Source organism: Campylobacter concisus, from assembly GCF_003048675.2.
GTDB lineage: Bacteria > Campylobacterota > Campylobacteria > Campylobacterales > Campylobacteraceae > Campylobacter_A > Campylobacter_A concisus_F.
In genome coordinates this window covers 1,614,804-1,845,489 of the sequence record NZ_CP060707.1, presented here as the reverse complement: position 1 = coordinate 1,845,489, position 230,686 = coordinate 1,614,804, and the positions used below count along the sequence as shown (strand labels likewise).

At 39.8% G+C, this 230,686-nt stretch carries 212 protein-coding genes, 6 tRNA genes, 3 rRNA genes and 5 pseudogenes (2 of these 226 only partly in view); 123 read left to right on the top strand and 103 right to left on the bottom strand.

The genetic code is table 11. The annotated features are described in order from the left end of the window. On the top strand, positions 1-1,139 hold the 3' portion of the coding sequence (locus CVT00_RS09195) for a TonB-dependent siderophore receptor (RefSeq protein ID WP_107916017.1). Its footprint begins 979 nt before the window's first position; the window shows 1,139 of its 2,118 coding nt (coding positions 980-2,118); the start codon falls outside the window, past its left edge; its stop codon occupies positions 1,137-1,139. A 95-nt stretch (positions 1,140-1,234) separates the two neighbouring features. After that, positions 1,235-1,747 carry a chemotaxis protein gene (locus CVT00_RS09190; RefSeq protein ID WP_103559180.1) on the top strand — a complete coding sequence of 171 codons (513 nt, stop codon included), beginning with the start codon at positions 1,235-1,237 and terminating at the stop codon, positions 1,745-1,747. On the opposite strand, the gene CVT00_RS09185 is transcribed toward CVT00_RS09190, so the two are convergent. From CVT00_RS09185 to CVT00_RS09165, 6 genes are all read right to left on the bottom strand, one after another. Beyond that, the gene (locus CVT00_RS09185; protein WP_107916015.1) at positions 1,744-3,318 is read right to left on the bottom strand and encodes a Na+/H+ antiporter; all 1,575 of its coding nucleotides are present in this window, start codon (positions 3,316-3,318) and stop codon (positions 1,744-1,746) included. The two genes, CVT00_RS09190 and CVT00_RS09185, sit on opposite strands and share 4 nt — an antisense overlap. Before the next feature lie 58 nt (positions 3,319-3,376). Beyond that, a tRNA-Ser gene (locus CVT00_RS09180) sits at positions 3,377-3,464 on the bottom strand. Positions 3,465-3,507: 43 nt separating this feature from the next. Next, positions 3,508-3,990: a GNAT family N-acetyltransferase gene (locus tag CVT00_RS09175; RefSeq protein ID WP_107916013.1), complete on the bottom strand. Its 483-nt coding sequence runs from the start codon at positions 3,988-3,990 to the stop codon at positions 3,508-3,510. Positions 3,991-3,992: 2 nt separating this feature from the next. Then, on the bottom strand, positions 3,993-4,796 hold the full coding sequence (locus CVT00_RS09170; protein WP_012140525.1) for a M48 family metallopeptidase: 804 nt from the start codon (positions 4,794-4,796) through the stop codon (positions 3,993-3,995). Positions 4,797-5,421: 625 nt separating this feature from the next. After that, positions 5,422-5,556: a hypothetical protein gene (locus CVT00_RS10380; protein ID WP_258033544.1), complete on the bottom strand. Its 135-nt coding sequence runs from the start codon at positions 5,554-5,556 to the stop codon at positions 5,422-5,424. A gap of 30 nt (positions 5,557-5,586) precedes the next feature. Continuing rightward, positions 5,587-6,555, bottom strand: coding sequence for a putative transporter (locus CVT00_RS09165; protein WP_103559184.1), 969 nt, complete (start codon positions 6,553-6,555; stop codon positions 5,587-5,589). A gap of 109 nt (positions 6,556-6,664) precedes the next feature. On the opposite strand from CVT00_RS09165, the gene CVT00_RS09160 reads away from it, so the two are divergent. After that, positions 6,665-7,111 (top strand): DUF411 domain-containing protein, encoded by a 447-nt coding sequence (locus tag CVT00_RS09160; RefSeq protein WP_002942948.1) that lies wholly within the window; start codon positions 6,665-6,667, stop codon positions 7,109-7,111. Positions 7,112-7,150: 39 nt separating this feature from the next. Here CVT00_RS09160 and CVT00_RS09155 read toward each other — a convergent pair whose 3' ends face one another. Further along, positions 7,151-8,464: a sodium-dependent transporter gene (locus tag CVT00_RS09155; protein WP_107916011.1), complete on the bottom strand. Its 1,314-nt coding sequence runs from the start codon at positions 8,462-8,464 to the stop codon at positions 7,151-7,153. Positions 8,465-8,634: 170 nt separating this feature from the next. Here CVT00_RS09155 and CVT00_RS09150 point away from each other — a divergent pair, with 170 nt between their 5' ends. Further along, on the top strand, positions 8,635-9,975 hold the full coding sequence (locus CVT00_RS09150; protein ID WP_021092522.1) for a hemolysin family protein: 1,341 nt from the start codon (positions 8,635-8,637) through the stop codon (positions 9,973-9,975). Between the two features lie 94 nt (positions 9,976-10,069). Here CVT00_RS09150 and CVT00_RS09145 read toward each other — a convergent pair whose 3' ends face one another. The 4 genes from CVT00_RS09145 to CVT00_RS09130 all read right to left on the bottom strand — a co-directional run bounded on the left by CVT00_RS09145 (position 10,070) and on the right by CVT00_RS09130 (position 12,534). After that, positions 10,070-10,339: a hypothetical protein gene (locus tag CVT00_RS09145; RefSeq protein WP_021092707.1), complete on the bottom strand. Its 270-nt coding sequence runs from the start codon at positions 10,337-10,339 to the stop codon at positions 10,070-10,072. Positions 10,340-10,412: 73 nt separating this feature from the next. Beyond that, positions 10,413-11,069, bottom strand: a complete 657-nt coding sequence (locus CVT00_RS09140) for a sugar transporter (RefSeq protein WP_107916009.1) — start codon at positions 11,067-11,069, stop codon at positions 10,413-10,415. Continuing rightward, positions 11,070-11,960, bottom strand: a complete 891-nt coding sequence (locus tag CVT00_RS09135; RefSeq protein ID WP_021092425.1) for a DUF3137 domain-containing protein — start codon at positions 11,958-11,960, stop codon at positions 11,070-11,072. A gap of 10 nt (positions 11,961-11,970) precedes the next feature. Further along, positions 11,971-12,534: a LemA family protein gene (locus CVT00_RS09130; protein WP_021092553.1), complete on the bottom strand. Its 564-nt coding sequence runs from the start codon at positions 12,532-12,534 to the stop codon at positions 11,971-11,973. Between the two features lie 158 nt (positions 12,535-12,692). Between CVT00_RS09130 and CVT00_RS09125 the strand changes: the two genes are divergently transcribed. From CVT00_RS09125 to CVT00_RS09115, 3 genes are read left to right on the top strand one after another with little or no spacing between them, the layout of a single operon-like run. Beyond that, positions 12,693-13,538, top strand: coding sequence for a fumarate hydratase (locus CVT00_RS09125; protein ID WP_107916007.1), 846 nt, complete (start codon positions 12,693-12,695; stop codon positions 13,536-13,538). Positions 13,539-13,547: 9 nt separating this feature from the next. Next, positions 13,548-14,108, top strand: a complete 561-nt coding sequence (locus CVT00_RS09120; protein ID WP_107916005.1) for a Fe-S-containing hydro-lyase — start codon at positions 13,548-13,550, stop codon at positions 14,106-14,108. Positions 14,109-14,150: 42 nt separating this feature from the next. Next, complete coding sequence (locus CVT00_RS09115) at positions 14,151-14,690, top strand: L-cystine-binding protein TcyA (protein ID WP_107916003.1); 540 nt, start codon at positions 14,151-14,153, stop codon at positions 14,688-14,690. Here CVT00_RS09115 and CVT00_RS09110 read toward each other — a convergent pair. After that, positions 14,668-15,141: a cysteine permease gene (locus CVT00_RS09110; protein WP_103559191.1), complete on the bottom strand. Its 474-nt coding sequence runs from the start codon at positions 15,139-15,141 to the stop codon at positions 14,668-14,670. The two genes, CVT00_RS09115 and CVT00_RS09110, sit on opposite strands and share 23 nt — an antisense overlap. A 94-nt stretch (positions 15,142-15,235) precedes the next feature. Here CVT00_RS09110 and CVT00_RS09105 point away from each other — a divergent pair, with 94 nt between their 5' ends. The 11 genes from CVT00_RS09105 (at position 15,236) to CVT00_RS09055 (ending at position 30,849) form a co-directional block, all read left to right on the top strand. Further along, a complete protein-coding gene (locus CVT00_RS09105; RefSeq protein ID WP_103559192.1) occupies positions 15,236-15,610 on the top strand; it encodes a RidA family protein in 375 nt (124 codons plus the stop codon). Positions 15,611-15,696: 86 nt separating this feature from the next. Continuing rightward, positions 15,697-20,931, top strand: coding sequence for a retention module-containing protein (locus CVT00_RS09100; protein ID WP_196376853.1), 5,235 nt, complete (start codon positions 15,697-15,699; stop codon positions 20,929-20,931). Positions 20,932-21,398: 467 nt separating this feature from the next. Then, positions 21,399-22,909: ribosomal RNA gene (locus CVT00_RS09095) — 16S ribosomal RNA — on the top strand. Between the two features lie 94 nt (positions 22,910-23,003). Further along, a tRNA-Ile gene (locus CVT00_RS09090) sits at positions 23,004-23,080 on the top strand. Between the two features lie 12 nt (positions 23,081-23,092). Further along, positions 23,093-23,168, top strand: a tRNA-Ala gene (locus CVT00_RS09085). Positions 23,169-23,602: 434 nt separating this feature from the next. Beyond that, positions 23,603-26,508, top strand: a 23S ribosomal RNA gene (locus CVT00_RS09080). A gap of 133 nt (positions 26,509-26,641) precedes the next feature. Then, a 5S ribosomal RNA gene (gene rrf, locus CVT00_RS09075) occupies positions 26,642-26,760 on the top strand. The 16S, 23S and 5S rRNA genes sit together here with 2 tRNA genes alongside, the layout of an rRNA operon. Before the next feature lie 1,222 nt (positions 26,761-27,982). After that, a complete protein-coding gene (locus CVT00_RS09070) occupies positions 27,983-28,150 on the top strand; it encodes a hypothetical protein (protein WP_159071287.1) in 168 nt (55 codons plus the stop codon). A 9-nt stretch (positions 28,151-28,159) separates the two neighbouring features. Then, positions 28,160-28,876 (top strand): disulfide bond formation protein B, encoded by a 717-nt coding sequence (locus tag CVT00_RS09065; protein ID WP_103559031.1) that lies wholly within the window; start codon positions 28,160-28,162, stop codon positions 28,874-28,876. A gap of 9 nt (positions 28,877-28,885) precedes the next feature. Then, positions 28,886-29,770, top strand: a complete 885-nt coding sequence (locus tag CVT00_RS09060) for a hypothetical protein (protein WP_103559030.1) — start codon at positions 28,886-28,888, stop codon at positions 29,768-29,770. 41 nt (positions 29,771-29,811) lie between these two features. Beyond that, on the top strand, positions 29,812-30,849 hold the full coding sequence (locus tag CVT00_RS09055; protein WP_103559029.1) for an isoaspartyl peptidase/L-asparaginase family protein: 1,038 nt from the start codon (positions 29,812-29,814) through the stop codon (positions 30,847-30,849). 54 nt (positions 30,850-30,903) lie between these two features. On the opposite strand, the gene nrfD is transcribed toward CVT00_RS09055, so the two are convergent. Genes nrfD through CVT00_RS09025 form a run of 6 tightly spaced genes read right to left on the bottom strand, consistent with a single transcriptional unit; the run spans position 30,904 to position 36,938 of the window. Continuing rightward, complete coding sequence (gene nrfD, locus CVT00_RS09050) at positions 30,904-31,788, bottom strand: NrfD/PsrC family molybdoenzyme membrane anchor subunit (RefSeq protein ID WP_103559028.1); 885 nt, start codon at positions 31,786-31,788, stop codon at positions 30,904-30,906. Positions 31,789-31,791: 3 nt separating this feature from the next. Continuing rightward, a complete protein-coding gene (locus CVT00_RS09045; protein WP_021092832.1) occupies positions 31,792-32,436 on the bottom strand; it encodes a TorD/DmsD family molecular chaperone in 645 nt (214 codons plus the stop codon). Between the two features lie 10 nt (positions 32,437-32,446). Beyond that, positions 32,447-32,998, bottom strand: a complete 552-nt coding sequence (locus CVT00_RS09040; RefSeq protein WP_012140509.1) for a 4Fe-4S dicluster domain-containing protein — start codon at positions 32,996-32,998, stop codon at positions 32,447-32,449. Positions 32,999-33,009: 11 nt separating this feature from the next. Continuing rightward, a complete protein-coding gene (locus CVT00_RS09035) occupies positions 33,010-35,301 on the bottom strand; it encodes a molybdopterin-containing oxidoreductase family protein (RefSeq protein ID WP_107916055.1) in 2,292 nt (763 codons plus the stop codon). A 22-nt stretch (positions 35,302-35,323) separates the two neighbouring features. After that, positions 35,324-36,217, bottom strand: coding sequence for a hypothetical protein (locus tag CVT00_RS09030; protein ID WP_103559025.1), 894 nt, complete (start codon positions 36,215-36,217; stop codon positions 35,324-35,326). 10 nt (positions 36,218-36,227) lie between these two features. Continuing rightward, positions 36,228-36,938 carry a disulfide bond formation protein B gene (locus CVT00_RS09025; protein WP_103559024.1) on the bottom strand — a complete coding sequence of 237 codons (711 nt, stop codon included), beginning with the start codon at positions 36,936-36,938 and terminating at the stop codon, positions 36,228-36,230. A gap of 482 nt (positions 36,939-37,420) precedes the next feature. On the opposite strand from CVT00_RS09025, the gene CVT00_RS09020 reads away from it, so the two are divergent. Further along, the gene (locus CVT00_RS09020; protein ID WP_103559023.1) at positions 37,421-38,569 is read left to right on the top strand and encodes a hypothetical protein; all 1,149 of its coding nucleotides are present in this window, start codon (positions 37,421-37,423) and stop codon (positions 38,567-38,569) included. Positions 38,570-38,571: 2 nt separating this feature from the next. Here CVT00_RS09020 and CVT00_RS09015 read toward each other — a convergent pair whose 3' ends face one another. The 3 genes from CVT00_RS09015 to CVT00_RS09005 form a co-directional block, all read right to left on the bottom strand. Next, a complete protein-coding gene (locus tag CVT00_RS09015; RefSeq protein ID WP_103559022.1) occupies positions 38,572-39,168 on the bottom strand; it encodes an effector protein in 597 nt (198 codons plus the stop codon). Between the two features lie 240 nt (positions 39,169-39,408). Next, positions 39,409-39,975: a YcxB family protein gene (locus tag CVT00_RS09010; protein WP_103559021.1), complete on the bottom strand. Its 567-nt coding sequence runs from the start codon at positions 39,973-39,975 to the stop codon at positions 39,409-39,411. 20 nt (positions 39,976-39,995) lie between these two features. Next, entirely contained in the window at positions 39,996-40,838 is an 843-nt protein-coding gene (locus tag CVT00_RS09005) for a DUF3737 family protein (RefSeq protein ID WP_103559020.1), read from the bottom strand. Between the two features lie 113 nt (positions 40,839-40,951). Between CVT00_RS09005 and dcd the strand changes: the two genes are divergently transcribed. The 11 genes from dcd to CVT00_RS08950 all read left to right on the top strand — a co-directional run bounded on the left by dcd (position 40,952) and on the right by CVT00_RS08950 (position 52,229). Further along, positions 40,952-41,512 carry a dCTP deaminase gene (dcd, locus tag CVT00_RS09000; RefSeq protein WP_103559019.1) on the top strand — a complete coding sequence of 187 codons (561 nt, stop codon included), beginning with the start codon at positions 40,952-40,954 and terminating at the stop codon, positions 41,510-41,512. Between the two features lie 196 nt (positions 41,513-41,708). After that, positions 41,709-43,688, top strand: a complete 1,980-nt coding sequence (locus CVT00_RS08995) for a motility associated factor glycosyltransferase family protein (RefSeq protein WP_103559018.1) — start codon at positions 41,709-41,711, stop codon at positions 43,686-43,688. Positions 43,689-43,690: 2 nt separating this feature from the next. Then, the gene (locus tag CVT00_RS08990) at positions 43,691-44,878 is read left to right on the top strand and encodes a UDP-N-acetylglucosamine 4,6-dehydratase (protein ID WP_103559017.1); all 1,188 of its coding nucleotides are present in this window, start codon (positions 43,691-43,693) and stop codon (positions 44,876-44,878) included. Then, positions 44,865-46,016, top strand: coding sequence for a LegC family aminotransferase (locus CVT00_RS08985; protein ID WP_103559016.1), 1,152 nt, complete (start codon positions 44,865-44,867; stop codon positions 46,014-46,016). Before CVT00_RS08990 ends, CVT00_RS08985 begins: the two co-directional genes overlap by 14 nt. Before the next feature lie 2 nt (positions 46,017-46,018). Beyond that, positions 46,019-46,630 (top strand): NeuD/PglB/VioB family sugar acetyltransferase, encoded by a 612-nt coding sequence (locus CVT00_RS08980; RefSeq protein ID WP_103559015.1) that lies wholly within the window; start codon positions 46,019-46,021, stop codon positions 46,628-46,630. A gap of 24 nt (positions 46,631-46,654) precedes the next feature. After that, entirely contained in the window at positions 46,655-47,656 is a 1,002-nt protein-coding gene (gene neuB / locus CVT00_RS08975; protein ID WP_107915903.1) for an N-acetylneuraminate synthase, read from the top strand. After that, positions 47,653-48,813 carry a UDP-N-acetylglucosamine 2-epimerase gene (gene neuC, locus CVT00_RS08970; RefSeq protein ID WP_103559013.1) on the top strand — a complete coding sequence of 387 codons (1,161 nt, stop codon included), beginning with the start codon at positions 47,653-47,655 and terminating at the stop codon, positions 48,811-48,813. The genes neuB and neuC overlap by 4 nt, the downstream gene beginning before the upstream one ends. Further along, positions 48,810-49,856, top strand: a complete 1,047-nt coding sequence (locus tag CVT00_RS08965) for a nucleotidyltransferase family protein (RefSeq protein ID WP_103559012.1) — start codon at positions 48,810-48,812, stop codon at positions 49,854-49,856. Before neuC ends, CVT00_RS08965 begins: the two co-directional genes overlap by 4 nt. A 13-nt stretch (positions 49,857-49,869) precedes the next feature. Next, entirely contained in the window at positions 49,870-50,772 is a 903-nt protein-coding gene (locus CVT00_RS08960; protein WP_103559011.1) for a Gfo/Idh/MocA family protein, read from the top strand. Next, positions 50,765-51,472, top strand: a complete 708-nt coding sequence (locus CVT00_RS08955; RefSeq protein ID WP_107915905.1) for a cytidylyltransferase domain-containing protein — start codon at positions 50,765-50,767, stop codon at positions 51,470-51,472. Before CVT00_RS08960 ends, CVT00_RS08955 begins: the two co-directional genes overlap by 8 nt. After that, on the top strand, positions 51,459-52,229 hold the full coding sequence (locus tag CVT00_RS08950; protein ID WP_012140493.1) for an oxidoreductase: 771 nt from the start codon (positions 51,459-51,461) through the stop codon (positions 52,227-52,229). The genes CVT00_RS08955 and CVT00_RS08950 overlap by 14 nt, the downstream gene beginning before the upstream one ends. Positions 52,230-52,504: 275 nt before the next feature. Here CVT00_RS08950 and CVT00_RS08945 read toward each other — a convergent pair whose 3' ends face one another. Then, the gene (locus CVT00_RS08945; protein ID WP_012140492.1) at positions 52,505-54,004 is read right to left on the bottom strand and encodes a flagellin B; all 1,500 of its coding nucleotides are present in this window, start codon (positions 54,002-54,004) and stop codon (positions 52,505-52,507) included. A gap of 202 nt (positions 54,005-54,206) precedes the next feature. Between CVT00_RS08945 and topA the strand changes: the two genes are divergently transcribed. Together topA and CVT00_RS08935 are read left to right on the top strand one after the other, a co-directional pair. Continuing rightward, positions 54,207-56,321, top strand: coding sequence for a type I DNA topoisomerase (topA, locus tag CVT00_RS08940; protein ID WP_107915907.1), 2,115 nt, complete (start codon positions 54,207-54,209; stop codon positions 56,319-56,321). Positions 56,322-56,380: 59 nt separating this feature from the next. Continuing rightward, positions 56,381-57,100, top strand: a complete 720-nt coding sequence (locus CVT00_RS08935; RefSeq protein WP_107915909.1) for a hypothetical protein — start codon at positions 56,381-56,383, stop codon at positions 57,098-57,100. A 289-nt stretch (positions 57,101-57,389) separates the two neighbouring features. Here CVT00_RS08935 and CVT00_RS08930 read toward each other — a convergent pair whose 3' ends face one another. Then, on the bottom strand, positions 57,390-57,872 hold the full coding sequence (locus tag CVT00_RS08930) for a hypothetical protein (RefSeq protein ID WP_107915911.1): 483 nt from the start codon (positions 57,870-57,872) through the stop codon (positions 57,390-57,392). Between the two features lie 115 nt (positions 57,873-57,987). Between CVT00_RS08930 and CVT00_RS08925 the strand changes: the two genes are divergently transcribed. The 3 genes from CVT00_RS08925 to CVT00_RS08915 are packed head-to-tail and all read left to right on the top strand — an operon-like array spanning position 57,988 to position 61,231. Further along, positions 57,988-59,151, top strand: coding sequence for a cation:proton antiporter (locus CVT00_RS08925; RefSeq protein WP_107915913.1), 1,164 nt, complete (start codon positions 57,988-57,990; stop codon positions 59,149-59,151). Positions 59,152-59,153: 2 nt separating this feature from the next. Further along, positions 59,154-60,431, top strand: a complete 1,278-nt coding sequence (locus CVT00_RS08920; RefSeq protein WP_107915915.1) for a citrate synthase — start codon at positions 59,154-59,156, stop codon at positions 60,429-60,431. Beyond that, positions 60,428-61,231, top strand: a complete 804-nt coding sequence (locus CVT00_RS08915; protein WP_103559004.1) for a 3'(2'),5'-bisphosphate nucleotidase CysQ family protein — start codon at positions 60,428-60,430, stop codon at positions 61,229-61,231. The genes CVT00_RS08920 and CVT00_RS08915 overlap by 4 nt, the downstream gene beginning before the upstream one ends. A 2-nt stretch (positions 61,232-61,233) precedes the next feature. Here CVT00_RS08915 and CVT00_RS08910 read toward each other — a convergent pair whose 3' ends face one another. From CVT00_RS08910 to CVT00_RS08875, 8 genes are read right to left on the bottom strand one after another with little or no spacing between them, the layout of a single operon-like run. After that, entirely contained in the window at positions 61,234-61,698 is a 465-nt protein-coding gene (locus CVT00_RS08910; protein ID WP_103559003.1) for a damage-inducible protein, read from the bottom strand. A gap of 1 nt (position 61,699) precedes the next feature. Continuing rightward, complete coding sequence (locus tag CVT00_RS08905; RefSeq protein ID WP_107915917.1) at positions 61,700-63,256, bottom strand: class I SAM-dependent methyltransferase; 1,557 nt, start codon at positions 63,254-63,256, stop codon at positions 61,700-61,702. Between the two features lie 9 nt (positions 63,257-63,265). Then, positions 63,266-63,763, bottom strand: a complete 498-nt coding sequence (locus CVT00_RS08900; RefSeq protein ID WP_107915919.1) for a redoxin family protein — start codon at positions 63,761-63,763, stop codon at positions 63,266-63,268. 36 nt (positions 63,764-63,799) lie between these two features. Further along, positions 63,800-64,477 carry a molybdate ABC transporter permease subunit gene (modB, locus tag CVT00_RS08895; protein WP_107915921.1) on the bottom strand — a complete coding sequence of 226 codons (678 nt, stop codon included), beginning with the start codon at positions 64,475-64,477 and terminating at the stop codon, positions 63,800-63,802. Next, positions 64,474-65,331, bottom strand: a complete 858-nt coding sequence (locus CVT00_RS08890) for a sulfate/molybdate ABC transporter ATP-binding protein (protein ID WP_107915922.1) — start codon at positions 65,329-65,331, stop codon at positions 64,474-64,476. Before CVT00_RS08890 ends, modB begins: the two co-directional genes overlap by 4 nt. Positions 65,332-65,333: 2 nt before the next feature. After that, on the bottom strand, positions 65,334-65,723 hold the full coding sequence (locus CVT00_RS08885) for a TOBE domain-containing protein (protein ID WP_107915924.1): 390 nt from the start codon (positions 65,721-65,723) through the stop codon (positions 65,334-65,336). Continuing rightward, entirely contained in the window at positions 65,720-66,475 is a 756-nt protein-coding gene (gene modA / locus CVT00_RS08880; protein ID WP_107915927.1) for a molybdate ABC transporter substrate-binding protein, read from the bottom strand. The genes CVT00_RS08885 and modA overlap by 4 nt, the downstream gene beginning before the upstream one ends. Then, complete coding sequence (locus tag CVT00_RS08875) at positions 66,476-67,258, bottom strand: TOBE domain-containing protein (RefSeq protein ID WP_196376904.1); 783 nt, start codon at positions 67,256-67,258, stop codon at positions 66,476-66,478. Between the two features lie 156 nt (positions 67,259-67,414). Here CVT00_RS08875 and CVT00_RS08870 point away from each other — a divergent pair, with 156 nt between their 5' ends. Genes CVT00_RS08870 through CVT00_RS08860 form a run of 3 tightly spaced genes read left to right on the top strand, consistent with a single transcriptional unit; the run spans position 67,415 to position 71,187 of the window. Next, on the top strand, positions 67,415-68,131 hold the full coding sequence (locus tag CVT00_RS08870; RefSeq protein ID WP_107916065.1) for an MlaA family lipoprotein: 717 nt from the start codon (positions 67,415-67,417) through the stop codon (positions 68,129-68,131). 2 nt (positions 68,132-68,133) lie between these two features. Next, on the top strand, positions 68,134-68,730 hold the full coding sequence (locus tag CVT00_RS08865) for an ABC transporter substrate-binding protein (protein WP_107916067.1): 597 nt from the start codon (positions 68,134-68,136) through the stop codon (positions 68,728-68,730). 6 nt (positions 68,731-68,736) lie between these two features. Beyond that, positions 68,737-71,187, top strand: coding sequence for an efflux RND transporter permease subunit (locus tag CVT00_RS08860; protein WP_107916069.1), 2,451 nt, complete (start codon positions 68,737-68,739; stop codon positions 71,185-71,187). 2 nt (positions 71,188-71,189) lie between these two features. Here CVT00_RS08860 and CVT00_RS08855 read toward each other — a convergent pair whose 3' ends face one another. Next, a complete protein-coding gene (locus CVT00_RS08855; protein WP_103620482.1) occupies positions 71,190-71,765 on the bottom strand; it encodes a BON domain-containing protein in 576 nt (191 codons plus the stop codon). A gap of 75 nt (positions 71,766-71,840) precedes the next feature. Here CVT00_RS08855 and CVT00_RS08850 point away from each other — a divergent pair. After that, a tRNA-Sec gene (locus CVT00_RS08850) sits at positions 71,841-71,938 on the top strand. A gap of 114 nt (positions 71,939-72,052) precedes the next feature. On the opposite strand, the gene CVT00_RS08845 is transcribed toward CVT00_RS08850, so the two are convergent. The 4 genes and pseudogenes from CVT00_RS08845 to CVT00_RS10540 all read right to left on the bottom strand — a co-directional run. After that, complete coding sequence (locus tag CVT00_RS08845) at positions 72,053-72,394, bottom strand: hypothetical protein (RefSeq protein WP_103611607.1); 342 nt, start codon at positions 72,392-72,394, stop codon at positions 72,053-72,055. A gap of 2 nt (positions 72,395-72,396) precedes the next feature. Further along, positions 72,397-73,719 carry an NFACT RNA binding domain-containing protein gene (locus tag CVT00_RS08840; RefSeq protein WP_107916072.1) on the bottom strand — a complete coding sequence of 441 codons (1,323 nt, stop codon included), beginning with the start codon at positions 73,717-73,719 and terminating at the stop codon, positions 72,397-72,399. Between the two features lie 71 nt (positions 73,720-73,790). After that, the gene (locus tag CVT00_RS10545; RefSeq protein ID WP_103575376.1) at positions 73,791-74,315 is read right to left on the bottom strand and encodes a methyl-accepting chemotaxis protein; all 525 of its coding nucleotides are present in this window, start codon (positions 74,313-74,315) and stop codon (positions 73,791-73,793) included. Between the two features lie 756 nt (positions 74,316-75,071). After that, positions 75,072-75,605 (bottom strand): annotated as a pseudogene (locus CVT00_RS10540) (cache domain-containing protein); the annotation flags it as partial. A gap of 559 nt (positions 75,606-76,164) precedes the next feature. Here CVT00_RS10540 and leuC point away from each other — a divergent pair. Continuing rightward, complete coding sequence (leuC, locus tag CVT00_RS08830; RefSeq protein WP_107914855.1) at positions 76,165-77,430, top strand: 3-isopropylmalate dehydratase large subunit; 1,266 nt, start codon at positions 76,165-76,167, stop codon at positions 77,428-77,430. Between the two features lie 8 nt (positions 77,431-77,438). Continuing rightward, positions 77,439-77,906 (top strand): hypothetical protein, encoded by a 468-nt coding sequence (locus CVT00_RS08825; protein ID WP_103558989.1) that lies wholly within the window; start codon positions 77,439-77,441, stop codon positions 77,904-77,906. Positions 77,907-77,974: 68 nt separating this feature from the next. Here the strand turns inward: CVT00_RS08825 and CVT00_RS08820 are convergent, their stop codons facing one another. Further along, positions 77,975-78,232: a SemiSWEET family transporter gene (locus CVT00_RS08820; RefSeq protein WP_087583541.1), complete on the bottom strand. Its 258-nt coding sequence runs from the start codon at positions 78,230-78,232 to the stop codon at positions 77,975-77,977. A gap of 226 nt (positions 78,233-78,458) precedes the next feature. Here CVT00_RS08820 and CVT00_RS08815 point away from each other — a divergent pair, with 226 nt between their 5' ends. From CVT00_RS08815 to CVT00_RS08790, 6 genes are all read left to right on the top strand, one after another. Then, a complete protein-coding gene (locus CVT00_RS08815; protein ID WP_103558988.1) occupies positions 78,459-79,034 on the top strand; it encodes a molybdenum cofactor guanylyltransferase in 576 nt (191 codons plus the stop codon). Beyond that, a complete protein-coding gene (locus CVT00_RS08810) occupies positions 79,027-79,995 on the top strand; it encodes a phospholipase A (RefSeq protein WP_103558987.1) in 969 nt (322 codons plus the stop codon). Before CVT00_RS08815 ends, CVT00_RS08810 begins: the two co-directional genes overlap by 8 nt. Before the next feature lie 165 nt (positions 79,996-80,160). After that, complete coding sequence (locus CVT00_RS08805; RefSeq protein WP_103558986.1) at positions 80,161-81,555, top strand: GntP family permease; 1,395 nt, start codon at positions 80,161-80,163, stop codon at positions 81,553-81,555. Continuing rightward, complete coding sequence (locus CVT00_RS08800; protein WP_107914853.1) at positions 81,552-82,682, top strand: glycerate kinase family protein; 1,131 nt, start codon at positions 81,552-81,554, stop codon at positions 82,680-82,682. Before CVT00_RS08805 ends, CVT00_RS08800 begins: the two co-directional genes overlap by 4 nt. 186 nt (positions 82,683-82,868) lie before the next feature. Further along, complete coding sequence (locus CVT00_RS08795) at positions 82,869-83,606, top strand: 4Fe-4S dicluster domain-containing protein (protein WP_103559041.1); 738 nt, start codon at positions 82,869-82,871, stop codon at positions 83,604-83,606. 13 nt (positions 83,607-83,619) lie between these two features. Next, complete coding sequence (locus tag CVT00_RS08790; RefSeq protein WP_103558984.1) at positions 83,620-86,610, top strand: molybdopterin dinucleotide binding domain-containing protein; 2,991 nt, start codon at positions 83,620-83,622, stop codon at positions 86,608-86,610. A 220-nt stretch (positions 86,611-86,830) separates the two neighbouring features. Here the strand turns inward: CVT00_RS08790 and CVT00_RS08785 are convergent. From CVT00_RS08785 to CVT00_RS08735, 11 genes and pseudogenes are all read right to left on the bottom strand, one after another. Continuing rightward, positions 86,831-86,941, bottom strand: a pseudogene (locus CVT00_RS08785) (integrase); the annotation flags it as partial. Positions 86,942-87,007: 66 nt separating this feature from the next. Then, positions 87,008-87,868 carry an AMIN domain-containing protein gene (locus CVT00_RS08780; protein WP_103558983.1) on the bottom strand — a complete coding sequence of 287 codons (861 nt, stop codon included), beginning with the start codon at positions 87,866-87,868 and terminating at the stop codon, positions 87,008-87,010. Between the two features lie 5 nt (positions 87,869-87,873). Further along, entirely contained in the window at positions 87,874-88,056 is a 183-nt protein-coding gene (locus CVT00_RS08775; RefSeq protein ID WP_181000157.1) for a hypothetical protein, read from the bottom strand. Positions 88,057-88,160: 104 nt separating this feature from the next. Then, positions 88,161-89,411: a phosphopyruvate hydratase gene (gene eno / locus CVT00_RS08770; protein WP_103558981.1), complete on the bottom strand. Its 1,251-nt coding sequence runs from the start codon at positions 89,409-89,411 to the stop codon at positions 88,161-88,163. After that, the gene (recA, locus tag CVT00_RS08765) at positions 89,411-90,508 is read right to left on the bottom strand and encodes a recombinase RecA (RefSeq protein ID WP_002940852.1); all 1,098 of its coding nucleotides are present in this window, start codon (positions 90,506-90,508) and stop codon (positions 89,411-89,413) included. The genes eno and recA overlap by 1 nt, the downstream gene beginning before the upstream one ends. 62 nt (positions 90,509-90,570) lie before the next feature. Then, complete coding sequence (locus tag CVT00_RS08760; protein ID WP_107914851.1) at positions 90,571-91,059, bottom strand: addiction module antitoxin; 489 nt, start codon at positions 91,057-91,059, stop codon at positions 90,571-90,573. Between the two features lie 8 nt (positions 91,060-91,067). Further along, positions 91,068-91,865: a UDP-N-acetylmuramate dehydrogenase gene (locus CVT00_RS08755; protein WP_107914849.1), complete on the bottom strand. Its 798-nt coding sequence runs from the start codon at positions 91,863-91,865 to the stop codon at positions 91,068-91,070. Next, entirely contained in the window at positions 91,862-92,131 is a 270-nt protein-coding gene (gene fliQ, locus CVT00_RS08750) for a flagellar biosynthesis protein FliQ (RefSeq protein ID WP_223154231.1), read from the bottom strand. Before fliQ ends, CVT00_RS08755 begins: the two co-directional genes overlap by 4 nt. After that, entirely contained in the window at positions 92,128-92,943 is an 816-nt protein-coding gene (locus tag CVT00_RS08745; RefSeq protein ID WP_230853817.1) for a menaquinone biosynthesis family protein, read from the bottom strand. The genes fliQ and CVT00_RS08745 overlap by 4 nt, the downstream gene beginning before the upstream one ends. 112 nt (positions 92,944-93,055) lie before the next feature. After that, positions 93,056-93,553 (bottom strand): chemotaxis protein, encoded by a 498-nt coding sequence (locus CVT00_RS08740; protein WP_103611799.1) that lies wholly within the window; start codon positions 93,551-93,553, stop codon positions 93,056-93,058. Positions 93,554-93,561: 8 nt separating this feature from the next. Further along, on the bottom strand, positions 93,562-94,650 hold the full coding sequence (locus tag CVT00_RS08735) for a nicotinate phosphoribosyltransferase (RefSeq protein ID WP_107914847.1): 1,089 nt from the start codon (positions 94,648-94,650) through the stop codon (positions 93,562-93,564). Positions 94,651-94,750: 100 nt separating this feature from the next. Here CVT00_RS08735 and CVT00_RS08730 point away from each other — a divergent pair. The 3 genes and pseudogenes from CVT00_RS08730 to CVT00_RS08720 all read left to right on the top strand — a co-directional run. Beyond that, positions 94,751-94,984 (top strand): annotated as a pseudogene (locus CVT00_RS08730) (molybdate ABC transporter permease subunit); the annotation flags it as partial. Positions 94,985-95,069: 85 nt separating this feature from the next. Continuing rightward, positions 95,070-95,522, top strand: a complete 453-nt coding sequence (gene accB, locus CVT00_RS08725; RefSeq protein ID WP_002940019.1) for an acetyl-CoA carboxylase biotin carboxyl carrier protein — start codon at positions 95,070-95,072, stop codon at positions 95,520-95,522. Further along, positions 95,522-96,853 (top strand): acetyl-CoA carboxylase biotin carboxylase subunit, encoded by a 1,332-nt coding sequence (locus tag CVT00_RS08720; protein ID WP_004317853.1) that lies wholly within the window; start codon positions 95,522-95,524, stop codon positions 96,851-96,853. Before accB ends, CVT00_RS08720 begins: the two co-directional genes overlap by 1 nt. A gap of 157 nt (positions 96,854-97,010) precedes the next feature. On the opposite strand, the gene CVT00_RS08715 is transcribed toward CVT00_RS08720, so the two are convergent. The 9 genes from CVT00_RS08715 to CVT00_RS08675 form a co-directional block, all read right to left on the bottom strand. Beyond that, positions 97,011-97,562 carry a DUF2393 family protein gene (locus CVT00_RS08715; RefSeq protein ID WP_107914845.1) on the bottom strand — a complete coding sequence of 184 codons (552 nt, stop codon included), beginning with the start codon at positions 97,560-97,562 and terminating at the stop codon, positions 97,011-97,013. Next, on the bottom strand, positions 97,562-98,092 hold the full coding sequence (locus CVT00_RS08710) for a DUF2393 family protein (protein WP_103558976.1): 531 nt from the start codon (positions 98,090-98,092) through the stop codon (positions 97,562-97,564). The genes CVT00_RS08715 and CVT00_RS08710 overlap by 1 nt, the downstream gene beginning before the upstream one ends. Then, positions 98,082-98,816 carry a bifunctional phosphoribosyl-AMP cyclohydrolase/phosphoribosyl-ATP diphosphatase HisIE gene (hisIE, locus tag CVT00_RS08705; protein WP_103558975.1) on the bottom strand — a complete coding sequence of 245 codons (735 nt, stop codon included), beginning with the start codon at positions 98,814-98,816 and terminating at the stop codon, positions 98,082-98,084. Before hisIE ends, CVT00_RS08710 begins: the two co-directional genes overlap by 11 nt. 2 nt (positions 98,817-98,818) lie before the next feature. Next, positions 98,819-99,931 carry a prohibitin family protein gene (locus CVT00_RS08700; RefSeq protein ID WP_021088100.1) on the bottom strand — a complete coding sequence of 371 codons (1,113 nt, stop codon included), beginning with the start codon at positions 99,929-99,931 and terminating at the stop codon, positions 98,819-98,821. A gap of 16 nt (positions 99,932-99,947) precedes the next feature. Beyond that, complete coding sequence (locus tag CVT00_RS08695; RefSeq protein WP_103558974.1) at positions 99,948-100,862, bottom strand: branched-chain amino acid transaminase; 915 nt, start codon at positions 100,860-100,862, stop codon at positions 99,948-99,950. Positions 100,863-100,962: 100 nt separating this feature from the next. Then, entirely contained in the window at positions 100,963-101,604 is a 642-nt protein-coding gene (locus CVT00_RS08690; RefSeq protein ID WP_021088891.1) for a thiol:disulfide interchange protein DsbA/DsbL, read from the bottom strand. A gap of 26 nt (positions 101,605-101,630) precedes the next feature. Further along, positions 101,631-103,346: a phosphoethanolamine transferase gene (locus CVT00_RS08685; protein ID WP_107914843.1), complete on the bottom strand. Its 1,716-nt coding sequence runs from the start codon at positions 103,344-103,346 to the stop codon at positions 101,631-101,633. A gap of 8 nt (positions 103,347-103,354) precedes the next feature. Continuing rightward, complete coding sequence (bcp, locus tag CVT00_RS08680) at positions 103,355-103,852, bottom strand: thioredoxin-dependent thiol peroxidase (RefSeq protein ID WP_107914841.1); 498 nt, start codon at positions 103,850-103,852, stop codon at positions 103,355-103,357. After that, positions 103,849-104,052: a tautomerase family protein gene (locus tag CVT00_RS08675; RefSeq protein ID WP_103616072.1), complete on the bottom strand. Its 204-nt coding sequence runs from the start codon at positions 104,050-104,052 to the stop codon at positions 103,849-103,851. Before CVT00_RS08675 ends, bcp begins: the two co-directional genes overlap by 4 nt. Before the next feature lie 113 nt (positions 104,053-104,165). On the opposite strand from CVT00_RS08675, the gene CVT00_RS08670 reads away from it, so the two are divergent. Further along, complete coding sequence (locus tag CVT00_RS08670; protein WP_021084112.1) at positions 104,166-104,570, top strand: hypothetical protein; 405 nt, start codon at positions 104,166-104,168, stop codon at positions 104,568-104,570. Here the strand turns inward: CVT00_RS08670 and CVT00_RS08665 are convergent. Beyond that, positions 104,567-108,016 carry a DUF748 domain-containing protein gene (locus CVT00_RS08665; protein ID WP_430516353.1) on the bottom strand — a complete coding sequence of 1,150 codons (3,450 nt, stop codon included), beginning with the start codon at positions 108,014-108,016 and terminating at the stop codon, positions 104,567-104,569. The genes CVT00_RS08670 and CVT00_RS08665 overlap by 4 nt on opposite strands. 46 nt (positions 108,017-108,062) lie before the next feature. Between CVT00_RS08665 and CVT00_RS08660 the strand changes: the two genes are divergently transcribed. From CVT00_RS08660 to carB, 12 genes are all read left to right on the top strand, one after another. Next, positions 108,063-109,595, top strand: coding sequence for an ABC transporter substrate-binding protein (locus tag CVT00_RS08660; protein WP_103558969.1), 1,533 nt, complete (start codon positions 108,063-108,065; stop codon positions 109,593-109,595). 12 nt (positions 109,596-109,607) lie between these two features. Next, positions 109,608-110,546, top strand: coding sequence for an ABC transporter permease (locus tag CVT00_RS08655; RefSeq protein WP_107914839.1), 939 nt, complete (start codon positions 109,608-109,610; stop codon positions 110,544-110,546). Then, a complete protein-coding gene (locus CVT00_RS08650; RefSeq protein WP_103571736.1) occupies positions 110,543-111,343 on the top strand; it encodes an ABC transporter permease in 801 nt (266 codons plus the stop codon). The genes CVT00_RS08655 and CVT00_RS08650 overlap by 4 nt, the downstream gene beginning before the upstream one ends. After that, positions 111,340-112,020, top strand: a complete 681-nt coding sequence (locus CVT00_RS08645; protein ID WP_107914837.1) for an ATP-binding cassette domain-containing protein — start codon at positions 111,340-111,342, stop codon at positions 112,018-112,020. The genes CVT00_RS08650 and CVT00_RS08645 overlap by 4 nt, the downstream gene beginning before the upstream one ends. After that, the gene (locus CVT00_RS08640) at positions 112,017-112,766 is read left to right on the top strand and encodes an ATP-binding cassette domain-containing protein (protein WP_107914835.1); all 750 of its coding nucleotides are present in this window, start codon (positions 112,017-112,019) and stop codon (positions 112,764-112,766) included. Before CVT00_RS08645 ends, CVT00_RS08640 begins: the two co-directional genes overlap by 4 nt. Before the next feature lie 26 nt (positions 112,767-112,792). Continuing rightward, complete coding sequence (locus CVT00_RS08635) at positions 112,793-113,869, top strand: epoxyqueuosine reductase QueH (protein WP_107914833.1); 1,077 nt, start codon at positions 112,793-112,795, stop codon at positions 113,867-113,869. Between the two features lie 110 nt (positions 113,870-113,979). Beyond that, on the top strand, positions 113,980-114,426 hold the full coding sequence (gene fabZ, locus CVT00_RS08630) for a 3-hydroxyacyl-ACP dehydratase FabZ (protein ID WP_107914831.1): 447 nt from the start codon (positions 113,980-113,982) through the stop codon (positions 114,424-114,426). Between the two features lie 25 nt (positions 114,427-114,451). Beyond that, a complete protein-coding gene (gene lpxA / locus CVT00_RS08625; RefSeq protein WP_107914829.1) occupies positions 114,452-115,240 on the top strand; it encodes an acyl-ACP--UDP-N-acetylglucosamine O-acyltransferase in 789 nt (262 codons plus the stop codon). After that, positions 115,240-116,472 (top strand): ATP-dependent Clp protease ATP-binding subunit ClpX, encoded by a 1,233-nt coding sequence (clpX, locus tag CVT00_RS08620; protein ID WP_021088133.1) that lies wholly within the window; start codon positions 115,240-115,242, stop codon positions 116,470-116,472. The genes lpxA and clpX overlap by 1 nt, the downstream gene beginning before the upstream one ends. Before the next feature lie 9 nt (positions 116,473-116,481). Continuing rightward, on the top strand, positions 116,482-117,519 hold the full coding sequence (locus CVT00_RS08615; RefSeq protein WP_002939972.1) for a rod shape-determining protein: 1,038 nt from the start codon (positions 116,482-116,484) through the stop codon (positions 117,517-117,519). Beyond that, positions 117,509-118,264, top strand: a complete 756-nt coding sequence (mreC, locus tag CVT00_RS08610) for a rod shape-determining protein MreC (protein WP_107914827.1) — start codon at positions 117,509-117,511, stop codon at positions 118,262-118,264. Before CVT00_RS08615 ends, mreC begins: the two co-directional genes overlap by 11 nt. Next, on the top strand, positions 118,264-121,524 hold the full coding sequence (carB, locus tag CVT00_RS08605) for a carbamoyl-phosphate synthase large subunit (protein ID WP_103558962.1): 3,261 nt from the start codon (positions 118,264-118,266) through the stop codon (positions 121,522-121,524). The genes mreC and carB overlap by 1 nt, the downstream gene beginning before the upstream one ends. 31 nt (positions 121,525-121,555) lie before the next feature. On the opposite strand, the gene CVT00_RS08600 is transcribed toward carB, so the two are convergent. Both CVT00_RS08600 and CVT00_RS08595 read right to left on the bottom strand, forming a co-directional pair. Beyond that, entirely contained in the window at positions 121,556-122,716 is a 1,161-nt protein-coding gene (locus CVT00_RS08600) for an NAD(P)/FAD-dependent oxidoreductase (RefSeq protein WP_107914825.1), read from the bottom strand. Next, positions 122,713-124,014 (bottom strand): MFS transporter, encoded by a 1,302-nt coding sequence (locus CVT00_RS08595; protein WP_107914823.1) that lies wholly within the window; start codon positions 124,012-124,014, stop codon positions 122,713-122,715. The genes CVT00_RS08600 and CVT00_RS08595 overlap by 4 nt, the downstream gene beginning before the upstream one ends. Positions 124,015-124,126: 112 nt before the next feature. On the opposite strand from CVT00_RS08595, the gene CVT00_RS08590 reads away from it, so the two are divergent. Then, positions 124,127-124,768, top strand: coding sequence for a non-canonical purine NTP pyrophosphatase (locus CVT00_RS08590; RefSeq protein WP_107914821.1), 642 nt, complete (start codon positions 124,127-124,129; stop codon positions 124,766-124,768). Here the strand turns inward: CVT00_RS08590 and CVT00_RS08585 are convergent. Beyond that, entirely contained in the window at positions 124,761-125,483 is a 723-nt protein-coding gene (locus tag CVT00_RS08585; RefSeq protein WP_107914819.1) for a tetratricopeptide repeat protein, read from the bottom strand. The genes CVT00_RS08590 and CVT00_RS08585 overlap by 8 nt on opposite strands. Before the next feature lie 93 nt (positions 125,484-125,576). Here CVT00_RS08585 and CVT00_RS08580 point away from each other — a divergent pair, with 93 nt between their 5' ends. After that, entirely contained in the window at positions 125,577-126,788 is a 1,212-nt protein-coding gene (locus CVT00_RS08580) for a saccharopine dehydrogenase family protein (protein ID WP_107914817.1), read from the top strand. Between the two features lie 575 nt (positions 126,789-127,363). After that, a complete protein-coding gene (rmuC, locus tag CVT00_RS08575) occupies positions 127,364-128,896 on the top strand; it encodes a DNA recombination protein RmuC (protein WP_107914815.1) in 1,533 nt (510 codons plus the stop codon). A gap of 17 nt (positions 128,897-128,913) precedes the next feature. On the opposite strand, the gene CVT00_RS08570 is transcribed toward rmuC, so the two are convergent. The 3 genes from CVT00_RS08570 to CVT00_RS08560 all read right to left on the bottom strand — a co-directional run bounded on the left by CVT00_RS08570 (position 128,914) and on the right by CVT00_RS08560 (position 132,055). Beyond that, entirely contained in the window at positions 128,914-129,546 is a 633-nt protein-coding gene (locus CVT00_RS08570; protein ID WP_072593896.1) for a DUF6803 family protein, read from the bottom strand. Positions 129,547-129,675: 129 nt separating this feature from the next. Next, on the bottom strand, positions 129,676-130,389 hold the full coding sequence (locus CVT00_RS08565; protein WP_107914813.1) for a TorD/DmsD family molecular chaperone: 714 nt from the start codon (positions 130,387-130,389) through the stop codon (positions 129,676-129,678). Next, a complete protein-coding gene (locus CVT00_RS08560; protein WP_107914811.1) occupies positions 130,382-132,055 on the bottom strand; it encodes a 4Fe-4S binding protein in 1,674 nt (557 codons plus the stop codon). The genes CVT00_RS08565 and CVT00_RS08560 overlap by 8 nt, the downstream gene beginning before the upstream one ends. Before the next feature lie 154 nt (positions 132,056-132,209). On the opposite strand from CVT00_RS08560, the gene selA reads away from it, so the two are divergent. The 16 genes and pseudogenes from selA (at position 132,210) to CVT00_RS08480 (ending at position 149,856) form a co-directional block, all read left to right on the top strand. Then, on the top strand, positions 132,210-133,535 hold the full coding sequence (selA, locus tag CVT00_RS08555; RefSeq protein WP_107914809.1) for an L-seryl-tRNA(Sec) selenium transferase: 1,326 nt from the start codon (positions 132,210-132,212) through the stop codon (positions 133,533-133,535). After that, positions 133,532-135,352: a selenocysteine-specific translation elongation factor gene (gene selB, locus CVT00_RS08550; RefSeq protein WP_107914807.1), complete on the top strand. Its 1,821-nt coding sequence runs from the start codon at positions 133,532-133,534 to the stop codon at positions 135,350-135,352. Before selA ends, selB begins: the two co-directional genes overlap by 4 nt. Positions 135,353-135,405: 53 nt before the next feature. Further along, positions 135,406-136,113, top strand: a complete 708-nt coding sequence (locus CVT00_RS08545) for a thioredoxin domain-containing protein (protein WP_103633292.1) — start codon at positions 135,406-135,408, stop codon at positions 136,111-136,113. 280 nt (positions 136,114-136,393) lie between these two features. Beyond that, positions 136,394-136,600 carry a twin-arginine translocation signal domain-containing protein gene (locus tag CVT00_RS08540; RefSeq protein ID WP_009294906.1) on the top strand — a complete coding sequence of 69 codons (207 nt, stop codon included), beginning with the start codon at positions 136,394-136,396 and terminating at the stop codon, positions 136,598-136,600. Between the two features lie 11 nt (positions 136,601-136,611). After that, a pseudogene (locus tag CVT00_RS10320) lies at positions 136,612-136,872 on the top strand (hypothetical protein); the annotation flags it as partial. Further along, positions 136,855-139,587 carry a formate dehydrogenase subunit alpha gene (locus CVT00_RS08530; protein ID WP_430516364.1) on the top strand — a complete coding sequence of 911 codons (2,733 nt, stop codon included), beginning with the start codon at positions 136,855-136,857 and terminating at the stop codon, positions 139,585-139,587. The pseudogene CVT00_RS10320 and the gene CVT00_RS08530, both read left to right, overlap by 18 nt. 10 nt (positions 139,588-139,597) lie before the next feature. Beyond that, positions 139,598-140,158, top strand: a complete 561-nt coding sequence (fdh3B, locus tag CVT00_RS08525; protein ID WP_103609447.1) for a formate dehydrogenase FDH3 subunit beta — start codon at positions 139,598-139,600, stop codon at positions 140,156-140,158. A gap of 316 nt (positions 140,159-140,474) precedes the next feature. Beyond that, positions 140,475-142,418: an FTR1 family iron permease gene (locus tag CVT00_RS08520; RefSeq protein ID WP_107914803.1), complete on the top strand. Its 1,944-nt coding sequence runs from the start codon at positions 140,475-140,477 to the stop codon at positions 142,416-142,418. A gap of 20 nt (positions 142,419-142,438) precedes the next feature. Next, positions 142,439-142,960, top strand: coding sequence for an iron transporter (locus CVT00_RS08515; RefSeq protein WP_004317727.1), 522 nt, complete (start codon positions 142,439-142,441; stop codon positions 142,958-142,960). 51 nt (positions 142,961-143,011) lie between these two features. Beyond that, positions 143,012-144,391 carry a Fe-S-containing protein gene (locus tag CVT00_RS08510; RefSeq protein WP_103558947.1) on the top strand — a complete coding sequence of 460 codons (1,380 nt, stop codon included), beginning with the start codon at positions 143,012-143,014 and terminating at the stop codon, positions 144,389-144,391. Continuing rightward, positions 144,388-145,680 carry an ABC transporter permease gene (locus tag CVT00_RS08505; protein WP_103558946.1) on the top strand — a complete coding sequence of 431 codons (1,293 nt, stop codon included), beginning with the start codon at positions 144,388-144,390 and terminating at the stop codon, positions 145,678-145,680. The genes CVT00_RS08510 and CVT00_RS08505 overlap by 4 nt, the downstream gene beginning before the upstream one ends. Beyond that, positions 145,667-146,809, top strand: coding sequence for an ABC transporter permease (locus CVT00_RS08500; protein ID WP_103558945.1), 1,143 nt, complete (start codon positions 145,667-145,669; stop codon positions 146,807-146,809). Before CVT00_RS08505 ends, CVT00_RS08500 begins: the two co-directional genes overlap by 14 nt. Before the next feature lies 1 nt (position 146,810). Continuing rightward, complete coding sequence (locus CVT00_RS08495) at positions 146,811-147,500, top strand: ABC transporter ATP-binding protein (RefSeq protein ID WP_009294897.1); 690 nt, start codon at positions 146,811-146,813, stop codon at positions 147,498-147,500. Beyond that, entirely contained in the window at positions 147,490-147,984 is a 495-nt protein-coding gene (locus CVT00_RS08490) for a TlpA family protein disulfide reductase (protein WP_009294896.1), read from the top strand. The genes CVT00_RS08495 and CVT00_RS08490 overlap by 11 nt, the downstream gene beginning before the upstream one ends. An 8-nt stretch (positions 147,985-147,992) precedes the next feature. After that, positions 147,993-148,574, top strand: coding sequence for a hypothetical protein (locus CVT00_RS08485; protein ID WP_021084571.1), 582 nt, complete (start codon positions 147,993-147,995; stop codon positions 148,572-148,574). A gap of 31 nt (positions 148,575-148,605) precedes the next feature. Beyond that, entirely contained in the window at positions 148,606-149,856 is a 1,251-nt protein-coding gene (locus CVT00_RS08480) for a DUF2920 family protein (protein ID WP_107914801.1), read from the top strand. Positions 149,857-149,910: 54 nt separating this feature from the next. Here the strand turns inward: CVT00_RS08480 and CVT00_RS08475 are convergent, their stop codons facing one another. From CVT00_RS08475 to der, 6 genes are all read right to left on the bottom strand, one after another. Beyond that, on the bottom strand, positions 149,911-152,277 hold the full coding sequence (locus CVT00_RS08475) for a tetratricopeptide repeat protein (RefSeq protein WP_107914799.1): 2,367 nt from the start codon (positions 152,275-152,277) through the stop codon (positions 149,911-149,913). Beyond that, a complete protein-coding gene (serS, locus tag CVT00_RS08470) occupies positions 152,277-153,521 on the bottom strand; it encodes a serine--tRNA ligase (RefSeq protein WP_021088289.1) in 1,245 nt (414 codons plus the stop codon). The genes CVT00_RS08475 and serS overlap by 1 nt, the downstream gene beginning before the upstream one ends. Before the next feature lie 21 nt (positions 153,522-153,542). Next, entirely contained in the window at positions 153,543-153,983 is a 441-nt protein-coding gene (locus tag CVT00_RS08465; protein ID WP_103571929.1) for a copper resistance protein CopD, read from the bottom strand. Positions 153,984-153,991: 8 nt separating this feature from the next. Then, positions 153,992-154,957, bottom strand: coding sequence for a tryptophan--tRNA ligase (gene trpS / locus CVT00_RS08460; protein WP_107914797.1), 966 nt, complete (start codon positions 154,955-154,957; stop codon positions 153,992-153,994). A gap of 402 nt (positions 154,958-155,359) precedes the next feature. Then, positions 155,360-155,881 carry a shikimate kinase gene (locus tag CVT00_RS08455; RefSeq protein ID WP_021090653.1) on the bottom strand — a complete coding sequence of 174 codons (522 nt, stop codon included), beginning with the start codon at positions 155,879-155,881 and terminating at the stop codon, positions 155,360-155,362. Next, on the bottom strand, positions 155,862-157,250 hold the full coding sequence (der, locus tag CVT00_RS08450) for a ribosome biogenesis GTPase Der (protein WP_107914795.1): 1,389 nt from the start codon (positions 157,248-157,250) through the stop codon (positions 155,862-155,864). The genes CVT00_RS08455 and der overlap by 20 nt, the downstream gene beginning before the upstream one ends. Positions 157,251-157,402: 152 nt before the next feature. On the opposite strand from der, the gene CVT00_RS08445 reads away from it, so the two are divergent. The 9 genes from CVT00_RS08445 (at position 157,403) to CVT00_RS08405 (ending at position 162,326) form a co-directional block, all read left to right on the top strand. Next, on the top strand, positions 157,403-158,293 hold the full coding sequence (locus CVT00_RS08445; RefSeq protein WP_107914793.1) for a DMT family transporter: 891 nt from the start codon (positions 157,403-157,405) through the stop codon (positions 158,291-158,293). Between the two features lie 10 nt (positions 158,294-158,303). Next, entirely contained in the window at positions 158,304-159,104 is an 801-nt protein-coding gene (gene kdsA / locus CVT00_RS08440; protein ID WP_004317708.1) for a 3-deoxy-8-phosphooctulonate synthase, read from the top strand. 15 nt (positions 159,105-159,119) lie between these two features. Then, on the top strand, positions 159,120-159,638 hold the full coding sequence (locus tag CVT00_RS08435; protein ID WP_107914790.1) for a hypothetical protein: 519 nt from the start codon (positions 159,120-159,122) through the stop codon (positions 159,636-159,638). A 4-nt stretch (positions 159,639-159,642) separates the two neighbouring features. Then, a complete protein-coding gene (locus tag CVT00_RS08430; RefSeq protein ID WP_107914788.1) occupies positions 159,643-159,972 on the top strand; it encodes a DMT family transporter in 330 nt (109 codons plus the stop codon). Continuing rightward, positions 159,969-160,292 carry a DMT family transporter gene (locus CVT00_RS08425; RefSeq protein WP_004317710.1) on the top strand — a complete coding sequence of 108 codons (324 nt, stop codon included), beginning with the start codon at positions 159,969-159,971 and terminating at the stop codon, positions 160,290-160,292. Before CVT00_RS08430 ends, CVT00_RS08425 begins: the two co-directional genes overlap by 4 nt. A gap of 46 nt (positions 160,293-160,338) precedes the next feature. Beyond that, entirely contained in the window at positions 160,339-160,809 is a 471-nt protein-coding gene (ribH, locus tag CVT00_RS08420) for a 6,7-dimethyl-8-ribityllumazine synthase (RefSeq protein ID WP_021084559.1), read from the top strand. 1 nt (position 160,810) lies between these two features. Next, the gene (gene nusB, locus CVT00_RS08415; RefSeq protein WP_021085959.1) at positions 160,811-161,206 is read left to right on the top strand and encodes a transcription antitermination factor NusB; all 396 of its coding nucleotides are present in this window, start codon (positions 160,811-160,813) and stop codon (positions 161,204-161,206) included. Continuing rightward, the gene (gene pyrF / locus CVT00_RS08410) at positions 161,203-161,883 is read left to right on the top strand and encodes an orotidine-5'-phosphate decarboxylase (RefSeq protein ID WP_107914786.1); all 681 of its coding nucleotides are present in this window, start codon (positions 161,203-161,205) and stop codon (positions 161,881-161,883) included. The genes nusB and pyrF overlap by 4 nt, the downstream gene beginning before the upstream one ends. 200 nt (positions 161,884-162,083) lie before the next feature. Continuing rightward, the gene (locus CVT00_RS08405; RefSeq protein WP_107914784.1) at positions 162,084-162,326 is read left to right on the top strand and encodes a helix-hairpin-helix domain-containing protein; all 243 of its coding nucleotides are present in this window, start codon (positions 162,084-162,086) and stop codon (positions 162,324-162,326) included. Positions 162,327-162,771: 445 nt separating this feature from the next. Here CVT00_RS08405 and CVT00_RS10400 read toward each other — a convergent pair whose 3' ends face one another. Next, complete coding sequence (locus CVT00_RS10400) at positions 162,772-165,015, bottom strand: molybdopterin oxidoreductase family protein (protein ID WP_343287039.1); 2,244 nt, start codon at positions 165,013-165,015, stop codon at positions 162,772-162,774. A gap of 259 nt (positions 165,016-165,274) precedes the next feature. Then, on the bottom strand, positions 165,275-166,093 hold the full coding sequence (gene tupA / locus CVT00_RS08390) for a tungstate ABC transporter substrate-binding protein TupA (protein WP_103558927.1): 819 nt from the start codon (positions 166,091-166,093) through the stop codon (positions 165,275-165,277). Between the two features lie 71 nt (positions 166,094-166,164). Between tupA and tupB the strand changes: the two genes are divergently transcribed. The 10 genes from tupB (at position 166,165) to CVT00_RS08345 (ending at position 175,573) form a co-directional block, all read left to right on the top strand. Further along, on the top strand, positions 166,165-166,857 hold the full coding sequence (gene tupB, locus CVT00_RS08385; protein WP_107914780.1) for a tungstate ABC transporter permease TupB: 693 nt from the start codon (positions 166,165-166,167) through the stop codon (positions 166,855-166,857). Positions 166,858-166,866: 9 nt separating this feature from the next. Further along, entirely contained in the window at positions 166,867-167,820 is a 954-nt protein-coding gene (gene tupC, locus CVT00_RS08380) for a tungstate ABC transporter ATP-binding protein TupC (protein WP_107914777.1), read from the top strand. Positions 167,821-168,066: 246 nt separating this feature from the next. Next, on the top strand, positions 168,067-168,762 hold the full coding sequence (locus CVT00_RS08375) for a TorD/DmsD family molecular chaperone (RefSeq protein ID WP_103566866.1): 696 nt from the start codon (positions 168,067-168,069) through the stop codon (positions 168,760-168,762). Further along, positions 168,752-168,925, top strand: a complete 174-nt coding sequence (locus tag CVT00_RS08370; protein WP_103571853.1) for a twin-arginine translocation signal domain-containing protein — start codon at positions 168,752-168,754, stop codon at positions 168,923-168,925. The genes CVT00_RS08375 and CVT00_RS08370 overlap by 11 nt, the downstream gene beginning before the upstream one ends. A 30-nt stretch (positions 168,926-168,955) precedes the next feature. After that, positions 168,956-171,778, top strand: coding sequence for a formate dehydrogenase subunit alpha (locus tag CVT00_RS08365; protein WP_107914775.1), 2,823 nt, complete (start codon positions 168,956-168,958; stop codon positions 171,776-171,778). Position 171,779: 1 nt separating this feature from the next. Then, positions 171,780-172,421, top strand: a complete 642-nt coding sequence (gene fdh3B, locus CVT00_RS08360; protein ID WP_107914773.1) for a formate dehydrogenase FDH3 subunit beta — start codon at positions 171,780-171,782, stop codon at positions 172,419-172,421. A 115-nt stretch (positions 172,422-172,536) separates the two neighbouring features. Beyond that, positions 172,537-172,627 (top strand) — tRNA-Ser (locus CVT00_RS08355). Positions 172,628-172,774: 147 nt separating this feature from the next. Continuing rightward, complete coding sequence (locus CVT00_RS10305) at positions 172,775-173,107, top strand: hypothetical protein (protein ID WP_230853745.1); 333 nt, start codon at positions 172,775-172,777, stop codon at positions 173,105-173,107. Positions 173,108-173,148: 41 nt separating this feature from the next. Continuing rightward, positions 173,149-174,051 (top strand): tyrosine-type recombinase/integrase, encoded by a 903-nt coding sequence (locus CVT00_RS08350; protein WP_230853744.1) that lies wholly within the window; start codon positions 173,149-173,151, stop codon positions 174,049-174,051. Positions 174,052-174,715: 664 nt separating this feature from the next. Then, a complete protein-coding gene (locus CVT00_RS08345; protein WP_159071270.1) occupies positions 174,716-175,573 on the top strand; it encodes a tetratricopeptide repeat protein in 858 nt (285 codons plus the stop codon). A 32-nt stretch (positions 175,574-175,605) separates the two neighbouring features. On the opposite strand, the gene CVT00_RS08340 is transcribed toward CVT00_RS08345, so the two are convergent. Both CVT00_RS08340 and CVT00_RS08335 read right to left on the bottom strand, forming a co-directional pair. After that, complete coding sequence (locus tag CVT00_RS08340) at positions 175,606-175,941, bottom strand: YolD-like family protein (RefSeq protein ID WP_103559038.1); 336 nt, start codon at positions 175,939-175,941, stop codon at positions 175,606-175,608. Further along, the gene (locus CVT00_RS08335) at positions 175,934-177,202 is read right to left on the bottom strand and encodes a DNA repair protein (RefSeq protein ID WP_107914771.1); all 1,269 of its coding nucleotides are present in this window, start codon (positions 177,200-177,202) and stop codon (positions 175,934-175,936) included. The genes CVT00_RS08340 and CVT00_RS08335 overlap by 8 nt, the downstream gene beginning before the upstream one ends. Positions 177,203-177,472: 270 nt before the next feature. Between CVT00_RS08335 and CVT00_RS10300 the strand changes: the two genes are divergently transcribed. Beyond that, positions 177,473-177,667, top strand: coding sequence for a hypothetical protein (locus CVT00_RS10300; RefSeq protein WP_230853743.1), 195 nt, complete (start codon positions 177,473-177,475; stop codon positions 177,665-177,667). Between the two features lie 107 nt (positions 177,668-177,774). On the opposite strand, the gene aroC is transcribed toward CVT00_RS10300, so the two are convergent. The 4 genes from aroC to CVT00_RS08310 are packed head-to-tail and all read right to left on the bottom strand — an operon-like array spanning position 177,775 to position 180,956. Continuing rightward, positions 177,775-178,842 (bottom strand): chorismate synthase, encoded by a 1,068-nt coding sequence (gene aroC / locus CVT00_RS08325; RefSeq protein ID WP_107914769.1) that lies wholly within the window; start codon positions 178,840-178,842, stop codon positions 177,775-177,777. Positions 178,843-178,850: 8 nt separating this feature from the next. Next, on the bottom strand, positions 178,851-179,522 hold the full coding sequence (gene rnc, locus CVT00_RS08320) for a ribonuclease III (RefSeq protein WP_107914766.1): 672 nt from the start codon (positions 179,520-179,522) through the stop codon (positions 178,851-178,853). Beyond that, positions 179,519-179,953, bottom strand: coding sequence for a ribonuclease HI (gene rnhA, locus CVT00_RS08315; RefSeq protein WP_107914764.1), 435 nt, complete (start codon positions 179,951-179,953; stop codon positions 179,519-179,521). The genes rnc and rnhA overlap by 4 nt, the downstream gene beginning before the upstream one ends. Next, a complete protein-coding gene (locus CVT00_RS08310; protein ID WP_107914762.1) occupies positions 179,931-180,956 on the bottom strand; it encodes a tetratricopeptide repeat protein in 1,026 nt (341 codons plus the stop codon). Before CVT00_RS08310 ends, rnhA begins: the two co-directional genes overlap by 23 nt. 61 nt (positions 180,957-181,017) lie before the next feature. Between CVT00_RS08310 and dnaG the strand changes: the two genes are divergently transcribed. The 11 genes from dnaG to CVT00_RS08255 all read left to right on the top strand — a co-directional run bounded on the left by dnaG (position 181,018) and on the right by CVT00_RS08255 (position 196,793). Next, positions 181,018-182,730 carry a DNA primase gene (dnaG, locus tag CVT00_RS08305; protein WP_196376903.1) on the top strand — a complete coding sequence of 571 codons (1,713 nt, stop codon included), beginning with the start codon at positions 181,018-181,020 and terminating at the stop codon, positions 182,728-182,730. 98 nt (positions 182,731-182,828) lie between these two features. Further along, complete coding sequence (locus CVT00_RS08300) at positions 182,829-184,067, top strand: M20 family metallo-hydrolase (RefSeq protein WP_107914758.1); 1,239 nt, start codon at positions 182,829-182,831, stop codon at positions 184,065-184,067. A gap of 2 nt (positions 184,068-184,069) precedes the next feature. Continuing rightward, entirely contained in the window at positions 184,070-185,389 is a 1,320-nt protein-coding gene (locus CVT00_RS08295; protein WP_107914756.1) for an amidohydrolase, read from the top strand. Further along, positions 185,386-186,084, top strand: coding sequence for a dipeptidase PepE (gene pepE / locus CVT00_RS08290; RefSeq protein WP_107914754.1), 699 nt, complete (start codon positions 185,386-185,388; stop codon positions 186,082-186,084). Before CVT00_RS08295 ends, pepE begins: the two co-directional genes overlap by 4 nt. Before the next feature lie 14 nt (positions 186,085-186,098). Beyond that, the gene (gene dcuC, locus CVT00_RS08285; protein ID WP_107914752.1) at positions 186,099-187,409 is read left to right on the top strand and encodes a C4-dicarboxylate transporter DcuC; all 1,311 of its coding nucleotides are present in this window, start codon (positions 186,099-186,101) and stop codon (positions 187,407-187,409) included. A 9-nt stretch (positions 187,410-187,418) separates the two neighbouring features. Beyond that, positions 187,419-188,642 (top strand): peptidase T, encoded by a 1,224-nt coding sequence (gene pepT, locus CVT00_RS08280; protein ID WP_107914750.1) that lies wholly within the window; start codon positions 187,419-187,421, stop codon positions 188,640-188,642. A 59-nt stretch (positions 188,643-188,701) separates the two neighbouring features. Next, positions 188,702-189,691 carry an argininosuccinate synthase domain-containing protein gene (locus CVT00_RS08275; protein WP_107914748.1) on the top strand — a complete coding sequence of 330 codons (990 nt, stop codon included), beginning with the start codon at positions 188,702-188,704 and terminating at the stop codon, positions 189,689-189,691. Positions 189,692-189,881: 190 nt separating this feature from the next. After that, positions 189,882-191,459 (top strand): retention module-containing protein, encoded by a 1,578-nt coding sequence (locus CVT00_RS08270; RefSeq protein WP_107914746.1) that lies wholly within the window; start codon positions 189,882-189,884, stop codon positions 191,457-191,459. Between the two features lie 209 nt (positions 191,460-191,668). Beyond that, positions 191,669-193,810, top strand: coding sequence for a retention module-containing protein (locus CVT00_RS08265; protein ID WP_107914744.1), 2,142 nt, complete (start codon positions 191,669-191,671; stop codon positions 193,808-193,810). 356 nt (positions 193,811-194,166) lie between these two features. Beyond that, positions 194,167-196,101, top strand: a complete 1,935-nt coding sequence (locus CVT00_RS08260) for a cache domain-containing protein (protein ID WP_181000510.1) — start codon at positions 194,167-194,169, stop codon at positions 196,099-196,101. Next, a complete protein-coding gene (locus tag CVT00_RS08255) occupies positions 196,098-196,793 on the top strand; it encodes a response regulator transcription factor (protein ID WP_103558906.1) in 696 nt (231 codons plus the stop codon). The genes CVT00_RS08260 and CVT00_RS08255 overlap by 4 nt, the downstream gene beginning before the upstream one ends. Positions 196,794-196,925: 132 nt before the next feature. On the opposite strand, the gene CVT00_RS08250 is transcribed toward CVT00_RS08255, so the two are convergent. From CVT00_RS08250 to CVT00_RS08240, 4 genes are all read right to left on the bottom strand, one after another. Continuing rightward, complete coding sequence (locus CVT00_RS08250) at positions 196,926-197,483, bottom strand: hypothetical protein (RefSeq protein ID WP_103558905.1); 558 nt, start codon at positions 197,481-197,483, stop codon at positions 196,926-196,928. 3 nt (positions 197,484-197,486) lie between these two features. Further along, a complete protein-coding gene (locus CVT00_RS10375; RefSeq protein WP_258033532.1) occupies positions 197,487-199,445 on the bottom strand; it encodes a molybdopterin-dependent oxidoreductase in 1,959 nt (652 codons plus the stop codon). A gap of 50 nt (positions 199,446-199,495) precedes the next feature. Next, complete coding sequence (locus tag CVT00_RS10370; protein ID WP_258033526.1) at positions 199,496-199,984, bottom strand: molybdopterin-dependent oxidoreductase; 489 nt, start codon at positions 199,982-199,984, stop codon at positions 199,496-199,498. Between the two features lie 130 nt (positions 199,985-200,114). After that, positions 200,115-200,444: a molybdopterin dinucleotide binding domain-containing protein gene (locus CVT00_RS08240; RefSeq protein WP_258033531.1), complete on the bottom strand. Its 330-nt coding sequence runs from the start codon at positions 200,442-200,444 to the stop codon at positions 200,115-200,117. Positions 200,445-201,395: 951 nt separating this feature from the next. Between CVT00_RS08240 and CVT00_RS08235 the strand changes: the two genes are divergently transcribed. The 5 genes from CVT00_RS08235 (at position 201,396) to CVT00_RS08215 (ending at position 206,124) form a co-directional block, all read left to right on the top strand. After that, positions 201,396-203,177 (top strand): site-specific integrase, encoded by a 1,782-nt coding sequence (locus CVT00_RS08235; RefSeq protein ID WP_107914742.1) that lies wholly within the window; start codon positions 201,396-201,398, stop codon positions 203,175-203,177. A gap of 82 nt (positions 203,178-203,259) precedes the next feature. Continuing rightward, positions 203,260-203,511 carry a type II toxin-antitoxin system Phd/YefM family antitoxin gene (locus tag CVT00_RS08230; protein ID WP_009295321.1) on the top strand — a complete coding sequence of 84 codons (252 nt, stop codon included), beginning with the start codon at positions 203,260-203,262 and terminating at the stop codon, positions 203,509-203,511. Further along, complete coding sequence (locus tag CVT00_RS08225) at positions 203,501-203,788, top strand: type II toxin-antitoxin system RelE family toxin (RefSeq protein ID WP_009295458.1); 288 nt, start codon at positions 203,501-203,503, stop codon at positions 203,786-203,788. The genes CVT00_RS08230 and CVT00_RS08225 overlap by 11 nt, the downstream gene beginning before the upstream one ends. Before the next feature lie 366 nt (positions 203,789-204,154). Beyond that, positions 204,155-204,496 carry a plasmid mobilization protein gene (locus tag CVT00_RS08220; RefSeq protein WP_107914740.1) on the top strand — a complete coding sequence of 114 codons (342 nt, stop codon included), beginning with the start codon at positions 204,155-204,157 and terminating at the stop codon, positions 204,494-204,496. Positions 204,497-204,531: 35 nt separating this feature from the next. Then, a complete protein-coding gene (locus CVT00_RS08215; protein ID WP_009295460.1) occupies positions 204,532-206,124 on the top strand; it encodes a relaxase/mobilization nuclease domain-containing protein in 1,593 nt (530 codons plus the stop codon). 667 nt (positions 206,125-206,791) lie between these two features. Here the strand turns inward: CVT00_RS08215 and CVT00_RS08210 are convergent. The 8 genes and pseudogenes from CVT00_RS08210 to CVT00_RS08185 form a co-directional block, all read right to left on the bottom strand. Next, positions 206,792-206,965: a transposon-encoded TnpW family protein gene (locus CVT00_RS08210; protein ID WP_009295461.1), complete on the bottom strand. Its 174-nt coding sequence runs from the start codon at positions 206,963-206,965 to the stop codon at positions 206,792-206,794. A 62-nt stretch (positions 206,966-207,027) separates the two neighbouring features. Beyond that, positions 207,028-207,324 (bottom strand): ATP-binding protein, encoded by a 297-nt coding sequence (locus tag CVT00_RS10535; protein WP_107698022.1) that lies wholly within the window; start codon positions 207,322-207,324, stop codon positions 207,028-207,030. After that, the gene (locus CVT00_RS10530) at positions 207,325-207,684 is read right to left on the bottom strand and encodes a hypothetical protein (protein WP_223228625.1); all 360 of its coding nucleotides are present in this window, start codon (positions 207,682-207,684) and stop codon (positions 207,325-207,327) included. After that, positions 207,638-207,862 carry a hypothetical protein gene (locus CVT00_RS10525; RefSeq protein ID WP_009295464.1) on the bottom strand — a complete coding sequence of 75 codons (225 nt, stop codon included), beginning with the start codon at positions 207,860-207,862 and terminating at the stop codon, positions 207,638-207,640. Before CVT00_RS10525 ends, CVT00_RS10530 begins: the two co-directional genes overlap by 47 nt. Before the next feature lie 200 nt (positions 207,863-208,062). Beyond that, the gene (locus CVT00_RS10270) at positions 208,063-208,407 is read right to left on the bottom strand and encodes a hypothetical protein (protein ID WP_009295465.1); all 345 of its coding nucleotides are present in this window, start codon (positions 208,405-208,407) and stop codon (positions 208,063-208,065) included. 757 nt (positions 208,408-209,164) lie between these two features. After that, positions 209,165-209,353 (bottom strand): annotated as a pseudogene (locus CVT00_RS10265) (DUF3847 domain-containing protein); the annotation flags it as partial. A gap of 501 nt (positions 209,354-209,854) precedes the next feature. After that, positions 209,855-210,208 carry a cupin domain-containing protein gene (locus CVT00_RS08190; RefSeq protein WP_009295467.1) on the bottom strand — a complete coding sequence of 118 codons (354 nt, stop codon included), beginning with the start codon at positions 210,206-210,208 and terminating at the stop codon, positions 209,855-209,857. Positions 210,209-210,285: 77 nt separating this feature from the next. After that, positions 210,286-211,203, bottom strand: coding sequence for a type II restriction endonuclease (locus tag CVT00_RS08185; RefSeq protein ID WP_107914738.1), 918 nt, complete (start codon positions 211,201-211,203; stop codon positions 210,286-210,288). Between the two features lie 102 nt (positions 211,204-211,305). Between CVT00_RS08185 and dcm the strand changes: the two genes are divergently transcribed. Beyond that, complete coding sequence (dcm, locus tag CVT00_RS08180; RefSeq protein WP_009495138.1) at positions 211,306-212,487, top strand: DNA (cytosine-5-)-methyltransferase; 1,182 nt, start codon at positions 211,306-211,308, stop codon at positions 212,485-212,487. Between the two features lie 2 nt (positions 212,488-212,489). Here the strand turns inward: dcm and CVT00_RS10520 are convergent, their stop codons facing one another. After that, positions 212,490-213,146 (bottom strand): DUF4368 domain-containing protein, encoded by a 657-nt coding sequence (locus CVT00_RS10520; protein ID WP_009495137.1) that lies wholly within the window; start codon positions 213,144-213,146, stop codon positions 212,490-212,492. 6 nt (positions 213,147-213,152) lie between these two features. Continuing rightward, complete coding sequence (locus CVT00_RS10515; protein WP_021092745.1) at positions 213,153-214,337, bottom strand: recombinase family protein; 1,185 nt, start codon at positions 214,335-214,337, stop codon at positions 213,153-213,155. 74 nt (positions 214,338-214,411) lie between these two features. On the opposite strand from CVT00_RS10515, the gene CVT00_RS08165 reads away from it, so the two are divergent. Both CVT00_RS08165 and CVT00_RS10255 read left to right on the top strand, forming a co-directional pair. Further along, on the top strand, positions 214,412-215,413 hold the full coding sequence (locus CVT00_RS08165; RefSeq protein WP_230853742.1) for a Cj0814 family flagellar-dependent secreted protein: 1,002 nt from the start codon (positions 214,412-214,414) through the stop codon (positions 215,411-215,413). A gap of 332 nt (positions 215,414-215,745) precedes the next feature. Continuing rightward, on the top strand, positions 215,746-216,228 hold the full coding sequence (locus CVT00_RS10255) for a hypothetical protein (protein WP_230853741.1): 483 nt from the start codon (positions 215,746-215,748) through the stop codon (positions 216,226-216,228). Between the two features lie 63 nt (positions 216,229-216,291). Here the strand turns inward: CVT00_RS10255 and CVT00_RS08155 are convergent, their stop codons facing one another. From CVT00_RS08155 to yedE, 6 genes are all read right to left on the bottom strand, one after another. Next, positions 216,292-217,080: a cell surface protein gene (locus tag CVT00_RS08155; RefSeq protein WP_107914734.1), complete on the bottom strand. Its 789-nt coding sequence runs from the start codon at positions 217,078-217,080 to the stop codon at positions 216,292-216,294. A 12-nt stretch (positions 217,081-217,092) separates the two neighbouring features. After that, positions 217,093-218,259 (bottom strand): Cj0814 family flagellar-dependent secreted protein, encoded by a 1,167-nt coding sequence (locus CVT00_RS08150; RefSeq protein WP_107914732.1) that lies wholly within the window; start codon positions 218,257-218,259, stop codon positions 217,093-217,095. A gap of 90 nt (positions 218,260-218,349) precedes the next feature. Beyond that, positions 218,350-220,104 carry a response regulator gene (locus CVT00_RS08145; RefSeq protein WP_107914730.1) on the bottom strand — a complete coding sequence of 585 codons (1,755 nt, stop codon included), beginning with the start codon at positions 220,102-220,104 and terminating at the stop codon, positions 218,350-218,352. A gap of 105 nt (positions 220,105-220,209) precedes the next feature. Then, on the bottom strand, positions 220,210-221,361 hold the full coding sequence (locus CVT00_RS08140) for a Cj0814 family flagellar-dependent secreted protein (protein ID WP_107914728.1): 1,152 nt from the start codon (positions 221,359-221,361) through the stop codon (positions 220,210-220,212). A gap of 267 nt (positions 221,362-221,628) precedes the next feature. Further along, positions 221,629-221,705: transfer RNA gene (locus tag CVT00_RS08135), tRNA-Met, on the bottom strand. A gap of 117 nt (positions 221,706-221,822) precedes the next feature. Next, positions 221,823-222,881 (bottom strand): YedE family putative selenium transporter, encoded by a 1,059-nt coding sequence (yedE, locus tag CVT00_RS08130; RefSeq protein ID WP_107914726.1) that lies wholly within the window; start codon positions 222,879-222,881, stop codon positions 221,823-221,825. A gap of 136 nt (positions 222,882-223,017) precedes the next feature. Between yedE and CVT00_RS08125 the strand changes: the two genes are divergently transcribed. Beyond that, a complete protein-coding gene (locus tag CVT00_RS08125; RefSeq protein WP_103569732.1) occupies positions 223,018-224,217 on the top strand; it encodes a molybdopterin molybdotransferase MoeA in 1,200 nt (399 codons plus the stop codon). An 8-nt stretch (positions 224,218-224,225) separates the two neighbouring features. Here the strand turns inward: CVT00_RS08125 and CVT00_RS08120 are convergent, their stop codons facing one another. The 5 genes from CVT00_RS08120 to CVT00_RS08100 form a co-directional block, all read right to left on the bottom strand. After that, positions 224,226-227,462, bottom strand: a complete 3,237-nt coding sequence (locus tag CVT00_RS08120; RefSeq protein WP_196376852.1) for an Mbeg1-like protein — start codon at positions 227,460-227,462, stop codon at positions 224,226-224,228. After that, positions 227,463-228,098, bottom strand: coding sequence for a tRNA 2-selenouridine synthase (locus tag CVT00_RS08115; RefSeq protein WP_107914718.1), 636 nt, complete (start codon positions 228,096-228,098; stop codon positions 227,463-227,465). A 107-nt stretch (positions 228,099-228,205) separates the two neighbouring features. Further along, entirely contained in the window at positions 228,206-228,349 is a 144-nt protein-coding gene (locus CVT00_RS08110; RefSeq protein ID WP_107914716.1) for a diadenosine tetraphosphate hydrolase, read from the bottom strand. Further along, on the bottom strand, positions 228,346-229,176 hold the full coding sequence (locus CVT00_RS08105; RefSeq protein ID WP_196376851.1) for a hypothetical protein: 831 nt from the start codon (positions 229,174-229,176) through the stop codon (positions 228,346-228,348). Before CVT00_RS08105 ends, CVT00_RS08110 begins: the two co-directional genes overlap by 4 nt. A gap of 105 nt (positions 229,177-229,281) precedes the next feature. Further along, positions 229,282-230,343 (bottom strand): TRAP transporter substrate-binding protein, encoded by a 1,062-nt coding sequence (locus CVT00_RS08100; protein ID WP_103558887.1) that lies wholly within the window; start codon positions 230,341-230,343, stop codon positions 229,282-229,284. Positions 230,344-230,435: 92 nt separating this feature from the next. Between CVT00_RS08100 and pyk the strand changes: the two genes are divergently transcribed. Then, positions 230,436-230,686, top strand: the beginning of a protein-coding gene (pyk, locus tag CVT00_RS08095; RefSeq protein ID WP_103558886.1) for a pyruvate kinase. Its footprint extends 1,201 nt past the window's final position; the window shows 251 of its 1,452 coding nt (coding positions 1-251); its start codon is at positions 230,436-230,438; its stop codon lies off the right edge, out of view.

Here is a 230,686-nt window from a genome sequence, read left to right as displayed (position 1 = left end):
CGGTAAATTTAGATGGCACCGGCAATATGAGTGGTCTTAGCGCTTATGCAAACAAAAGAGAGGAGAACATCCACAACGTCGATGCATACGCAAATATCCCTTACGAGATAGCAAATTTATCCCATGAGTTTGTCTTTGGCGCGATGTATAACAACTATAAAAAAAGTAGCGATAAGGTAAGTAGCTACTGGCTGCAAAGGACTACACCAGCAGGGCTTGCTTATACGGCTAGAAGCAGGATTGATTTTAAAAATTTATACCTTGATGATCCAAAATTCCCTTACGAAGATCAAAACAACAAAGATAAAACGATACAAAAGGCATTTTACGCGGCAAATAAACTATCAATCACCGATGAGCTTAAATTTTTGCTAGGTGCTAGGGTGAGCTACTACAAATACGAGATCGAAGGCGGCAAAGACAATAGAAATTTCACAAATGAGATCACGCCATATCTTGGCATCACCTACGACATCGGAGCAAATCACACTCTATATGCTAGCTACACGAGCATATTTAAACCTCAAAACGTAAAGGACGCAAACGACAAGTATCTTGATCCGATCCAAGGCAAGGACTATGAGGTGGGCATCAAAGGCGAGTATCTTGACGGGGCGCTTCAAGCAAGTCTTGGCGTCTTTAAGATCGTGCAAGACAAGCTTGGCGTAGATACTGGCAAGATAAATCCAGCGACAAATGCCAAAATATATGAATCTGGCAAAGGCGTGACAAGCAAGGGCGTCGAGCTAGATCTAAACGGCGAGATCACTAAAAACTTAAGCCTAAGCTTTGGTGCAACGCACTTTAACGCAAAAGATGCTAATGGTGAAAAATACGCCACCGACTCATCAAGAAGCACGGCAAATTTATTTGCAAAGTATGAATTTAGGGACTTTAGAGTAGGGGCTGGAGCTATGTATAAGAGCAAAATTTACACTGGCAAAGGCGCAGGTGAGATCACGCAAAAGGGCTACACCTTGGCAAATTTGATGTTTGGATATAAATTTGCTAAAAACTTTGATGTGCAGCTAAATATCGACAATCTCTTTAATAAAAAATACTACGAGGGCATCGGTGCAAACAAGATGGTTTATGGCGATCCACGCACCTTTAATCTCAGCTTTAACTATAAGTTTTAGCTAAATTTACTCTAATGCGCCAGCTAAATTTCTAGTTGGCGCCATTCATTTTTTGCATAGTAGGTGTATAATTTCAAAAAACTAAGGAATTTGCATTGCTAAAAGTGGAAGTGATATATAAATTTTGTATCGTCTGTGCTCTTGCCTGTGGGATCTGCCTGCTTGCATTTACTGGGCTAAATTTCGCCATGGGCGAGTATAATGAGTGGATGATGAGCGCGCACAAATTTGCAGGAGCTTTGATCGTTTGTGCTGTGATCTTGCACCTTTTTAACCGCAGAAGAAAGCTAGTAAAGCTCATAAATGAGATGATCGATGTCGCCACGCACCGCAAAAATCCAACGATCTGCAACATGGACCGCATCATCGCCTCGCTTGAGCCTTACAGCATCAGTGAAATTTCACGCATGCTTGGCTTTGACGAGGGCGAGTTTTGCAAGAGTTTGCGCGAAAATGATGTTAAATTTAATAGTCCTAGCCAGACTTTGCGTCAGATCGCACGCATGAACGATGAGAAGATATTTTTTGTGCTTGTGCTCATCGTCGAGGCTAAATTTGGCAAGAGATTTTGCGGTGCGGTAAGTTGCAATGTCGGAAGAAAATTTTAGTGCTCGCTATGCGCACGCCACCTCTGCTCTTCAAGGTCGATGTGATATAAAAATGTCCTAATGACCTCTTCGTCGATCTTTGGGTCTTTGTTTAGCTCACAAAGCGCCTTTCGCTGCTCATTTAGGATCTCAAAATAGGTCTGCCTGACCTCGTCGCTGATCTCGAAATTTTCATTTGAAAGCTCGAAATTCCAAACTTCTTTGAGTTTCTGAAACAAGAAATTCTCCTCATTGCAAAATTTCTCGCTTTGAAATTTAAGCGAAGCCTCTGCGATCGCCTTTTTTATCTTGATCCTTGCAAGCTCATTTGGCATATGGTCGTTAAAGTCTGGAAATTTCACACTTTTGATGAGCAGTGGTAAGCTTAAGCCCTGAACCACAAGCGTTAGCAAGATCACAACAAAGGTGATAAATAAGATGAGATCTCTATGCGGAAAGGGCTCGTCTCCAGCCATGGTAGGGATAGAAAGTGCTGCAGCCAGCGAGACTACGCCCCTCATGCCAGCCCAGCCGACGATAAATGGTGTGGCTTTACCAGGGTTGCGATCGTCCGCCACGCTGATATAACGCTTCATAAACATCGTGATATAAACGGCTCCATAAGATGCCATGAGGCGGATAACGATGAGCACTGCAGTAACCAAAACGCCGTAAAAGACTGCCTCAAAGAGCGAGACGCTGCTACGCTTAAGGCCTGCTAAAATTTCAGGCAGATCAAGGCCGATCATGGTAAAGGCAAGGCCGTTTAGCAAAAAGATAAAGTTGTTCCAAACGGGCACCGCGTGGATCCTTGTTGAAGCGGTAAAAATTTCATTTTTCTTAGTAGAGAGATAAAGTCCGCCACAAACCACCGCCAAAACGCCGCTAGCGCCAAGCTCCTCAGCCAAGATATACATGATATAAGGCGTCGTGATCGTCATTATCGTTTCGCTGTTTTCATCAGTTGGCAAAATTTTATGTAAAAAATAAGCCGCAAGTGCCACTACAAGACCCGCCAAAACGCCACCAACCACCATCCAAACAAAGCTAGCAGCCGCCTCATACCAGATAAACTGCCCAGTTGTCACTGCAACTGCGGCGAAGCGGAAGATGATGAGCGATGAGGCGTCATTTAAAAGGCTCTCGCCCTCCAAAATGGCGCTGATCCTGCGTGGGGCTTTGACAAATTTAAGGATAGCTGCCGTGCTCACCGCATCTGGTGGCGAGACGATGGCTCCTAGCATGAAGCCAAGGGCGAGCGAAAAGCCAGGGATCACTAAATTTGCTATCACTGCAACTGCTGCTGCGCTTATGAAAACCACGATAAAGGCGAAACTGCCGATCATGCGGCGCCATTTAAAGAGCTCTTTTAGTGAGTTTGCCCACGCAGCCTCATAAAGAAGTGGCGGTAAAAATATGATGAAAATAAGCTCAGGATCGATCTTTATACTTGGTAAATTTGGCACAAAGCTAATGGCAAGCCCGCCAAGGACTAATAGCACCGGATAGGCGACCTTTAGGCGGTTTGAGACCATCACCAAAGCGATGATGATAGCTAGTAGTGCAAAAAATAGCAGTAAATGTTCGATCATTTTGATCCTTTAAATTTCTTTTTGTATTAAAGTTATAGAGTAAATTTTGTTAAATTTCTGGCGGGTAGAGAGAGATTCGAACTCTCGGTGAGTTGCCCCACACACGCGTTCCAGGCGTGCTCCTTAAACCGCTCGGACATCTACCCAAGAAGAAGGTGATTATATCTTCATTTGCTTAATGCTTGGCTTTTAGAGCTTTAGCCCCAAGATAACGACATCTTTGTACTCGCCATCCATCAGGCAAACGCCAGGTAGTTCGCCCCATTTTTCAAAGCCAAATTTCAAAAATAGCCCAAGGCTCGCTTCGTTTTTGCTAAAGATTAGCGCAATGATGTTTTTTAAATTTAGCCCTCTAGCTTCATTTAAGCTGTGGGCTAAAAGCTGCTTGCCGATGCCCTTTTTAAGGGCTTTTTTAGCGACATAGATGCTTATCTCTACGCTTATATCGTAAGCGATCTTGGGACTAAAGTCGCTTAGTGAGCAGTAGCCTAAAATTTCATCATTTTCTTTGTAGATAAAGATAGGGCGCGAGCCACCGTGGGCGTTAAACCAAGGCTCTCGCTCCTTTGTGCTAACTGGCTGCATATCAGCAGTCGCACTTCTTTCTAAGATGTATTCGTTGTAAATTTGCGTGATCGCTTCAAGGTCGCTTAAATTTGCTTGCTCGATCAAGCTTAGCCTTTTTTGGCTGCTTGATATACTGGCTCAAGCTTTGCTGCGATCTCTTTTAGGTCCTTGATCCTGCTCTCGTTTGATGGGTGAGTGCTTAGAATTTCAGGCACTTTGCCGACATTCATCTTGCTCATTTTAACCCAAACTTCGACCGCCTCTTTTGGATCGTATCCAGCTCTTGCCATTAGCTCAGTGCCGATGTGATCGGCCTCGGTCTCGTGTGAGCGAGAAAATGGCAGTGAGATGGTGTATTGGCTGGCTAAATTTAGAGCGCTTGCGCCAAGGTCGCCAAGTCCTGTGGCGGTTGCGACTGCGAAGATGCCGATGTTTTTGAGCTGGTCGGTGCTCGCTTGCTCCCTGCTGTGCTCTCTAAGCGCGTGGGCGATCTCGTGACCCATGACCGCTGCTAGCTGCGCATCTGTCAAATTTAGCTTTTTAATAATACCGCTATAAACGACGATCCTGCCCCCTGGCATGCACCAAGCATTTAGCGTATCTTCGTTTATGACATTTACTTGCCACTTCCATTTTAGGGCGTCGTCTCTGAAAACGCCAGTTTGCGCGATCAGCCTTTTTGCGATATCTTGAACCCTTTTTGTGAGGATCGGATCGACATTTAGCTCGCCCTTGCTTCTAGCAGCTGTGAGCGTCTTGACATAAGCTTGAGCCGAGCTTTGCTCCATCGCTTCAGAAGATACTAGCATGAACTGCTTGCGATCTGCGCCCACAACGCCTGACTTTGTGACGCTCGTGCAGCCAGTGATAAGCATGCTAGCTGTTAATAACGTAAGTAAAATTTTTTTCATTTTCATCCTTTTTGGATTAAAATTTGGCTTATTATAGCTTGCGTTGGATATGCATTGTTAAACGAAGAGTGAAATTTAAATTTAGGGCTGGTTTTGGATTTTTACAAAATTTTAAAATCTCATTCACTCACAAGAATTGACTACTAAAATTTGGCTTCGCTTATCGCTTAGCTCAAATTTTAGAGCCGAAATTACTCGTTCATGAAATTTTAATATTTGATAGGGTTTTAAAACGCGTGCGGCACGATAGTGCTATTGCATGCCACTTCTAACGTACGAGGGGTTTTTACTTCGACTTCGTCTCGTAACTGCAAGCAGACGGGGGATTTAAAAAGGGGGATAAGGGGACGGCTTTGCTTCGCTAGCTCGCAACTGCAAGCAGACCGTAATTCAAGTCCCCTTGTCTCCCTTTTGATAAATTTATATCTCAAAGTAAATTTTAAACTTTTACTCGCTCGCAAGAATTGACTACTAAAATTTGGCTTCTCTTACCGCTTAGCTCAAATTTTAGAGCCGAAATTACTCGCTCATGAAATTTTAAAATTTACTTGACACTTATATAAATTGACGAAGCAAATTTACAAATTTTAAAATCTTACTCACTCGCCTTAGCAGACTACTAAATTTAGGTCTCGTAGCCACTAGCCACTAAATTTAGAGCCGTGATATGCTCGCTTGTAAATTTTAAAATTTGCCTGACACTTGCCTGACAATAAAGCGCATGTTGTGTGCCGCTTGATTTGTGACCGTATAAATTCAAAATTTAGATGCTATATCCTAAATTTAACCCCTACGCTTTATAGTCTATATTTCTCTCAAATTCTCTCAAACGTTTATTGACCGATCTTAGCTCCGTTATCGTCGTCCAGTTATCGATAAAGACGCTAAAGCTCTCTCTGACCTGCGAGAAGGCATTGCTAGCTTGGATTAAAACGCCAAGCGTGATGACGCCGCTAAATAGGCCATTGCCCATGATGATGTAAGGCACGATGACAAGAATTTGCGAAAACGAGATGAGCCAAAGATTAAAGTAGCCGTAGTGCAAAAATAGCTTGTAGTAGTTTAGCTTGACCCCCGTAAAAAGCTCTAGCATGACGTTTGGCTGGCAAAATTTAAGCTTATCATCCTCGCCATAAACCAGCTCTTTTCTAAAGGCCGCCTCCGCTTTTTGGTTGTTATACTCAAGGTGTGGCAGCTTTATGCCCACAAACCACGATACGATGAGGCCTCCGACGCTAATTAGTAGCGCGATATAAACTAGCGAGCCCTCGATGTCCTTGATGAAAGGCAGGCTCACGCTTTTGCTTAGCTCCCAAAGCACCGGTATAAAGGCGATGAGCGTCATAAACGCCTTTAAAACCTGCACGCCAAGGCTCTCCATGATCTTAGCAAAGCGATAAACGTCCTCTTGGATACGCTGCGAGCTGCCCTCGATGTCGTTTTGGCAGTTTCGCCAAAATTTGAGATATTTAAAGGTCATCGCCTCCCTCCAGCGAAAGACCCAGTGGCTCGCAAAGAACGATATCACCGTGTAGGTCACGACATAAGGCATGGCGATCTTTAAGAAATTTAATATCCCTTGCCAAAACTCATCTACATTGTGATCTTTTGAGTTTTGCATGATGTCGTAGAAATTTTTATACCACTCGTTGATGCGGACGTTTAGGTGCGTTTGATAGACAAGCAGCAAGATGATAAATATCGCTCCGCCGTAAGCCCAAAGCGCCCATTTTTTGTCTTTGAAAAATGATGAAAACATAAAGTGCCTTTTGTAAATTTTGGCAATTATAGCAGGCAAGGTTTAAGCATTTATATAAAATTTAAAACCAAACTATATCATTTTGCAAATTTTAACGTAAAGGAAAATGATGAAGAAATTTGCATTTTTAGCTCTTAGTCTTTGTGCGACCTTAGCACTTGCGGCCGATATGAAGGTCTATAAAAGCCCAACTTGCGGTTGTTGTGGCAACTGGGCGAGTGCTATGCAAAAAGCTGGCTTTAGCGAAGAGACCATAAAAGTAGATGACTTGGTCAAGGTTAAAAAAGAATTTCACGTGCCACTAGAGCTTTCAAGCTGCCACACAGCTATCGTTGATGGCTACGTCATCGAGGGTCACGTGCCAGCTGATGAGGTCAAGCGTCTTTTAGAGCTTAAACCAAAAGATGCCGTTGGTATCGCAGTGCCTGGCATGCCTATGGAGAGTCAGGGCATGGAGCAAGGCGGCAAAGCCGAGCAATACGACGTCATACTCTTTAAAAAAGATGGCTCACAAGAGGTCTTTGCTACTTACATCGGCTCTAAAAAGCTAAAATAACTTCAAATTTAGACTTAGCTCGTCTTTTGATGGGCTAAGTTAAAAAGAAATTCCTTTGTTAATGGCGATGATGCAGAGCAAAAAGGCTATTGGCACATAGATAAATTTACCCACAAAATACCAAAATGAGCCGTAAGTTTTATTTGCTCCTGAATTTACCTCGTCTAAAATTTCATCTTTTTTGATGACCCAAAACCAAGATATTGCGCCGATGACTGCGCCGATCGGGATGATGTAGATAGAGACAAAGTCCATCCAAGGTCCCCAACTGCTAATAGGCTCCATAAACGCTCCAAAGCCAAAGCAAACCACGCAAAGTAGCACAAGCACCCAAAATCTACTAAGGCGTGGGAATTTATGCATGAGTGACTCAGCGACCACCTCAAACATATTTTGAAGCGAGGTGATACCGCCAAAAATGACTGCTGTAAATAGTATGATCGCAAAAATTTGACCGCCGATCATATTTTGTAAAATTTTAGGAAGCGTTACGAAAAGTAGCTTTGGACCCTCAGCTGGATCCATAGCGTAGGCAAAGACCGCTGGGATCATAACAAGGGCCGCCACAAGGGCTGCAAGTGTGTCAAAAAATGCCGTAGTTTTGGCGCTTTCTACGATGTCCTCATCCTTTGAAAGATATGCTCCATAAACTATCATGCCAGAACCCGTGATAGAGAGCGAGAAAAAGGCTTGTCCCATCGCAGTGACCCATACCATCGGATCTTCAAGCTTGCTAAAGTCAGGGATAAATAGAAATTTATACCCCTCAAGTGCGTTTGGCAGCATCGCGACATTTATAGCCAAAATGGCAAATAACACGAAAAATAGTGGCATCATTATTTTATTAGTCTTTTCGATGCTTTTTGCTCCAAAAAATAGCGTAAGAAGCGTGCCAATAATGACTATGAAGTGATATGGCAGGACTGAGTACTCATGAAGCGCAAATGAGTTAAACCAAACATTTGTATCAACGCTCATAAATGAGCCAGTAAGCGCCTGAGTAAGGGCCTTTAGCACGTAAGCGATGATGACAGCGTAGCCAATGGCTATACAAAGTGAGCCAGCAAGTGGAAGCCAACCGATGATACTGCCTATGACGCCTAAATTTCTACTCTCCCATGCGTATTTATATGAGCCAAGCGTGCCAGTCTTTGCGCGTCTTCCGATCGCATACTCAGCGCTTAGGCCAACGTATGAAAAAAGAGCTACAAAAAAAACGTAGATGAGCAAAAACGCTCCGCCACCATTTGTACCAAGTTTGTAAGGAAAGCCCCAAACATTTGCCATACCAACGGCTGAACCAACTGAGGCTAGTATAAACGCCCAGCGTGATGAAAAATTCTTTTTGCTCATTGTAAAATCCATAAATTTAGTGATGAAAATAATGTTACCAAAATATGATTTAAGAACTTTTTATAAATCTTAAATTTAAGAAACGTTGTTACTTTTGGGTGTGGCTAATTTGACCGCTAAATATAAATTCGCTATAATCAGCCAAAATTTTTAACTCTTAAGGATCATAATTGTACCCCAGTAGCGATAACTCGCTTTTAATGGTAATACTTGCCATTATATTCATTTTACTAAACGCATTTTTTGTTTTGTCGGAATTTTCCCTTGTCAAGGTTCGCAAGTCTAGACTTGAAGAGCTTATCAAAGAGAAAAAGCCAAACGCCCAGCTTGCTTTTGAGATGTCAAACAAGCTTGATACCTATCTTAGCGCCACTCAGCTTGGCATCACGCTAAGCTCACTCGCCCTTGGTTGGATCGGTGAGCCAGCAGTCGCAAGGCTCATAGAAGCCCCACTTAAAAATGTTTTTAATCTTAGCGATATCTTAGTTCATACAGTCGGCTTTGCGATCGCATTTACGCTTATCACACTACTTCACGTCGTTATGGGCGAGCTTGTTCCAAAGTCAGTCGCCATAGCCAAATCAGAATCAGCAGTGCTTAAAATCGCTCGTCCGCTTCACTTTTTCTGGATACTTTTCTCGCCTATCATAAAGCTTTTTGATATCCTAGCTACATTTGGACTTAAAATTTTAGGCATCCAGCCAGCAAAAGAGAATGAGCTAGCGCACTCTGAAGAGGAGATCAAGATCATTGTTGGCGAGAGTTTAAAAGGCGGCGTGCTTGATAGTTTTGAGACTGAGCTTATCAAAAATGCAGTTGATTTTAGTGATACGGTCGCAAAAGAGGTTATGACGCCAAGACGCGACATGATCTGCATAAATAAACAAAAGAGCTTTGAAGAGAATTTGCAAGTTGTTTTTGAGTCAAAATATACTCGCTACCCTTATATAGACGGCTCAAAAGATATCATTTTGGGCATGATACACATTAGAGATATCTTGCAGCTGCACTTTAGTGAGGATAAAGAGAAGAGCTTTGACGCGATCGTGCGTAAATTTGTCATCGTGCCTGAGAGCCTTTCTATCTCAAAGGTACTTGTGATGATGAATAAAGAGCAAATTTCAGCTGCGCTTGTCGTCGATGAGTATGGTGGCACGGCAGGACTTCTTACGATGGAAGATATCATGGAGGAGGTGCTTGGTGACTTCAACGACGAGCACGATGAGGTCGACCAACACTATAAAAAGATAAATGAAAATATCTATGAATTTCAAGGCAGATACGACTTAGAGAGCGTTGAAGAGGTCCTTGGCATAAGCTTTGATGAAGAGACCGATCAAGTAACGATTGGCGGATATGTTTTTAATCTCATCGGTCGTTTGCCAGTTGTGGGCGACAAGATCGAGGATGAAAACTGCTACTACGAGGTGAGAAAGATGGATGGAGCTAGCATCTCACGCGTAAAAGTTAGAAAAAAGATAAAAGAAGAAGAGGAGCCTGCTCAGGCTTAGTTTATAAATTTAATGGCTTTTTTGGCCATTAAATTTAACCTCGCAAAATCATAAAAAATAGAGCGAATTTAAGTGACATTGCACTCTTTAAAGGCTATAAGCCCTTAAATTTAACTTTTAAAACCACAAAATTTAAAGTGACACCACCTTTTAAATAGCTCTCTAAAAACACCACCACCACCTTTTTCGTAAATTTGGTTATAAATTTTAAAAATGGCTTGCGAGTTTTAAAATTTATCATCTGCTTGCAAAAGTAGCCATTTGAGCGATCTTGTTTGTGATATTTAAATTTACTAAAGCTAGTTAGCCTTGGCTCAGACGCAATACCACAAAAATTTGTTATAAATTTCTCTATCGCGCTCATCTAGGCTGCAACAAGAGAGCTAAATTTCTTTTGTTAAACCTTAAACAACGCCTCTTAATAACTCTTTTGTAGTCTAGTTTTTATCTTGATAAAAGCGTGCTAGATCTTTGCCGTGCTTTAATGCTAGCTCGTAGTAGGGCGTATCTGGGTACTCGCCTATCATCTCGTAGAGCTTTTTACGAAGCTCTGGTAAAAGGCGAAGATCGCTATAATCTATCCTCTCTTTATATGCTGGCAAGCCTTGTAAAAGCAGGGCATTTGAGTAGTTTATGCCGCCAGTTTTGCTGCCAGTAATGTTAAACTCACTCTCATATTGCGTGCGAGTTAAGCTTGTTGGTATGCTAAGCTCTCCTCGTTCTAGGCAAATTTTGTCATTGCTACTGATGATATACTCTGGAAATTCTAACTCTTGGTAGTTGATATCTTCGTGATCATAATATACCCACTCCATAGCGTCTTTATTTTTGCGGTTGAAACTGCTTTTGTAGATGAAGCTTCCCGGGATGATAAATTCACGGCTTTTTAGCACTGGTGTATCTACTATATCTTTATAAACAGCAACCAAGTAGCAATCACTAAAAAAATCAAGCGGCCAAAGAAGCCCCTCATTTGCTCGCTTTATAAAACGGTTCATGATATCAACTAAGATCTTACCAAAGAAATATCTCTTGTAGTAATCATTATAGACGTAAAATATGTCGCCCTCTTTGAGCTTTTTCTTTTCTGGCATTTAGCTCTTCCAGATATTTTTATTTAGCTCCAGATCGTGCATGATCTGCGAAAAGTCACTGATGCTAGAGATGTAGTTTTGCACGCTCTCGTTGCTGTTTATCGGCTTTTTAAGATCAGGCTCAAAGCTGTCTTTTCTCAGGTCGATCGCTATATAAATTTCATTTTTTAAAAACACTGCCGAGAGCGGGGCGTTAAATTTAGTTCTTAATCTGCTTAAATTTTCCATCAGCTTTGGCGTTAGAGCGTATCTAGCAGCGATCTGATCGGTCGTGTAGGTCTTAAAGAGCTCGTTAAATTTAGGGTTGTCCATCGTCGCTTGCTCGCCATCGCTTCTTAGATCAGATGTTCGCTTTTTGTCACAGACATAGATCGTGGCGTTTAGCTCTTTTTTAAACTCAGCCTTTAGCAAAATGCCTTGAAATTTCACCGTTGTAGTGGTGTTTTTTTCACCTTTTACTTCTTTTGCCGCATAAAAATCGCAAAGCTTAAACTGCGTGTTATCGATCTGTCCGTAGATCATATCTTCTGCGTAGTGTCTATTTACATCAGCGTCATAAATTTTTAAAAAATCGTTCAAACTTAGTCCGCCATTTGCGCTGAAATTTAGACCATAGTTTTTTACGATGACGCCAACTACTTTTTGTTTAAATTTTGCTACAAGCTCGTTTTTTAGCCCATTTATCGTCTTGCTAAGATAAAAAACTCCGCCAATTAGCAAAAAGAAAAATAAATTTCCAAGGTGCAATGATGCTAAAAAACCAGTTGCAACTATGATGCCAAGAAAGCCATAAACGATCATTTTAAAGGCTTTTTGCCCCATGGCAAGGCGCTCTTTTTCAAGCTCGTCAAGATCGCTTAGATCGATGCCTTTTAGTTCGTCTGCTTGCATTTTTTATGCCTTATTTTTTAAAAAGATCACCGACGTTTGGAGCAGCTGCTTCATTTTCAGGGATGTCAAAAAATACATCTTTGTGAAAGCCAAACATTGAAGCTACGATGTTTGAAGGAAACATCTGTGTGGCGTTATTGTAAATTTCAACGGCTGAGTTGTAGGCACGGCGCGCAGCTGAAATTTGCTCTTCAACCTCATTTAGTGTGCTTTGGATGTGAAGTAAATTTTGATTTGCTTTTAGATCAGGATAGTTTTCTACGCTCACTCTAAGGCCATTTAGCAAGCCTGAAATTTTGTTATTTAGCTCAAATTTCTCCTCATTTGTTGATGCACTTCTAGCGCTTTCTCTAAGGGCAGTGATGTTTTCTAGCAAGCTTTTTTCGTGCACCATGTACTCTTTTGCAGTGGCTACTAAATTTGGTATGAGGTCATATCTTCTTTTTAGCTGCGCGTCGATGCCAGCCTCCACGCTTTTTACTTGGTTTTGCTTTGCAACAAGTGAGTTGTAAAGGCTGATGAAAAAGACAAAAATGACTGCGACAACAAGTATCACGATGACTAACGAATTCATAACTTTTCCTTTGAAATTTAAGTTTGTTGTAGTTTATCCAAAGTTGCTTAAGAGTATTTAAACACCGAGGTTGGGCAATTAAATTTAATATTGTAATTTAATCTTAAATTTTACATATAATTTATATAATTAAAAATTGTTTTTTACGAGGAGGATAAATGAGAACGGTAAACGTAAAAGATATAAAAGAGACTGTTGCTAAGCTTTGCAAACAAGCCTGTTACGTCGTTACACCAGATCTAAAGGCTGCTTTTACAAAAGCTCAAACCACTGAGAGCTCATCTCTAGGTAAAGATATCTTGGGCAAAATCTTGCAAAATGCCAAGCTAGCAGAAGAGGGCGTTGCGCCTATTTGTCAAGATACAGGTATGACGGTTGTCTTTGTCGAGATCGGTCAGGACGTGCATATAGAAGGCGGTTACATCGAAGATGCGATAAATGAGGGCGTTGCGAAGGGCTACACCGAGGGCTATCTTAGAAAATCAGTCGTTGCTGAGCCGCTTTTTGAGAGAAAAAACACTACAAACAACACTCCAGCGGTCATCCACACTAGGATCGTCCCAGGCGATAAATTTAAGATCAAAGTAGCGCCAAAAGGCTTTGGTAGCGAGAACAAGTCAGTTTTAAAAATGCTTGTGCCAGCTGATGGCATAGAGGGCGTTAAAAAGGTGTTTTTAGAGGCTGTAAAATACGCTGGACCAAACGCTTGCCCTCCAATGACAATAGGCGTTGGCATAGGCGGCACTATGGATAAAGCTGCGCTTCTAGCCAAACAAGCTGCAGTTCGTCCAGTAGATAGCAAAAATGCCGATGCTAGATATGCAAAACTCGAAGATGAGCTTCTTGAGCTTGCTAGCAAAACAGGCGTCGGACCTCAAGGGCTTGGTGGCGATACAACTGCTATAAAAGTAAATGTCGAGTGGTATCCAACTCACATCGCAGGCCTACCAGTAGCCATAAATATCAACTGCCACGCTGCACGCCACGCAGACGCCGAGCTTTAAGGAGATAACATGTCAGAAGTAAAAAGAATAACAGCACCATTTGATAAAGAGGTGGTAAAAAGCCTAAAAGCAGGCGACAATGTCCTAATCTCAGGTACTATCATCGCTGCTCGTGACGCCGCTCACAAGGCACTAACAGAGGCTCTAGCACGTGGCGAGAAGCTACCAGTTGAGCTAAAGGGCGAGACTATCTACTACGTCGGACCAACACCAGCTAAACCAAACCAAGCTATCGGCGCAGCAGGTCCAACAACAAGCGGCAGAATGGACAAATACACACCAACTATGATAAACAAAGTTGGCATAAATGGCATGATCGGCAAGGGCTACCGAAACGACGCAGTTGTCGATGCGATGAAAAAATCATGCTGTGTTTATATGGTCGCTATCGGCGGTATCGGAGCGGTCATTAGCCAAAGTATCAAAAAATATGAAGTCTTGGCATACCCAGAGCTAGGACCAGAGGCAGTCGCAAGGCTCACAGTAGAGGACTTCCCAGCGATAGTCGCTATCGACTGCGAGGGCAATAACTTCTACGAAGTCGGTCAAGCACCTTACAAAAAAATCTAAATTTGATCCGCTAGCTTTGGGGCTAGTGGAATTTACCCCAAAATGAAAACTTTTTACAACGATCAAGCAAAGCCACTACTTAAATTTTTTACCAAACCCAAAGGCGAGCTGCTAAATTTAAAACTAAAGCAAATTCTGGACGAGGGCTTTGTCATAAAAGCACAAGGGATATTTTTAAAAGCTGCCATAAGAAAAAGGCAGAAATTTGAAGAAAATAAGACGCAAAATGAGTGGTCGCTAAATGAGATAGTAGTTTTTGAAAGCGAGTATGAAAGCTGCGAGGAGTACTTTAGCGACGTGGGGTCATTTGTAGTGAGTTTGGCTGATAAATTTAGAACAAGTGGCATTAGCGAGGAGATAGTGCTTGCTGTTTCGTTTCAGGCGCTGCAGTTTGTCACGCTGGACAGAGAGGAGTTTAAATTTATATATGAGGACTATGACGAGAGCACAAATGCCGCTCACATTAAAATTTACGCCAAAAGAGAAAATGACGAAATTTTGCTATATAAAGATAGGATAGGGGACTACAAAACTGAGGCGCTAATCGTTTACGAGGTGGCTAGTAGTAGCCAAGACACATAGTCTCAGTCAGTTTTATGCGCTTTTCAAAGGGCGCTGGCGAGAAAAATTTGCACTTTTCGATGTAAATCCTATACGAGTAGCTGAGCTTAAAATCATCATAAAATTTCTTTAAATTTAAAAATTTGATACCGCAAATTTCATGAAATTCAAAAAGCTCATAAATTTTCGAGCCATTTTTCGCCACAAGGTGCGAGGGGGCAAGCGAGGTAAATGAGCAAAAAACGCCAGTTGGCACGAGGCCATTTAATGGCGTGCACTCTTCTAGCGCGTTTTTAAATTTCTCTGGGACGCTCTTTTTTCTAATAAAAACGATGCGCGAGTTTTCAAATTTAGCACTGATCGCATTTTTCCAAAAGAGGTAGGCGTTTGATGAGATGCCCGCGTTTTTGGCAAGCTGCGCACCAAGTACGTAGTCATCTAAAAATTCGTTTGGTGCAAGGGTTATTTGCATCTTTGTCCTTTTGAAATTTTGCTCATTATAGCCTTTGGTGCCTAAAAATTTAGAAATTTATAGTAGGATTTTGCCAAATTTCAAAGGAGAAGATATGAAAAAACAAATTTCAACAAAAAATGCCCCACAAGCGATCGGACCATATTCTCAGGCTATTAACGCGAATGGATTTTTATTTATCTCAGGTCAGCTTGGCGTCACACCAGCAGGTGAGTTTGCAGGTAGCAATGTAGAGGCTCAGGCCGAGCAGTCACTTACAAATTTACAAAACATTTTGGCTGAGGCTGGACTTAGTTTTGATAATGTCGTAAAGACTACGATCTTTTTAGCAGATATGGCAGATTTTGCTAAAGTAAATGTCACATACGCTAAATTTTTCAAAGAGCCATATCCAGCTAGAAGCACGGTAGCTGTGAAGACTTTGCCAAAAGATGCACTTGTAGAAATTGATGTTATCGCAGCACAATAATGTCACAACTGTACCCAAGTACAATATACAAAGAGGATTAAAATGTCTTAAAATTACGTAAAATTTATTTTACGATAAGGATAGACATGCAAACTCAAGTAGGAGTAATCAAACAAATCTCAGGCTTAGTGGTAGCTGTAGATCAAAATGGCGTTAGTCGTGTTTTAAAAGTTGGCGACGCTTTATATCTTGGGGAGGTTGTAAAGACCTCTTCAGCTTCTTCTAAAGCCGTAGTTTCAATGGATAATGGCAAAGACGTCACCATCTTGGGTGATGAGTCGTTAAAGCTTGACGAAAATGTAGCCGCAGGACAAAAACCAAATACCGTAGCAGATGTTAGCGATTTGCAAAAAGCGTTGTTAAACGGCGATGATCTAACAAAACTAGAGGAGACTGCTGCTGGTGGTAACGCAGCCGCAGCTGGTGGTGGAGATGGCGTTAGCCTTGGTGCGGCGTCGTTTGATGAGGGTGGTCACTACTCAAATATCAATGAAAATTTCCGCTCTATAGGCGATCTAAACAGCGCAAGAGGTGCTGAGAGGATAGGCGGCGTAAGCGGCGCAGCCGATAATGCTGGTGGTGACGTTGGTTTTGTAGATACTACTATCCCAACAGTAACTCTAGATCCAATTAACAACACTTCAACAGTAGTAACTGGTAAGGTTCCAAACCCAGATCCAAATACCACTGTAATTGTTGAAATTCCTGGTCATACCCCAGTTACAGTCCCTGTAAATCCTGATGGTACATTTAGTGTTCCTACACCAAATAATGAACCACTAAAACCAGGTACTGAGGTAAAAGTTACTCCAAAAGATGATGCAGGCAATGGTACACCAGTTACTACTCCAGTATCAGACGTAACTATCCCAACAGTAACTCTAGATACAATTAACAACACTTCAACAGTAGTAACTGGTAAGGTTCCAAACCCTGATCCAAATACCACTGTAATTGTTGAAATTCCTGGTCATACCCCAGTTACAGTCCCTGTAAATCCTGATGGTACATTTAGTGTTCCTACACCAAATAATGAACCACTAAAACCAGGTACTGAGGTAAAAGTTACTCCAAAAGATGATGCAGGCAATGGTACACCAGTTACTACTCCAGTATCAGACGTAACTATCCCAACAGTAACTCTAGATACAATTAACAACACTTCAACAGTAGTAACTGGTAAGGTTCCAAACCCTGATCCAAATACCACTGTAATTGTTGAAATTCCTGGTCATACCCCAGTTACAGTCCCTGTAAATTCTGATGGTACATTTAGTGTTCCTACACCAAATAATGAACCATTAAAACCAGGTACTGAGGTAAAAGTTACTCCAAAAGATGATGCAGGCAATGGTACACCAGTTGCTACTCCAGTATCAGACGTAACTATCCCAACAGTAACTCTAGATACAATTAACAACACTTCAACAGTAGTAACTGGTAAGGTTCCAAACCCTGATCCAAATACCACTGTAATTGTTGAAATTCCTGGTCATACCCCAGTTACAGTCCCTGTAAATTCTGATGGTACATTTAGTGTTCCTACACCAAATAATGAACCATTAAAACCAGGTACTGAGGTAAAAGTTACTCCAAAAGATGATGCAGGCAATGGTACACCAGTTGCTACTCCAGTATCAGACGTTGTGCCGCCGCAAGTAGATCTCACTCCAAAGGCTGACGGCACAGTTGATGTAGTGCCTCACGACAATGACGCGACAAAGGTTGAAATTTCATACACAGATAATGGCGGCAACACGCAAACAATCACCGTAGTCAAAAACCCAAGCGCTGGCTGGGTCGTAGATAGCACTCCTGGCAAGACGACAGCTCCAACAGGTGCTTTCAAGCTTGATCCACATAGTGGCAAGGTCACTATCAGCGACAATGCGACAAAAGACAACACTCCAGTGACTGCAAAGGCTACTGATGGCGCTGGCAACACAGCCACAGGCGAGACTACTGCTCCAGATAAATTTACTATCAAATTTAATGATGACGCAGATGGCAACGGCACTATCACAAGAGGCGAGAACTATGCTGAGGATGGCGCAAAAGCTACTGCAACCATCAGCATACCAAACCTTGCAAAGGATGGCAGCAAGATCCATGTTATAGGTACTGGCATAAATGACTACTACACAGTTCATAAAGATGCTAGCGGCAACGTTACAAGCGTCACAGATACAAAAGGCAACAACGTATTTGACGGCGATAATGGCATAAAGGTTAGCTACGACTATAACCACTATCAAACAGTTCGTGGAAATGCAGCTAGTATCACAGCTGAGCTAGAGGGCACAACCCTTAAAGCTACTTCAAGTGTTAAATTTGAAAATGTTGGCAAGGCTGAAGTTAAATTTGTTGAGCTTGATGAGCATGGCAATGTTCTAAATGAAAAATCAGATCAAATAACAAATCAAAATAGAAATACAGCTATGCTGGATGGTGATATCAACCACACCACAGCACGCATCTCACTACCTGAGAATGTTCAAGATGGCGATGTCGTAACTGTAAAATATGGATATGGACCAGATGCAGCCTCTCTTGCAAAAACAGGTGGCATAGATACGACTGCTTATAAATATTTCTTAGTTCATAAAGCAGCTGATGGCTCTATGACGGTTGATCAGATCACTTCAGCTGATGATAAGACACCTATAAAAGCTGGTCTTACATCTACAAATGGCGCTGGTGAGAAATTTGGTATAGATATCCACGATATGCCAACAACCACCTATAATCTTACACACTCACGTGGTATAGAAGTGACCGTAAAAGGTGATGACCATGCAGAGCAGTCTAACGGAAATACTTGGATATTTAGAGATAGCATGGAGGCTCCGAAGGTTGAATTTATAGAAGGCAACAAAGTTTATAATCCAAGCGTTTCAGGAAGTGGCTCAGGCGCACTAAATGCTGGTATAAGCGTAGCTGACGCTATAAAAGACGGCGATATCAGCCACACTACAGCTCGCATAACATTGCCAAAAGTGTTCTCGGACGGCGATAAACTAACAGTTGCTGTAACTGACTACAACAAAATTTATGCTGACACTGGTGTAAAACAATACCCAGCAAATAACCCAGAGCCAACATTTGTTAAGGCATTTATCATTCACAAAGCGGCTGACGGCACTGTGACTTTTGACGAGGTCGATGCAGCTGGCAATGTCACACATGCAGGCATCCCAGCGCTAAATAACAACGCTATCGAAATAACTGGCGTGCCACTATATAATATGTATGAAAATGGCGCTTTGAAGTCAGATTATGTCCATGCAACTGGTGTTGATGCGACTATCACAGACCACCTTAATCTAAATGGTAACGATAGTGGAAGCAATACAGGTTATGCATTCTTAGCGAACGTAAATGTTGTCACTATCACAGAGGTGATCGACGACGTTGCAGGTGGTGTAGATCACGGCAATATCAAAGATAACGACGTAGTAGTAAATGGCGTAACTAAAAAAGGACTAACAAACGACAGCACTCCGACATTTAAAGGCAAGGCGGACCCTAACTCGGTAGTAGAGCTATATGATGGCACGACTAAGATAGGTAGCACAACAACTGATAAATTTGGCAACTGGTCTATCACTCCGGCCACTCCACTTGGTGAAGGTGCTCATAGTATCACAGCTTCATCTCCAGCCATAAATGCGATCAAGGCCTCTGACCCAGCTACTATAACGGTAGATACAGGCACTAAGGTTACATTTGATAGCGTTACAGATGATGTTGCAGGTGGCGTTGTAAATGGTAATGTCAAGGGCAACGATGTGACAGTCGATGGCAAAACACTAAAAGGCCTAACAAACGATAACACACCAACTCTATCAGGCAAGGCAGAGGCTGGCTCAACTGTAGAGATCTTTAATGGTACAAACAAGATCGGTCAAGTAGAGGCAAAAGGTGACGGTTCTTGGAAATTTGAAGTAAGCACTCCGCTTAGCGACGGCGAGCATGAGCTTAAAGTAAAAACTACTGACAAAGCTGGCAACACAGCCGAGGCTGCCCCAGTAACCATAACTGTTGATACGAAAGTGACAAATTTAAAAGTCGAATGGATAGATGATCTCAACAATGACGGTAAATTTAGCTGGAGTGAGAATTTAAATCCTGAACACGCAGGACGTATAGCTTGGAAAGCATATCTTCCAAACGACGGTACGGTTAAAGTTGGTGACGTTATGCACTATATGTGGGGTGGACCAGGTGCTACTGGTGAGCTAACTTATACTATAAAAGCTGAAGATATAGCAAAAGGATATGTAGGCTTTGTAAAACAAAATATGATTCAAGGAACATGGGAACATATTCCTTTTGGCAAGGACTCTGATGGTAAAATTTTTGAAGCTTGGGCATATTTAACAGACGCTGCTGGCAACAAAGGATCAACAGGCAAAGATGAGATAGTCTTTGATTTTAGTGATGCACCTACTATTATAAATGCTAGCGCTATTTATGGCACAAACAGAACAGGCTTGTTACTTGATGACAATCCAAAAAGCGCAAGCGCTGTTAATATCGAAGCACAAGGTAAAGCAGTAGAGCTAGATGTTAAAACATTCACTCATAGAGCAGATGTGAAACTAGGTGATGGTGACGATATAGTAACAGTGCATAAGAGTGGCGGTGTTTGGGGTGACATGGTAGAAGACTCAAAACTAAATTTAGGCGATGGAGATAATATCTTAAAAGTAGAGACAAATATCGATAGAGCATCAGTAATCGCTGGAGATGGTTATGACAACGTCAAAGTCGATGGATATATAACAAATCGCTCTAATGTAAATTTAGGTGATGGCAACAATACATTAACAGTTGGAACAAATATAGATCATAGTACTGTAGAAACTGGAAGTGGAAACGACACCATCAAAGTTGGTAACTATATCCACTACTCTAATATAAAGTTAGGCGCAGGCGATGACTCATTAACGATTGCAAAGTCAGATATGCAAGGTAATGATATAGATGGTGGCACTGGTTATGACAAATTAGCTATCACTAATCCAGGAACATCTATAAATTTAGATAGCATCGCAGATCATGCACATAACTTTGAGGAGCTTAATATCTCTAATAAGAGCCAAAATACTACTTTAAGCGTAAAACTAAGTGATGTCATAAGCTTAACGGATAGTGATAATACGCTAAAAATAACAGCTGATGCTGGAGACAAAGTAGAATTTAAAGATGCTGGCTGGCAAAAAGGTGCATCAACTGACGGCTATACCGCATATACAAATGATACTAGCGGAACAACTGTTACTGTTGAGATCAAGGACGAAGTAACACAGCCTATGTAATCATAGAGGTAAATTTGCTATCAAAGTGGCGGTGTTAAATCAAACGGAGAGCAAGGAAGCTCTCCAAATTTCTACCTAAAAAATAAAATTTAAATTTGTAAAATATTTTGCAATTATTTCAACTATCTTTAAGCATCCCTCATATATAATTCCAGCTCACGAAACGAGAAACCACCTTTAACTTCAACGTTAATAAAGCCTTTTTCTTATCGTTGTTCTTTTAACTTACAATTGTTAAACTATTAGTCAATCTTTGAAATCTAAACAAGTGATCGATTGAGCCAGTCTATTATGATTAAATAATAGATTAGACAAACTAATATAAAAACTAAAAGTTTTTTTGATTAAAAACTTCATAATAAATACTAAAAGCAATTTTAGTAAAAACATTATTACTAGATTGCATTAGCAATCTTAGTCTTTAGTGTTGCTTCTTAGTAAAGCTCTGCTTTACGCTAAAGAATGTTAATATGGAGAGTTTGATCCTGGCTCAGAGTGAACGCTGGCGGCGTGCCTAATACATGCAAGTCGAACGGACAAGTAAGAGCTTGCTCTTATGAGTTAGTGGCGCACGGGTGAGTAATGTATAGCTAATCTGCCCTACACTAGAGGACAACAGTTGGAAACGACTGCTAATACTCTATACTCCTGTCTGACATAAGTTAGATAGGGAAAGTTTTTCGGTGTAGGATGAGGCTATATTGTATCAGCTAGTTGGTGAGGTAATGGCTCACCAAGGCTATGACGCATAACTGGTCTGAGAGGATGATCAGTCACACTGGAACTGAGACACGGTCCAGACTCCTACGGGAGGCAGCAGTAGGGAATATTGCTCAATGGGGGAAACCCTGAAGCAGCAACGCCGCGTGGAGGATGACACTTTTCGGAGCGTAAACTCCTTTTGTTAGGGAAGAACAATGACGGTACCTAACGAATAAGCACCGGCTAACTCCGTGCCAGCAGCCGCGGTAATACGGAGGGTGCAAGCGTTACTCGGAATCACTGGGCGTAAAGGACGCGTAGGCGGATTATCAAGTCTCTTGTGAAATCCTATGGCTTAACCATAGAACTGCTTGGGAAACTGATAATCTAGAGTGAGGGAGAGGCAGATGGAATTGGTGGTGTAGGGGTAAAATCCGTAGAGATCACCAGGAATACCCATTGCGAAGGCGATCTGCTGGAACTCAACTGACGCTAATGCGTGAAAGCGTGGGGAGCAAACAGGATTAGATACCCTGGTAGTCCACGCCCTAAACGATGTATACTAGTTGTTGCTAAGCTAGTCTTGGCAGTAATGCACCTAACGGATTAAGTATACCGCCTGGGGAGTACGGTCGCAAGATTAAAACTCAAAGGAATAGACGGGGACCCGCACAAGCGGTGGAGCATGTGGTTTAATTCGAAGATACGCGAAGAACCTTACCCGGACTTGATATCTAACAAATCATCTAGAGATAGAAGAGTGTCTGCTTGCAGAAATGTTAAGACAGGTGCTGCACGGCTGTCGTCAGCTCGTGTCGTGAGATGTTGGGTTAAGTCCCGCAACGAGCGCAACCCACGTCATTAGTTGCTAACAGTTCGGCTGAGCACTCTAATGAGACTGCCTTCGTAAGGAGGAGGAAGGTGTGGACGACGTCAAGTCATCATGGCCCTTATGTCCGGGGCGACACACGTGCTACAATGGCATATACAATGAGAAGCAATATCGCGAGATGGAGCAAATCTATAAAATATGTCCCAGTTCGGATTGGAGTCTGCAACTCGACTCCATGAAGCCGGAATCGCTAGTAATCGTAGATCAGCCATGCTACGGTGAATACGTTCCCGGGTCTTGTACTCACCGCCCGTCACACCATGGGAGTTGATTTCACTCGAAGCCGGAATACTAAATTAGTTACCGTCCACAGTGGAATCAGCGACTGGGGTGAAGTCGTAACAAGGTAACCGTAGGAGAACCTGCGGTTGGATCACCTCCTTTCTAGAGTACATATAGATATTCTCTCACAAGATATCTATAAGAAAGATATTCTCAATCATCCTTGTTTAGTTTTGAAAGATTGATAGACCTATAGGGGCCTATAGCTCAGCTGGTTAGAGTGCACCCCTGATAAGGGTGAGGTCACAAGTTCAAGTCTTGTTAGGCCCACCAGAGAATTTAATTGGGGAATTAGCTCAGCTGGGAGAGCGCCTGCTTTGCACGCAGGAGGTCAGCGGTTCGATCCCGCTATTCTCCACCATAAAATAGTTTAACAGTAAAAGTCTATATTAAGTGTTTTTAGAAACATTTACTTTAGACTTTTAAGCGTACTTAATCTTTATTGATGACAAAGTTGCCGAAAGCAACTTTGTGCTTTAGGGGTTTCTAAAGGGTGTAACTCTTTGGTCGTAAAGACTAGCTTGCTAGTCTGCGAAGTCTAAATGTTCTTTTAATTAATATTGTTAATAGTCACAAGCAAGTTTTAAAAACAATTTTACAGGACTTGTTAAAGATTTAAATTTCTATCATCTTTGCATTTAATGCAAAAGTTTGACATCACAATCTATTTAGGATTTAAAACTTATCTAAATAGTAGTCAATGCTTTCCGTCTTGAGAGCTAGAATTTAAATGTAGTAACATAAAGTTATCTTTAACAAGGAAGTGATGCGAATTAGAATAATCTAATATAGAAAAGGTAAGCTACAAAGAGCAAGTGGTGGATGCCTTGGCTAGTAGAGGCGATGAAAGACGTGCCAGGCTGCGATAAGTCTCGGGGAGCCGTCAAGGGGCTTTGATCCGGGAATTTCTGAATGGGGCAACCCAACTAATAGAGATATTAGTTACCGTATAACGGAGCAAACGAGGGGAATTGAAACATCTTAGTACCCTCAGGAAAAGAAATCAAAAGAGATTACGCTAGTAGCGGCGAGCGAACGCGTAAGAGGGCAAACCACTAGTTTACTAGTGGGGTTGTAGGACTGCAATATAGACTAAACTTAGCTAATAGAACGACCTGGAAAGGTTAGGCACAGAGGGTGATACCCCCGTATATGAAAGCTTTGTTTTACTTAGCAGTATCCTGAGTAGGGCGGAACACGTGATATTCTGTCTGAAGCTGGGTAGACCACTATCCAACCCTAAATACTACTACTAGACCGATAGTGCACAAGTACCGTGAGGGAAAGGTGAAAAGAACTGAGGTGATCAGAGTGAAATAGAACCTGAAACCATTTGCTTACAATCATTCAGAGCCCTATGATTTATCAGGGTGATGGACTGCCTTTTGCATAATGAGCCTGCGAGTTGTGATGTCTGGCAAGGTTAAGGAAACCCGGAGCCGTAGCGAAAGCGAGTCTTAATAGGGCGTTTAGTCAGACGTTGCAGACCCGAAACGATGTGATCTATCCATGAGCAGGTTGAAACCGGTGTAAGAGCCGGTGGAGGACCGAACCCGCTAGCGTTGAAAAGCTATGGGATGACTTGTGGATAGGGGTGAAAGGCCAATCAAACATCGTGATAGCTGGTTCTCTCCGAAATATATTTAGGTATAGCGTCATGTAGTAACACTAGGGGGTAGAGCACTGAATGGGCTAGGGCATACACCAATGTACCAAACCCTATCAAACTCCGAATACCTAGTGTGTAATCATGGCAGTCAGGCGGCGAGTGATAAAATCCGTCGTCGAGAGGGGAACAACCCAGACTAACAGCTAAGGTCCCTAAATCTCATTTAAGTGGAAAACGATGTGGAGTTACTTAAACAACCAGGAGGTTGGCTTAGAAGCAGCCATCCTTTAAAGAAAGCGTAATAGCTCACTGGTCTAGTGATTCTGCGCGGAAAATATAACGGGGCTAAAATGAGTACCGAAGCTTTAGACTTAGTTTTACTAAGTGGTAGGAGAGCGTTGTATTTGCGTTGAAGGTATACCGGTAAGGAGTGCTGGAGCGAATACAAGTGAGCATGCAGGCATGAGTAGCGATAATTGGGGTGAGAATCCCCAACGCCGTAAACCCAAGGTTTCCTACGCGATGCTCGTCATCGTAGGGTTAGCCGGGTCCTAAGCAAAGTCCGAAAGGGGTATGCGATGGAAAATTGGTTAATATTCCAATGCCAACTATAATGTGCGATGGAAGGACGCTTAGAGTTAGAGGAGCCAGCGGATGGAATAGCTGGTCTAAGAGTGTAGGTTGGAGTTCAGGCAAATCCGAATTCCTTTAAGCCGAGACTACGAAAGGTGCGTGAAGTTCTTCGGAATGAATCGTAATTCCTTAATACTGTCGAGCCAAGAAAAGTTTCTAAGTTTAGTTATAGTTGCCCGTACCGTAAACCGACACAGGTGGGTGGGATGAGTATTCTAAGGCGCGTGGAAGAACTCTCTTCAAGGAACTCTGCAAAATAGCACCGTATCTTCGGTATAAGGTGTGCCTAACTTTGTGAAGGATTTACTCCGTAAGCATTGAAGGTTACAACAAAGAGTCCCTCCCGACTGTTTACCAAAAACACAGCACTCTGCTAACTCGTAAGAGGATGTATAGGGTGTGACGCCTGCCCGGTGCTCGAAGGTTAATTGATGACGTTAGCTCTGCGAAGCGTTTGATCGAAGCCCGAGTAAACGGCGGCCGTAACTATAACGGTCCTAAGGTAGCGAAATTCCTTGTCGATTAAATATCGACCTGCATGAATGGCGTAACGAGATGGGAGCTGTCTCGAAGAGGGATCCAGTGAAATTGTAGTGGAGGTGAAAATTCCTCCTACCCGCGGCAAGACGGAAAGACCCCGTGGACCTTTACTACAGCTTGACACTGCTATTGGGATAAAAATGTGCAGGATAGGCGGGAGGCTTTGATCCATAGACGCCAGTTTATGGTGAGCCATTGTTGAGATACCGCTCTTTTTTATTCTGATAGCTAACTAGCTTGAGTTATCCTCAAGTAGGACAATGTCTGGTGGGTAGTTTGACTGGGGCGGTCGCCTCCCAAAATGTAACGGAGGCTTACAAAGGTTGGCTCAGAACGGTTGGAAATCGTTCGTAGAGTATAAAGGCATAAGCCAGCTTAACTGCGAGACATACACGTCAAGCAGAGACGAAAGTCGGTCTTAGTGATCCGGTGGTTCTGTGTGGAAGGGCCATCGCTCAAAGGATAAAAGGTACCCCGGGGATAACAGGCTGATCTCCCCCAAGAGCTCACATCGACGGGGAGGTTTGGCACCTCGATGTCGGCTCATCGCATCCTGGGGCTGGAGCAGGTCCCAAGGGTATGGCTGTTCGCCATTTAAAGCGGTACGCGAGCTGGGTTCAGAACGTCGTGAGACAGTTCGGTCCCTATCTGCCGTGGGCGTAAGAAGATTGAGGAGAGTTGACCCTAGTACGAGAGGACCGGGTCGAACCAACCACTGGTGTACGAGTTGTCCTGCCAAGGGCACCGCTCGGTAGCTATGTTGGGATGTGATAACTGCTGAAAGCATCTAAGCAGGAAGCCAACTCCAAGATGAATCTTCTTTTAAGAGCTCATATAGACTATGTGTTTGATAGGCTGGGTGTGTAATGGATGAAAGTCCTTTAGCTGACCAGTACTAATAGCTCGTCTGCTTATCTTTTAATAAGCATCACTTCCTTGTTAAGGATAAAAACTTAATAAGATATGTTTTTACAAAACTTTGTTTATGACTTTTAACTTTATTTAGTAGTGTTAAATAAGAGATTTAGCTAATATATCTTTTATTTAACACTGCCCGTGACTATACAGACGAGGAAACGCCTTGCTCCATCTCGAACCAAGAAGCTAAGCTCGTCCTGGCTGATGATACTCTCCCTTACTGGGATGTTGGAAAAGTAGGTCGTTGCGGGCTTTGTTGTTTATCTGCTTTAATTCTTATATTATTAATTCTGGTTTTTATTAGTGATACTTTCTATTTAAGTATAAAATATTGGTTTGTACTTTTTTAATTAGTTTTTATTGATTAAATGTAGTAAGGTCTTTATGTTTGTTCTTGTATTATTAGGTTATTCATTTTCATGTAGTGCTTATTTTTATAATTTTTATTTGAAATATATTATTTATCTAATGTTTACTTTATTACTTTTTAGTTGGTGTGGTTAAAAATGTAATACGTATAGTTGTTTTATAGTTTTAAATAAAAATGTATTTATTAAATAGTAAAGATATAGGTATAGTAAATTTATGCTTCAAGGTTAAAACTCTACAAAAAGCGCTATTTGATGACGCAAAATTTTAATCCAATACAAAAGACATAATAGATGCATGACTAAAAACACAAAAGCAGGTGGTGGTATAGCTATAAGTATTGGTGACAAGAGCTAGAGCGCGAGACAGCCAAAAGAGCATAAGCTTGGTATACTATCTTTAGTCTTGGCCGTGACGCCTGATGTTAAAAGGAGTGTCTTTAAAGCACCAAACTGTCAGAACAGATACGGCGGTTGGCGAAAAGAGAGGCTTGTTTTATTCCTTACCTAAATGTGTGGCTGCATTGGTTGGTAGGTGGTGTGGTGTTGTGTTTTTTGAACTTTAGCGGACCGGAGAGTATTCTATCTTAGATAATTTTTTAACGGTTTTAATTCTTGTTTTTGTTAAAATTTTAATCACTGATAATTACTAACCAACTATAAGTAAGTATAAATATTTTAAAGCCTTTTATTTGAATGTGTTATCTTAATATTTCGGACGTATACACAACTCCAAAAGATGTGTTTATTAGTGCTGATCTAAAACCAGTTACCAAATAAGATAATAACTCGTCAATGTAAATTTAAACATTATTTCTACCGCCAAATAATATTAAAGCTTGCTGGTAAAAGATTGAAATTTACTTATTGTTAAATCAATAATTTTCATAGTTTTAGACTATCTGACTCAAATTCGTCTTAGGCGTATTAATATAAAAGTACAATTTAGTATTAATATACTAAATTTTTTTAGACAAATACATTTTATATCTGTAAAAATTAAGTAAAAAATATATTTATAATAATAAAAAAATATCCTTTAAGATAAAAATTATAAATCAGGTAGTATATTTTAATAAATATTAAATTTCATAGAAAGGATAAAAAATGGAATTTTTAATGGTTTTGATGTTTTTTATTGCTGGTCTATTTTTATTGTTTAGGCCGGAAAAAAAGAAGGCTGTAATGGGGTTTGGCATTGCTGGAATGGTTGTGCTTATTGTAATGATGGCATGGGTAAATAAATTTGCCGTTGTGCCAATGGGAAATTTTTAGGGGCAGGCAATGAATAATAAAAAATTTGCAAGCTGGGGTGATGACGAAAAGAGATTTTTCAATCTCTTTGTAGCTGCTGCCCTCGCTTTGGTCGCACTTCCTGTTGGCATTGCGTGTCTGATACTTGGATTTGGCATGGGCGATAGCCCTTGTATAATGTGTTGGCATGAGAGATTTTGCATGGTGGCGATCTCTTTTATGGCGCTTATCGTTGTACGTTACGGCTTTAAGGTTAGGTATCTGGTCACAATCCTCTTTTTGTCGTGCCTTGGGCTATATGATGGCTTTTTACACTATAGTTTAGATGGCACAGGCGGCGGATATCTTGATATAAAGCAAGGCTTTGGGCTTGAAATTTTAGGCGCTCATACGCAGTTTTGGGTTGTTGTCGTACACTTTTGTGTCATTATCTTTTTAGGTGTTATTTTGATGCTTGGTAAAAATGTTGGTAAGATCATGCAAAATAGCGAAGAAAACGCATACGGAGTTGTTTTACCAAATTTCTTATTGGGAAAGATAGCTGTGGCTGTTTTTGTGGTCATTATGGCATTTAACTGCATTCAAGCTTTTATAACAGCTGGCCCACCACCATATCTAGCATCGGCTACGCCTTCTCGCATGAGTGCTGATCCTTCTAAATGGTTTTGGGAGCTTGATCACTGGGATGAACATGAGATAGATTTTCGCGAAAGCTGGAATCCAAAACTACCAAATTTACCAAAGTAAGGATATGGAATGAAAATTTTAAATTTAATAGCACTTTGCACTTGCTTGGCATTTGGTGGAGAGTTTGATCTAAATGCAGCAAATGGTGCAGTTACAAATCTAACTCCACTAAAAAAAGCTGGACAAATAGAGTTAAAACTAAATAATAGCAATCCAGTTACAGGTCTTGACTATGATGAGGAGAGCAAAAGTTTTTTGGTCGGCACACTAAAATTTGAGCTTTACTCTATGGATGAAAATTTAGATCAGATAAAAAGCTATCTAAGAAGCACGCCTGATTGGATCATACAGATGGAAGATACGGTTGGTGCAAGCTTTTTTAAAGGTTCTCTTGGGCTGATTAGCTATAACAAAACATATGAATTTTTCAAATTTATGCCAGATCAAAGCAAGGATGATGCAAATAAGGCGTGGAGATATTTGCATGATGGCTATGATAAATTTAGCCTTGATTTTAAGGACCGATACTACACAGTTCGTGCAAAACAGCAGTATATCCTCTCTTGGGATCACTCTGACTTCTATGGCGAATTTTTTATAGCAAGTGTGCCAGATGACATAAAGCAAAGTTGGAGTATTGCTAGTTTTAGTGATAGCGATAACCTTTTATCTACAGAATTTATTCCGAGCTTTGATGAGAGTCTTGGTGTAAAAGAGGGCAGAGAGATAAATGACTACTATGTCACGGGTATGGATGCGCAAGGCGAGTTTGTATACTTGTTATCTAAGCAATATTCAAGCATATTAAAACTTGACCCAAGGGCAAGAAAGGTCACAGAAATTTATAGCTTTGATGGCGTGGGTGATGCTCATGCGTTGGCCATAAAGGATGATAAATTTTATGTCGCTTCTAAAGAAAATGGCGTGAATAAAATTTTTATTTTCGAAAGATGAGATGTCTAAAAGACTAACAAAATTTCTTTAAAGGAGAGCGTATGAAACTAGCATTTTCAAAAGCTGTTTTAGTAGCAGCTGGCGTTGCCTTATTCGCAGGTTCACTCTTAAATGCAGAGAATAAATTTAGCCCTGTCATTGTCATACATGGTGGCACTAGTGGACTTGAGCTTACTAAAGATGAGTTTAAAGTGCGTGAAGAGCCTATGAAAAAGGCACTTTTGGCTGGCCAAGCTGTGCTTGAAAAGGGCGGTAGTGCTATGGATGCAGTTACGGCAGCCATTATGGTGTTAGAAGATGATCCAAATTTCAATGCTGGCAAGGGCGCAGTATTTACAGCTGATGGCTTTAATGAGCTAGATGCTTCTATTATGGACGGTTCTACTAAAAAAGCAGGCGCAGTTGCGATGGCAAGACATATCAAAAACCCAATCCTTGGCGCAAGAGTCGTAATGGACAAGACTTGGCACACGCTTGTTGCTGGCGAGGGAGCTGACAAGCTAGCCAAAGAAAACGGCCTAGAGATGGTTGATCAAAAATACTTTTTCACGCAGTTTAGATATGACGCACTCCAAAGGGCTAAAGAGAAACAAAAGCTAATGCTTGATAGTGAAAAGACAAAGAAAACCTCACTAAATTTATATGAGCGTCCATATCTTGGCACTGTTGGAGCGATAGCTCTTGATAAAAATGGCAACCTAGCTGCAGCAACAAGCACTGGTGGCATGACAAATAAAATGACTGGCCGTATAGGCGATAGTCCGATAATTGGCTCTGGAACCTATGCAGATAATGACTCAGTAGCAGTCTCTTGCACAGGCACAGGTGATATCTATATGCGTGTAAATGCTGCTCATGAGGTCTCAGCTCTTTATAAATACAAAACTTCAGATGTGCAAAAAGCAGCCGAAGAGGCTGTAAAAGAGGTAGCAGCACTAGGCGGTAGTGGTGGTATCATCTCTATCGATAAATTTGGTAAGACCGGCTTTGCTTGGACTAAAGATAAGCTTGGTATGTATCATGGCGAGGCAAGACTAGGAGCTAAACCAGTTGTTTACTGGCCACTTGGCGAGAAATGATTAGATAGCTAGGCCAGATTCTATCTGGCCTAGTTTTTAAAGGGAGAAAGTTTATTAAAATATATAAATTGCTCCAAGAACGATAAATGCTCTTAAGCAAAAACCGCCGATTAAAACACCATATTCATTATATACGCAGCTTTTGATGCCTTCACTACATCCGCATACTGCTCCGTCTTTTGTCACGCCATATCTTTGTAGCATAAATTTACTGCCGCCAATTAATGGCAGTGCAAGACCAAGCACTATAAAACCTATCCAAAACATCGGTGCTAGAGAGCCTGATACTATTTTGGTTATGCTAGCCATGCCAGCAGCTTCGTTTCTAACGCTTGCAAATAGCATCAAGAGGGCAAAAATTTCAAGCGCCACTAAAATAGTGTGAAATTTATGCGACTCGTGGCTCAAAACGCCGCCACCACTTAGCACAGATATAGCATTTGCGCTAAGGCCTGTTGATATGGCTGAGATAGTAAATAGTATCGGTAGCCATATACTTGCCCATAGTGGGATCGCTTTTACAACATATAAAAGTAGTCCAGTATAACCCATCACTCCAATTGCAAGTAGCGAGCCAAAACTAAGCATCATATCGCAAATTTTGCCACCTTTTTTGACTTGCAAAAGCACGAGCACGCTAACTATTATGAAAAATGTTAGAAGATATGTGCCGATACTCATTATAGAAACTGGTCTTGTGTAAAGGCCTATGATCTTAGCTGGATTGATCGCCGCACTTGGTGCTAGGTCAAATAGCAAAAGTGCAGTTCCAACTATAACCGCTATTGGTGCTAGCAAAAATCCAAATTTATAAAATTTCTCATCGAGCTTGCCCAAAAAGCCTTTATAGGCTAAAGCCGAGCACAAAAATGCCCCAGCACCTAAACCACCTAAAAACAGATATATGACTATGAGCCATCCCCAAGTTGTTTGTTCCATTATCTATCCTTTAACTCTTAAAGTTAGAAGAGCTCTTGACTGCTCTATCTCGTTTTCAAGATATAAATTTAAAAAATCAGCAAAGCTCACATAGGCTTCTAAATTTGTAGCCTCCTTACAGCGAGAGCTAAATTTATAAAACCACTCAAACGGATGAGTGCGGATGAAGTCATATTTTTTATGTAAAATTTCATCCATTTTCTCTTTTTCGTCTGCTTGTAAGGCATTGAAACTTAGAAAGTAAAGGTATTGCAGCTCGTATCCGATGAAATCATCTGGAAATTTATCAAACTGCTCTTTACTGAGCTTTAGTCCAGAGCTCTCGTAAAAGCCACGCACCTGCATAGTCTTTTCGCCAAACATCGTTTTATAATCAAAATAAACCGACTCATATGGCTCAGCTTTTGGGTGTCTTGGCCCTACAAATAGCCTATTAAATTCATATCTTAGCTCGTCTAGCAAATTTAGATCATCTTTACACTTATTTAGCCAAAGTATGAAGTCGTGATTTTTAAATTTATCACTAAAATTAAGGCTTAGGCTTATGAGCTCATCTAAATTTTGCTCCCTAAGCTCTACTAAGAAAAATCGCCTTAAAAAGTCTTCAACACTAAGGCTAACGCTAAGCTTTTCTTTGACCTTATCCATCTTTTACTCTTTAGTGTATGAATTCGTTTCGCTTCATTCTTGGATAAAAGCGGATATTTGGCTTAGTAAAGAAGTGTTTAAAGCCTGGCATCTCTTTTTGCATACCAGCACTGTCGCTGACGTTGCTATCAACTAGTTTTAGTACTCCACACGGACAGCCTGCTACGCAAGCTGGCTCTTCGCCACGCTCAAGTTTTTCGGCACAAAGGTTGCACTTTTGAGCCTTGCCGTCTTTGCCTTTTGTGATAGAGCCATAAGGGCAAGCCATCAAGCAGTATCCACAGCCTATGCACTTATCATGAAGTGGCTGTACGACACCATTTTCAAGCTTGATATAAGCTCCAACTGGGCAGACATCCATACAGGCTGGCTCGTCGCAGTGATGGCAAGAGTGAGTTATAAAGATCTCTTTTTCTATGCCATCTTCATGTATCATAAGGCCATCGACATGTCTCCAGTTTATATCTGGATCTTGGTTGTGATAGACTTGACATGAAATTTCACAAGCCTTGCAGCCTATACAAAAGTTATAATCAAATAAAAATCCTTGTTTTCTTTTCATCTTAGACCCCTTTACATCTCTTGTTTAGCTGCTTTTTTTACTTCACAAAAGCTAGCTGTATAAGTTGAGCCATTTCCTAGATCGCTAACGCCATCAGAGCAAAGGATATTTGCTCCAGTTCTTGATTTTGTCACTTTTACCCAGATGTTGTTCCACGCATAGACTATGCCTGGGTTCATTTGATTTGTCTCGACTGCTGTAAAGACGGCTGTACCTTTTTCGTTTGTTGCCTCAACCGTGTCTCCATTTTTAATACCGCGTGCTTCCATATCTTCACGTGTCATAAATAGCTCAGCATTGCCCTTAACGATAACTCTTTTTAAGATATAAGGCATATTGCCCCAGTTGGAGTTGTCTTGGAGCTGAGTACCCGGCGTCATGAAATAAAGCGGATATTTTTTAAGATAGTCTTTTCCAAATTTATTGCTCTTTTCATAGTAGTCCCAGTCAGTTTCAAGGTCTATTACTGGATGATAGCCTGCGTCTTTAAAGGTTTGTGAGTAAAGCTCGCATTTTCCACTCTTTGTACCAAAGACTAGTTTGTCTTTTGGCGCATAAGGGTAGTATGGGAACTGATCTTTCATCGTTTCAGGCGTTCTAAATGGTTTGATCCAGCCGACTGATTTTAGTTTTTCATAGGTGATGTTTTGTTTTTTGGCAAATTCTGTATCCAAAAAGCGTCTGCAAACCGTTTCACTATCCCAGTTAAAGCACTCTTCTGTATAGCCCATAGCTTTTGCAAGAGCGTTGAAGAACTCTAAATTTGTCTTAGCTTCGCCAAGAGGTTTTACACTTTGAGCGTTGTAGCAGACGTATCCAGAAATTTGGTCGTTTTGGATATCCTCACTCTCCATAAATGTAACACCAGGTAGAACATAGTCAGCATAGTCACAGGTGTCTGTTTCGTAAGGATCAATTACAACCAAAAAGAAGTCATCGTCCATTACACGCTTTTTGATCAAATTTGTATTTGGTGCGGTTACCATTAAATTTGAGTTGTAGTTGATACATGCCTTAATGACCGTGTTTATAGGCTTGTCAAGATATGTTGGATTTTCTTTTTGTATGCCTTTACCAAATTCTATATAGCTTACTTGCTGTCTTTCTATCTTTTTGCCATCTTTATCTTTTGGAGAGAGATCTGGCATGCAGTTGTCGAAATTAAAGCAACCTTTTACATGCACATACGCCCAAAATAGTCCGCCACCAAGCTTTGTCAAGGTGCCAGTTAAAACTGGTAAAAATGTAACCGCACGAACAAGTCTTGCTCCGTTAAAGTGTCTTTGTCCGCCGTCGCCGTGCATGATAGCCGGTGCTTTTGCGTGAGCGTACTCTCTAGCAAAAACTTTGATCTGATCCACACTTGCTCCGCACATCTCAGATAGCTCACCATAGGTGTAGAGTGAACACTCGTGTACTAGATCTTCAAAGCCTGTTGTGTATTTTTCTACAAATTCATGATCATATAGATCTTCTTCTATTAAAAATTTACAGACTGCTAGACAAAATGCAGGGTCGCTAGATGGTTTTAGCTGGATAAACATATCTGCTTGGTTTGCTAGAGGAATTCTTATTGTATTTATGACGATGATCTTCCCACCTCTTTTTTTAACACGGTGAGCAAATCTTATCCAGTGTACGGCCGTATAAGCTTCGTTTGATCCCCAGCTGATATACATATCGCTCTCATCGATCTCAAGTGCATCTTTTGAGAAGTCGGTACCTATAACGCTAGGAGTACCCGCGTATCTTGGCCAGTCACAAGGGTTTCTAACAAGTCTTGTGGCTCCATATTTTTCAAAGAAATTTCCTGGTGCGATAGTTTTTGAGATATGTCCCTCGTTGCCAGAGTAGACAAACTCGGTCAATGCTTCGCCGCCAAATTTCTCTTTTATCTCAGTTAGCTTTGCAGCTATCTCTTTTAAGGCTTGATCCCAGCTTATCTTCTCCCATTTGCCTTCACCTTTTTTACCGACTCTTTTCATAGGATGCATAATGCGGTCAGCGTTATATAGGTGCATGGCATAGGTGTGACCCTTGACGCATACTGTGCCTTGCGTTAGTGGGTGCTTTGGATCTCCTTTTATGCTTACCATTTTTCCGTCTTTGATCTCAGCGATCATCGAACAGGCATCACGGCAGTTTCTAGGACAGGTTAGGTAGTGGTATTCTACATTTTCCTCGTTCTTATAGGATTTTGGGTTAAAATCCACCTCAAATTGCTCCATACCAAATAGGCTAGGAGCTGTTCCAGCTGCTGCCAGAGCTGCTCCCGTGCCTTTTAGGAAAGAACGTCTTTGCATGTTTTCTCCTTAAATTTGATGGCTATTTCATCTCAAAGATAAAAACTTTATTCTCTTTGCCTTCTCGTGAGAAGATGTAAAATTTATTATCTTTGATCGCTAATGCTCTTGGGTTATTTACCCCACTAAAACTAAATGCCTCGTCTATCTCTTTGGTGGTCAAATTTAACTTTAAAATAGTTGAGAAATTTTTGCTTAAAAGATAGAGCGCATCAGGCTCTACGTCGATGCCAGTAATATAATAGTTGTTTAAATTTCTACCCTCTTTGAGTTGTAAATTTGCTCCAGCTTTTGGTACAAATTCTTCTAAGATCATCTTATCGTCGCCGTCAAATATAGCTACACTCCAGTAGTCTCTAACGTCATTTGGCACGCTAGCTGTGAAAAATTTATTCTCACTTTCTAGGTAGTCCCAGCCTAAGATGTACTGCTGTTTTGATCTAATGGTAGAAAATCTGCCCTTGTTACCAAGATCGTTTAGCTTCCACGCGTCATATCCAGCCAATAGGTGCCTCCACTGGCTATTTTGCTCATCTTTACTAAGGTTGCTAGCTGGCTCATAAAATACAAAAGTTTTGTTATAACTTATCATGCCAAGCTCTTTTTTATACCAAGTAGCCCCGACTGTTGCCTCCATCTCCATTATAAAATGACGGTCATGTTTGGCATAACTTAGAGGCTTTAAATTCTCATCTGCGATGTAAAATTCATTGTCGTTTGAGACAATGGCAAAGTGCTTTTTGCCCTCATCATAGTCGGCTCCAGTTATTGCATTATCATTTTGCAAATTTAGAGTGAGCGTATCTTTAAGGCCTAGCTCTTTTGTGTTTTGGATCGCTCCATTTTTGCTATCCATATCAAAGTTAAAACCAAAAGCAAGGCTTGCCAATGCGATAAAAAATATTATCTTTTTCATCTTTCTCTCCTTACTTTGCTAGGTCTGGAAGCTCAGGGTTCCAGTCAAATCTAAAATCAAGCGAGCTATCCCAGTGGTCTTTCTCCCAGAACCATTTTGAAGGATCGATACTCATCCTTGGTGGTGTGCTAGATCCTAGATATGGTGGTGGACCAGAAGCTATAAAGGCTTGAACGCAGTTTGCAAGGATGATCACGATAAAGACTAAATTTGCAAATTTGCCAAGTGGCAAGTAGCTTAGAAAGTTGCCATATTCGCCATTTGAGCTTTTTTGCATTATAAGGCCTAAGTTTTTGCTAAACAAAAATATAAGAGCCAAAAATATGATCACACAAAAATCAACAACCATAACCCAAAACTGAGTGTGGGCACCTAAAATTTCAAGGCCAAAACCTTGTTTGATGTCAAGATAGCCGCCAAATGTTCCATCTAGGCTGTAGTGGATAAAGCCGTTAAATATGCCCCAGCAAGCCATTAGTAAAAGTGCTGCTAGATAGCCAGGCTTTAGTCCGTACCTGATGATGAAAAGTGCTATTAGGCTGATAGCTATCATCGTGATTCTCTCGGCCCAGCACATTATGCAAGGGTTATCACCTAGCCCAAAGCCAAGTACTAAGCAGGCGATACCAACTGGAAGTGCCACAAGAGCAGTGATGGCTAGTGACATAAGGTTGAAAAAGCCTTGTTCGTTTGCTGGGATTTCATTTTGTTTCGTTTGCATCTTGCCCTCCTAAAAGTTGCCTATTGGCAAGACTACCCATAAATTTACGTAAAATTCTAGCGCAACTAGTATTACGCACCCCAAAGCCATACAGGACGTTGCTAATTTCTTCATTTGTGGCTTTATGTATAAGATAAGCCCACTAATCAGAAATAGCGTCAAAATTAGAAATTCCATTTTGAGCTCCCAATTTGTAAATTTTCAACTACAAGCATGCTTATCTGAGAAAAATAATATAACTATATTTATTAAATTTAGTTTAAAAATATATTTTTTTATAGCTAAGTTTTTACTTTATAAAAATAAAAAATTTGTAAATAAAAAAATATATTTATACAAAAAAATATTTTTATATACTTAAGCTATATTTAATTAAATTAATATTAATTTTTACAAAATTATTTTTATTAGCTAGCTTATAAATTCAAATTAGCTTAAAGAATAGTTATGTAATATTTTTGCAAAGGTAAAAAGGGGCAGTAATGGAAAATATATTTTTAGAATCATATGATGTTTTTAAGGTATGTAAATCCCCAAGCAAATTAAAAATTTATGATGAATTTTTGCAAAATAATAAAAGGTACTCTATAACGCGTTGCTACTACGTCATCGTGGTGGATAATACATTTTTAACCTACTCGCATCTAATGGTCTATGAGCAGCTACTCTATCTTTTGTACTCACAAAATAAACTAAAAAATGGCGACTTTTCGCTCACCCTTAAAAAAGCAGAGCTTGCTAAGAAATTTAAAACAGACATCACAAAAAGTGCCACAGATACGATAAAGTGCTTTTACGAGATGCAAGATGTGAAAATTTCGATCTTTGTAAAAGATAAGATCGAAAAGCAGATGAATATCATCGAATTTATAGACGCAGATCAGACTGAAAAGTATGGCGAGCTACAAGATGAGATAAATTTGAGGCTAAACCCAGAATTTGTAAAGCTCTACCGATGCATCTATCTTGACAAGATCGAGTATTTAAACAGCTTTGATATAGAACAAGGTAGCTTCATAAGATACTTCATGCAGCACGAGCTAGATGGCGGCGTAAGAAGCTCGGCTATCATCGATAAAATGGGCGTTTTAAACTATTTGCCTTTTGCTTATAAAAAGCGCTTTGAGCAAGAGGTGGCAAGCGTTAGCTTTTATTATAAAAATGAAAAATATGAGATAAAAGATGGCTTTGTAGTCGTCACAAACCACGAAAATAGGGTGATGGATAATCAAAATGCTTCTATCGAGCTCTTTGGTCTTATCTACGAGCAGATCACTAAAAATTGCACTAAAAACATCGTACTAAGTGATGCAAATTTGCAAAATTATTACGCAAGGTTTGGTAAATTTGAGACAAATCAAACTATCTTTAAAATTTTTAGCAACATGGAGCTCATGCTAAATCACTCAATGCAAAAAGAAAATGCCAAAATTTCTTTCTTCTCTCACTTTTTTGAAAGCATAGTCTGCAAAAGAGATACAGAGCTTGAAATTTTGATCGAGCTAAATCAAAAAGGCTTTGAGTATATCATCTCGCGAAGTGCAAATTTAGACTTTTATAATGTTGAGTCAGCTGACTACGGACTTACTTCATATCCAGCTAGCTCGTGTGCGGTGGGTGGAAATTTCTAAATTCAGTTGATTTTAGCTTTTAGTTTGGCGATCACTTCGTCAAGCTTGCCGCTATCTTGAGCGTTTTTTAGGCATTCGTTTATCTCGGTCATCTTTTTGGTAAATTCGTTTTTTATAATGCCAGCCACAAAGTCCTCGCTGTTAGTCTCGTCTAAGATAGGATACATGTCTCGCCAGATATCTTTGATCCACCAGCCACATTTTGATATGCAAGGAAACTCTTTAAGCTCGCCAAGTTTTAGACTCATCATAACCTCATCAGAGTGCTTGATATCGTCTGTGACAAAGTCTTTATGCGCGCTATCAAAGCTCGTAAACATGCGGTAGCCAAGGCTTGATACGTTGTTTTCAGAGCAAATTCTAAACTGAAAAACATTATCTTCATAGTCTAAATTCGATATGCAAATTTGATGTTTTTGGGTGAAATTTGGAAATGAGTTAAACCTTTTATCATCTATGTCAAGCTGCCACTTTGAGCCACTATCGCTAGTTAAAAACTCTTTAAAGCTTAGTTGCACAAATTCTTTATAGCTCATCTCATCAGCTGTGAAAAAGTCATAGTTACTACTGTTTTTTTCTTTAAAATCTTTAAATTTCATATCATTTCCGATCAAAAAAGTGTAACTATTTTACTACTTCTTAGGATAAAAGTTATTAAATTTTACGAAATTTGTAAGATCTTTTATTAGCGAGCTATTTCGGCTTTAGAAATTTAAGTTGTGTAGCAAATGTTTTTTTAAAAACAAATCAAATTTCATCCGTGATGATCTCTATATTTTTAGAGATTTTATTCTGAATATAGCCAGCAAATTTAATTCATAACGCCTAAAAATTTGTTACTAAATTTGGTCTATCTTTTCTTTTAGAAATTCCAAAATTTCTTGCGCTTTTTCATTTAGTGACTCTTTTGGGATATATAAGAATGAGCCTTCTTTTAAGATCAAAGCTACAAAATCATCCGTTTCACAAGTGCCAAGAAATGCACCATATGAAAAATGAACCGTGCTTGTTGCTGTGGCAAACAAGACCTCATCATCATATATAACGATCTCTTGTTCGCGCTCAACATCGATGTTTGAGTAAATGGCTCTAGTAAATAAAACTGGCTTAACAATAGCCGCATAAATATAAAGCAAGATCACGCCAACGCACAAAACGATGACTAAATTTCTTGCCAAAGTAGAGACATCGTCCATATCAGAATATACTATTAACTCGTGCCCAGAAATGTCAAAAAGCGCGACCATGGCTACTCCGCATAGCGCAGTAAATGGTAGCTCGATCATTCTCATTAAAAATACAAATTTATTCTTTTTATAGACGGTGCGTGAGACTTCGCGTAGTAGCTTTTTAAATTTAGCATCATTTTTTATACTAAATTTCGCTCTAAATTTTTCATTTTGCATTTTATTCCTTCAAATTTTGTCTAAATTTCATCGGTGATTATCTTTATCTTGCTTGCATCAACCAAACTGCCGTTTATGATGATCTCCTCTATCTTGCCAGCTCTTATGACGCCACTTTTTGGATTTTTCACGCTTTTTATGCTGCTTTTTGTGCTCACATCGACGCTTGAATATTCAAAAGCAAGGCTTGTATCCATAAAAGTGCAATCTTTCACGACCAAATTTTCTACGTAGCAAAGGGCTTGCAAGCTCTTTATCGTGCAGTTTATGAGCGTCACATTTTTAGCGTTCCAAGCTAGGTATTCACCTGAGATGAAGCAGTTTTGCGCGAGCACGTTTTCACAGTTCCAAAAGGCGTCTTTTGAGATGAGCTTTGAGTTTGTGATGAGAAGGTTTTTGCAGCTATCAAAGCAGTAGTTGCCGTCCAAGCTTAGCCCATCAACCTCCAAATTTTCGCTATTTGCCCCGAAGTAATCCCCTTTTGCAAAGACGTTTTTTATCTTCACGTCTGAGCAGCCCCAAAGTGTCTCGGCGGCGTCTGAGAAACTTACATTTTCAAGTAAAATTTGCGAGCTTTTTCTAAAGCTTTTTGGCGCATTTATGAGCACGTCTTTGAAACTTAAATTTTTGCTGTACCACATGCCAGCCCTTGCTAGAGGCTTGAGGTATCCGCCATTTAGCATGATATCGCTTGCGTACCAAAGTGGATACTTGTAGGCAAAAACGCACTCATTTAGCTCTAAATTTGAGCTGTGCTTTAGTGGTGACTCGCCGTCTTCAAAGATGCAGTTAATAAAATTTATCTCCTTTGCCCCAAACATCGCACGCTCGCCAGTGAAAATTTCAGCAATTCTCTCTTGCATTTTTGTCCTTTATTAAATTTCGCTCTCAAAATTATACTAGTTTTACTGCAAAATGCCATTAAATTTACTTTAAAGACGCAAAGCGTTATAATCGCCCGAAAAAAGGAGCAAAAATGGGTTTAAAAGCAGACTCTTGGATAAGGAAAATGTCGGTTGAAAAGAAGATGATCGTGCCATTTGCCGAGGAGCAAGTGGGGCGTGGTGTCGTTAGTTACGGCGTTTCTAGCTATGGCTACGATATCCGCGTGGGCGATGAGTTTAAAATTTTCACAAACATCGGCGGAACCGTCGTTGATCCAAAGAATTTTGATGAGAAAAATGTGGTTGATTTTAAGGGCGACGTCTGTATAGTGCCGCCAAATTCTTTTGCTTTAGCGCGCACGATCGAGTACTTTAACATGCCTGATAACGTGCTAGCGATCTGTCTTGGCAAGAGCACATACGCAAGGTGTGGCATCATCGTAAATGTGACACCTTTTGAGCCGGGATTTAAGGGGCATATCACGATAGAGATCTCAAACACGACGCCACTTCCTGCGAAAATTTATGCAAACGAGGGCATCGCGCAGGTGCTATTTATCGAGGGCGATGAGCCTTGCGAGGTGACTTATGCTGATAAAAATGGCAAATACCAAGCCCAAGAAGGCATCACACTACCTAGAATTTTGAAGTAATTTTTATGCCTTTGCGACTTTGCAAAGGCTAAATTTATCTCCCACTTTTTATAAAAACCCTAAACAATAACGAAATTTTGACGAAATAGAAGCTAGAAAGAGCGAAGCTTTGATAAACAAATTTTAAATTTGGCACAGCTTTTGCTTAAAAATTTATAAACTAGAACATAAATCAAGCTCAAATATAAGGATATACATGTCAGAGAAAAAAAGTAAAAAAGCAGCTAAACAGACAAAAGAAACAAAGCTAAACGGTATAACAAATCCGATCTTTGAAAAGAACCTACAAGCGTTATTTCAACAAGATGAAGTCTTAGCTGCAAGACTTTTTAGTATGATATCCCAAAATAAATATGAGATAGTTTTAGGAAAAAATGATCCTTTGGATATAAATATCATAAACAAAGAGACGTCTGAATCCATATATGAAAATCCTGTCGAAGAGACATATAAGATGCTTGATGAGATAGAAAAAAAATACAAAAGATACCCAGGTCTTTTTTTCTATGGTCTTGGAAATGGTGTACTTTATAAAGCTCTAGCAAAAAATGTGACACATAAAAGCATTGCTATCATTGAACCAGAGATTGAAATAATTTATAGCGTTTTAAATTTGATCGATCTATCTGAAGAGTTAGAAAAAGAGCAGATAGTGCTATTTTTCTCAGAATTTACAACTCACACACAGTTTCACTATCTTATAGTAAACGCTGAGTTAGAACCCTACTCAAAGACATATAATCTAATAATACACTCTAAATTTTATGATCAGTTTTCAGATGACTATATAGATATAAACAAAAAATTCGCAGAGGCATTTTCTCATATAGTTATAGCACATGGTAACTCTATAGACGATCTTTTGATAGGTACAAGGCAAAATATAGAAAATTTGCCAGAGATGCTTAAAAACTATTGCTACCATGATCTAATCAAAAAGAGACATAAGCTAGTTGATACGGCTATAATTGTTTCAACCGGCCCAAGTTTAGACAAGCAGCTAGAGACACTTAAAAAATTTGCACCTTATGTAAGTATTATTAGTGTTGATGCCTCATACCCAATACTTGCTAGAAATGGCATAAAGCCTGACTATGTTACGTCTATCGAGCGTATGATACCGACATCCACCTTTTTTGAGAAAGAATACCCAGATGTTGATGAAGATATATATTTTGTTATTTCTTCGGTGACCCATACACAAAGCGTAAAAAATATATTACCAAGACGCTTAGTGCTTACCATGAAGCCACAACATGAAGAGAAGATGTTCGGTTTAAAAAAATATGGCTATTTAGGAGTAGGACATAGTTGTGCAAACATGGCTTATCAGTTGGCCTATGTGTTAGGACATAAAAATATTGTTTTTATAGGTCAAGATCTTGCTTTTGGAAAAGATGGGGCAAGTCATGCAAAAGGTCATACTATAGCCCAGCCGGATGAAAATTTATATATCACAGCTTATGGTGGCGAGGGTGAAGTACGAACAACTTATGTTTGGACGCTATTTAAAAATCAATTTGAAAACGATATCGAGCAGTCTAAACTCGAAAATATAACATCCTATAACTGCACTGAAGGTGGTGCAAGGATAGAAGGAACAATAGAAAGACCATTTTTAGAGGTTATGAAAGAGCTTTGTGTGGATAAAAAAGAAAAGAAACTGCCAAACATACCAAAAAATAGCGAAAAAACAACAAATAACGATATGCTTAAAGCTTATAAAGTGATACAAGAAAAGATAAAAATGCAAACCTTTTTGAAAAAAGAGCTTGAAAAAGTATTTTTAGAAGTTACTCCTAGGATAGATGAGTTAAATTTACTAAGAGAACAAGACAAGATAACTCAAAAGCATTTTAATGAACTTTTAAAAATAGTTAAAAAAGTAGACAAAGCTAAAGACTTTATATCAAAAAGAAAGTATATGAAATACATACAAAATGTCTTTATGATATCGGTTTTCTACCAGGAGCTAGAGCTTGCTAAAATTTCTGTAGCACCAAGTGACACAAACAAAGAAAAGATAGATAAGTTATTTGAATGGGCAAATGCGCATAAATACTGGCTATTTTCAGCGGCTGGCGGCATAAATGCTGACATAGAAACAACGAAAAAAGCCTCTAAACCTCTTATAAAAGAGCTTAAAAAACGTGGCATCTTTCCAAAAGAAGACTAAAAATGGATATCTTAAGCTTAATAGGACGCACGAAAAATCTCTTTGAAGATGATATAAAAGCACTTGATAAAGACTTAAAAGAGATAGTTTCAAGCTCAAGCTTTTTAGTTATCGGCGGGGCAGGATCTATAGGCTCTGCTGTGACAAAAGAGATCTTCATAAGAGACCCCAAAAAACTCTACGTCGTCGACATCTCTGAAAACAACCTTGTCGAGCTAGTGCGTGACATAAGAAGCGAGTTTGGATATATAAGTGGCGACTTTAAAACTTTTGCCATAGATGTTGCAAGCGCCGAATTTGACGCACTTTTAGCGCAAAGTGGTGGATTTGACTACGTCTTAAATTTATCAGCGCTAAAGCACGTTAGAAGCGAAAAAGACCCATTTACACTCATGAGAATGCTTGAAACAAATATCTTTAACACCGATAAAACGCTGGCTCAAGCTTCGGATATGAAGTCAAAAAAATATTTCTGCGTTAGCACCGACAAGGCCGCAAACCCTGTAAATTTAATGGGAGCTAGCAAGCGCATCATGGAGATGTTTGCGTTTAGGCACTCTTTAGAGATAGATGTTTCTATGGCTAGGTTTGCAAACGTGGCATTTAGCGACGGCTCACTTCTTTTTGGCTTTCAAAAACGCATAGAAAAGGCTCAGCCCATAGTCGCTCCAAACGACGTCAGGCGCTACTTTTTAACGCCAAAAGAGAGCGGTGAGCTCTGCCTTTTAAGCACCATTTTTGGCGAAAATAGAGATATATTTTTCCCAAAATTAGATGAAAATTTAGACCTCATAACATTTAGCGAGATAGCCAAGCGATACTTAGCAAATTTAGGCTATGAGCCATTTTTATGTGAAAATGAGGAGGAGGCTAGAAAGCTTGCGAAAGTGCTTCCAAAAGATGGCTTTTACCCTTGTCTTTTTGCGCCTAGCGACACGACCGGAGAGAAGGACTACGAGGAGTTTTTCGTTGATGGCGAGAAGCTTGATATGCAAAGACTTCAAAATATCGGCATAGTTAAAAATGATGCAAATTTTGATAGCAAAAAGCTAGAAATTTTCAAAAATAATATCTTAAATTTAAAATCAGGCTTAGCATGGAGCAAAGAAGACGTTTTGCGTGAAGTTTTCGAGCTCATACCAAATTTTATGCATAAAGAAACAGGAAAATATCTTGATGAAAAAATGTGATTTTGACGAGGTTTTGAAATTTATAAAAAGCACTTTTGGCAAGGACAAGGTCCCGCTTCACGAGCCTAAATTTATAGGCAATGAGAAAAAATATCTACTTGAGTGCATCGACTCTAGCTTTGTCTCAAGTGTCGGCAAATTTGTCGATGAGTTTGAGAGCAAGCTAGCTCAAATGGTCGGTGCTAAATTTGCAGTTGCCACGACAAATGGCACCTCGGCGCTTCACATCTGCCTAAAACTAGCTGGTGTAGAGCAAAATGACGAAGTGATCACGCAGCCAGTTACTTTTATAGCCACTTGCAACGCCATTAGCTACCTTTTTGCAAAGCCGGTTTTCGTGGATGTTGATCTTGATACACTTGGTATGTCGCCAGCGTCACTTAGTGCGTTTTTGGAGAAAAATTGCGAGCTAAAAGGCGGCAAATGTATTAATAAAACTAGCGGCAGGATATTGCGAGCCTGCGTACCTATGCACACTTTTGGACTGCCTTGCAAGATAGATGAGATAGCTGAAATTTGTAAGCGTTGGAACATCGCTTTAGTAGAAGACTGTGCCGAGAGCCTTGGCAGCTACTACAAAGGCACTCATACGGGGAATTTTGGCAAGCTTGCAGCGATGAGCTTTAATGGCAATAAGATCGTCACAAGCGGAGGTGGCGGAGCTATCGTCACAAACGACGAGGAGATAGCAAGGCACGCTAAATTTATCACTACAACCGCCAAAGTGCCACATCCTTTTGAGTATCGTCACAGCGAGATCGGCTACAACTACCGCCTGCCAAATTTAAATGCGGCCCTTCTTGTGGCGCAGCTTGAAAATTTGGAGCTATTTTTAAAGAGCAAACGCGAGCTTGCGATGATCTATAAAGAGTATTTTGCTAAATTTGATGATGTGAAATTTATAGATGAGCCAGCTGACGCTAGGTCAAATTTTTGGCTAAATGCAGTGCTCTTTGAAAGCCGTGAAAAGCGAGATGAGTTTTTGAAATTTAGTAATGAAAATGGTGTTTTTACGCGCCCTATCTGGCAGCTCATGAACGAGCTTGATATGTTTAAAGACTGCCAAAGAGATGAGCTAAAAAATGCTAAATTTCTAAGTGATAGGATAGTAAATATCCCAAGTAGCGCAAGAGTTTAGCCGTGCAAGATATAGTTTTAGTGGGTGGTGGCGGGCACTGCAAAAGTGTAATAGATGTCATCGAGAGCGAGGCTAAATTTAATATAATTGGTATCATAGATACGGCAGAAAATATTGGCAAAAAGGTGCTTGGCTATGAGATCATCGGTAGCGATGATGATCTGGCTGAGGTTTTTACATCATGCAAAAATGCTGTGGTGACGGTTGGTCAGATAAAAAGTAGCGAGCCTAGAAAAAGGCTATTTGCGCTACTAAAAGAGATAGGTTTTATACTTCCAACCATAGTCTCGCCACTTGCATATCTCTCAAAGCATGCATGTGTAGGTGAGGGAAGCGTGGTGATGCATCATGCCTTGATCAACGCTGGTGCAAGTGTTGGCAAAAACTGCATCATAAATACAAAGGCGCTTGTGGAGCATGACGCAACTATCGGCGATCATTGCCATATCTCAACAGCAAGTGTGGTAAATGGTGGCGTTGTCGTGCAAGATGGGACATTCTTTGGTAGCAATGCAACCAGCAAAGAGTATATCGTGATAGGCGAAAATTCTATCATAGGTGGCGGAACTAGCGTGATGAGAAGCTTGGAGAAAAACGCTTTTATAAAGGCGTAAAACTAGCATTTTAAAGGAAATTTGATGTCAAATATGGTTTTTATCATAGCTGAGGCCGGGGTTAATCACAATGGCGATATAAATTTAGCTAAAAAACTGATCGATGTAGCAGCCAAAGCTGGCGCTGATGCAGTGAAATTTCAAACCTTTAAGGCTCAAAATCTTGTTTCAAAAAACGCGCAAAAGGCTAGCTATCAAAAAGAAACTACCGATAAAAATGAAAGCCAGTTTGAGATGATAAAAAAGCTTGAGCTAGATGAGAACACGCATAAAGAGCTTATAGCCTACTGCAAGCAAAAAAATATCACTTTTCTCTCAACTCCTTTTGATAGCGACAGCATAAAGCTTCTTGATGAGTTGGGGCTTAGCACATTTAAGATCCCAAGTGGCGAGATAACAAATTTACCTTATCTTAGGCAGATAGGTGGGCTTAATAAAAAGATCATTCTCTCAACTGGCATGACAAATTTAGGCGAGGTGGAAGCTGCGATAGAAGCGCTTGTAAAAAGCGGTACAAAACGGGAAAACATAAGCCTTCTACATGCAAATACGCAGTACCCAACGCCGATGAAGGATGTAAATTTAAAGGCGATGATAACTCTTAAAAATGCCTTTGGGCTTGAGGTCGGATATAGCGATCATACGCTTGGTATCGAGGTTGATATCGCAGCGGTTGCCATGGGCGCAAAGATCATAGAAAAGCACTTTACGCTTGATAAGAGCCTGCTTGGACCTGATCACAAGGCTAGTCTTGAGCCAGACGAGCTAACGGCTATGATTAGGGGCATTAGAAATATCGAACTAGCGCTTGGAGACGGACTAAAACACTTTAGCAAAAGCGAAAGTGAAAATATCAAAATAGCTAGAAAGTCTATCGTGGCAAAACGAGATATAAAAAAGGGTGAAATTTTTAGCGAGCAAAATATCTGCGTAAAACGTCCAGGAGACGGCATAAATCCTATGAGGTGGGATGAGGTAATCGGGCAAATTTCACAAAAAGACTATAAACAAGATGAACTGATATGAGAAAAATTTGTGTAGTGACAAGCACCAGAGCTGAATATGGCCTGCTTTACTGGCTCTTAAAAGAGATCGAGGCAGATAGTGAGCTTAAGCTTCAGTTTATTGTTACTGGCATGCACCTAAGTCCTGAGTTTGGACTAACATACAAAGAGATAGAAAAAGAATTTAAGATAGATAAAAAGATAGAAATTTTAAGTAGTTCTCATACAAGTCTTGATATTTGCGCTGAGATGGCAATAGTTTATGAAAAATTTGCTCCAGCATTAGCTGAGCTTAAGCCTGATATACTAGTGCTTCTTGGTGATAGATATGAGATATTTGGTGTAGCAGGTGTCGCTAGTATCATGCAGATACCAATAGCGCATATCCATGGCGGCGAGACCACACAAGGAGCATTTGACGAGGCTTTTAGGCACAGTATAACAAAGATGAGCCATATACATTTTGCAGCCACAAATGAGTATGCAAACCGCATAATCCAGCTTGGCGAAGAGCCCAGTAGAGTATTTAATGTCGGCGGCCCTGGCATAGAAAATATAAAAAAGCTAAATTTATTAAACAAAGATGAGTTTGAAAAGTCTATAAAATTTAAGCTTGCTAAAAAAAATATCCTCATCACTTTTCATCCGGTGACACTTGAAAATAGTAGTGCAAGAGAGCAGTTTGGTGAGATCTTAAAAGCACTTGATGAACTAGAGGAAACAAATTTTATCTTCACAAAAGCAAATAGCGATACAGATGGCGATGTGATAAATAAAATGATAGATGAGTATGTGAGCGAAAACTCACAAAAAGCCGTGGCTTTTGCCTCGCTTGGACAGCTAAGATATCTAAGCGCGATAAAATTTGTTGATATTGTTTTAGGAAATAGCTCAAGTGGCCTTTTGGAAGTTCCAAGCTTTAAAAAGGCCACCATAAATATAGGCGACCGCCAAAAAGGACGTGCTCGAGCTAGCAGCGTGATAGACGTTAGGCCTGTTAAAGAAGAAATTTTAGCTGCTATCAAAAGAGCGTATTCAAAAGAATTTGAGCAAACTTTAAAAGATACGATAAACCCATATGATGGTGGCAATCCAAGCAAAAAAATGGTTAAAATTTTAAAAGAGATCAAGCTTGATGGTATTTTGAAAAAGAAATTTTATGATATAGGTATAAAATGAGAATAGTAAACGATATAAAACTAAGTATAAATTCAACCATTAAAGATGCCTTACAGACTATTAACAACGGAGGGCTTCAAATAGCCATCGTTGTTGATGAAAACGACGCTCTAGTAGGTACGGTAACAGACGGTGATATCAGGCGTGGTTTGCTAAATGGCCTAGACCTAAACAGTAGCGTCAGCCTCGTAGTACATAAGAGCCCAAGTATAGCAAGTGTTGGTGATACGAAAGAGTCTATTTTAAAGATAGCACTTGCTAAAAAACTTCATAAAATTCCATTGGTTGACGAGCTTGGCAAGCTTGTGGGCATAGAAGACATCGAAGATATTATTAAGCCAGTTGGCAAGACAAATAGAGTTATCCTAATGGTAGGAGGCCTTGGCACTAGACTTAGACCACTCACACAAGATACGCCAAAGCCGATGCTAAAGGTTGGAAACAAGCCGATCCTTCAGACGATAGTCGAGAAATTTGCAGAGTATGGCTTTGTAAATATCACGATGTGCGTAAATTTTAATGCAAGCATCATTAGAGACTATTTTGGCGACGGAAAAGAATTTGGCGTAAATATCGACTATGTTTTAGAGCAAAAAAGGATGGGTACAGCAGGGGCGTTAAGCTTGCTAAAAGAGCGTCCAAGTGAGCCATTTTTTGTTATGAACGGCGATCTTCTTACAAATGTAAATTTCGAGCACATTTTTAACTATCACACGCTACATAAAGCCACAGCTACAATGTGCGTCAGAGAGTATGACTATGAGGTACCTTACGGCGTGGTAAAGATGAATGATAATAAAATAACTGCTATCGCAGAAAAACCAGTGCAGAAATTTTTTGTAAGTGCTGGGATATATATGCTCTCACCTGAAATTTTAGATCTAATTCCACAAGATGAGTTTTATGATATGCCTACACTCTTTGAAAAGGCGATAGCTCAAGACAAAAATGTAATCTCCTTTCCGATACATGAGTATTGGATAGACATAGGACGTCTTGAAGAGTATCAAAAGGCAAATGAAGAATATGCAAAGATATTTTAATGAGATATTTTAGATGAAAGCTCTTGTTATAGGCTACGGTTCAATCGGCAAAAGACACTGCGAGGTCTTAGAGACTTTAGTACAGATAGATGAAATTTGCCTAGTTACTAGCCAGGATGTGGCTGGTAAAGTGTGCTATAAAAACTTAGAAGAGGTCTCAAATTTAGATAAGTTTGACTACTTCGTCATAGCAACTCCCACATTTTTACATCTAGAAAATTTGAAATTTATAGATGAAAGAGTGAGTGGCAAGATCATACTTTGTGAAAAGCCATTGTTTGAAAAAAAATATAAATTCACGCCCAAAAATAATAAAATTTTTGTAGGTTATGTGCTAAGGTTTCATCCATTGTTGCAACAGCTAAAAGAGTTTTTAAAAAACGAGAAAATTTTATATCTAAATGCCAATTGCGGTCAGTATCTACCAAGCTGGCGAAGTGGCGATTATAGAAGATGCTATAGTGCTAGCAAAGAAAAAGGTGGTGGCGTCTTGCTAGATCTTAGCCATGAGCTAGACTATGCTATGTGGTTATGTGGCAAATTTGAAAACCTAATGAGCTTTCAAGGTAAAATTTCAAATTTAGAGATAACAAGCGATGATCTATGTATGATTTTTGGTAAGACAAAAATGGATGCCATAGTAAATGTAAGCATTGACTATCTAAGCCATATCACACATAGAAGCTTGCGTGTGGAGTGCGAAGGCTCTACATATGAGCTTGACTTTATGGCAGGCACACTTACTAAGCAAGATAGTAGTAAGCAAATTTTAAATATGCCAAATTTGGCAAGAAACGAGATGTTTTTAGCTATGCATAAAGATGTTTTGGGTGAGCAAAGATATATTTGTAGCTTTGATGAGGGGCTAGATGTGATGGACGCGATAGATCAAATTCAAAGGCAAAACAATGAGTAATGTTTTATGTACGATATGCGCAAGAGGCGGTAGTAAGGGAGTAAAGGGCAAAAATGTGCGCGAGCTTTGCGGCAAGCCACTTATAGCTCACACCATAGAGCAGGCAATAGCATCAAATTTGTTTGAACATATAGTTATTAGCACAGATAGCGACCTGATAGCAGAAGCAGCTGTAAAGTACGGTGCGGAGGTCTTTTTTAAAAGAGATGCTACTATGGCTAGTGATACAGCAGGAAAGCTTGATGTTATAAAAGATGTTTTTTTAAAGAGTGAGGAACATTATGGACGTAAATTTGACTACGAAATCGACCTTGATGCTACATCTCCACTTCGTGATGTAAGCGATATAACAAATTCTTTTGAGCAGTTTTTGCGTGATGATAATGACAACTTAATAACCGCTATGCCAAGCAGAAGAAGTCCATATTTTAATTTAGTTGAAATTTATCCAGATGGACATGTAGCGCTAGCAAAAACTTTACCAAATGCTATTTTATGCCGTCAAGATGCACCAAAGACTTATGATATGAACGCTTCTATTTACATCTGGAAGCGTGAAGTTTTGCTAAATAATGACACTTTATTTTTATCAAAAACCGGACTTTATGTGATGGATGAAGATAGATCGATCGATATAGATTGTGAGCTTGATTTTAAATTTGTAGAGTTTTTAATGAAGGAAAAAAATGCTAACAGATAAGGTTGTAGTAGTTACAGGGGGAGCTGGTAGGATAGGAAGCGCTTTTATAAGAGCGATTGCTGGCCAAAACGGAGTTGGTGTGATAGCAGAGGTCGATACAAAAAGAGCAAATTTATTAAAAGATGAGATTACAAGCGCGCAAAAAGATGCGAGGATCGAGGTTTTGCAAATTGATATCAGTGATGCAAATTCTATCAATGAAGCTATAAATTTCTTGCATTCAAAATATGGTCACATAGATGCACTAGTGAATAATGCCTATCCAAAAAGTAAAAATTACGGTAAGAAATTTTTTGAGATCGACATGGATGATTTTAATGCCTTTTTAAATTTACATCTTGGCGGATACTTTAATATCTCACAAAATTTCATCAGGTATTTTTTAAGGCAAGGTCATGGTAATATCATAAACATCTCATCCATTCAAGGTATCGGAGCGCCTGCCTTTGAGACATATGAGGGGACAAATATGCACTCTCCAGTCGAATACACAGTCGTAAAACACGGCCTTCTTGGTATGACAAAATATATGGCAAAGATGTTTAAAAAAGATAATATCCGCGTGAATGCCATAAGTCCTGGAGGGATTTTGGACGGACAGCCTGAGCCATTTTTAAGCCAATATAAAAAGAGATGTGGCACAAAAGGCATGCTTGACGCAAATGATATATGTGGGGCTTTGGTGTATCTGCTAAGTGACTCTTCAAAATATCTAAATGGACAAAATATCGTAGTTGATGATGGCTTTAGCCTATAAAAATATAAATAAAATAGTATAAATTTATCTAGTCTAAGCTAGATAAATTTATATATCGCTTTTTATACGCACTTTTTCTCATACTAAATTTTACCAAGCGAGAGCTTGCTATCTATAATTTTTCTATTTTTACAATTTAACTTAATATGGAAAAATATCTAAAACCCCAAAGACTAGCTTTGGGGCTGGGGGTTTGCGTATTGTAAAAGCATTAACACATTAAGGCTTTGCTACTGCAACAAAGCCCTATTTAAAACTTAATTTAACTAGCTACGTTATTGTAGAAGTTTCATTACGTTTTGTTGAACGCTGTTTGCTTGACTCATAGCATAAGCACCTGATTGAGCTAGGATGTTATGTTTTGAGAAGTTAGCAGACTCGCTAGCAAAATCTACGTCCCTGATTTGTGATTCTGCTGATTTTACGTTAACTTGAGTTACAGTGATGTTGTTAACTGTAGCTTGAAGTTGGTTTTGAACTGAACCAAGGTCTGAACGAACTTGATCAAGTGTTTTTTGAGCTGACTCAGCGATGTCCATAACAGCCATTGCGCCTTTTAGTGTCATTACACCAGCTGATTGAGCTACTGTAAGCACTTTAGTCATTCTTTGGAAGCCCATAGCACTAGCTAGTTTGCCGTCTATTTGACCTCTTACATCTCTTAAAGCAACTGAAGCTTGAGCACCACCTTTTGCTGAGAAAGCTTCTGACTCTAGTTTTAGAGCATCACCGCCAGCTGCGCCTTTTGCAGATAGTTTGATATCTCTACCATCAAGGCGAACAAGGTTGATACGACCAACGAAAACTTGGTCTTTTTTCATACCGATTGCTTTTGAGATGTTATCACCTGAAACGCTAAACGCACGACCGTCACGGCTTGTTAGAACCATTTTACCTTCTGTATTGATAGAAGCTTCAACACCTGTTTGATCTTTAACAGCGTTGATCGCATTTACTAGTGCGCCGTTGCTATCGTTTTCTTTTACATCAAGGTCGCCGATTTTAACGCCGTTGATAGCAAAGCTTTTGATAGATACGCTTACTATAGAAGTTGACATAGTTCTAGTTACATCAAATGTAGCTCTAATGCCTGTCTTATCAGATGTTTTATTGATATTTTCTGCTAATTTACCAACACCAGTTCCAAGACCAGTTGATATCTTAGTAGAAGCTATACTAATATCATTTACACCATCAACGCTTAAGAATTTAAGGCTAACTTTATCTGTACCAGTTAGTAGTTTTGAACTCTCAAAACGTGTAAGACCGATCTTGTCAGATGTAGTCGCACCAATACTTGCTTTAACAGTTTGGTTTGAGTAAGCGCCTATTTGGAACTCTTTATTAGAGAATGTTCCGTTTAGTAGTTGCTGACCGTTAAATGAAGTAGTGTTACCGATATTGTCAAGCTCCTCCATTAGACGAACGATATCAGCTTGCAATGCTTGGCGTGATTGAGTTGTTTGGCCGTCTTGAGCTGATTGAGTAGCTTTAGTCTTGATAGTGTCAAGAACTTTTAACTGCTCGTCCATAGCTTTGTCGGCAACTTGGATGATACCAATAGCATCATTACCATTTGCAATAGCTTGACCTAGAGCTGAAGCTTGGCTTCTTAAGCTATCTGCGATAGATAGACCTGAAGCGTCATCTGCAGCTGTTTGAATTCTAAGACCAGAACTAAGTTTGTTAAGTGACTTAGATAGGTCAACGTTGTTGCTAACTGCGTTAGCGTGTGTGTTAAGTGCGTTTACGTTTGTGTTAATACGAAAACTCATTGTAAATCCTTTTATGTTTTAAGTTACGACTTCATGTCGCACGAAAACTATATCGATCGGTTTTTTAAAAAGTTTAGAGCTATGTATAAAAATTTTTTATAAAAAACAAAAATCGCGCTCCACCTAAAAATTTTTTTCACGTTACACTCTAAAAAATTATTTCTGCTACAATTACGCCAAAAAATTCAAAGGCTATATATAAATGAAAAGCTTAATCATTGTGGAATCTCCTGCAAAAGCAAAGACTATCAAAAATTTCTTAGATAAAAGCTACAACGTCATCGCCTCAAAAGGTCACATCAGAGACCTGCCAAAAACGAGCTTTGGCATCAAGATAGAGGATGATAAATTTACCCCAGAGTATCGCATCAGCAGCGATCACTCCGCCATCGTAAAAGAGATAAAAGAGCTTGCTAAGGGTGCTGATGAAATTTATCTCGCGACCGATGAGGATAGAGAGGGTGAGGCGATCGCGTTTCACATCGCAAATGCCATCGGCAAAGAGCCAACCAGCCTGCCTCGCATCGTCTTTCACGAGATCACCAAAAGCGCCATACAAAACGCTCTAAAAAGCCCAAGACACGTCGATATGAACAGCGTCAATGCCCAGCAAACAAGGCGTTTGCTCGACCGCATAGTTGGCTACAAGCTAAGCCCGCTTTTAAATTTAAAGATACAAAAAGGCTTAAGCGCTGGACGTGTGCAAAGTGCAGCTTTAAAGATAATAGTCGACCGCGAGCGTGAAATTCAGGCATTTAAACCAGTTGAATACTACACTATCGACACCGTTTTTAAAAAAGATCTAGACGCCGAGCTAGTTAAATTTGAAAACCAAAAGATCGAAAAGCTAACCATCCAAAATCCAGACCGCGCAAAATACATCATTGAAAATTTACAAAATGAGAAATTTAGCGTCCGTGAGATCGAGAGCAAGGATAGAAAGATCCAGCCAAGTCCGCCATTTATGACCTCAACACTTCAGCAAAGTGCGAGCAACCGCCTTGGCTTTAGCCCTAAAAAGACAATGATGATCGCACAAAGCCTCTATGAGGGCGTGCAAACTCACGAGGGCTTCATGGGTGCGATCACATATATGAGAACAGACAGCTTAAATTTAGCCAAAGAGGCCGTCGCTGCCGCTAGAGAGCATATCCTCCAAAACTACGGCAAAGAGTACTTGCCAGCCAAAGCGATCAGCTACACAACAAGCTCAAAGGCAGCGCAAGAAGCCCACGAAGCAATCCGCCCTACAAATTTAAACTTCACACCTCAAATCGCCGCTAAATTTTTAGAAAAAGATGCGCTCAAACTCTACACGCTCATCTACAATAGATTTTTAGCCTGCCAAATGAGCGCATGTGTGAGCCAAACGCAAAATGTCTATGTCGCAAGCGAAAAAGGCGAGTTTAAGATAAGCGGCAGAAAGGTGCTATTTGACGGCTTTTACAAGGTTTATGGCGAGCTTGACAAGGATAAAATTTTGCCAAATTTAAAAAAGGGCGGCGAGATGAGTTTGCAAAGCATAAAAAGCACGCAAAACTTCACCGAGCCACCAGCCAGGTACTCTGAAGCTGGCCTTGTTAAAAAGCTAGAAAGCCTAGGAATTGGCCGCCCAAGCACATACGCACCGACCATCTCGCTGCTAACATCAAGAGACTACGTAAGGATCGAGAAAAAGCAGCTCATACCAAACGAGATCGCATTTAGCATGATAGGCGTTTTGGAGGAGCACTTTAGCAACATCGTCGATAGCGAATTTACCTCGCATCTTGAAGAAAAGCTCGATGAGATCGCACTTGACAAGGCTGACTGGCAAAAGGTGCTAAGCGACTTTTACTATCCATTTATGGAAAAAATAAGCGCTGGCAAAACTGGCATAAAAAGCCTAAAAACAGCCACTCCGATCGGCGAGAAATGCCCAGAGTGTGGAAGCGAGCTAGTGCTTAGAAAGGGCAGATATGGCGAGTTTATCGCTTGCTCAAATTTCCCAAAATGCAAATACTCAAGAAACGTCGCAAAAGATAATGAAAAGAGCGCAGAAACTGGCACTGCAACGGCAGCTAAGCCAAAACGCGAGCTCAAAAAACTTGACGTGCCATGTCCAAAATGTGGCGGCGAGATCGTTGAGAGATTTAGCAGGCGTGGTAAATTTTATGGATGTGCCAACTATCCAAAATGCGACTTCATCTCAAACTACGAGCCAGTCGCGCAAAAATGCGATGAGTGCGGCGGCGATATGATCAAAAAAGAGCTAAAAAAAGGCACATTTATAGAGTGCACAAAGTGCAAGAAAAAGACACTTGTCTCTGAAAATTAAAATTTCTAGCCAAATTTAAGTCCTTGAGCCTAAATTTGGCTTATAAATTTGGACTTTAAATGCCTGAAACTATCGTAGAAGTTAGCCAGTATAAAGGGCAAAAGAGCCTTGTGATAAACTGCACGCAGCTAGGCGACAGCTTCACACCGCAGTATAAAACCGCCAAGCAAAAAAGAGCCGTGCTTGATGAGTGGTGCGACTTTTTAAGAAGCGAGCAAGAGGCATTTGATGAGCTTAACTTTTGCACCAAAATGCCGCAGGAGCTCTTTGATGCGGTGTGCTGCCAAAGAAATTTAAAGAGCCTTCACATCAAATGGGGCTCGTATGAGAGCCTTGACGCGCTGGCAAATCTTTCTAGTCTAAAGAGCCTTTTTATCGGCTCTGGGGCTAGTGTAAAAAGCATAGCACCGATCGCTAAACTTGCCGTACTTGAAAGCCTAGCCGTGGAGAATTTTCAAAAGATAAGCGACTACTCTGCGCTTTCAAATTTGCAAAATTTAAAGAGCCTTGAGATCAGTGGAGACGGACTTTCGCCTAAATTTATCCATATTGAAAGCTTAGAGTTTTTACGCCAGATGCCTAGGCTAACCAGCCTTGTGATCTTGGTGGCTAGGATAAAGAGTAAGGACTACTCGCCTATCTTGTCTCTAAAATCCCTCACTCACCTTAGCTTGCCGCCACAGCACGCACTTTTTGGACTTTTTGACGAGCTTAGCGCTTTGCCAAATTTAAAAACAGGTCTTTTAAAGGAGAGAGCGGAAATTTATAAGAAAAAGTAATGCTGTAAATTTAAATTTTTCACATAGTTTTATTTCAAAGAGCAAATTTTAAAACTTTACTCACTCGCCTTAGCAACTTACCAAATTCAGGCCTCGTTATCACTCGCCACTAAATTTAAAGCCGTGATATGCTCGTTCATAAATTTTAAAATTTGCTAGAACCTTTTTTGTAAAAATTAAATTTTTAGTTCGTAGCGACAAATTTTAAAACTTTCATTCACCCCTAAGAATTGACTACTAAAATTTAACAAAACCCCATGCAGTGCGTAGCGCCGTCACATGTGCCTCTCTACCTAGCTTCTACCTTTGGCATCTGTAGCATAAAATTTCTAGCTTCGCTTAAAAGCACTGGTTTGAGCGCATCTGCTGATGTTTGTGGATCGTAAATTCTCTCATACGAAAGCATCAAAACTCCATCTTTTTTAAGCAAAAAGTGGATTATTTCTATATTTTTGCTCTTAGTTTCATCCTTTATAAGAGCTAAAATTTGATCATTTTCTTCGCTAAAAAGCACTTTTTTATCTTGCTTAAGAGCCTTTTTTAACTCTTCTAGCTCGCTTTTTGTCTTGACATCTTTGTCAAACTTTACCTTAAACGAGGCAAAGTGCTCGTCCATGTTTTCATTTTTTAAAAAGTAAAAACTCTCATTTTTAACCACTTGCTTTTTATAAAATGTGCTACCATCAAATCTAAAACTCTCAACTAAATTTAGCTCGCCTGCCAAAGAAAAGACGCCAAAAAATATCAAAATAAAAAGGCTAAATTTACGCATAAAATTTCACTCCAAATTTCTAAAATAGCCGCCATTTTGCCCAAATTTCGCTTAGCTTAATCAAAAAATAACAAAGCTTTTTATACAATCAGGCATTTTTATTTTAAGGATATTTTTGCAGTTACACCAAGCAAGCGAGCTTAGCATCCTTGTCGTTTTGGCATTTATCGTCTTTGCTTCGCCTTATATTTCTAAAATTTTACGCATCCCAGTCGCACCTGCTGAGATACTACTTGGAGCGGTTGCTGGCTACATCGGAGTCGTTGGCGACAACGAGATGTTTAAGCTCATCAGCGAAGTTGGCTTTTTCTTTTTGATGTTTCTAGCTGGCATGGAGATCGATCTTAGGATGCTCATAAACATCGACCGTAAAATTTTGCGCCTTGGGATCATCTACCTTGCGCTCATCTACGCTCTAGCCACGGCCCTGACGCTAGGACTTGAGCTTAGCCTGCTTTACATCATCATCATCCCGATAATGGCCGTTGGTATGGTATTTACGCTATTTAAGGAGTATGGCAAGCAGCAAGAGTGGCTAAATTTAAGCATGCTAATAGCAACTATCGGCGAGCTTTTAAGCATCACACTTCTAACCTTTACCGCTGCTTACTTGCAGTTTGGAGCGAGCATAAATTTATGGCTAACGATTGGCTATTTGATCCTATTTTTGGCTATCAGCGTGCTTAGCTTTAAAATTTTGGACGTGCTTTTTTGGTGGTATCCGGGGCTTAAAGTGGTGCTCATGCCGCACTACGACAAGGACGAGAAGGACATCAGGCTTTGCATCGCGGTATTTTTCACGATGATAGCCTTGATGCTCTATCTAAATTTAGAAGTTGCCTTTGGTGCGTTTATCGCAGGTATGTTTATCACGACATTTTTCGATCACAAAAAGGACTTGCCGCACAAGCTTTCAAGCTTTGGATTTGGCTTTTTGGTGCCGATATTTTTCATCCACATAGGCTCTACCTTTAAGCTTTCAAGCCTAGGATCTAGCGAAGTGATAAAGGATGCTATTTTTATATTTTTAGCGATGCTTGGCACCAGAGTTGTATCTAGTTTGCTCTTTTTGGGCAAGCTTGGCTTTAGAGGGATATTTTTATTTTCCGTTTCGCAGTCTATGCCGCTCACTCTTTTGATCGCAGTTGCTACTATCGCACACAAATCAGGCGAGATAAGTGACTATTCTTACTCATCTTTCATCCTAGCAAGCCTCGCACAAGCTATAATAGGAGCTATAATCATCAAAATTTTAATGCAATCAAAAAGCAAGGAGTAAAAATGTCATCAAATACAGCCACACTAATCGACAACCGAACTGGCAAGAGCTATGAATTTCCTATCCTAAAAGGCACTATGGGGCCAGACGTCATCGACATATCGACCTTTTTTAGCGACACTGGGATGTTTACCTTTGACAGGGGCTACACCTCAACTGCGATGTGCCGCTCAGCCATAACCTACATCGACGGCCTAAAGGGCGAGCTCATGTACAGGGGCTACGACATCGCATATTTGGCTGAAAATAAGACATTTTTAGACGTTGCCTACCTGCTTTTAAACAAAGAGCTACCAACTAATGAGCAATACAGGGGCTTTAAAGATGAGCTCAAAAAAAGAAGCTTCATACACGAGGGCATGATGAAGCTCTTTGACGCATTTCCAGACAAAGCGCACCCTATGGCGATCTTGCAAGCGGCAGTCTCAGCGCTAAGTGCCTTTTACTCAGACCACCTAAATATGGATAAGCCTGAAGAGTATCACGAGATGGCTATGAGGATAATCGCCAAGATCCCAACGATAGCGGCCTTTAGCTACCGATACTCACGCGGCCTTCCTATCATATATCCAAATTTAGATCGTGGCTTTACTGAAAATTTCCTCTACATGATGAGGGGCTATCCATACGAGCACGTCGATCTTAAGCCTATCGAGATAAAGGCGCTTGATACGGTCTTTATGCTCCACGCTGACCACGAGCAAAATGCCTCAACGACTACTGTTAGGACCGTTGGCTCTACGCACGCGCACCCATACGCATGTATAAGCGCAGGGATTGGCGCACTTTGGGGCTGGGCTCACGGCGGAGCAAACGAGGGCGTTATCCGCCAGCTTGAAGAGATCGGCTCGGTCGCAAACGTCGATAAATACATCGCTAGAGCAAAGGATAAGAACGATCCATTTAGGCTTATGGGCTTTGGTCACAGGGTCTATAAAAACTTCGACCCGCGCGCAAAGGTGCTTAAGAAGATGAGAGATCAGCTGATGGATGAGATCGGCATTAGCTCAGAGCTTATAAAGATCGCCAATCGCATCGAAGAGATCGCGCTAAATGACGACTATTTTGTGAGTAGAAATTTGTATCCAAACGTTGATTTTCACTCAGGGCTCATCCTAAAGGCGCTTGGCATACCAAATAATATGTTTGCCGTTATCTTCGTCATCGGCAGGACGCCAGGCTGGATCAGTCAGTGGATCGAGCTAAAAGAGCAAGACACTATAAAGATCGTCCGCCCAAGACAGCTCTACGTCGGAGAGGCAAACAGAACACCAAAATGAGCGAGCTTTTAAACTTAGCCATCAAGGCAGCCATAAGCGCTGGGAGTGAGATAATGAAAATTTACTCATCTAATGGCAAGGCGCTCAAAGTCTGCCTAAAAGATGACAGCTCGCCGCTAACTAGTGCTGATCTAGCGGCAAATGAGGTGATACTAAAAGAGCTAAGTAAAAGTGGGATAAAAATTTGCTCTGAAGAGAGCGTCTTGCAAGAGAGCGATAAAGATGAATTTTGGCTAGTTGATCCCCTTGATGGCACGAAAGAATTTTTAGCTAGAAATGGTGAATTTTGCGTTTGCATAGCGCTTATAAAAGAGGCTAGACCGGTGCTTGGCGTCATTTTTATCCCAGTTAGCAAAGAGCTTTTTTACGCTGATGAAAACGGCGCTTTTAAAGAAATTTTAGGCGCTAATGATGAGGTCGTAGCAAGACACGATCTAAATGAAAAAGCTAAAAGCTTAAATAACTTCATCTTTTCAAGCAGAAGAGGCGAGACGAAGAGGGCCACGCTTATAAGAGATAGTTTAAATTTAGAGCAAAAATGCATCGGATCTGCCATTAAATTTTGCCGTTTGGCTGAGCTTGGCGGGACATATGTAAGATTTAGTCCAAGTTATCTTTGGGACAATGCCGCAGGTGATGCGGTGGTAAAATTTAGCGGTGGCAAGGTCTTAAATGCTAGCGATAGATGCGAACTAAGCTACAAACTAGCTGATCTAAAAAGCCCATTTTACGTAGCTTTTGGCAAAAATACTTTGGGCTTAGAGGATGAAGTTTTTAAGCTGATAGAGCAGGGCAGATAAGGCTACTTGCACCTTATCTCGCTACTCATCTTTAAAAATGCGCTCTCGTTTTGCTCTAAAAATTTATTTGCCGCTTCTAAATCTTGAAATTTATCTTTTAGTCTAATTACTAAAGTGCCACATTTTAGCTCTCTAGCTCGCTCCAAACTAGCATCAAAGCTTTGCGTTAGATTATTTACACTTTTTATCAAAAGATCGTTTTGACCTAGCTCTTTTACGCTAAATTTAGCGTGCCTCTCGGCTCTTACTATGCCAAGATAGTTTGCGACTTTAGCGTTACTTATGTAGATGAAAATTCCCTCACGCAAGTTACTACTAAACGCCACTGCATCATCTTGCTCAAGTAACTTTGCAAGTTCTTCGCCGCCGTAGTTTAGGCTGCTTTTAAGATTTAGATTTTTCACGCTTGGCTTGCTCGCACAACCTGCTAAAAATATACAAAATATAAGAGCTAAAGTTCTTTTCATTTTAAATTTCCTCAAGCAAATAGAGCATGCTAGCTATTTTTGCTGTGCCCACGATATAGCCCTTTAAGTGAGTGACTAGTTTGTCATTTTTAAGCTCTTTGCCATTTTTATCAGATATTTTTATGCTGTTTTCTTTTACAAATTTTAAACTCTTGGCAGTTATTTCTTCTAAATTATTTTTGCCATCAAGTAGTAAAAATATATAGTAATCAAGCCTATCAAGCCGTTCTGTAAGACCAAATTTGTTTGCAAAGGTAATGTCTGCGTTATCTTTGTGATTTAAAAAGTACTTTATATAGCCAGTTAAATTTGTCTTTAGCCTTGAGTAATTTGGAGCGTACTCTATATCTTTTAGATCATCTTTTACAATCATTGCGCTTGCTGAGTTTGTTAAAAGTCTTACAAAAGCGCTATAAACTGCGAGTTTATCTTCTGGTAAAATCTCTAAAATTTGAGAGAGATTTATACTTGCTGGATACATCCTATAAAATACCTCGCAAAGCCAAGATATATCTTGAGGCATAAGAGCAAATTTATCATACCAGCCATCATCCTTTTTAACAAAGTCGGCTACTACGTGAATTTTATTTATATCACTTGGCCCTATTTGTTTATTAGCCACGCTCTCATAAGCCTTAGCATGTACGATGAGGCTTTGTCTAAAGACCTTATTGCTAAGTATATCCATAAACTGCTCTAGATCGATCCTATCTTTAAATTTCTTATCTTTATAGCTATCTACATGCTCTATGCCAAGATCTGGCACAAAAAGATCTTCAAGGCCGTATTCACAAAGATAGGCAAGCTCTTTTTTAGTTAGCATGGCATTAAAATCTTTAAAGTAAAATGGGTCATTTATCTCTTCTAGAAACTCATGTGCTATGTAAAAATCATCTTTTTTAAGCACATTATCTATCCAATGAAGCAGCAACTTTGCAGGGATCTTATCTTCATAATTTTCTCCAAGCTTTGTTAGCAAAACCTCTTTATAAACCAAAAGTGCCTCTTTAGCAGCCTTTAACCTCTCTTCGGTGCTATCCTTATCTTTAGCAGCAAGCAGCATAAGATCACGCACTACATCTTTTACTTTCCAGCCTGGATATGTGTTGTAAGATATAAATGCCACGCCGTTTTCGCTTAAATTTTCTCTTATAACTCTTAGTATCGCCTCTTTTACAAAGTCAGGCACCCAGCTAAAGACGCCGTGAGCTATAATGTAGTCAAATTTCTCATCACTTTTAAACTCGCAGATATCGCCGTGAATTAGCTCTAAATTGCTTAGTCCTATCTCTTTTACGATCTCTTTGCTACGTCTTATTTGCTCGCCGCTAAGATCGATGCCAACTACTTTTGCGTTCTCGTTATTTACGGCAAATGGGATCAAATTTCCACCAAAGCTGCATCCTATCTCAAGCACTTTTGCGGTTTTGCAAGGTGGTGGGTTGATACCAAGAAGCGTAGCGCAAGCCTCTAGTTTATAGGGCGATGACTGCGCAAATGCTGCTGATTTGTAAGTTAGTTCATCATAAGATTTTTCTATTTTGCTATTTTGGCTCATTTTACCCTCCTAGTAGTCTTTATTTTGCAATTTTTCTAGCATATTTTTAGCGTCGTTTTCAGGCTCATCAACGATATATGCGCGCCTTATATTGCCACCTTTTATGATAAGTGTTTGACGAAAGTAAAATTTATGCCCATTTGAAGCAGCAAAGACTGGAAGCTCAAGCGCGCGCTCTAGCATAAACTCGCTATCATTTAAAAACATCACGCCGGTTGCCGTCTCTTCTTCAAATTTCTTTTGAGCCGCGATATCTTGGGAGCCAATAGCCACTACCATAAAGCCAAGATCATTAAATTCTTTAAGAAGTTTTTTGTAGTTTATCGCTTGCTTCGTGCAGCCTTTCATGCCCGCAGTATTTTGTAGCTGTTCGCTTAAAAGCTCAAAATCCTCGCCTATCTTTGGGTAGATAAAAACCACGCAGTCATGGCTCCTTGCAAAGGCAGAAAAGTCAAATTCTTTACCGTCTAAAGTCCTTAGGTAGATGCTTGTAGGCACTTTTATCATCTTTCATCCTTTAAAATTTTTATCTATTATATATCTTTAAGCTTTTTTTGAATTTAAGAGATAGACGACAAAAAGAACGAAAAAGCTAATTGTTAGCATCAAAAGGGCGTAGATGTGAGCCTTGGTATAATCAAGCATCTCAACTGCTTCAAATATCGCGATGCTAGCGACCTTGCTCTCGCCAGCCACACTACCACCTATCATCAAAACCACGCCAAACTCGCCCATCGTATGAGCGAAGCTAACAACGATCGCGGTTAGTAAATTTGATCTGATGCTTGGCAAGATGACCCTAAAAATGGTCGTAAGCTTGCTTTTGCCAAGGCTATAGCTCGCCTCAAAAAGGCTCTTTTTTAGACTATTTAGCCCAGCGTAAATGGGCCCAAACATAAATGGCAGCGAGTAGATGCAGCTTGCTACAACAAGGCCCGTGAAGTTAAAAACCAGTCTCACGCCAAAGAGCTCTTCTATAAATTTACCAAAGGCTGAGTAGGGCGAGAGAAAAATGAGCAGATAAAAGCCAAGAACGCTTGGTGGTAGCACCAAAGGCAGCGAGATGATGGACTCTAAAAATGCCTTGCCAAAGAATTTCTTTTGCGACATAAAGTAAGCAAGCCCTACGCAGAAGAAAAATAGGATAAAGGTCGTGATAAAAGAGAGTTTTAGCGAGAGCCAAAACGGCTCGAAATCAATATTTGCTAGCTCACTAATCATGCTTTTACCAAATTTACGCCAAATGCTTTTGTGCTAACTATGGCGGTGTCGCCAGCTCTTAGCCCACTAGCTTCTGCGCTACTTAGCACGACCTCGCAAATTTGGCGGTTTATTAGCACATTTGCTACAAAAATGGCGTCACGCTTTTTGATCTCCAAAACCTTAGCGTTAAATGCAAATTTCTGTGATCCTGCACTTTTTAAAAATATCTCGCTCGCACTGCCAGACCTTGAAATTTTGCCATTTTCAAGGACAAAAACCTTGCTGCAAAGCTTGTAAATTTCAGCTATGTCATGGCTTACTAAGATAACGCTCATCTTAAACTCATCGTGAAGAACTAGTAAATAGTCTTGCAACTTCTCGCGCATGGCGTTATCTAGGGCGCTTAGTGGCTCATCAAGCAGTAAAATTTCTGGCTTTCTCATCACCGCACGAGCGAGTGCCACACGCTGCTTTTGACCGCCTGAAAGGGTGCTAATTTTCGCGTTTTTTAAAGAGCCAAGCTCGCAAATTTCAAGTAGTTTGTTTGCTAAATTTTCATCATTATTTGCAAAAAGCAAATTTTTAAAGACATTCATATTTTCAAAAAGGGCGTAGTCTTGAAACAAAAAGCCGATATTTCGCTTTTGCGGGGCTAAATTTGTCTTTTCGTCAAAAAAGATCTTATCTGCAACCTTTATCACGCCACTTTGTGGGGCTTCAAAGCCAGCGATAAGCCTTAAAATCGTCGTTTTACCTCCGCCACTTGCTCCATAAAGTGCGACAAACTCGCCACTTTCAAAGGCAAGCTCAGCCTCAAGCATAAATTTACCGCCACCGCCATTTAGCTCTTTTTTGCAAGAAATTTCTATCATTTTTAAGCGCTTACGTGGATACTTGTTGATTTAACGTAGGCAAAAATCTGCTCGCCTGTCACTAAATTTAGCCCTTTTAGAGCGTGATCTGAGATGATTGCCTCAAAGCAAAACTCCTCACACTTTAGGCTAATAATGCTTAAAATTTCACCACGAGTTATGCCAGCGACCTCGCATTTTAGCTCATTTTCAAGCGAACTAGCCTCAAGTCTAAGCCTTGATAAAACGACATCTGAGCTTTTGAAATTTAAGCTCACCTCATCATTTAGAGCAAATTTGCTAGCCTCATTTAAGGCTAGCATATATAAATTTATCTCTAAATTTAGGCACTCAAGCTCAAAAAAACTGACGCCATCTTTGGATGAAATTTGAATGATCTTTGCTCTAATCATTTAGCTGGGACGTTGTAGCCAAATTTCTTGAAAATTTCTTTTGCTTTATCGCCCAAGATAAACTCATAAAATGCCTTAGCATCAGTGTTGCCATCAGCATGTTTTAAAAGCACTATGCCTTGATCGATCGGAGTGTAGAGCTCTTGAGGCACGAAGATATAGTTAGTGCCCTCTTTATATTTTGCCATTTTCTCACTAAAAAGCGCGCTAGCAGCGATAAATCCAACATCTGAAGCACTTAGCGCTTGAGAAAGTGTCTCAGAAATTTTTTGAGCATAGACGATGTTTTTCTCTACTTCGTCATAAAGTTTTGCATTTTTAAGAGCCTCGATACTAGCCTTGCCATAAGGTGCTGTTTCTGGATTTGCTATTGAGATCGCTTTTAAGCCACGAACCACTTCGATACCCTTTTTAAAGTCCACATCTCTTATAGAAAAGATCGCCAAAGCGCCTTGCGCATAAACTTTTGGAGCAGCCACTGCAAAGCCTGTGTCGTAGGCTTTTTGCGCAAAGCCCATATCAGCAGCCATGAAGATATCAGCTGGAGCTGAGTTTTGTATCTGAGTAACGAGGCCACCGCTTGCGCCAAGAGTTAGGTTGATCTTAGCGTCTGGGTGAAGCTTATTAAACTCTTTTATAAGCTCTGGAAACGCGTAAGTCGTGTTTGCTGCGGCATAGACATTTACCTCTGTGCCAAGTGCGTTTATGGCAAGCAGAGCCGCTGCGCATAGAAATTTAAAAACCTTTTTCATTTATACTCCTATTATGATTTGAGATGATTTTACTATTGCTAAAAGCGTGTCGCCAACGCCTATTTGCATATCCATTGCGCTATCTTTTGTGATGATGGCTGTTAAGGTCTGCTCGTCGCTTAGTTTTAGCGTGACCTCAGCATTTACAGCGCCTATCTTTGCCTCGATGACCTCACCTTTTAGCTGGTTGCTGGTGCTTATTTTTATATCAAGGTCTTTTGCTAGGATGACAGAGGGCGCTTTAAAGATGAAAACGACCTTTTGACCCACTTTTAGGCCTAAATTTTTCTCGCTTTCAACTGTTATAGTCGCTTCAAGCGTGTTGCCGTTACTTAGCTTTGCAGTGATCTCAGAATTTACAGCACCTCTGTTTATGCTAACGATCTCGCATGAGAGCTGGTTTCTGGCGCTTAAATTCATACTCATTCTTTGTAAATTTATGATATCAACATCTTCAAAATCAACCTTTTGACAAATTTTTTGCAAAAAGTCCTTTTGCGTCTCGAGGATAGCGTCGTAAATTTTTATCAGTTTTTTGGCGTATGGGCTAAGCTCTGAACCGCTATTTTTCTTATTGCCGTCGGCTCTTATTATGAGAGGCTTGCTGCTTTTGTTATTTATCGTATCTAAGCAGTCCCAAGCGTTTTTGTATGATATGCCGACAGCCTCGGCTGCTTTTGTGATGCTTTTTGTCTCTTTTATCGCCTTAAGTAGCGCTATATGCTTTGCTAAAACCTGCGTATCTTCGCCTAAAAATAGCTCTAACTTTATATCTGCTTTCAGAAATTCTTAACCTCTAAATATATAATAATAATTTGCAAAGTATATCTAATTATATTAATTCACAAGCTTAAATTACAAATTTTCTTTAACTTTTTGTAAAGTTTCAAGAGGATAAAATCTAAGCCACATTTTATAAATAAATTTTAAGGTTTTATGATGAAATTTTTGCTTGCTATCTTTTGTAGCCTGCTTTTAGCCTGTGCCAGCGCCGACATAAACGCGACTAATGGCAATGAAAATGATGACTTTGATGTTGAATTTGAAGCAAAAAAAGATGTATTTGACCCACTTAGTGGCTACAACCGAGTGATGACAAACGTAAATGACTTTATCTATATAAACATGCTAACTCCAGTAGCAAAAGGCTACGCTTATGTCGTGCCAGCCACAGCTAGAACGATGGTTGCAAATTTCTTTGACAACCTCCTTTTTCCAGTGCGCTTTGTAAATAACCTGCTTCAGTTTAAATTTCAAAATGCTGGCGAAGAGACTTTGCGATTTTTGGCAAACACGATAATTGGCTTTGGTGGGCTAACTGACGGGGCAAAATACTATGATCTTAAGCCTCACAACGAGGACTTTGGACAGACCCTTGGTTACTGGGGGCTTGGAAGCGGCTTTCACATCGTTTGGCCACTTATCGGACCATCAAATTTAAGAGATACTGGAGGCCTAGTTGGCGACTATTTTGCCGATCCTATCAGCTACGTAGACCCTATGCTTTTATCGCTTGGTATTATGTCTTATAGGACGTTTAATAGCTTTGCACAAGACCCAACAGCGTATGAAAAACTACGCAAAGACGCGATCGATCTATATCCGTTTTTACGTGATGCTTATGAGCAAAGACGCGATAAACTTATCAAGGAGTAAGTATGAAAATTTTAAAAATTCTTGCAGCGGTTTTACTTTTTGCAACTAGTCTTTTTGCTATGTCAAAAGAGCAGATAAAGCCTGAAATAGAGGCAAAGACAACAAAGGTGATTGAAGTTTTAAAAAATGCAAATTTAGACGACAAGGCAAAGACAAAAGAGATCTTTGCTCTGCTTGATCCATTTTTTGACTACAAACAGATGGCAAAGATCAGCCTTGGCAAGCGCTACAACAGCCTAAGTGCCGACGAGCAAGCTAAATTTGACGCTGCTTTTGAGCAAAAGCTAAAAAGCTCATATATCGACAAACTCTTAGGCTACAAAGACCAACAGATCCACATCACTGGAGAGAGCGAGCCTCAAAAAAATAGATACTGGCTTACATCAGAGCTTCTAAATGACGGCAAAAACTATGAATTTATCTATAAATTTTACGATGCAAAAGAGCGTGGCTGGCTCATTTATGACCTTGATATCGTTGGTGTGAGCATCATTCAAACTTATAGAAGCCAGTTTGGCGACGTACTAAACAATGGCGATTTTAATACGCTTTTACAAAAACTAAGCGAAGCTGTTTTGCCCGATCAAGATAAAAAATAACCCTTGATGCGACAAATTTTTAAATTTATCATTGCCAAAAACAAGCTTGTTATCTCGCTTGTGCTAGTTCTAAGCGTAGTTTTTGGCTGCCTTAGCACAAGACTAAGCATAGACGCCTCAGCCGAAACCTTGCTACTTGAGCATGACCCTGATCTAAAAGCTTATAGGCAGATAGCAAAACGCTACGACTCGCCAGGGCTTTTGGTGGTCGCTTTTACCCCAAAAGATGATCTTTTTTCACCTAAAAATTTAGAGCTTATTAAAAATTTAAGCGACGAACTAGCCAAAAACGATATGGTTAGCAGTATCACTTCTATACTAAACGTGCCGCTTCTAAATAGCGTAAAAGGCGGCGTGACAGGCATCTTAGATCACACACCAACGCTAAGCGATAAAGATATAAATATCTCAAAAGCAAAGCTTGAGTTTGCAAAAAGTCCCATTTATAGTGGAAATTTGATAAGCAAAGATCTAAAGACCACAGCGATCGCGCTAAATTTAAAGCAAGATGATAAATTTAACGAGCTTTTAAATGAGCGAAATTTACTTAGCCAAAAAGAGTCAAACGGCACTATCACTCAGGCTGAAGAAGAGAAATTTAAAGCGCTTTTAGCGGAGTTTAAAGCCTACCGAGATGAGCTTAGAAAGAGCGATCACAGCAACCTTGAAAAAATAAAGGCAGCCATCGCTAAATTTAACGCAAATGACGAGCTGTTTTTGGGCGGCGCAAATATGATCGCTGATGATATGATAGGCTTTATAAAGAGCGATCTTTTGGTTTACGGGCTAAGCGTTCTAGCGCTTCTTAGCTTTAGCTTGTGGCTATTTTTTAGGCAGCCAAGATGGATCATCTTACCGATGTTTATCTGCGCAGTGAGCGCCATTTTTACGACTGGTATTTTTGGTATGTTTGGCTGGGAAGTGACTGTCATTAGCTCAAACTACATCGCACTTCAGCTAATTATCACCATTTCAACTGTCATCCACCTAGTCGTAAGCTATAGAGAATTTTACGCAAGGCACCCAAAATACAGCCAAAACCAGCTCATCTACCTGACACTTCGTGACAAATTTTCTCCATCTTTTTGGGCGATATTTACGACAGTCATTGGCTTTAGCTCACTAATGAGTGCCGATATAAAGCCAGTTATCATGCTTGGCATTATGATGAGTGCAGGTATCAGCGTTTCACTAGTGCTTGCCTTTTTGCTATTTGGCTCGATAAATGCAAATTTAAAGAAGCTTGCCCCTGTTAGGACATTTGAAAACAGCTTTAAATTTACAAAATACTGCGCAAATTTAGCCCTAAACTCAAGAAAGATCATCTACGCAGTTTGCGTGCTTGTTGTCTGTTTTGGCGTTTATGGCATCAGTAAGATAAAGGTTGAAAATAGCTTCATTGGCTACTTTAAAGAGAGCACACAGATACGCCAGGGCATGCAAGTCATCGACACAAAGCTTGGCGGCACGATCCCAGTTGATGTGATAGTGAAATTTAAAGAGAGCGAGCCAAAACAAGAAAAAAGTGATGAGAAAGATGACTTTGAAAGTGAGTTTGAAAACGACGCAAAGAGCGCGAAATACTGGTTTAACAGCTATCACACAAGAGTTGCAGAGAAAATTCACGACTATCTAAAAGAGCAAAATTTTGTGGGCAACGTAAGCTCGCTTGCAACGCTCATAAAGGCGATAAAAGAGCTAAATAACGGTGTTAGTGATGATTTTTTGCTAGCTGCGATGTACGAAAAACTACCACTTGAGTATAAAAAGATTTTGCTAAGTCCTTATGTAAGCGTCGAAAACGACGAGCTTAGATTTAGCCTAAGGATCGTTGATAGCGATCCAAAGCTTAGACGAAATTTATTTCTAAAAGAGCTTAGAGAAGGGCTTTTAGAACTTACTAAAAATGACAACGTAAGCATCGAAGTTGTCGGCATGATGGTGCTTTATAACAACATGCTTCAAAATTTACTTAGCTCGCAGGTTGATACATTTGGACTAACGGTTGCGATACTTTTTGTTATATTTTGCTTTGTTTTTAGAAGCATTAAACTTGCGACCATCGCCATAGTTTCAAATTTGATTCCGCTTTGCACCCTTTTTGGCGTGATGGGATTTTTTGGCATACCGCTTGATGTGATGAGCATTACGATTGCTGCCATTAGTATAGGTATCGGCGTTGATGATATCATCCACTACATCCACCGCTTCAAAGAGGAGCTGCTTACAAAGGGCGTCTTTGAAAGCATCAAGGCTGCGCATGCTAGCATCGGATATGCGATGTATTACACCTCATTTACCATTTTCCTTGGCTTTAGTGTGATGATAACTAGCAACTTTATACCGACAATTTATTTTGGCTTGCTAACCGATCTTGTTATGGTCTTTATGCTGCTTGGAGCGCTCATCATCTTGCCAAGTCTGATAGCAAGTTTTGTGAAAAAGCGCGAAGTATAAATTTATTTGATAACTTTGATGAATGAATAGACATCAGCCACGCCATCAATGTGCTTAGCGTACCAAATGGCGTGCTTTTCTTGCTCGATACTATCTACCACACCGCTAAAAACAACGTCACAACCAACGATGCTAACACGCACATTTGTGCCCTCAACGACGCTATCTTTAAAGAGATTTTGCTTTAAATTTGCAAGTATGCTCAGGCTATCGCACGGATACTCGCTCTTTTTTACCCTAAGATAGGTGTAAATTTTTCGCACTCCGTCTGTGCTTTTAGCAAGCTCAACTAGCTTACCTTCAAGCTCTTTGCTATCAACAAGCCCTATGAGATAGGCATCGCCGTAAAAGACCTCTATCTCGATGTCGATGTTGCTAAGTCCTTTTGAAAACAAAATTTTGCTTTGTAGCTTGCTTTGGATAAATTTATCACGTGAGATCGAGTAGATACCGCGTTTATCGCGAGAAATAGAGTATGCGTCATATACATTTAGTGGCGCTGTTGCTGGGGTGAGGACTGAGGAGCAAGAGCAAAAAAATAAGAGAAAAAATGCAAAAACGCTAAATTTAGAAATCATAAATCCTTTTGTAATTTCAAAAAGTTTATAGAAAATGGGCTAAAATTTATCTAAATCTGCTAAAATAACGCGCACGGAGGATAAAGTAATCTGGTGATGCTCACGGGCTTCAAACCCGATGACTGGGCGGTTGACCGTCTGGTGGGGAGTTCGATTCTCTCATCCTCTCGCCACTTTTACTTCTTTTAATTTCTACTTTTTAAATGATTTTTTGATTTTAGGCGCAGTTAGCTAGTAAATTTTAAAAATAATGGTGTGATTTAAACAACCATCTTTAAATTTAAAGTTTAAATTTTTATATCCAAAACGTGCGGTTCTTCGCTCTCTTCTTCGCTATCAAGCTCGTCTTTTAAATTCTCTTCATCTTTGGCTTTTGTGTTTTGCTCTTCGTTCTCAAACTCGCTTGCCTCTTCTTCGCTCTTTTGACGTTCGTGCTCTTTTTCAGGGTCTATTTTATACGACTCCTCCATCGGACGCACCTCTTTGATCTCCTCGTTTTGCTGGGTAGCTAGCTCAGATGCCATCAGCGCTTGCATGTCAAAGCGTGCTTGCTGGTTTGCATGCACCTGCGAGACGACTGGGGCGTTTTGGTTGATGAAGTTGCTGTTTCCTAAAGGTGTTACCGCCATTTTTAGCCTTTATTTATGATGATCGTTTTGTAGTTTGTGTAAGTGACGTTTGCGCCATTTTCACGCCTTAAATTTTCGCGTTTGGTGTAATCCACCTCATATCTGCCAGCCCCTTTTACGCTAAATTCCACGCAAAATTTAGCAGCCATCTCTAGCACGTCCTCTGGCACTTTGCTCTTGTTTGTCTTGATGATGACGTGAGCGCTTGGGACGTCTTTTAGATGAAGCCAGATGTCGTCTTTTTTGGCGAGATCGAGCAAATTTATATTGCCTTTTTCATTTCTGCCAACTAAAATTTTAAACTCTCTAACGTAAAAAATTTCAGCATTTTCGCTTACATCTTTTATCTGTCTCTCTCTTTGTTTTGCCTTGTTTTTTGGGCTTAAAATTTCAAGCTCGTAAGCACTTTTTGCCTCTTTTAAAAGTGACTTTAGCCCTTCTAAAAACTCGATCTTTTCACTTAAATTTCTCTTTTCTATCTCCACACCAAGAGCTTTTGCACGAAGTTTTTTTGACCTTGAGTAAAATTCATTTGCGCTATTTTTTGGCGTATCGCTAAGAGTTAGTTTTATCTCGTTGCCGTCAAAATCATTAAGAGAAATTTCTCTCTCATAGCCCTTAAAATTTGCCAAATTTGCAAGCAAGAGCGTGCCGTAGTTTGCAAACTCCTCACTCTTTTTCATGAGCTCATCTTTATCCTCAAGCGAGTTTAAAATTTCTCTCATGCTATCTATCTTTTTTTGCACGCTAGCAAGCTTTGCTTCTTTTAAGCTAGCTATCCTAGACTCGTTTATCCTAGCGGCTTCACTTTTAAAAAATGCCTCAAAGTCAGTTATCGGCTCGCACGGCTTTTCTTTGATGGCGATGGCTGGCAGCTCTTTTAAAACCTCGCCAGTTTCTATCTTGCGGTAGCTATTGTCGATATGTCTTAGCGCCTCGATGATAACGCTATTTTCATCAGTTATCACGGCGTTTGTAAAGCGGCCTGTAAATTCAAGATAAAGGATGAAATTTTCGCTTTTATATGAGCCACTTTGCGTGCAGGTAAATTTTAAAATTCTATTGTCTTTTAGGCACTCGACGCTTTTTATGTGTGAAGCGTTAAAGCGCTTTTTTAGGACATTATCAAAGGGTGCTTGATAAATTTTCGCCTCTTTTAGCTCATCATCTTTGTAGATCGCTGAGTTTGACTTATTTAGATCAAAAATGATCTTTTCGCCGCTAAATTCGATAAGTATAGCCATGTCGCTTACGCGCTTTGCTTGGCTTATCTTTTTAAATTTTGATAGATAACTTGCTATTTGAACTAAATGTGCGTACTTCATGCGGGGATTATATCAGAAATGTTGCAAAAATGTTTTAATGAAATGTCCTAGCTGGCTTGCTAGGACAAAAGTTAAAATTTGTTTTTAGCGACCTCTTTGACGATCTGATCAGCGATCTCATCGACCTCGTTTGTGGCTTTGTTTGTTTGATTTGCCACTTCAAGATTTTCTTTTGTTAGGTTGTCGATGTCGGCAACTAGCGTGTTTATCTGAGCGATCGCTATGGTTTGCTCGTTTATCGCCGCACTCATGTCGTCGATGTTTTGCGTCAATATATTTGCATTTGCTTCGATCTCGCCAAGGCTCTTTTGAGTGCGCTCGGCTAAATTTCTAACCTCATCAGCCACAACCGCAAAGCCCCTGCCATGCTCACCCGCACGTGCTGCTTCAATGGCAGCGTTAAGGGCTAGCAAATTTGTCTGATCGGCGATGTCGTGGATGATGGTGATGATATTTTTTATCTCCTCGGACTGCCTTTTGACATCATCAGATCTTGCATTTACCTGCCTCATAGATGCACTCATTTGCTCAACCGCAGCCGCACCCTCAGAGAGCGATGTAGCACTCTTGTTTGCCTTAGTCGTTAGCTCTTGCATGTAGCCTTTTAGCGCCTTTGCGCGGTCTTCTAGCAGTTTTGCGACATCTTCATTATTTTTTAGCATCTGCGCGATCTTATCGCCAAGCGCGTCGATGCCTTTTGCGATGACGCCCTCGTCGTTTATCCTAGCGGTAAAGTCGTTTTTAAAGTAAATTTCTAGCGCTTTCAAGATGTCATGCTCATTTGAAGCGATATTTGTTTTTAATGAGTCACGTAGATCGCCAAATGCCTCTTTTAGCTTTAGCAGAGCTTGGCTATTTGTCGTCGCTTCAAGCGTCGCTCTAAAGTCGCCACCTTTTATCTTGCTTACAAATTCTTGCGTTTTGGCTAAAAACTCGCGCTCGCTGTTTAAATTTTCTTTTGTGCTCTCGATGTTTTCGTTGATGATGCTAGCCATAACGCCTAGCTCGTCGCTGCTTTTTAGCTTGATAGGCTCGACATTTGAAGTTTTGTTGTTTATAAATTTAAAGACTTCGATTAGTCCGTTTTGTATCGTTAAAACCGGTCTTAAGAAGTATCTAACGACCACGATGATGGCGATGATGACTGAGATCAAAAATAGGCTAAACATCAAAATTTGCTTATTTGAAGCGCTTTTTATCTCAGCTACAAACTCATCAGCGTCAGCTACTATACAGACGTTCCAGTCTGTTAGCTTTTGTTTTTGGCAGTAGATGACGTTTCTCATGCCGTTATAGAAAAATAGCGAAACCTTGTCGCCATCTATGCTCTTTTTCATATTTTCTTTAATGAGGTTTTTGTAGGTTTCATCTTCTTTTGAGACCAAATTTATATCAGGATGCACTATCACTTTGCCAGCATCATCGGCGATCATGATGTTTGAAGTTTTGGTTGTTTTTATTTCTAAAAGCTCTTCGCTAAGGCTGTTTAAGAAGATATTTGCGCCAATTACCGCTACAAGCTTGTGGTTGCTATCAAAGATAGGAGCGTAAGCTGTGATGGTTAAATTCTTTGTTGTGACATCTATGTATGGCTCTGAAAATCCAGACTTGCCGCTACTGCTCGCACCCTGAAACCAAGCCCTCGTGCGACCGTCAAAATTTGGTATCAAAAATGGCTGGTTGTTTTTCAAAAGATCGGTTTTTATAACGTTGCCGTTATCTGCATAGCCCACAAATAGCGCGTCAAATGGCGAAATGACAAACGCACCTTTTAGCGCCTCGACTATATCCTCCCTGCTGGCGTAGGTCTTTTTATCCTCAAGTTCTTTTGCGAAGGTTTGCACCATGTGAAGTCTTGACTTTAAAAACTCATCGACAAAGTACATCGTCGATTTTAGCCCAGTTTTACGCACATTGTTGTAAGACTGAATTTTTTCCGATTTGGAATTTGAGTAGTTTATGCTAAAAAATATACCTATGCCTATTAGCATCCAAGCTGTCAGCAAAAAGGCTATCTTGTTAGACAAGCTAGAAAATAGTCTCTTCATCTTAAATCCTTTTAAAATTTTCGGCGTATTTTATAATAAAAGTTAAACAATATCTCTTAATTTTTATTTTTAAGAAAAAATGGCAAAAAGTAGCTAAATAACGCTTGTTATGATAATATTTAGCTAATTTTATTAATTTAATTATCCAAAAATAATAAACATAGTATTTTAGGGACTTATAATAAATAAATTTAAGCTAAATTTGACATTGAATTTATTTTAGTTGCTTAAATTATAATTTTTAAAATATAAAAAAAGAAAATGCTATTTTGTAAATCTTATCTGTCCTGAATTTTTAGCATAAATTTTTTGTCAAAATTATAGTGATTTAAAGCGCTGGCTAAATATCTTTTTATGCAAATTTCGTTAAAATCGCCACAAAATTTAAAGGAAATTTATGAAACAAACCATCACAGAAAAGATATTTTCAGATCACGTTGGCAAAGAGGTAAGCGCAGGAGAGATCATCGAGAGCAAGATCGATATGATCATAGGCAACGACATCACGACGCCTATCTCGATCAAGCAGTTTGAGCGAAGTGGCGCTAAAAAGCTAGCTAACCCAGACGGCTTTGCCATCGTGATGGACCACTACATCCCGACAAAGGACATCTTAAGCGCAAATCAAGCCAAAATTTCACGCGAATTTGCCTACAAACACGACCTTAAAAACTATTTTGACGAAAAAGATATGGGCATCGAGCACGCGATTTTGCCTGAAAAAGGGCTAGTCATCCCAGGCGACGTCATCATCGGCGCAGACAGCCACACCTGTACGCACGGCGCTCTTGGGGCATTTAGCACTGGCATGGGTAGCACCGACCTAGCTTACGCGATGATCACTGGCAAAAACTGGTTTAAAGTGCCTGAGAGTATCAAAGTCATCTTTAAAGGTAAGCTTGATAAGCACGTCTATGGCAAGGACCTCATCCTTGAGATCATCCGCCAAATAGGCGTTGATGGCGCACTTTACAAGGCGCTTGAGTTTAGCGGCGAGGTGATAGATGGCCTTAGTATGGATGATAGATTTTCAATGTGTAACATGGCTATCGAAGCTGGCGCAAAGAGCGGTATCATCGCGGTTGATGAGATCACGAAAGAGTTTTTAAAAGATAAAAATTTACGCGATAAGCCAAAATTTTTCTACTCCGATGAGGGCGCAAAATACGACAAAATTTTAGAGATCGATGTCACTGCTCTTGATCCAGTCATCGCATATCCATTTTTGCCAAGCAACGGCAAGAGCGTAAGGCAGGCAGTTCGCGACGATCTAGCTATCGATCAGGCATTTATCGGCTCATGCACAAATGGCCGTCTAAGCGACCTTCGCATCGCAGCACAAATCCTAAAAGGCAAAAAAGTAGCCCGCAAAACAAGGCTCATCATCACTCCAGCGACGCAAAAGATCGCAAGAGCTGCTGAAAAAGAGGGACTTATCGACATTTTCATCGAAGCAGGAGCGGTTGTAAGCAACCCAACATGTGGTGCCTGCCTTGGCGGATATATGGGTATTTTAGGCGCAAATGAGCGCTGTATCTCAACGACAAATAGAAATTTCGTCGGCCGTATGGGCGATAGGACGAGTGAAATTTATCTGGCTAACTCGGCTGTTGTGGCGGCTTCAGCGATAGCAGGTAAAATCGCCGATCCAAGAGACTTATAGAAAATAATATGGATAGTTTGATATCTGACTTATTGAAAATTATACTCGGTGCAGTCCTAACAATGTGCGCGCAATGGGTGTATGCTAACCTAAACACGAAAAAAGAGAAAAATAAACTCAGGCGACAAAAGCTAGAGGAAGCGTTTATTATAGTTGGAGATATTTTAGGGGGAATACATTACAAAGTGGCTTTGTTAATAAATCCAAATTTAAATATAGAAAATTCAAAATTTGAAATTGGTAAATTACACTCACTTATCAGTTTTTACGCACCAGAACTGCAAGAGGATTATAAAGATTTTATGTCTACATATCAAGAATTTATCCCACTTACTGCAACAAGATTTAGAACTTCAAGCGATGATGATAAAAGTATAAAAGAGATAATAGATGAACTAACAAAAATAGCCTTTTTGCTGAATTCAAAAGGCAATATAATCAAAGAAAAATTAACCAAAATAGCGCAAACACTATAATAAATTAGTTGTTGCGACAAAGCAAATAATTTTATTGCGGGACTCGCCACAACAACTAAATCAGCGTATTAAAATGCTGTTATAGTTGCCAAAAGTCCAAAGATTATGCCTGGCAAGTTTGCGGCAGAAAGTGGATAGTCTTTTTTAGCTTTTAGCAAGCCGTAACTTGTCCAGATCGTGCAGTTTATCGCAGCAGCTAGTGGCTGGATAAAAGGCGTTTTATGGCCATCAAGGTTGCCCATTATCTGTGGGATGTATGAAAAATACATAACAACCGATAAGCACGTGCCTATCCAACCTAAAATTTGTAAATTTCTTTCACTCATGTGATCTCCTTTAAAAGTAAGCCATTATATTATTCTTAGCTTTATGATTAGCGTGGTAAAAAAATTAATTTTATCTGCTAAAAAGTAGCCCATTGTTTTGGCAAAAGCGCTCATTTTTGCAAATTTAAGGGCAAAGCTTTTATCAAGTGATAATAAATTTAAAACAAGATGAGTTAGAAAATTTGGTTATACTTTTGTAATTTTTTGAAATTTAAAAGGATAAAAGATGCAAACTTGCGTCATTTTAGCAGGTGGCAAGAGCTCGCGCATGGGTCAGGATAAGACCTTGCTGCCATTTGGGGGATTTGAAACACTCACGCACTATCAGGTCGCTAAATTTAGCAAAGTTTTTGATGAGGTTTTTGTAAGCTCTAAATTTGAGAAATTTAACCCGCCTCTAAAGCTCATAAAAGATGAGAACAGTGAGGATTATTCGCCGATGTTAGCGCTCTACTGCGTGCTAAAAAGCTTTGATCATAGCGTCTTTATCATCCCAGCTGATATGCCATTTTTTGATCTTATAAGTCTTGACGAGCTGGCTAAATTTAAAGATGAATTTTACATGGTCGTAGCTGGCGATGATGAGCATATCCACTCGCTTTGTGGTTTTTTTAGCCCAAATTTAGCCCCATTAGCCAAAGAGCTTTATCTAAAAAATGAGCATAAAATAGGTCTTTTACGAAAAAACTGCAAGTGCAAGATAGTAAATTTTGACGATAAAGAGCAGTTTTTTAACGTAAATTTCCCAGAAGAATACAAAATAGCAAACGAAATTCAAAAAAAGGAGCAAAAAGATGCCTAAAATTATACTATTTTTGGCTCTTGGCTTTAGCCTTTTAGCAGCAAGCGAACTTAGCGAGTTTCAAAGAGCGCAGGCACTTGAGCAAAGTGGCGATATAAAGGGTGCTATGCAAATTTATAAAAGCATTGCCGCAAACTCTATAAATGCGCAAGGCTTAGCCTCCAAGGCTAGTCTAAATTCCGAGCCAGCGACGCCAGAAGCAAAGGTAAAGCAGGCTAAGATCACACAAGAAAACAAGGCTGAACATCATCTGCAAAACGCGCTTGGCATCGAGCTTTATAAATTTAACTACCTTTTGCCAGTAACTTACGCTAAAACTGTGCCAGATGATGGGCGAAAAAGCGTTGAGACCAAGTTTCAAATAAGCCTTGCAAAGCCGCTATTTTACGATGTTTTTGGTCTTAGAGAGAGCCTAGTGGCAGCCTATACGCAGACTTCGTGGTGGCAGATCACTAAAAAGTCATCGCCGTTTCGCGAGACAAACTATCAGCCAGAAATTTTCTTAAATTTTGCCTCACCAAAATATCTAGAGAAAATCGGCATCCAAAATCTAAAATTTGGCCTTTTGCATGAGTCAAATGGACGAGATGGCAGCAAATCAAGGAGCTGGAACAGAGTCTACGTGCAAAGCGACTTTGTCTATGGCAACTTTAGCGTCTCGCCAAGAGCTTGGATAGTCGTTGGGGACAAGGGCGACAATAAGGACATTTTAAAGTACATCGGACACGGCGACGTAAGGCTTAGCTACAACCTAAACGACCACATCTTTAGCCTAATGCTAAGAAATAACTTACATTTTGATAAAACAAATAAAGGCGCGGCTGAACTTTCATATATGTTTCAGATATTTTCAACCGGCGTTTATGGCTATTTGCAGTATTTTACTGGATACGGCGAGAGCTTGATAGATTATGATAGGCACACAGATAAGGTTGGTCTTGGCTTTGTTATTTTAAAATAACCTTAAAAATTTAATCTTATAAAGTGGCTAAATTTGGGCAGATAACCTAAAATTTACATGAATAATGAAAAAAATTTAACTAATAGAAAAACTTAAAAATATTAGAAAAAATATAAGCAAATTTTGCTAAAATCACTAGCAAAATCTCACAATAAAGGAGTTTTCATGAGCGGTATAGCTTTGATTGTCTGTTTTGTTATAGCAATCATCCTTATGATCCTTATGATCTCAAAGTTCAAGGTGCATCCATTTTTGGCACTTATGAGTATATCTTTAGTGCTAGCAATAGTCGCAGGTATCGATCTATCCAAGATCCCAGCGATGATAGGCGTTGGTTTTAGTGGCACATTTAAGAGCATCGGCATCGTCATCATCTTTGGAACGATCATCGGCACAGTGCTTGAAAAAACGGGAGCTGCGCTAAAGCTAGCTGACATGGTCGTAAAGCTAGTCGGACAAAGACGCCCTGAGTTTGCCATGCTTATAATGGGCTGGGTTGTAGGCATCCCTGTATTTTGCGATAGCGGTTTTGTCGTATTAAACTCTATCCGCGAGGCACTTTATAAGAAAATTTCAGCAAGCCCAGTTGCTATGTCAGTAGCACTTAGCGGCGGTCTATACGCTTCTCACGTCTTCATCCCGCCTACTCCTGGCCCAATAGCCGCTGCTGGCACACTTGGCCTTGGCGGAAATTTACTTCTTGTCATCATCATGGGTACAGTAGTTTCGGTGCCTGTTTTGGTAGCTGTTTATTTCTTTTCAAAAAGCATCGCCAAAAGCGTAACTATCAGTGACAAAGAAGCTGACGCTACGATAACGGCTAGCTACGAGGAGCTTTTAAATAAATTTGGCAAATTGCCTAGCGGATTTTTGAGCCTTGCTCCTATCATCATGCCTATCATCTTCATGGCAGTTGGCTCTGTCGTAGACGTTTTGGCAAAGCAAGGCATGCTTGATAAAGCTGCGCTCTTGCCAAAGATATTTTTATTTTTAGGTAACCCTATCATCGCCCTTGCGATCGGCGTGATCTTTTGCGTATTTTTACTAGCTGAAACTAAAAAGATGAGAGAATTTGACCATATAACAAACGAATCATTAAAGATCGCTGGTCCTATACTCTTTATCACTGCAGCTGGCGGCGTTTTGGGCAACGTCATCACTGAGGCTGGATTTGTAAATTTCATAAAAGAAAATGCTTCAACTATAAAAGCGATAGGAATTTTCTTCCCATTCATCATCTCAGCCGTGCTAAAAACCGCTCAAGGAAGCTCGACTGTGGCTATCATCACGACAGCCTCTATCATGGGTGCATTTAGCGCTGACAACTCGCTCATGCACACACTTGGCTTTACGAGCGAAATTTCAGCCGCACTTTGTGTCATGGCGATAGCATCAGGTGCGATGTGTGTATCTCACGCAAACGACAGCTACTTCTGGGTCGTGACAAACTTTAGTAAGATGACTGCAGATCAAGGCTACCGTACTCAAACAGCGATGACATTTATCATGGGTGTTGTTGGTATGATCAGCGTTTATATACTATCTTTGGTGCTTTTATGAGAATTTTGGTTGCGATAGATTCATTAAAAGGCTCGCTAAGCTCGCTTGAGGCGGGCCTTGCTATAAAAGAAGCCCTTGAAGAGTTTTGCGACGTCGTAGTAAAACCAGTAGCTGACGGCGGTGAGGGCAGCGTAGAGGCTATGGCTGACGCACTTGATGCTAAATTTATAGATACCATCGTCAAAAACCCGCTTGGCACTGAAATTTTAGCTAGATATGCTCTAAAAGATGATCTTGCCATACTTGAGATGTCAAGCGCTTCTGGGCTTACTCTTATAAATCCTGATGAGAGAAATCCTATGAAAACTAGCACATTTGGCTTTGGTCAGATGATAAAAGATGCCATTAGTAAAGGTGCTAAGAAATTTATCATAGGCATTGGCGGAAGTGCTACAAATGATGCTGGCATAGGCATGCTAAGCGCTCTTGGCTTTAAATTTTATGACAAAAATGGCGCTTTGCTTGAGGGCAAAGGCGAAGATCTAGCTCAAATTTGCGACTTTTCAGATGAAGAGGCTATAAAAGAGCTAAAAGAGTGTGAATTCTTAATCGCCTGTGACGTGGATAATCCACTTTACGGACAAAAGGGTGCAGCCTACGTCTATGCTCCACAAAAAGGTGCAAATGGCCGCATGGTAAAGCAGCTTGATGATGGTCTAAAGCACTTTGCGGGGCTTGTAAAAGAGAAAAATGGCACTAAATTTCACACGCAAAAGGGCGCTGGAGCAGCTGGCGGACTTGGCTTTGCTTTTGTTGCATTTTTGGGCGCAAAACTTAGGCCCGGTATCGAGATCATCACGCAGACCATCGCACTTGAAGATGAGATAAAAAAGGCCGATCTTGTCATCACTGGCGAGGGCCGCATGGACTTTCAAAGCACTATGGGCAAGACCCCAACAGGCGTGGCAAAGCTAGCTAAGAGGCATCATAAGCCAGTCATCGCGCTTGCTGGAAGCGTGCAAAGGTGCGCCAAAGACTGCCATAAACACGGCATAGATGCCTATTTTTGCATACTAAATGAGCCAATGAGCCTTGAAGAAGCCATGCGAAAAGATAATGCCCTTAGAAATTTAAAGATGACTGCCGAGCAAGTCATCCGCCTTTATATGCTAAACCACAAAGCATAAATTTAAAAAAGATAGAAGCTAAATTTCTATCTTTTTCTCTCTAAAATTAACTTCAAATTTTACTCACAAAGTGCTACAAAAATTCTCAAAATTTAATACATTTTGCAAAAAGATAAAATAAACTTTATAAAAAAAATTTACTATGTTAAAATAAGAAAAACTTCTAAAAAGAAAGGAGAATTTCTTATGCAACAGACCCTAAACTCTCGTCGCAGCTTCATCACAGCTGCAGGACTGTTTTTCGCTACGACTGCGCTAAAAGCAGCACCAAAGGACTTTGGCGGTAGTGGCGTTCGCTACGGCATGGCGATAGATATAACAAGATGTGTTGGCTGTCAGTCATGTACTATGAGCTGTATGTTGGAAAACGACGTTCAACCAGGCGCTTTTAGGACCATCGTTTCTGAGTACGAGGCAAAAGATAAAAGCGGTAAAATGGCGGTCATAGCCTCACTTCCAAGACTTTGCAACCACTGCAACAAACCAGCCTGTATAGATGTTTGTCCAACTGGCGCAAGCTACCAAAGAAGCAACGGTATCGTAAAGATCGACACAAAAGAGTGCATAGGCTGTGCGCTTTGCGTGGAGGCCTGTCCATATCACGCAAGATATCTTAGCTTGCATACCTACAAAGCCGATAAATGCACCTTCTGCGACCACAGACTAAGAGCGGGACTTCAGCCAGCATGCGTAGAGAGCTGTGTGGGCGGTAGCCGTATAATAGGCGATCTTAACGATCCTAACTCAAATATCAGAAAATTTCTAGCCACGCATGAGACTATGGTCATCGATAGCCCTAAAAATACAAATCCACAGGTGTTCTACCACGGCGTCAGCGAAATTTTGGCTAAAAACGATAAGAAACTCGAGCTTGAAAACGGATATCAAAAGGTTATCAGCTGGAGTGAAGAGATAGCACAGTAAAAGGAGATAAGCAATGCAAAGAAGAGAATTTTTAAAAAGATCAGCCGTACTCTCAACACTAACCGCGAGCGCTGTGCTAGCAGATGGGGAAAAAGACGACTACAAACCGCAGTCAAACTCACTAGAGCCTGAATTTAGCGTAAAAGATGGCAAAATTTCACTTAATGACGGACATAGCGTTGTCTTTTCAATGTGTCACGGCTGTACGACAAAGTGTGGCATAAGACTTCACGTAGATGACAAAAACGACCGCGTTTTAAGATGTAGCGGCAACCCATACCATCCACTCTCAAACGTACACTGGGCAAATTTTGACACATCGATAAATGATGCTTTGCTTGCCACAACACTAAGCGGCGAAGATGAAAAGCGAGCCACAGTTTGCGCTAGAGGGGCGATATTGCCTGAGATGATAGACTCACCCGCAAGGATATTAACGCCACTAAAAAGAGTTGGCAAAAGGGGCGAGGGCAAGTGGAAGAGCATAAGCTTTGAGCAGCTAGTAGAAGAGGTAGTAGAGGGCGGAGATCTCTTTGGCGAGGGGCACGTGGACGGACTAAGAGCGATATATAGCGACGAGTTAATCGACAGCGAAAACCCAGAGTATGGCACCAAGCGCAATCAATTTTTAAGCTTTTACCTATATGACGGACGCTCTGACATCGTCGATCGCTTTGTCAAAAAGTCATTTGGCACTATAAATCACTACTCACACGGCGGAATTTGCGGTGGCGGCTTTAGGGTCGGTGGCAAGATCACGCACAACGCAAAGGGCTTTGCACACACAAAACCAGACTATGAAAACTCTAAATTTGTTATCTACTGGGGCACTTCGCCGTCAAATGGTGGCAACCCTTTCCAAAAACAGGCAAAAATGCTCTCTTACGCAAGAGGCACTAGAGATGACTTTAGTTATGCAGTGGTCGACCCAAGCGTTACAAATGCTGTAAAATACGCCTCTTCAGACAAAGGCCGCTGGATAGCGATAAAGCCAGGCACTGACTCAGCTCTAGCCATGGCGATGATACGCTGGATCATAGAAAATGAAAAATACACTACAAACTACCTTATACAGCCAAATTTAGACCAAGCAAAACTTGCAGGCGAGATACACTGGTGTAACGCCACACATCTAGTCATCACCGAAAAAGGACACAAAGACTACGGCAAATTTGCACTTATTAATAACGAGTGGCAGGTCTGCTCGCAAGATGGCAAGATACAAAGCTACAAGGTAAATGAACCAGCCAAGCTCTACTACAAAGGCAAAATTTTAATAGACGGCAAAAAAGTCGAGGTAAAAAGCTCAATGCAGCTTTTAAAAGAGTCAGCTTATAAGCACAGCCTAGATGAGTACTCAAAAATTTGCGGTGTTAGCGTTGAAGATATCATCTGGCTTTGCGAAAATTTCACCAAAAATGGCAGACAAGTGAGCACAAACGTGCATGGCGGTATGATGCATACGCAAGCTGGTATGACTACTTTTGCGATACTTTGTCTAAACACGCTAATGGGCACTTATGGCTATAAAGGCGGCAACGTCAATGCAAGTGCCGGCACACACGAGTTTTTAAAGGGCAGATATGACCTTGAGAGCTTTGAGGGCGCTTATAAGCCAAATGGTCTAAATTTATCAAGATCAGGCAAATACTACGAAACAAGCTCTGAGTATAAGCGCAAAGTAGCAGCTGGCGGTAGCGGCTATCCATCAACTCAGCCATGGTATCCTATCTCTATGCCACTTGTAAACGAAACGCTCACGAGCCACAAGGCTGGCTACCCATACAAAGTAAAAGTTTTCATAAACTACATGACAAACGTACTTTACGGCCAAGCAGGCCTTGAAAGAGCTGTTTTAGACGCACTAAAAGATAGTAAAAATTTACCACTTTTCGTGGGTATAGATGCCTTTATGAACGAGACAAACGCCTATGCTGACTACATCGTTCCAGACGGGGTAAATTTAGAAAACTGGGCACTTCCAAACTCTCTTTGGGGAACGATCGCTAAAACTTCAGTCGTGCGCTATCCAGCCGTTAGTTCAAAGCAGGCAAAGGATAAAAATGGCGGCGTGATCGACGTTGAGGCGTTTTATATAGCCGTAGCAAAGAGGCTTGGACTAAAAGGCTTTGGTAAAAATGCTTTCAAAGACAAAGACGGAAATTTCATGGACCTTGACGTAAAAGAGCAGTATTATGCAGCTGCACTAGCAAATTTAGCCTTTGACGGCGAGGGAGTGAAAGATATAAGCGACGAGGACAAAAAGCTTAGTAAGATATCAAGAGTGATGACAAAGCTTGATCCTTATCTAAAAGACGAAGAGAGGCCAAAAGTAGCGCACGTGCTAGCAAAAGGCGGTAGATATGATAGCTACGAGAGCGCGTACAAGGGCGATAAAGCAACCGTAAAAGTGCCAGCACCTACGCCAGCTTCTATCTACTATGAGCCACTTGGCGGACACAGACACTCGGTAACAGGCGAATATATGCCAGGAGTGCCAAGTCTAATGTTGCCAGTAGCAAGTGACGGCACGCCGCTTGAGAAATTTTTCCCACGCTCTGAGTGGAAATACACAGTTAGCTCAAGAAAGTCAAATATCCAGCACTTCTACACATTTGTTAGCCCAAGACTAAGAGCCGTTCATCCTAGCAACTTCGTAAGGATAGCGCCAGACGTAGCGAGCGAGCAGGGCATTCGCTCAGGCGATAAGGTCAAAGTGACTACGCCTTATGGAGCGCAAGTTGGCGAGGCATTTGTAACTGACGGCGTTGCTAGCGGGGTTATCAGCATAGAGCATGGATTTGGCCATGATGAGTTTGGTATAAGAACGCACATCGTCGATGGAAAGCCAGCTTTTGGGATAGCAAATTTAGAAAAAGGGGTCAATCACAACAAGCTTGGACTTCTTGATCCAAAAAGAAATGGCGAATTTAGCCTAAATGACTGGCTGGTGGGCACTTGCGCTAGACAAGCACTGCCTGCAAAGATAAGAAAGATCGGCTAGTTTGATATAAATTTGGTGAGCAGAGTAAAATTTGCTTGCCAAATTTCATTTTCGTGCGGCTTTTTGTTCTTGTGTCGTAAATTTAGATACAGAGTAAGCTTTTAGACTGCTTATAAGCTAAAAATTCTCACATATTTATACGGCTTCATAGTTAAATTTGATGTTTTAAATTTATATGGGTTAAATTTAGTATAGCTAGTTTGCTCTATTATTGAGCGCTCTAGTTCGCTAGATCCTCAGCCACTTTGGCAGCAAGCTTTAGCTTATCACTATCAAAGTGCGTGTAAATTCGTGAGGTATTTAGACTTGCATGCCCAAGGGCTTCTTGCACTGGCTAAACTTTTTTCTGATTACGACCAAGAGAAATTTAAAAGGCATGCTATTTAAACATCAAAAACTATAAAAGCTTAAGCACATATCCATTTTCAGCAGCTTCAAGCTTATATTTATGTATCTTATCAAGCTCTAAAACCACTCTGAAATACTTGTCATGCCAGCCGATTATGACGTTTTTAAAAGTATCGTTTTCAAGCTTTAAATTTCTTGTTTTAAAGCTTCTTGGAGGTTTTGCAAAGTCAAGCACGATCTTGTTTTTTTCATAGGCAAAGTGCTTTAAATTTTTAGCTTTTGTGATGATATTTAGCTCTTTTTCATGCGCTAAAAAGCTGATAAACCCTAAAAATTTAACCTCTTTTTCGCTGCTTTTTGTCTCCCCAACAGGCTTTGTGGTAGGCTCGATCTTTACTTCGACTACCTTTTGCCCAGGTTTAGCTGGCTCTTTTACTTTTTTTGTGCCAAGGTCGATCACCACGACGTTTGGAGTTGGCACATCTGAGCTTTTATTTCTATCTTTGTTTGAAATTTTAGTCTCATTTTTTTCTATTATCACTGGCGTGCTAACCTTTTGAGCTGGCACCTCTGCCATCGTGACTGAGACGTCTAGTTTTTTAGCTGCGACTGGTTCTGGATTTTTCATCTTGCTTAGGGCAAATTCATCGTTCCAGTCGATAGTTTTGTTTATATCGGTTAGTCTTTTTTCTTTTATGCTGCCGTCATTTGCTCTGTATCTTATGGTGACATCAAGCAAAAGCATCGCATCGCTTGGAAATTTAAACGAGAGCGAGTTGAAACTGTCATATTTTTCTACGACATTTGTCGTCATAACGCTTGTGTTTAGCTCACTAATAGGCATAAATGGGTTTTCTCTAGCGCATAAGCTCGCTGTAAATATAGATAAAACTAACCAAATTTTCTTCATCGTTCCTACTTTTTATTAGAGTCTGGCTCAAGGCCTTGCAATTCAAAATAATCTTTCTGCAGACGTGCGTTTAGTTTTTTTAAAATTTCCACGTCTTCGCTAAGCCTCTCTTTTTTGCTCTGAAGGCTTAGCATCACATCAAGTGAGCGCTTGCCAAACATCATGTTGCCTACGTATATAGCAAACATAGCCACGCAGATGGTGGCTATGACGTAGCGCAGTGTTGGCCTGATAAATTTTACGATTTTATGAAATATGCCATCTTCTTTGCCATATTCATCTAAAATTTCGCTCAAATATTATCCCCTAAAAACTCACCCGCCTCAAGCTCGATCTCAAGCAAGCGGTTGTATTTTGCGTTGCGCTCGCTTCTTGAGGTAGCACCAGTCTTTATCTCGCCAGTATTTAGAGCGACTGCGAAGTCAGCGATGAACGCATCTTCGCTCTCTCCGCTTCTGTGGCTCATGACGCAGCGGTAGCCGTTTCTTTGAGCGAGGCGGACAGTTTGCATAGTTTGCGTGACTGAGCCTATTTGATTTGGCTTGATTAAGATAGCGTTTGCGATGTTTTTCTCGATGCCTTCGCGTAAAATTTTCTCATTTGTAACGAAAAGATCGTCGCCAACTAGCTGCACCTTGCTGCCAAGCCTTTTTGTAAGCTCAGCCCAGCCACTCCAGTCGTCCTCGCTAAGGCCATCTTCGATAGAGAATATCGGATATTTTTCGCAAAGTTTTTCGTAGTAGCTAATGAGCTCGTCGCTGCTAAATTTCTTGCCTTCAAGCTCGTATTTGCCGTCTTTATAAAGCTCGCTTGAAGCGACGTCAAGCGCTAGTTTTATCTGGCTGCCTAGCTCATATCCAGCCTCTTTTACGGCTTGTGAGATTAGTTTTAGTGGCTCTTCGTTGTCTTTTAAATTTGGAGCAAAGCCGCCCTCGTCACCGACAGCTGTGCTGTGGCCAGCTGCGTTTAGGATAGATTTTAGCTTGTGGTAAATTTCAGTTGCAGCTCTTAGCGCCTCGCTAAATGTGCTAAAGCCAAATGGCATGATCATAAATTCTTGAAAATCAACGCTATTATTTGCGTGTGCGCCGCCATTTATGATGTTAAACATCGGCACTGGTAATATGCTAGCGTTTGCACCGCCAAGATAGCGGTATAGCGGGATATTTAGGCTCTTTGCAGCTGCGCGAGCTACCGCCATAGATACGCCAAGGACTGCGTTTGCGCCTAAATTTGAGTAGTTGTGCGTGCCATCAAGCTCAAGCATCTCCGCATCGACTGCCTTTTGGTTATAAGCATCAAGGCCTATAACTGCCTCAGCGATCTTTTCATTTACGTTTGAAACAGCCTTTGAAACGCCTTTGCCAGCATATCTCTCGTCCTTGTCGCGAAGCTCGAGCGCCTCACGCTTGCCAGTGCTTGCGCCGCTTGGTACGATCGCGCTTGCCTCGGTTCCGTCGCTTAGTCTAACTGTCGCACGAACTGTTGGGTTGCCTCTACTGTCTAAAACCTCGTGAGCTTCTACATCTTCAATAAATACCATTATTCATCTCCTGCTTCGTTTGTATCGTCGTCTTCGTCTTTTGCGCCGCTGCTTATTAGGTGATCTATCCCCATTGAGCCTTTGATCGCCGCTACTATCTCGTCAGAAATTTCTGGGTGCTCTTTTAGGTAGGCTTTGGCGTTTTCTCTACCTTGACCTAGTTTTTCGGCCTTGTAGCTAAACCACGCACCTGATTTGTCGATGATGTCTAGTTTTACACCATAGTCGATGATCTCGCCCTCTTTGCTCACACCCTCGCCAAACATGATGTCAAATTCAGCCACTTTAAATGGAGGTGCGACCTTGTTTTTAACGACTTTTGCTTTTGTGCGGTTGCCGATAGGCTCGTCATTTTGTTTAAGTGTGGCTATCTTTCTAACATCGATCCTTACAGATGAGTAAAATTTAAGCGCATTACCGCCAGTTGTGGTCTCTGGCGTGCCATATCCCATCATACCGATCTTCATACGAATTTGGTTGATGAAGATAACAGTTGTCTTCATCTTGCTTAAAATTCCAGTTAGCTTTCTAAGCGCCTGGCTCATTAGCCTTGCTTGAAGGCCCACGTGCTGATCGCCCATGTCGCCATCTATCTCGCTCTTTGGAGTAAGCGCAGCGACGCTATCAACCACGATAAGATCGATAGCACCACTTCTTGCAAGCGTCTCAACGATCTCAAGTGCCTGCTCGCCAAAGTCTGGCTGAGAAACGTAAAGGTTGTCGGTATTTACGCCTAAATTTGAAGCGTATTTTACGTCTAGTGCGTGTTCTGCATCGACAAATGCACAAATTCCGCCAGCTTTTTGCGCTTCAGCGATGATGTGAAGCGTTAGAGTAGTCTTACCAGAGCTTTCTGGTCCGTAGATCTCGATGATCCTGCCTTTTGGGACGCCGCCTATGCCAAGAGCCAGATCAAGTCCTAGCGAGCCAGTCGGTATCGACTCGATAGCCTCAACCTCTTTGTCACCAAGTCTTAAAAGCGTGCCTTTGCCAAAAGCTTTATCGATCTGCTTTAGCGCAAGCTCGAGCGCCTTTTTCTTGTCCGCTTCGCTCTCTGGGATAGCTATCTTTTTGTCACTATCTTTTTCTTTTGCCATTTTTTACCTTATAGTTGAAATTTGGCTTGATTTTATCTAAAAAGAGATGAATTTTACTTGATTTACTCGCAAATTATAATATTTTCGCCAAGCAGCGCAGCGCTATCAATAAGAGCAAAAAGCTGCTCTTTTTCAAACAAAAATCCATAAATTTGATCTTCGTTTTTTAGTATTGCAAGCTTAAGCGGCTCTACAAGGGAGCTTGCGCAAATGTTTAAAAAAGCTTCATCGATATGATTTTGTGAAATTTGGGGTTTGGTTTTGAAATTTTCATCTTTTATAAAAGAGATAAATTTCTCTTGCGAGGTAGATTTATTAAATTTAAAAATTAGTTTTTCTTTTAAGGCCTGCGCTAAAATTTCATCAAATTTAACTAGGTCGATGTAGTTTTGCACACCTAAAATTTGAGCAAAATTTAGCAGATTTTTATCATGATCAGCCATATTTTTCTCATGCTCGCTTTGTGCCTTTTTAGCCCTATAAACGGCATAAAAACCAATCATAATAAACAAAAATGAAAGTGTTAAAACTTCTGCTAAAAACTCACTCATTATCATCCTTATAAAATGCAAACTTCAGTCTTAAGCTCTACGCCAAATTTCTCTAAAACTCTAGCCTTCGCCAAATTTATAAGGCTAGTGGCGTCTTCAAAGCTTGCGTGGTTAAAATTTATCAAAAAATTTGCGTGCTCTTCGCTAAATTTCGCTCCGCCGATCGCATACCCCTTTAGTCCAACTGCTTCAATCAATGCCCCTGCAAAGTGCCCATCTGGATTTACAAAACAGCTGCCAAAGCTAGCCCCTTTTGGTTGGTTTGCCCTTTTTGCGCTTATGGCTTCAGATATGCTCGCGTCAAAGCCACTAGAAAGCTTAAATTTAGCCCCCAAAATAGTCTCATCTATGCCGCTGTGGCGGTAGCTAAAGCTTATCTCATCTTTGCTCACCCAGCCACGAGCCAGACGCACATGTGTGAGGTTGTCGCTTATGCTAAATTTAAGCAGCCCAGCGTTCATCTTGATAAGTCCGCCAAGCGTGCCAGGGATATTTTTTAAAAACTCAAGGCCAGCTATGTTGTTTTGCTTGCAGAAGTTATAAATTTTGGCTGATTTTGTCGCAGCACCTATCTCAAGGCAAATTTTTTCATCACAAATTTCTAAATTTATGTACTCAAAGTTCTTGCCAAGCATCGCCATTTTTGGGGGATTTGGCGAGATAAGAAGGTTGTTGCCCCCGCCTATCATCACAGCGCCTAAAAAGTGAGGCGAGCTTAGATCTTCAAGGCTTGTAACCTCGAAAATTTCATGCACGCCGCCTATCCTAACCGAGGTAAATTTAGAAAAATCAACAAGCCTCGTCACTGGATAAATTCCGGTATAAAATCAAGCATACGAGTGGTAAATTCAACCATCATCGAGATCATCCAAGGCATCAAAAATATGATGACAACGACGACTAGCAAAATTTTTGGCACGAAGCTTAGCGTGGTTTCGTTTATCTGCGTGGTCGCTTGAAAAATGGAGATGATAAGACCTGCGATTAGTCCGCTTAGTAGCATCGGAAGGCTGATATAAAGGGCGATCTTAAAGGTTTCAACTCCAAGTGAGACAAGCGTGCTTTGCATCAGCTAAACCTTACTTCGTTGTATTCAGTTGGGATTAGGTAGTCGTTTACGTCAATCGGCTTTTCAAAAAAGCCTTTGTCATAGCCTATTTGATATAGCTTATTTAGCGCTTTTAACTGCGTTTCGTTCATGCTTATTGACTCGTCATTTGCGTATAAATTTAGATACGTTTTAAGCTCGTCTTTGCCAACTCTGATGAGGTTTCGCTCCATTAGCATGTGAGATAAAAATGGCTTGTGCGAAGTGGCGATCCTAACGGCCTCGCTAAGCACTCTCTCGCACTCGATCGCGTCGGTTATGGGCAGGCTTCGTCTAAGTGCCATGCCACCAAGTGGAAGCGGTAAATTTTCGCCGTTTAGCTCGCTCCAGATGTCCCAAATCTCACGCTCGACGCAGAGCTTGTCAGAGAAATTTAAGATACTTTCATGTATGAGCACGCCAGCATCGACCTCGCCGCTAAGCACGGCATTTTCGATCTCTAAGAAATTTTTATAAACGATCCTTGCCTCTGGGTAGGCTATGCGAAAGAGCAGGGCGTTTGTCGTGTTTTTGCCAGAGAGAGCGACCTTGAAATTTCGCTTTAGCTGCTTATCTTTTAGCTTGATAAGCTTTGGGCCGTATCCTTTGCCAAAGCTCACCGCACAGCGCAAAAGTGCAAATTCATCACAAATTTTAGGATAGAGTGCAAAGCTGATCGCTGTTGCTTCATAAGTGCCTTTTAGTGCCTCTTCGTTTAGCGTTTCTATATCAAGCGCCTTTGATGTAAAGGCTAAATTTTTACTGCTAACCCAGCCAAATTTGACCGCGGCATACATGAAAATATCGTCAGCATCAGGCGAGTGAGCGACGTTTATGGTTTTTAGATTGTGCAAAGATGATCCTTTTTTTGATTACGCCATTTTAATGAAATTTATTTAAAATAAAGTTTTAAGGGCGATTTTGAAACGATTTTACCAGCTTTGCCTCTTTGAAATTTAGCACGTATTTCACGTCTATGGCGTCTTTAGCACCTTTTCTTCGAGCTTGGAGCGTCGAGTAAAACGGATGTTTAAGTTCTAGCATCTTAAGTAACTTTTGATCGCTATCTTCTTTTTTTATATTTTCAACGATTATTGTCGTTATAAATTTGCCCTCAAACTCGTAAAATGGCCAGACTATCACGCCAGCGTCGCTTGTTTTAAAGTCCGTGATTTTAGATTTTTTAGGGATATTTAGCATGGAGATGATCTTTTTGCGGGAGCTGTCCGCATTTTGCACCGAGATCACCTTTACGAGCAGGTCTTTTTTGACTCCGATGCCATTTTGGCTAAAGCGATAAACTCCGTCTTCAAGGATGCCAACTTTTTCAAAGGCGTTAGCGTAGTTTGCGGCGATGCAAGCAGTCAGTAAAAGCGACAGAAACGTTAAAATTTTTATAAATTTCATCTTCTCTCCTAAAATTTAACTCTCTTTAGCCTATCTGAAGCGAAATTTTTTCTGCCAAATTTAGCCTCACTTTTGCCATTTAACTCGACTAGATCGCCTGTAAAGCCACAAATGTCATTTTTAACAAGATAGCTTCCCACGCCATAAATATCAACTGGGGTTTTAAATTTCTCAAATTCGCTCATTTTTTGCGGATTAAAACCTGAGCTAACGACTATTTTAACGTGCTTGAAGCCAGCTTCATCAAGTGCCTCTCTTAGGGCAAATATAAGCTCCTTGCAAACGCCATGGGGGTCAAATTTACTCGTATCTTTGCCTTCAAAATATCTATCTATCAAATTTTTACTAGTATCAACCCTAACCGCGCCAAGCCTCTCTTTTAGGGCATTTGCAGCCTTTAAAGCGTCTGTTATCACGTCGTTGTTGTAATCAACCAAGGCCGTGATCTGCTCGTTTTCAAAGGTTTTAGCATAAATTTGGCAAGCCTTTACCACATCTCCGCCGCACATTTGAATGAGCGCATGAGGCATGGTGCCACCACCTTTTAGCCCTGTAAGCTCGCCCTGAGCGTCTGTGGCGACCTTTTTTATACCTCCGATAAATGAGGCATAGCCGTCGCCTGGCTGCGTGCAGATGTCGTCTTGTCTGTCTGCCATGCTAAAGACGTCCTTGCCATTTGCCGCTTTTATCACGTCTCTGGAGTTTGTCGCTACGCAGCTTCTTCTAGTAAGCGTCGCGTCGATGACGTTTTCTAAAAAACCGAAATTTTCATACTTGCCGCTTATCTTTAAAACTGGCTCGTTTGCGTTTATGATATCGCCATCATCAAGTGCGTAAATTTCAAGCTCGCTTGGGTTTTTGGCAAATTTATTGATGATGGCTAAAACCTCGTCGATGCCACAAAGCACGATATCATCGCGCCTTTGGAAAAACTGCATCGTCACGTGCTGATCAGGCAGGTTTTGCTTAATTATCTCATTTACTTTTAGAAAATATTTCGCCGTAAAGTAGCCCTCGCCGATCCTAGGATCTAGCTTAAAAGTCTTATCTGTTAGCCTATCTATCTTGCCTTGCATCTTTAGCTCAAGTTCGTTCATGTCTATCCTTTTGTTTTGGCGAGATTATACCATTTTGGCAAAATTTGGCGCAGGCAAAAGGGCTAGTGAATTTATCAAAAGGCAATCTTTATGCCTCAAAAAAAGCGTGGCAGCAGCCTTTATCCTAGCGATCTCACGAGGGCTTGGCGAGGTTGGTATAACGCTCATTTTAGGTGGCAATATCATAGGCAAAACAGACACCATCTCACTTGCTATCTATAACGCTGTCTATGACGGCAGAAGCGATCAGGCACTCGCTTTAAGCCTTGTTTTAGTTGTGCTTAGTTTTATCTTATTTTTTATTATAAATTTGCTAGAAAAAAGTAGAATTTAGCACAAATTTTATGCCAGCTAAAAATTAAATTTATTTAAATTTCGCTACAATTAGGGGCTTATATAAAAATTTAGGAGAATTTTCTATGAAAAAAGAAGATATAAAAGAGCTTATCGAATTTTTTAATGGTATGGAGATGAATCATATCAAGATAAAAAGTGGTGATTTTGAGGTCGAGGTAGAGAAATTTGCTGATTATTGCGCGCCTGCAAAGCCAGCGGCACAAGCAGCAGCTCCAGCGCCAACACCTGTAAATGTTGTCGTTAGCTCAGAGGTAAAACCAGCTGCAAATTCGCCAAAAGATAGCATAAAATCTCCTATGGTAGGTACTTTCTACGCTGCTCCAAGCCCAGGCGCTGCACCATTTGTAAAAGTAGGTCAAAGAGTGAGAAAAGGCGATGTAGTAGGCATCATCGAAGCTATGAAGATCATGAACGAGATCGAGGCTGAATTTGACTGCCAGATCACTGAGATGCTAGTCTCTGACGGACAGCCAGTTGAGTTTGGATTGCCGTTGTTTGGCGTGGAGAAAAATTAATGGAATTAAAAAGAATTTTAATCGCAAACCGCGGTGAGATCGCTCTTCGTGCTTTGCGAACGATAAAGGAGATGGGTAAAGAAGCCGTTGTAGTTTATTCAACCGCCGACAAAGACGCGCTTTATGTAAAATACGCCGACGTAGCCATCTGCATCGGTAAAGAGCGCTCAAGCGACAGCTACCTAAACATCCCAGCTATCATAAGTGCAGCTGAGATCAGCGAAGCAGACGCTATCTTCCCAGGTTATGGCTTTTTAAGTGAAAATCAAAATTTTGTTGAAATTTGCTCACACCACAAGATCAAATTCATTGGACCAAGCGTTGCTGCGATGGCTTTGATGAGCGATAAGAGCAAGGCAAAACAAGTCATGCAAAGAGCCGGCGTGCCAGTCATCCCTGGCTCAGACGGCGCTGTGGCTGATACAAAAGCTGCAAAAGAGCTAGCCAAAAAGATCGGCTATCCTGTCATCTTAAAAGCTGCGGCAGGCGGCGGCGGACGTGGTATGCGCGTGGTTGAAAAAGAGGCTGATTTAGAAAAAGCGTTTTGGTCTGCTGAGAGCGAGGCGATGAGTGCATTTGGCGATGGCACGATGTATATGGAAAAATATATCCTAAATCCACGCCACATCGAGGTTCAAATCATCGGCGATAGCCACGGCAACGTGCTTCACATAGGCGAGCGCGACTGCTCTATGCAGCGCCGTCACCAAAAGCTGATCGAAGAGAGCCCAGCTATCTTGCTTGATGAAAAAACAAGAGAGAGGCTACATGAAACTGCCATAAAAGCAGCAAAAGCGATCGGCTACGAGGGAGCTGGTACGTTTGAGTTTTTGGTTGATAAAAATTTAGACTTTTACTTCATCGAGATGAACACAAGGCTTCAAGTCGAGCACACAGTTAGCGAAATGGTAAGTGGGCTTGATATCATCGAGCTTATGATAAAAGTGGCTGAGGGTGAAAAGCTACCGTCACAAAAGAGTATCGAGCTAAAAGGTCATGCGATCGAGTGCAGGATCACAGCTGAGGATCCAAACACCTTTACTCCGTGTCCTGGCAAGATCACAAAATATGTCTGCCCAGGTGGCCGCAATGTGAGAATGGATAGTCACATCTATCAAGACTACTCTATACCGCCGTATTATGATAGTATGATCGGTAAGCTCGTAGTTTGGGACACAGATAGAAATAGAGCCATTCACAAGATGAAAGTAGCTCTTGATCAGCTCATAATAAGCGGCATAAAAACAACAAAAGATTTTCACATCGCCATGATGGAAAACAAAGACTTTTTAAGCAACAACTACGATACAAACTATCTTTCAAGACATTAAAACTAAATTTTAAACCATTGCCTTTTGGCTTTGGTTTAAAATTTCTTATTTTATATATAAGCCAAATTTTTAGGTATTAAACTTTTTAAATTTAAGAGAAATTTAGCCAGTTTGTAACTACAAAATGCAATAAATACTAAAAATCTATCTAAATTTATTAGTAGCAACTAAGTTTTGTGATATTCATACCATTTTTAAAATATGGCGGATAGGGCATAGTTACGGTAAATGGCACAACTTTTTGCTTTGGTAAATTTTGAGCTACGTCAAATTTGTATGCAACAGTGTTTGGTCTCTCGTCCTCATCGCCTCCAAAAATCCATGAGAAAAATGAAATCCCGCTTGGTTTAAATAGCGCTTCGCCACCAAGATCGTTTTTATTTAGCGGTTGATTTATGAGCTTAATTGTAAGAGTACATTTGCTAATGGTAAATTTGCCGACATTTCTTACTTGACCTCGAAAGACGATGCTTTCATTTCTTAACACTCGCTCGCTCTTTACGCCCTCGACTATGCCCTTTTTGGTGTATTTGTCAAGAACTAGCATCAAAAAAATGGCAAGCGTGGTTGAGACCAAAATATTTGTAAAAAGCAGTGATAAAAATAGCTTTCGCTCAGCTCTAAGTGAGAGCACAAGAAATAAAATAGAAAGTAGCGCGATCGCGAAAAGCACGATGATATGAACGATGGTAAAGTAGTTTGAGCTCATCAAAAACACTCCGCTTTTTTGGTGATATTGTAGTCAATGAAGGCAAAGTCATTGACAAATTCTCTTATCTGCTTGCTCTGCTTTGGCAAAAGCGCTTCATTTAAAATGATACGTTTTTTAGCAAAAGGGTTTAGTGAATTTAGAAAATTTCTCGTGCTTTGCGTTGAACCAAGGTAGAAGCCAAGCTCGATTTTGCAAACGTTTAATGTGTAGTTTGAATTATTTGTGATGTTAAAATCAACCATTAGCGCATCGACATATTGAAGCTGCTTTGTGTTTATTTTGCTTATGCTAACTGGTCTTAGATTTTCATTTATATATTTGTTTGCGTAGTAGTTACCTGCAAAAAGTCCCAAAAAACCAGCTAGGATAAATAAAAATCCTATCTGCCACCATGATTTTATCGCAACAAAAATTCCTAAAAGAACGATAAATATAAAGGCTAAAAATACCCAACCATAGGCTAGAAAGTCAATAAGTTTGGCGTTTTGAAGTATGAAAAGTATGTTGTGCTTGATGCTATTTAACATCTCGCGATCTTTTTTCTTCGATGCCACTCATGCCAAAACGTCTTGCAAACTCGTTTTTGACGGCATCTGGATGTATGTTATGGGCTGAAAGTGCCACAAGCGCGTGAAAGCAAAGATCAGCTGCTTCATAGATGAGGTCATTTTTTGCCCTTTGCTCATCTTGTTTTGTCTGCTTGGCAAAACTAAGCTCTTTTGCCGCCATGACAAGCTCTGTAGCCTCCTCGCCAACTTTTTTTAGAATTTGATTTTCACCTTTTTTAAAAAGGCTAGCTACGTATGAGCTTTGCGGATCTGCGTTTAGCTTCCTATCTTCTATAACGTGATAAAGCTCGTCAATGACGCCGTAACTTGGCTTTTTGACCTCGTTTTTTTTATCTGAAATTTCTAAATTTTCTAAATTTATCTCGTTAAAAAAGCATGATCTTGCCCCAGTGTGACAAGCAGTGCCTCCCTTTTGAACGACTTTTAAAAGCAAGGTGTCGTTGTCGCAGTCTAAAAACGCAGACTTGATCTCTTGCGTGTTGCCGCTTTCTTCGCCCTTTTTCCAAATTCTATTTTTAGTGCGTGAAAAGTAGTGAGCGTAGCGGCTAGATAGAGTTAAGCTTAGTGCTTCTTCGTTCATATAAGCAAGCATCAAAACCTCGTTTGTAGTGTGATCGCAAACCACCACCGGAAGCAACCCACCAACCTTTTGCCAGTCTATACTTTTTGCTACGCTATTCATTTTTACCTTTCGCTAACTGAGCTAGCTTTTGCCCTATCTTTTGCATCTAGCCAGATATTTGGCACAGCTCCACCAGGTGTTAAGAAAATTTTGGCATCTTTGTTCTCTTTAAGAGCGTCGTTAAATCTATTTTGCGTCTCGATCTGCTTTAAATTTAATAAATTTTGATCGACACTTTTTGCGATCTCTTTGTTTGCATATGCTGTCGCGTCAGCTTCGATCTTGATAGCATCAGCCTTACCTTTTGCCTCGATGATCGCAGCTTTTGCAGTGCCTTCTGCAAGGGCAGCTTGTTTTAGAGCCTCTTGATTTGCCCTCTCGACCTCGTATTTTGTCCTCTCGGCCTCTTGTTTAGCGATCTGGACACGCTCGATCTGCTCTTTTACCTTTGAAGGCAAGATGATCTCACGAAGCTGTACAGTTAGAAGCTCGACTGGCTTGTTTGGCTGTGAGTCGATATCTTTTCTTATGCCCTCATCGATCTGCCTAGCAAGGTCGTTTCTTTTAGTTGGTAGCTCTTCGGCTGTATATTTACCAGCGATGCTGCGAACCACGTCACGCACGACAGGATCAACGATCTTGCTCTCCCAGCTAAGACCCCAAGATGCGATAGTTTGTGGTGCATTTTCTGGATTTAGGCGGTACTGCACGGTGATATCGATGCTAACTGGTAAATTTCTAGCGTCCAAAACCGAGATCGAATTTTTGCGTAAAATTCCAGCTCCCTGATAAGACTTTTGCAAGCTCTCGCCCATGTCCTCGCCTGAAGTGTAGTTGATGATCCTAACTCTGGTATCAACTACGATGATGTTTTGGATAAATGGCAAAAAGAAGTGAAATCCTGGTTGTAAAGGATTTGGCTCATATTTACCCGCTGTGGCTTTGATGCCGACCTCGCCTGAGTGTATCACTTTAAATGGCTGAGTGATAGCAAGGATCGCGATAATGGCGATTATGATGTAGGCTAGCGCACCAAATTTGCCAAAGCCACTTGGTATATTTGGCATTTTAAAATCCTTTTTAAAAGGTGGCTCTTTGTCATTATTTTGACCTGAGCCTCTGTTATCATTACCTGGCTTTTTTTTGTTGAAATAATCATTTAAATCAGCGGGCATTTCGTTCCTTTAAATCTTAAATATATGTTAAAAATGATTCGTATTTTTTGTTTAGACCATAAACTACGTCAAAGTAAGCTTTTTGTAGTCTCTTTGTCACTTCGCCTCTAGCGCCGTTGCCGATGATGCGGTTATCTATGCTATTTATCGGCGTTACTTCAGCTGCAGTGCCAGTGAAAAATGCCTCGTCAGCTGTGTAAGCCTGATCTCTTGTGATGCGCTCTCTTCTTACTTCGATGTCAAGATCGTGAGCTAGTCTTATGACTGTATCTTGAGTGATGCTAAGTAGGCTGTTGTCATTTGGTGGAGTGATCAATGCGCCATTTTCAACGATAAAAAAGCACTCGCCTGGACCTTCAGCTACAAAACCCTCGCTATCAAGGAGTAGCGCCTCGTCGTATCCAGCCTCTTTTGCTTCGTAGTTTGCCATTTGTGAGCTTAGGTAGTTTGAGCTAGCTTTTGCTCTGTTCATTTGAGCAGCAGGAGCTAGTTTGGCAAAGCTTGAAATTTTAACTCTGATGCCTTTTTCTAGGCCCTCATCGCCAAGGTAAGCACCCCATTCCCATGAAGCGATAGCGGTTTGAACCGGTGCTTTTGTGTGCGCTACGCCCATCACGCCGTATCCTAAAAAGATAAGTGGGCGGATATAGACGTTGCTGTTATATTTGTTTGCGCGAAGTAGTTCGATCTGCGCTTTTTCAAGCTCTTCTTCGCTGTAAGGCACATTTAAAACGGTCATTTTTGCTGATCTTAAAAGTCTTTTTGTGTGGTCTTTGAGTCTAAAAATAGCTAGACCTTTTTTTGTTTTATAAGCTCTTGTGCCCTCAAATACGGCATTACCATAGTGCAAAGAGTGAGTTAGAACGTGTAATTTCGCATCGTCCCATTTTACTAGTTTTCCATCCATCCAGATGAATTCTGAAGCGTTCATAATTAAACCTTTCTTTTTTAGAAATTTGATCCGAGTTTATCTAAAATTGCTTTAAATTTACATTTCTAAGCCCAAAATGTCCGTAAAATTTAGGCTAAAGTTACTTATCTAAAAGCTCTTTTATCGTCTTTGCCATCTCATCGATCGACGATGCTGCGCTTAAATTTATCAGATACTTGCCGCTTACCACAAAGGCTGGTACACCGCTGATACTTGCTACATCATAAGAGGCAAACCACTCGTTTAAAAGCTCTTTTGCACGATCTGAGCTTAGCGCTTTTTCGTATTCGTCTTTGCTCACGTGAGCCGCATTTAGCGCTAGATCTATAAATCTTTGCTTATCTTTGCCATCATTAAAGTCATCTTTTTCATCGTGTCTTGCTTTGTAGATCGCAAATTTAGCTTGCTTAAATTTAGACTCATCACTTAGCAGATCAGTCCCATTTGCCTCATCTATCGATATAAGAGCGGCGAAAATTTTACTTGTAGTCTCGCCAAGCTTGCCTTTGGTGCTTAGGTGATATGGGATAAATTTGACTCCGTCAAGCTTTGCCATCAGCTTTCTTGTGATCGTTCGGTCAAATTTATAGCAGTGAGGGCAGTCGTAGCTAAAGACCTTGACGACTGAGTTTTTAGGCACGTTAAGCGGTTTTGCTAGAGTTTGATACTCCACACCTTCAGTCAGTGCTGATAAATTTAGCGCAAAAAACGCACTTAAAATTAGCATTTTTATAAGCTTCATCTTTGCTCCTTATTATTTTTTGTCATTTACCATTGCGGCTTTACATTTTTAATATTTTCATAGTCAGTACCATTTACTAGACGCTTTCTGCTCGCATTAAATTCACCACTTATTAAACTTCTTGATGCGTTATATTCAAGTGGTTTTGTACCTATGATGTCGGCAAAAGTGTGAATGATGTCATCACTCATAAATTTATAATCTTTTGCCACTTCAAGCTTTTGCCAAATTTGTGGATATTTTGCTTTAAATTTATCAGTACCTATAAAAATGAGTGGAATTTCTAAAACAAAGCGGTTTATCATGCCATGGCCTCTTATGCCATCTATCTCAAAAAGAGCCTCGCCATGGTCTGAGAGATAGACTATCAAAGCTTCATCGTCTTTGAAAATTTTATAAATTTCATTTATCACGTAGTCATTATAAAGTACGCTATTTAGATACCATGCAAAGCTCTCTTTTTGTCCAGGATTCATTTTGTTTTGCAGATCATTAGCTGTAAATTTTGAAAAATCTTTTGGATACCTTAGGTCGTATTTAAAGTGGTTTCCCATTAGGTGAATGATATAAAAATTTGACTCTCCAAGACTTTGTTTTATCTTTGAAATTTCAGGCAAAAGTATGCCATCTGTTTCTCTGCCGGCATAATTTGTAGCTGATGCAAATTTTTGTGTAAAAAATGTGATATCACTTCTATCTGCAACACTTTTTTGTGTTGTAGAATATCCGCCGATATTGCTTTGATTACTTATCCATGCTGTTTTGTATCCTACTAGACTAAACATATCAACGATGTTTAAACTCTTGCTCCAAGGCTCTTTGCTTTCATAGTTTGAGAAATTTAAAACCTTTGAAAGAGAACCATTTGTATATGTGTCAGGGGCGGTAGTATCTGTATAGATTATGGCATTGCCACTTTGCTTTAATGCCATTAAATTTGGTGTAGTCGGCAAGCCAAAGCCATAAACGCTCATCTCGTTTCTTTGTAAGCTTTCACCGATCACAAAGACTACATTTGCTACTTTTTGCTCAGCTTTTATGTTTTGATTTGCTGCTTTAGATACGTCGTAATCTTTTAAAATTTGTTTATTGCTAGCTAAAAAATTATCATCTAAAAGATATTTTTTTAAAACAAAAGCGTAATTTATCAGGATATGTTCTGATAGCTTACTTATAGCTCTATCAGCTTTATTAGACGATATTCTCATTGCTGATTTTGTAAAGAATACAGCTGCAAAGGCTATATAAATTACCGAAAGGACAATGATAGTTTTTCGGCTAAATTCTTTTGTGCTAGATCTTTTATATCTTGTCATAGCATAAAAGATGATACACAAAAGTATAGCAACTACTAGATATTTAGCTTCAAAAAATGTCTGGAAAAACTCACCGGCTTCATCTGGATTTGTGTGTAGCACACTATCTATTATTGCTATATTTATATCTGTTTTTAAACTTGTTAAAGTGAAAAAATTTATAAAACATAGAATAAAAATTATTAGTGCATAAACTAGATAAAGCCCTTTAAACAGCCCACGACTTAGCAAGTAAAGAACATGTGTGATAACTAAATTTAATAAAAATATAGTAGTTAAGCTTCTTGCCATATGCATAAGAGCTATACGGTCAGTTCCTTCAAAAAAGTAAATTTTGTAGATATTTGCGATAAACATTACAAGCGTTGTAACCACAAATATATTTATAAATGGACTTTTTATAATTGTATTAAAAAATTTGGTCATTTTTTACCTTATTTTACTAGATCAGCTAGCACTTTTGCGGCGTGGTCTTTGGCTTTTACGCTTTTATAAATTTTAACTATCTTGCCGTCTTTGCCGATCACAAAGGTGCTTCTGGCGATGCCAAGATACTCTTTGCCGTAGTTTTTCTTGACCTGCCAAACGCCATAAAGCTTTGAAATTTCTTTATCCTCATCGCTTAAGAGGATGTGCTTTAAATTTTGCTTTGCGATAAAACCAACATGCGACTTTACGCTATCTGGGCTAACGCCGATGATAACGGTATCATTTTTGATAAACTGATCGTAGTTTGCGCTAAATTCGCAAGCCTCAGTCGTGCAGCCTGGAGTGTTGTCTTTTGGGTAGAAGTAAAGCACCACGTTTTTGCCTATAAAGTCCTTTAACGCGACCTTTACGCCATCTTGATTTAGTGCTTCAAACTCTGGCGCCTTATCGCCAACTTCAAGCGTTATCTTTCTCTCAATGTCTGCTTTGATAAATTCGCTCATTTTGTCCCCTTTCTTTTATCCTCTACGCTCTCGCCACCTACGCCGATATTGCCAGCGTCATGAGTTTCGATAAAGATCATAACCGCCTCTTTTTTCTTGCCAAGCACTCTTACAAGCGTCTCGGTTACCTCTTTAAAAACTTGATCTTTTTGCTCTTTTGTAGGCTCTGGGCCTGCTATTTTGATATTAACATAAGGCATTTTTGCTCCTTTTTTAAGATGCAAAATATTAGCCAAAATGAGTGAAATTTCAGATTAAAGCCGTTATTTAAGAATTTGGCATTAAAATAAGCAAACTTCCAAAAGGAGCAAAAATGGACTATAACAGGCAAAATAAGGGCTTTGTTTGCTTTATGTATGGCTTTGGACGAAGCAGGGCGGTTTATGCAGTTTTGATGATACTAATGGCGCTTTTAGCTGGTTTTTTAACACTTACTTCAAGTGCTCAAGCTGACGTTTCAAATTTACAAATAGCCCTTGGCATCATACTTTGTGGCCTTTTGCTGATCCTTGTAAATCCTAAAATTTTCATCATCAAGCTAATTGGCTACTTAATCGCTTTAGCTGGTGTTATGATCGCCCTTCACAACGCAAATTTGCTGGGAGCTGATTTTAATTTATACTTTTACGCAAGCCTTATTTTTGGAGCATTTATGATGCTTATGCTTCTTAGCTGGTTTGTCTATAATGCAAGAAGCAGCGAAATAAATGAAATTTAGTTCGCCACTCCCATTAGCACGCTTGTGTAGGTGTTTTGCTTAGGCTCTGAGCTTGTTGCATCGTTTATATTTATGCGGCCAGCCTCAAGCCCAGCTTTTATAAGCGCCTCTTTTACCGCATTTGCACGCTCATTTGCAAGCTCTATTAGTTTTGCTTTATCGACCTCGATGCCCTTTAGCGCCTCTTCTCTTAAGGCTTTTTCGTTTCTATCTTTTAAATTTGGCACAAGCTCATTTAAAACTGCGATGTAGTCTTTGCCGCTTGAAGCGATGATTTGATTGATCTTTTGATCTAGTTTTTTATTTTTATAAAAGCTCTCATCGAGTTTTGAGTATGTTGGCGTTATGCTAAGCTTCATTTTAGGTTTTGAGCCAGTTAGCTTTATAAAATCAGCTATCTTAGGCGCTTCTGAGCTTATAAGCTCGCTACTTCCAGCAAGAAAATCAATAGAGCTAAGATCTTTGCTGCCAAGTCCTAGGGCGTTACCTAAAAATCTAAATGGAGCTAGCGTGATGTCGGCAAAGAGCTTTTTTACTGCAGCCCAGATGACGCCGCCATATTTAAAGTCAGGATCGTCTAAATTTCCCTCAACTGGCAGATCGATGTTTATTTGATTATTTTGATCGCTAAGTATCGAGATAGCAAGCGAAAGCGGTAAATTTACAGCATCTTTTGACTCGACCTTCTCTCCAAGTGTAAGTGAGTCAAAATTTATAAAATTTGAGCCATTTAGTTTTGAGTCGGTGACGCTATAGTTTAGGTTTAAATTTAGCTTGCCTTTTTTGATCTTATAGCCCACAAACTGCCCGCTATAAGGTGTCACGTTAACTAGATCGATATTTTTAAAATCAAGCTTTATATCGGTATTTTGCTTTAGCTCAAATGGAAAGAGTTTTGCAGTGATCTGTGCAAAGCCATTTTTGCCAACCACACCTTGAAACTCGCCTGAGCTTGGGCGCTTTTTATCGATGTCGGTGAGCTTGCCATTTAGCTTTGAGATCGTTGTGGCAAATGGCATAAATAGCGATGCGTCCGAGAAATCAACCTCGCCATTTTTTAAAGAGAAATTTTTAACGCTAAATTTTAGCTCGTCCTCTTTTTTGCTAGCCACTTTTTTGCTCTCAGGTTTTGCCTCAGTTTTAGCTTTATTTTTATCCTCTTTTACGATCTGAGATAGGTTAAATTTACGCTCTTTGCTTAGATGCGCCTTGATAAATGGCGAATTTAAGCTCACTCCGCTTATGGCAAGGTCATTTTTGGCAAATGAAATTTTTTCAAGATCTAGGCTTTTAAAGGCGACCAGTTTTTCAGCTTTTTTGCCATTTAGCCTTATATCTTTTATGCTAACTTTTGCGTCTGCTTTGATATCTTTTGCGTAGCTTATCTCAGCGCTACTCTCAAGCTGTCCGCTAGCTAGATCGGCCTCTAAAAAGGGCTTTGCATAGGCAAAATACTTTGGTAAATTTGTATCATTTAGCTTGATCTTCGCACTCACATCAAGTGGCTCGATCTTTATCTTGGACTCAACATCCAAATTTAGCTTTTGCGAGCTCTTCATCGCCACTTTTGCGTCAAATGGCTTGCTAAAATCACTACTTAAATTTGCTACTTTTACAAAAAGATTATCAAATTTATGAGCGATCTTTTCGCCTTCAAAAAGATGCGTTAAAGCGATGTCTGCGTTATTTACACTTATATTTTTTACATCAAATTTAAACTCATTTTCTTTGCTTTTTGAAGCGCTTTTATTTTCAGTATTTTTCTCTACTTTTTTAGTGTGTTTTGCCGCCTTTGTAGCTTTTGCGCTCTGCTCGCCAAATCCTAGCTCATTTACAGCACTTAGACCATTGTCGTTTAGTTCTGAAGTAAATTTAGGCTTATTAACATCGACACTAGCGATATTTAGAGCCATTTTTAAAAGATCAAAGCTTATGCTCTTTATCGCCACATCAGCGACGCTTGCTATATCTTTATTTTTTGCTTTAAGCTCTATGTTTTTTACGTTTAGCTCATCAAGGCTCGCAAGGCTCTTGTTGCCATCTATTGTAAAGCTTGTATTTGTCACGCCAGCGCTTGCTACATTTGCATTTGCGCTTTTGCTAAGTGGCGCGTTGATGCCATTTAGTGCTATTTTTTCAAGCGTTAGGGCGGTTTTGTTATTTACTAAATTTAGATTTAAATTTGAAGCATTTATATCTTTTAATTTTGCTAAATTTCTATCTACTTCATCTATTTTTAAAGCGTTTACACCCATATTTTTTAGCTTGGCTGTGGCGTTTAGTTCGCTTTTTTCATTTAAATTTGCAAGCAGCGAGATCTCATTTAAATTTAGTGATTTTACGCTTGTGGAGATAGCATTTTTAAAAGAGATATCATTTAAATTTATAGCGCTTAAATTTAGCGCCGCCTCTGTTTTATCTGCTATCTTACTATTAAGGTCAAATCTTGGAAGCTCTAGCTCGCCAAGGCTAAGCTCATTTGCGCCTTCATCTAAACTTAGTCCTTTTACATTTAAAAAGCCATCTTTTAAATTTATCTTAGTTGCGTTCTCATCGGCTTTTAAAGCGTAGTTTATCTTTAGGTTTATAATGGCATTTTTGAGATTTAACGTGTCATTATCGATGAAGCTTATCGCAACTGGCTTTATACTAAAGTCCTTTATGCTGACGTTACCCTCTATTTTTAGTGGATTTAGCTTGATATCGCCATTTAGATCGATCTTGTGCGCTAGGCTTGAGTTTGAGTCAAAGATGTGACTACCAGCGCTATTTTTCTTCGTATTTAGCGAGCTTAGCTCGTAGTTTATATCATCAAAGCTTACATTAAATGGCTTTGTTAAATTTTGATCGCTATATGAAAATGAGCCTTTGATGATTTTTGCGTTATTTAGCGCAAAATTTATCGAGCTAGTGCTGTTATCTTCGCTAGTTGCGTTATCATCGCTTATAAAATTGCTAAAGTTAAAATTTGCCTTTTTATCTCTTGCGATCTTTACTTTTGGCTCATCTAGCCTAAAAATGTCTATCTCAACTAGCTTTTTAAAGATAGAAAATGGCTTTAGCTTAAGGTCGATCTGCTTCGTGCTAAAAAGCGGTGAAGTGGTGTTTAGCTCGGCATTTGTAGCATTTAGCTCGAAGGTAAAGGGATTAAATTTAGCATCACTTACAAAAAGCGTTGCGTTGTAGTCTTTTAGGTACTTTGGCGCGATATTTTTGATAGCATAAGGCAGACCAAAAAAGCCAAGAAGCGTGTAGATAAGCAAAAGTGAAACTACGCAGATGCCAGTGATCAGGGCTATTTTTTTCTTTTTATCCATTGTGAAATTTACCTTTTTGTCAGCTAAAATAAGCCCTGATTTTACTTTAAAAAAGGTTAAAAGATAGTTAGAAATTTCAAATTTTCTATACAATGAATTTACATTTATCTTAATAATACTTTTATGCATTTCGTATTACTATTCGTCAAATATTTTTTAAACAAAGGAGCAAGTGATGAAGAGGTCTTTGGTTTTATTGTTTTTGTTATTTTCTGCCTTTGCTTATGCAAATGAAAATGCCGTTGTAGTCGCTATCGAGGAGCAAACACCTCGTATAAACCCACTTTACGACGAGGATCACGATCCTACGCTTTCGCTAGTTTTTTCTGGACTTACTAGCCACGATGAAAATAGCCACGTGGTGCCTGAGCTTGCCAAGTCTTGGCAGGTGAGTGATGACGGGCTGGAGTATATTTTTGAGCTAAGAGATGATGTTTTTTGGCATGACGGGGTGAAATTTAGCGCAAAAGACGTTAAATTTACCATCGAAGCGGCTCAAGATAAGAAGCTAAACGCGCCTGCTATCTCAAACTACGAGGTGGTAAAAAGCGTTGAAATTTTGGGTGATTATAAAGTTAAGATCACGCTTAGTGAGCCTTTTCCGCCTTTTCTTGACGCACTTAGCTTTGGCGTTTTGCCTGAGCACATTTTAAAGGGCAAAGATATCGCGACTGATAAATTTAATGACGCCCCTATCGGCACTGGCGCATACAAGCTTGTAAAATGGAAAAAAGATGAGAGCTTGGAATTTGCGGCAAATGAGAAATTCTATAAAGGCGGGCCAAAGATAAAAAAGGTATTTTTTAAGATCGTCGGCGATGAAAATTTAAGACTAGTTGGACTAAAAAGCGGCGAGATCGACGTTGCGCTCATCTCTCCAACAGGGGTAAATTTCATAAAAGATGATAAAAAACTTGGCCTGCTTAAGTTTAAAAGCGCAGACTATAGAGCTTTGATGTTTAACCTTGAAGATCCTATCTTTCAAGATAAAAATGTAAGGATCGCCCTAAACTACGCCGTAAATAAAGATGAGATAGTTAAAAGCTTATTTCATGGATATGCAAGCGTAGCGAATAACCCGATAGAAAAAAGCTTTGCAAATGGCAGCGAGTTTAAATTTAGTTACGATCCGCAAAAGGCAAAAGAGCTACTTGAAAAGAGTGGCTTTAAGAAAAATAAGGCTGGCTTTTTTGAAAAGGACGGCAAGGAGCTTGGCTTTGACATCTACGCCTTTAATAACGACATCTTAAGAGTCAATTTAGCTAAAATTTTAAGCAGCGAGCTAAATAAATTTGGTGTAAAAGCCAAAGCCTACGCAAAGCCAAGAACAGCCTTTAGCATAAGCAAGGTAGATAGCTTCGTGATCGGCTGGGGAAGCCCGTTTGATCCAGACTTTCACACATATAGAATTTTTGGCGGATTTGCCGATGTGAGCGTAAATGAAAATGGCTGGAACTTTAGTCACTACAAGGACGAAAATGTCGATAGCGCCCTAAAAAACGCGAGATACACAAAGGACGTAGAGCTTAGGAAAAAATACTATAAAGAATTTCTAAAAGCGCTTCATGAAAATCCACCTTACATTTTTATAGCCTATCTTGACTATCCGCTCGTTTTTAATAACAAAATTTCAGGCATCAAGACGCAAATTTTGGGGCATCACGGGGCTGGATTTTTATGGAATATAAGAGAGTGGCAAGTAAAATAGTGGATAAAAACTTTGTTTAGAGCCATTTTAAAAACAGCGATCTCAAGTCTTGGGTTGCTGTTTTTTATCTCATTTTTTCTATTTTTGCTCATATACTTTTTGCCAGGAAATGTCACTGACGCGATGTTTTCAAGGAGTGAGGCGATAAATTTAGCCATAAAAGAGCAAATTTTAGAAAATTTGGGGCTAAAAGATGGCTTTTTCGTGCAGTATTTTAGATGGCTGGCTCACTTTGTCACAGGCGACTTTGGCACTAGCTTTGTAAGCGGGGCAAGTGTGTCGCTGCTCATTAAAGAGAGGCTCTTAAACTCGCTTATTTTATTTTTTGCTTCGTTTTTTCTGATAACTCTTTTGTCCTTTTTCTTGGGGCTTTTAAGCGCCATTTATAAGAATAAATTTGCTGATATCTTTATAAATTTTAGCTCCTTTTTGCTGGCATCACTCCCTCATTTTTACATCGCACTCGTGCTAATAGCGATCTTTAGCGTCTATCTAAACTTGCTACCAAGCTCTGGGGCAAACGAGCTAGGATCTAGCGGCGTTGGGGCTAAATTTATCATCTTGCCAACGCTTGCCATCATCTTGCCACACCTTGGCGCAAACGTGAAATTTGTAAGAGACAGGCTAAATCAAAGCCTAAACGCCGACTTTATCCAGACGGCTCACGCTAGAGGCTTGGGACGGGGCAAAATTTATCTCTTTGCCATAAAGCACGCAAGCACCGATATAGTCTATTATTTCGCCACACTTGTAGCTGGCGTTTTTGCTGGCTCATACGTCATTGAGAGCATTTTTTCATTTCCAGGTATAGGCAAGCTTAGCCTTGATGCAGTCATCGCTAAAGACTATCCAGTCGCACTTGCGACCATTTTGCTAACGGCTGTTTTTGTCGTTTTTGCAAATTTGCTGGCTAAAATTTTTGCTATCTTGGCAGATAAGAGAAATTTATGAGAAAAGTCATATTTTTCCTAGCCTGTTTTGTCTTTTTAGCACTTGTCACATTTGCCTTTGTGACGCCGTTTTTTTCTAAATTTGAGCCAAATTTCACTGACTTTATGGCGGTAAATTTAGCCCCAAGTAGCGAGCACATCTTTGGCACTGATATCCTTGGTAGGGACAATCTTATAAGAGTAGCCTACGCGCTTAAAAACTCGCTTCTTATCTTGCTACTAGCTGGCTTTTTAACGACGCTTTTCTCGCTCATCTACGCATATTTTGGCACGAGCAAGAGCAAGGTTTGTGAGAGCCTTTTTGACAAGGGGCTTGATGCTTTTTTAAGCATACCAAACATCGTTTTTATCATGCTTTTTAGCTCATTTAGTAGTGGAGATCTGCTCATAACCTCTTTTATCATCGCCATTTGCTCGTTTATGCAAGGCGCAAAAGTCTTTATGCAAAATTTAAGACTTAGTAAAAAGTGCGACTACGCCGAGCAAGCTGTGATAAATGGAGCTAGCAAATTTAGCCTTATATGCTTTGAAATTTTGCCAAATTTAAAGCATCTAATAGTTAGTATCTTTGGCATAAACGCGATAAACGCGGTCGTCATGGAGGCTACGCTTGGCTTTTTTGGCGTGGGTAGCGACGCAAATAAAATAAGCCTTGGCATCATGCTAAATGAGAGCAAAGAGGCGCTTTTTCTGGGCTCTTGGTGGATGGTGCTTTTCCCTGGCGTGACGCTCTTTTTGCTCATCCTCGCAACCTCGATCATCACGTCAAATTCAAAAAATGGCAATATAAAAATATGATAGAGATTAAAAATTTAAACGTTTTTTATAAGGATAAAAAGCTTTTGCGTGAGCTTGATTTTGATATGAGTGAGGGTAAATTTATAGGTATCACAGGTGCAAGTGGCAGTGGTAAATCGCTCTTTGCAAAGAGTTTAATAAGGCTTTTTGATGATGATTTTAGAGTGAGAGCGGATAAATTTAGCATTTACAAAAAAGATATCTTAAAACTTAGCCAAAATGAGCTAAAAGAGCACCGAAAAAAGGTCGCTGCGCTCGTTTTTCAAAACTCAGTTGCAAGCCTTCATCCGCTCTTAAACGTGGGCGATCACTTTAACGCCTATCTTGGCGGCGATAATAAATCAAATAAAGAGCTTGCATTTGCTTATTTTAGGGAGTTTGGGCTGGGTAATGCAAATCTCATCTGGCACAAATACTCATACGAGCTAAGTGGCGGCGAGGCGAGCCGTGTGCAGATCGCTCTGGCGCTTTGTCTGAAGCCAAAAATTTTAATCTGCGATGAGATAACAAGCGGGCTTGATAGCATTAGCGGTAGCCATGTGGCAGGCATCTTAGAGAGCTTAAAGGGCAAGATGAGCGTCATCTTTATCTCACACGATGAGGCGCTGACAAGCTATCTTAGTGATGAAATTTGGCAGATGAGAGATGGGCGGCTAAATTTAAAGGAAAATGCGTGAAAATCAGGCTTGAAAACGTCTCAAAAAGTTTAAGTTTTAAGGAGCATTTTAACGCTAGGGCTGAAGTGTTGCACCTTTTAGAGGGGATAAATTTCGAGCTTGATGATGGCGAAAATTTAGCCATTTTGGGTCAAAGTGGCAGTGGTAAAAGCACGCTTGCAAAGCTCATATCATTTAGCGAGCCAAAAAGTGGGGGCAAAATTTATATAAATAATGAAGAGATCACGGACAAAAATGAGCTAAAAAAAGATATCAGATATATCTTGCAAAACCAAAAACAAGCCCTAAATCCAGCGCTAAAAGTAAAAACAGCCATCGCTCATGTGAGATCATATCTTAAGCTTAGCTTTAGCGAAAATGAGCTCAAAGAGCTTCTAGTAAATTTAAATTTAAAAGATGAAATTTTAGAAAAATATCCATCTCAGCTAAGTGGCGGCGAGGCGACGAGGGTTGGGATACTGCTAGCGCTGCTTTCAAAGCCAAAAATCCTAATCTGCGACGAGATAACAAGCGGGCTTGATAATGAGACGAAGCAAAAGATCATAAATTTGCTTTTAAGCTTAGATGAAAAGATCAGCATTATCTTTATCACGCACGATATTTTAAGTGCGATGAAGATAGCGCAAAAGGTGCTAATAATAGAGGCTGGCAAGCAAGTGGCGTGGGGTAAATTTGAAGATCTTGCAAGCCAAAATGTCCTTAAAAAATACCTCGATGCAGCTAAATTTTATGACGCCAAACTTTGATATAATGCAAGCAAAAAAGGTCAAATTTGCTAGTTCATATCTGCTGCTCGGTCGATAGCCACTACTTTTTACAGCGCCTACGAAAAGACTATCCAAATGAGCGAATAGTAGGCTATTTTTACGATCCAAACATACATCCATATAGTGAGTTTTTACTGCGTTTTGAGGACGTGAAGCGAAGCTGTGAGAAGCTTGGCATCAAGCTAATATGTGGCGAGTATGACTACGAAGCTTGGCTTGGTGGCACAAAGGGGCTTGAAGATGAGCCAGAAAAGGGCAAAAGGTGCGAGTACTGCTTTGACTTTCGTATGAAAGACTCCGCTAAAAAAGCACTTGATCTTGGTCTAAATAAGATCACGACGACACTTTTGATGAGCCCAAAAAAGGACTTTTCTCAGCTTAAAAAGGCGCTTGATGAGGCGGTGGCTGGCTCAAATTTAGAAGCCGTTGCGGTTGATTATAGAAAAAATGGTGGCACAAGCGAGCAGTTTATCCTCGCTAAAAAAGACAAACTCTATCACCAAAACTACTGCGGCTGCGTCTTTGCGCTAAAAAAACAGCGCGACTCGCAAAATTTACCCCAAAGTGAGCTAATGAGCGAGCTGCACGCAAGGGCACTTTATGGCAGCATTGAGGCTAGACTTGAGCTTTACAAAAAGGTGCGCCTTTGTGAGGCAAAGGGGGAGAAATTTCACCTTTTTAGAAGGCGATTTTTAAACTACAGGCTTTTGCGCGCTAGTGTGAAATTTCAAAATGCAGTGGTGCCAAGCTACTTTGTGCTCTACTCTGGCTTTAAAAGAGAGAATTTAAAGCTAAATGTAGAGCGCGACTGCGAAATGGACGATGAACTAAAAGAGGGTGCGATATTTATGGGCATAGAGCGCTTTAATAAATTTACAAATAGCAAATTTAAAAGCGTTGATGAGCTTTGTAAAAGGCCGCTAGAGCTTGGCGCTGAGATGAAATTTCGTAGGCAGATATGCGGGGAGTTTTCGCAAAATCCTATCATCATCTTAGACGAGGTCAAAAAGGGCAGCTACGAAATTTACGCAAAGGCTGTTTTTTACAACGACAGCGAAGAAATTTTGGTTTTAGAGAGCTAAATTTAGACCCATTAAGGCTAAATTTCAGAGATTGTAAAAGAGGCTAATAATTTTTTTCTTAGTATAAATTTGTTACAATCTGCCAAAATTTACATTACTAAGGCTAAAACGTGATAGACGTCGTAGAAATTCAAAAAATTCTTCCACATAGATTTCCTTTTTTGCTTATCGATAGAGTTGTCGAGCTAGAGCCTGCAAAAAACATCGTCGCTTATAAAAATGTAACCATTGGCGAGCCGATATTTCAGGGGCACTTCCCAGGTCACCCGATCTATCCTGGCGTGATGATCATTGAGGGCATGGCGCAAGCTGGCGGCGTGTTAGCGTTTAAGAGTATGAGCGACGAGCATCAAGCTGGCATCGAGAATAAAGTGGTCTATTTTATGAGCATAGACGGAGCGAAATTTCGCCATCCAGTCCGCCCTGGAGATAGGCTAGAGTATAGATTAAATGTATTAAAACATAAAGGCAATATCTGGGTGCTTGAGGGCAAGGCATACGTCGATAATGTGCTATGCGCTGAGGCTGAACTAAAAGCGATGATAGTCGATAAATAGGCTTTTGCTTAAAAAAAGAGAGACAATGAAAAATATCCACCAAACAGCAGTTATAGAAGATGGAGCGATCATTGGAGATGACGCAAATATCGAGGCTTACGCATTTGTGAGTAAAAATGCGGTCCTTGGCAACAACGTCACGATAAAACAAGGCGCAAGGGTGCTTGGCAAGACGAGGATCGGCGATAACTCTCGTGTATTTAGCTACGCGATCGTGGGCGACATCCCGCAAGATATCAGCTATAAAGATGAGGTCGATACTGGCGTCATCATCGGCGAGCACGCAACTATACGTGAGTTTTGCACGATAAACTCAGGCACGCACAAGGGCGATGGTATAACAAGGATCGGCGATAACGCCTTTATCATGGCATATTCTCACATCGCACACGACTGCATAATAGGCAGCAACGTCATTTTGGCAAATAACGCAACTCTAGCAGGTCACGTCGAGCTTGGCGACTACGCTGTTGTGGGCGGTCTTACGCCTATTCACCAGTTTGTTAGAGTAGGTGAAAGCTGCATGGTCGCAGGGGCTAGTGCGCTCAGCCAAGATGTAGTGCCATTTTGCCTAGCTGAGGGCAACAGAGCCTATATAAGAAGCTTAAATTTAGTTGGCATTAGGCGTAGGTTTGATAAAGAGCAGGTTGAAGAACTTGTTCGCGCTTATAAATTTTTGTTTAATCAAGGAGTTAGCCTAAAAGATCAAGCAAATGAGCTGATCGCAAAAACCAGCGACGAAAATGTTAAAAAAATGTGTAAATTTATATTAGAAACGACAAGAGGAATTCCGCTTGCAAAAGGAAGAGATTAATGGCTAGAAAGTGTAATTTTTGTGGCGAGGCTGAGTCTGCTGAGAGAAGGTTATTAGCAGATATCGAAGGAAACGCCTATATATGCGAGTACTGTATAGCAGCAGCATACGATATGATACATGGTGATACGAGTGTAGAAGAGAGCAAAAACGATGAGGCGATAGAGTATCAAAAGCTCACTCCAAAGGAGCTAAAAGCGGTACTTGATAACTACGTGATCGGTCAAGATAGGGCTAAAAAGGTCTTTAGCGTCGGCGTATATAACCATTATAAGAGAATTTTTAAACAAAGCGACATCAAAGACGACACCGAAATTTCAAAGTCAAACATCTTGCTTGTTGGCCCAACTGGAAGTGGCAAGACCTTGATGGCTCAGACTTTGGCGAGATTTCTTGACGTGCCTATCGCGATTTGTGATGCGACAAGCCTAACTGAGGCTGGATATGTCGGCGAGGACGTTGAAAATATCCTTACAAGGCTCTTGCAAGCTGCAAATGGCGATGTGAAAAAGGCGGAGCAGGGCATTGTATTTGTCGATGAGATCGATAAGATCGCTAGAATGAGCGAAAATAGAAGCATCACAAGAGACGTTTCAGGCGAGGGCGTGCAGCAAGCGCTTTTAAAGATCATCGAAGGTAGCGTCGTAAATATCCCACCAAAAGGCGGCAGAAAGCATCCAAACCAAGACTTCATCCAGATAGATACGACAAATATCTTATTTGTTTGTGGCGGTGCATTTGATGGACTTCTTGACATCATAGAGCGCAGAGTTGGTAAAAACGTACTTGGCTTTAACCAAGAAAAACGTGGCAAAAACGAAAAAGAAAATTTACTAAGCCTGCTTGAGCCAGACGATCTTGTAAAATATGGCCTCATCCCAGAGCTCATCGGCAGACTTCACGTGGTGGCTACATTAAATGAGATAACAAAAGAGGATATGGTTAAAATTTTGACCGAGCCAAAAAATGCGATATTAAAACAATATCAAAAGCTTTGTGCGATCGACGGCGCTACGCTTAAATTTGATGATGAGGCACTTGAAGAGATAGCAAGCCTTGCTATCGAGCGAAAGACTGGAGCAAGAGGGCTTAGAAGCATAATGGAAGAGCTCATGACAGATATAATGTATGATCTGCCAGAGCTAAAAGACTACGATATCGTGATCTCAAAAGAGACGGTAAAAGATAAGGCAAAGCCGATTTTGGTAAAGCACAATAAATTAACAGCGTAAAGGAAATAGATGTTTTTAGATCAGGTTATAGGTTTTTTCTCTAGTGATATGGGTATAGATTTAGGTACGGCAAACACTTTGGTTTTGGTAAAAGATAAGGGAATAATCATAAATGAACCATCAGTTGTTGCAGTAAGACGTGAAAAATATGGAAAACAAAAAATTCTAGCAGTCGGCCACGCTGCAAAAGAGATGGTGGGAAAAACTCCTGGTGACATCGAGGCGATAAGACCGATGAGAGATGGCGTTATCGCGGACTTTGACATGACAGAGAGGATGATACGCTACTTCATAGAAAAGACTCATAGAAGAAAAAATTTCTTACGCCCAAGGATCATCATCTCGGTTCCTTACGGACTTACTCAGGTTGAGAGAAAGGCTGTTAGAGAGAGCGCGCTAAGTGCTGGTGCAAGAGAGGTATTTTTGATAGAAGAGCCTATGGCAGCAGCTATTGGTGCAAATTTACCAGTTCGTGAGCCACAAGGCAACCTTGTAGTTGATATCGGCGGTGGCACGACTGAGATCGGTGTCGTCTCACTTGGCGGTTTAGTTATCTCAAAGTCTATCCGCACAGCTGGCGACAAGATAGATAGCAGCATAGTTAATTACATAAAAGAAAAATACAACTTACTAATAGGCGAGAGAACAGGCGAGGAGATAAAGATCGCTGTGGGCTCTGCTGTGCAGCTAGAAAAAGAGCTAAGTGTAGTGGTAAAAGGACGCGACCAAGTGAGCGGTCTTTTAAGTAGGGTTGAGCTGACAAGTGAGGATGTGAGAGAGGCGATGAGAGAGCCGCTAAAAGAGATCGCAGATGCGCTCAAAACTGTGCTTGAGATGATGCCGCCTGATCTTGCTGGCGATATCGTCGAGACTGGTATCGTGCTAACTGGCGGTGGAGCGCTTATTAGAGGGCTTGATAAGTTCTTGTCTGATATCGTTAAGCTTCCAGTATTTGTAGCTGATGAGCCGCTTCTTGCTGTTGCTAGAGGCACAGGCAAGGCACTTCAAGAGATCGGACTTTTACAACAGCTAACAAATGAAGAGTAAGATTGTTCTTTTTGTTTTTATAGCGTTGCTTGCTGGCGCCTCGATGTTTAAGGGCGAAATTTTAAGCAACATATCTATCAAATTTAGCAACTACGCTATAAATTCATACGACAATTTTGCCAAAAGCGTGAAAGATTATATAAACGAATATTTTAGGCAGGCTAGCGAGATAGAAAAACTAAGAGCGCAAAACAAAGAGCTAGAGCGCTCAGCCACGCTTCTATCTACTTTTGCAAACGAGCTAAATCAAATTTTAAAAGATAAAAACTCAACTGCCTACGCCCCAGCTGTAAAGCTAGTAAAAGGGCTTAGCTACGTGCATATCGGGGATTATAATAAAATTTGGATAAGCGAGTTTGAAGGATACGACCCAAATAAAATTTACGGACTCATCTATCAAGGAAGCAGCGCTGGCATCGTTATCGCAAAAGACGGCAAGCCGCTAGCTTACTTGCAAAATGACCCAAAAAGTATATTTGCAGTCTATATAGGAAATGACAAAATTCCAGGCGTCGCGCATGGAAATCAAGGCCAAATAATGGTGAAATTTATCCCACAATGGCTCAGCCCAAAAGAGGGCGACGAGGTCTTTACGAGCGGGCTTGACGGGATATTTTTTAGTGGGGTGCCAGTAGGGCGCGTGAGTAAAATTTTAAAAGAGAGCTCCTATCAAAGCGTGATAGTAGAGCCCTATGCAAAGATAAACATACCAAACTACCTATACGTTGTAACAAAGGAAAAATGATGCCAAAAAGAACAGATATAAATACCATTTTGCTAATCGGCTCAGGCCCTATCGTCATCGGTCAAGCCTGCGAATTTGACTACTCAGGCACGCAAGCAGCCAAGACGCTAAAAGAGCTTGGATACCGCGTAGTGCTTATCAACTCAAACCCAGCCACCATCATGACTGACCCAAATTTCGCCGATGCAACGTATATAGAGCCGATCACAAAAGATAGCATTTTAAAGATCATTGAAAAAGAAAATATTGATGCTATCTTGCCAACTATGGGCGGTCAAGTAGCGCTAAATGCCGCTATGGAGGTCTTTGAGAGTGGTCTTTTAAAGGATGTTAAATTTCTTGGTGCAAACCCAGAAGCGATAAAAAAGGGCGAAGATAGACAAATTTTTAAAGCAACCATGCAAAAGATCGGCATGGACCTGCCTGAGAGTAGATATGCTTATAACATGGATGACGCGCTAAATGCGGCAAACGAGATAGGCTTCCCGCTAATAATAAGAGCTAGCTATACGCTTGGTGGTGCAGGAAGCGGCGTGGCTTATAATATGGATGAGTTTAAAGAGCTAGCCAACACCGGCCTTGACGCAAGCCCGATACATGAAATTTTGATAGAAGAGAGCTTGCTTGGCTGGAAAGAGTACGAGATGGAGGTTATCAGAGATAGGAATGACAACTGTATTATCGTCTGCTCGATCGAAAATTTTGACCCAATGGGCGTGCATACAGGTGATAGCATCACAGTCGCTCCAGCACTAACACTCACAGATAAAGAGTATCAGGCTATGCGTGACGCTAGCTTTGCCATACTTCGTGAGATCGGCGTTGATACCGGCGGCAGCAACGTGCAGTTTGCCATAGATCCAAAAACTGGCCGTATGATCGTTATCGAGATGAACCCACGCGTTAGCCGCAGCTCAGCGCTTGCTAGTAAGGCTACTGGCTACCCGATCGCAAAGGTTGCGACACTGCTTGCAGTTGGTTTTAGCCTAGATGAGATCAAAAATGATATCACAGGCACGCCTGCTAGCTTTGAGCCGGTGATCGACTACATCGTGACAAAGATTCCGCGCTTTACATTTGAGAAATTCCCAGGATCAAACCCATATCTAGGCACTGCGATGAAGTCAGTTGGTGAGGTCATGGCGATTGGTAGGACATTTAAAGAGAGTATCCAAAAGGCGCTTTGCAGCCTAGAACGCGATCTTTGCGGATTTAACAGCCTTAGCCTAGAGAAAAATGCCTTGGTTTATGGTATCAGAAATGCAAATGAGCAGAGAATTTTATACCTAGCACAAGCCTTTAGAGATGGCTTTAGTGTGGCTGAGGTGCGTGAGTTTAGCAAGATCGATCCTTGGTTTTTAGAGCAAATTTATGAGATAGTTAAATTTGAAGATAAGATCGACATGGATATCTTAAACAACGAAGAGCTACTTCGAGAGGCCAAAAGCATGGGCTTTTCAGACAAGATGATAGCCGTGCTTATAAATGAAAAAGACGATCTTGAGCTTAGTCAAAATGATATCTATTTTGCTAGGCAGAAGCTTGGTATCGAGCTTGAATACAACGAAGTCGATACTTGCGCGGGCGAATTTAAGGCACTAACGCCGTATCTCTACTCATCTACAAATATCACTAAATTTCCTAAAAAAGAGCTAGCAAAAGATGCTAAAAAGGTGATGATAATAGGCGGCGGTCCAAATAGGATCGGCCAGGGCATAGAGTTTGACTACTGCTGCGTTCATGCAAGCTACGCCCTAAGAGACCTTGGCGTAAAAACGATAATGTACAACTGCAACCCAGAAACCGTCTCAACCGACTACGACACGAGTGATATTTTGTACTTTGAACCGATCGATTTTGAGCATGTTAGATCAGTCATCGAGCGTGAAAAGCCAGACGGCGTAATCGTGCATTTTGGCGGCCAAACTCCGCTTAAATTTGCAAAACGCCTAAGCGTGATCGGCGCAAAGATCATCGGCACAACTGCAAGAGTGATCGACGTGGCCGAGGATAGAAAGAAATTTAGCGAATTTATAAATAAAATAGGCATCCTTCAGCCTAAAAACGATACCGCCACTAGCTTAGAAGAAGCCTTGCAAAAGGCCGCGACTATCGGCTATCCAGTGCTTGTTCGCCCAAGCTACGTCCTTGGCGGCAGGGCGATGAGAAGGGTGCATAACGAGAGCGAGCTAAAAGAGTATATGAGTGAGGCAGTAAAGGTTAGTAACCACTCGCCAGTGCTACTTGATAAATTTTTACAAGATGCAAAAGAGCTCGACGTAGATGCGATATGTGACGGCAAAGAGGTCTATATAGGCGCTATAATGGAGCACATCGAGGAGGCTGGAATTCACTCTGGCGACTCAGCTTGCATATTGCCACCGATGAGCTTAAGCGATGAGATGATAAAAAAAGTGGAGAAGCAAACCAGAGATATCGCGCTAAATTTAGGCGTTGTCGGCCTTATGAATATCCAGTTTGCTATCTATGAAAACGAGCTTTATATGATCGAGGTAAATCCTCGCGCGAGCAGAACCGTGCCGTTTGTGAGCAAGGCTACTGGCGTGCCTATGGCAAAGGTGGCTACAAGAGTTATGTGGCAGGGAAATTTACGTGAGGCACTTAAATTTTATGATGATTACAAGGTCGTTTATGAAGATGGTGACATCTTAAAACCTCGCGTAAGCTCGCATGTTTGCGTAAAAGAGTGTGTGCTACCGTTTAACAAGCTAAGTGGAGCTGATCTCATCCTTGGCCCTGAGATGAAGAGCACGGGCGAGGTCATGGGTATCAGCCACGACTTTGCAAGCTCATTTGCAAAGAGCCAGATCGCTGCTAGCAACACTTTGCCAAGCAAGGGCAGGGTGTTTTTAACATTAGCTGACGCTGATAAGTCTTACGCGCCTGATCTTGCAAAAGAGCTAATAGCGCTTGGTTTTAGCATCGTTGCAACTGGCGGTACGCATAAAATTTTAAGCGAAGCTGGTGTGGAGGCTGAGTTTGTATATAAGATAAGCGAGGGCAGACCAAACGTCGAAGATAGGCTTAAAAACGGCGATATAGCACTTGTTATAAATACAAGCGATACTAAATCAAGCGTAGATGATGGCAAAAAGATCCGTCAAAATGTACTTAGGTTTAAAATCCCTTACTTTACAACTATCCGTGCAGCACTTGCAGCTGCTAAGTCACTAAGCACAGTTCAAACTGGCAAAGCACTTGAAGTAAAAAGCTTACAAGAGTATCTAAGCGAGAAATAATAAATTTAGTGGCAGTTTTGGCTGCCACTAGCTAAATTTCAATTCTATTTGATTGGTTATTTTTTAAAGCGCTAGCTACCTTTAGAGCACTTGCAAAGGCAAGATGCAAGTTGTATCCACCAAGCATACCAGTGATATCTAAAACTTCTCCTATAAAGTAAAGCCCTTTTACGCTTTTGCACTCTAAATTTTCATCTAAAAAATTAGTTTTTACACCACCTTTTGTAACTTCAGCCCTTTCAAAGCCAAATGTCCCAGCTGGAGCAAATTCGTAAGTAAAAAGCCTTTTTATGATATTTTTTTCATCATCGCTAAATTCATAATAAGCTCTATCTTTTAAACCAAAATTTCTTAAAAACTCCAGCACAAATCTCTTTGGCAATGGCAAAACTGAGCTAAGCTGCTTTTTGCCATTTACTAAATTTTTCTCACTAAATTTAGGCAAAAAATTTATGCAAATTCGACCCTTTTGCCAAAAGAGTGAGGCGTTTAGTATCGCTGGACCACTTATGCCTCTATGCGTAAAAAGCACATCGCCACTAAATTTATGGCTCTCATTTTTGGTATTTATCACTACATCTGCGCTTAGACTAACACCGCTAAGCTCTTTAAACCAAAACTCATCTTTTTGCACGCTAAAGCCAACAAGAGCAGGGGCAGGCATTGAGAGCTCAAGGCCAAATTCGCTAGCTACCTTGTAGCCAATATCGCTTGCACCAAGGGCTTTGTAGCTTAGTCCGCCACTTGCGATGACCAAATTTCTAGCTCTAAATTTCTCATCTTTTGTCAAAATTTCAAAAATTTCATCTACTTTTTTGGCGCCAAGAACCTCTTTGTTATAAAAAATATCTGCATTTTGCCTTTTTAAAAGCAGGCTCAAAACGCTCTTTGCGCCGCTATCACAAAAAAATTGATTTTGCTTTTGCTCGCTAAATTTAAGCTCACTAAAAAATCTCAAAACCTGATCAGGGCTTAGCACTTTTAAAATTTGCTCTATAAATTTCTGCTCGCCAAGGTAGTTTTTAGCGCTTACAAAGCGGTTTGTGATGTTGCATCTGCCACCACCGCTTGCTAAGATCTTTTTGCCAGCGCTGCCGTTTTTCTCTAAAATGGCAACCTTTTTGCCATTTAAATTTGCCCCTAAAAAGAGCCCGCTAGCGCCAGCACCAACGATGACGACGTCGTAGATCAAAACTTCAAGCTCTCTTTTAAAGCCGCCTCGCTTGTTAGGCGGGAGTCAAATTTGACCACTTGATTTTTCTCGTTTTTGTAATAATCCACCACACCTTTTTGGCTGTTTAGAAGCTCTAAATTTAGGCTCGCTTCTGGGCTTAGGTAGATATTTTTAAAGATTCTTGGATCACTAAGGCTAAATAGCAAAACAAGCCAGATCACGCAAAGCACCACGCAGACGATGGCAAGCACTTTAAAGTCAAAGGTGTGCATGATGTATCCGCCAAACGCGCCCCCAACGAAGCTTCCAAAGTAGCCAAATGAGTTAAAGATGCCAAGAGCGGTGCCTTTTTGTGAGGATTTTACAAATTTCGTAGCGGTTGATTGCATGATGGGCTCGTGAAGGTTGAAGCCTATAAAAAATATCGCGATGCCAACCACAAAGATAAATTTCGTAAAGCTAAAGGCAAAAATGGCATAGGTTAGGGCAAAAAGCAGCGTGCCGGCTATCAAGATGACCTTGCTAAGCCCCTTGCCATCGCCCAAAGCGCCAGCTAACCCCATAGCTAAAAAGCCAAGCACAGCGCCAAGCGTATAGACCTTGTAAAGCTCGCTGCTCTCATAGCCATACTCTTTTACTAAAACGATCGGGATCACTAAAAATGCGATGCTTGTGAGCATCTTTTGCATGAAAGAGGTGAAATTTATGATCATGTAGTCTTTTTGTAAAAATAGCTTGCCAAATGGCACCTTTTCGGCCTTTGCGCTCACTTTTATCTCTTTTGGCACGACGGTGTAGAGTAGCACGACGCAAAGCAAGCTAAGAGCGGCACTTAGATAAAAGAGGCTTGAAAGCCCGTAGTCCTTGGCAAGAAGCGGTCCAAGCACCATCGAAAGCGTAAAACTAAGCCCTATAAAAGCGCCCATGATCGCCATGGCTTTTGAGCGGTTTTCTTCTGTTACAAAGTCGCTTATCATCGCTGTTGCCACAGCTCCCACGGCTCCTACACCTTGTAAAAATCTACCAAAAAGCATCGTGTAAATTTCACTTGCCAGCGCGCAGACGATAGAGCCAGCCACAAATATCAAAAGGCCGATGGTTAGCGCTTTTTTGCGGCCGATCTTGTCTGAAAGAGCGCCAAAAGGCACTTGAAATATCATCTGTGAGATCGCATAGACGCCTACTATTAGCCCGACTAAAAACTCATTTGCGCCGCTTAAATTTAGTGCATAAAGGCTAAGCACCGGTAAGACTATGAAAAGTCCAAAAAATCTGCTAGCTACGATAAAAGATAGTGGCAAAACGCTTTTTAACATAAATTTTCCCTTGTTTTTAAAAGGACTAAGTTTATCATTTTAACACTAATTTAAATTTAAAAATTTAATCTACTTTTTTGTAAAATACGCCCAAAAATCAAGGAGTTTTTCGATGAAAATCGTGCTTGCGACATCAAATTTAGACAAAGTAAAAGAGATAAAAGAGTTTTTAAAAGGCTATGAAATTTACGCACTAAGCGAGGTTGTGAAGCCATTTGAGATCGTTGAAGATGGTAGCAGCTTTCAAGCAAATGCACTCATAAAGTCAAAAGCAGTTTTTGCAAAGCTTAAAGAGCAGGGGCTTGAGGACGAATTTGTCTCACTTAGCGATGATAGCGGCATCAGCGTTGATGCACTTGGTGGTGAGCCAGGGATCTACTCAGCGCGCTACTTTGACCTTGATGAAAATGGCAAAGTGTGCGGCAAAAACGCAAATGACGCAAACAATAGAGCAAAGCTAATTAGCAAGCTAAAGGCGTTAAATTTAAAGAGCTCACCAGCTCACTACACCGCCTGTATCGCTATCAGCTCAAAATTTGGCGACTACACGGCGCATGGCTTTATGTATGGCGAGGCGATAGATGAGGAGCGCGGCACAAACGGCTTTGGCTACGACGCACTCTTTATCCCAGATGGCTTTACAAAGACGCTTGGCGAGCTAGATAACGAGACAAAGCTCAAAATTTCTCACCGCTCAAAGGGGCTTGAACTTGCAAATTTCGTATTAAAGAGCCTAAAGAAAAACTTTAGTTAAGCTCCTTTAGCCCCTTGCTGGCTCGCTCCAAAAGACCCAGCGTACGAGGGTTTTGCTCCTTGCCTTTTAAAATTTCAAATACTTCTTTGTAGTTTTTGGCAGCTTCGTCCTTTTGCTCAAGTTTTACTAGGTCGTTAGCGACTTCTATTAACAGCTCTGATCGCACAAGCTCGTTGCCACTTAACTCTGGTGTGATATCAAGCAAATTTAACGCTAAAATGTGCTTGTCGTAGGCATTTGCAAAGTCATTTTTCATGTAGTAGGCGTTACCGATGGACTTTATGCAAAGCAGCCTGTCGCGCATTGGGGTATTTGGCGTGACGTCATAAATTTTTTGAGCTTCTTGAAAATTAGCAAGCGCTTCGTCATATTTGCCTAGCGCCTTTTTTGCTGCGCCTATGTTTTGATAAGAGCGTGCTAGCAGTAGTTTGTCACTAACGTTTGCCGCGAGTTCTATGGATCTTTGTGAGAGCCCTAACGCCTTTTGTGGCTCTTTATTTACTAGGCAAATGCTGGCGCCATTTATGAGCGAAGTGATCGCCTGCTCGGTGTTGCCCTCTTTTAAGCAGACATCAGTCGCTTGCTCGGCTAAATTTATAGCGCGAGCTAAATTTCTATCGTTTTTATAAAACTCATTTACGCTCTCTTGCACCAGCTTGTCGCAGCTACTTGCAAAGAGGCAAATAGGCGCTAAAAATGGCAAAATTTTCTTCATCTTTTTACCTTTAAAATTTGGCTCATTTTACCTTTTGAAGCTAGAAATTTATATTAACTTTGCTAAAATCACTAAAATTTTAAGGAGCCAAAAATGTCAAATATCTTAATCATCGGAGCAGGTGGCGTTAGCCAAGTCGCAACCGTAAAATGTGCGATGAACTCGGACGTTTTTACAAATATCACCCTAGCAAGCCGCACAAAAAGCAAGTGCGACGCGATCGCTAAATTTATAAAAGATCGCCTTGGCGTGCAGATAAACACCGCGCAGATCGACGCTGACGACACAGCGGCCGTAGTGGAGCTCATCAAACAAACAAAGGCCGATCTGCTACTAAATGTCGCGCTGCCGTATCAAGACCTAACCCTTATGGACGCTTGCGTAAAGGCTGGCATACCTTACATCGACACTGCAAACTACGAGCACCCAGACACCGCAAAATTTGAATACAAGCTTCAGTGGGCGAAGGACGCCGACTTCAAAAACGCTGGCACCATGGCGCTTCTTGGCTCTGGCTTTGACCCAGGAGTGACAAACGTATTTTGCGCCTATGCACAGCAAAATTTATTTGACGAGATCCACGAGATCGACATCCTAGACTGCAACGCTGGCGATCACGGATATCCATTTGCGACAAATTTCAACCCAGAGATAAATTTACGCGAAGTTAGCGCAAATGGCCGCTACTGGGAGGCTGGCAAGTGGATCGAGACAAAGCCGATGGAGATAATGTTTAAGTGGGACTACCCAAAAGTAGGCGTAAAAGATAGCTATCTACTCTATCACGAGGAGCTAGAGAGCTTAGTTAAAAACATCAAAGGGCTAAAGAGAATTCGCTTTTTCATGACCTTTGGACAAAGCTACCTAACTCACATGAAGTGCCTAGAAAACGTGGGAATGCTGCGCATAGACGAGGTCGAGCATAACGGCATGAAAATCGTGCCGATCCAGTTTTTAAAGACCCTGCTGCCCGACCCTGCAAGCCTTGGTCCTCGTACAAAAGGCAAAACAAACATCGGCTGCGTGATACGTGGGCTAAAAGATGGCAAAGAGCGCCAAGTCTATATCTACAACGTCTGCGACCACGAGGCTTGCTACGCTGAGACCGGCGCACAGGCTGTTAGCTACACCACGGGCGTGCCAGCGATGATCGGCTCGCTAATGGTCGCAAAAGGCATCTGGAGTGGCAAAGGCGTCTTTAATATGGAGAATTTTGACGCAAAACCTTTCATGGACGAGCTAAATAAGCAGGGTTTGCCGTGGGAGATGATAGAAATGAAACCCGGCGAAAGATACGAAGTTTAAATTTAGATTTGTCTCGTGAGTGTATTTTGCAGAGCTTGAAATTTTCACCCTTCGACAGACTATTTGTCTAGTCTTGGGATGAAAATTTCTTCGCAACCCCAAAATTCATCTCACGATACTTCGTTAAAGACTTTGTGGTATTTAAATTTTTAATAACACGCTCCGCTTAAAAATCGAATTTCGCCTCGTCTAAGCGAAAAATCCTACACCTAAATTTATTAAATTTAATACCTTGAAAAACTATCTGTTTAGTCTTGGGATAAAAATTCCTTCGCTTCTGCTAGCAGTTGCGACCCTTGGGGATGCAAAGCCCAAAATCCATCTCACGATACTTCATCAGAGACTTTGTGGCATTTAAATTTAACAATACGCTCCGCTTAAAAATTGAATTTCGCCTTGTCTAAGCGAAAAATACTTCGCCTAAATTTATTAAATTTTTAACCTTGCTTTACTGCGCGACTGGACATATTTGTAGAGTAAAATTTACCTCTCCTATTTTGTCACGAACTATCCCTTTCACAACTCTTTTACAAATTTTCAAATATAATAAAGCCAAAATTTAAAAGGAAATTTTAGTGCTAACGATAGAAAATTTATATATTTTGGTGGCAGCTCTTGCGCTTATTTGCGTGATGCTAACAGCTTTTTTGATAAGTGCAAATTTGAAAAATGCAAAGCAAAGAGAAGCTTTAGAAAATTTACAAGATGAGCTAAAAGATAGTGAGCGGCTAAATATCGAGCAAAGAGCAAAGCTTGAAGCAAGTAGTGACAAGATAGATGAGCTAGCTAAAAATTTAGACGAGTATAAAATTTCACTCAGACAAAAAGATGAAAAAGAGGACGAGCTAGAGCGTGAGCTAAGGTGCCTAAACGAGGAGCTTGGCAGCCAGACAAAGATGGCTGAGATGGCAAAAACGCTATCTTTAAATTTGCAAAACGAGCTTGACACAAAAGAGGACGAGCTAAAAAGATCAAACGAGAGTGAAAACGAGCTAAAACGCGCTATCGTCGCACTAAAAAGCGATATCGAGGCAAAAGAAAATATCTTAAGATCGCAAGAAGAGAATTTAAAAAAGGTAAAAAACGAGCTAAATTTAGAGTTTGCAAACCTTGCAAATAAGATATTTGAAGAAAAAAGCGCAAATTTCTCAAAAAACAGCAAAGAGTCGCTTGAGCTCTTGCTAACGCCACTTGGGGAGAAGATAACAAGCTTTGAAAAGAGGGTAAATGACGCCCACAGCGACTCGCAAAAGAGCGCAGGCGAGCTTAGCGCGCAGTTAAAAGAGGTGGTCGAGCTTGGCAAAAATATGTCAAAAGAGGCAAACTCGCTAAGCACGGCACTAAAAGGCAGCAACAAGGTCCTTGGTAACTGGGGCGAGATGCAGCTTGAGCGCACACTTGAGGCTGCTGGACTAGAAAAGGGCACGCACTACGTGACGCAAGAGAGTTTTGACATAAGCGGCAAAAAGCTCATACCTGACTTTGTCATAAATTTCCCAGACGACAAACAGATGATAATAGACAGCAAAGTCTCACTCCATGCCTACGAAAAGGCGGTTGCGGCGGCTGACCCGGCGCAGAGCAAACTAGCCCTTGGCGAGCACATCGCCTCAATAAAAAAGCACATCGACGAGCTAGCTAAAAAAGACTACTCATTGCTTGTGAAAAGCCCTGATTTTGTGCTGATGTTTGTGCCAGTTGAGCCGGCATTTTTGGAGGCTTTGAAATTTGATCCAAATTTGTTTAACTACGGCTATGAGAAAAAAGTGGTGCTGGTCTCGCACACGACGCTCATGCCGCTACTTCGTGTGGTGGCAAATTTATGGCGTATGGAAAATGGCAACAAAGAGGCAAAAGAGATATTAAAGAGTGCAAATGAAATTTATGAGAAATTTTGCACCGTCGCTGAGAAGCTAAATAGGCTTGGAAACTCGGTGAGATCGATAAATGATAACTTCAACGAGGTCGTTAAAAGCGTGAGCGGACAAGGTGGGCTTGATAGCAGGCTGGAGAAATTTAAAAGGATCGCTATAAATCCCAAAGATACGCAGATAAAAGAGCTTGAGGCAAGACCTAGAGAGATCTTGCTAGCTAGCTCTAAAGAGTAAATTTGGAGCTTTTAAATTTAGTGATGCATGTGCATATTAGTTGAGTTATCATCACTCATATTTTGCATCATCATATTCATATGCATCTCACCCATATTTTGCATCATCTTATGGTGATCGTGCATTGGCATATCTGCTGGCATGTTCATTGGCATATTCATATGCATACCCATCTCACCGTTTTCAGCCTTGTAGCCAGTTATGGTAGGATCAACCATGCCAAATATCATTGCGACGTGTGCGACGATCAAGGCAAATATGAGTAGGAAAAAGTGAAGCTTTAGCTTTGCCTTTTCGCTTGCGTTTTTGTAGATCAAATTTAGCTCTAAAAGCGCGATGCCAAGAAGTGGTATGACGCTGATGAGATATGAGTAGACAGCGATGACATCGGCATATCCACGCCATTTTATACTTGGATAAATTTTTGCCATAAAATAGATCACAAGAGCTGTAAAATAGACCCCAAGCACTATGCCAGCAAATTTGCCAACAGCCTTATAGCCAGCATTTTTACCGCTATCCATGTGATACATAGTGAGAAACTCCATCGCCACTAAAAGCTCCGTAAGCCCCACAGGTATCACCATGAAGAGAATTAGATTGTAAGGTTGATTGAGCGATAAAAGCTCCATATAGTGTGTCATTACCATTGTAAATCCTTTGTAAAAAATTTAAAGAAGCTTACTACCAAATTGCTAATAATCATAAAATATCAAGATAACAAATTGAAGCGGATGTTAAATTTACTCCTAGCTCGAGTAAGAGCAAATTTAACCATTTTAGTCTTTAAACTCGTGTGAGATGACTGGGGAGAATTCCTCCCAGTGAAGCTTAGTTTTAAAAGTTGGCATCTTGCTTTGATAAGGCTCTTTTTTAAGCGCAGCAACCGCAACGCTATCGCCTTGTGGCTTGGCTGGTGCTTCTAGGTTTAAAACGGCTCTTTCAAGCTCGATGAAGTCTTTTAAAATGATCGCATATGAGCGGAAGAAATTTGCATTTTTATGAGCCAAAAGTAGCGAGCCAAACTCATCTATAAATAAATTTAAAGTCTCGCCAAAGAGCTTGTCGCTGATATTTTTTGCGCCGTTAAATTCGTCATTTAAAAATGTTGCCATCGCCAAAAATATAAAGCCGACATAGTCCTCGCTATCCTTGCAAAGCTCCTTATCACGCCTATATGGGCTAAGCTTTAGGCAGTGTATCACCCTAAGTCTAGCCGCGCCGTTATCTCTACCCTCTTCATAAAATGAGGCGCTTAAAGGGATATTTGTAAAGCCAAAAAGAACGTCATTTTGCTCGCTTGTAAGCTCATCAAAGCTAAATTTATCTAAATTTGCAAACGCCTTTGCGCTTTGCTCGCTCAAAGGATTTTGCGCTAGGTAGCTAAGCTGCTCTTTCCATCTCGCAAACCCCTCATCGCTCGTGTGAAAAAAGAGTGGATATGCTAAAAATTCGTAAAAATATGACCTTGCTTTTATGATGTTTTTATCCATTTAATAAATCCTCTTTCATCGCGTTTAGCTGGGCTTGCACCATGATCTTTGCCTTGCAGTCAGCGCAGCAGTAAAGCGACTTGATCTTGGCTCTGTCGTTGCCAAAACGTGGTTGCATGATCGATGCGATCTTCTCGACCGCTTTTTTGGTCGCAAACTCTTTTCCACACTCCACGCAGGCAAATAGCTCGTCATGCGCAAGCTCGCTATAAACGAAAAACTCAGGCTTAAGAGCGATCTTGCCGACCTCAAGTGAGATGGTGTTTTTCTCAGCGCAGCTTAGCTCGCAGTAGCCGCAGGCGGTGCAAACGCTTGGGTTAAATAAAATAGAATTTGTCTTCTTGTCAGCCACCAAAGCACTTACGTTACAAGCTCCAACACAGCTAAGGCAGAGCGTACAGGTATCAGCATTTATCGTGACTTCGCCATATCTTATCATCTCGCCGCTTTTTACGACGCCAAGATCGCTCTCTCCTACGATAAACTCAAGCCTTTTGGCAAAAATTTCTCTCTTTGGCAGCGCGTATTCTGTCATTGAATGCTGTGAGCCATCAATTAGTTTAGCCTTTTTTAGCGCATTTTCAAGGCTAGCCTTGTCTTTTGCGTGGTGTATAGCGGTCTCTTTAAATTTAAGCTCATAAATTTGATTTAAGATGCTAATGGCGTCTTTTTCGCCCTTGCCAAGGCTCTTGCTATATAAAATCACACTCGAGCCACTCTCTTGAAGAAGTGTCAAAAAGTGCGTTTGGCTTAAGAAGTGGGCGGCTGAGATGGCAAAAGGTAGGACATTTTCTGGTAGGCTCACATTTAGCTCATCTAGACTCATCTCCTCAGGCACGATAAGAGGGGTCTTGCCTTTGTAAAGCTTTGCCACAGCGGCAAATGAGCTTTGTGGCATTAGTGTGTAGTCGAGCGCGCCACTAGGGCAGACGCTGATGCAGTTTCCGCAGTTTGTGCAATCTATCTGTGAAAAGATGAGGTGCTTTGTCGCGTCCTCTTTTAAGATAGCAACTGTTGGGCAAACTTCGGCGCAACGACCGCAAATTTCAGTCCTGCGCTCGTGATACTGACAGATTGATGAGTCGTATTGGGTAAAGCTTTTGTATCTAAATTTTGGGCTTTTTGCATTTAAAATTTCAACCACTTTTTCATCTTTTAGCCCTGAAATTTCGTAGCAGCCGCTTTGTTTTAGCATATAGTCCCTTGCGTTTTCAACCAAGAAAAAGTCGCAATCAACCTCAAATTCGTCATTTGCTCTAAGCACCAAAACGCTTAGCTCGCCAGCTGCGCCGTATATAAATTTGACTTCAAAATGCGTAAGCTCTATCACTTTGTAGCCATTTTCTTTTAGTAAATTTGCTAGCTCTGCTCGGCCTGAGTTGCTAACAATGACGACATTTTTGCCGACCTCTTTTTCGTAATCCACATCCTTTGCCATATCAAAGGCGCTCGCTCTTGCCTCGTAGAGTAAAAGGGTATTTTTGGCTTTTTCTAAGACGCTTGCGGTGGTATTTTTAAGGTAGAAATTTATCTCAGGTGCGATGATGTTTGCTTTTAGCTTTGGAGAGTTTGAGACTAGATAGTCGCCATTTTCGTTGTTGATCTCTATCTGCTCGTTTAGCATCAAAGCATCGTCAAAATCGTTATAAAAGCCAAATTCTTTCATTGTTTCTCCTATTATCAAAAACGGGCTTATTCTAATATTAATGGGATTAATAGACTCTGAAATTTATATCCTCTTTTTTTGCTCTAAGTTTTAATTTATAATATTTTTATGTTAAAATCACGCCTTGGTAAAACTAACTTACTAGGAGCGCAAATTGAACGATTTAAGAAATATCCCACAAGTTGATAAGATCATAAAAAACGAAGCATTTTCGGGGCTTGACACGAGTTTAGTCACTATGCTTGCAAGGCAAATTTTAGATGAGGTTAGGGCTAAAATTTTAAATGAAAATGCTAGCTTTGAGAGCGAAGAGATAATAAATTTGATCCTAGATGAGTATGATAAATTTAACGAAGCCAGCCTTCAAAGAGTGCTAAATTTAACTGGCGTTGCCATACACACAAATCTTGCTAGAAGCGTTATAGATAAAGAAATTTTAAGCCGAGCAACACCTGTTATCACGGGCTACTCAAACCTAGAGTACAACCTAAAAACAGGCAGCCGCGGCAATAGATATGACTACGTTGGCTCGCTAATAGCAAGAGCCTTTGGTTTTGAGGACGCCATCGTTGTAAATAACAACGCAAGCGCTGTATTTTTGGTGCTAAACACCTTTGCAAAGGGCAGGGAGGTGGTCGTTAGCAGGGGCGAGCTAGTCGAGATCGGCGGTAGTTTTAGAGTGCCAGAGGTGATGGCAAACGCAGGCTGCATCCTAAAAGAGGTCGGCACTACAAACAAAACTAGGCTAAAGGACTACGAAGAGGCGATCAGTGAAGATACGGCGATGCTTGTAAAGGTTCATAGATCAAATTTTGACATCGTGGGCTTTAGCGAAGAGAGCTCGGCAAATGAGCTTAGCGAGCTAGCAAATAGGCGAAATTTGATAGATTATTTCGATCTTGGCAGTGGATTTTACGGAAATTTACCATTTAACTTAGACAAAAACGAGCCAGATCTAAAAAATTTAAAAGATGTTTCGCTAGTTAGCTTTAGCGGTGACAAGCTGCTTGGTGCAGTGCAGTGTGGCATAATAGTCGGCAAAAAAGAGCTCATAGCAAAGCTTAGGAAAAACCAGCTTTTAAGAATGCTTCGCGTCGATAAAGTGATCATCTCGCTTTTGGCTGAGAGCATAAAAGCCTATCTAAACAAAGAATTTGAGCTTATCACAACGCAAAAACTGCTTCACAAAAGCGTAAAAGAGCTTGAAAACTTAGCAAATTTTATAAATAAAAATTTAAAAAATCCACTTGAGATAGTGCGCACACAAACCTTCGTAGGGGGCGGTGCTATGCCAAATAAAAAGTTGCCAAGCGTGGCGCTTGCATTTAGTGGAGAGGCAAATTTAAACGAGCTAAAATTTAGGCAAAAAAAGGTGATCGGACGCATAGAAAATGACAAATTTATGCTAGATCTTAGATCGCTTCTTGATGAGGACGTAGAGACGCTAATAAAAATAATAAATGAAACGGAAGAAAAATGAGTTTAATAATAGGAACAGCAGGGCATATCGACCACGGAAAAACCGCGCTTATAAAGGAGCTAAACGGCTTTGAAGGGGATAATCTTGAGGAGGAGAAAAAGCGTGGCATAACGATTGATCTAAGCTTTTCAAATTTAAGCAAAAATGATGAGAATATCGCATTTATCGACGTGCCAGGGCATGAAAATCTCATAAAAACGATGATAAGTGGCGCATACGGCTTTGATGCGTGCTTGTTTGTGGTGGCGGCAAATGACGGGCTTATGCCTCAAAGCTTGGAGCACCTTGAAATTTTAAATCTCCTTTGTGTGAAATCTATAATCGTAGCGCTTACAAAATGCGATCTCGTAGATGAAGCAACTATAAATTTAAGAAAAAAAGAGATAAGAGATGAAATTTCTAAATTTAAAAACCTGCAAATTTTAGAAATTTTTGCCGTTAGCATAAAGGATAAGGCAAGCATCGATGAGCTTAGAAACTACCTCTTTACGCTAAGAGCCAAAAAGCGCGATGAGGAGGGCGTTTTTAGATACTACATCGATAGGGTGTTTAGCTTAAAAGGTATCGGAAATGTCGTAACTGGCACTGTGATAGAAGGAAGCGTTAGTAAAAACGAGAAGCTTTTTAACTACGACGCTGGCAAAGAGGTGCTAGTAAGAAGCGTGCAAAGCCACGATAAATTCGTTGATAGCGCCGGAGTTAGCAGCCGCGTGGCGCTTAATCTAACTGGCATAGAGCTTAGCGAGCTAAAAAAGGGTCAGCTACTTAGCAAAAAGGGCTTTTTTAGGGGATTTAGAGAGGTTGATGCAGTCGTAACTGCTAAAAATCTCATCCACTCTCAAAGCGTAACCTTTTGCGTGGGCGCTAAAAACGTGCCCGCAAAGGTGCTAATCCTTAGCCAAAAAGATGATAGCTACTTTGTGAGCTTTAAATTTCAAAGCGATATGTTTTTGAAATTTGACGAGGCCTTTGTGCTCATCTCAGACGCGCGCGTGATAGGCGGTGGCAGAGTGCTAAACCCAGTGCTTGAGCCACTAAAAAAGGCTGGCAAAATTCTCTTTTTAGCCTCGCTTTTAAGGCGTGACTTTGTTGAGGCATTTTCTATCTTAAAAGAGGCTCACAAAAATGGCTTTGGCATCATCTCTTCTTATCAAAGATTTGGTCTAAACCACGAAGAGGCCGTGGCTATTGCCAAAAAAGTCTCAAATGTCTTTGTCGATGAAAAGGCTTTAAATATCTACGATCTAAGCGCGGTTGAGCGGATAAAATCAGCCATTAAATTTATGATAGAAAAGAATGAATTTGCTGTCTTTTCAGCTCAAAGTATCAGCCTAAAACTTGCTTGGGCTAGCCAAAATTTAGCCCAAAAAGCGCTTGACGAGCTTGAAAGTGCAAATTTGATCGCCAAAGATAGCGGTGTCTATACCAAAAAAGGCGTTGATCTTAGCAAGTTAAAAGTAAGGCTTGAAGAGAAAATTTATGAAATTTTAGAAAGTGGCAAGCTAGCCCCAACGGCGCCATATAATATATATGATGATCTAGAGATAGATAGGGTTAGTGGCGACAATGCCCTTAAAAAACTTACTGCAATGGGTAGGGTCATAAGGCTGGAGCATAACCTTTTTATCACTAGAAATTCACTAAAAATGGCACTTGATAAGCTAAGAGGGATCATAAAAAATCAAGGCTTTGTAAATGTCACAAATGCCAAGGATGCGCTAAATTTAAGTAGAAAATATGTAATCGCCTACCTCGAGCAGCTTGATCTTGAGAGTGACATAATGAAGCAGGGAAATGATAGAGTTTTTCGCGGTTAGTATTCGTTTACAAAAAGCAAATATAATCCGCCAAATTTTTAAAAAGGATAAAAATGAAAAAAGTGATCTTAGCCTCAATCATCGCGGCAACTAGCCTAATGGCAGCAAGCGATAAGCAAATAGAGGACTTCTACTCTCAAATGGTTGATAGCAGCGTAAAAGTAAAGGTAGCTGACCGTCACAAAGTTGCAGGCGACATCGAAGCTGTCGTGGTAAAACTAAGCAAAGATGGCAACTCACAAGATGAGATAGTATTTACAAAAGGCGACTTCATCTTCCCAGACGTGATCGATCTAAAAGAGCAAAAATCATACCTAGCTGAAGTGAAAAAAGAGGTCATCGCAAAGGGAATTTCTAAAATTTATAAAGATGAAGACAAGGCAAACATCATCGTTCTTGGTAGCGACCCTAAAAAGCCAACTATCATAATGTTTTCAGACCCTGAGTGCCCATACTGCAGAGCTGAGCTAGCAAAGATCGAGACAACACTAAAAGATAGCAACGTTGAGATCGTCTTAACTCCAGTGCATGACGTCTCATCACTTCAAAAAAGCTCACTAATCTACAAAGATGCAAAAGCTGCTAAGAGTGACAGCGATAAGGTTAAAATTTTAAGAAAATACTACGCTGAAGACTACAATGTAGATGATAAGAGCGTTAGCAAAGAAGATGTCGCAAAGATCGACAATCTGCGCAAAAAATACTTTGCAGCTGGCGTTAGATCAGTGCCATTTATTGTAAATAAAAGTGATCTAAAATAACATTTTCTAGGGAGCTCTCCCTAGAATTTCTACTATAAATAAATTTTATAAATTTAAAGTATATTTAACTATATTTTTAATAAATACTTAACATTCTTAATTAAACTTTTATATTTACTTTGCTTAACTTAGAAATATGCTAAATTTACATAGTTTAACTTTAGGGCGCTAAAATGCCATAAAATAGGCTATTTGCGATATTTTAGAATTTTAAAATATGCAAATTTTACATATCAATGAACCAAATTTCTCAAAAATTTTTGAGGCATAAGGAGAAAAAATGCAAGGATCAAGAAGAGATTTTCTTAAAAAATCTCTAAAAGTCGGTGCTGCCGGCGGAGTACTCGCAGTCTCAGCCGTAGCAAAAGTGACTAGTGATGACTTGGCTCCTGATGACAATGGCGTTGTCGTAGGCAAGTCTAACAAAAAAGAGGTGCTTTATAAAAAAAGCAAAAACTGGGAAACCTACTATAAAATCGCATACTAAGGGAGAAAACCATGAGTGATGCACGTATAGGAAGACGTTCATTTTTAAAGCTAGCCGCACTAGGTGCTGGCACCACAATGGCTTTTGGACAAAATGATACGATAAGACACGCTAGCGCAGAGGAGATAAAAGATCCTTTCCCTGGCTCAAAAAAGGTTAGAACTATTTGTTCTATATGCTCAGCAGGCTGTGGTATCGAGGCTGAGGTACAAGATGGTGTTTGGGTTCGTCAAGATATGGCGATGTTTCACCCGATATCTCAAGGCTCACACTGCTCAAAAGGTATCGATCAGATCGACCTTACACACAGCAAGCAACGCATCAAATATCCTATGAAAAAGGTTGATGGCAAATGGCAGAGAATTTCATGGGATCAAGCTGTAAATGAGATCGGCGATAAGATGCTTCATATCCGCAAAGAAGATGGTCCTGATAGCGTTATATTCTTAGGATCTGCGAAATTTAACAACGAGCAAGCATATTACTTTAGAAAATTTGCTGCGTTTTGGGGCACAAACAGTAACGACCACGTAGCAAGAATTTGACATAGCGCAACAGTCGCCGGTGTGGCGAATACTTGGGGTTATGGCGCGATGACAAACCACTTTGGAGATATGGCTGCAAATTCAAAATGTATATTTATAATAGGTGCAAACCCAGCTGTGGCAAATCCAGTTGGCGGTATGAAGCACACTTTGCAAGCAAAAGATAGAAACAACGCAAAGGTGATCGTAGCTGATCCAAATTTTACAAAATCAGCCGCTCATGCTGATCTATACCTAAGACAAAGATCGGGCACCGATATAGCACTTGTTTATGGACTTATCCACATCATCTTAAAAAATGGCTGGGAAGATAAAGAATTTATAAAAAATAGAACTTACGGCATCGACGAGATAGCAAAAGAGGCTGAGCACTGGACACCAGAGGTCACATCTGACGTTACAGGCGTGCCAGTTGATAAGCTGATAGAGGCTGCAAATATCCTAGCTCACACAAAACCAGGCACAGTGGTCTGGGCTCTTGGCATCACACAGCACTCAGTTGGTAGCTCAAATACTAGAATTTTACCTATACTTCAACTAATCTTAGGCAACATGGGCAAACCAGGCGGCGGCTGTAACATCATCCGTGGTCACGACAACGTTCAAGGCTCAACCGATATGTGTAACCTCTCAGACAGCTTGCCGATGTATTACGGACTAACTGACGCGGCTTGGAAGTATTACTGCCAAGGCTGGGGCGTTGATTATGACGAGTTTGTAAAACGCTTTGCAGTCTCAACCAAAGAGCCAAAACAAGGCGGCACGCCAGTTAAAAACACTGTTTTTGAAGAGTATTACTACCACGATCCTAAAAACCCAGAGGATAGAAACTGGAGAAATGAAAAAGGCTGGTCACTTTCAAAATGGTGGCAAGGCGTCTTAAAAGAGGAAAATACCTTTAGCAGTGGCGCGTTAAGAGTTCTTTGGGTTCAAGGAACTGGCCTTACATCTATGGCGCACCTAGCTAAAATTCAAGAAGCGGCTTCAAAACTAGATATGATCGTAGTTGCTGAGCCATTTGTAAATGAAATTTCTATCCTTTCAGATAGAAAAGATGGCGTTTATATCTTGCCAGTGGCAACTGCCTTTGAAAACGAAGGTCACCTAAACGCTACAAACCGCTCAGGTCAGTGGAGGACAAAGGTTGTTGATCCACTTTATGAGAGCAAGGGCGATCACGAAGTAATGTTTGCATTTGCTAAGAAATTTGGCTTTTACGATGAATATGTAAAAGGCATGAAGATGGCTGTTGTAGATAGAGAGCTAAAACAAGTTAAAGATGACTTTGTATGGCCAGATGATGCGACAAATGAGATAGCAAGGGTTGGAAATTCTATCGGTTATGGCGGCAGAACTGCTGAGATGTTTAGACGTCACCAAGCAAACTGGGATAAATTTGACCCAGATACGCTAATAGGTCTTGGTGGCGAAGTAAGAGGTGAGTACTACGGCAAGCCATGGCCAGCATGGGATGAAAAACACCCTGGCACACCGATACTTTACGATATGAGCAAGCCTTACGCAGAGGGTGGCTCTGGCTTTAGAAACCGCTTTGGCTTAGAGCATAACGGCGTTAGTCAGCTAGCTAGCGAAGAGGCAACATTAGTTGGCTCAGCCATAAAAGGTGGCTACCCGCAAATCACAAGAGATAACATCGAAAAAGTCCTAGGCATCACTCTAACAGAAGAAGAAAAAGCTAAGATAGGACCTAGCTGGAGCATGGACTACAGCGGTATCATCTTAGAAAAATGCCGTGAAAAAGGGGTCGTGCCATATGGTAACGCAAGAGCTAGAGCTATCGTTTGGGAGTTTCTTGATCCTATCCCAAAACATAGAGAGCCTATCCACTCACCACGCTGGGATCTTGTCCAAAAGTATCCGACATTTGATGATCAAGCTAGAAATTTCCGTGTTTCTACTAAATTTAAGTCAGAGCAACAAGCAAAAGACTGGTCAAAAGAATTCCCTATCGTATTTAGCACGCAACGCGTCGTAAATTTAAGTGGTGCAGGAATGATCGAAAGAACAAGTAAATATCTCTCAGCCATCACACCTGAGATGTTTGCTAACGTCCACCCAGAGCTTGCGCTAAAACATGGCATAAAAGATCGCGATATGATGTGGATCCACAGCCCACAAGGCACGAAGATCAAAGTAAGATGCTACCACAGCTATATGGTAACTCCAGATAGAATTTGTATGCCTTACAACTTCGCTGGCGTTATGCAAGGTGTCGATCTCTCAGCTCGCTACCCAGAGGGCACTAAACCTTACGTTATCGGCGAGAGCTTTAACACAGTTACTAACTACGGATTTGACCCTGTTACTCAAATTTCAGAATTTAACGCAGGTCTTTGCCGCATAGAAAAAGCTGAAGAGAACACCTTTAAAACATCGTTTTATCACGAGTATGGCGAAAGAGACGCCCTAGGTAAAGAGTAAGGAGAGAAAAATGGCAAGAATGAAATTTTTTGTAGATACTAATAGATGTATCAGCTGCTTTGGATGTCAAGTCGCCTGCTCTTCTGCTCACGAGCTTCCAGTTGGAATTTATAGAAGAAAGGTTATCACGCTTCACGATGGTATCGAGGGCAAAGAGGTATCAACTACTATCGCGTGCCAGCACTGCACCGACGCACCTTGCGAGCAAGTTTGTCCGGTTGATTGCTTCTACATTAGAGCTGATGGCATCGTGCTTCACGATAAACACAAGTGCATAGGCTGTGGATACTGCTTATATGCTTGTCCATTTGGTGCGCCGCAGTTCCCTAGAGACGGGGCATTTGGTGTAAAAGGTGTAATGGATAAATGCACTATGTGCGCAGGCGGTCCAGAGCCAACTAACTCACACGAGGAGAGAGAGCTTTACGGTCAAAACAGAATGGCTGAGGGCAAAGTTCCTATGTGTGCGGCTATCTGTTCTACAAACGCACTTTTAGTTGGCGACGCTGCTGAGGTTTCAAATGTATATCGCAAACGCGTTATGCTAAGAAATACAGGACTAAACATATAACACTAAGGAGGGCGCTTGCTCTCCTTTTAAATTTATAAAATTTAAATTATTTTTTATGATTTTTATAATCTAAAATTTCATCAATAATTTTTCTTATCTATTGAAATTATCAAAAATATATAACTTTTTTATCTCGATATGAAATTTTGATATAATCTTCTAAAGCCCTAAATTTACGTAAATTTAATTATTTATTTGTAAAAAATATTATTTATACTTTAAATTTACATTCTTTTATGATAATCGTTTTTATTTTAATCAAAGTAAAGCATTGGTAATATTTCACTTTAAAATAATCTCACAGGTGGTTTAATTAATGAATAAATTTTTTAAATTTATGCTTATCATGCTCCTGCCTATCTGGCTTGTAGCAAAAAATGACGACTACACACAAGTCGCAGCTCAGATAAAAGAGTCATTACAAAAAGTAATAACAGAGTATAGAGCTGGCAACGTCGAGCAAGCAGTTAGCGATACTCAAAATGCTTATTTTGGTCTGTTTGAAGATGTCGAAGCTGGCATCAGAATAAATTTAGGTCAGAAAAAAGCTTACTCTATGGAGAAGCAGTTTGGCGAGATCAGAAAGGCGATAAAAGCTGGCGAAGCACCAGATGACGTGCAAAAAAGAATAGATCAGATAAATAGCGAAATCGCTGAAGTTTTGCCAGTTATTTTAAATGGTCATAAGCTTGTTGGTGAGTACTCAGACAGCCCAGCACAAGCTGCTACAAGCGGCTATGACACTTCTAAATTTATCCCTGAGTGGAAGGTGGCATTTGAAAATTTATCGGCTACTTTAGATAAAGCCATAGCAAGCTACGAGGGCGATAAACAAGATGATGCTAAAAATTCTATCCAAGATGCTAAATTTAATGATTATAGAAATACTCAACTTGAAATCGCCGTTCGCCAATATATAGAAAATGGCAAAAGCATAGATGCTGACATCCAAAGAAAGATGGGTGAAGCGATCAGTGGCATCACAAATGGCATAAGCAAAGATGACTTTAAAGTAAAGCTAGAAGAGATCAAAAAGCTAGCTTATGATGCCGTTGCAAAACTTCCAGCTGAAACAGTAAAACTAGCAAAAGTTGATATGAGTAGTGCAGCATCTAGCGATAGCAGCGAAGATAGTGGCACAGACTACACTCAAACTGTTAAAAACATAAATGAAAAAATTCAAGCAGCCATCGCGCTTTACAAAGGTGGCAATAGCGCTAAAGCTATGGGCGATATCCAAGACATCTACTTTGATGAGTTTGAAGGTAGCGGCATGGAGAACAAAGTAGGTGCGATAGATGTAAATTTAAAAACAGCTATCGAAGCTACATTTGGCAACCTTGTAGCCCTTATGAAATCAGGCGCAGACGAAAAAACACTTGAAGAGAGCGCAAGCAAGATGTCATCTCAGCTAGCAGCTGCACTTGAGAAAACTAGCGGTTCAAGCTCACCTTGGACGCTATTTATCTGGGCTCTAACTATCATCTTAAGAGAGGGTTTTGAGGCTCTTATCATCGTTGCAGCCGTCGTTGCATATCTTGTAAAAACTGGCAATGCAAAATCTATGGGCAAGGTCGTATATAGCTCAGTTGGCGTGGCTGTCATCTTAAGCTTTGTCATGGCTTGGATAATGAACGTCATCTTTGGCGAGGCAGCAGGTCAAAAAAGAGAGCTTATGGAAGGCATCACGATGCTTGTTGCAGTGGGACTTCTATTTTATGTTGGCTTCTGGCTTCTTTCAAATGCTGGCGCTAAAAAATGGAACGACTACATCAAATCTCACTTATCTGAGTCTATCTCAAGTGGCTCAAGCACGATGCTTTGGTGGACTGTATTTTTAGCGGTATTTAGAGAGGGCGCTGAGACAGTGTTATTTTATCAAGCGCTTATCTTTGACGCAAAAGACTCAGCTGGCTACTCAATGATCGCAGCTGGCTTTGTTGTAGGTCTTATCGTTCTTTTAATAGTCTATTTCTTATTTAAAATTTTCGCTATTAAAATTCCTATTAAGCCATTTTTTATATTTACATCAGCTATCATCTTTTACATGTCGATCGTCTTTGTTGGCAAGGGCGTTGGCGAGCTAGTTGAGGGCAAAATTTTCATCCCAACTATCATAAAAGGACTAAATTTTCCTGACTGGATGAGAGACTGGCTAGGACTTATGCCATATTACGAGAGCTTGGTGCCTCAGATCATTATGGTGCTTGCCCTAATTATAGGCATCGTTATCATGAAATCAAAACAAAATAAAAACTAATCTTATATAAAGGAGAGGATATGAATAAAATTCTTAGTTCAGCTCTAGCACTTAGTCTAGCGGCTGGTTTTGCACTTGCTGGAGAGCACCCAATCGGCGAGCCTGTAGAGGCTAATGGCATGGAGATAGCTGCAGTTTATCTTGAGCCAATCGACATGGAGCCAAAAGGCGTTGATCTAGCTCCAAGCTTGGCTGATCTTCACTTAGAGGCTGACATCCACGCTATAAAAGGCAACAAAAACGGCTTTGGCGAAGGCGAGTGGATCCCATATCTAAAAATCAACTATGAGCTAAAAAACCTTGATAATGGTAAAACTAAAAAAGGTACATTTATGCCAATGGTTGCAAGCGATGGCCCACACTACGGCGCTAACGTAAAAATGGATACAGGTGTTGGTAACTATGAGCTTAAATTCCACATCGACAATCCAGAAAAACAAGGCTTTGGTCGCCACGCTGACAAAGAGACTGGTGTTGGTAAATGGTTTGAACCTTTCACAACAACTTATAAATTTCAATGGACAGGTGGTCCTGTTAAATAATCACTTTGGGGCGTTTTCGCCCCTTTTTAAAAATTCTCATAGGGTTTAGTTATGTCAATTTACTTCTATCAGGTCTTTTTAGCCCTCCTTGGATTTACGCTTTTTGCTGCCTTAAATAACAATGGCAAAAGTTTAAAAACGATCTTTTTACCATCATTTCTTGGCGTTGTTGCTGGTGTGCTTATCTTTAAAGCTGCTCGTCATGCGCTTGTTGATGACCAGTTTAAAATTTTTATAGATTCAGTGACACTGATTTTTCTACTCATTAGCATTTTATGGATATTTTTCGAGCTTAAGATAGCAAAAATCGTAACATTTTTTATTTTAGGCATCGGCTTTGGCTTTGGCTATAGCTCAAGTAGCGCATTGTTCCCACTTTTTGGCGGCGAGCTGCTTGACACGCTTTCAGTCATTAGCTTCTTTTTGATGATCTTTGCGATGATCTTGATACTATTTTTATTTTTCTTCATTTCAAATTTAAAAGCAAGCATCCCATCATCAGTAGCTAAAATTTTAGCTCTTATCACATTAGTATTTTTGCTAGTTGATAGAAGCTCACAAACTGCACTTGAGCTTTTACGTGCAGGTGCTTTAAAGATAAGTAGCGAGCTAAATTCTCAAATTTTATCTATCAGCGCAAAAGGCATCTACGTCACAGAATTTAGTGCCTATTTTTACATAGCAGTGATCCTTCTTTTATGCATCATCGCGCTTTGCTTTGTGCCAAAGAGTATCGATAAGAGCACGTTTGGCTCTATCAAATACCGCTTTACAAAAGCCATTAGAGAAAATGTCTTTGACAATGCAAAATTTGCATTTTGCAGCGTTTTAATAGCGCTTGGATTTTCACTTTATTTTGATCTTTATGCATCTCGCCCACCTCAAATTTCAGAGCCAGTCTTGGTTGAGCCGGTGGGAGATAAATTTATATTTGATGTTGATATGTTAAAAGATAATGAACTTCACAGATTTGCCTACATCACAGATGAGGGCAAGCAGATAAGATTTTTCTTGCTAAACCGCTTTAGCGACCGCGTCTCGCCTGTCATCGTCTTTGACTCGTGCATGATTTGTGGCGATATGGGCTATATAAAAAGAGGCAATGACCTTATTTGTATCTCTTGTAATGTTAGAATTTTCTTGCCGTCAGTTGGCAAAGAGGGTGGTTGTAACCCGATCCCTATGGCATTTACCTTTGATGGTAAAAATATCATAGTTGATTACAAAACGATCGTCGCAGGGGCAAACTACTTTAGCAAGGTTGTCGAAAAGATGGTGCTTGACCCAGTTAGTCGCAAAAAGGTGAGCAATCTTGATTCAAGATCATATTTATACTACGGACGCACATATTTCTTTGAGAGCAACGAAACTCAGGCGAAATTTGAAGCAAATCCAGAAAAATATGTAGAAACAAATGGAACGTTAAAATGAAAAATATGCAACTAAGAATGATAAAAAGCTCGATCACGGGCTCAAAGGTGCAAAAGACGATGGCGTTTATCACCATCTTGCTAGCTGCTCTTTTGATAGCTTGCATGCTAAATATCACGCTTAAAATCGGCGATCAAGTGGCAAGCGAGCTTAGAGGCTATGGCTCAAATATCGTCGTTTTACCACGCGGTGAGAGCCTAAGCATCGAGATCGAGGGTAAAAATTTCACCCCACTAAAATCACAAAATTTACTCCCAGAGGCTGATCTTTATAAGATAAAAGAGATCTTTTGGAGAAATAATATCGTTGCCTTTGCGCCGTTTCTAGAGACAAAGGTCAAAGATGAAAAAGGTAATGAATTTAGCTTTGAGGGAACATATTTTGACAAAAATATCGGCTTAAAAGACGAGCCAGAATTTAGCACAGGCGTTAAGAGCTTGTATGGATTTTGGGGTGTTGAGGGCGCTTGGCCAAAAGATGAGAGCATGGATGAAATTTTAGTAGGAGATGAGCTTGCTAAAGCTAAAAATTTAAAAGTTGGCGACAAGCTTAGCCTTGTGGGTAAAAACGGCACAAGAGAGGTTAGTGTGGTTGGCATATTAAAAGGAGCAAGCGATGAGGCACATAAGCTAGTAGGCTCGCTAAAACTTGCTGGTGATCTCTCAGGGCATCCTGGCTCATATACAAAAGCTGAAGTCTCAGCCATGACGATCCCAGAAAACGACCTATCGCTAAAGGCTAGACGAAATTTAGACAACCTTGATAGCGCAGAGTACGACAAATGGTACTGCTCGGCTTATGCGGGATCAATCGCATTTCAGATAGAAGAAAATTTACCAAACGTTAGCGCAAAGGCAAGCCTTCAAGTAAGTGATGCGGAGAGTAATATCGTAAAGAAAATTCAAAGCCTAATGGGTATCGTTAGTATCATCGCCCTTGTGGTTTCAGCCATCGGTATAACCTCGCTAATGACAAGTGAAATTTATCGCCGTAAAAAAGAGATCGGCCTTTTAAAAGCCATAGGCGCAAGCAACTTTGAAATTTACGCCCTTTTTGCTAGCGAGAGCCTTGTGGTGGCATTTTTTGCTGGTATCACGGGAGCATTTTTAGGATACGCGCTAAGCTACGTGATGTCTTACATCATATTCTCTCACGGCATAGGCATAGCTTGGATCGTGCTGCCAATAAGCGTGGCATTTGCCTTGCTCATCTCAGTCGTTGGCTCGCTAATGCCAATGAGAAACGTCATAAATTTACTACCTGCGGAGGTGCTATATGACCGCAAATAGCAAATTCTTTTACAATATAATCTACAAAAGCCTAAAAAATGGCTCATCAAGGGTTATGGTTATCGTCATCTCGATCTTGCTTGGAGCGTGCGTGTGTGCGGCATTTGTCAATGTCTATCTTGACATCGACTCAAAGGTCTCACGCGAGCTAAAAACTTATGGTGCAAATATGATCTTTGCTCCAAAAGATATGGCGACAAGTGATGATATGAGCGAAAAAACCTATAATGAAATGATCGCTAAAGTGCCAAAAGACAAGATTCTTGGCGAGAGCGGTTATCTCTTTGCTCAGGCAAATATCGGTCCGACAAACGCTATCGTCATGGGGACAAAATTTAGCAATCTAAAAAAAGTTAAACCATTTTTAGATGTTAGAGATGGAACTATGATAAATGTCGATTTTGACGATAAAAACGTGCTAATAGGCGTCGATCTTGCTCGTCAAGCTGGCTTTAAAGCAGGCGATGATATAGAAATTCGCGCTATTGGCTCAAATGAGAGCATAAATGTAAAGATAAAAGGCGTAGTAGCAAGTGGCGACAAAGAAGACGCTCTTTTGATCACGTCGCTATCTTTGGCTCAGCAAATTTCAAACAAAGCTGGCAAGATAAACTATGCAGAAGCTGTTGTGCTTGGAAATTTTGACGAGATAACATCGCTTGCAAAGACTATTAGCAACGACGAAATAGTCGCAAAACCAGTGGCAAAGGTCTCAAAGTCTGAGGGCTACATCTTAGAGAAGATCAAGCTTCTAATGGCACTTGTGAGCCTTGTCATCTTACTCATTACTTCAATGTGCGTAAATACAACGCTTAGTGCTATCTTGCTCTCTCGATCACGTGAGATCGCACTTCTTAGAGCTATAGGTGCAAGCAAAAAAGACGTGCTAAGGCTATTTGGCTGTGAGACATTTGTGACAGCACTTATTTCAGCGTTAGTTGGAGCGTTTTTAGGTTATCTACTAGCTCAAATTTTAGGTTATGCGATATTTGATTCTAGTATTGATTTTAGAATTCTAAGCATCCCAGTAGCTGTGGTCATATCACTTCTTTTTGCAGCGATCGCAGCGTTTTACCCGATTAAGCGGGCACTTAATAACAAAATGGCAGATACACTAAGAGGAGAATGATATGCAAAATGCACTAGAACTTAAAAATATTTGTAAAATTTTTGGCGATGTAAAAGCACTTGATGATATAAGTTTTGAGGTTAAAAAGGGCGAGTGGGTCAGCGTCATGGGGCCAAGTGGTAGTGGTAAGAGTACGCTTGTAAATATCCTTTCTCTAATGGATACTCCAAGTAGCGGCGTATATATGCTTGGTGGCGATGATGCGAGCAACCTAAATGCCGATGATACGCTTAAATTTAGACGTGAAAAGATCGGGCTTGTCTTTCAGCAGTTTCACCTAGTGCCATATCTTAGCGCGCTTGAAAACGTAATGATAGCGCAGTATTATCACAGCTCAGTTGATGAAGAGGATGCTAAAAAAGCCCTTGAGGCAGTTGGCCTCTCTCACAGGCTAACGCACAGACCAAGTCAGCTAAGTGGTGGTGAGCAACAACGCCTTTGTATCGCGCGCTCGCTCATAAACGACCCTGAAATTTTAATAGCAGATGAGCCAACTGGTAACCTTGACGAGGCAAATGAGAGGATCATACTTGATCTTTTTTGCAAGCTAAGAAAAGAGGGCAAGACGATACTTCTAGTCACTCACAACCCAGATCTAGGCGAATATGGCGATAAGATCGTATATCTAAGACACGGCAAACTAGAGAATATCCGCACTATCGAAAATCCAAAGGTGCCAAATGCGATATAAAATTTTACTTTTATGTCTAGTCTCAGCCCTAGTTTTGGGCTGCGTCAAGCAGTATGAGAAGCACCACATCACGCTAAATGACTCAAGTGGCATCGATACGCAGTTTTTCCCTACCGAAAAGCGCCTAAAGATCGGCGATAAGCCATATATGCTCTTTTTCTTTGGCACAGACTGTGGTGTGTGCAAGGCTGCGATCCCTGATCTAAACGCACTTGAAAAAGAGTATGGCAAAGAGGTTCAGTTCATTGGCATTTTAGGGCCTAGCAAGGGCTTTGATAAGGATATCGAAATCTTAAAAGAGCACAACATCACCTTTAAAACTACAAGCGACAAGGTCTCGGTGGATTACTTCAGCAAGGCAGTTGGTGGCGTTATGGGCGTGCCTGTTATCTATTTTTTTGATAAAGATGGTAAGATGCGATCAAAATTTATCGGTCTTACACCAAAAAGTGTGCTTGAAGGTGCTATAAGATCGCTCTTATAGGAGTGAAGATGAGAAATTTCTTTTTATTTGTTCTAGCGGTGTTTTTTGTCGGATGTGCTAGCAGCACGCCAAATATCTCGGTAAAAACGAGCGATCCGATCTTTTTTACGCTTGGAGAAGCAAACAAAAGCGTCTATGTAAATTTTAAAAATAGCGCGACCGGACAAGATGTAAATGCTGAAATTTTAAGCGAATTTGCAAAGGCTGGCTTTAGAAATGAGCCAAATATCAAAAATGCCGACTTCATCATCCTTGGCGACGTGCAAAGCTTTTCTAGGACAACCAAAAGAGACCCTAGATTTTCAATGGGCATGGGATATGGCTTTGGCAGACCAAGTTTTGGCTTTGGTTACTCGATGTTTTTCCCATTTGGTTATGATGATTATGATGACGACTTTAGCACAAACAGCTATGCTTACTACATGCAAGTAAGCGTGTTAGTGCGCCCAAAAGATGGCGGTGAGAAAGCGACAAATATCTCGCTCATGCAAGCTGGCAATGTCTATTCGCCAAGCTATATCTGGCCATTTTTCAAAGAGCGCCTAGCAAAACAGATCGTTAGCTTTTTCTATAACGTCTCACAAAGGTAGAGAAATTTAGCAAAATTTAAAAGGAGTTAAGATGCTAGTTGATGGAAGCTACGAAATTTTATCTTGTGATGATGTAGAGCTTGGCATCAAAAGAAGCTCTGCTTTATCTTTTTATGCCTGTTATGACGATGTTAAAGAGGCAAAAGCTCTTTTAGTCATCATCCCTGGTCTTGGAGCAGACTCTGACTCTGGATATAGAACCCATCTCATGCGAAGCATGGTAGAGTCTTATGATGTGGCATGCATTAGTGTGGATTATCACTGTATAGGCAACCGCCCACAGCTTGGGGCTCAATGTTTGTTAGATGATTTGGACCGTGCGATATTAGTAGATGAGTTAGCCAAAATTGGTATAACATTACCAATAGACATAAAGACGGTCGATAGTTATAAAAAAACATGTTTTTTATTTGAAAGTCTTAGTGAGGAGATCACTCTTAGAAAAAAGGCAAATATTTTGCCTGCAAGTTATAAGCTAAATTTGAGTTGCACAATGTATCCAACAAAAGATGAATACCAAAATTTTGGCATTATGCAAGCTACTGATATATTAAATGCTATTCTTTATACTAAGCATAATTTATGCGCTGGAAAATTTAGTCAAATTCCTGTTATTTTGGTAGGAAGCTCACATGGTGGCTATCTTGCAAATTTATCAGCTAAAATTGCTCCGTGGTTAGTAGATGCTGTAATAGATAATAGCTCCTATGCTATATTTTTATGGCGGCTTATTGGCTTTGGAAAAGAGATTGATTTTACTAAATTTTTTTGTTGTGCGACTGATGACTTTTATCAAGATATTTGCCTCTATCTTTTTGATAAAACCTATTGGACACTAGATAAGACTTCACTATATTATTTTAATGAATCTAGAGAAGAGATAAGAAATATCTTAAATCCGAAACATTTAAAGGTACAGAGTAAATTTAAAAAGACGTTTTATATTGGATATCATTGTGTGAATGATGATATAGCCCCCGCAAAGGATAAAACCGAGCTTTATGAGGCTCTTAAAAAGCTAAAATTTGACGCGACGCTTCATATGGTAAAAGATGAGAGCGAGGTTGATGGTAAATTTATAAAGTCTCTAACTCACGGCATGGGGATGTCTTATAAACTGCTTTTGCAAAGAGAGCTTCCTGGCGTTATGAAGAAAATTTTGTCTAAAAAAGATAAAAAAGATGAGATTAACGAAAAATGCATAGAGTATAAGTGTGGTGATTTGCTTTATAAATTTAGTGAAGTCTCAGATCAGATAAGGCTTGAAGTTACTAATATTTAAATTTAGAGCCATTTTATCTAAAGCTAGGCTTTTAAAGACCTAGCTTTAAATTTTCTAGTTATCTATCATAAAATCATAAAATTCGTTGTTATATCCTACGTTTCCAACTTTGCTGTATTGTATAAGTGCGGCTTTGATGTTATCGATTTGCTGATACATAAAGCCAAGGGCAGCTCTGTTTTCGACAGCGCTTGGATCATTTAGTTTTGTAAGCTCCAAAAGTGCGATCGCATTTGTTATTTTGTTTGCTCCAGTGGCTGCCACAGAGGCCAAAAAGAGCGTCCCAGCGTCATTTATCTTAAACTCGTCTATGACCTCATTATAAAGTTTATAACTCTCATCAAAGTCGTTTGTAAAGATATCCACGTAGGCTAGAGTTTGGATCAAATTTATATTTTTTGGCGCGCTCTTTAGCTCGGCTCTTAGCTTATCGCGCTCCCTTGTTAGCAGGCCTGAGATCTGAAGCAGCTTGATGTATTGCTTTTTAATGATATCAGCGCCGTGGTAGAAGGCGTTTGAGTCGAGATTTTTATCAAAGAAGTAAATTTGTATCGCTTTTGCGTACTCTTTGACGTTTTGATCTTTGTTTTTAGAGATGAAATTTAAGATATTTGCGATGATATCATTTGGCAAAATTTTAATCAGCTCATCAGCTTTTTTTGACATTAACTCATCGTTGTTTGAAATTTTAGCGATGATGATATCAAAGGCTAAATTTAGCGTTGTAGGCTCTTTTGGCTCTTCAAGCCACCTTATCATCGCGCTTTGGTTGCCACTTATCAGGCTTAGAAGCGAGGCATATAAATTTACAGGCTTTAGGCTCTTGTCGTTTTCTAAATTTTCTCCGATCTCTTCAACTAACTTTGGATTTAAATTTCTATTTATATCCATGCAGATAGCGCCAAAGATGCCAGAGAGATGGTTATTTACATCTTGATGATAGCTTGCTATAAAGTGCTTTGCTGCAAGGCTAAAATTTCCAAGCTGAGCGTAGCTAAGAGCTAGGTTATACTGCAAGATCGAGTGGTTTGGATAGGCTTTGGCAAGCTCTTCAAAGTCCTTGTTTGCCTCTTTTAAGCGGTAGTTAAGTGCCTTTGCGATGGCTTCACTAAGTTTGGCATTGACCTTTGAGGCGGCGGCACTTTGTGTGAGGTAGTCATTTGCCGCTGAGGTGTCATCTAAAAAGACGCTAACTCCACCTTTTCTTATCTGCTCGATGCTCTGTTTTGCGTCAAAGACCTTGTAAGGTGCGAAGTAAAATAGCGTCTCATAGCGCCTTGTCCTATCAAAAAACATATCGTCGCTAAAGTGCGCCTGAGCTAGGCTAACGTCAAAAAGATCTGGCTTTAGGATGGTTTTTATCTTGTAAATTTTACTTGGCATCGAGGCGTTGTAGTCGTAGACATCTTTGATAAATGCCGCCGCATCGCCATAATCAGCCGTTTTTAGATCGATCAGCGCCTCAGTCATCTTGATAAGATCGATATTTGGCGTATTTTTAGAAGCCTTTGTTAGATAGTCCCTTGCCTTGTCGTATTTGCCAAGTCTTGCGTAGAGCTGTGCTAGCGTAAAATCAGCCTTAAACGCCTTTTGCCCTTCAAGCTTAGCTATGGCTCTCTCGTCATCGCCAAGAAGCGATAAAATTTTAGCGCTCAAGTAAGCATACTCGCCCTTATAGTCCTCTGTGCTAGGGTGTGAGAGAGCTTGTAGCGCCTCGTAGTAATTACCCTTGTAATAATTAACCAGCGCATAGTAGTAGCTGTAAAGTGGCGAGCTGTTTTCATACTGCAAAAAGGAGTCCGCAAGCCCTATGTAGTAGTTGAAATTTTTGGTGTTATTTAGCTCGAGCGAGCAAACAGCGGCGTTTATGGCGCTAACTGCGGTGTTTTCGCGGTCAGTTATCGCTTTGTTAAACGAGATGATCGCCTCGTCGCATTTTTCTTGTTTCATCTGCGAAACGCCGAGGTTGTAGTTTGAAAGCGACTGGTTATAAACAGCTATGTTTTCATAAATTTTTAACGCTTCAAATTTGTTGCCACGCTCATAAAGCTGGTTGGCCTTGTTTATCATCTCATCGATCTTTGAAGCGCCAAAATTTTGCGTTTGGTAGTTGTTTTCTATATTTTTTACGATAGCTGTAGTGTCTATCTCCTCTTTTTTATCTTTTTTTAGCAAGACGATTAACAAAACAACTATCAAGATGACAAGCACCAAAGCAGCCGCACCGATGATGATAAAGAGCTTTTTCTTGCTCTTTTTTACTGGTATTGGCTCTGGGATGCTCTCATCTTGAAGCACGCCATCATTTGCGATGCTCTCAAGCGAGACGATCTCTTCAGGAACCTCTGTCTTTGCCTCTTCAGGCGCTTGCTCTGCTTGCTCGCCAGGTGGTTTTAGAACTACAACCTCGTCATCAGCCACTACATATACCTTTTAAGAACTTCTGGAATTTCGATAGTGCCATCAGCTTTTTGGTAGTTCTCCATTATCGCTATTAGCGTCCTGCCAACTGCCAGACTTGAGCCATTTAGGGTATTTACAAGCATATTTTTCTTGCCATCTTTAAAGCGAATTTTCGCTCTTCTTGCTTGAAAATCACGAGTATTAGAGATAGAGCTTATCTCGCGGTATTTGCCCTGACCTGGTAGCCAAACCTCAAGATCTACTGTCTTTGCCGCGCTAAAGCCTAGATCGCCGCTGCAAAGAAGCATGTGGCGGTGAGGAAGACCAAGGCTAGTTAGCAAGTCGCTCGCGCAAGATATCATCTCAGCAAGCACGCCCTCGCTTTGATCAGGCTTTGTGATGCTTACAAGCTCGACCTTTTCAAACTGGTGCTGGCGGATCATACCTCTAGTGTCACGTCCTGCTGAGCCTGCCTCTTGGCGGAAGCATGCTGAGTAGCAAGTCATTTTTATAGGTAACTGCTCGGCCTCAATGATCGTGTCATTGTATAAATTTGTCACAGGCACTTCGCTAGTTGGGATGAGGTAGAGGTCCTCGTCACGCACCTTGTAAAGATCCTCTTCAAATTTAGGTAGCTGACCGGTGCCAAAAAGTGTGTTTGAGCTTACTAAATAAGGGACATTTACAAGCTCAAAGCCGCGCGCGCTGTTAAAGTCGATCATGTAATTAACAAGCGCTCTACTAAGCCTTGCTCCCATGCCGCGAAGCACGGTAAATCGAGATCCTGAGAGCTTTGCGCCTCTTTCAAAGTCAAGCCAGCCAAGGCTCTCGCCTAGCTCCCAGTGCTCCTTTGGCTTAAAGTCAAATTTAGTTGGCTCAAGCACCGTTTTTATGCAGACATTATCGTCCTCGTCCTTGCCAAATGGCACGTCATCGTCGGTGATATTTGGCACGCTAAATGAAATTTGCTCAAGCTTTTCTTCATATTGTTTAACGATCTCATCAGCGTCAGCAAGGGCAGCTTTGTTTAAATTTAGCTCACTTTTAAGCTCACTTACGTCCTCGCCGGCTCTTGCTTTTACGCCAAGCTCCTTGCTCTTTGCGTTTTGGATCGCTTGGAAATTTTCAAGTGCTTTGCGCTTTTGCTTTAGCTCGTTAAAAGTGTGTAAAAGCTCGTCTAGCAAGCTAGCTTTAACGTTTTTGCCCTCTAGTTTTTTTACGAATTCATCGTAGTTTGTCTCAAGTAGTTTTAAATTTATCATTATCTTCTCCTTATCCTATCCTTAAACCATAAACATAACTTTTGCAAGCAATACGATCGCCACCGCAAGCGTAAGTGCGATAGGGTGGATGTTGCCAAGTGGGCTAGGGCGCTTAAATATAAATTTGCAGCTTAAATTTACTATCACCGCAGCCACGATAACCATCGCTAAGCAAAATTTGATCATAAAAGCGATCTGTAAATTTGTCTCAAAGTAGCCTCCAGCCTTGCTGCCGACCCAGTTACTCATCATCATGCCACCAGTTAAAACTAAAAGTAGCACGCAAATAGGCATGATCTTAACAGCTACTGAGCCGATGGCTTGCTTTGCCTTTTGAGCGAGCTCTGGCGGCATCTTTTTGCTCGCCGCTCCTAATATGATCACATCAAAAAATAGATAACCAACAAAAATGATCGCACAAAAAAGGTGAATTATCTGCGCGTAGGGATATAAATTTTGCATATTTTTCCTTATCTGTAAATTCCAACCGCTTCACGCACTTTTTTTATCGTTGCGTGAGCCACATTTTGGGCTTTTTTAGCGCCTAGATCTAAAATTTTAGCCACTTCGTCAGGGTTGTTTTGATAGTGTTCAAATTTCTCTCTTGCTTCTTTAAAATAGTCCCAAACAAGCTCGTTTAGATAGGCTTTAAAGTGTCCGTGACCCTCGCCACCACGCTCATATCTAGCCTGCAAGTCGCGCTGTCCGCTCTCATCTAAGAAAAGCTTTGCGATGTTATAGACGTTGCAGTTTTGCCACTGCTTTGGCTCTTCAAGCGGCGTGCCATCGGTCACGATGCTTGAAATTTGCTTTTTAAGCGTCTTGGCGTCTGCGAAGATATCGATCGTGTTGCCGTAGCTTTTACTCATCTTTTCGCCGTTTGTGCCAGGCACGGTAGCGACGTTTTCATCGATCTTTGCCTCAGGCAGAGTAAAAATCTCGCCATGTTCGTTGTTAAATTTGATCGCGATATCGCGCGCGATCTCAACGTGCTGGATCTGGTCTTTGCCCACAGGCACGACCTGCGCGTTATAAAGCAAGATATCAGCCGCCATCAAAACTGGATAGCTAAAGAGTCCGTGGTGCGAGCTAATGCCCTTTGCGACCTTGTCTTTGTAGCTGTGCGCGCGCTCAAGCAAGCCCATAGGGGTATGCTGGCTTAGCACCCAATAAAGCTCAAGCACGTCTTTAACATCACTTTGCACCCAAAATATGCTTTTATTTGGATCGATCCCAAGTGCCAAAAACGCACACGCAGCGTCAAAAGTGTTTTGCTTTAGCGCTTTGCCGTCGCTAAGGCTGGTCATCGCATGGTAGTTTGCTATAAACATAAACATCTCATTTTGCTCTTGCATATCAACCATCTGCTTTATCGAGGCAAAATAGTTGCCAAGGTGTAGTTTGCCGGAGGGTTGGAGGCCGGTTAATACTCTCATCTTATCCTTTCAAATTTTGGCTTTTTCTCGCGAGCGCTTTTGATAGAGATTTGAAATTTTAAGCTTTCGGCAGACTATATGTCTAGCCTCGGCTTAAAATTTCTACACAACTATCGTCGCTTTAGCGTTGCGAACAAGTGAAGCAAAAAATCATCTCACGATACTTCGCCAAAATGCTTTTTTAAATTTTAACATCAGGGTAGATACTTTTATCTAGTCTAATCTTAAAATTTAGCTTGCTAGCCCTCACTTAAAACCAAAATTTCGCCTTGCCTAAACAAAAAAAATATTCGCCAAAACGTTAAATTTGGCTCAAACATCACAAATTCCAACACCACGCCAGACAGCCATCTAGCCTGATCTTGAAATTTATCGTTGCAAGCAGCCCACGCCACTTTGCAACTAAACTTTTAAAAGTATCCTTATCTCTTTTACGATCTGTTTTGGAGTTTTGCCCTCCACTTCAACGATATAATCAGCCTTTTTTTCATAGAGCTTCTCTCGCTCCAGATGCAGTGCCTCAGCCTTTTTTAGGTCGCTTAAAAGTGGGCGTTTGGCGAGTTTTTTCTCGCTATTTTTGCTATTTTTTAGCCTTTGCATGATCGCATCAAAGCTTGCTTTTAGATAGATCACGGTGCCTATTTTGTTTAAATTTTTAACCTTTGCAAAGCCTCCACCTGTCGAGATGATCGCATTTTTGACATTTGTGGCTAGAAATTTGGCAAGATCTTTTTCAAGCTGCCTAAAATGCTCTTCGCCAAATTCATCAAATATAGCCTTTATCTTCATATTTTGTGAGCTCTCTAGCAAGTCGTCGCAGTCAAGGTTCATCGTCTTTAGCGCCTTGCTTAGCGCCCTTGCGGTTGTGCCCTTGCCAACGCCCATAAACCCTATCAAAACGATATTATTGTTCTTTGTCTTCATCACTCTCTCCACGTTTTTTAGGGATTAGCACGATAGGCACGCCAGCTAGACTAAAGCTCTCTCTAAGCTTGTTTGTCAGGTAGCGTTTGTAGCTAAAGTGCAGGCATTTTGGGCGGTTCATTATGAGCGCTATCATGATAGGTGCGGTTTTAAACTGCACTGCGTAGTAAATTTTCACGACCCTGCCTTTATCTCGTGGCAGTGGATGCGCTTTGGTTGCTTCGCCGATCACTTCATTTAGCTTTGAAGTTTGGATTTTTTGGGTGTAGTTTTTATAAATTTCAACTATGAGTGGGTAAATTTTATGCACTCTTTTGCCACCAAGTGCCGAAACGCTGATGATCGGCGCGTATGAGAGAAATTTAAACCTATCTTTTATCTCCTTGCAAAGCTCGTCAAATTCTTCGCTGCTTTTGTCCCATTTGTTTAGCACGATGATGACGCCAAGCTCAAATTTCGAGGCGATGCCAGCGATACGCTCGTCAAGCTCAGTTAGTGGCTCAGAGCTATCAAGTACAAGTAGCGCCACGTCCGTCTCTTCTAAAATTTTCTCAGTTCTATTTAGCGCGTATCTCTCGATGCCCTCGATCTTGCCACGCTTTCTGATACCAGCAGTATCGACAAACTCAAAAACTCTGCCATCGTGCTCGTAAATTTCATTTACTGGGTCGATCGTAGTGCCTGCCACGTCGCTAACTACGGCACGGCTCTCTTTTACAAGGGCGTTTAGAAGTGAGCTTTTGCCGACATTTACGCGGCCTATGATGCCAACTCTTATGTTTTTGCTTTCATAGTCTATCTCGTCGTTTAGCTCGCCATCGTCGTTATAGTTTTCTAAAAAATCATCAAAATCATCGCTCGTATCGGCCTTTATCTGCACTTTCGCTTCTAAGTGTTTTGCCAGCCAGATGCTAAGCTCATCGACGCCAGTGTTGTGGCTTACTGAAATGCCAAATGAGTTTTTTGCGCCAAAACTTACAAATTCCCACTCTCTTTGCTCGTCTTTTTTGCTGTCGATTTTATTTATGACTAGAGCGATTGGTAAATTTAGCTTGCTAAGCTCGTAAAAAATGGCTCTATCCTCGTCATCTGGCATCATTTTGCCATCGACCATGTAGAGGATAACGTCTGAGTTTTTAGCCTCTGCTAAGGTCTTTGCTTTTACGTTTTTAAAAAGCTCGCTGCTATCATCAAGCCCGCCGCTGTCGATTAATATACACTCTTTGCCCTCAACTTCGATCTTAGCTTTGTTTGTATCTCTTGTAGTGCCGCTAACGTCGCTTGTTATGGCAATGCGTCTTCTTGCTAAGCGGTTAAAAAGTGAGCTTTTGCCGACATTTGGCTTGCCTACTAATATTACTTTTTGCAAATTTTGTCCTTTTTATGATGGCTGATTATACAAATTTTTCTCTTATATAAAGTATAAAATTACGCTTAAAAGCGCCGAAATAAAAGAAAAAATCAACCAAAATTTAAGCCATTTTTTATTAAAATGAGTGCTTTAAATTCAGAGGTTTTGCGATGTTAAAAAGGTTTTATATTTCACATCTTGGCATTTTTTATATGCTCTTTGCTTGCTTTATGTTTGCCGTGACTGGCGCATTTGCAAAGTATTTGAGCAAAGATATGCCTTCTATCGAAGTTGTTTTTTTTAGAAATTTGATCGGACTTTTCATCGTCATCTACGCCATCTATAAATTTCCATTTAAACAAACTGGCGGGCACTTTTTCTTGCTGATGTTTCGCGGTTTTGTGGGCACGGTGGCGCTTTTTGCCTTTTTTTATAACGTCGCGCATGTAAATTTAGCCACAGCCTTTACATTTCAAAAGACAAACCCGATATTTACAGCCATTCTCGCAGCTATCGTGTTTAAGGAGCGGCTAAGCTCGCTTGGCTGGTTTGCGGTTTTTTTAGGATTTGGTGGAATTTTGCTTGTTATCCAGCCAAATTTAGGTATCAATAAAACCGATATCATCGGCATTTGGAGCGGCCTTGGAGCGGCTATTGCCTACACGAGTGTCAAGGAGCTAAACAAGAGCTACGGCACAAATATCATCGTGCTAAGCTTCATGCTTTGGGGCTCGTTTTTGCCGCTTATTTGCATGGGGATGGCTGAGTTTTTTACTTATGAGCCTCTGGATTTTTTATTTTCTAAATTTGCTATGCCAAGCTGGCACAACGTCGTGTTTATCTTGCTGATGGGGCTTAGTGGCTACTATTTTCAGGCGTTTATGACAAAGGCATTTGCGGTTAGCAAAAAGGCTGGTGTGGTCGCTGCTGTTAGCTACGCAGACGTCATTTTTACGCTTATTATTGGCTATTTTATGGGCGATGCGTTGCCAAATCACCTAGCACTCGCAGGTATCGTGCTTGTCGTGGTGAGTGGAATTTTAGTTGTTAAAGAAAAATAAAGGAGAAAATATGATCTTAATCGCTGGACCTTGCGTGATAGAGAGCAAGGAGCTTGTTTTTGAAGTGGCAAAAAGGCTAGTTAAATTTAATGAAAATCCAAAGCTTGACTTTTACTTTAAGTCGAGCTTTGACAAGGCAAATCGCACGAGCATTAGCTCATTTCGCGGCCCTGGGCTAGAAAAAGGTTGTGAAATTTTAGCTGAGGTGAAAAAAGAATTTGGCTTTAAAATTTTAACCGATATCCACGAGAGCTATCAAGCTCAGCCAGTTGGCGAAGTGGCTGATGTGCTGCAAATCCCTGCATTTTTGTGCCGTCAGACTGACCTTCTTGTAGCAGCTGCTAAGACAAAAGCGGTCGTAAATATCAAAAAAGGGCAGTTTTTAGCGGCATCTGCTATGAAACACTCTGTTAAAAAGGTGCTTGAAACAAGAGGTGTTAGCGGCGATGGATACGAGGTCGCAAAGGCAAATGGCGTCTGGCTAACCGAGCGAGGTAGCACCTTTGGATATGGAAATTTAGTCGTTGATATGAGAAATTTGGTGATGATGAGAGAATTTGCGCCAGTCATTTTTGACGCTACCCATAGCGTGCAGATGCCAAGCGCACTTGGCGAAAAAAGTGGCGGAGATGCTAGGTTTGTGCCGTATCTTGCAAGAGCAGCAGCTAGCGTTGGGGTGGATGGATTTTTCTATGAGACGCACATAAACCCTTGCGAAGCGCTTTGCGACGGACCAAATATGCTAAATTTAGACGAGCTTGAAAAGGTCGTAAATGACACGCTAAAGATAGAGGAAATTTTAAATTTTTAAACTAAGGAGAGAGAGATGAAAAGGATTTTAGCGCTATTTTTAGGAGTGTTGTTTTTAGTAGGTTGTGGCTCATCTCAGCCAAAGGTGCCACTTGCTGGCAAGTATAAATTTGAGGGCATTATCTACACTCATGTGCAGCGCCACGAGCCGACAAAATTTCTCTACCAAAGCCCAAAAATGGTCGAGAAAAAGTATAACAAACAAATTTTTGGGGCGCTTACAAAAGAAAATTTACTTGATCCAAATTCAAGCGACGAGCTAAAGATAAAGATAACTCACCGCAGGGAATTTATAGGCGAAGCAACCTTTGCTAAGAGTGACAGGATGGGCAATATCTACCTTACTTACGAGGTAGAAGTCGTTAGAAATGGCGAAGTTTTGAGGCATTATGGCTCTAGCGAGCTAAGGTTTAACCCTGGAGTCTTTGGAAATTTAAAGGGACTAGTTGGACAAAATAACGATGATAGCTTTGAAAATAAGGCGATTAGTGCAAATGTAAAAGAGATCGTTGATACCATAAAAGGCATGAAGTAAATTTATGTCAAATAGAGGCTTTTTATGGATATTTCTAGGTGCGGTGGCCGAGTGTGGTTGGGCATATGGGCTAAAGCACGCGTCAAATTTAAGTGAATTTTTGCTTACGACGCTGCTTGTAAGCATAAGTTTTGTCTCGTTCATGAAGGCTTTAAAATATCTGCCCGTAAGCATCTCTTATGCAGTATTTGTGGGCTTTGGAACGGCTTTTATCGTTATAGCCGAGATCGTTAGTGACTACGTAGCAAGCGGGATCATGCCAAATTTCATTAGGCTATTTTTCATAGCGACGCTCATTTTGGGCGTGCTTGGACTAAAAGGCATGAAAGAATGATCCACTTTTTAGCGCTTTTACTAGCTGGATGTTGTGAGGTCTCTGGCGTCTTTTTTATCACGAAATTTTCAAAAAGCACAGGCGTAAAAAAGTGGGCAAATTTCATCCTTTTACTTGGAAATTTCGCCCTTTCTCTAACGCTACTTAGCTATGCGATGCAAACTATCGCTATGTCGGTGGCGTATGCGATCTGGACAGGCATCGGAGCGATCGGAGCAGTCGTGGTTGGCGTAGTTTTTGAAGGTGAGAAGATAAATTTTAAAAAAGCCTTGTTTTTAGCGCTCATCATCTTTAGCGTCATCATGCTAAAGATAGTTTGATGATTAAACAAGCTTTTGCTAAACTTGCATAAAAAAAGGAGAAAAGATGAAAATAATCGAAGGAAATTTAGCCCTAAAAGGCAACGAAAAGATAGCGATCATAAACGCAAGGTTTAACCACATCATCACAGACCGCTTGGTAGAGGGCGCAAAAGATGCATTTTTACGCCACGGCGGCGACGAGAAAAATTTAACATTAGTGCTAGTCCCTGGCGCATTTGAGATACCTATGGCACTTGAAAAGGTGCTTGCAAGCGGTAAATTTGACGCGGTTTGCTGCGTGGGAGCGGTGATAAGAGGCGCAACGCCACACTTTGACTATGTAAGCGCTGAGACCACCAAAGGCATCGCAAACGTGACGCTAAAATACGCAAAGCCAGTCACATTTGGCGTGCTAACGGTAGATAACATCGAACAAGCGATCGAGCGAGCTGGCAGCAAAGCTGGAAACAAGGGCTTTGAAGCGATGACAGGCGTTATAGAGATGCTAAATTTATACAAAAAGCTAGGAGAGTAAAATGGCCACACGTCATCAGGTCAGACAAGCGATCGTTTCACTGCTTTACTCAAACGAGATAAATCCTGTAACTGCGGAGTTTGAAGAGGAATTTTTAGAAGAGAAAAAGATAAGAAATGAGCGCAAAAATGAAGCTTTGCAAACATTTAAAGAGGTGCTAGCAAACAAAGAAAAACTAGATGAAATTTTAAAACCGCACCTAAAAGACGGCGACTTTAGCAAGGTTGGCGCAACTGAGCTTGCTATCCTTAGACTTGGGCTTTATGAGATGAAATTTAGCCAGACTGATAAAGCTGTCATAATAAACGAGGCGATCGAGCTTGCAAAGGAGCTTGGAAGCGACCAGGCGCCAAAATTTATAAACGGCGTGCTAGATAAGATAAAGGGCGATCTATGAAGCTCTGCGTCGCTCTTGATATGGCGAGCAAGGATGAAAATTTAGCCCTCGTGCGTGAGCTAAAAGGGCTTGATCTTTGGCTAAAAGTGGGGCTTAGAGGCTACCTTAGAGACGGAGCTAAATTTGTAGAGGAGCTAAAAGGGGCAGGGGAGTTTAAAATCTTTCTTGATCTAAAACTCTATGACATCCCAAACACGATGGCAGACGCGGCTGAGGTCGTCTCAAAGATAGGTGTGGATATGATAAACGTGCACGCAAGCGCTGGCATACGCGCGATGAAAACTGTGATGGAGCGTCTTAGTGCGCTGCAAAATCGCCCTTTGGTGCTTGCCGTATCGGCACTTACTAGCTTTAATGAGAGCGAATTTGAAGCGGTTTATAACGATACGCTATCTCACTCGGTTAGGAAATTTAGCCAGATGAGCTTTGAAGCGGGGCTTGACGGCATGGTCTGCTCGGTCTTTGAAAGCAAGCTCATAAAAGACGTGACAAATCAAAATTTCATCACGCTTTGCCCTGGGGTTAGGCCTTTTGGCGAGAGTGCGGACGATCAAAAGAGGGTTGCAAATTTAGTTAGCGCAAAGCAAGAGGGCAGCGACTTTATCGTCGTTGGCAGGCCGATTTATGAAAACGCAAACCCAAGAGAAATTTGTGAACGCATTTTGGAGCAAATTTAGTGCCATAACTTGCATAAAATTTGATCTAAAATCATTTTAAGCATGGCTTTTCGCGTAAGAAATTTAAATTAGACCACCTCGCGAGAAGCTTGGATAACGACTTAGCGTAGTAGCAAGATGAAATTTAGCAAGCTTTGTAGCGCGCGAATAAAATTTAATTGCGGCGAGCTTGACAAGCTTAAAAGAAATTTGAGGTAAATTTGAGCGATTTTAAGAAAATCCTCTATGTCGGCGAGGCGACGCAGGCCGATCTGCTGGCGCTGGGCTACACAGACATTACTTCGCTAAAGGGCGCGGATCCTGAGGAGATGTTTGAACGCACAAAGGCTCTCGGGCGCGGCAGTGATAGGTGCATTCTATATGTTTACCGCATGGTTTGTTACTACGCAAACACTCCGCACCCAGACAAAACCAAGCTAAAATGGTGGCTTTGGAAGGATTAAATTTTTAGCGCTAGTTTTTAAATTTGACCTATTAAATTTAAATAGTGCAGGTCTTTGCAGAACACAAGCACACTTTTTGCCGTGAAAAAATGGAGCTAAAAATTTATTTTTTAAAATTTAAAATATAGGTTTGGATATGCTTTCTTTATTTAAAATTTTTTTAGTCGTTTTTGTGCTTTAGTTTTTGAAAAATTTATTTGTTTGTGATAGGCCTTGATCTTATAAACAAATTTATAGTTGTTTAAAATTTTTTGATTTTTTAATTCACTTTTTTGTAAAAGTGGATATTCGTCATATTTATTAGTGTTAGAAATACAAAATATATACACATTATAAGTAAATTTTTGATCAAAGATTAGAGCTTTTATAGTGAAGCTTAAATGCAGACAATAAGAGAAAATATTTCTATAAAATTGTATGATTCAAGGGCATTGCGCCCTTGAAATTATGATCTAACAGGTGAAAGATAAGGTTTTTCAGAGTGCATAGACATCTCATTTTGTTGTCTAAATGCTATATACTCTTCTTCGCTTAATTTTTTTATGTTAGCTATAGTGATCTTAAGAGGTGTGATACCTGAGAGCGGATCGTGGTCTTGTGCGTTTGCGAGCTCATTGCCGTCAGCCTCACTATAGTGGAAAGTCGTAAATATCGTACTCTCCCTAAGGTCAGGATTTACGCGAAGTTTAGCTGCGATCCTGCCGCGTTTGTTCTCTACCATTGCATAGCAGCCATCTTCTAGCTCTCTTTCTCTTGCGATATCAGGGCTTACTTCGATTAGCGGACCTTCGATGCCAGCACCATACTCTAGCGGTGGGCACTCTCTTGTCATCGTACCAGTGTGGTAGTGATAAACTTTTCTACCTGTCGTAAATAAGCAAGGATAGACCTCATCAGGCACTTCGCTCATCGCGCCTGAGCCTACTGGATAGCCATCAGGTATATGCATTTTGGCTTTAAATTCAGCCTCCATGCTTGCACGCTTATCTTTATCGTCAGCGTAAAGTACTGGAGCTAGGCGGAATTTACCATCAGGTAGCATTGATTTGTGATCAGTATAAAGATCAGGTGTGCCTGGATGATCTTCATCAGGGCATGGCCAGCTGATGCCACCTAGTTTTTCAAGTCTATAGTAGCTGATACCGCCAAAGAATTTAGGCATTAGTTTTCTAAGCTCGTCCCAAACCTCTTCTGCGCTTAAAAAGTCAAATCCCTCAAGACCCATAGCTTTTGCGATGTTACAAACTACTTTCCAGTCAGGTTCTACACCACCTACTGGCTCGCTTGCTTTCCTAGTTCTTTGAACGCGGCGAGATGTGTTGATAAATGTTCCATCTTTCTCACCCCAACCAGCTGCAGGTAAGACGACATCGGCTTTTTGAGCACTTTCAGTAAAGAATAGATCTTGTACGATAAAGCAGTCTAGGTGATGTGTGGCATGCACAAAGTGCTCTGTCCAAGGGTCACTCATAACAGGGTTTTCGCCATAAACGTAAAGCACTTTTAGCTCGCCGCTATCCATCTTATCAGGTGCGTATGTTAGTTTAAAGCCAGGCACTGGATTAAGCTCGAAGTGCCAAACTTTGCGAGCTTGCTCTTGTGCGTAGGCGCTATTTACTGCACCTGCTGGGATGACATTAGGTAGTGCGCCCATATCGCATGAGCCTTGAACGTTGTTTTGGCCACGAAGTGGATTTACTCCAGCGCCTTTTTTACCTAAATTTCCTGTTAGGATCGCTAAATTTGAAAGCGAGAATACATTTGATGTGCCGTCGCTAAACTGAGTAATACCCATAGTATAGCAAATAGCAGCACTGCCAGCTTTTGCATACAACCTAGCAGCCTCAGTGATAAGCTCTTTTTTGACGCCAGTCTCACGCTCAAATCTCTCAGGAGTGAAGTCTTTTACGGCTTCTTTTAGATACTCAAAACCCTCAGCATATTTTTCGATAAATTCACTATCTTGTAAATTTTCAGAGATGATGACGTTCATCATTGTGTTTAGTGTTTTGATATTTGAGCCAACAGGAATTTGCAAGAATATATCGGCTTTTTTAGCCATATCGGTGCGTTTTGGATCCACAACGATCATTTTTGCACCACGCTCTAAGCCTCTTTGCATCTGCATAGCGATGATTGGGTGGCATTCGCTTGTATTTGTGCCTATTAGTAAAAATACATCTGTATCAGTCGCAAACTCAACAAGATCGTTTGTCATTGTTCCATTTCCAAGGGTGCTGGCAAGACCTGCCACTGTTGGAGCGTGTCAAAGACGAGCGCAGTGATCTACGTTGTTACTTCCTAAAGCACGAAAGAATTTTTGAAATACATAGTTGTCTTCGTTGTTTGAACGAGCTGAACTAAAGCCCATGATAGAACTTGGACCATATTTTTCTACACTATTTTTAAAAGTCTTTCCTAAAAATTCATAAACCTCTTCAAAGCTAACCTCTTCGAGTTTGCCCTCTTTGTTAAACTCTCCATTTAGTTTTCTCATCATTGGTTTAGTTAAACGTTTTGGAGAATTTACAAATTCCCAACCAAACATACCTTTTAAGCACAACTCGCCATCATTTACATGGTGGTTATCAGTCGGCTTTGCATCGACTATCCTACCGTTTTCTACGATAAGGTCTATGCCGCAACCAGTTCCGCAATACGGACAGGTTGTTTGAACAATCTTTTGCATAGATTTCCTTTCAAGTAATATTTCTAATAGTTCGGTTATTATATACCTTATAAAATAAAAGTAGTTTTAAAATTAATTATTTTATTTAAAAAAATTTTAAGTAATATGCAAAATTTGCATATTACTTTGACACTGAATTTACGGAGCTTTTTACCATTTTTTGTCTTATTTTAAACTTGGTTTTTAGCTTAAATGATTAAAAAATAAATTTAAAGATTATGAAAATTTATAAAAAATGGGCGATTGCTCGCCCATTGTATTAGTTCTTGCGTGTATTTGCGTCTGGTGTGAAAAGTGGCTTATCAAGAAGTTTGAAGTCGCCTATAAATTTCTGACCCTCTTCGCTTGTCGCCCATTTTATAAATTTCTCTGCATTTTCGATGTCAGTTTTAGGGCAGTGTTTTGGATTTACTGCGATTAGAGAGTAGAAATTTTTAAGGTCGTTGTCGCCCTCGTTGATGATGACCATCTCAGGATGACCTTTTTGGTTTGCTTCATATTTAATGTAAGTACCGCGGTCAGTAAATGTAACACCTTTTTGCTCAGCAGCAGCATTTATCGTAGCTAGCATGCCTTGACCTGTTTGCATATACCAGCTATCTTTTTCAGGGACTTCGCCAGCGATCTTTTTCCAGATGCCTTTTTCTTTATTATCTGTGCCTGATTTGTCGCCACGTGAGAAGAATTTGATACCATCTTTTTTGATAAGCTCAAAACTTTGTTTGATATCTTTACCTTTAAATTTATCAGCGATTGATTTATCAGCAATAACGACGAAATCATTGTACATTACGGCATTTCTCTTTAAGCCAAAGCCTTTTTCTACAAATTCTTTCTCAACTTTTGGTGAGTGAACGAAAAGTACGTCAGCGTTGCAGTCTTCGCCAAGCTTTAGAGCTGCGCCTGTACCAACAGCTGTCCATTTTATATCAACACCTGTTTTTGCCTTATAAACTGGGTAGATCGCGTCAAGCAAGCCAGTGTTATCTGTACTTGTTGTAGTCGCCATGATTAGTTCATTGTCAGCGCCAAACGCCAAAACTGCGGCTGCTAGTGAGCCTAAAATAATCTTTTTCATTTTTCTCCTTTTTAGAAAATGTGGTATTATAGCATATTAAAATAATATGAATAAAAAATTAGGAATAATATTTGGATTTTTTACTTCACGGCTTTGCAGAAGCCTTTAATCTACTTTTAAACGGCAATCTTGAAACATATTCAGCCATCAAGGCTACCCTTTACACATCAAGCGTGTCGATACTTTTTGCTGTTATTGTAGGCTTTCCGCTTGGTTTTATACTTGGCTTTTATGACTTTAAAGGTCGCAAAATTTTACGCCTTCTAAGTGACACGGCTCTAGCCATGCCAACGGTTGCCATTGGTCTTATTTTATACGCATTCATCACGAGAAATGGCCCGCTTGGTAGCTTAAATTTACTCTTTACGCTAAAAGCGGTCATGTTAGGCCAGTTTGTGCTTGCCCTTCCTATCATCATCTCGCTTACTGCAAGTGTGGTTGAAAATATGGAGAAAAAGCACTATCTAACTATCCTAAATTTACGCCTCGCGCCGGCAAAGCTAGTTTTTTGCGTGCTTTATGAGCTACGCTACGCCCTCATGGTCGTCATCGCCACTGCTTACGGCAGGATCGTCGCTGAAGTGGGCGTTGCGATGATGATAGGCGGCAACATCAAGTACTTTACCAGAACAATCACCACAGCCGTTTCGCTTGAAACAAATAAGGGCGAATTTGCCATGGGTATAGCACTTGCGATGGTTTTGATATTTATCGCATTTTTAGTAAATTTAGCGATCTTTGCGCTAAGAAAACTAGACAAATAGGAGCAAATTTTGATAAAGATAAGAAATTTACACCTAAACTACGGCAAAAGCGAGATCCTAAATATCCCAAGCCTTGATATAAATACTAAAAAGATAACCGCTCTAATGGGCAGCAATGGCAGCGGCAAAAGCACGCTCATACGAGTGCTCTCACGCTTGCAAAGCCCAAATAGCGGCGAAATTTCACTCTGGGGTGAAAATAAACCAAGCCTTGAAATGTTGCGTAAAATTTCAGTTTTACTGCCTGAGCCAGCCCTTTTAAAAAGAAGTGTGAGAGAAAATTTCAAAGCCATCTTAAAAAGTAGAAATTTACTAAGCGAATTTGAGGAGCGAACTAGCGAGGCTCTGGCACTTGTGGGACTTGATGAGAAATTTTTAGATAAGCGCCACTTTGAGCTAAGCTCAGGGCAGACGCAGCGCATCGCATTTGCTTTGGCACTTTCTTTAAGAGCGCCATTTTATCTGCTTGATGAGCCGACAAATAGCGTTGATATCGCCACTTCAAAGCTCTTTAGCAAGGCTATAAATTTGATGCACGAGAAATATGGCTGCGGCTTTGTCATCGCAAGTCACGACGAAAAGTGGCTTAGTATGCTAGCAAACGAGTGCGTGTTTTTGCACAAAGGCAAAGTCTGCGAGTTTGAATACAAAAATATCTTTGAGATAGAGGATAGCGTGCTAAGCTTTGGCGATAATGCGAAGCTAAATTTACCTTCAAATTTTAAAGGTAAAAGCAAGATCACGATCAACCCAAGCAAGATAAAAATTTCTAAAACCAGCAGTGCGGGTCAAATTTCAGGATATTTGCACTCGGCCTCGCTTTACATGGGCAACGAAAAGCTATTAAAGGTCAAAGTTGGCGACTTTTTGATCAAAATTTTTAGCCACGATGATGAAATTACAAAGATCGGCGAGCGAGTATTTTTAAAATTTGAAGATGGCTCGATGGTTGCTTTAGAGTAAAATTTACTCCCAATTTTTAAATTTAGCCCAAAAATAAAAATGGATATCAAAAAAAGAGCTAAATTTTAATAATCATGCTAAAAAATCATATCTTATATAACTCCCAAAAAATGGTCTTTTTAAATATGCAATCAAGGCATATTTAAGCTTTTTTTAACTTTTCTAATTTATTTTATTTTAAGCCACATTAATAAGGCAATTAATTGTATAGTTTCAGTGTCGTTAAAAAACTATTTAAGGAAAAAGGTGAGCACAAAAGAGGAATTTGCAGCTGGCAGAAAACTTTACTACGCTACTTTCTCTAAATTCTTCGTATTTAGTGAAGATGAAAAGAGATTTGATGGCCTTAGTAAAATGCTTGATCTTATCAAAGAATATAGCCTAAACGATGAAGTCTCGCAAGCTGCTACTAATATAAAAAGTAAATTTAATGAAAAAAATCCAGAGAATTTGATCACCGAATTTGATGACATTTTTCACACTCCGCCAAGTCCGCTTCGAAACTCGCTCTCTTTTTACGATGAGGGATATGAAGTGGGTCATGCTTGCGCTAATGTGCGTAAAATTTTAGCTAAGACAAACATCAGAAGAGATGAGAGTAAATTTAAAGAGAATGAAGATAACGTAGGCTTTGTCTTTACGCTTATGAACGAGTTTATCGGCAAATTTGACGAGTGCGAAGAGGAGCTTTTTAAAAATATTATAAATCCAAACATTGATGAGTTTATAGAGAATTTATATGAGCATAAAAATAGTGAAATTTACAAGGATGTAGCCGTTTTGCTAAACGAATTTATCGCGTTTGAGCGCGTGGCACTAAACTCACCAAAACCAGTCAAGATAGACCACAAAAAGAGCGATGGTCTTTCAAGATCTGAAAGCATAAGAAGAGAAAAGAACAGGATAAGAAAACTAAGAACGGAGGGTACATATGCAAAATAGACGCGAATTTCTAAAAAAAGTCGGTCTAGTTGGCGCTGTAGCAGCAAGCGGTGCTGTAGCAGCAAATGCTGATGAAAATTTAAAATCAGGAAAGAGTAAAAAGACCGAAGTGCTTTACAAAAGAAGCAAAAACTGGGAACTTTACTACAAACAAGCAAAATAAAATTTGATAGAAATTCAAGAAAGGATGAAAATGTCTGAAGCTATATTAAACGCTACGCCAAACAACATTGGCCGTAGATCGTTTTTAAAAATGGCTGCATTAGCGGGTGCTAGTGGAGCGGCCGGCTTTGCAGCAAGCAATGTCACAAGAGAAGCAACAGCTCAAGAGATGGCAAACCCATTTCCAGACTCAAAAATAGTAAAAACTGTTTGTTCAGTTTGCTCTGTAGGATGTGGAGTGTTAGCTGAGGTAGAAAATGGAGTTTGGGTGCGTCAAGAAGTAGCACAAGATCACCCAGTAAGTGCTGGTGGTCACTGCTGTAAAGGAGCAGACGTTATCGATATGGTGCGCTCACACTGCCGTGTAAAATATCCGATGAAAAAAGTTGGTGGTAAGTGGCAACGCATCTCTATGACGCAAGCACTTGACGAGATCGGTGCAAAACTAAAAGCTTACCGCGAGAAAAATCCAGAGCAAGTAATGTTTTTAGGATCAGCAAAAGACTGCAACGAGCAAAGCTATTATATAAGCAAATTCGTTGCGATGTTTGGGACGAACAACCTAGATCATCAAGCGCGTCTTTGACACAGCTCTACAGTCGCCGGTGTGGCGAATACTTGGGGTTATGGAGCTATGACAAATCACCTTGGAGATATCCAAAACGCAAAGTCTATTTTTATAATCGGATCAAACCCAGCGGTAAATCACCCAGTTGGTTTTAGACACTTTTTAAAAGCAAAAGAAAAGGGCGCTAAGCTAATAGTAATCGATCCAAGATATACAAGAACGGCGGCAAAGGCTGATTATTTCGCACAAATTCGCCCAGGAACGGATATACCTTTTGTATATGGCATGATGAATCTCATCTTCGAAAATGGCTGGGAGGATAAGAAATTTATTGATGACCGTGTTTATGGTATGGATCTGATTCGCGAAGAGGCTGCAAAATGGACACCTGAAGTCGTTGAAGATGTGACTGGAGTCCCAGCTGCAACTCTTAAAGAGATCACAGAAGTCTATGCCAAAAACCGCCCTGGCTCAGTCGTTTGGGCGATGGGTCTAACTCAGCACACAATAGGTAGCTCAAACACTCGTATAGCTCCGATCTTGCAACTAGTGCTTGGCAACATGGGCGTAAGTGGCGGCGGATGTAACATCTTAAGAGGCCACGATAACGTTCAAGGTGCAACTGATATGGCAAATTTACCAGATAACCTACCTGGTTATTATCCTAAAAATGAAGGAAGCTGGAAATATTTTGCAAAAATGTGGAAGGTTGATTTCGAGTGGTTGCAAAAGAATTTTATCAAGCCTGAGTGGATGTTTAAGCCAGGATTTTCACTTGCACGCTGGTGGGCTGGTACGCTAAATGGTAAAGATGGCAATGATGCGATCGATAATGCAGGAGATAGCCTAAAAGCTCTTGTAGTTATAGGAAATGGTATCACATCTACTGCACAACAAGCAAAGGTTCAAGAAGGTCTTGATGCACTTGAGTTACTTGTTTGTGTAGATCCGTTTGTAAATGACGCTGCCGTTATAACAAATAAAAAAGATAATGTATATATCATCCCTGCTTCAACTCAGTATGAAACTAGCGGCACAGTCGTAGCTACAAACAGAAGTGGTCAATGGAGAAGCCAAGTATGCAAACCACTTTATGAGAGCATACCTGATCATGAATTGTTATTTGAACTAGCTAAACGTATAGGCTTCTATGACGAGCTAACTCGCACTATAAGGGATGCTGACGGCAAGATAGAATGGCCAGAAGCTGCTACTCACGAGATAGCAAATATTATAAAAACTATCGGTATGACTGGCTGGACACCTGAGCGCTTGAAACGCCACCAAGAGAACTGGGATAAATTTGATGAAGTAACATCTCTTGGCAAGCCTGGCACTCCTGTTGAAGGCGAATACTACGGACTTCCATGGCCATGCTGGACAGAAAATCACCCAGGTAGCCCAATACTTTATGATACACATAAATCAGTTCGCGAAGGCGGAATGGGCTTTAGAAACCGCTTTGGTTTAGAGCACAACGGTGTTAGCCAGCTAGCAGCTGAGGGCTCAGCGCCAGTTGGTTCATCTATAAATGGCGGATATCCTGAGATCAAAAAAGACAATATTGAGAAAATTTTAGGCATCACACTAACTGATGATGAAAAAGCAAGGATCGGAGCTAGCTGGTCAACTGATGATAGTAATATCATAGCAACAAAATGTTTGGAGAAAAACATCGCTCCATATGGCAATGCACGTGCTAGAACTATCGTTTGGACATTTGCTGATCAGATCCCTCAACACAGAGAGCCGATCCACTCACCAAGACCAGATCTAGCCAAGAAGTATCCAAGCTTTAAAGATAAAGCAAAACAATACCGCGTTGATACTAAATTTGAAAGCTTGCAACAAAGTAAGGACTTCTCAAAAGAATTCCCTATCAACCTTATTACAGCTCGTCTCGTAAATTTCAGTGGTGCTGGTATGGAGACGCGTGCTAGCAAGTATCTATCGCGCATTACACCTGAGATGTTTGCCGACATCCACCCAGAGCTAGCAGCCAAACATGGCATTAAAAATTGGGATTTTGTTTGGGTTCATTCACCTGAGGGCACTAAGATCAAGGTTCGCGCAAGGATCGTGCCATCGGTCAAGCCTAATATGATCTTCTTGCCATTCCACTGGGCTGGATATATGCAAGGTGTTGATATGACTGGAAATTTCCCAGAAGGAACTTTGCCATTTGCAGTTGGCGAGAGCGCAAATACCGTAACAAACTACGGATATGACATAGTCACTCAAATTCCAGAAACAAAAGGCGGTCTTTGCCGCATAGAAAGGGCATAATATGAGCGCATTTAACGATAACAATAGACTTAAATTTTACTGTGACACAGATAGATGCATTGATTGCAACGGTTGCGCAGTAGCATGTGATGAAGCTCATGAGTTGCCTATCGGCGTTAGAAGACGCCGCGTCGTCACACTAAATGAAGGTATGCCTGGTAAAGAAATTTCAACATCAATCGCATGTATGCACTGCGAAGATGCACCTTGTTCGCTTGTTTGCCCAGTTGATTGTTTCTACATCAGAGCTGATGGCATAGTGCTTCACGATAAAGATATCTGCATAGGCTGTGGATACTGCTTGTATGCTTGCCCATTTGGCGCACCGCAATTCCCTAAAGATGGTGCGTTCGGCGCAAGAGGTGTAATGGATAAATGTACCATGTGTGCAGGCGGTCCGCTACCAACTAATAGCGAAGAAGAGCGCGAAGTATATGGACAAGATAGAATTTCTGAGGGCAAAGTGCCAGTTTGTGCTGCGATGTGCTCTACAAAGGCTTTATTAGTTGGCGAGTCAGATATGATCGAAAAAATCTACAATGACAGAGTTACTGCAAGAGGTTATGGCGAAAAAGACCTAAAACAAACTACTGTTTGGAAGATCGCTTACTACGCTGGCGACAGACTAAAACTAAAAGCGTAAATTTATAGGTGCTTTTTGCACCTATAAATCATTTAAATTTACTAAAAATACATTTTGACTGAACTTTAAGCACTCTATCAGGAGTGTTTAAATATAATCCACTTTTCTAATACTTGGACAGATGGGTGAGCGGCTGAAACCACACCCCTGCTAAGGGTGCAGCTCTTAATCGGGGCTCGAGGGTTCAAATCCCTCTCTGTCCGCCACCAACACAATATTTTTCTTTTCAACTTCCCTAAATTTCGGCGTTTTAACTGCATTTATTAGCAGATATTTTTGTCCTAAATTTCAGACAAATCAGCTTTGTTACAGAAAATTTGCACTTTTGTTACAGAAAATAGACAGGCTCTATCATGAGTTCTAAGCTAATTACTAAGATAGCAAACAGACCAAATTTCTACTTTTTTGATACTGCTCTTAAAAATGGTAAAAAGCTAACTGTTAAATTTTGCCTTTTCACAAAAGATCCAGATGAGGCAGTAAGACTGGCAAATTCTATAAAAGCCGCAGTCAACGAAGCTCTTGCTAAAAAGATGACCACGACACATGCGAACTCTAAAAGTCTAAGAGCCTTAATAAACATTAAAAGGCAAAATGAGCGGTGCATTAAACAAAATGGCATATTTTTAGATGTTAGCGAATATAAAGAGCTCTCACAAGAGGTAATAGCTAATTTTATAATCTAGTAGCACCAGAAGAAAAGCTTGAAAACGAGCTCAAAACATTATTGGATACATCTTTAAGTCCAAAAGAAACCACGACGCTATCTTTTGAAGCAGTAGCTAAAAGATATGTGCAAACAGAGTGTTTAAAGTTAAAATCTGGCGATAAAACCAAGGGCTATTATGTTAAGACTGGCAAGCTTTTGGATGAGTTTTTTAAAGATCATCAAGGTAAAGAGTTTAGCTACGGCGATGCCGAAAACTTTCAAACAACTCTAGCAAGCAAAAATCTCAATAAAAAGACCATCAACAACTACACATCTTACTCAAAAAGGCTCTTTGACTATGCCATAAAGATGGGCAAGCTTACGACCAATCTTAAAATGCTTACATCTTTTAAAATTTCAGCTGATGAGAAGTCGCCAAAAGACAACTTTAGCCTAGATGAATTAAAAATAGTTTTTGCTACAAAAAGGCTTGATCTACGAAACTATATGATGTTTGCTCTTCATACTGGGCTAAGGCTTAATGAGATTTGGCAACTTGATAGCAAAAGTGTAGGCGAAGAAGATGGCATAAAATTTATAAATGTTAAGACCGCTAAACAAAAAGGAGGCGTTAGCAAATATAGGCAAATTCAGCTACATAAGAATATTGAGCATTTGGCTGATTTGAAGTGGCTAGAGCAAATCAAGAAAGAAAAAGATAGTAGTGATTATTTTGGAAAGCGCCTAAATAGACATATCCATAAATCTATCCCAAGTGCAAATGTTAGTTTTCACAGACTGTGTGGCAATTTTACAAAAGCCATTAAAGACTATTGTTTGGAAAATTCTCTAGCAGATCTTACTTCCGTTCTTTTGGGGCATAGCACAGACCTCGCGACTGATACATATGCAAAAGGAGTGTCCTTAAAGGCTAAAAAAGAGGCATTAAAGGGGCTTGATGACTATTATTTACTAGTTTAAAATACCTACTTTGAAAATATAATTAGTGGTAGAGGTTGTAACTATCTTGGCGTAAATTATAGAGATGGCGCTGGCTTTGAAAAAAATATGCAAAACGCATACTCTTACTTCAAAAAATCTTGTTATGACTACAACTATGCTAGGGGATGCACAAATTTAGGCGAAATATTATGCAAATATGGCAATTATACCAATGCAAAACAAGAGGCACAAGACGCGCTAAATAAAGCATACTATAAACTGGGCGACAAGAAAGCACTAGATATACTTAATAAATATTTTAGCTACTAAAAACTCATGGGAAGCTCTCCCATGAGTAAATTTATATCTTATAAAGCTTGCCAGAGCTCTTTATCTACCATTAGACCTTCCTCTTTACCACAAACCCTACTAACTTCATCCATAAATTTTTCAGTCTGCTTATCTCTTTTTTATCGAATACCTTTTTAAGTCGAGCATGGTCATTTTCACTAAAATCATAAAATTTACTAACAAAAAGAGAGAGTGCGTATGTATTTACAATAGAGTTTAAAATTTGTGTTATCAAGTGATCTATAAAGAGAGATAAAAATAAAACATATATTTATACAATTTAAGTATTCAGTAAGAATAATTCTTATATTATTTTTCGCTTAGTAAATAAATTTCAAACATGGAACTAGTTATGAAAGATCTTTTTAAAATAGTAGTTTTTGTCGCTTTTTCTTTAAATTTCTTATATGCAAAAGCTACAATACTAGTAGATGGCTACACAAAAAAATTGCTTTTTATGAACTTAAAAGATGGTGGCACTATCTATGTAGATAACGAAAAAAGAGGAGTGACATCTTTAAAAGAGCCAGCGTCCATTTTAGCCGAAAATGGCAAGCATGAAATAAAAGTATGCTTTCCAGACGGAAAAAGTACAACACATAAAATATGTGGGGAGCAAAATGTCACCCTATCAAATAATGAACAAATCAATATAAAAATAAAAGCAGACAAACTTACCGAGATGTCGCCACTAGAAAAAAATGAAGCAAAATGCCAATATGGGGTTTTAGGGGCTTGTATTGTTTTGGGGATGAACTATTATAGTGATAAAAATGCACAAAAAGACTATAAAAAGGCAGATGAGCTATATCAAAAAGCTTGTGATGGTGGAAATATGAGTGGCTGTGTTGATGTTGGTTTTGCTTATATGTATGGCAAGGGTGTAGAAAAGGATATCAAAAAAGCGATAGATCTTTTTAAGAAAGCTTGCGAAAAAGGTGAAATGAGTGGATGCGTCGTTTTAGCAGATGAATTTGAACATGGCAAAGTGATAAAAAAAGATCCTATAGAGGCTATGCGCCTATATGAAAAAGCCTGCAATGGAGGCAATATGGCAGGTTGCGTTAAATTAGGGATCGCATATAAACATGGAACATGTGGTATAAAAAGCGTTTCAGAAGCAACAAAACTATTTGAAAAAGTTTGCGATAGCGGATATGAATGGGGATGCTACTATTTGAATCAGTTAAAATCTCAAAGATATAACTAGAGCCATATAAAAAGGCTTTAGATAACGTAAAACTAATTCAACGGGCGAGCAATCGCCCATCTTCTAACTATCTCCACCTCATTTATATCCTCAAATTTGATCTTAGTTTTTACGACCATGAGGATTTTATCTTTGAAATTTACATCTGAGACTAGGCCACTAGTTTTTATGTAAGTAAAGCCGTCGTGGTAGCTTACACGCACCTCATCAGCTATCTTTATCTCGCTTACTGTTTTTAAAATTTCATCGACTTTGCTCTCATCAAGCTCTAGTTTTTCGCATTTTTCTCGCTCTTTTTGTCGTAAGGCTCGCTCTAATGTTGAGAGAGGATTAAACGAGCTAAAAATTTTCGCCCTATCTTTACTCACCACTTTTGTGCCCTCCGATCTTTTTGTTTCTATCTTGCCCAGTCGCTTCTGGCAGCAGGTCGATCGCGCGTAGGATCGAGTTTTTACCAAATTTCTCTTTTATCAAATTTAGCGACTTTAGCACCGCCTTTTCCTTAGCGTCATCTTCAAATAAGCTAAATTCTGCCAAATTTTCTTTTACCACATCGTTTGCCGATATGCCTATTTGCCTGATTAGCCCAGCATTTTTTATCTTGTTTAAAAGCAGCTCCTCAGCCGAACTCATCAGTACGCTTGAGATATTTGTTGGCGTTTTAAACCGCACGCTTGCACGTTGCTGCGGCTCAAGCTTATCGGCAAATCTCACATTTATCGTTAGCCCGCTCGCCCTTACATCTTTGTTTATCATCCTAAGTGCGAGCCTGTCAGCCATCTCTTTTAGCACGATCACCGCCTCGCAGCGCTCGTAGTCTCTGGGCAAAATTTCCGAGCTAAAGTAGGACTTCGTGCTTGGTTTATACGCCTTTATCTCGGCTATCGTCGTTGGCTCTATGCCGTTTGCGTGATCGATCGTGATGTAAGCATCGACGCCAAAAATTTTTTCGAGCAGGCTTTTTGGTGCATTTGCGATATCTTTCATGCAAAAGATGCCGCATTTTTCGAGCTTTAGCCTAGTTTGCTTACCGATACGCCAAAAGTCACTTAGTGGCTGGTGAGTCCAGAGCTGCTTTTTGTAAAGCTCTTCGTCAAGATACGCGATGCCGTCATCTTGGTGCTTTGCTAGTATATCAAGGGCGATCTTTGCGAGGTATAAATTTGTCCCCATGCCACAAGTCGCCGTAACTCCAGTCGTTTTTAAGATCTCATCCATCATCATCTTTGCCATCTCTTTTGCGCCAAGAGCGTAAAATTTCAAGTAAGAAGTGAGGTCGATAAAGCACTCATCGATCGAATAGACGTAGATGTCCTCTTTGGAAACATATTTTAGATAAATTTCATAAATCCTTGCGGCGTAGTCGATGTAAAACTGCATCCTAGGAGGTGCAGCGATAAATTTGATATCTCTTGGGATCTCAAAGAGCCTGCAGCGGTTTTTAACCCCTTTTGCACGAAGCGCAGGGCTAACAGCTAAGCAGATGCCGCCACTGCCACGACTAGCGTCAGTTACGACAAGATCAGCCTTAAATGGATCAAGACCGCGCTCTACGCACTCAACCGAGGCGTAAAAGGACTTTAGGTCGATAACGGCGTAAATTTTCTCTTGCAAATTTTGGTTTTTCATAATGGGATTATAGATGAAATTTGGTAAAAGTTAGTTTGTAAAATTTTGTTTGAAATGGCTTAAAATTTTAATAAAAATCTTTTAGAAAAAGGCTAAATTTGGGTACAAAGACCCAGCACCAAAGATACCGCCTCCGCTCACAGCTAAATAGCTCAATAATCAGAAACTACGCCAAGATGCGTGCTAGGTAGCCGATGCTTATAAATGTAAATGAAGGCATAGCAACTGGCAACGTGGTGAGAATGTTTAACGACAGGGGTGAAATTTTAGTTGGCACGCTTGCCACTCATCATCCCAAAGCACGTCATCGCCATCTGCGAAGGTGCATGTTACGACCCTGAAGTGCTATGTAAGAAGAGCCTTTGCAAGCAGGGCTGCGTCAATGTCCTAACTCGCAACAAAGGCACACTAGCATCGCTCAAGCAAGTGCGGACGCAGGGTATTAGCAAATTTATAAAAATATAAAGGCGAGATGAAGCTGGTCGCTGTAAATTTCTAAATTCAGCCCTTGTTTGGAGGCTAAATTTGACTTGTTTTCAACTCGATGCTTGACTGAAATTTAGTAAATAAATTTATCCGTAAATTTTCTTTATATTTGCAAGCTTTGTAGTTGTATTTAGTAGGAGCATGTCAGCAAGAACCAGCCTTATCATCGCGGTTGCGACGACACTGCCACGTATGCCTATGCAAGGATCATGCCTGCCTCTTAGTTCAAAATCCACCGCCTCGCCAGACAAATTTAGCGTTTTTTGCTCTTTAAATATCGAAGGTGTTGGCTTAAAATGGCTCTTTAGCACGATCTCAGCCCCACTGCTTATGCCACCAAGTATGCCCCCAGCGTTGTTGCTTAAAAAGCCAAGCTCGTCCATCTCGTCGTTGTTTGCTGAGCCAAGCATAGAGCTCACATTTACGCCAGCGCCGATCTCTACGGCTTTTACTCCGTTTATGCCCATTAAGACCGCCGCCAAAGCACTATCAAGCCTATCGTAAAGTGGCTCGCCAAGACCAGCTGGCACGCCTCTAGCCACGCTTAAAACCACAGCTCCCACGCTATCGTGCTCGCTTCTAGCCTTGCTAACCGCCTCTTTCATCGCCTCTTCGTTGCCAAGGGCGTAAATTTGCGAATTTTGCGCAAAAACAAAATCAACCTTTTCGCTGATGACCTTGCCGATGCCAAGCACACCGCTTAAAACTTCTATCTTAAGCTCATTTAAAAGTAGCTGCGCAAATGCCCCACCAGCAACCCTTACTGCTGTCTCTCTGGCACTCGCGCGCCCGCCACCTCTATGATCTCTGATGCCATATTTTTTAAAATAGGTAAGGTCAGCATGCCCAGGGCGGAAAATCTCACGTAAATTTTCATAGTCATTTGACTTTTGGTTGTTGTTAAAAATGGCAAAACCTATCGGTGCGCCAGTGCTCATACCATCAAAAACGCCGCTAAAAATTTCTATCTTATCAGCCTCATCTCTTGCCGTTGTGAAGCTACTTTGTCCAGGGCGACGTCTGTCAAGCTCGCTTTGGATGAAGTCTACATCGATCTTTAGCCCAGCAGGTAGGCCGTCTATCACGCCACCAATGGCCACCCCATGGCTCTCGCCAAAGCTAGTTAAGGTTAGTTTTTTGCCAAATGTATTCAAAATTTATCCTATTTTTTGATTTTTTCTAACGCTATCTTTGCTGCGAGCTGCTGGGCTTGCTTTTTGGAGCTTCCAACGGCTCGTGAAATTTCCTTGCCATTTAGCAGCAGGGCTATCTCAAATTCTTTCTTGTGATCAGGGCCAAAAGAGCCGATGAGCTCGTATGTTGGTATGACACCAAGGGTTGCTTGAGTGACCTCTTGAAGGGCTGTTTTGTAGTCCTTTTCAAGGTGCGCAAAGTCGATCTGCGGATAGCAAAGCTCAAGCAGGCTAATAGAAATTTCTCGCACTTTATCAAGTCCAGCCTCAAGGTAGATAGCCCCCATCACCGCTTCAAATGCGTCGCTTAAAATGCTATCTTTCTCTCTGCCGCCGTTGTTTTCCTCAGCTTGGCTAAGCCTTAAAAACTCGCCCATTTTTAGCCGTCTAGCCATATTTGCAAAGCTTTTTTCATTTACAAGAGCGGCACGAAGTTTGCTCATGTCGCCCTCTGCGATCTTGCTAAATTTCTTAAAAAGATACTCAGCCACGAGCAGATCCATCACCGCATCGCCCAAAAACTCGAGCCTTTCGTTATTTAACGCCTGCTTGGTGCTCTTGTGCGTTAGCGCCTCTTCTAAAAGCTCAGTTTGTTTAAATTTATACCCAAGACTACGTTCAAATTCTTCTAAATTTTTCATATCTTATTCTCATCTTTTATTTTTAATGCCTCGTCTCTTGCCATCTGGTCGCACTCCTCGTTTTCAGGGTGTCCAGCATGCCCCTTGACCCAGCTAGCCACGACTTTATGCGGCTTTGAAATCTCTAAATACTCCTGCCAAAGCTCGACATTTTTTACATTTTTGAAATTTCTCTTTTGCCAGTTTGCAAGCCACTCATTTATGCTATTTGCCACGTATGAGCTATCGGTAAAGAGCCTTACCTCGCAGGGCTCTTTTAGCGCTTTTAGCCCCATTATCGCAGCTTTTAGCTCCATTTGGTTATTTGTCGTATATGCCTCGCCGCCACTTTCTTTTTTCTGCGCTTCGTTAAATCTCAATATATAAGCCCAGCCGCCAGCTCCAGGGTTTCCAAGGCATGAGCCGTCACTAAAAAGTGTTACTATCTTCACTTGCTTTTTCTGTGATGTGGGATAAAATTTTGACACTTCCTAGCTCGTGACAGACTGGACAGCGGTAAAAGTGCATAGGAAATGAGTTTTTGCAGTTTTTGCAAACGTAGTTAAAGCTTAGCCCAGCTGCGTCAAATTTAGCGTCCTTTAGCCTTTTTATGACATTTAGCTCAAAGCCGTAAATTTCACATGGACCTTCTATATCGCCCTTTGCGTAAAAGAGTGATTTGTATTTTGCATCGTCTAAATTTATAGGCGTTTTTAGGTTGTAAAGCAGGTCTAGCACATCTTCAAATTTGGCAAAATCTTTTAAATTTTCTAAATTTTCATTGTGTCTTATGAAAAGGGCTAAGATCATGCGCTTTAAAAGCTCAAAATTTTGACTAAGGTGCGAGAGAATTTCTACCTTTTCGCTAAAGCTTAAATTTCTATCATCAAGCGTGCTAATCGCCTTTATATAGGCCTTTTGATCTTTTACATTTGTCCCTAGCTCTTCAAGAGAATTTAGTGCATAAAGCGCTTCTTTATAGTTTTTAAGCTTCTCATCTATCATCGTTAAAAAGCGCAGTGCGAGGACGTTTCTAGGGCTTAGCTCAAGCGCTTTTTCAAAGATTTCACTAGCTTTTTTTAAAAATCCAGCCTTAAAATAGACCTCTCCAAGCTCGTTTAGGATAAATTCTTTCTCGTTTTTATCTTTTACCTTTTCAAGTGCGATGAGATAGACGCCGATCGATTTTTCAAAGTCGCCATTTTTAGCGAAGGTCTGACCTAGCATGCTAAGGCTTGGTATATCTACTTCTGGGCTTTTTAGCATCTGCTTGTGCTCGTCGCTTATGCCATCTTTGCTGTCAAATTTCTTGATAAATTTCTCGATGCGTTTTTTCTCATCTTTGCTAGAAAATATGCCCCAAGCATAGCTTAAAGCGGCGATCATCAAGATGATACTAAATAGAATAATAAGGCTAAATATCGGATCTCTGTGTCCAATGAAAAAAATATCCACGCTTATACTTTGTAATAAAATTTTACTTTAATTATAACAAAGCAGTTGTATAATTTTGCTTATGATAGATCCAAAATCCATTGAAAAATTAAAAAACCAAATAGACATTGTTAATATCATCGAGCAGTATATCCCAGTTAAAAAGATGGGCTCAAGCTACAAGTGTGTCTGTCCGTTTCACGACGACAAAAACCCAAGCATGAGCATAAATCAAAACAAACAGATGTATCACTGCTTTGCCTGCAAAGCTGGCGGAGATGCGGTTAAATTTGTGATGGATTATGAAAAGCTAACCTACCCAGAGGCGATAGAAAAGATCGCTCAAATTTCAAATTTTAGCCTTGAATACACAAATGACAAGGTGCCAACGCAAAAAGAAAATAAGCACATTTTAGAAAAGGTAAATGCCTTTTATAGAAGTGAGTTTTACAAAAATGAAGCGGCTGTGAGATATATCAAGTCGCGCGGCATAAATGACGCTATGATCGAGAAATTTGAGCTTGGCTGGGCTGGGGATAGTAAAAGTACCATTAGGCTTTTACAAAATGAAAACATAGAGCCAAAAGAGGCGCTTGAAGTTGGCATAGTAAAGCAAAATGAGAAGGGAATTTACGCTAGTTTCATAGAGCGCATAACATTTCCTATCTACTCGCACACTACAAGGCTAGTTGGCTTTGGCGGCAGAACGATCTCAGACCACCCTGCAAAATATGTAAATTCTCCTCAAAGTGCGGTCTTTGACAAGTCAAAGCTACTCTATGGCTACCACCTAGCTAGGCAAAGCATCTTTGAGAAAAATCAGATAATAATCACTGAGGGCTACCTTGACGTCATTATGCTTCACTACGCTGGCTTTACAAACGCTGTTGCTGTGCTTGGCACAGCACTTACAACAAGCCACTTACCGCTTTTAAAAAGGGGCGAGATAAGCGTAGTGCTTTGCTTTGACGGCGATGGCGCTGGCATAAATGCAGCCATAAAGTCGGCTCACCTGCTAAGCATAAATAAGATAGATACAAAAGTAGTCATCATAAGTAATGGCGCAGATCCTGCTGATATGGTCTTTGCAGGCAAGATAAAGGAGCTTAGTGAGCTCTTTGGCTCAGGCGAGGACGCGGTGAAATTTTATATAGAAAAGATCATGCAAAAGTATGATATAACCCGCTCAGTGCAAAGAGATAACTGCCTTAGTGAGATAAAAGCCTATATGGACGAGCTTGGAGAGGAGATAGCAAGCTCGTATGTGACAGAGGTTGCGGCAAGATTTAACCTCACTCCACAAAGCGTGGCAGATAGGTTTGGACTAAAGCAGAAGCCAAAAAATGAAGCTAAATTTAAAAGAGAATTTAGAAAAAAAGATAAAGATGAATTTAGCAACTCTGTCATGGTGGATGAGGTGCCAGCTGTGATGAACAAAGACCCGCTTGAGTTTGCACTTTTTAAAACCATGCTAAATAACCCAAACTACAGAGATGAGATACTCTCAAAACTTGGAGCTAGATACTTCATAAAGCATCCTGAGTATCTAAACGCCATCCTTTATAGATACGACGTGAACGATGAGCAGATGGTTAGAGAAATTTTAATGGACGAAAATATCCATGAGATCATCGATGCAACCACTTTGCAAAAGGCTATTTTAAATATGCAAATCGCATTTTACGAGAACGAACAGCAAATTTTAAAAGGCTCTGACAACCCAAATAAGATAGAAATTTTAGAAAAACTGCTATTTATCATCAAAGATCTCAAGACTCAGCTTTATAAAATTTAAAAACTCACACTTTTTCAGCTTCAAATCATAAAACAAAATGTAAAATGCTTAAAGTAATAAATCTTTTTAAGATTGGCTTTATATTTTAAGGATTTATGATGATAGACGCTAAAAGATTTGAGAGAAATTTTAACGCTATAAGCGAGTTTGGAGCGCTAAAAGGTGGTGGGCTAACAAGGCTAGCCTTTAGCAAAGAGGACCTTGAAGCAAGAGAATTTCTTATAAATTTGATAGAAAAAAATGGCTTTAAACTTAAAATTGACAATGTCGGCAACATCTATGCCATCTATGATGAGGGCTGCGAAGCGGACGCGAAGCCAGTTTGCGTGGGCTCTCACATAGATAGCGTGCCAAATGGCGGCTTTTATGACGGCACACTTGGCGTTATGGCTGGTCTTGAGGCACTAACTGCGATAAAAGAGGCTGGCATCAAGCTAAAACGCCCGCTTTGGCTCATAAATTTTAGCTGCGAGGAGTCAAGCCGTTTTAAGACAGCGACTATCGGCAGCAAGATAATAAGCGGCAAACTAAGCCAGCAAAGACTTCATGAGCTAAAAGATGAAGATGGCATCTCGCTTTTTGAGGCGATGAGTGCGGCTGGGTTTAAACCACAAAATTTAGATGAAGCCATCCTAAAAGAAAACTCCCTACACGCATACTTAGAGCTTCACATAGAGCAAGGTCCAGTTTTAGAGCGAAGCGGTATAAGCGTTGGTGTGGTAAGTGGGATCGCAGCGCCAATTAGATTTGAGATCACAATACAGGGCAAGGCTGATCACAGCGGCGCAACTCCTATGAATATGCGTAGTGACGCCCTGCTTGCCGCTTCACACATCATAATCGCAGCCAATAAATTTGCCAAAAACAAAAAAACAGCTGTCGCAACCGTTGGCTACGCGCATGCAAAACCAGGCGTTTTAAACGTCGTGCCAGGTGAGGCAAGGCTAGGCGTTGATCTAAGAGATATAGACAAGGCTAGCTTAGAGGAGTTAAATTTAGAGCTTAGAAATTTTGTGGGTGAGCTAAGCCATGAGCTTAAATTTAGCTACGAGATAAGAGAGCTAAGTAGCGACGAGCCAGTAAAACTAAGCAAACACGCCATAAATTTACTTGAAGATGAAGCCAAAAAGCTTGGCATAAAAACGCTTACTTTGCCAAGTGGGGCTGGACATGATGCGATGAATTTAACAAAGCTTGCAAGTAGCGTTGGCATGCTCTTTATCCCTTGCGTGGATGGTATTAGCCACAACATTGCAGAGGCGATAAATTTCAAAGACGCAGTAGCCGCAACAAAAATTTTAACAAACGCACTAATAAGACTTTCAAACGAGGAGTAGTCATGGACAAAATAGCAAATTTAGCACTATCTTTAAAAGAGGATATGATCAAAGATCGCAGATACTTTCACTCGCACCCAGAAACTGGCTGGTTTACCTTTTTTACGACTGCGGTTTTGGCAAAAAGGCTTAGCGAGCTAGGATATGAAGTGAAGCTTGGCGAAGAGGTCGTAAAGAGCGATGCAAGGCTTGGAGTTGGCAGCAAAGAGCAGTGCCAAAAGGCGATCGAGCGGGCAAAAAGCCTTTTAAATCCTGATGAGGCAAAATACCTTAAATGCATGAAAGATGGCCTAACTGGGCTGACAGCCTTCATCGACACAAAAAGGCCTGGTAAATTTAGTGCATTTAGATTTGACATCGATAGCGTTGATGTGACAGAGAGCGCAGAGGCTGCTCATAGACCTTGCAAAGAGGGCTTTGGCTCAGATATTGCTGGTATCACGCACGCTTGTGGGCACGATGGACACATGGCGATGGGTCTAGCGCTTGCAAAGCTGATCGCTAAAAATTTAGATGATTTTAACGGTAAATTTAAATTTATATTTCAAACAGCAGAAGAGGGCACAAGAGGCGCTGTGGCTATGGAGGCTGCTGGGGTGCTTGATGGGGTTGAGTACCTACTTGGCGGACACATCGGCTTTCAAGCAGAAACAAATGGGGGCATAGTTTGTGGCACAAACAAACTGCTTGCAACTTCTAAATTTGACGTGCATATCACTGGTCGCTCAGCCCACGCAGCAGGAGCGCCAGAAGAGGGAGCAAACGCCCTTTTAGCCGCTGCTCAAATGGCTCTAAATATGCATGGCATCACAAGACATGCAAAGGGCGTGACTAGGATAAATGTGGGCGTTTTAAGAGCAGGCGAGGGCAGAAACGTCATAGCACCAAACGGCTATCTAGCTTGCGAAACAAGGGGCGAGGATACAAATTTAAATGAGTTTATGTATAAAAAATGCATGGATATCGTAAAAGGTGTGAGTGAAATTTATGACGTCGATAGCAAGGTCGTGATGACTGGTGGCACAAGCGGAGCAAACAGCGACAAAGAGGTGACTGAAATTTTCTATGAAGCAGCAAAAGCAAGTCCGTTTATAGATGACGATAAGATCGTTAAAGAGCTTGATTTTGGCGCTTGCGAGGACTTCGCTCACTTTATGAGAGCTTTGCAAGATAGGGGCGCAAAGAGCGGATATATGATGATCGGTACAAATTTAAAAGCAGGTCATCACAATAGCAAATTTGACTTTGACGAGAAGTGCTTGGTCGCTGGGGTTGATATCTATCTAAGGGCTGCTTACAAACTAAATGGAGCTAAAAAATGAAAAATGCTTTACTAATCAGCGCTTCAAGCTACCAAGATACTGGCTACTTGAGACACTGCAAAAACTGGGTTAAGGACTTTTTGGGCGAGAGTGGCAAGGAGGAGATTTTATTTATCCCTTACGCTGGAGTTAGACGAAGTAATGACGAATACGAGCAAAAGGTGATCGACCGCTTAAAAAATAAAAATATAAAGTCGATCCACCACTACGAGGATAAAATTTCAGCTATCAAAAATGCTAGCAGTATCGCAGTTGGCGGCGGAAATACCTTTATGCTTCTTTACACGCTTTATAAGCTAAATTTAGTTGAGCCTATAAAAGAGGCTGTGGCAAACGGCGCAAAATACTTTGGCTGGTCAGCAGGCGCAAATATCGCTGGCAAGACGATGATGACGACAAATGATATGCCTATCATCATGCCAAAGTCCTTTGATAGCCTAAATATCTTCCCATATCAGATCAACCCGCACTTTATAAGTGGCAAACTAGCAGGTCATAACGGCGAGAGTAGGGAGGAGAGGCTAGAGGAGTTTTTGATAGCAAATCCAAAAGAGACTATCTACGCATTGCCTGAGGGCACGGCTTTGCTTATAGAGGATAGCGAAGCTGAGGTCATAGGACACAGCGAAATTTTAAAATTTGAGTATCAAAAAGAGATAGAAAAAATAGAAGTTGGAACTAAATTTAAAATCTAAACAAGGAGAGAGGTATGGAATCATTCAAGCTAATTGCTGCCATTCTTGGCATCGTTGCAGTTGTAGCACTTCTAGTCTTAAAAAAAGAGACAAGAACGGTGCTAATAGGTGTTGGTTTGGTGCTTTGTTTAATCGCACTAAAACCTATGGGAGCACTAAGTGCTTTTACTGACTATATGACTAAAGCAGGGCTTATAAAAGCTATATGTGCTAGTATGGGTTTTGCTTTCGTTATGAAATATACAATGTGCGATAAGCACCTTGTTGCGCTTCTTACAAAGCCACTTAAAAACGTGGGATTTATCTTGATCCCTGTAACAACTGTGCTAACTTACTTTATAAATATCGCTATCCCTTCAGCTGCTGGCTGCTCTGCTGCTGTTGGTGCGACGCTTATACCACTTCTAATGGCCTCAGGCGTTCGCCCTGCGATGGCTGGTGCGGCTGTTTTTGCAGGCACATTTGGCTCAGTTCTAAGCCCAGGCTCTGCGCACAACATATATGTGGCAGACCTTGTTAAAAAGACAGTTGAGGGCTACACAGTTCAAGACATCATAAAAGTGCAAATTCCAAGCGCATTTACAGCTCTTGTTATCGTAGTTGTCATGCTAACTATCGTCGCAATATTATTTAAAGACTATCAAAAAGGTACAAATTTCACTATCGAAAGCGGTGCTGCTAGTGAAGAGAAGTCAGCGTTTAAAGTAAATTTGATCTACGCTATTATGCCACTTGTCCCACTTGTCATCTTAGTTATCGGCGGAACAAGCCTAGCAAAAGACTATAGCTTTTTGGCATGGACAAAGATGGGCGTTGCTGAGGCGATGATACTTGGTGCTATCATAGCTATCTTTGCTACGCTTACAAACCCACAAAAGATCACAAAAGAGTTCTTTAACGGCATGGGTCACGCTTACGCTGATGTTATCGGTATCATCATCGCAGCTGGCGTCTTTGTCGCAGGTCTAAAGGCGTGCGGAGCTGTTGATGTGGTCATCGCATGGCTAAAAACAGATCAAAGCTATGTTAAATTTGGCGGAACATTTGTGCCATTTATTATGGGTATAGTTACAGGCTCAGGCGACGCTGCTACATTTGCATTTAACGAAGCCGTCACAACAAATGCTGCTGCTCTTGGCTTTGAGCAAGATAAACTTGGTATGGCTGCAGCCATAGCTGGCTCACTTGGACGTTCAGCTTCTCCGATCGCTGGTGCAGCTATCGTTTGTGCTGGTATCGCTATGGTTAGCCCAGTCGAGCTTGCAAAAAGGACATTTACAGGCATGTTTCTCTCTGTTGTGGCGATCGCATTTTTCGTCATCTAAGGATAAAAGATGGATATCGTAGAGAGATTTATAAACTATACGAAATTTAACACCACGACAAATAAAGAGAATGGATTAGCAGGCGTCATGCCTTCTAATCCAACCGAGTATGAGCTGGCTCTTTTTATAAAAGATGAGCTTAGCTCGCTTGGCATAAAAGATATCATCTTGCAAGAGAATGCTATCTTGATAGCAAAGATACCTGCAAACTGCGAAAACGCTCCAAGTATCGCCTTTTTTGCGCACTTAGATACAAGTAGTGAGCAAAAAAACGACACAAAAGCTAAGATAGTAAAATACACAGGCGGCGACATCTGCCTAAACGAAGAGCAGGGCATCTATCTTAAATTTAGCGACAACCCAGAGCTTAAAAAATACGTTGGCGACGACATAGTCGTGACTGACGGCACTAGCTTGCTTGGCGCTGATGATAAGGCTGCGATCGCTAGTATCGTAAATATGGCTAACTTTTTCATGCAAAATCCTGAGATCAAGCACGGCAAGATCGTGATCTGCTTCGTGCCTGATGAGGAGCAGGGCTTGCTTGGTGCAAAGGCGCTTGATGTAAATTTGCTAGGAGCTAGTTTTGGCTACTGCTTAGACTGCTGCGAGATAGGCGAGCTAATATACGAAAACTGGAACGCAGCTGACTGCACGGCGATCTTTAAAGGCGTTTCGGCTCATCCGATGAACGCAAAGGGCAAGCTTGTAAATTCGCTACTTCTTGCGCATAAATTTATCTCTCTTTTGCCAGGCGGTGAAGTGCCAGAGTGCACCGAGGGCAAAGAGGGCTACTTCTGGGTAAAAGAGCTTAGCGGAAACAGTGCAAAAACGACGCTCAAGATCGACATAAGAGAATTTGACGAGGTGAAATTTCAAAAAAGGCTTGAGTTTTTAAGCGACATGGCAAGCTCTTTTAACAAAATTTATGGAGATCGTTGCGAGATCACGCTAAAAACACGCTATGAAAATGTCTTTAAGTTCTTAAAAGATGAAAACTCACTGCCTATAAAACTAGCAAAAGATGCCTTTAGTGAGCTAAATATCACGCCAAACATAAAGCCGATGCGAGGCGGATATGACGGTGCGGCGATCTCTGCAAAGGGCGTGCCAACGCTAAATTTATTCACAGGCGGAAATAACTTTCACTCCGTCTTCGAGTACTTGCCAGTTAGCAGCCTAAAAGCCGCAAGCGAAGTCATTAAAAAAATCGTAATTAACGCTGCTAAATAAACTTCATAAAAGCCTAGATTTAGTAAATTTAGGCTTTAAATTTTACTTTCAGGATAAAAATGAAGGCTTTAGCTTTGTTTAGCGGAGGGCTTGATAGCATGCTCTCTATGAAAATAATAAGCGATCAGGGTATCGAAGTGGTCGCACTTTATATGGATACTGGATTTGGCGTGGATGAGGAGAAGCACGAAGTTTTAAGGCGCCGTGCAGCCTTGGCTGGGGCTAGCCTAAAGGTGGTTGATATGAGAAATGAGTATCTTCGCGACGTGCTTTTTAGCCCAAAATACGGCTATGGCAAGCAGTTTAACCCTTGTATCGACTGCCACGGATATATGTTTAAAACCGCTCTTAATATGCTAAAAAGCGAAAATGCAAATTTTATAATCACAGGCGAAGTCGTAGGACAAAGGCCGATGAGCCAGCGCAGAGACGCACTTTTTCAGGTTAAGCGCCTAGCTGATGACGAGGATGATCTAGTGCTTCGTCCGATGTGCGCTAAGCTCTTGCCACCAACTAAGCCAGAGCGCGAGGGCTGGGTCGATAGAGAGAGGCTACTTGACATAAGCGGGCGTGATAGAAAGCCGCAACTTGCTTTGGCGAAGAAATTTGGCTTTGAGGACTTTGCAACGCCCGGAGGTGGGTGTTTGCTAACGATCGAGAGCTTTGCAGTAAAGATAAAAGACTACTTGAAATTTGACAAAGAGATGCGAGATATCGACGTTACGTGGCTAAAACTTGGTAGGCATCTGCGCCTGGTAGATGGCGCTAAAATGATAATAGGGCGTGATGAGAGCGACAATAACGCACTTTTGGCTCATCCAAATGATAAATTTGAGCAAGTGAAATTTAAAGAGAGCGACGACATCGTGGGAGCTGTTAGCTTCATAAGCAAAAACGCTAGTAAAGCTGACAAAGAGCTTGCTGCAAGGCTCGCGCTAGCTTACACAAAAGCTAGCAAAGATGTTGAATTTGAAGTTAGCATCGCTAATGAGAAATTTATCATCAAACCTGAAGATAAAAAGCTAGCGCAAGAGTTTTTTGTGAAGTAAATCCAAATTTGCAAAGAAATTTGCTCTAAATTTCTTTGCAATATCTAAAATTTTATAACTATTTCAAACCCCCATAAAATCTAAATTTACAAAATTCCCAGTCATAAATATGTCACAACTGTACCAAAGTACAATGGTTTGATTTTAATAAAACCGTTAAATTTAGGAAAAAATTTAAAAAGGGAGATGCATGTCAAAGGAAATAGGCGTAGTAAAAAATGTAACGCAAGGAAGCGTAAAAGCTGTAAGTCTAACAGGCGAAAGCAGAGAATTAAAAGTAGGTGACATAGTATATCAAGGAGAAAAGATAGTCACTGAATCAACTGACGCAAAAGTAGTAATAGCAAAAGCAGATGGAAAAGAGATAAGCCTAATAGGTAAAGACTCAATAAATTTAGACCAAAGCGTTAGTGAAAATTCTCAAACAACAGCAGATATCACTTCACTTCAAAAAGCAATACTTGGCGGCCAAGACCTTAACGCTTTAGAAGAGACTGCAGCTGGCGGAAACCAAGCCGGTGGAAACGCTGGAGGTGACGGAGTAAGTCTTGGTGCTGCTAGCTTTGCACAAGGTGGTCACTACTCAAATATAAGTGCGAATTTTTCTAACCTTTCATCTCAAGCAAGCGCAAATGCCCCAGCTGTTTCAAACGTAGGTGGCGGACAGGCTATCACTCTTGATACTCTTGCAGTTGCTATTAATGAGATATATCCAACTAGCAATGTTCCAACTCCAACAATTACAACAATAATAGATGGCAAGTATGGTGGCAAGTGGAATGCTGATGTAATAGGTGATCTATCAAATGATAATAGACCATTTATTAAAGGAACAGCAGAGGCTGGATCAATAGTTGAAATCTATGACAATGGCACTAAGATAGATGAAACAAGAGCCTATGATGATGGCACTTGGGAATATGTAGTGCAAAATGACCTTCCTGATGGAAAGCACACTATCACAACTGTGGCTGTTGTAGATGGCGAGAGAAGCCTTAGCAGCAAAGGGGCTGAGGTTACTATTGATGCAACTAAGCCAACAGTAGAGTGGACAGATTTACCACATAACATTATAAGAAAAAATGTAATTTCTATGAGCGATAGTGATCCTGAGCCGTCAATGAGTGGTAAGACTGAGCCAAATTCTGAAGTGAAAGTAACAATAGGCTCAATAGACGATAGTGGAACTCATACAGTTTTTGAAGGTAAGGTAAAAGCTGATGCTAGTGGTAACTTCACAATAGATAAAACTACTATGGGTGATGGCTTCCCAGAACACTTTGTGCCTGGCGAATACTCTTTCACAACACAGGTGTTTGATCCCGCTAGTAATTCAAGTTTTACAAATTTACCTAAAAACTATACACCAAAAAATGGTGCATTCTCAATAGAGCGTATCTATGATGATGATTTTAGCGACCTAACACTACAAGGTGATTATGGCCCTATTTACAGAGCACATGATGCTGATAGAACTCCAACATTTGAGGGCACAGCAGAGGCAAATTCTGAGATAACATTAGTTGTTAAACACCATGGATATGATTTTATGGAGGATAAGAGAACTCCAGTTGAAATACAAGATGTTTTAACAACAAGAGCTGATGAGAATGGTAGATGGAGCGTAGAGGCAAATGTTGATTATAAAGACTCTGCACTTGATTATCATACAGTAGAGGCAAAATCTACTACAACATCAGGCGAAGTGTTTGAGCTTACCCCAACTACATTCTTTATGCCAACAACTGCACCTGAAGATCACCTATAGTCAATTATGCGAAGAGTTTTTCTCTTCGCTATTTCTTCTTATTTATAAAATTTATTATTTACTATTAAATTTTTATAACCACCCAATCCCCAAAAATTCTAAATTCACAAAATTTTCAGTCATAAATATGTCACACTTGTACTGAAGTACAATAGCCATGTTTTATCAAAATCACTAAATTTAAGAAAAAATTTAAAAAAGGGAGACACATGTCAAAGGAAATAGGTGTAGTAAAAAATGTAACGCAAGGAAGCGTAAAAGCTGTAAGCCCAACAGGCGAAAGCAGAGAATTAAAAGTAGGTGACATAGTATATCAAGGTGAAAAGATAGTCACTGAATCAACTGACGCAAAAGTAGTAATAGCAAAAGCAGATGGAAAAGAGATAAGCCTAATAGGTAAAGACTCAATAAATTTAGACCAAAGCGTTAGTGAAAATTCTCAAACAACAGCTGATATAAATTCACTTCAAAAATCAATTTTAGGCGGTCAAGACCTTAACGCTTTAGAAGAGACTGCAGCTGGCGGAAACCAAGCAGGTGGAAACGCTGGAGGTGACGGAGTAAGTCTTGGTGCTGCTAGCTTTGCACAGGGTGGTCACTACTCAAATATAAGTGCGAATTTTAACAACCTTGGCGACCTAGGTGCCTCGTTTGAAGCTCCGGTTAGCTCAGTCGGCGGCGGACAAGGTGAAAATTTAGGTGACGGCGCGGCTGCTGATAACGTAGTGCCACAACCACCATTGCCACCACAGCCAAATGGCATAATCAAAATCCCACTCTCAGCTCACAAGGGAGAGGACCCAGCGGCTGAGCTGATACCGGCATTTACGACAAAGATACCTAGCGGATATAGCGTACAAAAGCAAGGTGATGGCAGAAGCTACCTAGTGCCTGATGATGGTGTGAATGAATTTACATATAACAATGGCTGGTACGTGAGCAACGACGGCCAGCTAGCTATCGGCCAAGATGAGGCCAAAAAGCTAGCAGTGACTAGCAACGCAAACGAGGGCAACTACCCAGATGATGGCACTGTTGCAAAGATAGTAGCTCCAAATGCACAGCTAAACGTTTTTGGCTCAGATTTTAAAGATAATATAGTTGTAGATAACACGCAGATAAATAACGTCTACGGCGGTGTTGGTGCTGATAAAATTTCAGGTATAAATTCTGCAAAGCTTAGCAACATCTCTGGTGGCTCTGGCAATGACGTGGTTGATTTGAACAAAACTACGATCACTGGCATAGTTGTGGGCAACGATGGCGACGATACTATAAATGTAGATAATGGCTCAAAAGTTGCTAAAAGCGTATATGGCAATGACGGAAAAGACACTATAACGATAGATAATAGCTCTGTTGTTAGTAAGTATGTATTTGGTAACGCTGGCGAAGATACGATAGTAGTTCAAGGCGGTGCTAGAGTAGACGAATGGGTGCTTGGCGATACAAAGACTAAAAATGATATGCATGAAAAACAAGTAAAGCCAAATTTAGATATAACGGATAACGGCGCTGGTAATGACACCATAATAATAAGTGGTACAGGAACTAGTGTGAAAAATATAGGTGGTGGAAACGACGATGATACTATCACAGTAGAAAAAGGCGCGCATGTTGAACTCATCCAAGCAGACGAGGGAGACGATATCATAACTGTAACTGGCGCTGGCACATTCACAAGCGCAGTAAACGGCAGAGGTGGCAAAGATACTATCTTAGTTAGCGACCAAGCAACGGTTGAGGGCATAGTTGGTAGATGGGGCAATGACGACATAACAGTAACTGGCGCTGGCACTACCGTAACTGAATATGTACAGGGCAACGAAGACGCTGATACTATTAGAATTTTAGACGGAGCCACTGTAAATCAATATGTAAGCGGAGGTCGTGGCGAGGCGCCTAGCGTATATGGTGGCGCTCAAGACTCTGATAAAAACACAGTGATCATCAAAAATGCCACAGTAAAAGGTGACGTAGAGGGCAGCACTAGTGGCGGTGATAGTAAGATCGAAATTTCAGGCTCTACTATAAATGGTAAAGTAGTTGGCTCTAACGACGGTACAAAAGTTAGCAAACTTACCATAGAAGACGGCTCTGTGGACTTTAGTAAGGTTGAGAAAATAACAAGCCTTGAGCTTGGCGGAGCTGATAAAAATTTAAATATCACGCTAACTAAAGATGATATCTTTAGAAACAATGAGCTTAAGATAGATGGCGAAGAAGGCGATAAAGTAACATTACAAGGTGGCTTTAGAGAGGCTGGCTCGCATGATGGCTACAAAACATACACGGTAACAGGCTCTACGATAAGCGTAGATATCAAAGAGGATGTTGTTGTAACTCTATAATAAATTTGGTCTAAAAGGGAAACCTTTTGGACCGAAATGCTTTTTTCGTATATAAATTTGTTAAATTTTTACAGGAATGCAGCTTAAATTTTTAGTAAAATTTAAAAAATCCTCAAACGAAATTTGATTCATCCCGAATTGACTCCAAAAATATTGCCAGCTTTTTGCTCTCTCGCTTATAGCTTTATACTTAAATATCTCAATGTATGCCTTAAATCAAGTAATGCTAAATATCACAGAACATGTCAAATTTAACAAATTTTGGTCGCCACTGTGCACTTTTATCTTTAAAATTCTATAATTCCAAGATGAAATTCAAGAGAAATTATTTTTATATTTTATTGGTTGCTGTTGCTGTGGGATATTTTTATCTAGTTTTTACAAACTATGATGAGAACAAACAACAAACATACAACTCTGCCGTTTCAAGCCAGATAAAAACAGTGCAAAAATACAAAGCAATAATAAACGAGCGCATCGAACAACAAAAGCGACTGCTTGAGGAGACCGCTAAATTTATAGAGACAAAAGACTATATAAAAGACTATGCTACGATAAAAGGAGTGCTTAGCATTGTTGCTAGAACGGGTAGCTTTTTAGCAGTCTATGCCGGCTATCCTGATAGCTACAGATTTGTCGCAAGCAACGATATAGAGCCGCAATATAATTTCTCAGACCGCCCTTGGTTTGTCGCGGCAAAAGAGAGTATGACAACAAGCTTTACCGAGCCATATATCGACCGCCAGCTTGGCATCTACGTCATCTCTGTCTCAACGCCACTTTTAAAAAATGGTAAATTTATAGGTGTTTTGACGGCTGACCTTGACTTTGAAATTTTTCAAAAAGAGCTTGCCACACTCTTTCCGCTTGCAAATGGCTCAGCGTTTTTAATGGTAGATGGCAAAAATATCCTCGATCAAACAGAGCAAATTTTAGACTTTTCAGGCGCTCAAACCAAAGAGATATTGCAAAAAATTTCAGTTAAAAAACAAGGAAATGAGAAAATTCTTATCAAAAATAAGCCTTATATTTTTGTATATGATACGCTCGCAAATAGCAAATGGATGCTAGTTAGCGTGCTTGATGAGGGTATGATTTACAGGCAAATCGACAAAAAAGCGCTAAAAGATCTTGGTATTTTTTTGGCATTGGCATTTTTTGGCATTTGTGCCTTTGCTACTCTTTATGTGGCGCAGCGAAAATTTTATAAAAACAAGCATCTTTTAAATCTTTTTGCAAAAAACCCAATAGGTGGGCTTGTCATCACAGATAAAGCTGGCAATATCGCCTTTATCAACAAAGAATTCGAGAAAATTTTTGGCCTAAAATTTAAGGCAAATATCGGTAAAAATTTAAAAGAACTCTCTAGTATTTTTTGCTCGAATAAAACCACACAGAGTATATTTACGCAAATCAGCAGCAACCCAACCAAGAGCTTTAGCCTGACTTCAAAAAAGGGCGAGCTGTTTTATAAAACAGAGTTTTTGCCACTGCTTGACAAGCAAGGCGTATTTGAGGGTGTTTTTATCATGTCGCACGATATCACGCATGAGGTGAGTTTGGAGCAAAATAGGCAAAAACAAGAGCAAATTTTACTGCAAAACTCCAAAATGGCAGCACTTGGCGAGATGATAGGCGTGATCTCACATCAATATAAACAACCCCTAAATACGCTTTTGCTTCTTGCAAGCGATACTCATGAGCTGTTAAGCGGCAAAAATGGCGATAAAATGGCACTAAAAAACATTGAAAATATACGTATGAACGTTGAGCTTATGAATGAGACTATCGATGTTTTTAGGGATTTTTACAAAGAGGATTTTTGTGAGAAAGAATTTGACCTAACCAACGTGCTAGATGATGTTTTATACATTTGCCGACCGCAGCTTCAAGTAAAAAATATCGAGTTACGCTTTACATACGACGAAGGCTCTTATAAGATCAAAAGCTATGCAAACTACATAAAACACGTGCTTATGAACCTTATCACAAATGCAAAAGATGAGCTGGTAAAAAAGGCAAAAAATAGAGAAAATTTCTCTCCTTATGTGGCTATAAATTTAAGCCAAGATGAGAGCAAATTTATTATTACTATCGAAGATAATGCAAATGGTGTAGATAGTGAGCTTTTAGATAAAATTTTTGAACCGTTTTTTACAACAAAAGGCGACGATGGCACCGGTATGGGACTTTATCTTTGCAAGCTTATTTTTGAGAAAAAACTACGTGGTGACATAAGGCTTGCAAATGCTAAAAATCCGACAAAATTTGAAATAGAGCTATTAAAATGAATGAAATTTTTAAAGAGTTAGCACACTTAAATGTGCTTTTGGTTGAGGACGACACGCAGTTGCAAGGAGTTTTAGCTGGACTTCTTGCGCCATATGTAAGCCAAATTTATAAGGCGCAAAACGGGCAAGAAGGCTTAGAGTGCTTTAGCAAAAACGACATTGATATTATCATCACTGATATTAATATGACCCATATGAGCGGAACGTCGATGGCAAAACGAGTTAGAGAGCTTGATGCGCGTGTGCCTATCATTTTTATTACAGCCTATGATACCGATGAAAATTTACAAAACTCACTAAACATACAAAATTCAAATCTGCTTAAAAAGCCATTTGATAAACAGCAACTTTTAATCATGATATTAATGGCTACAAAAAATGGTTCAAATGCTAATAAGCGATTAAATTTAGGTCGTGGCTTTAGCTATGATACGCAAGATAGGTTGCTTTATAATGAGAATAAAAATATCGTTTTAACTAGAACTGAGCAGCGACTTTTGCATATCCTAGCGATAAATAAAGAGCGAGTCGTATCGTTTGAGATGATAGAAAATTTCACGTGGAGTGGCAAAGTAGCGTCATTTGAAACTATGCGAAACTACATAAATAAACTGCGTAATAAAACCTATGCGCAGCTTATCAAAAACGTTCAAGGGCTTGGTTACAAGCTCTCTCTTGATGATGAAGCTTGATAGTAAATTTAAGTCTAAAAAGCAATTCTGTGATTTGATTTAAAAGTTGCTGAAAATTTCGACCTAAGCCCGGAGATATAGTCCATCAAAGGCCGAAATTTTCTATTTTATAGAAATAAAGCACAAATAAAGTTATTCTATTGGGGCTTTACTTTGTAAAAATCTAGTCAAAGTTTGCGTTTCTGTCTCATTAAGTCCAGCGTTGCCGATCATAGTTTTTATAACACTTGGCCAAACATTTACGTTAAACTCATCATATCCGTGTAGTGCATGGCACGCCCCACATCGCTCTTTAAACAACTCTTCGCCAGGCTTATAAACCTCGTCTAAATTTGGCTTTAAGGCCTTTTTTTCGACCACTCCCTTCACACTAACTTTGATCCATTCATTGTCATAGTCGTCTTTTTGGACGCCATTTTTCTTGAAATTTTTATCGTTTTTAACACTTATATCGCTCTCTAGGACGCCCAGTCTAGCATAAGCTGTATTACCCTCGCCAGGCACAAAGCCGCTATATTCGACTTCGGCGAAATTGCCGCTATCTTTTAATACATTGACTTTTGCGCCCACGAAAAGCTGACCGATCTCTTTGCCGCCAACCTTATCTAAAATTTTAGCTGGCGTACCGACATAGGCATCGTTAGCAAAAAGCGCAGCACTAAGCCCTAAAAACATAACTATTTTTTTCACTTCTTATCCTTTTTTTGCAAATTTTGGCTGAGAAAAGACCTCTAGATTTGGCAATTCACCCTCAAATTTCTCGATTTGCACGAGTGCAGTTGCTTGATTTCCCATAGCAAGGCTTGAGGTTGGTTCGTTTGGTATTAGGACGTTTACGTTTCCGTGTCTGCAAAGTCCGTTTTTATCTGGATCCCACCAGCTACCCTCTTGCATTCTAACAACGCCTTGTTTTACGTTTTTAGTTACGATAACTCCTGCTAAAGTTTGACCGCGATCGTTGAAAATTCTTACCACATCGCCGTTTTCAAGACCTCTAGCTTTTGCATCGTCTGGATGCATCCATACAGGCTCTCTGCCTTGAACTTCTTCAAGGTTTCTAAGCCATGTGTTGTTTAGTTGGCTGTGAAGGCGATATTTTGGGTGTGGGGTTACTAAATTTAATGGATATTTTTTTGTTTTTTCCACGTCTCCTAGCCACTCCATCGGCTCCATCCAAGTTGGGTGCGCCTTGCAGTCATCATAAGCTGCTTTTGCGATCTTTTTAGACAAAATTTCAAACTTGCCAGATGGCGTTCCTAGGCGGTTGATGATAGGATTTTTTCTATACTCAGCCATAGTTACGTATTCGTGGGCGTGAGGCGGGACTTTAAACTCAACATAACCTTTCGCCCAAAACTCATCAAAACTTGGCATGCCTAGTTTTGCATCATCGCCCTTTTTCTTTGAGGCATTATAAAACTGCTTGATCCAGTCCATTTCACTCTTGCCCTCACTAAATGCCATATACTCTTTATCGCCAAATTCTTTTAAAATGCCGCAGTAAATTTGGTAGTCGTTTTTAGCTTGCTCGTATGGCTCAGCGATCTTATGCATAGCTATAATAAATTTGTTTGTATGAGATTTTGTGATGTCGTCTCTCTCTTGCTCAGTGGTAGCCGGCAAAACTATGTCAGCCATGCGAGCCGAAGCCGTCCAGAAGCAATCTTGCACGATAAACGTATCAAGCTTTTCAAATGTTTTTGCCATTAAATTTGTATCTGGTGCATGGTGGAACGGATTGCCGCCAGCCCAGTATGCCATTTTTATAGTTGGGTAGGTGATCTTTTTACAGTTAAAATCAACCTCTTTGCCAGGATTGTTTATACAATCAAGTATTCTTGAAACAGGAATAGCGACATTACTGCGGTTTTTCCACTCGCCCTCAGTTGATGGTACGATGCCGATAGCTCCTAGTCCAGGGAAAGCTGTAGATGTCGTAGCAGAGCCGCTTGCAAGTGCAAGTGCGCTGCCGTTTGGCGCAGCTGGGCTTGGGCAACCGCCGTCAGAGTAGTGGTAACCAAAGCCATATCCGCCACCAGGCAAGCCGATCTGTCCAATAAACGCAGCAAGAGTTATCATCATCCAGTGAAACTGCTCACCGTGATGTGCGCGCTGTGGTCCCCAGCCACCCATTAGCATAGTTCGTTTTGAGCCAAAAATTTTAGCTAAATTTCCAATCTCTACCTCGCTCACTCCACAAATTTTTGCCGCCCAAGCAGCATTTTTTACAACTTTATCCTCGCTCTCGCCTTTTAGATAAGCGATAAATTGCTCTGAGCCGCTTGTATATTTTTTTAGAAATTTCTCATCAGCCACGCCAGCGTTCATCATCTCGTAACATATCGCCATCATCATGGCAACGTCGGTTGTTGGATTGACGAAAAAGTGCTCTGAATTTAGATAGTTTGCAGTGTTGTTATAAACTGGATCGATTGTAATGACTTTGATGCCACGCTTTTTCATCTGCTCTTTTAACTTACGAAAATAAATGTAGCTCTCGTGATCTGGCACTCCCCATGCGATCTGGTTTGTATTGATCGGGTCAGCTCCCCATATGACGACAACTTCGGTGTTTTTAAGTATCACTGGCCACGCAGTAACAAGAGAGTTGCCCTCGTCAGAGCCTGCAATGTGTGGCGTGATCGCACTGATAGCATGCTGCGAATAGTTTAGCGTACGAGTAGTGTAGCCGCCAATGATATTTAGATACGGCCAAGAAGCGTTTGCGGATTGTTAATGCTACCAACGCTATACCAACCATAGCTACCGCCATAGATCGCGCTGCCGCCATATTCTTTATTAACGCGTTTTAGTTCGTCGGCTACTAGTTTAAAAGCCTGCTCCCAGCTTATCTCGACCCACTCGTCCTTACCGCGCATTGATTTATCGCTTTGATAGCCTTTTTCTAGGTATCCTTTACGCACGCTTGGACGCGCGATACGAGTTTGATCGTAGGTTCTAGCAACCACGCCTTGAGTTAAGCTAACTGGGTAAAAGTCGATCTCGCTAGCATCTAATGCACCTTCGAATTTACCGTTTTTAACTAGCCCTTTGATAGCACCAAAATGACTTGCGCTCATCTTTGCAGGCGTGTCGCTCATTAGGTTGTCGCTTATGAGACTTGTTGCGTTTAAGCTACTTGCTCCAGCGGCTGTAGCTGCTGGAGCTTTTAAAAAATCTCGTCTTTGCATCTTTTCTCCTTGCATAAAATTTTATGATTAGTTTAAAATATAAATGTAATTTTAAATAAAAAGCATAATAAAAGTATAATTTAAAAAAAATTTGTAAAAAAGTGTCCGAAAGACTCAGACACTACATGTTTTATGTGTTAGGTTTTGAAAATACCTTTACTTTTGGGGCATTGCCTGTAAATTTCTCTATATTTACAAGAGCCGTATGAGATATATTGCCTTGTGCAAGCTTTGATGTGCCCTTATCGATAGTTAGGATGTTTACATCGCCATGAACGCACATAGATCCTATCTCGCCAGGATTTTGTGGATCATACCACGCACCCTCTGCTACGCAAACTACATCTTTTCTGACATCATCTGTTACGACAGCGCCACATAAAATTTTGCCACGTTTTGATGAAACAACGACTAGATCACCATTTTCAATGCCTTTTTGTTTAGCATTTTCTGGATTTATCAGAACTGGCTCACGCTACTTCAAGCCCAAAAAATAAGGCTTTGGATACAGCAAAACATAAATGCCGCAACTAAGTTTTTAAGTTGTTTTGTTTGCTTATCATTATTCTTCTTTGTGATGTAGTTTAATAAAGAATTTTAATAAAAAAGTATAATAATTTAAAAGAATAAATTACTTTGTATTTTTAAGACAATACATTTTTTATATTTTTTGATACATAAAACATCTGCTTTTCTAGTCGCTTTTTATATTGATTTTATTACAATCCGCGGAGGAGTTCTGACGATAGTTCGGGCAAAAACTACCCTAAAGCTTTTATTCTACTAACTTCTTAAAAATTATCCAAAATCTGTGAAAGTATAAGATTTGAGCCCTTAAATTGTGAAATTCTTTGTTTAAAAATTGGCCAGCATAATTCTTTAAGTAGCAAACAAAACTATTGGATTGCTTGCATATAGTAAAAAGATTTTTATTCTTTACTGTTTTCATTATTTATGAAGCAGGAGTACGACATGATTTTAAACTTTTTGAGATAGTGTTCCACTCTTAAAGGAAATTTTAAAGAAAGGGAAAGAACAAAAGCATTACTGCTAGTGCCTAAAATAGGGTGTTATGGTGTCACGGGGGAGACTTGAACTCCCGACCTCCGGCTTATGAGGATTTTTTATATGAGCTCCTGAAAGCCTGAAATACGCACTTTAGACGATTTTTACTTAGTAGTTACATAAAACTGTTCCATTTTTGACCGGTTGGCTATTAAATATGGGACAACACTTAAGGGAGCGAAACGGTATATATTACTACCGAGCCACACTTGCTCCAAGCATTAGAAAATTTTTTAACGAAAAGCGAGAAATTTGCTTCTCCACATCCACTAATCTCTTGGAAAAAGCCAGAAAAAGGGCTAAAATTCTAGACAACAATCTTTACTTGATAAAAAGGGCGGTTCACATGAATCTTGGTGATAGCATAATCCAATCTTTTGTAAATTCGTTTATGAAAGTAAAGCTTAGTAAGAGCATCAAAGAGCACTCTCTTCTTAATAAGAAGATGGATGTAGAATTTCTAAATGCGCTCAATGACTACTTTAAACAAAGTTTGATAGATGGCGGTCTGCCTCAAATTTTAATTAAGGATATAAGTAATATCACTAACACTGCTGGCGCTCTTGGTAGCAAGAATAAAGAGAACATAGGGCAAACTCTTTTAGAGAAAAACATACTAACACTTAACTATCTTGTATCAAAGCTTGAGAAGAGCAGTGTGCTCTTTGATGACAAGCGTGAGCACTGTTTCCTTGAAGATGATTCTAGTGATAACTTAGCCAAACATGCCAAACCTAGTTCGTTTGACGCTAAGGACATAGCTTCATTCCAAGAAAATATAAAAGAGCTTGAAGATAGCGGTTGTTTGCCTATTACGGATGGACAGCTTAAGGCTATGGCTCAGAGGATTAGCGAAACGGTTTATGCCATACTAGATCAAAAGTATGGCTCAACTTCAAATTTAAAGCTAGTAAGAACAAAGAATAGCCATAGAAGCATGGAAGATATCATATTGGATCCAAATCCACCAAAAAATATCAAGATAAAATTAGATGACGATAGTAGCTTTAGTATTTTTAATCCTAGCGCCCAAGTAACACAAGAGTATGAGATCAGGCAAGCATTGCAAGTGGCATCTGGCTCTAGCAATCAATTCTCAGCTTTAAATTTAGAAGATCAAAAGAGCTTAAAGGATGCATTCGAGATATTTGAGACAAACACTAAAAGAGCTGACAAGTGGTCGCCAGATACGCAAAGACTAGTTACTGGCGTAAAAAAGCTCTTATTTTTATACTTTAACGAAGATACGCCAGTTTATAGGATCACAAGAGATAACTTGCTTGAATTTAGAGATCTTCTTTATAAAATTCCAACTAAGCTAGCTCAAAAGAGCAGGTATAAAGATAAAAGTTTATCTCAGATACTTAAGCTAGGAGAAAATGACGATAAACTCTCTGAGCCTACTATCCAAAAATATATGATAAGGGTTATTCAGTTTTTTAACTACTGCTTTGATAGCGGCTATATAAGTAAAAGCATAACTGCAAAAATGAATGTCAAGATAGACATAGACCCTAGCGAAAGGGCAGTGCTTCCATACGAAGCATCAGAAGCTAGAAAGATCTTTGAGATAGTAACTAGTATCAAACAAAGTTGTAAATCACCAAGTTCAAGGATAGAGGCTAGTGAGCTCTACTACGTCACAATGATAGCTGCTTATAGTGGCATGAGGATAAAAGAGATCACACAGCTTCATAAGGAAGATATAGCTTTAAAAGATGGGATTTACTGCTTTAACATAAACACAAATGATGGTAAAACCACCAAGACCAAAAACAGCATTAGGTTTGTGCCTATTCATAGTAAGCTCATAGATCTAGGTCTGCTAGAATATGTTAATAGCAAGAAAAGCGGAAATATATTTAAGGTAAGCAATAAGGACTTCTCTGAAATTTTTAGAAGCCAGATCCAAAGAAAGTTTATAGACAAAGACTCTAAAAAGACCTTCTACTCTTTTAGGCACTACTTTATAGACTATCTAGTGCAACGCGAGGTAGAAGCTAACCTTATAGCCCAGATAGTAGGACATGAAAAGCAGTATAAAATTTTACTAAACACTTATGCCAAGCCTATTAATGCAAACACACTAAAGGCTAAAGTAGAGATGGTATCGTATGATAATGAGTAGGGATAAATTTCAAAGCATAAACTTTTAAGACTATCTTTATATCTTATTTAGTATTATTTTAGGTATTAAATAAAGGATAAAAATGCAAACTATACAAGCAAATTTTACAGCTAGCATAAGTGAGCTAAAAAAGTCTCCAGCTCAAATTTTAAAACAAGCTGGAGATAATGTCGTAGCTATACTAAACCACAATGTCCCTAGCGCATATCTAGTACCAAGTGCTGTCTATGAAAAAATGGCAGAGATAATAGAAGAGTATCATCTAAGTAAAGCAGTAGATGCTGCTCTAGCAAGTGGTGAAAAACCAGTAAAAGTAAGCTTAGATGAGCTATGAGTTAGAGTTCTTACCAGGCGCTTTAAAAGAGTGGCAAAAGCTAGACAATAGCATAAAAGTGCAGTTTAAAAAGAAGCTAAGTGAGCGTCTAGAAAACCCAAAGGTTGCCAAGGACAAGCTACGAGGCTACGAAGATGTCTATAAGATCAAGTTAAGAGATGTCGGCTACCGCTTGGCATATCAGGTAAAAGATAGTGAGATAGTAGTGTTAGTGCTAGTTGTCGGCAAAAGAGAGAACAACGAAGTATACGAGATGCTAAAGGATAAATTTAACTAAGCATAAAGCTAGACTTTAGTTATCTGTGATTTGCTAGTAACTAATTTTATGTTATTAGCTTGTCCTATCTAAAGTGCTCTTTTATGATGAGCATAACCCCTATATTTTTATTATTTTATTTTCTTAATTTCATACTAGACTAAATTTTTAAGAGAAAATCCAGAAGCTACAAAAATTATATTATATATTTCATAGTATTTTTAAAAAACACGCATTTTAGCGGCCTGAAGCCTACCGAATTCCTTGTTTTAGGCTGTGAAATTTTATAAAATAACCTTAAAAGATATTTAAAGAGCAAGTCTGACAAAAATTTTTATGGCATAGGATTTTTTGAGTGGCTTCTTCTTAGATTGGGAGTAAATTTACGTGAGTTCTGAAAAGATAAAAAAACGCAAGGTAACCAAAGTCATAACTAAAAGACTTAGGCTAAGTAATGCAGAATGGTTGGTGATTAATAATAAATTACAAGAAAGTGGCCTAACTTTCTCAAAATTTGCCATAAGAGCTATGTTGTCTAAGCAGATTTATGCACCAATTATAAGGGAACTTCTAATTGAGCTATCTAGACAAGGACAAAACATAAACCAAATAGCCACCAAATTAAATAGTGGGCAAAGCCTAGATAGAGTTGGTATTGAGATCATAGCCGACGATAATAAGATCTTACATAAAATTTATGAAATATTGGGTAAAAAATATGTTTCTTGATTCGCCTTGTATCAATACAAATAAAGGCACTAGTGATGCTAGTTAAATTTCTTCGTACTTATACTGGTGGTGGCCTTGGGAGCATAAATTATCTTTTAAATGAGAGAAAAGCTGCTGGAACAGCAAGAGTTATAAAAGGTGATGAAAATTTAACTAGAGCTATTATAAAAGGCATCACCTATAAACAAAAGACCTGTTTTGGTGTTTTATCATTTGAAGAGAGGCATGACTTTTTAACTGAAGAGCAAAAACTAAAAATTATTAAGGATTTTGAATATGCTCTTTTGGGTGAATATATGCTTGAACGTACAAATGTATTATGGGTAGAACACTCAGACAAGGATGGACGGCTTGAGTTAAATTTCCTTATCCCTAAGATAGATCTTGAAACAGACAGGTCATTTAATCCTTATTTTGCCAAATATGATCAAACGAGAATAGATCTAATCAAAAAGATCATTAACGATGAGTATGGACTATCAAGTCCAGATGATCCAGCAAAAGAGCAAACTATATTGTCTAGCAAGAAAAACATCAATCATTATAAAAATTTAGAAGAGCTAGACCAAAAGTTGCACGATCTGGTTAAGCAAGGCTATATTAAAAATAGAGACCACATGATTGAACTTCTTAAACAAAATGGTATCGAAATAACCAGGATCAACAAAAAAGGCATAACGATCATACTGCCTACTAAAAAAACAAAAAATCGTCTAAAAGGAGGAATATACGATGCAGACTTCACCAGTGCTCAAAGACTTGGAGAACTCAGCCAAAGCTCAAGCAGAAGAATTAGAGAATTCCATGATAGAAATACACAAGCAGAGTGCAGAGAAAATAGGCGAAAACTTGAGGAGCTTATTGCTAAAAGAGATAGATTTAATCAAGAAAGATATGTCGAAAGAACTTCAAAAAACAATATCCTTGCATCACAAGGACAGATCGGTGATAATCTCGCTATCAGCGGCTACCGCACTAATTTTGGGAATAGCAATTGGCTGGGTAGTGCACGCAATGATATTAAAGGAAGAAGTAGCTTGGACGATACCAAAACAATGGAGATACAGCCAACCTACTGCGGACAAGACCCAGAGGGAGTATTACATATCGATTCCAAAAGACAAAGAGATAATAGAGAACGAGAGCAGGAAATTTATATTAATGAAAATGGAGTAGAGGATGACAGCATTAGAGAAAGCATTGCTAGAAGAGAACGAGCGCTTGACGAAGACGATCGAAGACGAAAGGAGCAAGCACGAATTAGAAACAATGAATTTGCAACAAGACTGCGAGAAGAAGCTCGCGATATTACAGACAAATGTGACAGAGCTAACAAAGAAAGTCAAGAGCTTGAACAAAGATTGCAACGACGCCTTAACGGAATCTTTGCAGCAACAAAGAGATATGTACGAGAGTTCAATATCTTGCTTGGAAGAAAAATTAGAAAATTTAGAAGAAAAATTCCAAAATTTGAGAGAAGAATACGAGAGCTTACAGATAGAGCACAAGATGCTACAAGAATATGTAGAGAATTTATAGAGGAGCGTGAATACTCCCAAAAAGCCAGCATATATCACCATGTGGGTGATGTATGCAAGGAAAAAACTCAAAGTCTAGATATGTTTTAAACGTAGAGACTCTACTAAGTTTATTACATAATCATCTCATTTATTACTTCCAAACATTATTTGTTACGTTGCCATTTTAAAAATATACTAAAATATATTTTGTAGATCATAAAAAATAATTTAGTCTAATTATTTTTGTTCTTATGGCTGCCTTTAATCAACTTAAGCTTTTATTAAAAAAAGCCTATCTTGCATGGCCACTTTAATAAAGAAAATATTTTTTAAGCGTGGGTCAAGGGAGCGGCAAGCTATCCTTGCGAGCCTCTATGGAGATGCAAATGGTAACATTTTGTAGCTACATAGAGTATGCTCGCCCTAATATCTGAATTGAATTTTGGCGCATACTGGAATTAAATCAGTCCCACCAAAGAATGACTTAGTAAAAGTAAATTTTTGTAATTTTTGTGATTGGCATATTTGTCACTTGTTTATTTTGACTGATAAATTTGGATAGTCAATTATTTTATGGTTACTTTAATTAAAACTTAAAAAGCAAGAAGCTAGGAGGCAAACCACGAATGATATTAGCATCTTAAGCACCAATATAAATTCATACACTAAGCAACAGCACAAACAAGGCAGGTCTGCAAATTTTAGTGATATTTTTAACCAAAAGACCAAAGAAAAGATTAGCGAGCCAAACCTGTAACAACTTGTCAAGGACTTTCTAATCATTTTTATCATTTTTTTGATGTTTTTCACTCTCAATTTCTCTAAGCATTATGCGTTTCAATTTGTCTTGCATTGTTTCAGTAGTATTTTTATTAAAATGTACAACAACTTCATAGGTAGTTTTTCCAATCTTCTTTATTGTTTTTGTTTCTGTATTATTTTTTTGCATATCATCATTCCTTTTCTTGCAATTAAAAAGCGATTAGAATTTTTTTACTTTTCCAATCGCTCTCATTCATCTATTAAGTTTTGTGCTTTCTTCAGCTTTTCTTTGCTCTGTATTTTTCTTCTATCAAGTCCCGTTATCCTAAGAGGTAAACACATCTCGATTATCCTTGAATAAATCCTGCCAAGCATTATATCTTCCTGTTCTTTTTCTATATCTTTGAAATTAAGGTTAGTAGTTATAATGGTTGGTCTTGCCTTTAGGTATCTTGCATTGATTACATTGTAAATTTGCTCTAAGGCATATTCTGTATTTCTCTCTATTCCAAAATCATCAAGAATTAGTAGGGTAGGGCTTGTTATCTATTCGATATATTCGTTTCTATCAAGATTAAAGCCACCTTTTTGTAAGTCGTTTAATATCTGTGCAAAGTTCCTCATTTTTACTGTATGGCTATATTCTGTAATTATAGCGTTGGCAATAGCACAAGCTACATAGGTCTTGCTACTTCCTACATTTCCGTAAAGTAACAGTCCAACATTATCTTTTCTCATTTCTTCAAAATGTTTTACATAGTTCTTTGCTTTTTTGATGATTTCCTTATCTGTATCTTCATCGGCATTTTTAAAGGTGTAGGCTATTTGATTTTTGGATATAAAGCAGCTTTGTCTCAACCTATCTTGTTTTAACAGTTTTTTCTTGTTCAGCTCTATCTCTATCACATTTACAAGCCGTTCTGATAATCATAGGCTTATCCAACATCGGAATTACCTTACCGTCTATTCTTTCATTACAAATCTTGCAATAGATATGTCCGTCTTCTTCATAGTGAGTATCTTTGTTGTAGATAAAATCTGTCCCTTGAATTTTTGTAGTAATCATATTTTCTTTATCATTCATAATTTTAGTCTCCTTTTCTACATCAGGCTCTATAATGCGTTTTAAGGCTTATTTTTATCTTAACCATAGTCTGACACCTCTTTTATGATTAAACCCTTAAAAACACCTTTTATAGGCTGTCGCTGTCTTCATAGTTGGTTGAATAGGTTCTATGGCTTTTATTTTGATTATTTTTCTGTGATAGCTTTTCTTTATCCTGTTCATACCAATTCATACCAATTAAGGATTGTTACATAGTGGTCTTTGTAGTCTGTGCCTTTACTTTTGATATATCTTAATAGCTTTTCAGTCATTGTATCTGTATGACCTTTCAGCCTATCTTTTAGATTTTGGTATTTTTCATCGGTTAAATGAATATTTTGATACTCTCCATAAAGGGACACTGGGGCAACCTGTTCTATTCTCCTCTTATCTAATCTACCCTTAACTATACTATGCGGACAAACGGTTGACACTTGGTTGTCATTTGGTATACCAAGATTTTCAACCTTGATATATGCTCCATTTTCCGTTTGCGTTATACTTTGCTTTTCTTCAAGATACATCGTTTCTTTTCGTCTGTCATTTCTGATGTAGTTATTTATCTTCCAATAGGTAATGACTATAACCCCTCTTTAAAAGACAATTACAAAACCTTTTGTAATTAGAATTTTTAAGTCATCATCATTTGCCCTCATAGATAGATGAAAATACAGGCATTGGCTACTTAATGGCATATCCAAAAATAAGTCGCTATCCACTATCTTTATTGAAAACATCCTTTTATCTGCCATTTTTCTCTCCTATCTTTTGTTATGAAAATGTAGCAACAAATCGTTACTCCTTTTATCTTTTAAGGAAGTCGTGTTTCACTACCCCCTTTGATTAGTACTGTCTTTGATTTAGGTACACTCCCATTTTGGGAATGTGGCATTTGTCATCTTCTTATTTTTCTTTTGTTGTTTTAGATGTCGGTCTTAAAAATACTTTTGCTTTTCTATAAACTGAATGAGCGTTTTGAAACGGTACAATAGAAAAAGCCGACTTTTGTTGTTTCAGTATGTCGGCTTAATGTAAGCTATCTGTTTCAAATTTTTATTGTCAAGGGTGAGCGATAGTGAATGTGCTTTACCCTTGATGATAAAAAAGCGAATGAATTATATTCAGTTGTCTTTTGCCTTTAATACGGAAAAATGCTTCGGCTTTTTTCTTTGCTCCCCGCAAGGGTAAAAGCACCGCAGGTCGCAAGGACACCTAAAGGGTGTATAATTGCGCCCTTAGAAAATCTAAGGGAATTACAATTATACTATGTCCTTGCGTTTCTTAGTCTTTTTGAAATGCTCTTTGCAAAATAGCCTTTATTTCTTCATTACTTTTCTCGCTTGCTCCCTCAATTAAACTTTCTAAGATTGCTCCTCGCTCTATCAATCTATGGTTTCGCTTTTTTCTTTCTTCAAGGCTCGTTTGCTTTCTGATTTTCTTTTCCTGATTTTTAAGCTGAGATAGTTTCTTTTCATATTTTTTTTCTTCTTACTTGCTTTCAATCTTTTCTTTTACTTTTTCTAATTCTGTTTTTATTGTCCATAAATTTCATCTCCTTTCAAGTTTTTTTCATAAGAAAAGACGATAGATGTTTTACTTTCTATCGTCTTGAATCTGTATTATTCAGCTCGACAAACTGAAATTTGACTTACTTCTTGTATTTCTCAACGATTATGCCTGCTACAATACCTACAATAAATCCCGCCGTAGTAACAGCCGAAAACTTAAACTTACCCCAAAGAGAAGGAAGCGCAGAAATCGCAAGTGCATACCAAAACAGATTACTACTGAGCAACCAACCATATAAATAACTATGCTCACCAGTTGAAATATTAGTAAATAGCCAACCAATCAAGTTGCTCTCACCAATATATCACCAGATATACAGCTATGTATCCCAATGTTATATAAACATTTTTCTTTCTCAAGTATAATCACAATCCTTTGTCAAACGGGAATTTTATTTTCCTGTCACTCGTTTATAGGATCATAGTCGGAAGGGACAGGTGCTACTATACTTACAAAGATGATATCCTCATCTCCAGTATTTTTTGCTCCGTGGCAGGAGTCTTTCTTCGATACTATGACATGGCCTTTCTTGAATGGAACCTCTTCATTAGGCTGGGGGTAGAATATTCCCTCTCCCTGAAGGACGATCCATATATCGTCGGAATTGTGGTGATAGTGCTTTTGCAATGTCTGACCGGGTTTGATAACCCAGACCGATCCGCCTGTAGATTCTGTCTGATAAAACGGTGTTCTGACAGCCTTTTCCGGATCCTCTTTTTTTACAAGGTCCATGCAATAGATTCTCTGTTCGCTCATGATTATTTGCTCCTTTGTATTCCATAGTTTAATCGAAAAAATGCGATTTAATGATATACCGACAAATTCTAATTTGTCTACTTCTTTATGTTTTTTAATCTCTCATCATAATATTCTTCTACAAATTTATGATTTTGGTGTTTTTCAATTTGCTTAGTGATAAGCTCTATCATTTGCTCATTTTGTTCTACTGTGTAGTTGAAATTTTTCCAATGAGAAACATTGTCTAAACATATTTCAACCAACTTTTCAAAGGTTAATACCCTTTCATTATCGGAATAATATGTTTCTTTTATATTTTTTGTTGTTGTAACTTGTATATTAGCCTCATATAGAGTGTTCAATACATCAGAGCTAATAGAAGTATCAAGAGTTGCTAAAAACATTTCTCTTGCACCTGTTCTTCCCATTTCTTCAGGTACTTCTTGCCATCTTTCTCTTAATGTGGTTTTTGCACTAATTAAGACAGTATTTCTCTTATTTACAATGTATTCTAAAACACCCTGAGAAACTAAATCTACCAATTTACCAAGACCTTTATTGACAAACTCTTGTTTACCTATATTACCTTGACTGTCAAGTGAAATCCCTGCACCAATCAAAATGAGTTCTATAATACTTTCAAATTCTTTACCTGCTCTACTCCTCCTACTTTGAGTATTTGACAAAGTCAAAGCATATATATGTTCCGGAAATTCTTCCACAAACCAAGTAATTGCCTCTATTGGTGTAAGAGTTTTGATATACTCATCATCAACTAACTCTTTTAGCATTTTTGAAGTAAAGTCTTTTTCTAATGGCTGAAATTCACTCCAACAGCTATTTCTAAGTTTTTCAACAACTTCACTTGCATTACTTAAAAAGAATTCTTTAGGGACTTTGTCGTATCCTAATGTAATAAAATTATCATAAACTAAGTCATAAGGCTGTTTAAAGCCTTCTTTCCTTTTTTCTTTAACTAAGTTTTTATATTCATCAAGAGAAATATTTGCCATAACTCTTTTCCTTTCTTGAAAAATTTTCTTCTATATGGTACAATAGTGTCAAATAGAGGACAGTTAGTCCTTGAAATAACATATATAAAAAGGAGAATATATATGAATATTATACCACAAATCATAGATAATTCCCCTGCTATTTTAATAAAAAATAAGCGTATCAGATTACAAATGACTCAAAAAGAATTAGCTGATGCTGTTGGTATGTCCAAATTCGGAGATAGGACAATTCGCAGATGGGAAAATGGAGAAAGTCAGCCATCGTCCATTGAGCTGAAACATATTTTATCATTTCCTGAAAAAGTACCTTTCCCCAATAATGAAAATGCCCCCTATAAAATCATTGATTTATTTGCCGGAATTGGTGGTACAAGGCTTGGATTTTACCAAACAGGTAAAACAAATGTCGTATTCAGTAGTGAAATTGATAAATTTGCAGTAAAAACATATAAGGCAAATTTTGGTGAAACTCCTTTTGGAGATATTACAAAAATATCTGAAAAAGATATTCCTAATCATGATATTATTGTCGGTGGTTTTCCTTGTCAAGCATTTAGTCAAGCCGGTAAAAAGCTTGGTTTTGAAGATACTCGTGGAACATTATTTTTTGAAATTGCAAGAATTATTAAAGAGAAACGACCTAAGGCATTTCTTCTTGAAAATGTCAAAAACCTAAAATCTCACGATAAAGGTCGTACCTATAAAACAATAGAAAAAACATTAAAGGATTTAAACTACGATGTTCATTCTATTATACTTAAAGCAAAAGACTTCGGTGTTCCACAAAATAGAGAGCGTATTTACATTGTTGGATTTGATAAGGATAAAATAGATAACTATAAAGATTTTTCTTTTCCAATTCCTCCCTGCCCAGATGTTTCTGTGGGAAATATTTTAGAGCAAAATGTTGATACTAAATACACCATTTCAAATGCACTTTGGCAAGGTCATCAACGACGAAAGAAAGAACATAAAATAAAGGGAAATGGATTTGGTTACACATTGTTCAATGAAAACAGTCCTTATACAAATACATTATCTGCAAGATATTATAAAGACGGGAGTGAAATACTTATTGAGCAAAAAGGAAAAAATCCACGAAAACTAACACCTCGTGAAGCTGCAAGACTTCAAGGCTTCCCCGAAAACTATATCATTCCTGTAAGTGATACTCAAAGTTACAAACAGTTTGGTAATTCTGTTGCCGTTACTGTTATCCATGCAATTGCAAATAACATAATTGATATACTTGATACCTGTACTAAAAAAGAGATTGACTAACTTCAATCTCTTTTTTCTAACTTATTAACTTGTATACCTGCCCTTTTCAGAACCTTTAATTTTTCTTGTTTTCTCTGTTCTCTCCTTGCCTTATACCTTTCCTCATATTCCTGTTGTTTTCCATTTACTTTACGCTTTAAGTAGTTTTGATGAAGTCTATCTTTTCTTTCCTTGATTTTTCTCTCTTCTTCCTCAATTTTTAATCTTTCTTCTTCTTCTTCTTCAGTCAATTCTTCTTTTGGTGGCTCATAGTTACCGATAAAATTAAAATATATCTCTATTTTTTGCTTTGATGTTTGACTACCTTTTCTATTCCTTTCATGAACAATAATCTTTTCTACAAACTCATTTATCATTGTAGTTGTAAGTTCATCAAAATTTTCATATCGGCTTATTAGAGATATAAACTTTTTCGCCTTATCTGTTTCTTTTTCATATCTTGATATTGCAAACTCTAAGTCTTTAATTTCTTTGCTTAAAGCTATTTGCTCTGTTTCATATTGACTGTTAAGTATCTCATATCTATTACTTGGTATTTTTTCAAGTATCATATCTTCGTAAATACGGCACATCAATCGTTCAAGTTCCTGAAGCCTGTTTTTACTTTCCATTAATCTTATTTTTTTCTTTTCTATCTCTACTTTTTCCTTTTCTTCCATTTCATTTTAAATGGAACGGATAAAGGCTTCGTGATCTTCATCAAGATATTTTTTAATGTCTTTTAAGGTTTCCTGTATAAGGTTTAAGACTGCTTCCGCTTTTATCCTGTGAGTAGATGGACAAAGCGTTCCACAGGGTACTTTCGTGTAAGCACTGCAAGTGTAATAGGGAATATTTTTGTAATTACTTGTTCTATGAACATACATTTTACTGCCACAATCTGCATAATACATAAGCCCAGTTAAAGGGTGATATTCTCCCCAACCATCGGGATACCTTTTTACATTTCCTCTTATCCTTTGCACATTATCAAAGGTTTCTTGGTCTATAATTGCCTCGTGGGTATTTTCAAATATCAGCCAGTTTTCTTCAGATACATATTTGCTTTTCTTATCCTTGAAATGCTTTCTTGTTTTGAAGTTTACAGTATGACCTAAATATTCCTGTTTCTTTAAGATACTTACAATTGTAGAACTGCACCAGCGATAAGGATGTTCAAACACTTTGCTTTGATGTAGTCCATATCCTAATTTTTGCTGATGGTAAGCAGGTATATCTACTTTTTCACTTTCCAATATCTTTGCTATTCGATACGGACCATTGCCTTGCATGGTCAGATTGAATATTCTCCTTACTATCTCCGCTGCTTTTTCATCTACAATCCACTTATCTTTGTCTTTTTCATCTTTGATATATCCATAAGGTGGAGAGCTTGCCGTATGCTTTCCGCTTTCCCCCTTTGACCTGAATGTAGATTGTATTTTTCTTGAAGTATCTCTTGTATACCATTCATTCATAATATTTCTAAAAGGGGTAAAATCATCTTCTCTATAAAAGCTATCTACATTATCATTGATAGCAATGAGCCTAACTCCCTTTTGTCTTAAGATTTCCATACATTGACCGACTTTAAGATAGTCTCTGCCAAGTCTACTCATATCTTTTACGATTATACAACCTATTATATTACCTTGATTAACTCCGTTCATCATTGCCATAAAGCCCGGTCTATCAAACTGTGTTCCGCTTATTCCATCATCTGTAAAATGTATGATGTTGCTTAAATTATTTTTACCTGCATATTCTTCAAGGATTTTCTTTTGATTTACAATAGAATTGCTTTCTCCTTGAAGTTCATCATCACGACTTAATCTCTCATAGAGTGCTGTTATCTTTTCATAATTCCTCATTTTTACCCCCTTTCTCTTAGTTTCTTAAATAAAAAAGAATTAAGAAGTACATATTTCACTAATATAGTGATTAAGTGTTCTCCTTAATTCTATTACTCCAAGAACCAGCTAAATTTACTTATACCACTTCTTCACAAAATAGCCTTATCTCTTTAAATTTTAATGAGCTTCAAGCTTATGGCTACACAGTAGATAAGGCTGGCTTTATGGGAGCTGATTTTAATAAAGCAGCCAGCTTACCGCAGGACTTTAAAATCCACAAAAGCACACTTGATGAGCTTAGTAGATTTGCCGAGCGCAACCATGTGTTAAACCGCATCAAGAGCAAAGACGAGCAGATAAAGATCTTTGATAATATCGATATGGCCGACACCATAAAGCACTACTACAGACTATTTGATCAAATGACATCTGCTTTAGGTGATGATAAAAAGAGCTACACCCTTGCAGATATAGGCAAACTACCAAAAGGCTACAGCACAAAAGGCACTCGCTATGATGCCAAAGGACACCTACTAAAAGATCTATCAAACTCTACTATCTCAAACATCTACTCTAGCACTGATGAGCTAAATAGCGCTAAGTCTCTAAGTAAAGAGCTTTCAAGTGCAGGAGTTAGGCTCATAGTAAAAGAGGTTGATTTTACGATGAGCGAAGCAGGTGATGAGTTTAGCTTTAACCCTGATATGTCTGTATATCAAGCAGATGAAGGCTACAGCAAAGAGGCTCTTTTCATGGGATTTTTGCGTAGTTCTAGACCACTACCAAGTGATAGTGCAAAGACTAAGTTTAGCAGTGCTGCCTTAAATGATATCTCAAGCACTGGAGAGCATAAAGAGTATTTTGTGGATTTTGAAAAAGTGGGTAAAGATAGTGAGAGCATAAAAGCGCTCATCAAAGAAAGACTTAAAGAGCTAACGCTTTTAATGTATGCAAGATCAAAGAACACTAGCGCAGAGAGTGTCACTTCAAACGAATATGAGAAATTTAAGCCAACTAGCGAGGATATAAATTCTCTAGCAAATTCTTGGAGTGAGAGGATAAGCTCTATCAGTAATACTTTTGTGTATGGATAAGTCATATATAAACTAAATCGCTAAAAGGTCGATTTAGTTATTGATTATACTCTAGCCCATAAAAGCATTAAACCCAAGTAGGTTGAATTTATATTCTTTAGCTGAATGTGTGTTAGTGTATAAAACAGCATTGCTGGATAGGTGGTAGCAAGATGCTCTAATGCAAATTAATACCATAAAAAAGAATTAAAACCTACGAAAGAGATGCTGGAATATCTAAATAAAGCGAGACCTTAACAATGCTTAATAATATAACCTATTCGCCAAATCTAAATAACAATTCACTATTTGAAGGAAAAGAATTTGCGAGTAGAGTTAATTATAAGAAAGTGATGGGTAATAGCACAAACTTTACTGGAGCTTTTAAATCCTACAATGATGATAAACAAACCATCTGGGGCAAAACGTCAGATAATGATCTAGAAGGACAAAAGATACGTCGAACTTTAGAAAGATTTGGTGTGTCTTTTAGTAATGAGGGTCGTGAGCTTCTCGAGTCGTCTAATATAAGTGTAGATGAATTTATTGAGAGATATTCTAAATTTATAAATAGGAGTATGCCACAAGAGGTTGGTGACTATGGGCTAATGGATCAAAAAAACGATCATGAAGAACAAAACAATCAAACTGACACGCAAAAACAAGAAGCCTTTAAACCTATGCAAGTAACTAAGAAATTTAAAACTTATGATATGCAAGCCGATGAGAAATTTAAAGAATTTTACAAATTTATAAAAACTGAATTCGATAATGGCGAAAGCATATTTGAAATTTTAGAAAAAGTCGCAAATAAAAAAGTGGATAAAACCGTATAAAAGGACTAAATTTAGAGCAATCATTGCTTTCTACAATAAAACAAAGTAGCTATTTTTTATTCATCAAGCCATCTTATTTAAAATTTGCTTCTTATCTATCTTTTGCATAAGCTCTAAGACGTCTATGCCTCTTTTTTCTTTGAAATTTAAAAGCTCTCTTGCATAGAGAAATTTTTGATCCTTGTTTATATCATAGGTCTCATACTTCTTTTTAATCTGCATAGGTTTAAATTTCTTCTCGCTTTGCTCTTTGGCTAAATTTGCATTGTATTCTTGTTCTTCTTTGTGTAGTTTTGCTAGAAATTCTTTATGCTCTTTTGTAGTTTTTTCTACATCTTCTCTATAAAGCTTCTTAAACTCTTCTATACTTAGATCTGCTCTAGCAAACAATCTAGCACCATCATTACTCATCATTGTGTCTTCAGAAAATGATTTCATAAAATCTTCTAGTTCAGCCTCTTGTTCTGCTGTGCCGATACCGACCATCAGTCCAGAAATTGTTGGTTTGCCATCAACAGAGTTGGTAAGCAACCAGTCCATGTGAGATTGTAATACATTGATCTCAAATTCCTCTAAGTTTTCTGGATATTTTGATAATAAAGCTCGCCTTTCATCAATGGTATAGCTATACTTTTTTGAAAGCATATTGTCTATCTTCTCTATGGTTTCTGTTATCCAGTTTTCACTACTTCTATCTTCTTTGATATACATTTCAACATTATCAATTATTAAATTTTGCATATATGAATCAATTAGAGCCTTTTCTTGCTCCTTTGACATTTTTGCATTTTCTTTTTGGATAGTGGTTGCTTGTATCGGTGTGTTGCTAGGTCCGTTTATGCTAGTTATCATTTTAACTCCCCCCTACACCTTTATATCAACATCTCTTTTTATACCAAGCATATCTACTAGGTATTTTCCAGCTGGATTTTCATTTAGCTCTTTTACTAAATTTAAAGGTGGCATGCTAAATTTTAAAAAGCTATCCATAAAGTCCTTGCTCTTTTTACCATCTTTGTCTATCTCGCCAAAGAGTAGCTTTAACATTTTTAGATTATGCTCCATCATCTTTTTAAATGATAGTTCGTCTTCTTCGTCTGAATACTTACCGACAAACCCAGTCGTAAGATCTACATAGACAAGGTCTCTTTTATACTTAACATACTCTTGCATATATGCAGGCATACCAGCTAGATCAGAGTCGCTTGCTTTATTGAAATTTGCTCCAAATTTCATCTCACCCATAAGCTCAAATAGCTCAAATGCTCTACTAAATTCTTTACTATCTACGCTCTTATCAAAGCCTTGCTTCTTTCCAAAAACGGTAGTTTCACCTTCTTTGACGTCAAGGTTGCTATTTATGACGGCTGCTAAAAGCCCGCCTCTAGTTATAGAGCCATCTTTATTAGTGTATTTCTCTCCATGCGGATCGATAAAAACACCACTGCCTACACTCTCTTTGCCGCCATTGTTATTGTTAAAGATATCTGTTGTTGGCTTTAGTGGCTGCCTGCCATCTCCACCATTAAAGCTTGGGTTGAAAAAAAGCGTGCTTATCATCTGCTTATTTGACTCTTTGCCGTTAAAATCAGCCGCAGCCGAGCCAAATTCATGAATGGAGTTATGGATTTTAGTTACTTGCATACTTTGGCGGTTATAAGAAAAGCCTTGAGGGAAATTTCTTATCTCGTCTAAGCTAAAGCTATCCTTTGAATTTAATGTATCTTCGCCAACTACTTGTGAGAGGATTTTGTAGGCATTGCCAGCAGTCTTTGCTATATCTATGCTTTTAAAGGTGCGACTAAAAAACGATGTCCCCTCTGCAACATTTACTAACGACTCCAGCGTGCTTGAGTGAATTTTATATTCGCTTGGTATGCCAGCTTGCTTGTTAAACTCATCTGTAAAGTAGCCATCTTTATCTACCTTGTAGCCTAAAACTAAAGAGCTGGTTTGGTTGGTGGCAACTTTGGTTGATACCTTTATGTTCTGCTCTAAATTCAAGGAGTAGCTACCAAGTGCGTTTATCATCTAATATCCTTTTAGCTTCATACCAAAGATATCGTCTTTTTTGTGAAAAGATTTATTTTACAAAGGTTTTTAGTTTGCATAAATTTACTCCTAAACTCTCGTATCTACCTTTTTATAAAGCCTATCTTTGCTAGATAGCTCTTTAAATTTTAGGTCGTTTTCAAGGTAGGTGATGTTGTAAATTTCTTTGGTGGTGATGCTTTTGCCGTTTTCAAGTCCGATCAGAAATTTACTTGTAAATTTATCAGAGAGGTTTTTAACTAGCTTTGCTCCAAGCTCTTTTAGGCTAGATATCTTCTCATCTTGCTTTATGCCTATATCTTTAAAGTCAAGTCTATTTAGCTCTACATCATTCATAGCTTTAGCATCTAAATTTATACTTGCTCTTTTGCTATCTTTGTCGTCTTTACTGATTAGCTTGCCAGTGTCGCTATAAATTTCTTTTACCTCTAGCTCTCTTCCGCTATCAAATTTAAGCGTGATCGTGCCATTTTTATTTAGCTTCATGGCTATTACGCTGTCTGCGTCCTTTAGAGCAGCTGCTGCCTTGCTCGTATCACTCTCAAAAGCATGCTTTACTCTTTCTAAATTTTCTAGGCTAAAATCAAGCCCAGTTGCTTTTTCAAACTCACTCTCCATAGCGATCATATAAGATGACTTTGTGGCTTTTAGCTTTGAGATGAGATCATCTGCGTCTTCTACATCATTTTCTTTTAAATTTTTGCTTATCCACTCTACATCTTTGCTGTGAGCGCTAGACTCTTTTTGGTAGTCGTTATAAAATTTCATAAAGCTATCTTTTTGATAGCCTGCGTATGAAAAGCTCTCATCTTGTTTAGATCCAGCAGGTTTTATGATAGGGTTAAACTCGCTAAGCCTTTTCTTGCCGTCAAAGCCAACTTTCTCATAGGCAAAGTTGTTTAAGCCACTCTCTTCGTTAAATATCTTATTATCCCTAAGATCTACCCAGCCATCTTGGTCTGCATGGTCTTTAAAAAATTTATTAGTCTCTTCTTTGCCTATCTTTTGGTAGCGATACTCGGCCGAAAATAGAGTATAAGGGTTTGAGTTGTTTAAACTAACTCTGTAATCAACTGTGTTTTTGCTAGCAAAGTCCATAGCCTCATGGCTTAAATTTCTAATATCTTTTTTAATAAAGTCGTTAAGGTTTATCTCGCTTACGACTTCGCTTAGTTTGAAAATTTTCTCATTTCCGTCTTTGTCGTAGCCTCTAACCTTTAGCTTATCAAAGTATTTATCACCAGAATTTATCACTCCGTCCTTGTTGCTATCAAAGTTAAATAAAAATCCATTTGCATCTAGCTTGCCTATGCCTAGTTTGTCGTTATCGTCATAAAGATCCAAAAAGACCTCCACATCACCCAGTGAGGTTTTTATCGTTTTTTCATAGGCATAGTCATTTAAATTTGTAAATTTAGTATCTGCTGCCGCAATGGGCTTAATGGGAGTTTTTGAATTTATAGATGAGAAATAGGTTCTAGTTTGATCCACTTTCCTTAGTGCTGAGGCATCTTCGCCAAAGAGATATTTGTTTTCAAAGTCCTTTTTGTCCCAGTTTCTCCGCTGGATATCCACGTAAGAAAAAGCATCGTTTGTCCCGCTATCTGCTTTAGCATACTCTGACTTTACGCCACTGGTGCTGGCATTTTGAATGATAGAGTAGGTGCTATTTGAGATGAGCTTAGTAGCGATGCCTTTAAGCTCAGACTTTAAATTTGTGTTGTCTAAAGTTTGCACTCTATCTACGCCAATAAGGACCCTTGAATAGATCATATCTTTGGGTAAATTTATATTTATGGGCTCTAAATTTGGTGATATCGTCATTTTAAATCCTTTTAAAATATATATCTTATATCGGCAAATATAAAAAATGTTTAGTAGTTTATAGTCTAAAAGGGCTTAGAGCGAATGCCTACTATGTTATATTTTTTAAAGCTCTCTTGTCTTCGTCCTCTCATCAAATTCTTTTAAAACGTCCATTATCTTACTTGCTAGCCCCTCAAGCGTTTGATCTTTTTTAAGCTCTAAATTTCTAAGCTTTAAAATCCTAGCTAGTATATCTTTTAGATCTTTCTTGCCAGATAGTATCTCATCATAATAAGCCTTTGGTATGCCTATCTCACTTCTATCTTGTTTTGTAAGTATGAGTGTGTCTCTATATACATTAAGAGCTTCGTCGGTTATCCTTGTTGTGCCACCTTGTAACACAAGACCTTGCTCGTTTTTTAAAAATGCCACAAAGATTTGCTCCTTTGTATAGCCTTGTTCGTTATCATATACAGACATATCAGGCTTGAAGTCATATCCAGCACTACTAACCCACATATAAGGGATAGTATGCTCAGTTGTCATTACTTCTGGAGAGAAGTCAAGGAAATTTCCATTAACCCTTATGTTTATATCTTTTAGATCATTCATTAGCTTACGTGCATCGTCTGCTTCTTGGGCTGTCCTAAAGACATGAGTTATCTTTTCATTGCTCCTATCAGTTAGCCCATCTATCTCATCACTTGACATCCTACCCATTAGATATTCGAAATGATCCATTTTTTTATCTTTTGAAAAGTAACCCTTTGGCATCTTTGCTAGATCTTCGTTTGAGTAAAATTCTTTACCCTTACTGATCACTCCAGCTGAAATTTGATCAAAAATTTTATAGTATTGCTTGATAGTATTTGCTAGATCGATATTTGCAAAGCTATCCTCTCCAAAGAGTTGGTTATCTTTCTTTGTTTCCATTGAAAAATTTATACTATTTGGATGTTTTTGATTGTGTAGCACTATCGCATCAAGTGTGCTTTTGTGAATTTTAAAGTCTTGTGGCAAGCCTGCAGCTTTGTTAAAGTCAGCTCCCATAAATCCTTTAGCATCTACACTATATCCATAACCCTCTTGTGAAGTAAATTTGGCCTGATAAAGAGAGTCGATACTACTAGATGAAACAAAGTCATTTTTAGGAATAGTGGTTTGGCTGATCGAATTTATATTTGGAGTGTTAGGCAAGAAATTTGCAAAGCCTTCGCTTTTTGTCTGTTTTTGGTAATGCTGTTTTGTTAAGATGGAGTTATAAGAGACTTTCATAGCTTACTCCTTGAAATTTAGCTTCAAAGAGTAAGCAAAAGTTGTGCCGAAAAATTTAAGCGAGATAAATTTATGTTTGCTCGCTTTGAAATAAAATTTTACCTATGGGCAAAAATAAAAGCAAATTTATAGAAAGCATCTTGTAAAATAAATCAATCCTGAAAAAATGTACCGCTTTTTATAAAAACTGTACCATACTTTTAGGAAATTTTAAAGAAAGGGAAACTGCAAAAAGGGCAGTTAAAGTATCGATAAGTAGGACATCTATGGTGTCACGGGGGAGACTTGAACTCCCGACCTCCGGCTTATGAGACCAGCGCTCTAACCAGCTGAGCTACCGTGACAACTTAAAACAAGTTTTGGATTATACAACCTAAGAACTTATTTTTAGCTAAAATTTATCTCACTCAAATTTTATAGATATAAAAAACAAATTTGACTGCAAAAGCAGCCAAATTTAGTTAAGCTTTTTTAGTGAAAAAGCCAACATAGATAGCGTAGATAAAGCCTATCACTACGGCATACGGGGCATAAGGTGTGATGCCAGCTCCTGAGCTTGCTAAGATAAAGTTATGACTTATCGCAGCTCCAGCTCCCATGCCTAAAACAAATACAGCTGAGCTTAAATTTCCAGCTCCCATCTGCACTAGGTGTTTGCCAGGGCAGCCGTAGCTTAGACTAAAGCAAAGGCCAGCGAGCGTCATGCCTAAGAAATTCCAAAGCATATCATTGTGAGCGATAGGTTGTCCTTCAAAGCCAAATTTGTATTGATTAAGCACTAAATTCGTTACGCTTGCGCAGACGATGATAGAGACTATGCCATAAAACATCGAAAAGTCACGCTCAAAAATTTTGCTGATAGCTCCCACTGAGCAAAATTTACTTCTTTGCATAAATGCGCCGATAATGATGGCACAAATAAGAGAGATAAATAAATTTGCATGCTGTGAGCCTGGACCTTTTTCTGAGCTAAATAATGCACCATTTTCGCCAAGTTTTAGACCAAAGATAAGTGCTAGTAAAAGCAAAATAGCAATGATCAGTGGCAAAAACCCGATAGCTTTTGCAGTGGTTTCATTTTCAGGCAAAACGTAGCCATTTTTCTTAAAAGCTCGTCCCACAAAGACGCCAGCAAACAAGCCAACAACGCCAGCGATGGCGGTCATATCTCCGCCTCCAAGACGTAAAAACGCTCTCCAAGGGCAGCCTAAAAATATGAGGCAGCCTATCATCGCAAACACGCCTAAGAAAAACCTAGAAAATGCCGCGCTACCAGATACTGGAGTGAAATTTCTGCTCCAAAGCATGCTAGCTAGAAAGCCTCCGATGATAAGCCCTAAAATTTCAGGCCTTAGATACTGCACGACTTTGGCCTGGTGAAAGCCAAGCGCACCCATGCTATCTCGTAAAAAGCAAGCCGCGCAAACGCCCATGTTTGCTGGGTTGCCAAAATGAACGAGCACTGGACCAAGTATGCCAAGGCTCGCACCTGCGATGATGTAAAGTAGTGTTTTGTTCATGTAAATTCCTGTGTAAGGGTAAAACCAGACTGGTTTCTTAAACGACATTTTAATAATCATTAAATAAAACAAAGATTAATTTTTTGTAAAACAGAAGTGGCTAAAATATGCAAAAATTTCATAAAAAGGACAAAAAATGAAAGATTTTATGAGCTATGCAGATAGCCTGAAAATTCTAAAAGATACGATAAATGCATGGGAGAAGGTTGAAAAAGTAGCCATCACAGATGCGCTTGATAGAAATATCGCCTATGATGTTACAGCCGCTGAAAACTACCCAGCAAAGCCAGTTTCGGCGATGGACGGCTACGCTTTTGCCTTTAAAGAGGGCCTAAGTGAGCTTGAGCTCATCACTGATCTACCAGCAGGTAGCGACAAAGGGCTACATGTAGAGGGTAGCAAATGCGTCAAAACCTTCACTGGATCGCTAATGAGCGAAGGTACTGACACTCTTGTGCCAGTTGAAAATGTCGAGGTTAGCGGCTCAAAAATAATCATCAAAAAGAGCGTGCCAAAGGGCTTTGCCGTGCGAGCAGTGGGTGAGAGCTACAAAAAAGGCGAAATTTTAATAAAAAAAGGCACACGTCTAACCTACGCTGAGATAGCACTTCTTGCTGAGCTTGGCGTCTTTCACGTAAGCGTTTTTATCCGCCCAAGAGTGGCGATACTAGCAACTGGCAGCGAGATAAAAGACCTTGGCGAACCGCTTGATAGTCCAGCACAAATTCACAGCTCAAACCACGTAGGCATCGCTATGCAGATACGCAAAATGGGCGCGGAGCCGATCCTTTGTGAGATCGTAAGAGATAAGGCCGAGCTTGTCGAAAAAGCGATCATAAATGCACTAAAATCAGCCGATATCTTGGTAACTACTGGTGGTATCAGCATGGGAGACTATGACTTTGTAAAGGGCGCTTTAAATGAAAACTTTAGTCTCATCATAGAGGGCGCTGCGATAAAACCAGGCCGCCACATCAGAGTGGCAAAATCAGGCGACAAATACATCTTTGCGCTACCTGGATTTCCTTACTCGGCGATGGTTATGTGCGTGCTTTACGTAAGAGTGCTTATAAACACTTGGTTTAGCCAAGAAGAGCCAAAGATCACAGCGATAATGGACGAAGACTACAAAAAACGCTCGCCATTTTTGGAATTTACAGCGGTAAATTTAGAAAACAGAGATGGCAAAATTTTCGTAAATTTAGACGGCAAAAAGCTAGGTAGCTCAGCGATCGTAAATAACCTAACAAACGAAGCTGCACTGCTTATCATCCCAAAAGAGACAGAATTTATCGCAAAAGGCGAAGTGGTAGAAGTTTTAAAGATGCCTTGCTAAGGGTAAATTTATAGCCCTTGAAGCACTACGACGTCGGTTATCTCGGCGTCTTTTTCTATCTTAGCGTCTAGCCCTTTGGCTATTTTTATAGTGATATCTTTTGTTTGATTTGGCGTTAGAAAGATCAAATTTCTAACGTCGTTTTCGTATTCGCTAAGTCTTTCGTAGTAGCCGTTTATGCCGTGCTTGCTCTTATACTCTGGCTTTATGAAATTTAGCCTAAAAACATCTGCGCCATACTTTAGCGAGTACTCTTTAAATTCATATTTTCTTTGGCTGGTAGTCTTAAAGTTTTCATTAAATAGCTTTAAAAGTGCCTTGTCGCTAACGTCTCTTGCGTCACTCTCTTTTAGCACGATCTCGTCAGCTCCGTTTGGCTCTTTGTACTCGGTGCCGTTTATGGAGTATATGGCGACGTGCATGTTATCTCTTTGCGATGCGGCACTTTTCATGAAAAATCTTAGCCTTGGATTTTGCGTGATCTGCACCTCTTTTGGGGCTACTTCATTGCCGTTTGCATCAACGTATTTCACCCCCTCAAATGTAAGTAAATTTGACTTTTTAGCTATGGATAGCGCGCAGCCTTTATCACTTAAGCAGTGATGAACTAGGTCTTGCATAAGAGCATGGTTGTCATTTACTCTTTTAGCACTTAGTGCGCTCTTTGGTACGTGTGCTACGCAGGTGCATGGCGAATTTGCCGAGCAGCCAACTATCGGCGAGCCTAAGAAGTCTTGACCCAGTATGAGCGGTATGCCATTAGATGTGATACTCCTGCCAGCTTTGCTTTTTAGCACCACTTGGCCACCATGCGGGCAAGTGATGATGTCGTCTTCTATGACTGGGTGAGCGGTGAAATTTGTAGCTACCGCACCAAGAGGCATGCTTTGATGATTTACCGCCTCTCTATCTTGTGCTTGCTTCTCTTTTTTCTCATCATTGTTAGCTCTTTTTAGCTTTACATCTAAGCTACCCCTATCTATATCATAGCCAAGCACTCTTATGCTAGTGTTTTTATTTGTGATATCAAGTGAGCCTTTAGAGCTTTCATCATCTCTTGGGCTAAAGTAGTAAAATGGCTTTTGATCTTCTTTGTTCTCAAAGAGATCATGCTCTTTTTCATCTTTGAAATTTGTAAAGCCAAATTTATAGTCTTTAGCTTCGTTTGCACCTTTTAGAAGTGTGGCGTTTAAGAAAAGATCGACCTTGTAGTTTTCTGGGTTTTCCACGCCAAATTTATCTCTTATCTTCTCATATATCTTCTCAATATCCACTATGTCTTTATCTTTTGTAAATATGGCTAAACTCTCTTTATCTTTATCTACATATACGCTAGAGCTAGCTGATAAAAAGCCAAATTTTATCTCGCCTCTATCTTTTACGTCGTATAAATTTATAGAGCCACTTTGCGTGCTGTTGTCAAATAAAAGAGAGTAGGTCTGCTCTGATTTTTTCATAAAGTATGCCTTCTCATCTTGCGATGAAAGCGACCTTGTGAAATTTGACGTATAGGTGTAGAGCTTGCTAGCATCAGCCTTGGTGGTGGTGACATCACTAGAACTCTCATCTACCACCTTGTACGTCCTGCACTTGTGCATAGCTCGTTTATCTTCTATCTTTTCACATCCACTTTCTTTAAATTTCTCAACTTCATCTTTGCTTATTATCTTTGTATATCGCTTCTCGTCGCTAAGCTTAAATATATCTTCTATTATTAAAGCTTCTTGCTCGTCTTTTAGGTAGTGATCTGTGCGTATATCTAAGTCATGCTTTATGTTATTTAACAGTATAAGTAGTAGCCAGTTTTTGTTTTTATTATATGTAATGGGTGAAATGGTGGCTTTATTGTCCATGTTGAAATTTACGCTATTGTATTGCATAGATAAATTTGCATCAAGATCAAATATAAGCTTATAGTTTTGCTCCATAAATTCATTTAGATATAAAAGCGTGCCTTTTAGGCTAACATTTTTTGTCTTTTCGTCATTATCTTTTTGCTCTAAAAGATATGAGAAAAAGTATAGTGTAGCAGCCGTATAGGTAAGAAAGTGTGAGCTTACACTCACATTTGTATTTAGTATCGCATCCACGTTGCCTATATTTATAAGCACTTCATTGCCATTTATATCAACTCCAAGGTCTTGTATAGCGTTTTCGTAGAGTTTATTGTTAAAGGCTAGGCTATCATTGTCTGTTTTCATGTGATATATGTTATTAACATTTAAAGGTGCTGGTAGATAGGTGTGGTCTTTATCCGCTAAGATCAAATTTTCTTTAAGCTTTTCATAGTAGGGAATATTCTTTTTGTTAAAAAGGTATAAGATCCCTTCTTTAATGGATCTTGCCGTAGCATCAACATGTGTAAATCCTACTCTAGTCGTCATATAATCTGTTAATATACCAGGTGAGTTAAAAGTGTAAATTTCATCTATATATTCAGCAAAGGTAAAAGCACATATCTGGGTTAGATATCCACCAAGCGAGTGACCGCAAATATTTATCTTTTCGCCTTCTTTTAAGATAGGTATAACATTATCTAAAAAGAAATTCATTAAGGAATTTACTTGTGTTGGTATCTCATTAGTTGTTAGCTCTATATCTGCAATTAAGTCCTCTGGGGTTATTTCAGTGCCTCTAAATGTTAATATCTTTTTATTATTATCCTTTGTATCTTCAAAGAGCGTGGCACTAAAACCTAGTATGTCATTTTTTTGATGTTTTAGAAGTTTAAATCTTGATGTGAAATTTTTGGTACGTTTGGAGAGATTTTTAACAGAATAAAAAATTGTTTGAAGTTTTGTATCTTCATCTACATAAATAAAGTTTTTAATATTGTTCGAGATTTTTCTATATTCAGGTTTTTCTTCTTTTTTATCTATCAGAACATTATTTTTATCTTGTGTAGCAAGTATTTCTGACTTACTAGGTAATTTAATGGTTAAATCCTGCATAAACCTAGCTTCTACACAAAGAGCATAAGCGGTAGGCTGTCCTATCTGACGACCGTTTTCTTTAGCTTTTTGGCTGATTTTCTCTAAAGTATGACCGTAATAAGTATAGTCTGCATAATCCCATCTAGGATTGGGCTTTTTTAAAATTCTCTCATTATGAAATTTATCCGAAAAACTCCAAATTTCATTTTCGTCTATATGTTCAAAAAACGCATAAGCAACATCAGCAATATCAGCATAGTCTTTTATCTTATTCACCATCTCTTTATTGGTTAAATTCTTTTGAGTATTCATTTATTTGTCCTTATCTTTATTGCTGACTTTTTGAAATTTATTGTTTATAAATTCAAATCTATTTCCGCCTTTGGCTAGTCCTATATCATCTTTTATAAATTTAATTCCACTTGCTTCATCGCCATATAATGTAAATGTTTTAATTCGATATAAATAACTTGCAGATGTTCTTATAGGCACGACTTTATCACCGTCTATATAAAAATAAGACATAGATAAATTTGGTGTATATTTTTCTAAATTTTCTTTTCCTATGTAATTTATAATTTTTTCAACATAATCACTAGGAATTTTTACTTCTTTGCCAGTCTCATTTTCATAATCAATCCATCTAAGGTAGTATCTTTTCCCATTAGATAGCGCTCTAGGTAATTTTTCATTCATAATAGCTTGATCGTTTAAGTCAAAATCTCTATTGTTGTTTTTAAAGAAATCATCAAGATATTTATCCCTCTCTTCTTCCCTCTTATCTATCTCTTTCTCTAGCTTCTCATCAAATACATAAACACCGCCATACTTTTTAGCAATGCTCTCTTGTTCGCTAGTTAGATCAGAAATTCTTATAAAGCCATTAAAATAAGCAAGTGGTAGAAGTATAAATAAGCAGATAAAAACTATAAATTTGACTTTTTTCATCATAAAATCCTTTTAAATTTGAAACTATACAAGATAGAAAATTTCTTTTAATTTTATTGTGATTATATTTATAATATTATTAATTTATTATGCTTGGTTAAGGTTTATTAATTACAAAATTTATCCGAAAAACTCCAAATTTCATTCTCATCTACATACTCAAAAAAAGCATAACTAACATCAGCAATATCAGCATAGTCTTTTATCTTATTTACCATCTCTTTGTTTGTTAAATTTTTAATAGTATTCATTTGTTTTTCCTATTTATTTTTTGAAATTTGTTATCTATCAAGTAAAAATAGTTGTCTCCAGCTACGTTTATATATCTGTTTTTGGTAAATTTTATCCCACTTGCTTCATCGCCTGAAAGTGTATATGTTGTTTCGACAACGTAGTAGTCTAAACTTAGATCAATTACTCTTACTTCATCACTATCATCTATATAAAAATAGCCCAAGTCATAAGATGGTTTAAATTTTTCATAATCTTCATTACCAATAAATTCTTTTATTTTATCTTTGTAAATTTGTGGAGTTTTTATTTTTTTTCTTGTCTCATTTTCATAATCGATCCATCTGAGGTAGTATCTCTTTCCGTTAGACAACCTATCATAAACATGATACGTTTTATCTACTATTTCATCTATAAATTTACCCCTAGCTCTTTCATTTATATTTATGCAAGCATGTTCCATTTTCATTATGTCTTTACCAGCAGCTATAAATTCATCATATTCTTGTTTGCAAAATTTATCGTTAAAGATATCTTGCATAACCATATCTATATATTTGCTCTTGTTGTTATTAAATTCTTGAAAATATTTGCTTTGATTATTATCTAGCTCTTGTTTTATCTCTTGATATAGGCTTGATCTTTTTGCTCTTATATCTTTGTTTAGCTCTTCAAGCTTATCTATCTCTTTCTCCAGCTTCTCATCAAATACATAAACACCACCATATTTCTTAGCAATGCTCTCTTGTTCGCTAGTTAGATCAGAAATTCTTATAAAGCCATTAAAATAAGCAAGTGGCAGCAGTATAAATAAGCAGATAAAAACTATAAATTTGACTTTTTTCATCATAAATCCTTTTAAATTTTCACTATTGTCTTATCTTTTGCTTTAAAGTCTGGTTTTTTGTTGTAGTTTTAAATTTTAAAAAGCAGGGAGAGCTCCCTGCTGTGGTTATTTCTCTTCGTTTGTTTTGATGTAAGCGTAGTCAGAAATTTTAGTCCATTCTCTTGCTTTTTTGAGGAAAGCCCTTTGAGACTCGACGATCTCTTTAAATAGTGGATCTTTTGCGCTCTCTTCATCAAGTAGCTCATTTGTAGCCTTTTTAAGAGCTGCGATGACCTCTGGCGGGAAAGATTTTACTTGGATGTCTGGATACTCAGCCTTCATCTTGTCCCAGTACTCTACGTTTGCGTAAAATACCTTAGTATTCACATCTCTTGCCACCTCAGCAGCAGCCGCTTCAAAGATCGCTTTTAGATCATCTGGAAGTTTTTCATACGCATTTTTGTTGAAGAAAAACTGAGTTTCGCCATCTGGCTCTTGCCAGCCTGTGTAGTAGTATTTTGCCACTTTGTGAAAGCCAAGTGCCATGTCGTAAGCTGGGCTAACCCACTCGACCGCATCGATCGTGCCCATCTCAAGTGCCATGTAAAGCTCGCCAGTTGGGATAGTGTTGATATTTGCGCCAAGTTTAGCGTAAATTTCACCACCAAAGCCTGGAATTCTGATCTTTAAGCCTTTGATATCATCAACTGACTTGATCTCTTTTTTAAACCAGCCGCCCATTTGCATGCCAGTGTTGCCAGCTCTAAAAATTTTGATGTTATACGGGTCAAAAACTTTTGCCTCTAGCTCTTTGCCGCCGCCAAATTCATACCAAGCTGTTTGCTCGTCGGTATTCATCATAAATGGTGTCGCTGTAAAAAACATTGTCTTAGGGTCTTTGCCTTTGTAGTAGTAGCTAGCTGTGTAGCCGATGTCGTACTGACCGCTCTTTGCAAAGTCAAGCATCGCAAAAGGCGACTTGTGTTTTGACGGGTAGTCGATCCTGATCTCGATGCGGCCGTTACTCATCTTTTCGACCTTCTCTTTTAGCTCTTTTGGCACGTCACCAAGCACTGGCATAGTGCTCTCCCATGAGCTTGCAAGCTTGAGCTTATAGACTTTGTCATCTCCCATAGCAGCGCAAGCAAGAGCTGCTAGGCCAAGAGATGCTAATAAAAATTTATTCATACTCTCTCCTTTAAAAATTTTGCATATTATACAAAAAATTTACATTATTAAATTGTGTTATAATCGCAAAAATCAAATTACAGGGCATAAAAATGATAAAAAAGACGAAAATTGTAGCGACTTTAGGGCCAGCAAGTGACAACGAAGAGACGATGGAGGCGATGGTTAAAGCAGGGGTTAATGTTTTTCGTTTAAATTTTAGCCACGGAACACACGAATACCACAAATCAAACATCGACAAGATAAGAAACATCGAAAAAAGACTAAACAAACGCATAGGCATCTTGCAAGATATCTGCGGTCCAAAGATCAGAGTTGGCAAGCTTAGCGAGCCATTTTACTT

Bases quoted from the DNA above. Each gene is read 5' to 3' on its own strand.
- CVT00_RS09185 (WP_107916015.1), bottom strand. From the start codon at position 3,318: ATGATCGAACATTTACTGCTATTTTTTGCACTACTAGCTATCATCATC.
- CVT00_RS09170 (WP_012140525.1), bottom strand. From the start codon at position 4,796: ATGAAAAAAATTTTACTTACGTTATTAACAGCTAGCATGCTTATCACT.
- CVT00_RS09165 (WP_103559184.1), bottom strand. From the start codon at position 6,555: ATGTTTTCATCATTTTTCAAAGACAAAAAATGGGCGCTTTGGGCTTAC.
- CVT00_RS09160 (WP_002942948.1), top strand. From the start codon at position 6,665: ATGAAGAAATTTGCATTTTTAGCTCTTAGTCTTTGTGCGACCTTAGCA.
- CVT00_RS09155 (WP_107916011.1), bottom strand. From the start codon at position 8,464: ATGAGCAAAAAGAATTTTTCATCACGCTGGGCGTTTATACTAGCCTCA.
- CVT00_RS09145 (WP_021092707.1), bottom strand. From the start codon at position 10,339: ATGAGCGCGATAGAGAAATTTATAACAAATTTTTGTGGTATTGCGTCT.
- CVT00_RS09140 (WP_107916009.1), bottom strand. From the start codon at position 11,069: ATGCCAGAAAAGAAAAAGCTCAAAGAGGGCGACATATTTTACGTCTAT.
- CVT00_RS09135 (WP_021092425.1), bottom strand. From the start codon at position 11,960: ATGCAAGCAGACGAACTAAAAGGCATCGATCTAAGCGATCTTGACGAG.
- CVT00_RS09130 (WP_021092553.1), bottom strand. From the start codon at position 12,534: ATGAATTCGTTAGTCATCGTGATACTTGTTGTCGCAGTCATTTTTGTC.
- CVT00_RS09125 (WP_107916007.1), top strand. From the start codon at position 12,693: ATGAGAACGGTAAACGTAAAAGATATAAAAGAGACTGTTGCTAAGCTT.
- CVT00_RS09120 (WP_107916005.1), top strand. From the start codon at position 13,548: ATGTCAGAAGTAAAAAGAATAACAGCACCATTTGATAAAGAGGTGGTA.
- CVT00_RS09115 (WP_107916003.1), top strand. From the start codon at position 14,151: ATGAAAACTTTTTACAACGATCAAGCAAAGCCACTACTTAAATTTTTT.
- CVT00_RS09110 (WP_103559191.1), bottom strand. From the start codon at position 15,141: ATGCAAATAACCCTTGCACCAAACGAATTTTTAGATGACTACGTACTT.
- CVT00_RS09105 (WP_103559192.1), top strand. From the start codon at position 15,236: ATGAAAAAACAAATTTCAACAAAAAATGCCCCACAAGCGATCGGACCA.
- CVT00_RS09100 (WP_196376853.1), top strand. From the start codon at position 15,697: ATGCAAACTCAAGTAGGAGTAATCAAACAAATCTCAGGCTTAGTGGTA.
- CVT00_RS09070 (WP_159071287.1), top strand. From the start codon at position 27,983: ATGGAATTTTTAATGGTTTTGATGTTTTTTATTGCTGGTCTATTTTTA.
- CVT00_RS09065 (WP_103559031.1), top strand. From the start codon at position 28,160: ATGAATAATAAAAAATTTGCAAGCTGGGGTGATGACGAAAAGAGATTT.
- CVT00_RS09060 (WP_103559030.1), top strand. From the start codon at position 28,886: ATGAAAATTTTAAATTTAATAGCACTTTGCACTTGCTTGGCATTTGGT.
- CVT00_RS09055 (WP_103559029.1), top strand. From the start codon at position 29,812: ATGAAACTAGCATTTTCAAAAGCTGTTTTAGTAGCAGCTGGCGTTGCC.
- nrfD (WP_103559028.1), bottom strand. From the start codon at position 31,788: ATGGAACAAACAACTTGGGGATGGCTCATAGTCATATATCTGTTTTTA.
- CVT00_RS09045 (WP_021092832.1), bottom strand. From the start codon at position 32,436: ATGGATAAGGTCAAAGAAAAGCTTAGCGTTAGCCTTAGTGTTGAAGAC.
- CVT00_RS09040 (WP_012140509.1), bottom strand. From the start codon at position 32,998: ATGAAAAGAAAACAAGGATTTTTATTTGATTATAACTTTTGTATAGGC.
- CVT00_RS09035 (WP_107916055.1), bottom strand. From the start codon at position 35,301: ATGCAAAGACGTTCTTTCCTAAAAGGCACGGGAGCAGCTCTGGCAGCA.
- CVT00_RS09030 (WP_103559025.1), bottom strand. From the start codon at position 36,217: ATGAAAAAGATAATATTTTTTATCGCATTGGCAAGCCTTGCTTTTGGT.
- CVT00_RS09025 (WP_103559024.1), bottom strand. From the start codon at position 36,938: ATGCAAACGAAACAAAATGAAATCCCAGCAAACGAACAAGGCTTTTTC.
- CVT00_RS09020 (WP_103559023.1), top strand. From the start codon at position 37,421: ATGGAAAATATATTTTTAGAATCATATGATGTTTTTAAGGTATGTAAA.
- CVT00_RS09015 (WP_103559022.1), bottom strand. From the start codon at position 39,168: ATGAAATTTAAAGATTTTAAAGAAAAAAACAGTAGTAACTATGACTTT.
- CVT00_RS09010 (WP_103559021.1), bottom strand. From the start codon at position 39,975: ATGCAAAATGAAAAATTTAGAGCGAAATTTAGTATAAAAAATGATGCT.
- CVT00_RS09005 (WP_103559020.1), bottom strand. From the start codon at position 40,838: ATGCAAGAGAGAATTGCTGAAATTTTCACTGGCGAGCGTGCGATGTTT.
- dcd (WP_103559019.1), top strand. From the start codon at position 40,952: ATGGGTTTAAAAGCAGACTCTTGGATAAGGAAAATGTCGGTTGAAAAG.
- CVT00_RS08995 (WP_103559018.1), top strand. From the start codon at position 41,709: ATGTCAGAGAAAAAAAGTAAAAAAGCAGCTAAACAGACAAAAGAAACA.
- CVT00_RS08990 (WP_103559017.1), top strand. From the start codon at position 43,691: ATGGATATCTTAAGCTTAATAGGACGCACGAAAAATCTCTTTGAAGAT.
- CVT00_RS08985 (WP_103559016.1), top strand. From the start codon at position 44,865: ATGAAAAAATGTGATTTTGACGAGGTTTTGAAATTTATAAAAAGCACT.
- neuB (WP_107915903.1), top strand. From the start codon at position 46,655: ATGTCAAATATGGTTTTTATCATAGCTGAGGCCGGGGTTAATCACAAT.
- neuC (WP_103559013.1), top strand. From the start codon at position 47,653: ATGAGAAAAATTTGTGTAGTGACAAGCACCAGAGCTGAATATGGCCTG.
- CVT00_RS08965 (WP_103559012.1), top strand. From the start codon at position 48,810: ATGAGAATAGTAAACGATATAAAACTAAGTATAAATTCAACCATTAAA.
- CVT00_RS08960 (WP_103559011.1), top strand. From the start codon at position 49,870: ATGAAAGCTCTTGTTATAGGCTACGGTTCAATCGGCAAAAGACACTGC.
- CVT00_RS08955 (WP_107915905.1), top strand. From the start codon at position 50,765: ATGAGTAATGTTTTATGTACGATATGCGCAAGAGGCGGTAGTAAGGGA.
- CVT00_RS08950 (WP_012140493.1), top strand. From the start codon at position 51,459: ATGCTAACAGATAAGGTTGTAGTAGTTACAGGGGGAGCTGGTAGGATA.
- CVT00_RS08945 (WP_012140492.1), bottom strand. From the start codon at position 54,004: ATGAGTTTTCGTATTAACACAAACGTAAACGCACTTAACACACACGCT.
- topA (WP_107915907.1), top strand. From the start codon at position 54,207: ATGAAAAGCTTAATCATTGTGGAATCTCCTGCAAAAGCAAAGACTATC.
- CVT00_RS08935 (WP_107915909.1), top strand. From the start codon at position 56,381: ATGCCTGAAACTATCGTAGAAGTTAGCCAGTATAAAGGGCAAAAGAGC.
- CVT00_RS08930 (WP_107915911.1), bottom strand. From the start codon at position 57,872: ATGCGTAAATTTAGCCTTTTTATTTTGATATTTTTTGGCGTCTTTTCT.
- CVT00_RS08920 (WP_107915915.1), top strand. From the start codon at position 59,154: ATGTCATCAAATACAGCCACACTAATCGACAACCGAACTGGCAAGAGC.
- CVT00_RS08915 (WP_103559004.1), top strand. From the start codon at position 60,428: ATGAGCGAGCTTTTAAACTTAGCCATCAAGGCAGCCATAAGCGCTGGG.
- CVT00_RS08910 (WP_103559003.1), bottom strand. From the start codon at position 61,698: ATGAAAAGAACTTTAGCTCTTATATTTTGTATATTTTTAGCAGGTTGT.
- CVT00_RS08905 (WP_107915917.1), bottom strand. From the start codon at position 63,256: ATGAGCCAAAATAGCAAAATAGAAAAATCTTATGATGAACTAACTTAC.
- CVT00_RS08900 (WP_107915919.1), bottom strand. From the start codon at position 63,763: ATGATAAAAGTGCCTACAAGCATCTACCTAAGGACTTTAGACGGTAAA.
- modB (WP_107915921.1), bottom strand. From the start codon at position 64,477: ATGATTAGTGAGCTAGCAAATATTGATTTCGAGCCGTTTTGGCTCTCG.
- CVT00_RS08890 (WP_107915922.1), bottom strand. From the start codon at position 65,331: ATGATAGAAATTTCTTGCAAAAAAGAGCTAAATGGCGGTGGCGGTAAA.
- CVT00_RS08885 (WP_107915924.1), bottom strand. From the start codon at position 65,723: ATGATTAGAGCAAAGATCATTCAAATTTCATCCAAAGATGGCGTCAGT.
- modA (WP_107915927.1), bottom strand. From the start codon at position 66,475: ATGAAAAAGGTTTTTAAATTTCTATGCGCAGCGGCTCTGCTTGCCATA.
- CVT00_RS08870 (WP_107916065.1), top strand. From the start codon at position 67,415: ATGAAATTTTTGCTTGCTATCTTTTGTAGCCTGCTTTTAGCCTGTGCC.
- CVT00_RS08865 (WP_107916067.1), top strand. From the start codon at position 68,134: ATGAAAATTTTAAAAATTCTTGCAGCGGTTTTACTTTTTGCAACTAGT.
- CVT00_RS08860 (WP_107916069.1), top strand. From the start codon at position 68,737: ATGCGACAAATTTTTAAATTTATCATTGCCAAAAACAAGCTTGTTATC.
- CVT00_RS08855 (WP_103620482.1), bottom strand. From the start codon at position 71,765: ATGATTTCTAAATTTAGCGTTTTTGCATTTTTTCTCTTATTTTTTTGC.
- CVT00_RS08845 (WP_103611607.1), bottom strand. From the start codon at position 72,394: ATGGCGGTAACACCTTTAGGAAACAGCAACTTCATCAACCAAAACGCC.
- CVT00_RS08840 (WP_107916072.1), bottom strand. From the start codon at position 73,719: ATGAAGTACGCACATTTAGTTCAAATAGCAAGTTATCTATCAAAATTT.
- CVT00_RS10545 (WP_103575376.1), bottom strand. From the start codon at position 74,315: ATGCAAGAGCTAACGACTAAGGCAAACAAGAGTGCTACATCGCTCTCT.
- leuC (WP_107914855.1), top strand. From the start codon at position 76,165: ATGAAACAAACCATCACAGAAAAGATATTTTCAGATCACGTTGGCAAA.
- CVT00_RS08825 (WP_103558989.1), top strand. From the start codon at position 77,439: ATGGATAGTTTGATATCTGACTTATTGAAAATTATACTCGGTGCAGTC.
- CVT00_RS08820 (WP_087583541.1), bottom strand. From the start codon at position 78,232: ATGAGTGAAAGAAATTTACAAATTTTAGGTTGGATAGGCACGTGCTTA.
- CVT00_RS08815 (WP_103558988.1), top strand. From the start codon at position 78,459: ATGCAAACTTGCGTCATTTTAGCAGGTGGCAAGAGCTCGCGCATGGGT.
- CVT00_RS08810 (WP_103558987.1), top strand. From the start codon at position 79,027: ATGCCTAAAATTATACTATTTTTGGCTCTTGGCTTTAGCCTTTTAGCA.
- CVT00_RS08805 (WP_103558986.1), top strand. From the start codon at position 80,161: ATGAGCGGTATAGCTTTGATTGTCTGTTTTGTTATAGCAATCATCCTT.
- CVT00_RS08800 (WP_107914853.1), top strand. From the start codon at position 81,552: ATGAGAATTTTGGTTGCGATAGATTCATTAAAAGGCTCGCTAAGCTCG.
- CVT00_RS08795 (WP_103559041.1), top strand. From the start codon at position 82,869: ATGCAACAGACCCTAAACTCTCGTCGCAGCTTCATCACAGCTGCAGGA.
- CVT00_RS08790 (WP_103558984.1), top strand. From the start codon at position 83,620: ATGCAAAGAAGAGAATTTTTAAAAAGATCAGCCGTACTCTCAACACTA.
- CVT00_RS08780 (WP_103558983.1), bottom strand. From the start codon at position 87,868: ATGAAGAAAATTTGGTTAGTTTTATCTATATTTACAGCGAGCTTATGC.
- CVT00_RS08775 (WP_181000157.1), bottom strand. From the start codon at position 88,056: ATGTTTGCTATATACGTAGGCAACATGATGTTTGGCAAGCGCTCACTT.
- eno (WP_103558981.1), bottom strand. From the start codon at position 89,411: ATGGTATTTATTGAAGATGTAGAAGCTCACGAGGTTTTAGACAGTAGA.
- recA (WP_002940852.1), bottom strand. From the start codon at position 90,508: ATGGCAAAAGAAAAAGATAGTGACAAAAAGATAGCTATCCCAGAGAGC.
- CVT00_RS08760 (WP_107914851.1), bottom strand. From the start codon at position 91,059: ATGAGTGAGTTTTTAGCAGAAGTTTTAACACTTTCATTTTTGTTTATT.
- CVT00_RS08745 (WP_230853817.1), bottom strand. From the start codon at position 92,943: ATGTATGCCGCGGTCAAATTTGGCTGGGTTAGCAGTAAAAATTTAGCC.
- CVT00_RS08740 (WP_103611799.1), bottom strand. From the start codon at position 93,553: ATGAAATTTATAAAAATTTTAACGTTTCTGTCGCTTTTACTGACTGCT.
- CVT00_RS08735 (WP_107914847.1), bottom strand. From the start codon at position 94,650: ATGAACGAACTTGAGCTAAAGATGCAAGGCAAGATAGATAGGCTAACA.
- accB (WP_002940019.1), top strand. From the start codon at position 95,070: ATGAAAAAAGAAGATATAAAAGAGCTTATCGAATTTTTTAATGGTATG.
- CVT00_RS08720 (WP_004317853.1), top strand. From the start codon at position 95,522: ATGGAATTAAAAAGAATTTTAATCGCAAACCGCGGTGAGATCGCTCTT.
- CVT00_RS08715 (WP_107914845.1), bottom strand. From the start codon at position 97,562: ATGAGCTCAAACTACTTTACCATCGTTCATATCATCGTGCTTTTCGCG.
- CVT00_RS08710 (WP_103558976.1), bottom strand. From the start codon at position 98,092: ATGTTAAATAGCATCAAGCACAACATACTTTTCATACTTCAAAACGCC.
- hisIE (WP_103558975.1), bottom strand. From the start codon at position 98,816: ATGAATAGCGTAGCAAAAAGTATAGACTGGCAAAAGGTTGGTGGGTTG.
- CVT00_RS08700 (WP_021088100.1), bottom strand. From the start codon at position 99,931: ATGCCCGCTGATTTAAATGATTATTTCAACAAAAAAAAGCCAGGTAAT.
- CVT00_RS08695 (WP_103558974.1), bottom strand. From the start codon at position 100,862: ATGAACGCTTCAGAATTCATCTGGATGGATGGAAAACTAGTAAAATGG.
- CVT00_RS08690 (WP_021088891.1), bottom strand. From the start codon at position 101,604: ATGAAGCTTATAAAAATGCTAATTTTAAGTGCGTTTTTTGCGCTAAAT.
- CVT00_RS08685 (WP_107914843.1), bottom strand. From the start codon at position 103,346: ATGACCAAATTTTTTAATACAATTATAAAAAGTCCATTTATAAATATA.
- bcp (WP_107914841.1), bottom strand. From the start codon at position 103,852: ATGAGCGAATTTATCAAAGCAGACATTGAGAGAAAGATAACGCTTGAA.
- CVT00_RS08675 (WP_103616072.1), bottom strand. From the start codon at position 104,052: ATGCCTTATGTTAATATCAAAATAGCAGGCCCAGAGCCTACAAAAGAG.
- CVT00_RS08670 (WP_021084112.1), top strand. From the start codon at position 104,166: ATGGACTATAACAGGCAAAATAAGGGCTTTGTTTGCTTTATGTATGGC.
- CVT00_RS08665 (WP_430516353.1), bottom strand. From the start codon at position 108,016: ATGCATAAAAGTATTATTAAGATAAATGTAAATTCATTGTATAGAAAA.
- CVT00_RS08660 (WP_103558969.1), top strand. From the start codon at position 108,063: ATGAAGAGGTCTTTGGTTTTATTGTTTTTGTTATTTTCTGCCTTTGCT.
- CVT00_RS08650 (WP_103571736.1), top strand. From the start codon at position 110,543: ATGAGAAAAGTCATATTTTTCCTAGCCTGTTTTGTCTTTTTAGCACTT.
- CVT00_RS08645 (WP_107914837.1), top strand. From the start codon at position 111,340: ATGATAGAGATTAAAAATTTAAACGTTTTTTATAAGGATAAAAAGCTT.
- lpxA (WP_107914829.1), top strand. From the start codon at position 114,452: ATGAAAAATATCCACCAAACAGCAGTTATAGAAGATGGAGCGATCATT.
- clpX (WP_021088133.1), top strand. From the start codon at position 115,240: ATGGCTAGAAAGTGTAATTTTTGTGGCGAGGCTGAGTCTGCTGAGAGA.
- CVT00_RS08615 (WP_002939972.1), top strand. From the start codon at position 116,482: ATGTTTTTAGATCAGGTTATAGGTTTTTTCTCTAGTGATATGGGTATA.
- mreC (WP_107914827.1), top strand. From the start codon at position 117,509: ATGAAGAGTAAGATTGTTCTTTTTGTTTTTATAGCGTTGCTTGCTGGC.
- carB (WP_103558962.1), top strand. From the start codon at position 118,264: ATGCCAAAAAGAACAGATATAAATACCATTTTGCTAATCGGCTCAGGC.
- CVT00_RS08595 (WP_107914823.1), bottom strand. From the start codon at position 124,014: ATGTTAAAAAGCGTTTTGCCACTATCTTTTATCGTAGCTAGCAGATTT.
- CVT00_RS08590 (WP_107914821.1), top strand. From the start codon at position 124,127: ATGAAAATCGTGCTTGCGACATCAAATTTAGACAAAGTAAAAGAGATA.
- CVT00_RS08585 (WP_107914819.1), bottom strand. From the start codon at position 125,483: ATGAAGAAAATTTTGCCATTTTTAGCGCCTATTTGCCTCTTTGCAAGT.
- CVT00_RS08580 (WP_107914817.1), top strand. From the start codon at position 125,577: ATGTCAAATATCTTAATCATCGGAGCAGGTGGCGTTAGCCAAGTCGCA.
- CVT00_RS08570 (WP_072593896.1), bottom strand. From the start codon at position 129,546: ATGGTAATGACACACTATATGGAGCTTTTATCGCTCAATCAACCTTAC.
- CVT00_RS08565 (WP_107914813.1), bottom strand. From the start codon at position 130,389: ATGGATAAAAACATCATAAAAGCAAGGTCATATTTTTACGAATTTTTA.
- CVT00_RS08560 (WP_107914811.1), bottom strand. From the start codon at position 132,055: ATGAAAGAATTTGGCTTTTATAACGATTTTGACGATGCTTTGATGCTA.
- selB (WP_107914807.1), top strand. From the start codon at position 133,532: ATGAGTTTAATAATAGGAACAGCAGGGCATATCGACCACGGAAAAACC.
- CVT00_RS08545 (WP_103633292.1), top strand. From the start codon at position 135,406: ATGAAAAAAGTGATCTTAGCCTCAATCATCGCGGCAACTAGCCTAATG.
- CVT00_RS08540 (WP_009294906.1), top strand. From the start codon at position 136,394: ATGCAAGGATCAAGAAGAGATTTTCTTAAAAAATCTCTAAAAGTCGGT.
- fdh3B (WP_103609447.1), top strand. From the start codon at position 139,598: ATGGCAAGAATGAAATTTTTTGTAGATACTAATAGATGTATCAGCTGC.
- CVT00_RS08520 (WP_107914803.1), top strand. From the start codon at position 140,475: ATGAATAAATTTTTTAAATTTATGCTTATCATGCTCCTGCCTATCTGG.
- CVT00_RS08515 (WP_004317727.1), top strand. From the start codon at position 142,439: ATGAATAAAATTCTTAGTTCAGCTCTAGCACTTAGTCTAGCGGCTGGT.
- CVT00_RS08510 (WP_103558947.1), top strand. From the start codon at position 143,012: ATGTCAATTTACTTCTATCAGGTCTTTTTAGCCCTCCTTGGATTTACG.
- CVT00_RS08505 (WP_103558946.1), top strand. From the start codon at position 144,388: ATGAAAAATATGCAACTAAGAATGATAAAAAGCTCGATCACGGGCTCA.
- CVT00_RS08500 (WP_103558945.1), top strand. From the start codon at position 145,667: ATGACCGCAAATAGCAAATTCTTTTACAATATAATCTACAAAAGCCTA.
- CVT00_RS08495 (WP_009294897.1), top strand. From the start codon at position 146,811: ATGCAAAATGCACTAGAACTTAAAAATATTTGTAAAATTTTTGGCGAT.
- CVT00_RS08490 (WP_009294896.1), top strand. From the start codon at position 147,490: ATGCGATATAAAATTTTACTTTTATGTCTAGTCTCAGCCCTAGTTTTG.
- CVT00_RS08485 (WP_021084571.1), top strand. From the start codon at position 147,993: ATGAGAAATTTCTTTTTATTTGTTCTAGCGGTGTTTTTTGTCGGATGT.
- CVT00_RS08480 (WP_107914801.1), top strand. From the start codon at position 148,606: ATGCTAGTTGATGGAAGCTACGAAATTTTATCTTGTGATGATGTAGAG.
- serS (WP_021088289.1), bottom strand. From the start codon at position 153,521: ATGATAAATTTAAAACTACTTGAGACAAACTACGATGAATTCGTAAAA.
- CVT00_RS08465 (WP_103571929.1), bottom strand. From the start codon at position 153,983: ATGCAAAATTTATATCCCTACGCGCAGATAATTCACCTTTTTTGTGCG.
- trpS (WP_107914797.1), bottom strand. From the start codon at position 154,957: ATGAGAGTATTAACCGGCCTCCAACCCTCCGGCAAACTACACCTTGGC.
- CVT00_RS08455 (WP_021090653.1), bottom strand. From the start codon at position 155,881: ATGAAGACAAAGAACAATAATATCGTTTTGATAGGGTTTATGGGCGTT.
- CVT00_RS08445 (WP_107914793.1), top strand. From the start codon at position 157,403: ATGTTAAAAAGGTTTTATATTTCACATCTTGGCATTTTTTATATGCTC.
- kdsA (WP_004317708.1), top strand. From the start codon at position 158,304: ATGATCTTAATCGCTGGACCTTGCGTGATAGAGAGCAAGGAGCTTGTT.
- CVT00_RS08435 (WP_107914790.1), top strand. From the start codon at position 159,120: ATGAAAAGGATTTTAGCGCTATTTTTAGGAGTGTTGTTTTTAGTAGGT.
- CVT00_RS08430 (WP_107914788.1), top strand. From the start codon at position 159,643: ATGTCAAATAGAGGCTTTTTATGGATATTTCTAGGTGCGGTGGCCGAG.
- CVT00_RS08425 (WP_004317710.1), top strand. From the start codon at position 159,969: ATGATCCACTTTTTAGCGCTTTTACTAGCTGGATGTTGTGAGGTCTCT.
- ribH (WP_021084559.1), top strand. From the start codon at position 160,339: ATGAAAATAATCGAAGGAAATTTAGCCCTAAAAGGCAACGAAAAGATA.
- nusB (WP_021085959.1), top strand. From the start codon at position 160,811: ATGGCCACACGTCATCAGGTCAGACAAGCGATCGTTTCACTGCTTTAC.
- pyrF (WP_107914786.1), top strand. From the start codon at position 161,203: ATGAAGCTCTGCGTCGCTCTTGATATGGCGAGCAAGGATGAAAATTTA.
- tupA (WP_103558927.1), bottom strand. From the start codon at position 166,093: ATGAAAAAGATTATTTTAGGCTCACTAGCAGCCGCAGTTTTGGCGTTT.
- CVT00_RS08370 (WP_103571853.1), top strand. From the start codon at position 168,752: ATGCAAAATAGACGCGAATTTCTAAAAAAAGTCGGTCTAGTTGGCGCT.
- fdh3B (WP_107914773.1), top strand. From the start codon at position 171,780: ATGAGCGCATTTAACGATAACAATAGACTTAAATTTTACTGTGACACA.
- CVT00_RS10305 (WP_230853745.1), top strand. From the start codon at position 172,775: ATGAGTTCTAAGCTAATTACTAAGATAGCAAACAGACCAAATTTCTAC.
- CVT00_RS08345 (WP_159071270.1), top strand. From the start codon at position 174,716: ATGAAAGATCTTTTTAAAATAGTAGTTTTTGTCGCTTTTTCTTTAAAT.
- CVT00_RS08335 (WP_107914771.1), bottom strand. From the start codon at position 177,202: ATGAAAAACCAAAATTTGCAAGAGAAAATTTACGCCGTTATCGACCTA.
- rnc (WP_107914766.1), bottom strand. From the start codon at position 179,522: ATGAAAAATTTAGAAGAATTTGAACGTAGTCTTGGGTATAAATTTAAA.
- dnaG (WP_196376903.1), top strand. From the start codon at position 181,018: ATGATAGATCCAAAATCCATTGAAAAATTAAAAAACCAAATAGACATT.
- CVT00_RS08300 (WP_107914758.1), top strand. From the start codon at position 182,829: ATGATAGACGCTAAAAGATTTGAGAGAAATTTTAACGCTATAAGCGAG.
- CVT00_RS08295 (WP_107914756.1), top strand. From the start codon at position 184,070: ATGGACAAAATAGCAAATTTAGCACTATCTTTAAAAGAGGATATGATC.
- pepE (WP_107914754.1), top strand. From the start codon at position 185,386: ATGAAAAATGCTTTACTAATCAGCGCTTCAAGCTACCAAGATACTGGC.
- dcuC (WP_107914752.1), top strand. From the start codon at position 186,099: ATGGAATCATTCAAGCTAATTGCTGCCATTCTTGGCATCGTTGCAGTT.
- pepT (WP_107914750.1), top strand. From the start codon at position 187,419: ATGGATATCGTAGAGAGATTTATAAACTATACGAAATTTAACACCACG.
- CVT00_RS08275 (WP_107914748.1), top strand. From the start codon at position 188,702: ATGAAGGCTTTAGCTTTGTTTAGCGGAGGGCTTGATAGCATGCTCTCT.
- CVT00_RS08270 (WP_107914746.1), top strand. From the start codon at position 189,882: ATGTCAAAGGAAATAGGCGTAGTAAAAAATGTAACGCAAGGAAGCGTA.
- CVT00_RS08265 (WP_107914744.1), top strand. From the start codon at position 191,669: ATGTCAAAGGAAATAGGTGTAGTAAAAAATGTAACGCAAGGAAGCGTA.
- CVT00_RS08255 (WP_103558906.1), top strand. From the start codon at position 196,098: ATGAATGAAATTTTTAAAGAGTTAGCACACTTAAATGTGCTTTTGGTT.
- CVT00_RS10370 (WP_258033526.1), bottom strand. From the start codon at position 199,984: ATGCAAAGACGAGATTTTTTAAAAGCTCCAGCAGCTACAGCCGCTGGA.
- CVT00_RS08235 (WP_107914742.1), top strand. From the start codon at position 201,396: ATGAATCTTGGTGATAGCATAATCCAATCTTTTGTAAATTCGTTTATG.
- CVT00_RS08230 (WP_009295321.1), top strand. From the start codon at position 203,260: ATGCAAACTATACAAGCAAATTTTACAGCTAGCATAAGTGAGCTAAAA.
- CVT00_RS08225 (WP_009295458.1), top strand. From the start codon at position 203,501: ATGAGCTATGAGTTAGAGTTCTTACCAGGCGCTTTAAAAGAGTGGCAA.
- CVT00_RS08215 (WP_009295460.1), top strand. From the start codon at position 204,532: ATGCTAGTTAAATTTCTTCGTACTTATACTGGTGGTGGCCTTGGGAGC.
- CVT00_RS08210 (WP_009295461.1), bottom strand. From the start codon at position 206,965: ATGCAAAAAAATAATACAGAAACAAAAACAATAAAGAAGATTGGAAAA.
- CVT00_RS10525 (WP_009295464.1), bottom strand. From the start codon at position 207,862: ATGAATGATAAAGAAAATATGATTACTACAAAAATTCAAGGGACAGAT.
- CVT00_RS10270 (WP_009295465.1), bottom strand. From the start codon at position 208,407: ATGTATCTTGAAGAAAAGCAAAGTATAACGCAAACGGAAAATGGAGCA.
- CVT00_RS08190 (WP_009295467.1), bottom strand. From the start codon at position 210,208: ATGAGCGAACAGAGAATCTATTGCATGGACCTTGTAAAAAAAGAGGAT.
- CVT00_RS08185 (WP_107914738.1), bottom strand. From the start codon at position 211,203: ATGGCAAATATTTCTCTTGATGAATATAAAAACTTAGTTAAAGAAAAA.
- dcm (WP_009495138.1), top strand. From the start codon at position 211,306: ATGAATATTATACCACAAATCATAGATAATTCCCCTGCTATTTTAATA.
- CVT00_RS10520 (WP_009495137.1), bottom strand. From the start codon at position 213,146: ATGGAAGAAAAGGAAAAAGTAGAGATAGAAAAGAAAAAAATAAGATTA.
- CVT00_RS10515 (WP_021092745.1), bottom strand. From the start codon at position 214,337: ATGAGGAATTATGAAAAGATAACAGCACTCTATGAGAGATTAAGTCGT.
- CVT00_RS10255 (WP_230853741.1), top strand. From the start codon at position 215,746: ATGGGTAATAGCACAAACTTTACTGGAGCTTTTAAATCCTACAATGAT.
- CVT00_RS08155 (WP_107914734.1), bottom strand. From the start codon at position 217,080: ATGATAACTAGCATAAACGGACCTAGCAACACACCGATACAAGCAACC.
- CVT00_RS08150 (WP_107914732.1), bottom strand. From the start codon at position 218,259: ATGATAAACGCACTTGGTAGCTACTCCTTGAATTTAGAGCAGAACATA.
- CVT00_RS08145 (WP_107914730.1), bottom strand. From the start codon at position 220,104: ATGACGATATCACCAAATTTAGAGCCCATAAATATAAATTTACCCAAA.
- CVT00_RS08140 (WP_107914728.1), bottom strand. From the start codon at position 221,361: ATGAAAGTCTCTTATAACTCCATCTTAACAAAACAGCATTACCAAAAA.
- yedE (WP_107914726.1), bottom strand. From the start codon at position 222,881: ATGAACAAAACACTACTTTACATCATCGCAGGTGCGAGCCTTGGCATA.
- CVT00_RS08125 (WP_103569732.1), top strand. From the start codon at position 223,018: ATGAAAGATTTTATGAGCTATGCAGATAGCCTGAAAATTCTAAAAGAT.
- CVT00_RS08120 (WP_196376852.1), bottom strand. From the start codon at position 227,462: ATGAATACTCAAAAGAATTTAACCAATAAAGAGATGGTGAATAAGATA.
- CVT00_RS08115 (WP_107914718.1), bottom strand. From the start codon at position 228,098: ATGAAAAAAGTCAAATTTATAGTTTTTATCTGCTTATTTATACTTCTA.
- CVT00_RS08110 (WP_107914716.1), bottom strand. From the start codon at position 228,349: ATGAATACTATTAAAAATTTAACAAACAAAGAGATGGTAAATAAGATA.
- CVT00_RS08105 (WP_196376851.1), bottom strand. From the start codon at position 229,176: ATGAAAAAAGTCAAATTTATAGTTTTTATCTGCTTATTTATACTGCTG.
- CVT00_RS08100 (WP_103558887.1), bottom strand. From the start codon at position 230,343: ATGAATAAATTTTTATTAGCATCTCTTGGCCTAGCAGCTCTTGCTTGC.